This is a genomic window from Kribbella sp. NPDC050281 (assembly GCF_040655855.1).
Classification (GTDB): Bacteria; Actinomycetota; Actinomycetes; order Propionibacteriales; family Kribbellaceae; genus Kribbella.
This window is the reverse complement of sequence record NZ_JBFAKS010000003.1, coordinates 1-226,227: the sequence shown is the minus strand read 5'-3', so window position 1 is coordinate 226,227 and position 226,227 is coordinate 1. Positions and strand designations below refer to the sequence as shown.

The following is a 226,227-nucleotide window of genomic DNA, read 5'->3' as shown; positions in this document are numbered from 1 at the left end:
CGGACACAGCACACCGGACGATGCGATCCGGGAGGAGGGCAGCACAGGCAAGAGCGTGCGGGCCCCCGCCTGATCCGCCGGTGACTGCGAACCGGTCCCACCCGAGTCCGTCGGCCAAGGCGGCCACGTCCTCCACCGCGTCGGCAACCGTCCGCCCCGGCTTGCGCGTCGACCCGCCGTACCCCGGCCGATCGGGAACGACCAGATGTACGCCGCACTCCTCGACAGCCCGTACGACGTCCGGACGCTTCCATCGCGTGCTCGGTGACCCGCCCTGCGACAGCACCGGCACCCCGTCGGTATCGCCGTACACGCTGTACCTGAGTACTCGCCCGCCGACCGTCAGTTCCTTGTCCACGGTGCGGAGAGTAGCCGGTCGGGTGTTGCGCACAGACGTCGACCAGATCGAGTGGGATTCTCGGGATTCGGGATGGAACTGCGATGGTGGAAGACTTCGGCCTACCGTCTCCCGGCTGGGATTGTTCGACGTTGTCAGGAGTGCTTGTGAGTTCCTCGGTTGCCGCGGCCGTCTCGCCGACCCGGCAAGCCCTGCGCCGCGCCCGGACGGACCGGAGCGCGCGGCTCGGTGCGGTGCTGGTCGTGCTGCTGGTGCTGACCGCGGCCGCGGCGCCGCTGCTGGTGAAGCTGTCCGGGCAGGATCCGTACACCTACCACCTCGATCTGCTCGACCCGGCACGAGGCAACGCGCCGAAAGGTGCGCTCGGTGGGGTGAGCAGCGAGCACTGGTTCGGCGTCGAACCACTGACCGGCCGGGACCTGTTCTCGATCGTGGTGCTCGGCCTGCGGACCTCGCTGACGATCGCGATCGTGGTCACCCTCGTCACCTCGGTCGTCGGTACCTTGATCGGCATCAGCGCCGCCTACCTCGGCGGCTGGTACGACGCGGTCGCGTCCCGGGTGTTCGACTTCTTGTTCGGCTTTCCGCAGCTCGTCTTCATGATTGCCCTGGGCATCATCGTGCCCGCGGGCTTCCCGCGCTGGCTGCTGCTGATCCTCGTACTCAGCGTGTTCGGCTGGGCCAGCCTGGCCCGGTTGATCCGCAACCAGGCGAGGTCCCTGGTCGCGCGCGAGTACGTCGAGGCGGCCCGCAGTGTCGGCTCGTCGGGCTGGCACGTGATCACCCGCGAACTCCTGCCGAACCTGCTCGGCCCGGTCCTCGTGATCGCGACCCTGGCCATCCCCGGCTACATCGGGGCCGAGGCGGCGCTGTCGTTCCTGGGCGTCGGCGTACCACCGCCGACACCCAGCCTCGGCCGCTCCATCTCCGACTCGATCGCCTGGGTCTACACCGGCGCGGATCCCTGGTTCCTGTTCTTCCCCGGCGTCACGCTGTTCGTCGCGGTGCTCGGCTTCACGCTGCTCGGCGACGGCGTCCGCGACGCGTTCGACGTCCGCCTGCGGAGGACGAGCTGAGATGCCCGATCTCGTCTGGTTCGTGATCCGCCGCCTGTTCGGGGCCGTGCTGGTGATGCTCGCGCTGAGCCTCGCCGTCTACCTGGTCTTCTACGCGATCCCGGCCGACCCGGCCCACCTCGCTTGTGGCAAGCCGTGTACGCCGGACCGCCTCGAGCAGGCCCGGCACTTCATGCAGCTGGATCAGAGCACCATCCAGCAGTACCTCAGCTTCCTCAAGGGCATCTTCGCCGGCCGCACCTTCGGCGACGGTGCGGCGGCGGTGCACTGCAACGCACCGTGCTTCGGCTACTCGTTCCCGCTGGCCCGCCCGGTGACCACGCTGATCCTCGACCGGCTGCCGATCACGGCGTCGATCGCGATCGGCGCGGCCATCCTCTGGCTGCTGCTCGGGGTGTCGCTCGGCGTGGTCGCCGCGCTCAGGCGGGGACACCTGCTCGACCGGTTGTCCGTCGGGGTCGCGCTGGTCGGAGTGTCGACGCCGTCGTTCCTGCTCGGACTGCTGGCGATCCTCGTGTTCGGGTTCTGGCTGAACATGGTCCCGGTGAACGGCTACGTCCCGTTCACCGAGAGCCCGGTCGACTGGGCCTGGCACCTGGTCACGCCGTGGCTCGTTCTCGCGGTCATCCAGGCAGCGGCGTACATCCGCCTGACCCGCTCGCAGATGATCGAGGAGCTGAACCTCGACTACATCACCACGGCCCGGGCCAAGGGCGCCGGCGAGGCTCGCGTGGTCGTCACCCACGGGCTGCGCGGCGTACTGGTGCCGATCATCACCCTCTTCGGTCTGGACCTCGGTGCTCTGCTCGGTGGCGCGATCCTGACCGAGAAGGTGTTCAGCATGCAGGGACTGGGCGACCTCCTGATCAGCGCGGTCGCTCAGCTGGACGTGGCCGTGGTCGTCGGCGTGACGCTGTTCTCGGCCTTCCTGATCATTCTGGCGAATCTGGTGGTGGACGTAGTGCACGGTGTGCTCGACCCGAGGGTGAGCCATGGCTGAGCCGGTACTGGAAGTGCACGACCTGCACGTCACGTTCACGACCGAGGGTGGTCTCGTCCCGGCCGTCGACGGCATCGACTTCTCGGTCGCGCCCGGCGAAACGCTCGCGATCGTCGGCGAGTCCGGCTCCGGCAAGAGCGTCAGCTCCGCCGCCGTGATGGGTCTGCTGCCGTCGAACGCCGCCTGTACCGGTGAGGTGCTGCTGGACGGCCGCGAGCTGATCGGCCTCCCGAACGACGAGCTCCGCAAGATCCGCGGCAACGACATCGCTCTGGTGTTCCAGGACGCGCTGTCCGCGCTGAACCCGTACTACAGCGTCGGCTGGCAGGTCGCCGAGGCGTACCGGCTGCACCACGACGTGTCGAAGAAGGCGGCCCACCGTCGAGCGGTCGAGATGCTGGACAAGGTCGGCATCCCGGACGCGGCCCGGCGGGCGGACAGTTACCCGCACGAGTTCTCCGGGGGAATGCGGCAGCGGGTCGTGATTGCTATGGCTCTGGTGAACGACCCGAGGGTGCTGATCGCGGACGAGCCGACGACCGCACTCGACGTGACCGTGCAGGCACAGATCATGCGCCTCCTGGACGATGTCCAGGAGGAGTTCGGTACTGCGCTCGTCCTGATCTCGCACGACCTCGGCGTGGTCGCGGAGGTCGCCGACGATGTTCTGGTCATGTACGCCGGTCGCGCGGCCGAGCGGGGCACGGTCCGCGATCTGTTCTACCGGGCGGCGCATCCGTACAGCCTGGGTCTGCTCGGTGCGATGCCGCGGGTCGACGTACCCCCGAAACCGCGGTTGACCACGATCCCCGGCACTCCGCCGTCGCCCGGCTCGATCAAGACCGGGTGCCCGTTCCAGCCGCGGTGCGCGTACACCCACCTGGTCGGCGAACGCTGCATCACCGAGCGCCCCGAGCTCACGCCCCGGCCCGGCGAGGGCGATCACGAGGCCGCCTGCCATCTCGGCCGCCGGCCCGAGGTGATCACATGAGTGACGAGCTGCTCCATCTCAAGAACGTCAAGAAGTACTTCGGTCTGCGCGGCGTGCCGTGGCGAGCGGCCCAGGCGGTCAAGGCCGTCGACGGCGTGAACTTCGTCGTCCGCAAGGGTGAGACGGTCGGCCTGGTCGGCGAGTCCGGCTCCGGCAAGTCCACGCTCGCCCGAGTGGCGACCCGGCTCCTGGACCCGACCCAGGGCAGTGTCGAGATCGGCGGTGCGGACGTCACCAACGTCCGCGGCCGCAGGCTCCGGCCGGTCCGCCGCAAGATCCAGATGGTGTTCCAGGACCCGCAGGCGTCACTCAACCCGCGGCAGTCGGTCGGCACCATTCTGAGTACGCCGTTCCGCGCCCAGGGGATCCGGCCGACCAGAGCCCAGCTCGTCGAGTTGCTGCACCAGGTCGGACTCTCCGAGGAGCACCTCGAGCGCTACCCGCACGAGTTCTCCGGCGGTCAGCGGCAGCGGATCGGGATCGCGCGGGCGCTGTCGGTGAAGCCCGATCTGCTGGTCTGCGACGAGCCGGTGTCCGCCCTCGACGTGTCGGTGCAGGCCCAGGTGCTGAACCTGCTCGCCGACCTTCGCGACGAGCTCGGCCTGTCCTATGTGCTCGTCGCCCACGACCTGGCCGTCGTACGTCAGGTCGCGAGCCGGCTGGCGGTCATGTACCTCGGCACGATCGTCGAGGAGGGTCCGGCCGACCAGGTGTACTCGGCGCCGGCCCATCCCTACACGAAGGCCTTGCTGTCCGCGGTCCCGGTGCCCGAGCCGGGTGTCGAGCGGGACCGGATCGTGCTGACCGGCGACGTCCCGACGCCGATCGATCCGCCGTCCGGCTGCCCGTTCCGGACCCGCTGCTACAAGGTCCAGGACGTGTGCGCGACCGCACGGCCTGTGCTCGAACCCGTCCAGGGGAGCACGGAACACCGGGCCGCCTGCTACTTCCCTGAGCCCCCACCTCCTGAGAGGACACGATGAAACACCTAACCCGAGCGGTCGCGGTAGCGGCCGCGTTGGTGCTGGCGGCGGCCGCCTGCAACGCCAACGACAAGTCCACCCCCAGTGGTGGCAGCACCGCGGCCGCGGAGCAGGGCGGCACCTGGCACGTGCTCACCACGAGCAAGGAGATCAACCTCGACCCGGCCAAGAGCCAGAACCTGGGGATCAGCACGATCCACCTGGTGCTGCGCGGCCTGACGTCGTGGAAGACCGAGGAGGGCAAGGCGGCGCAACTGGTTCCCGACCTGGCCACCGACACCGGCCAGGTCTCCGACGGCGGCAAGACCTGGACCTACAAGCTGAAGCCGGGCCTGAAGTACGCCGACGGGTCGCCGATCGTTGCCGCCGACATCAAGTACGGCATCGAGCGGTCGTTCGCGCCGGAGCTGTCCGGTGGCCTCGGCTACCACAAGTCGCTGCTGGTCGGCGGGGACAAGTACACCGGCCCGTACAAGGGTGGCGACCTGGCCTCGGTCCAGACCCCGGACGACACCACGCTCGTCTTCAAGCTGAACAAGCCGTTCGGCGACTGGCCCTGGATCGTCAGCATGCCGGCGTTCTCGCCGGTGCCGAAGAAGGCCGACACCGACCCGGCGCACTACGGCGAGAAGCCGGTCGCCAGCGGCCCGTACCAGGTGAAGTCGTTGGCCCCGGGCTCGAAGCTCGAGCTGGAGCGCAACCCGGGCTGGGACAAGTCGACCGATCAGGCCCGCACCGGCCTGCCGGACTCCATCGTGTTCGACATGGGCCTGCAGCCCGACGTGGTGAACCAGCGCCTGATCGCCGACGCCGGCGACGACAAGTTCGCGGCCACCACGGGCACCTCGGTTCCGGCCGCGCTGATCCCGACAGTAACCGGCAATCCGGCCGTCAAGGCGCGCGTGGCAACGTCGCCGTCGGGCGCCCTGGAGTACCTCGCGATGAACACCAAGCGCCCCGCGCTCTCGAACCCTGAGGTCCGCAAGGCGATCCAGTTCGCCGTCGACAAGCAGGCCGTCCAGGTCGCCGAGGGCGGTCCGGAGTACGGCGGCGAGCTCGCCACGACTCTGATCACGCCGGGCATCGACGGCTTCAGCAAGTTCGACCTGTTCCCGGCGCCGCCGCAGGGCGACCCGGACAAGGCCAAGCAGATGCTCGCGGCCGCGGGCGTCGGCAACCTCACCCTGACCTTGGTCGCCGACAACACGACCGCGACGGGCCTCCCGGTGGCGCAGGCGATCCAGCAGGGCCTGAAGCGGGCCGGGATCACGGTCAAGATCCTGCCGCTCGACACGGAGCCGCTGACCGACCTGATCACCGGGAACAAGCCGGACTTCGACCTGACCGTGGGCAGCTGGCTGCCGGACTTCCCGAGCGCGCTCGGCAACATCCAGCCGCTGTTCGCGTCGTCGGAGATCGGCAACGGCGGGTACAACATCTCCCGCTACTCCAACCCGGCGGTGGACTCCGCGATCGCGGCGGCGACGGCCGAGTCGGACCTGGGCAAGGCCGCCGGAATGTGGGGTGCGGTGGACAAGCAGATCATGCAGGACTCGCCGGTCGTGCCGCTGATCTACGCGCGCAACGCGTTCCTGCACGGGTCGAAGGTGCAGAACTTCTACCTGTCCGCCTACCCGCCGTACCCGAACCAGCTGATCGTGGGTCTGAGCAAGTAGGGCCTCAGGTCCGTCCTTCGGATTCCTGAGCGTCGAAGAGGGTCGGCTGGGTCTCGGCATCGAGTCCCCAGTCGGCCCTCATCACCGTGTAGCCGGCCTTCTCCGCGGCCGCGCACACCTTGACGTCGTCGTCCACCAGGACGGCGACCGGGCGGTCCTCGGCCAGGCGTTTGAGCCGGCCGAGCTTCATCAGCACCGACGGCCTGCGGTCGGTGTTGCCGCGCATGTAGACCTTGCCGTCGGGGAAGCCGTTGTCCTTGAGCCACTTCAGCGTGTCCCGCCGCAGCCGCTCGGGCCGGCCGGTCAGGTAGACGATCTCGTGGTCGGCGGCCAGCGTCGTGGCGACCGCGAGCCCTTCATCCAGGACAGCGTCCTCCTTCGCATGCGCGAAGAACGAATCCCAGTCCTTCGGCCGCTTCGCCAGGAAGTGGATCCGTTCGCTGGTGTCGGACAGCGTCGCGTCGATGTCGAGTACGGCGTACGGCCGTGGATCGTCAGGCACGTCGTCCAGCTTCCCAGGTACGCCGGTCGACGGCGTACTCGACCTCGCCGAACTCGGTTCCGGGCAAGGGGTCGTCGAAGTGCTCGTGGTAGACGCGGGTGAACCGCAGACCGGACCGGCGCATGACCGCCCGGGACCGGTGGTTGACGGCCATCGTGTCGGCGACGACGCGGTCCATCCCGAGCTCACCGAACGCCTTGTCGATCAGCGCCTTCGTCCCTTCCGTGGCGTACCCGTTGCCCCACGCCGTCCGGGTCAGCCGGTAGCCCACGCCCACCATCTCGGGGTCCTTGGTCGGCTGCATCCCGAACCATCCGACGAACGCACCGTCGACCTTCTGGTACGCCGCGAACGTCCCGAGCTCCTGATGCTCCGCGTAGACGGCCAGGATCGCCGGCAGTACGACGTCCTCGATCTCCTCCCGCGGCGTCACCTGCCCGGTCAGGAACCGCATCACCTCGAGATCGGAGTCCAGCCCGACCAGCAACTCCACGTCATCCGCGGCGAACCGCCGCATCACCAGCCGCTCGGTCTCCAGGAACACAATCACGCCCCGACTCTGCCACCCCGCCTTGAGCACCCGCCAACCACTTTGGCGCCTGATCGACGGCCGAACCGTGCTCAAGGCGGGGATTGGCCGTCCGGAGTGTGGGCGGTGTGGGGGTTGGGGTGTGTTGGGTTGCGTGGTTGTCGGCGGGGCAGGTTAGCGTTCTCACCGCAATGGACGACTCGATCACGTTTCTGCACAGCTCGGACTGGCAGCTGGGGATGATGCGCCGGTTCCTGGGGCCGGACGGTCAAGCCCGGTGGGGGCAGGGCCGGCTGGACGCTGTCGCGCGGATCGGCGAGGTCGCCGCGGCCACAGGAGCGGCGTTCGTGGTCGTCACCGGCGATGTGTTCGAGCACAACCAGGTCGAGCGGCAGACCATCTTGCGTGCTTGTGAAGCTCTCAAGCGGATCCCGGTCCCGGTCGTCCTCCTGCCGGGCAACCACGACGCGCTCGAGCCCGGCTCGCTGTGGACGTCGGCCCAGTGGCAGGCCCACCAGCCCGAGCACGTGACCGTCCTGACCGGCACCGAGCCGTTGGAGATCGTGCCGGGCGTCCAGCTCGTTGGTGCGCCCTGGCGTTCGCGCCGGCCGTTGTCCGATCCGGCGGCCCCCGGGTACGCGGACCTGACCCCGATCGAGCCCGGTACGACGAGGATCCTGCTGGCGCACGGCCAACTGACCAGTCTCTCCGGCGGCATGTCGGACGTACCGACCATTGATCAGGCCGCGCTGGAGGCGGCGGTCGCGGACGGGCGACTGCAGTACGTCGGCCTCGGAGACCGACATTCGACGACCCGCGTGACTGACCGCATCTGGTTCTCCGGGACGCAGGAGGTCACCTCGCCTGAGGAGGACGCCCCGGGCAACGTGCTCAAGGTGACCGTCGCCGGCGGCGAGATCGAGGTCGAGCCGGTGCGCGTGGGCGGCTGGCACATGGTCGACCATCGCGTCGAGCTGTTCGACGAGGAGTCGCTCACGGCCCTCGAGGACTGGTTCGCGGAGCTGCCGGAGAAGGAGCGGACGTACGTCCGGCTCGCCGGCGACGGTTCGCTGACGCTGCCACTGCTCAGTCGGCTGGACGCGATGATCGATGCGCAGGGCGAGGTGTTCGCGAGCGTCGAGCGCTGGGCGAAGTTCTGGACCGTGCGGCCGGCGCCGGACACGGCGGATCTGGACGCGTTGCAGCTGAGCGGTCCGGCGCGGGCCGCGATGGAGGAGTTGCGCCAGGCCCTGGCCGGTGGCGACGAGGGCGCGGGTGCGGCGCTGTCGTTGATGCACAGATTGGCGCGGGACGCGGGATGAGGCTCCTCAGCTTGGCGCTGCGGGACTTCCGTGGCGTCCGGGACCGCATTGTCCGGTTCCCCGCGCTCGGCACCACCGTGGTGGTCGGGGACAACGAGGTCGGCAAGTCCAGTCTGGTCGAGGCGTTCGGGCTGGTCTTCGACCTGCCGGACGACTCCAAGTCGACCCGGATCCGCGACATCCAGCCGGTCGGCCAGGACGTCGGCCCGGAGGTGACGGTCGAGCTGACCCTAGGCAACCGCGAGCTGAGCTACACCAAACGCTGGCTGAAGAACCGCTCGACCGAGCTGACCGTGGTCGAGTCCGACGGCCGCCGCCGGTCGTGGACCGGCCGGGAGGCCCACAACGAGGCCGAGCGGCTCTTCCACCAGCACGTCGACCCGGTGCTGTGGCAGACGCTGATGGTCAGCCAGGGGCAGTCGTTGGTGCTGCCAACGCCGGCCGACGCGGAGCCGTTGATCACCGCGGTGACGGCGGAGTCGGGGACACCGGTTGATGGTGCGTCGATGCCGCTGGTGACCGCGGTCGAGCACGAATACCTCCGCTACTGGACCCGCGGCGGACGGCCGACCGGTGACTTCGCCCGGTCCGAGAAGGCCGTGGCCACGGCCGAGCTGACCGCGGCCCAGGCGCTGAAGGCGATGGAGGAGGTCCAGCAGGACATCCGCCGCGCCGAGCGGCTGACCCTCGATCTCCAGGACGTGACGGGCCGGCTCACCGACCACCTCACCTCGGTCGAGGAACTGCGCGAACGCAAGAAGGCGACCGACGAGATCCTGCTCCGGCGCGACTCGGTCCGCCACCGCGCCGAGACCGCGCGGGCCCGGCTCGAGAACCACACCCGGACCCGAGTCGAACGCGAGCGGCTGCTCGACGAGGCCGAACGGTTCACCAAGAGCGATGCGGAGCTCGCCGAACGTCGTACCGATGCCGAGACAGTCGCGAGGACGGCGGTCGAGAGCGTGCATGCGGTCGAGGCGGCGCTGGCCGAGGTGGTCGAGCTCAAGGACGCCCGGCGTACCGATGTCCAGGAGGCGGAGCGGCAGGTCTCCGAGCTGATGGACCGTGCCGAGCTGGACCGCCTGCTGGGTCAGCAGGCGGAGTTGGTCGACGTCCGCGCCCGCATCGCCGCGGCCGGGACGGTCCTGGACCGGATCAAGGTCGACGACGCGCTCGTCGCCGCGCTGGAATCCGCGCGCGCTGAGGTGGTCGAGGCTCGCGCCGCGCTGGCGGCCGGAGTCCCCGAGGTGTCGGTACGTCGCCTCGGCGCGGAGCCGGTCGAGTTGTCCGGGACCGGGTTGGACGGCGGCGCTCGTGAGGTGCCGTCGGAGCTGGGCTTCGACGAGTCGGCCGAGGTGCTGGTCTCCGGTGAGCTGGTCGTCGGCGTACCGGGGCAGGTCGAGGTGACCGTGCGCGCCGGGGGTGAGGCGGCGACGCTCCGGTCGCGCGTTGACGAGGCCGTCCGGCGGGAGAAGGACCTGCTGAAGAAGGCCGGCGTGAAGGACGTCGCGGCCGCGCGGGAGTTGCTGCGGAAGGCGGACACGGCCACCGCCGAGTTGCATGAAGCCCGCCGGACCGAGCGGTCGCTGACGACCGGTGGTGATCCGGGGGAGCGGATCGCGGTGCTGACCGCGCGGCTCGGCGTCGGTGCGGACGACGACGCGGACGCCGAGGAGAGCGGCGGCAAGCAGGCCGCGGTCGAGGGCGTGCCCGGGCAGATGTCGCTGTTCGAGGAGTTCGCGTCACCCCACGACACGCTCGACTTCGAGGGCTTCGAGGTGCCGGTCAGCGCGCCGGATGATCTGGCCGGTGCACAGCGCGCGCTGGAAGAGGCGCGGGACGCGTTGGCCGAGGTCGAGCGGTTGCTCAGCGATGCGGAGTTCGCGGCGGCACAGGCGCGGAAGGCGGCGGACGAGGACCGGTCGGAGGCGCAGCAGGCTCGGGCTCGGTCGGAGCTAGCGGGGGAGCGGCTTGCGGCCGCAGTCGAGGCGTTGGAGGCCGCCAGGGCTCTTCTCGACGATGACGCTGTTGCTGCGGCTGAGGCCGAGGCGACTGGTGAGGTCGAGGCGGTGCTCGAGGAGCTGACCGCCGTACAGGAGCAGGCGGATGCGGCTGGAGCCGATCAGCTCGCGGGCGAGTTGACGGACGCGTTGGCGGTCGCGGCGCGGATGCAGAGCGAGCGAGACACGTTGCGCGACGCGCTGCGGACGACTGAGGGCCGGCTGGAGCAGTCGGGCCGGGACGGCCTGGCGACCCGGCGGGATCTGGCCGAGCTGGAGCTGGCCGGCGTACGGGCCGAGCACGACAGTCTGCGGCGCCGGGCCGAGGCGGCTCGCCGGGTCTACGAGACGCTGAGCCGTCACCGGGCCGAGGCACAGACGAAGTACTCCGAACCACTGCAGAGCCGGATCGAGTCGCTCGGACGGACTGTCTACGGGCCGTCGTTCCGGGTCTGGCTGGACGACGACCTGGCCGTCGCGGAGCGCGAGCTGGACGGCGCGCGGCTGCCGGTCGAGGCGTTGTCGACAGGCGCGCAGGAGCAGCTGGCGATCATCACCCGGCTCGCGATCAGCCACCTGGTCAGCACCGGCGAGAGCAGCGTCCCCGTCATCTTCGACGACGCCCTCGGCTGGTCCGACAAGGCCCGCCTCCGCGACATGGGCGCCCTCCTCGGCCGCGCCGGCGACCACGGTCAGATCATCATCCTCACCTGCATGCCCGACCGCTACGAATACGTCCCCAAGGCAACCTTCATCAAGCTGGACGCCTGATCCGCTCCGGGGCGCTGTAGACCACACAGCGGTCGCCGCGGGTGAAGCCGGCGAGGGTGATGTTGAAGCGGCGGGCGAGGTCGACGGCGAGACTTGAGGGGGCGCCTACGGCGACGATCATGCCGACGCCTGCTGCCACTGCTTTCTGGATGATTTCGTAGCCGGCGCGGCCGCTGACCACGAGGACGAGGCCCTTGCGGCTGTGGTGGTTGAGGGCGGTCCAGCCGACGACCTTGTCGACGGCGTTATGGCGGCCGACGTCTTCCTTGACCACGATCTTGCGGCCGTCGGTGGTGAACAGGCCGGCCGCATGCAGGCCACCGGTGCGGCTGAACGTCGGTTGGGCTTCCCGGAGAAGGTCAGGCAGGCGTCGTACGACGTCCAGCGGGGCCTCCACGGGGTCGACCGGGTCGTAGTCCCGCTCGGCCAGCTCGTCGAGGCTCTGCTGGCCGCAGACGCCGCAGGCCGCCGAGGTGACGCCGTACCGCTGGGGTGGTTCGCGGTCCGGTGGGCCGTCGAACGTGACCGTGACGGTGTTGAACTGCTGCTCGGGGGTCAGCTTCACATCGGTGCAGTAGGCAACGGTCCGGATCGCGTCCGGGCGGACCGCGAAGCCCTCGCCGAGGCAGAACCCGGCGGCCAGTTCGAAGTCGGAGCCCGGGGTGCGCATCGTCACGACGAGAGGCTCGGGTGGACGGCCGGGCCACTCCAGCCGCAGCTCGAGCGGCTCCTCGGTGGTGACCACGTCCTCACGCCGCGACGTCCGGTCGCCGTCCAGCACCTCGACCTTGAACCTGGTGGTCGGACCTTTGTTCATACCTCCACGGTAGGCCGCTCTCACCACCCGCGCCGTGCGGCCAGCCAATCGAGGAAGGTCCAGGCGTAGTACCGCTGGTGCTCCCGCAGCGCCGGCGTACAGCCGGGCGGTGGTGGCAGGTCGATGTTCTTCATCATGTACGCCGCGACCGCCGCGATGTAGGAGTCGAGATGGTCGCCCGGTACGTCGGCCGTCAGCGGGCTCCGGTGGACGGCGGCGCGGGTGTCGATGCCGTGGTGCTGTGCACCCGGGAGCAGACCGATCCAGTCCATCCAGCGAGGCCCGAGCGCGAGCCAGTTCCAGTCCACGATCCAGCAGACGCCGTCGCCGTCGATCAGCAGGTTGTCCGGTCGCAGATCGCTGTGAGTCGCCGTGTCCCCGGCGAACGCTTCTGGGGCGAGCCGAATCAGGTCGACCAGCTCGGGCAGGATCTTTGGCGCCCAGGGCTGGAGACCGGCCGGCATCGGCAATTCGCCCGCGATGATCCGGTCCGGTGTCTGCAGTGGTGCGCCCTCCTCGAGATCGCTCAGGAAACTCTTCAATCCGTCGAGCGGGCTGGGATCCATCGCGTCCGAGATCGCCTCGCAGGTCGCGGTCACCACGTCGAAGTCCGCCGCGGACCACGGCACGCCAGGCATCCGCGCGTCGACCCACTCCGACACGACGGCGAACCACTTGCTGTCCCCATCGGCGGAGTGCGCGGTGGTGACGATCGCCGGGACCCTGATCGCCGCCGGCAGCTGCGGCACAACCTCGGCCTCGCGCTGGTAGGCACGGTAGGCGTGCATTGTGTCGGCGGATGCCTTGACGAAGACCCGGCGCCCGTCGGCCAGCCGGAGCGGCGCGGCGAAGCCGCCGGTGAAGCCCGAGCTGACGGAGCGCCCCGCCTCGGCGATCTCGCTGCCCAGGGCAACGGTCAGGGCCTCGCGGAGAGAGTCCGGGAGCGTGTTCCAGTCCGGGCGCAGCGAGGTTGCGGTGTAGTCGACGTCGGGTGCTCCGCTCATGCCCCAAGACCATAGAGTGCGCGGCGACCCATCGCCTGTGGTTTAGCGTGCCGCCTGTGAGTGGATCCTTGGCCTTGCATGTGCCAGACCTGGTCGGCATCTTCGTGTTCGGGATCACCGGCGCGCTGGTCGGCGTACGCAAGAAGCTGGACGTGTTCGGCATCCTGGTGCTTGCCATGGTCACCGGGCTGGGCGGTGGCTTCCTCCGGGACGTGCTGATCGGCGACACCCCACCGGCCGCGCTGCAGGACTGGCGCTATCTGGTCGTCCCGGTCTTCGCCGGGCTGATCACGTTCTTCCTGCATCCTGGCATCGGTCGCGTCGAGCGGCTGGTGAACATCTTCGACGCCGCCGGCCTTGCGTTGTTCTGCGTGACCGGTGCGCAGAAGGCGATCGAGCACGGCCTGTCGCCACTGTCGGCCGCGTTGCTCGGCATGATCTCCGGGATCGGCGGCGGCGTGATCCGCGACCTGCTCAGCGGCCGCGTTCCCGTGGTACTGCGGTCGGAGATCTACGCCACCCCGGCGTTCCTCGGCGCCGGCATCGTCGTCGTCGCGGCCGCCTTCGAGTACGACGCGACGTGGGTACCGATCGTCGCCGCGGTGACCTGCTTCGGGATCCGATTGCTCGCCATCCGCCGCGGCTGGAACGCGCCGCTACCCCGCAATCCGTGACGGCGGCGCCCACCCGTTGATGACGGCGAGCAGCTCCACGTACCGGTCCCACTGCGGACCTGCCTCGGTACGCCGAAGCGCGATCAGCCGGTCACGGAACTCCGGATCGTGCCACAGCGGGGCGTCCGTCGCGATCGCCCGGTAGCCCGAGGCCATCCGTCGTACCGCTGCCCGGAAGTCGTCGTCCTGGATGAGCGTGGCAAGCTCCAGCCAAGCCTCGACCTGCCCCACGTCGGCGTCGTCCGGGAGCTCAGGGGTGAGGTTCTGCCGGATCGCGGCGAAGCTCGGGTCATCGCCGAGGACCGAGGTCAGGAAGTCCGCGATCAAGGTCCGGCGTTCCTGCTCGGACTGAGCGGTCAGGTTGTGCATGCGTTCAAGCTCCTCCGGGGTGGAATGGCGCCGAGCGGCGATTGACAGCACGGCATGGCGCACTCGCAGGCTCTGGATCTCGACGGCCACCGCGGCGGCGTGCGCGGCCAGGACCTCACCCAGCGTCCGTTCCCGCTCCAGCACCGCCCGCACTGTCGGCAGATCGATGCCCAATCCCCGCAACGTCCGAATCAACTCCAGCCGCGCCACAGCGTCCGCGTCGTACCGCCGATGCCCGGCAGCGGTCCGATGCGACGCCAGCAGGCCCAACTCGGAGTAGTGGCGCACGGCCTTCACCGACACCCCACCCACCCGGGCCAGCTCACCGATCGAGTACTCCATACCCACACCTTCACACCTCCCGTAACGGGAGGTGCAAGCCCAGGGCACGTCTCTCAATTCCCTGCGTGCTGCGCGGCACTCGGCGGGCACATCGCGGCGTTGGAGGACAAGGCACGGAGAACCCCACTCCGAGCCTCGCCCTCCGCCTTGCGCTGCACTCCGCCGAGCACCTGCTCGCTACTGCAGGGAATCGAGAGGCGTGCCCTAGTTGTGGGCGAAGCGAGTCTTGGGGCGCGCGAAGGTAGTGGCGAGGGCGGCGACCAGGGCGCAGGTGATGCCGATGGAGAAGGGGACCCAGTAGGCGGTGGAGGGGCCCCAAACGTCTACTGCGTGGCCGGAGGCGGCGTTGCCCGGGGCTACCCCCAGGAGTATGCCGGTGACGGTCCAGGTGATCGCCTCGGTGAGGCGCTGGGGCGGGACCCACTCCTCGACGCAAGCGGTGAGGGCGACCATCGTGGGCGCGATGGTGAAGCCGCAGAAGAACAGCACCACACCGACGAGCAGCACGCTGTCGACCCAGGGGAGCGGTGCCAGGCTGACGGCGAGCAGGATCGCGCCGAACAGCAGCCGCCGTTCGACCGGAGCGCGCCAGTGGACCGAGCCGTACCAGAGACCGGCCAGCAGGCTGCCGAACGCCCACACGGCCAGTACGACGCCGGACAGTTCGGCCTGACCCTTCTCGGTGGTGAACGCGATCGTGACCACCTCGACGCCACCGAGAGTCGCGCCCAGCCCGAGACCGATCAGGCTGAGCAGCATCAGCGAGAGCCAGGGGAGTGGCGCCTGCTCTGCACCGTCGGCCTTACCGCGGCCGGGCGGGTCGGAGGCACGCAGCGACGCCAGCCAGATGCCGCCGGCCAGTCCCAGCACTCCGGCCGCGGCCAGAGCGGCGTACGGACTGACTTGGGTGGCGAGCGTGGTGACCAGTACTGGGCCGACGATGAAGACGACCTCGTCGCCGACCGCCTCCAGCGCGAACGCGGTCTGCAGCGCCCGTCCCCGGCCGAGCAGATGGGTCCACCGCGCCCGGACGAACGACCCGACCTGCGGACGGGTGCCACCGGCAACGAACGACAACAGGTAGAGCACCCAGGTAGCCGAGTCGGCACGGACCGCGACCAGCAGAGCCGCCAGACCGATCGTGCACAGCACGGAGCCGACGAGCAGCAGCGTCCGCTGCCCGAACCGGTCGACCAGCCGGCCCTGGATCGGACCGGTCAGCGCACCGGCGATGACCGCGACGCCGGACACCGCTCCGGCCAGGCCGTACGAGCCGCTCTCCTGCGCGATCAGGATGACGATGCCCAGCCCGATCATCGAGATCGGCATACGCCCGAGGATCCCGGCGGTGAAGAACGCACTGGCACCGGGACGGCGCATGAGATGGACATAAGGCTTGAGCATGAGAGACCGGCAACACCCTAGCTGTTGGCGGTCTGAGAAACTCGGAATATGCCGTTGCCCCAGTCGCCTGCTGCTGTTCCGTACGACGCCGTCCTGCTGCTGTCCTTCGGAGGCCCCGAGAAGCCCGAGGACGTGCTGCCGTTCCTGCAGAACGTGACCCGCGGCCGGGGCATCCCGGACGAGCGGCTGAAGGAGGTCGGCGAGCACTACTACGCGTTCGGCGGGAAGAGCCCGATCAACGATCAGAATCGGGCACTGCTCGAGGCGCTGCGGGCGTCGTTCGACGACATCGGCCTGGATCTGCCGATCTACTGGGGCAACCGCAACTGGGCGCCGTACCTGACCGACACGATGCGGCAGATGGCCGCTGACGGGATCCGCCGGGCGGTGGTGATCGTCACGTCCGCCTACCCGTCGTACTCCGGCTGCCGGCAGTACCGCGAGAACCTCGAGGACGCGACCAAGGAGGTCCCGGACGCACCGCGGATCGACAAGCTCCGGCACTACGCGAACCACCCCGGCTTCGTCGGATCGTTCGTCGAGTCGACCGCCGAGGCACTGAACAAGCTCCCCGAGGGCTCCGCGATCGCCTACGTGACCCACTCGATCCCGACGGCGATGAATGCGACCAGCGGACCGGACGGCAACGGGTACGTCGACTGGCACCTGGACGTGGCCGCGGAGATCACTGCCGAGCTCGAGCGCCGCACCGGGCACACCTGGCGGACCGACCTGGTCTACTGCTCGCGCTCCGGGCCGCCGCAGGTGCCGTGGCTCGAGCCGGATGTGAACGACCACCTGGAGGCCCTCGCAGACGAGGGTGTGCCGGGCGTGGCCCTCGTACCGATCGGGTTCGTGAGCGACCACATGGAGGTCATCTACGACCTCGACACCGAGGGCGCCAAGACCGCGGAGAAACTGGGGCTGCCGATGGCCCGGGCCGCGACTCCTGGGACCGACCCGCGGTTCGTCTCGATGCTGCGGGACCTGGTCGTCGAGCGGGCCGCGGCCGAACGCGGCGAGGAGCCGGCCAGACCCTGCGTCGGCAAGCTCGGCCCGGCCTGGGACGACTGCCGTCATGACTGCTGCCCACCCCTGCGCCGACCAACTGCCAAGGAAGCCGTATGACGACCGAGAACCCCCAGGACCTCCTCAAGCTCGCGGTGGAGGTGGCGGAGGAAGCGGCCCGGTTGATCGTCGAACGCCGCCGCGGCACCATCACCGTCGCCGACACCAAGAGCACGGTCACCGATGTCGTCACCGCCGTGGACCGCGAATCCGAGGAACTGATCCGGGCGCGGATTCTGCAGGCCCGGCCGGACGACTCGTTCCTCGGCGAGGAGGGCGACGACGTCGCCGGTTCGAGCGGCGTCCGCTGGGTCGTCGACCCGATCGACGGCACGGTCAACTACCTGTACGACCTCCCGACGTACGCCGTCTCGATCGCGGTCGAGTACGACGGGACGACGGTCGCCGGAGTCGTCGTCGATGCCCCGAAGGGTGAGGTGTTCACCGCCACCAAGGGCGGTGGCGCGTTCGTGGACGGCAAGCCGATCCGGGTCTCGGGCTGTACCGATCTGAGTACCGCTCTGGTTGGGACCGGCTTCGGGTACGACGCCGACCGCCGCCAGGTGCAGGCGGAGGTCGTCCAGCATCTGATCACCAAGGTCCGCGACATCCGCCGGATCGGGGTCGGCGCGCTCGACCTCTGCTATGTCGCCTGCGGCCGGCTCGACGCCGTCTACGAACGCGGACTGAATCCGTGGGACTACGGAGCGGGTGCGCTGATCGCGGCCGAGGCGGGCGGGACGATCGGCGGCCTGTACGGCGCCCCGGTGTCGCCGGAGATGTCGATCGCGGCCAGTCCGGCGCTGTTCGGCCCGTTCCACGACCTGCTGGCCGAAGCGAACCCTCTGCGCGCATAGATGTCAGTTGGTGCGCATAGCTGCGCAGGAGTGCGCACTAACGAGCAATTCGGTGTTCGGTCCTGACATTTGTGGAGACACGCGGGTCAATACATGGACCCCGACGCGCGCGAAGGGCCCTTCATAGGGCACAATCCCGTCCTCGGGAACGGTAGTTGCCGGTCCCGGCCTGACTGTCAAGGGTTTCGGGGGACGAAGATTCAGCGCGGTGCTTCGGCGCGGAATTTCTCGGCCGCTTTACCCGTTCAAGGGCTCAGCAGGCAACACCACGGGTATGAAGAGGGCAGGGAACACCATGGCGACTGATTACGACGCCCCGCGCAAGACGGACGAGGACGCATCCGAAGAGTCGATCGAGGAACTGAAGACTCGCCGTCACGACAAGAACTCCGGCAAGGTCGACGAGGACGAGGCCGAGGCCGCGGAGAGCTTCGAGCTGCCCGGTGCCGACCTGAGCCACGAAGAGCTGGCGGTGCGGGTGCTCCCGCGCCAGGCCGACGAGTTCACCTGTTCGAGCTGCTTCCTGGTTCACCACCGCAGTCAGCTCGCCGACACGAAGAACGGGCAGCTGATCTGCCGAGACTGCGCAGCCTGACACCAGCGCCCTTCTTCTGCTTGACCCACAGCGGGACCGTTCCCAGACCCCTGGGAACGGTCCCGCTGTTGTGTACACACCCCACCCAAGGACGACCACACCCCACCCACCGAGCGGGGCGGACCACACCCACCCACCGAGCGGAGCGAGCCACACCCCACCCACCGAGCGGGGCGGACCACACCCACCCACCGAGCGGAGCGAGGTGTGTTCTTCTGGTGTCTAGTCTTTCTCCAACTGCTTCTCGACGCTCTTGACGAGGCCGCCGGGCGCCTTCGCGTCCTGCTCGTAGCCCGGCGGTGCGTACCCGGTCGACTTCAGCCAGTACGACGCCGCCCGCCGCTCCGCGAACAGCTTCGCGGCCGCCGCCGCGGCCCCACTCGCCACCGCCCAGCTGACGACCTCGGCGTACCCGCCCTGGCCGTCCTTCGGCGGCTTCCCGCCCGAGCCGATCTTCCAGGCCGTGGTCACCGCCTTGTTCACGACCAGGCCCACCACGATGGTGAACGCGGCCTGCACCAGCTTCCAGCCGATCTTCGCTCCGACCACAGCAGCCTCCCTAACGCAAGTCCCCGACACTCAGGATCTTGCCACGCTGTGCCCCGTCAGCGCCGCTGCCAACCGGTCCGGATGCCGCGTGGCGATCACCCAGTACGGCGCCGGGTCGCGCGGATCGGTGATCTCGACCCGGACCGCGCCCCGCACGTAGCTGCGCAGCAGCAGGTAGGCCCGCGGATCGCAGTCACGTCCGAACGCGTGCCGAGCGTCGTCACCGGTGAGCGCCTCGACCTGGCCCAGATCCGCCCGTCCGATCACGGCCCGCCCGGCCTGCAGCCGCTCACCGTCCACCTGGACCCGCGCGGCGCCGTACTGGACGAACCAGAGGACCAGGACGAGCGCGGCGACACCACCGACGAGGGTGCCGGCGAACATCCCGACCGGCACGGTCACGATGGCGAAGAGCGTGACGACCAGGGCGACGGCGATGATCCACCAGGACACCGGCACGCTCAGGCGTTCGCGATAAAGAGGCACACCACCAGCCTGGCATGTGGGCGGTCCAGTGGCGTCGATAGGGTCTGCTCTCGTGACCGAGGTACTGATCCAGCGACTCGACCCTGACCTGCCTGTTCCGTCGTACGCGCATCCGGGGGACGCCGGCGCGGACCTGGTGGCGGCCGGCGACATCACTCTGAAGCCTGGCGAGCGCGGTCTGGTCGGCACCGGCATCGCCATCGCGCTGCAGGACGGGTACGCCGCGTTCGTGCACCCGAGGTCCGGGCTTGCGGCCAAGCACGGCGTTTCGATCGTCAATGCTCCGGGCACTGTGGACGCGGGGTACCGGGGCGAGATCAAGGTGTGCCTGATCAACCTCGACCCGCACGCGGAAGTGACGCTGCGGCGCGGCGACCGGATCGCGCAGTTGGTCATCCAGCAGGTGGAGAAGGCGCGGTTCGTCGAGGTGACGTCGCTGCCGGGTTCCGCCCGCGGTGACGGGGGGTACGGCTCGACCGGCGGTTTCGGTGATGTGACACGCTGAACAGATGCGTCCGTTGAGCTGACGGATGCGCGAAACTACGGCGGCTGTACCAAAGACGAACCAGGGAAGTAGAGAACAGTGATCTTCCGCCGCAAGGCCAAGAACGAAGACCCCGAGACGACCGAGCAGGACGCCGCGCCGGAGGAGCCGGCCGTCGGGCCGTTCGACTCCACCGAGGTCGACCCCGAGGTGCTCGAGGCGGAGGACCGCATCGACCTGGGCGCGCTGGTGGTCACCGGCATGCCCGGGATGGAACTGCGGCTGCAGGTCGAGGAGCAGAGCGGCCAGGTGCAGGCAGTACTGCTGGTGCTGGACGACTCCGCGCTGGAACTGCGCGCGTTCGCGGCACCGAAGACGAGCGGCATCTGGTCCGAGGTACGGCGGGAGATCGCCGCCGAGGCCAGCCGGATGGGCGGTACGGCGACCGAGTCCGAGGGATCGTTCGGCACCGAACTGGTGCTGGTCGTGCCGGTCGAGGACCCGGAAGGCCAGATCTTCAGCCAGACCTCGCGGGTGCTCGGCGTGGACGGCCCGCGCTGGCTGCTGCGGGCTACCGTGCTCGGCCGCGCCGCGGTCGAACCGGACGCCGCGTCGGCGATGGAGGAGGCACTGCGCAACGTCGTCGTGGTCCGCGGGAGCGAGCCGATGGCCGTCCGCGAATCGCTGCCGTTGCGGCTCCCGCCGGGCGCTGAGCCCGCGGACGAGGAACAGGGCTGAACGGACTACACTCGAGTCATGGGTAGCGACAAACCCGAGGGATTGTTTCGGCGTGCCTTCCGGGGGCTGGCCGGTGACCGGGACCAGCAGGACGCCGAGGTTCTCCAGGACTTCGCGCAGGACTGCGGTGCCCGGTCCATCACCGGCTGCCACGACCGCGAACTGGTCACGCTGTACGGCACGCTGCGCACCATCACGTTCAGCCCACGCGGCGGCGTACCGGCACTGGAGGGCGAGTTGTACGACGGCACCGGCACGGTCAAGCTGATCTGGCTCGGCCGGCGCAAGATCGCCGGGATCCACCCCGGCTCGGAACTGATCGCCTCCGGGCGGATCGGGGTCGTGGACGGTGACCGGGTGATGTTCAACCCGCGCTACGAACTCCGTCCGACGGCCGCGCATGGCTGAGCCGCAGTCCGGACAGTCGCGCCGCGACCAGGTCGAGGAGAACCTCGAGGAGAAGCTGGTCGAGATCCTGCGCCCCGAACTCGACGCCGCCGAGCACGAACTCACCGCGGACCAGCAGCCCGCTCCCGAGCCGAGGCAGCCGGCCGAGGAGCCCGCGAAGCCGGCCCAGACAACCGACAAGGACTTCTTCCACGCGCTCGGTGGCTGGGGTGCACTGCTCGACATCGGCCTGCCCTGGATCGCGTTCCTGATCGTCTACGGCGCGACCGACCACAACCTGCGGCTCGCGCTGATCGTCGCGGTCGGCTCGGGTGCGCTGGTCGCCGTACTCCGCCTGATCCGCAGGCAGCCGCTGCGCAACGTCTTCGGCGGCTTCGTCGGCGTCCTGATCTCCGCCTGGGTCGCGAACCGCACCGGCGACGCGAAGGACGTCTACGTCCCCGGCCTGCTCACGAACCTCGGGTACGGCGCTCTGTACCTGATCACCGTGCTGATCCGCTGGCCCCTGTTCGGCGTCCTGTACGGCGTGATCACCCAGACCGGCACCGCGTGGCGCAAGGACCCGGCAATGCTCAAGGGGTTCTCGCGGGCGACGCTGGTGTTCGTCGGCCTGTTCGCGATCCGCCTGATCGTCCAGGTCCCGCTGTACCTGGCCGGCTACCTCAACGCACTCGGCATCGCCAAGGTCGGCCTCGGCCTTCCCTTCTACGCCCTGGCCCTGTGGATGGCGTACGCCGTACTGCGCGGCTCGCTGCCGCCGGACAAGTGGGACGAGGCACGCGACCACGTCACCCACCTGCTCCGGGGCAACAAGAAGTAGAAGGTCTTACTCGCTCTTGCGGTGGTGCGGCGAGAGGATGTCCTCGAGCTGTTCCTCGGTCTCGTCGGCCGCGACGAACAGGAGCTCGTCGTTCAGCTCCAGCGTGCCTTCCGGGTCCGGGCGAAGGACCCGGCCCTCGCGCAGGATCACCACCAGCGCGGTGTCCAGCGGCCAGTCGATGTCGCCGACCCGCTGACCGATCATGGGGGAGTCCTCGGGCAGGGTCAGCTCGACCAGGTTCGCGTCGCCCTGGCGGAAGGTGAACAGCCGGACCAGGTCGCCGACCGAGACCGCCTCCTCGACCAGCGCGGACATGATCCGCGGCGTCGACACCGAGACGTCGACACCCCAGGCCTCGTTGAACATCCACTCGTTCCGTGGATGGTTGACCCGGGCAACGGTCCGGGGAACGCCGAACTCGGTCTTGGCGAGCAGCGAGACGACCAGGTTGACCTTGTCGTCGCCGGTGCTGGCGATCGCCACCTGGCAGCGCTGCAGCGCGGCCTCCTCCAGCGAGGAGAGCTCGCAGGCGTCGGCGAGCAGCCATTCGGCCTGTGGCACCGACTCGGCCTTGATCGCCCGCGGGTCCTTGTCGATCAGCAGCACCTCGTGGCCGTTCTCCAGCAGCTCGGCGGCGATCGAACGACCGACGTTCCCGGCACCGGCGATGGCTACCCGCATCACAGCTCCTCAGGCTTGGTGCCGAGTTGGGACTCGATCGCGGCGACGTCTCGTTCCAGCATCACGACGTGCACCAGGTCACCCTCCTGGATGACCGTGTCGGCCTTGGGCAGCACGCCTTCGCCGAGCCGGGTCAGGAACGCGACCCGGGCTCCGGTGGCCTTCTCGATGTCGAACGCGAGCCGGCCGACCCACTCGGAGTCCACGTGCACCTCGGCCAGCCGGACTGTCCCGGACGGGTCGCGCCACTCCGGCTCTGACCCTTCGGGCAGCAGCCGACGCATCATCTGGTCGACGGTCCAGCGCACGGTACCGACGGTCGGGATGCCGAGCCGCTGGTACACCTCGGCGCGTCCGGGGTCGTAGATCCGGGCGACCACGTTGCTGATGCCGAACGTCTCCCGGGCCACGCGGGCCGCCAGGATGTTCGAGTTGTCGCCGTTCGAGACCGCCGCGAACGCCTCGGCCTCCTCGATCCCGGCCTCGATCAGGATCTCCCGGTCGAAGCCCATCCCGACGATGGTCCGGCCGGTGAAGTTCGGGCTCAGCCGGCGGAAGGCGTCGGCCGACTGGTCGATGATCGCGACCGTGTGGCCCCGCTTCTCCAGGCCTCGCGCGAGCGTCGACCCGACGCGGCCGCAGCCCATGATGACGACGTGCACTCGGTGATCACTCCCTGCCCCGTCTGGGGCCGCTGGGTCGGACTCGGCAGGGATAGACGCTACACCGCACCGGGGCTCCCTCTGACATCACGGACCGCGCTTCCCTCTAACATCACCGGTGTGACCCCCGCTCTCGGCGATATCGGTAAACGGCTGCTGCTCGGACGCAAACTGCGCAGCACCCAGTTGGGCGAGACGCTGCTGCCCAAGCGCATCGCCCTCCCCGTGTTCGCCAGCGACGCGCTGTCGTCGGTCGCCTATGCCCCGGACGAGATCTTCCTGACCCTGTCGATCGCCGGTCTGGCGGCGTACAGCTACTCCTGGAAGATCGGCCTGCTGGTCGCGTTCGTGATGCTCGTCGTGGTCGCGTCCTACCGGCAGAACGTGCACGCCTACCCGTCGGGCGGCGGTGACTACGAGGTCGCGACGGTGAACATCGGGCCGTCGGCCGGACTGACCGTGGCCAGCGCGCTGATGGTCGACTACGTGATGACCGTCGCGGTGTCCATCTCGTCAGGCGTCCAGAACGCGAAGTCCGCGCTACCGTTCCTGGCCGGCCATGAGGTGCCCCTGGCGGTCGGCCTGGTCCTCCTGCTGACCGCGATGAACCTGCGCGGCGTCCGCGAGTCGGGTGCGATCTTCGCGATCCCGACGTACATCTTCATGGTGTCGATCATCGGGATGGCGATCTGGGGCATGCTCCGGCTGACCGCCGGGAACCTGCCGCTGGCCGAGAGCGCGGGGTTCGAGGTCCGGGCCGAGCCGGGGCACGAGGTGTTCACCGGCCTGGCCGCGGTCTTCCTGCTGGCCCGGGCGTTCTCGTCCGGGTGTGCCGCGCTGACCGGTGTCGAGGCGATCAGCAACGGCGTCCCCGCGTTCCGTAAGCCGAAGAGCAAGAACGCCGCCACCACGCTGCTGCTGCTCGGCACGATCGCCGTCACGATGCTGATGAGCATCCTGTTCCTGGCCAACAAGATCAAGCTGAGGTTCGCCGAGGATCCGGCCACCCAGCTGTACCGCAACGGGGAGCCGGTCGGCGACAGCTACACCCAGAAGACCGTGATCGGTCAGATCAGTGACTCGGTCTTCTCGAACTTCACGCCCGGCTTCTACCTCGTGATCGGCGCGACCATGCTGATCCTGGTGCTGGCCGCGAACACCGCGTTCAACGGCTTCCCGGTGCTCGCCTCGATCCTGGCCCGGGACGGCTACCTCCCGCGTCAGCTGCACACCCGCGGCGACCGGCTCGCCTACAGCAACGGCATCATCCTGCTGGCCCTCTGCGCGATCGGGCTGATCATCGCGTTCGACGCCCAGGTCACCAAGCTGATCCAGCTGTACATCGTCGGTGTGTTCGTCAGCTTCACGCTCAGCCAGTTCGGCATGATCCGGCACTGGACCCGGCACCTGAAGACCGAGACCGACCCGGCCAAACGCCGGCAGATGATCCGGTCCCGGGTGATCAACGCGATCGGCCTGAGCCTGACCGGGATCGTGCTGATCATCGTGCTCATCACCAAGTTCACCCACGGTGCCTACATCGCGATCATCGCGATGGTGGTGCTGTTCCTGCTGATGAAGGGCATCCGCCGGCACTACAACCGGGTCAGCGAGCAGATGGCGGTCGAGGGCGACGAGCCGCTGATGCTGCCGTCCCGGGTGCATTCGATCGTGCTGGTGTCGAAGCTGCACAAGCCGACCCTGCGGGCGCTGGCGTTCGCCAAGGCGGCCCGGCCGTACATGCTCGAGGCGGTCACGGTCGACGTCGACCGGGACGAGTCCGAGGCCCTGCAGGCCGAGTGGGACAACCGGGGCATCCCGATTCCGCTGAAGCGCCTCGCCTCGCCGTACCGGGAGATCACCCGGCCGATCCTGCAGTACGTGCGCGACATCCGGCGGCAGTCGCCGCGGGACGTGGTGATGGTCTACATCCCCGAATACGTGGTCGGGCACTGGTGGGAGCACATCCTGCACAACCAGAGCGCACTGCGGCTCAAGGGGCGCCTCTTGTTCACACCTGGTGTGATGGTTACGTCTGTTCCTTACCAGCTGATCTCTTCGCAGGTGGCCGAGGAACGGCAGGATCGGGTGGAACGGGTGGCCGGCCAGGTACGGCGTGGGGCCCGCAAGGCGTCAGGAGATCGGTGACGGACGAGGACATCGTCGGGACGGTAGTCGAGCTGGAAGTAGGACCAGTAGCGCACGGGGGACACTGTGTGGCCCGGCACGAGGGGCAGGTGGTCTTCGTCCGGCACGCGTTGCCGGGTGAGCTGGTGCATGCCCGCATCACCGAGCAGACCGCGAAGTACCTGCGGGCTGACGCCGTGCAGGTACTGACACCGTCACCGCAGCGGATCGAAGCGCCCTGCCCGTACGCCGGACCGGGGCTGTGCGGCGGGTGCGACTTCCAGCACGCCAACATCGTCGAGCAGCGGCGACTGAAGGCCACGGTGGTGTCGGACACGCTCCGGCGGATCGGTGGGATCGAGCGCACGGTGGTGATGGAGTCGCCGGGTGACGACGGCCTCGGCTGGCGCACCCGGATGCGGTACGCCGTCGTCGACGGACGACCAGGCATGTACGCGCACCGCTCGCACGACCTGATCCCGATCGAGCGGTGCCTGATCGCTCACCCGGATACGCCCGACGTACTCGGGCAGCGGTGGCCGGGCGAGTCGTCCGTGCAGGCTGTCGTGTCGTCGGAGGGCAAGACCGCAGTACTGACAGGCGAGGAGCCAGGCGGACGGGTCGTCGAGGTAGTGCGCGACCGGCGGTTCCGGGTGGAGGCAGGTGGGTTCTGGCAGGTGCATCCGGCCGCTCCGGAGACGCTGGTGGACGCCGTACTGAGCGGACTGGAGCCTTCGGCGGGCGAGACCGCGCTGGATCTGTACTCCGGGGTCGGACTGTTCGCGGCGTTCCTGGCCGAGGCGGGGTGCGCCGTACTGGCGATCGAAGGTGACAAGGACGCGGTGCGCAACGCGCGGCGGAACCTGCACGACCTGCCGGGGGTCACGCTGGAGACCGGTGACGTCGACCGCGTGCTGAACGCGGCCGCCGGGCAGGGGCTCGAACACGTGGACCTGGTCGTGCTCGACCCACCACGCACGGGTGCCGGCAAGGACGTCGTACGCCGGATCGCGGCGCTGGCACCGCGACGGGTGGCGTACGTGGCGTGTGACCCGGCGGCGCTGGCGCGGGATCTGAAGACGTTCGGGAAGCTCGGATACGGGATCGCGTCGCTGCGGGCGTTCGACCTGTTCGGCATGACCCACCACATCGAGTGCGTCGCCATCCTCGAGCCTGTGGACAGTGAAGTGGTGGTGTCCGGAGGGCTCGGGTAGCGTTCTGGCCCTGGATTCCAATGCGCTGGAGACCTGATGCCGCTCGTTGACCTGGACGACCCGGAGGAGTTGCGCGCCCGCTGGACCGCACTCGCCGCGGTCGCCCATGCCACCGGGTTCGACCGGCGGTGGTACGCCGACGAGGACGGGTACCACCACCAGGACGAGACCGGGTCGGTGCTGCGGATGGTGCGGCTCGAGGACGGGCGCGCTGTGCTGTTCGGGTTCCAGACCCAGCACAGCCAGACGAGGCGCGCCGACCTGCTGGCGGGGTCGCCGGACTGGATCGGCCAGCCGGAGGTGCGGCGTCGCCAGACCGCCGGCGAGCTCGGGTTCGTGTACGGCGCGTTCAACGGGACGTGGGCGCGAGCGGCGTACCCGGGAGACCCGTGGCAGCCGGCCGAGGACGGGTTCACGCAGATCGGGCAGTGGATCACCTCGGACTCGGACGCCGCCGCGGAGATGATCGAGTGGGTCGCGGAGTGGGCGGACTACCTCGGTGGACTGGACGAGTTGCAGCCGTTCGGGGTGCAACTGATCCAGACCGCCGGCTCGTCCGGGATCTCCTTCGAGGCGCTGCGGGAGTTCTTCGATCACTTCGAGATCGACGCGCGATCGCCGGTCCAGCCGGACCTGCCGTCCGGTGTCGTCGCGGCGGAGGACTTCACCCGGAACTTTGCAGTCGCGGAAAGTTTGGCCGACGACCCTGACACAGCCGAGGTGTCGGTCGTTGAGGATGTTGTGATTGGAGCATCCGACGGGCCACTCCCGGTGGACGAGGAGGACGAGCAGTCCTTCATCGTGCCGCCCGGCATCAGCCCGTTCACCGGCCAGCCGATCGACGAGGCCCCACAGGTCCCGTCGTACGAGCAGCCCGTGTACGACGAGCAGCCTGGGTATGAGGAACCTGCGTACGAGGGGCCTGCGGTGTACCAGCAGGTCGCGTACCGGCCGGAGGCGCCGGCGGAGTACGGGGTCATCAATAAGAAGCAGGGCTGGCTGCGGCGGCGTAAGCACGACAACGCGCCTGAGCCCGAGCCTCCGGCCGGCTTCGACGGCGGTGGTGCGGCAGGTGGGCCGGCTCCTGGGACGTACCTGCCGGACGATGTGTCGGGTGGTGGGCTGCCGGTGTACGGCGGTGGGCTGCCTTCGTCGGAGCCTCCGCGTGTCGGTGGCGGGGTGCACGAGGGGGAGGACTTCTACGCGAGTCTGTTCGCGGACGGCCCCTCTGCTGCGTCGTACCAGCAGGACGCGGCCGAGCAGGACTGGGAGACCGCCGAGCAGGCTGGCTGGAGCGAGCAGGAAGCCACCAGCGAGTACAACCCGTTCGCCGACGAGCCGGCCGCACCCGAGCCTGAACCCGAACGCGAATGGGTGGGCGGGGCCTGGATCAACGGGCTGTGGGTCGAGGATCCCGCCAACTACCAGCCCCAGCAGGTCGCCCCCTCGGATGGCGATGAAGCCCCGACCGCCGAAATAGCCGCCGTCCCCGACGTACCCACGCCAGAGCCTCAAGCAGCCCAGTCGCCTTTCGCCCCGGTCAACCCGGGACCCCAGCAGTCACCATCCGTCGCCGAGGTCGCACGCGACGAGGCTGCCCCCACACGCGACCAGGCCGGCGTTGAGCGGGGCGAGGCTGGCGTCGCGCGGGGCGAGGCCGGCGTCGCGCGAGGCGAGGCTGGCGTTGCGCGGGGCGAGGTGGACTCGTCCGAGGATGGGGACGAGGAGGAGTTGGCGTCGTTCACCGGGCCCTCGCCGTTCGCGCCGGTGGCGGTGGCGGTGGAGGAGCCCGAGGACGATCAGACCGTTGAGGTTCCTGCGGTTTCGGTCGACGAGCTGGACGACCAGACGGCCGAGGACCCGGCCGTGTCCGCGGACCTGCCTGAGGCTCCGGTCGAGGCTAAAGCTCAAGTCGAGCCTCACCCTCAGCCGCAACCGTGGCCGCAGCCTCAGCCGGAGCCCTGGCCGCAACCAGAGCCCCACCCGGCGCCCTGGCCGCAACCGGACCCACAGCCGTCGCCAACACCGGACCCGTTCCCGCGCCCCGAGCCCCACCCGGAGCCCGCGCCGGACCCGCAGCCGCACCCAGAGCCAGATCCGGACCCCCAGCCATGGCCCGACCCCGAGCCAGAACCGCTCACCCCGGAACCGGACCCGACCCCTCAGCCACAACCAGAGCCCGACCCAGATCAAGGGCCCTGGCCGGCCCCAGACCCCGACCCCAACCAGTGGACTCAGCCCCACGCCGAGCCCCATCCCGACCCGAACCACCGGACCCACCCCGGCCCCGCGCCTCAGCACGACCCGAACCACTGGCCGCAGCCCGGCCCCGCGCCTCAGCACGACCCGAACCACTGGCCGCAGCCCGGCCCCGCGCCTCAGCACGACCCGAACCACTGGCCCCGGTCGGAGCCGGCTTCACAGCCGGAGCGCGAGCACGAGCGGTGGGCTCAGCCCGTGTCCGAGGCCGCCCACTACGAGCAGTCCGAGCAGGAGAACGCGCCCTGGCACCACCCCGATCCGGAAGACGAGCGGTGGGGACAGGCTGAACCTGCACAACCGCAGCAGGGTTGGGCCCAGGCCGAGCCGGGGTCGGCTCCGCAAGCGTCGCCGTCACAGGCGTCGGGGTCGGACGTGTGGGACGAGTCCCAGCGCGGTGCCTGGCAGGCGGAGGACGCTGGTGCGTACTCCGTGCCGGTGGCGGATGCGGACGCGCCGACCGGGGAGATCCCGGTGATCGAGGACGACGTCGCCGCGGAGCCCGCGCCGATCGTGAATGCGCACGAGGCGACCGCGGCCTCAGGTCCGATGGACGACGAGGTGCCGACCGGCCCTGTGCCTGTGGTGAACGCCGACGCCAGATCCCAGAACGACGACGTGCCCACCGGGCCTGTCCCGGCGCTGGGAGCGGCTGGCTTCCCGACTACGGACAACGACGACGTGCCAACCGAGTCGGTCGTGCACACGAACGGCTTCCCGACTACGGATAACGACGACGTGCCGACCGGGTCGGTCGTGCAGACGAATGGCTTCCCGGGTGCGGACGACGATGTGCCGACTGGGTCTGTGCCGGTGGTGCAGGCGAATGGCTTCCGGGGTGTCGATGACGATGTGCCGACCGGGTCTGTGCCGGTCGTGCAGGCGAACGGCTTCCCGGGTGCGGACGACGACGTGCCGACTGGGTCGGTGCCGGTGGTGGCGGCCGACGGCTTCTCGGATGACGACACGCCGACGGGTGCCGTGCCGGTGGTGGGTGCGGATGACGATGACATGCCGACGGGCGTCATACCGGTGGTCGGCGCTGACGGCCCGCCGGAGTCGGATGGGGTGCCGAACGGCGTCAGTCCAGATGTAGGTGTCCCGGCGGCTCGGGTCATCGATCGGATGTCGATCCCTGGGCTCGCGCTGGCGGGTTCTGATGGGCCGGGCATCGAGCTCGTGCCGGGGTCGATCGAGGAAGCGCTGCGAGCCGAGGTGGAGCGTCCCCGGCCGCGACCGCAGGAGTCGGTGGCGTTCGAGGCGTTGCATGCGTGGTGCCGCGCGAGGACCGCGATCACCCCATCGGGGTTCACCATCCAGGTCCAGGTGCTGGACCCGGCCGCGCCGTCGTACCGGTTCGACCTGGAGCCTCCGGACGTGGACGACCCGGAGTTCGCCGCGGACAAGCTGAGCGGGCTGCTCGGCGACCTGTGGGTGACCGAGGCGGAGAGCGAGCTCGGCGGTTGGTTGTTCGCCCGGATCGACGCGGCGGGCCGGACCATGCGGGTGGACCGGTGGTACGACCGCGTCCCGGACTGGTGGGACAACCCGGTCGAGCCGCGGCTCGACGTCAACGGTCTGGTCCGGCGGCTGTACGGTCGCGGTCCCCAGTGGCAGCCGTCGTACCTGGAGAGGCTGTACACGAGCGCAAGATAGCGTTGGCGCCATGCTTCTCAGGATCTTCACCGAACCCCAGCAAGGTGCCTCGTACGACGATCTGCTCGCGGTGGCACGCAAGACCGAGGAGAACGGGTTCGACGCGTTCTTCCGGTCCGACCACTATCTGGTGATGGGCGACCACGACGGCCTGCCCGGACCGACCGACGCATGGATCACGCTGGCCGGCCTGGCCCGTGAGACGCGGCGGATCAAGCTCGGCACGCTCGTCAGTTCGGCGACGTACCGCAATCCGGGCGTGCTCGCGATCACAGTCGCGCAGGTGGACCAGATGAGCGGCGGCCGCGCCGAGCTGGGCCTCGGGGCCGGCTGGTACGAGGCGGAGCACAAGGCCTACGGCTTGGACTTCCCGGACACCCCTGGCCGCTTCGACCTTCTGACCGAGCAGCTCGAGCTGATCACCGGCCTGTGGGACACGCCGGTGGGGGAGAAGTACGACTTCGTCGGCAAGCACTACCAGCTGACCGACTCGCCGGCGCTGCCGAAGCCGGTCCAGCAGCCACACCCGCCGGTCATTGTCGGCGGTGCGGGCAAGAAGCGTACGCCGGCCCTCGCGGCGCAGTACGCGAGTGAGTTCAACGCCGGGTTCCGCTCGGTCGAGGAGACCGAGACGCTCTTCAAGCGGGTCCAGGCGGCCTGCGAGGCAGCCGGCCGCGACCCCCAGACGCTCGCCCTCTCGACCGCACACACCGTTGTCGTCGGCAAGGACGACGCGGAGGTCAGGCAGCGCGCCGACGCGATCGGCCGCGACGTCGACGACCTGAGGCAGAACTCGATCGCCGGCACCCCCGCCGAGGTCGTCGATCGCCTCGGCCGGTTCGCCGCGGCCGGATCGCAGCGCCAGTACGTCCAGATCATGGACCTGCAGGACCTGGACCACCTCGACCTCATCGCCGCCGAGGTTCTTCCACAGGTTTCCTGAAGGTTCACGAGGGTGGCTCGATGTCGTGTATCTTGATGTCGAGAGAGTTTGTGGCGCGAGGTTAGGGCAACCTGACCTCGCGGCCGGGCCGGGTGCTCGGCAGGATGGGTTCAGCGAACAGGACCGGATAGAGGAGCAGGCTGATGGCCAGCGTCGACAGCTTCGGTGCCAAGGGTGCACTCGAGGTCAACGGACAGTCGTACGAGATCTTCAGGTTGGCGGGCATCGAGGGCGCGGACACGCTGCCGTACTCGCTCAAGGTGCTGCTGGAGAACCTGCTGCGCACCGAGGACGGCGCGAACATCACCGCCGAGCACATCACGAAGCTCGGCAGCTGGGACCAGAACGCGGCGCCCGACACCGAGATCCAGTTCACCCCGGCCCGGGTGATCATGCAGGACTTCACCGGTGTGCCGTGTGTGGTCGACCTGGCCACCATGCGCGAGGCGGTCGCCGAGCTCGGTGGCGACCCGACCAAGATCAACCCGCTCGCCCCGGCCGAGCTGGTCATCGACCACTCGGTCATCACCGACGTCTTCGGCCGGCCGGACGCGTTCGAGCGCAACGTCGAGTTCGAGTACCAGCGCAACGGTGAGCGCTACCAGTTCCTCCGCTGGGGCCAGACCGCGTTCGACGACTTCAAGGTCGTCCCGCCGGGCACAGGCATCGTGCACCAGGTGAACATCGAGCACCTCGCCCGCACTGTGATGACACGCCGTGACGGCTCTGTTGTGACTGCCTACCCCGACACCTGCGTCGGCACCGACAGCCACACCACGATGGTGAACGGTCTGGGCGTGCTCGGCTGGGGCGTCGGCGGCATCGAGGCCGAGGCGGCCATGCTCGGCCAGCCCGTGTCGATGCTGATCCCGAAGGTCGTCGGCTTCAAGCTGACCGGCGCGGTGCCGGCCGGTGCGACCGCGACCGACGTGGTGCTCACCATCACCCAGCAGCTGCGCAAGCACGGCGTGGTCGGCAAGTTCGTCGAGTTCTACGGCGAGGGTGTCGCGGCCGTTCCGCTGGCGAACCGCGCCACGATCGGCAACATGAGCCCGGAGTTCGGCTCCACCTGCGCGATCTTCCCGATCGACGACGTGACGCTGGACTACCTGCGGCTGACCGGTCGCAGCGACCAGGACGTCGCGCTGGTCGAGGCGTACGCCAAGGAGCAGGGCCTGTGGCACGACCAGTCGGTCGAGCCGCGGTTCTCGGAGTACCTCGAGCTGGACCTGTCGACCGTCGTACCGTCGATCGCCGGGCCGAAGCGGCCGCAGGACCGGGTCGCGCTGAGCGAGGCCAAGGAGGCGTTCCGCGGTGCGCTGACCGACTACGCGACCGAGGAGCTGGACGTCGACCCGTCGGAGACCGGGAGCTTCCCGGCCAGCGACGCGCCGAACGGTCACGGCAACGTGAACGACGAGCCGCACGTGCCGCACGGCGGCCCGGGGCGTCCGTCGAAGAAGACCACGATCAGCATGGACGGCGCGGAGGTCGAGCTCGACCACGGCCATGTCGTGATCGCGAGCATCACCTCCTGCACGAACACGTCGAACCCGTCGGTCATGCTGGCGGCCGCCCTGCTGGCGAAGAACGCGGTCGACAAGGGCCTGGCGTCCAAGCCGTGGGTGAAGACGTCGCTCGCGCCCGGGTCGAAGGTCGTCACCGACTACTACGAGAAGGCCGGCGTCACGCCGTACCTGGAGAAGCTCGGGTTCCACCTCGTCGGCTACGGCTGCACCACCTGCATCGGGAACTCCGGCCCACTGCCCGAGCCTGTCTCGGCCGGCGTGCAGGAGGCCGACCTCGCGGTCGTCTCGGTGCTGTCCGGGAACCGGAACTTCGAGGGCCGGATCAACCCCGACGTCAAGATGAACTACCTGGCGAGCCCGCCGCTGGTGATCGCCTACGCGCTGGCCGGGACGATGGACTTCGACTTCGAGACCGATGCCCTGGGCAAGGACACCGACGGCAACGACGTGTTCCTGAAGGACATCTGGCCGGCCGCGGACGAGGTCGAGCAGGTGATCGCCTCCTCGATCAACAAGGAGATGTTCACCAAGGACTACGCCGACGTGTTCGCCGGTGACGAGCGCTGGCAGTCGCTGCCGACGCCCGAGGGCAAGACCTTCGCCTGGGACGCCGACTCGACGTACGTGCGCAAGCCTCCGTACTTCGACGGGATGGCGAAGGACCCGGAGCCGGTCACCGACATCGCCGGTGCCCGGGTGCTGGCCAAGCTGGGCGACTCGGTCACCACCGACCACATCTCCCCGGCCGGTTCGATCAAGGCCGACAGCCCGGCCGGCACGTATCTGGCCGACCACGGCGTCGCGCGCAAGGACTTCAACTCGTACGGGTCGCGCCGCGGCAACCACGAGGTGATGATCCGCGGCACGTTCGCGAACATCCGGCTGCGCAACCAGATCGCGCCCGGCACCGAGGGCGGCTTCACCCGCGACTTCACCAAGGACGACGCCCCCGTCACCTCGATCTACGACGCGGCGCAGTCGTACGCCGAGGCCGGTACGCCGCTGGTGATCCTGGCCGGCAAGGAGTACGGCTCGGGTTCGTCGCGGGACTGGGCCGCCAAGGGTACGGCGCTGCTCGGCGCGAAGGCCGTGATCACCGAGTCCTTCGAGCGGATCCACCGGTCGAACCTGATCGGCATGGGTGTTCTCCCGCTGCAGTACCCCGAGGGTGAGACCGCCGAGTCGCTCGGCCTGACCGGCGAGGAGACGTTCGACATCACCGGCGTCACCGCGCTGAACGACGGAGAAGTCCCGAGCACCGTGCACGTCAAGGTGACCTCGCCCGACGGCTCTGTGAAGGAGTTCGACGCCGTGGTCCGGATCGACACCCCAGGAGAGGCCGACTACTACCGCAACGGCGGCATCCTGCAGTACGTGCTCCGCTCCCTGATCGCGGGCTGAAAGCAAGCGGGCTGACAGCAACAAAAGTACGGCGTACCCCGGCCCCTCAACCGGAGTACGCCGTACTCGTCTGTGGACTACTTGCAGCCGAGGCCGTCCACGGAGCCGGACTCCGCATCGGGGGTCCTCGTCAGCCCTGCCGGCGCCTGGTCCTTCGCGATGCTGTCGGCGTAGGACCAGAGCACGCGCGGGTAGTCGCCGCCCTTGGCCATCTCCTTCAGGATCGGCCAACTGTGGCTGGTCTTCATCGCGGCGACCGCTTCGGCAACCTTCGCCTTGTCACCGGACTTCTTCGCCGCGGTCCATTGGTTCAGCCACGCGCAGCTGACGGCACCGGTGACGCGGGCTCCGACCTGGTACCGGTCGTTGACGGTCTGCTGGTAGAGCGGCGCCTTGTCGAACCCGTCCGGCAGTGGCAGGCCCTCGAGCATGCCGTCGACGGCCTTCTTGTTGTCGGCCGGCTTGACCGCTGACGCGGGCAGGGCGTCGAGCCACTCGTCGACGCCGACCGACTTCAGCTTCCCGATCAGCTCGCGGTACGCCGCCTCCGAGCCGAGGTCGGCGCGGATCTCGAGGAAGTTCGTGCCCTTCGGCTCCAGGATCGTGGTGAAGTCCGTGGAGTCGTAGTACCGGTAGATCGTCCCGTCCTGGCCGAGGAGCTCGATCGGCTGGTGGGTGTTGCCGTGGGCCCGGTCGTCGGAGTACGTCGTGTACTGGTTCGCCGGCCGCCAGAACACATCGAGGCGCTGGTTGCCGTGGGCAAATGTCATCTCACCGAGGTCGGCGGTGAACTCGTCGACCCGGCTGACCTTCCACCCGGGCGCGTCGACGAGCAGCCGCTGGTTCGCTTCCGCGACAGCGCGGACCTGAGCGGCGTACGCCGACGTCGGTGCGACGGGGTTGCCGCGCGGGAAAAACACACCGGTGAGCGCGACGACGATCGCCGCCGCGGCCGCGACCAGGATGATGGTCCGGCGCCGGCGGTTCGGTCTGAGCTCGGGGGTCGGTGCGGTGGTGGTCACGATCTCCTCCAACAGGTCGGATGCGGCGGCATCGGCCGGCAGTCGCCGGACCGAGTCGTCGCCGAACGGGTTGGCCCGCGCGAGCAGCCGGTCGAGCTCGTGGTCGTTCATTGCTCCTCCTGAACCGCTGGCGCGTGCTGGTCATCCCGTACGTGTCCGGCACCGGTGAAAGCGTCTCCGACGACCCGGCGCAATCTCGCCCGGGCCCGGTGCAACCTGGTCCGGACGGTGCGGGCCGGGACACCGAGCACGACCGCGGCCTCACGCGGGTCGAGGCCGTCCCAGCCGGTGAGCATGAGCAGTTCCCGATCGCTCTCGCTCAACTGGGCGAGTGCCTCCCGGATCGCAACCGTCGAGTCGGCCAGGCTGGTCTGGTCCGGCGCGGCCTCGGCCAGTTGCAAGCGCAGCCGCTCGGCCAGCCGGTCCCGCCGGATCTCGCCGCGCCGGTGGTTGGCGAGGACGCGGCGGGCCACGCCGTACAGGTACAGCCGTGCGGTGCCGTCGACCGGTACCTCGTCGAACCGCCGCCAGGCCACGAGCATGGTGTCCGCGACGATGTCGGCGGCGTCGTCGGGCGACGCCACGCGTCGCAGCGCATAGCCGAGCAGTTGCCGGTAGTTGTCCTCGAAGAGCTCGCGGAAGCGGAGTTCACGATCCGAAACGGCGCGAAGTGCCACCGGTCGGGGTCGGGGTGGACTCGGCGTACTCGTCATATCGGATCCATGTCCGGGACCGCGGGGGTCGTTACAGGTCGGCGTCGAGAATTTGTCGGCGGGTGCGGCTTTACTGACCGTATGGCTGCTGAGGGTCGTGACCATCCCCGCGAGGTCGTGCTGCGCGCGTGTGCCGAGCACGGGCAGGACACGGTGATCGACTGGTGCATCGCCTTCCTCACCGGGGAGATCTCGGGCGAGGACGCGTACGGCGCCGACCTGCCGAAGCTGGCCGCGATCACGGGCAGCGCCAACCCGGGTGGCTGGTCGGCGCCGGTCGACCCGGTGAACTACTACTGGATCCGGGTCTGGGCGGCCCGGGTCTTCCTCTACGTCTGGCGCGACGATGTCGTCGACGCACTCCTGGTCGCCGTGAAAGACCCGGCCTGGCGCGTTCGTGAGCACGTCGCCCGCATCACCGCAAAGCACGAGCTGGGCCAACTGGCGGACGCGCTCGTCCCGGATCTGTCGCACGAGCTTCCCCGGGTCCGCGCCGCGGCCGCCCGGGCGATCGGGGCCGCCGGCGAGGCCGAGCACGCGGAGTCGCTGCAGGAGTTGACGGACGATCCGGACCCGTCCGTGCGAGCGGCCGCCGAGGCAGCGCTGGCCCGGATGGAGAAGCGACTGGATCGCAGCTTCGACTGACAGTCCACCCAGGTGTCACCTGGATGTCAGGTCCTCGCTGCCCTCGGCGGGAACGGTCGGCGCATGGAGACCTCCCGTAGATCCGTCCTGAAAGCCGGTCTGGCTTCCACTGCGGCTGTGGCCGGCCTGACCTCGACCCTGACCACCCCGACGACTGCTGCCGCGACCCCGGTCCGGCAGGACCCGTTCACCCTCGGCGTCGCCAGCGGCGACCCGTGGCCGGACGGGTTCGTGCTCTGGACCCGGCTCGCCGTGGATCCGGTGGCCGACGACGGCCTCGGCGGCATGCCGAGCCGCGCGTACGCCGTCCAGTGGCAGGTCGCCACCGACGAGCGATTCCACCACGTGGTGCGCTCCGGCGTCGCCGTCGCCCGCCCCGAGCACGCGCACTCCGTCCACGTGACCGTCCAGGGCCTGCATCCGGGCCACGAGTACTACTACCGCTTCCGCGCCGAAGGCCACGTGTCTCGTATCGGCCGGACCCTGACAGCGCCCGCCCGCGGTACGACGCCGCGCGAGCTGGCGATGTCGTTCGTCTCCTGCTCCCAGTTCGAGCACGGCTGGTTCACGGCGTACCGGCGGCTGGCGCAGGACCGCCCCGACCTCGTCCTACATCTGGGCGACTACCAGTACGAGTACACCAAGAACACGTACGTCGCTCCCGGTGGGAACGTCCGCGACCACGACGGGCCGGAGACCACCGACCTGGCGTCGTACCGGCAGCGGCATGCGCAGTACAAGAGTGATGAGGACCTGCAGGCGGCGCACGCGGTCGCGCCGTGGCTCGTCGTGTGGGACGACCACGAGCTCGACAACAACTGGGCCGACGAGACCCCGGAGAAGCCGGAGGACGGTTTCCTCGCCCGCCGCGCCGCGGCCTTCCAGGCGTACTACGAGAACATGCCGCTGCGCGCGTCGTCGAAGCCGCGCGGGATCGACATGCAGCTGTACCGGCGGGTGAAGTGGGGCGAGCTGGCGACGTTCCACATGCTCGACACCCGGCAGTACCGCGACGACCAGGGGTGCGACGACGGGTACAAGGACTGCCCGGCCGCGGTCGACCCGAAGCGATCCATCACCGGTGCGCGGCAGGAGAAGTGGCTGATCGACGGGTTCCGCCGCTCGGAGGCCCGATGGGACATCCTCGGCCAGCAGGTCTTCTTCGCCCAGCGCGACAACAACGAGGGACCGCTGAAGCTCACCTCGATGGACGCCTGGGACGGGTACGTCGCCTCACGCGCCAGGATCACCAAGGGCTGGGTCGACGCGCGGGTCCGGAACGCCGTCGTACTGACCGGTGATGTGCACGCGCACTGGGCGTCGGACCTGAAGCCGGACTACGACGACCCGACGTCGGCCACGGTCGGGTCGGAGCTGATCTGCTCGTCGATCACGACCGGCGGCGACGGCGCCGACTCCGGCACCACCGCGCACCCGTGGCTGAAGTGGAACCCACACCTGAAGTTCCAGAACAACCTCCGCGGTTACGTGAACACCACGATCACCCGCGACTCCCTGGTCGCCGACTTCCGTACCGTCCCGTCGGTCCGAACCAAGGACGCCGAGGTCTTCACCCGAGCCCAATTCACCATCGAGGACCGCCACCCCGGCCTCAACCTGACCGCCGACAACCCACCAGCCGCCGCCCGCACCCTGGCCGCATCCACCGCGAACGACACAGTCGCCTGGGAAACCGCCCGGCCTTAACCGGCCAGGGCGGCCCGTAGTTTGCCGGCGTACTCCGCGGCTTCGGATTCGTCGGCGTACTTGGTGCGGGGCCAGAAGAAGCCCCGTAGTCCGTCCCCCTTCGTCCGTGGCACGACGTGCACATGGAGATGGGGGACGGACTGCGAGACCACGTTGTTGACCGCGACGAACGACCCCTGCGCATCGAACGCCGTACGCACCGCGGAAGCCACCGACCGGGCCGCGCCGAACAGCGGCACCAGGAGCTCGTCGGTCATCTCGACCATGGTGAGTACGTGCTCACGCGGCACGATCAGCGTGTGGCCCTTGAAGACCGGCCGGATGTCCAGGAAGCCGACGACCTCGGGGGTCTCCAGCACGATCTGGGCCGGCGTCGTACCGGCGATGATCGAGCAGAACAGACAGTCCGCCATCAGCCGAGCTTCTCGTCCACGAAACACCACCGCCAGTTCTCACCCGGTTCGAAGCTGCGCATCACCGGGTGCTTGGTCTCCTCATAGTGCTTGCTGGCGTGCTTCATGACCGACGAGTCACAGCAGCCGACATGGCCACAACCCAAGCACAGCCGCAGATGCACCCACGTACTGCCCTCGGCCAGGCACTCCTCACACCCGTCCGGCGTGTTCGGCGGTAGCACCAGCGGAGCCTGCTCGAGGTGCTTGCAGGCGCCGCCTGGCGGCATCTTGATCCGCAGGTCCTCGGACTGCCCGCCAACGTCGTCGTCCTCGTCGCGATCGAGGACGGACTCCTCGATGTCGAGTGCGATCTGCGCCCGCTGCAGCACCTCGTCGGCGACCAGCCCCGCGTCCCGGACCTTCAGGATGTGCTCCCGCTCGGCCCCCAGCATCGCGATCCGCAACCGGCGGTACGCCTCACTGGGAGTCTCGTACTCGGTCTCCGGCCGGCCGAGCCGCTCCCACGCGGCCTGTGCCCGTGCCTCGCCCCGCTGACGCAGAATGTCGAGCACTTCCGGCGGGTCATCCGGCCCGGCGATCTCATCCAGCTTCTCGATCGCGGCACGATGCGCTCCCTGCAGTACGGCGGCCTCCTGCAAGGCATCCTCCGCCGGGTCCGGTCCGGGCAACCGCACCCGCCGTACCACCCAGGGCAGCGTCGATCCCTGCACGAGCAGAGTGCCCGCGGTCACGGCCAGAGCGATGAACACCAGGACTTCGCGGTCCGGCGTGTTCTCCGGCAGCGTGAACACCGCGGCCAGCGTCACCACACCGCGCATGCCCGCCCACGAGACGACGATCAGCGCCTGCCAGGACACCGGTCCGGGCCGGGAGGGACCGAGGACCCGCCGGGACAGCAGAGTGGTCGGGATGATCCACATCGGCCGGAGCAGTACGACGGCGAGGTACACGGCGATCGTCGTCGCCGCGATCAACCAGCCCGGCAGCGGGCTCTCGGACAGATCGTCCAGAATCCACCGGGTCTGCAGGCCGATCAGCAGGAAGACCGTGTTCTCCAGCAGGAACTGGAACGTCCGCCAGTTGGTGCGCTCCGACATCCGCGACTTGGCCGACTGGATGATCGGCGCCTTGTGGCCGAGCAGCAGCCCGGTGACGACCACGGCCAGTACGCCCGACGCGTGCACGTAGTGGTTCTCGGCCGCGATGTAGGCGATGAACGGCGCGGTCAGGCTGAGGGTGGTGTCGAGCACCGGGTCGGTGAAGCGGCGACGGACCTTGGCCAGCACGAAGGCGACGAGCAGGCCGATCGCGACACCGCCACCGGCCGCGCGGAGGAAGTCGAGGCTGACGTCCAGGACGGTCGGTGCGACCACCGCCGCCGCGATAGCCGTCCGGAGACAGACCAGCGCGGTCGCGTCGTTCAGCAGGCTCTCGCCCTCGAGGATCGTGACCACCCGGCGGGGGAGACCCACCCGTTTCGCGATCGCGGTCGCGGCGACGGCGTCCGGCGGCGCCACGACCGCACCGATCGCGAAGGCGGCCCAGAACGGCAGTGGCTCCTGACCCTGGGACTCCGCGACCACGCCGAGCAGCCAGTACGCGACCAGGCCGACGCCGAGGGCGGTGAACACGACCAGCGCGACCGACAGGAGTCCGATAGAGCGCCGATGCTGGGCGAAGTCGACCAGGCTGGTCTTGATCGCCGCGGAGTACAGCAGCGGCGGAAGGAAGCCGACCAGGACGACTTCGGGCTCGAGTTCGACCCGGGGGACGAACGGGAGGTACGACGCGGCGATCCCGATGACCACCAGCAGCAGGGGAGCCGAGATCCCGAGCCGCCGGGCCAGGGCGGCCCCGGCCGCGACCACGGCGACGAGGGCCACGACCTCGATCGCGATATGCACGCGCACAGTGTGGCAGTGCGGAACCGGTTCGGCCCCCTCGGTTCGCCCTCAGCGGAGCCGGGACCTGGTCAGTGGGGCCGCCGATGACGCTGAGCGTTCACCGCACCACGCGGTAGCGCAGGTGGGTGACCTCCTGCGCGCGGTCGACCTCGTCGCGCGAGGTCAGCTGCCGCATCAGTTCCAGCTCGACGTGATCCGGCGGCAGGTTGTCGAACAGGCGGCGCCCCTGACCGAGCAGGACCGGTACGACGTGCATCTCGAGCTCGTCGACCTCACCGGCCTGGAGCAAAGCCTGCGTCGCGCCGGCCCCGTGCACCATCACGTCTCCGTCGCCGGCGGCCTCGCGTGCCTGCGCGGCGCACTCGCGTGCGTCTGTGACGAAGTGAACGGTGCCCGGCGGCGGTCCGTCCGGCACGTTGTGCGTCAGGATGAACATCGGAACGCCGTTGTGGTGGTCACCCTGCCAGTGACCGGCGTGTTCATAGGTACGGCGTCCCGCGATCAGCGCCCGGGTGGCCATCGACTCCTCGACCACCTGGCCACTCACTCCCGGGTCGTTGCGCCGGTCGAGCCAGTTGAACAGCCGGAACCCGCCGACCCCCATCGGATCGTCCATGCTGTCCTGGGGACCGGTCACGTACCCGTCCAGCGACATGGTCATGTACACCCGGATCGTTGCCATCGGGCTACCGCACCTTGTCCAGGTAGGTCTTGTAAACGGTCAGGAACGGCTCCTCGGTCACGACCGCCCCGACCAGCCAGTCGCAGGTCTCCCGCGCCGTCTTGATCACGTCGGCCGGGTAGCCGTACTTCACCTGGTGCTCGGCGAACTCGTCCTCGTCGTCGACCAGGACCGTCGTTCCGTCCCGCCGCCGGATCACGTCGAGATCGAGGTCGATCATCGTGAACACGTCCTCGCTGAACTCCACCGGCGTGGTGATGTCGCAGTAGATCTCGGTCCAGCGGGGCTCGTCGTTGAAGGCCGCGGTGAACCACTTGTCCCGCGGGAACAACTGCACCACCGCCTGCGACTGGACGATCTCCGGCTCGTCGCCGCGCTGCGCCACCGAGTTCGGCGGCGCCCCGAGCCACACGCCGTACTCGTCCTCGCCCAGGGAGCGCATCCACTGGTGCCAGTGCAGCTTCTCGTCGTACTTGCGATAGACCACCCGGACGTTCCGCATGCGCTCAACCTATCGGCGCAGGGTTGCACCCCTGTCCAGATCGCCGGCCCCAGATCTGCAGCTTCGTGCAACTTTGCTCTGAGGTGTGGACCAGACACGCTTGGTGTTCGAGCATGGTCCGGTCGGCTCTTAGGAGACCGGCGCCGTTGATCGGCCCTTGCCGGCTCAGGGGGGCTCCTAGCCGGTGGGGGCCGGTTGGTGTGCTCAAGCGGTCGGATTGAGCGCGCGGATCTGCTCCAGGTACGGCAGGTACGCCGTGGTGAAGGGTTCTGTGGTGAGGATGTGGGCGGCCAGCCAGTCGCAGGTGGCTTGCGCAGTGGCGACGACCTGCGGCGGGTAGTTGTACTTGACCTGGTGCTGGCGGAACTCGTCCTCGTCCATCACGTGCACCGTGCCGTCGCGCATCAGCCGGATGTCGAGGTCGAGGTCGACGGTGGTGACGGTGTCGACGCCGAACTCGGCCGGCATGGTCACGTCGCAGTAGATCCGGGTCTGGTGCGGGTCGTCGTTGAACAGGGCGCTCCACCATTGGCCGTGCGGGAACAGCCGGACCCGGTGGTGATCGATGGAGACCCAGGTGCCGTCCGCGCGGCGGCCACGCTGGCCCGGCACCGAGCCGACCCAGAGGCCGTGGTCGTCCTCACCCAGCCGAACCGCTTCCACCAGGCGATGCGGCTGTCCGTCGTACTTGCGGAACAGCGTCGTGACCATCTCCATGCGATGACTGTAAGTGAAGACCGAACCATCCAGCCGCAGCCGGCGTCTTGGAGTGTGAGATTGACCCGGTGCCCGCTATCGGGTTCGGATTCCGGGCAGTGGATGCATAGACTCAAGCATTCGAGGATGACGCGGGAGGAGCTCGATGCGCGTGCTGGAGACGGTCGGAGGGCCGGCGGACCTCAAGAAGCTGACCGCGCAGGAGCTTACCGATCTGGCGACGGAGATCCGGGACGTCCTGGTCGAGACGGTGTCCCGGACCGGCGGTCACCTCGGTCCGAACCTGGGCATGGTGGAGATCACCCTGGCGATGCACCGGGTGTTCGACTCGCCCCACGACCGGCTCGTCTTCGACGTCGGTCACCAGGCCTACGTGCACAAGCTGGTCACCGGCCGGGCGCCGAAGTTCGACACGCTGCGTCAGCAGGGCGGCCTGTCCGGCTACCCGAGCCAGGCCGAGTCCGATCACGACATCATCGAGAACAGCCACGCCTCGACCGCCCTGTCGTACGCCGACGGCCTGGCCAAGGCCTACCGGCTGCGTAAGGAAGACCGGCACGTCGTCGCGCTGATCGGTGACGGCGGCCTGACCGGTGGCATGGCCTGGGAGGCGCTGAACAACATCGCCGCCGCCAAGGACCTCAAGCTGATCATCATCGTCAACGACAACGGCCGTTCCTACAGCGATACCGTCGGCGGCCTGTCCACTCACCTGACCAGCCTGCGCACCAACCCGCGGTACGAGAAGGTCCTCGACCTGATCAAGAAGAACCTGGCCCGGACGCCGTACGTCGGCCCGCCGATGTACGAGGTACTGCACGGCGTGAAGAAGGGCCTGAAGGACATGCTCGCCCCGCAGGGCATGTTCGAGGACCTCGGCCTCAAGTACGTCGGTCCCGTCGCCGGTCACGATCGCGAGGCGATGGAGGACGCGCTCCGCAGCGCCAAGGCGTTCGGCGGTCCGGTGATCGTGCACGCGGTGACCCAGAAGGGATTCGGGTACGCCGCTGCCGAGCAGGACGAGGAGGACAACTTCCACCAGATCCGTCCGCTCAACAAGCCCCGCGGCTGGACGGACGTGTTCGCCGACGAGATGATCCGGATCGGTCACCGCCGCCAGGACGTGGTTGCGATCACCGCGGCGATGCTGCACCCGACCGGCCTGGCCGCGTTCGCGACGGAGTTCCCGGACCGGATCTTCGACGTCGGCATCGCCGAGCAGCACGCCGTGACCAGTGCCGCCGGTCTCGCGCTGGGCGGCCTGCACCCGGTCGTCGCGCTGTACTCGACGTTCCTGAACCGGGCCTTCGACCAGGTCCTGATGGATGTCGCGCTGCACAACCTCGGCGTCACCTTCGTGCTGGATCGCGCCGGTGTCACCGGTGACGACGGCCCGAGCCACAACGGCATGTGGGACATGTCGATCCTGCAGGTCGTTCCCGGCCTGCGTCTCGCCGCGCCCCGCGACGGCAAGCGGCTCGAGGAACTGCTGAACGAGGCGGTCGAGGTGTCCGACGCGCCGACCGTACTGCGCTTCGCCAAGGGCGAGGTGCTCCCGGACATCGACACGATCGACCGGATCGGCGGCCTGGACGTGCTGAAGCGGTCCGGCACCGACGTCCTGCTGGTCGGGATCGGCGCGATGGCGGCGACCGCGATGGACGTCGCCGGCCGCCTGGAGGCGCAGGGATTCGGCGTCACGGTGGTGGACCCGCGCTGGGTCAAACCGGTCGACCCGCAGCTGATCGAGCTGGCCGGGGCGGTCAATCTCGTGGTGACGATCGAGGACAACGGCCGGGCCGGTGGCTGCGGATCGATGATCGCGCAGGCGCTCCGCGACGCTGCGGTGAAGACGCCGGTCCGCGACTTCGGCATCCCGCAGAAGTTCCTCGACCACGCCAAGCGTCCCGCGGTCCTGCAGGAGATCGGACTGACCGGGCAGGACCTGGCCCGGGACATCACCGAGCTGATCGCGAAGCACCACGGTGACGCGATGAGCGAACCGGACCGGGCGAGCGGTCGCCCGGGTAGTGCCTGAGCCGGATCATGCCCGGATGATGGCCGAGCCGGACAGTGCCTGACACAGGGCGGCACACCGCACAACCGCGGAGCCGTCACGCAGCCGCTCGGCGGCGTACCCGTGTCTGGCCGCTGCTGCTCTCCCTGATCCTCGTCCTGGTGGCTGTCGCCGGTGGCCTCGCCCTGCACTGGTCCACCGGGCAGGCCGACGGCAGCGACCAGGCTGCGCCGAGGACACCGGACATCGACCTGGCCGCTCGTGCTGCCGCCGTCGACCAGGTCCTGAAGAAGCGGGCGCAGGCCGTCCTGCAGTCCGACCAGAAGGCGTTCCTCGCCGACGTCGACCCCGGCAACAAGGGCCTCGTCGCGCGTCAGACCACGCTGTACACCAACCTGCGCCAGTTCGGCTTCGCCCGGCTCGCCTACCAGCAGCTGTCGCAGCAGTACGACGACGCCATCACCCGGAAGTACGGCCCGTCGACGTACCTGGTCGCGATCGCGATGACGTACCAGATCCGCGGCATCGACACCGTGCCCGTCCGGGCGATGCTCGGCTACACGTTCACCGAGACGCAGACCGGCCGCTGGCTGCTGGTCTCGGACACCGACCTGGACAAGCGGCTGCCCCGCGGTTCCCACCAGGAGGCATGGGACACCGGCGAGGTGCTGGTCAAGCGCGCGCCGCGCGTGCTCGTGGTGGTGGAGAAGGGTCAGGACCAGCTCGCGACGCGGCTGACCGGCATGGCGAGCAGTGCGGTGAAGGCGGTGACCAAGAGCTGGCCCGGCGGCTGGAACGGCTCCGGTGTGGTGATCGCGCTCGACGACAGGATCGTCCGCGGTGCCGACTACACCGTGCCGAAGAACGCCGAGGACGCGATCGCCATGGCCACCTGGGTCTACCGGACGCTGCCCGGTGAGGCTACCGGCGAGGGCCAGCGGGCCGACTCGTACGTCGTCGTGAACCCGCACAACCGGGCCAAGGTCGACGCCCGCATCCTCGCGCACGAGTTCACCCACGTCGCCACCGCGCCGTACGGCGCCTATGCGCCGCGGTGGATGGTCGAGGGCGCGGCGACGTACGTCGAGTATCTGCCGATGGACGGCGCGGAGGACCTGGCGCTGGGCAAGTTCCGGCAGGACGTACGGACGAGGTACCTGGCGAAGGCGAAGAGCCTGCCCGCTGATGCGGTCTTCTTCCAGCAGGCCGGCAGTTCGTACCCGCTGGCCTGGTTGGCGGTCGACTATCTGTTCACCCGGTTCGGTGGCACCGAGGTCGGAACGCTCTACCAAGAGTTGGCCGCCCTCGGTTCGAGCCAGGCCGAGCGCGACCGCATCATGCTCGAACACGTCGGCATGACCGAGGCCGGTCTCTTCCAAGCTCTGAAGGCCGCTGCTGCCGCCTAGACACCGACGTCGGCGTGTCGGTGGTGGAATCCGGGGAAGCGAGTAGGGTAGCCGGGCTGGACTGACGGGTACTCGGAGGAATGACCCGAAGTGAGTGCGAACATCCCTAGCGCCGAACCGCCCGGCGCTCAGGTTCCGCCGCCAGGCCCCCGCCGCTGGGTGGGGCTGCTGGTTGCGGTCGCGCTGGTCTCGGGCGGCGTGGCCTACACCGTTCATGACCGAAACCAGGACGCCCGGGCCCGAGTGGTCGCGACGCAGCCCGGCCCGAACCAGGGCACCAAGCCACCGTCGAAGACCGCGGCGGCGACCGCCGCCCGCCGGGTCGCGGTCGACACGATCCTGCTCCGCCGGGCCCAGGCCGTGCAGACCGTGAACGAGGCGCTCTTCCTGCAGGACCTCGATCCCACCAACACGAAGCTCCGCGCGGCGCAGAAGGTGCTGTTCGCGAACCTGGTCGAGATCGGGTTCGAAGAACTCGGGTACAGCCAGGCCGAGGAACGCTTCGACCAGTCCGCGGTCCGTGCGCACGGCGGGACGACGTACCTGGTCCGGGTCCTGATGCGTTACCAGATCCCGAACGTCGACATCACACCGGTGACGACCGAGCTCGGCTACACCTTCGTCGCCCGGGGCGGGCACTGGGTACTGACCGACGACGACGATCTGGACAAGGACCTCGGCCCGGGCGCGCACAAGGAGGCGTGGGACCTCGGCCGGATCGAGGTACTGCGGTCGCCGCGGGTCCTGGTCGTGGTCGAGAAGGGCGACGCCCGGCGCGGGCACTCGATCGCCGCCGAGGCGAGTGAGGCGATCGGCGAGGTGACGTCGTACTGGCCGCGAGCCTGGCGCGGGTCGGTGTTCGTCGTCGCACTCGACGAGACCGACGTACGGGACGCGCGCTTCGCCGACGAGGACATCGAGTCGGCCGCGAGCGCGGGGACGACGTTCTCGTCGCTGCCCGGTCAGGACACCGCCGACGGTACGGTCGCCGGCTCCTACATCGTGATCAATCCGAACGAACGCGACCGGGTCGACGAGATCCTGCTGTCGCACGAGATCACCCACGTGGCCACGGCCGACCTGGGCGGGTACGAGCCGTTGTGGCTGGCCGAAGGCGCGGCGGAGTACGTGTCGTGGCGGGGGATCGAGGCGATCAGTGGACCGGGCGAAGTCGGCAAGTGGGAGCAGGAGGTGATCGACGACGCGATGCCTGCGCTGACCGCGCTGCCGAGCGACGCCGGCTTCTACCAGAACTCGGCCGACGTGTACGGCGTCAGTTGGCTCGCGGTGCGCTTCCTGGTCCAGCGGATCGGGCTCGCCAAGGTCGAGGAACTGTACGAGGACATGGCCAAGCACGGCACCGACCAGGAGTCCCGGGACCGGATCCTGCTCAGTCGCAGCGGCCTCACCGAAGCCACCCTGTGGGTGGCACTCCAAGACTACGAGCCGCCACGCTGAGTGGCGGTTTGACCTCGCGGTGTCAGACAGGCACGCTCGGAGGGTTCCGTCCACTTCGAGGAGGCGAGCAGAGTGAGTCTGTTGCGGAAGAAGACGATCGAGCAATCGATAGCGGACACCGACGAGCCGGAGTACCAGCTCAAGAAACGCCTGACCGCCATCGATCTGACCGTCTTCGGAATCGGCGTCATCATCGGTGCCGGTATCTTCACGCTGACCGGCCGGGCGGCCAAGCTGTACGCCGGGCCGAGCATCGCGCTCTCGTTCGTCCTCGCCGCGATCTGCTGCGCGCTCGCCGCGTTGTGCTACGCCGAGTTCTCGTCGACCGTGCCGGTGTCGGGATCGGCGTACACGTTCTCGTACTTCTCCCTGGGCGAGATCTTCGCCTGGATCATCGGCTGGGACCTGCTGCTCGAACTGATGCTCGGGGCAAGCGTCGTGGCGCAGGGCTGGTCGACGTACGCCGCGCTGTTCCTGGATCAGATCGGGTTGGGCTGGCCCGACTCGATCGGGCCCGACAGCAATGTGAACGTGCTGGCGATGTTGCTGGTGCTGGTCCTGGCGACGCTGGCGACGATCGGTATCAAGGAGTCGCTGCGGGTCAACCTGGTGCTGGTGGCCATCAAGTTGTTCGTGGTGCTGTTCGTGATCATCGCCGGCCTCTTCTACATCAAGGGCTCGAACCTGTCGCCGTTCATCCCGCCGAGCGTTCCGGCCGAGGGTGGTGGCGTCGAGCTCACCACGCCGCTGTTCCAGGCCATCTTCGGGTTCACACCGTCGACGTTCGGCGTGATGGGTCTGGTCTCGGGTGCGTCGCTGGTGTTCTTCGCGTTCATCGGGTTCGACGTGGTCGCGACCACCGCCGAGGAGGCGCGGAATCCGCAGCGCGACCTGCCCCGCGGCATCATCGGCTCGCTGGCGATCTGCACCGTGCTCTACGTTCTCGTCTGCATCGTGATCACCGGCATGGTCAACTACACCGACATCAGCGGTGAGGCAGCGCTGGCCGAAGCGTTCCGTTCGGTCGGGCGCAGTGGCTTCGCGACCCTCATCTCCGCCGGTGCGGTGGCCGGTCTGACCACCGTCGTCCTGACGTTGATGATCGGCGCCGCCCGCGTGGTGTTCGCGATGAGCCGTGACCACCTGATGCCGCGCCAGCTCGGCAAGACGCACCCCAAGTGGGGTACGCCGTACCGCCTGACGATCGCGATCGGCATCATCGTCGCGATCGTGGCCGGCCTGACCCCGATCGGGAAGCTGGAGGAGATGGTGAACATCGGCACCCTGGCCGCGTTCACCCTGGTGTCGATCGCCGTACCGCTGCTGCGCAGGAGCCGGCCGGACATCCAGCGCTCCTTCCGGGTGCCGGGCAGCCCGGTGATCCCGATCCTGGCCGCGCTGATCTGCCTCTACCTGATGCTGAACCTGTCGATCGAGACCTGGCTGCGGTTCGCGATCTGGATGGTGCTCGGCTTCGTCGTCTACTTCCTCTACGGCTACCGCCGGAGCCGGGTCGGCATCGAGGAGCGGACCGGCGTGGTCACCAAAGCCTGAGCAGTAGGGCTACCTGCTCTGATGGTCGGCGGGCGGTAGGATCAGCCGACCATCAGAGGGGACCCGGCATGAAACACCCGAGACGCCTGCTCGCAGGCGTTGCCGTGCTGGCGCTCGCGGCGAGCGCGAGTGTGGTGGTGGTCAGGCTCGAGCACGGTGGGTCGACGCCGGGTAGCAGCGCGGCGGCGGCCGAGGGGACGCCGGCGGGCGATCTCACCGACGCCCAGAAGGCGGTGCGCAAGCATGAGGTCGACGCGGTCCTCGCGCGGCGCTCCGCGGCGGTTCTGAAGGGTGACGTCAAGGGCTTCCTCGCGGCGGTCGATCCGAAGCAGCCGCAACTGGTGGCGCGGCAGCGGACCCTGTTCACGAACCTGCGCCAGTTCGCGTTCACCAGCCTGACCTACTTCGTCGGCGACGAACGGCTGGCTCCCGCGCAGGTCGCGCGGTACGGACCGACGACGTTCTCGGCCCGGGTGATGATGCGGTACCAGCTGACGGGGCTGGACGCGAAGCCGGTGCAGACCGACGTCGGGTACACGTTCGTCAGGCGCGGTCCTGCGTGGGTCCTGGTCGCGGACACAGCGATCGACGAGACCCTCAGCCCCGACGGTCATCGCCAGCCCTGGGACTTCGGCCCGGTGGTCGTGGTTCGCCGCGGCAAGGTCGTCGTCGTGGTCGATCGCAGCGAAAAGGCGCTGGGCGACAAGATCGCGAAGGCGTCCCAAGGAGCCGTCGACGGCGTCCGCCGGCACTGGCCGCGTCCGTGGAACGGCGCCGTCATGGTGGTCGCGATGTCCGAGCCGCAGGTGCTCTCGATCCTGTGGACCTACGGCTCCGGCAGCGGCTGGACCGTGGCCGCCAAGGCGGTCAGCCTGTACGACGGTGATCCGTTCACGCAGCGCCAGACCGCGCCGGTGAGCAGCCGGATCGTGGTCAACCCGGCTGTCCGTCAGCAGTTGGACCGGGACCTGCTCGTGCACGAGATGACGCACGTCGCGACGCTGCGCCTCGGTGCTCGTGCACCACTCTGGCTGGTCGAAGGTATCGCGGAGTACGTCCGCACCGCCTCGATCGAGGACGACCCGAAGTGGACGGTCGACCCCTACCGTAAATCGGTCCGCACGAAGTACCTCTCGTCGATGAAGGTCCTCCCCGGCCAACCCGAGTTCAACGCCAACGGCGACCGTGCCTACGGCCAGAGCTGGTGGATCACGTCGTACCTGGAAGACGAACTGGGCAAGACGAAAGTCGCGGCCCTGTACGCCGATCTGGCCCAGCACAACACCACCCAAGCAGCCTTCGCCACCATCCTGAAGAAGCACACCGGCAAGACCGCACCCCAGTTGGTCGCCGCCGCAAAGAAGTTCAAAGGCTGATTTCTCCGGCTGGTGGGGTTCTTGCCGAAGGCCCGTCGGGGGAGTGGTGCATTTCGACAGGATGTGTCGACGCGATCCGGCTGGTCTCAGGCGCGAATGCCTCAGTGGACCTGCTCCCTGCACCGACACCTCCTGTCGAGCTGCCCACCGATCCAGAATCGACGCCGACGACACCGTACGGCGAACAGGTCAGGTCAGGCTGGCGACGCCCTTGGGGAGGAAGCGAGTGCTGTTGACCTTCTCGGAGATGCCTGATCGGTCCAGGTACGGCGTGATGCCGCCGAGGTGGAACGGCCAGCCGGCGCCGAGCAGCAGGCACAGGTCGATGTCCTGCGCCTCCGCGACCACGCCCTCGTCCAGCATGATGCGGATTTCTTCGGCGAGGGCGGTCAGGACCCGGGTGCGGAGTTCGTCCGGGGTCGACGGGGTGGAGCCGACCGTCACCAGCGCCTCGACCTCCGGGTCGACGACCGGCTTGCCCTCCGGCCACAGGTAGAACGAGGTCTTGCCGGCGGCAACCACCTTGGCCAGGTTCTCCGACACCGCGAACCGCTCCGGGTACGCCCGGTTCATCGTCTCCGCCACGTGCAACGCGACCGGCAGACCGACGAGCTGCAGCAGCACGAACGGCGGCATCGGCAGCCCCAGCGCCGACAACGCCTTGTCCGCGTCCGGAATCGGCGTCCCTTCGTCGACCGCCGCGCTGACCTCACCCAGGAAGCGCGTCAGCAGCCGGTTCACCACGAACGCAGGCGCGTCCTTCACCAGCACGCACGACTTCTTCAGCGTCTTGCCCACCGCGAAGGCCGTCGCCAGCGACGCGTCGTCGGTCCGGTCGGCCCGGATGATCTCGAGCAGCGGCAGTACGGCGACCGGGTTGAAGAAGTGGAAGCCGACCACCCGCTCCGGGTGCTCCAGGTCCGCGGCCATCTCGGTCACCGAGAGGGAGGAGGTGTTCGTGGCCAGGATCGCGTCCGGACGGATGATCTTCTCCAGGTCGGCGAAGACCGTCTTCTTCAGCTGCAGTTCCTCGAACACGGCCTCGATCACGAAGTCGGCATCCGCGAAGACAGCCCGATCCACCGACCCGGTGACGAGGGCCTTCAACTGGTTCGCCTTGTCCGGCCGGATCCGGCCCTTGCCGAGCAGCTTGTCGATCTCACCGTGCACGTACCCGACCCCGCGGTCCACCCGCTCCTGGTCCAGGTCCGTGAGGACGACGGGCACCTCGAGGCGACGGACGAACAGCAGGGCCAGCTGGCCGGCCATCAGACCGGCGCCGACGACGCCGACCTTCGTGACGGGACGGGCGAGCGACTTGTCCGGCGCTCCGGCCGGGCGCTTGGCCCGCTTGTTCACCAGGTCGAAGGCGTACAGGCCGCTGCGCAGCTCCTCGCTCATGATCAGGTCGGCGAGCGCCTCGTCCTCGGCCGCGAAACCACGGTCCCGGTTGTTGTCCTTGGCCGCCGCGATCAGCTCGAGCGCCCGGTACGGCGCCGGCGCCGCACCACTCACCTTCAGATCGGCAAACCCCTTGCCCCGGGCAACGGCTGCATCCCAGGCCTCGCCGCGGTCAACCGACGGCCGGTCGAGGGTGATCGCACCGGTGAGCACCTTGCTGGCCCAGATCAGCGACTGCTCGAGGAAGTCGGCCGAGTCCAGCAGTACGTCGCCGATGCCGAACGTCACCGCCTCCGGCCCGCTCAGCATCTTGTTCTGGTTCAGGGCGTTCTCGACGACGACCTTCACCGCCTTGTCTGCACCGATCAGGTTCGGCAGCAAGAAGTTGCCACCCCAGCCCGGGATCAGGCCGAGGAACACCTCGGGCGTCGCGAGCACGCCGGCCGCGGCCGAGACGGTGCGGTAGGTGGCGTGCAGCGCGACCTCGAGACCGCCACCCAGCGACACGCCGTTCACGAACGCGAACGACGGCTTGCCGCCGTCGACCAGCTTGCGCATCACGCCGTGACCGATCCGGCCGAGGTTCAGCGCCTGCTCGCGATCGGTCAGCTTCGGTACGCCGGTCAGGTCGGCACCGGCGGCCAGGATGAACGGCTTGCCGGTGACACCGATCGCGGCGATGTCGTCGCGCGCGAGCGCCGCGTCCAGCGCGGTGTTGAGCGACGCCAGACCCTTCGGGCCGAACGTGTTCGGCTTGGTGTGATCGTGCCCGTTGTCCAGCGTGATGAGCGCCATGACACCGGCTTTGCCCGGCAGCACGACGTCCCGCGAGTGCGCGAGCGTGACGACCTCGTCCGTCGACAGAGCAGAGGCCGAGTCGATCAGTTCCTGCAAGCTCATGCCGAGGCACCTTCCCAGTTCGGGTTCTCCCAGATGACCGTTCCACCCATGCCCAGGCCGACGCACATCGTGGTCAGGCCGTAGCGGACCTCAGGGCGCTGCTCGAACTGCGTGGCCAGCTGGTTCATCAGCCGGACGCCGGACGATGCCAGCGGGTGGCCGTAGGCGATCGCGCCGCCGTACGGGTTGACCCGCGGGTCGTCGTCGGCAATGCCGTAGTGCTCCAGGAACGCGATCACCTGAACGGCGAACGCCTCGTTCACCTCGAACGCCTGGATGTCGTCGATGGTCAGCCCGGCGAGCTTCAGCGCTTTCTCGGTGGCGGGGATCGGACCGACGCCCATCACCTCGGGCTCGACGCCGGCGAAGCCGTAGGACACCAGCTTCATCTTCGGGGTGAGGCCGAGCTCGGCCGCGGCCTCGGCGGAGGTCAGCACGCAGGCGGTCGCGCCGTCGTTGATACCGGCCGAGTTGCCCGCGGTGACCCGGCCGTGTGGGCGGAACGGCGTCTTCAGCGTGGCCAGGTCCTCGACCGTGGTGCCCGGCCGCATCGGCTCGTCGGTGGCCGCGTAGCCCCAGCCCTGCTCGGCCGACCGGGTCGCGATCGGGACGAGGTCCGGCTGGATCAGGTCGTTGGCGTACGCCTTGGCCGCCTTCTCCTGAGATGCGGCGGCGAACGCGTCGGCGCGCTCCTTGGTGATACCGGGGAAGCGGTCGTGCAGATTCTCCGCGGTGGAACCCATCACGAGGGCGGAGGTGTCGACCAGCTTCTCGGCGATGATGCGGGGGTTCGGGTCGACGCCCTCGCCCATCGGGTGGCGGCCCATGTGCTCGACCCCGCCGGCGACGACCACGTCGTACGCGCCGAAGGCGATGCCCGAGGCGGTCGTGGTGACAGCGGTCATCGCGCCCGCGCACATCCGGTCGATGGCGTAGCCGGGAGTGGTGTTCGGCAGGCCGGCCAGCAGGGCCGCGGTCCGGCCGATGGTCAGGCCCTGGTCGCCGATCTGGGTGGTGGCCGCGATCGCGACCTCGTCCACCCGCTCCGGCGGAAGCTCCGGGTTGCGCCGCAGCAGCTCCCGGATGCACTTGATCACCAGATCGTCGGCGCGGGTTTCGGCGTACTGGCCCTTGGCCTTGCCGAACGGGGTGCGAACGCCGTCGACGAACACGACATCGCGGATCTCACGGGGCACGAGGGCCCTCCTCTGGGGGTCGGGAAAGCTACCTCGATGCTACCCGTCGGTAACAGAACTCCCCAAGCAGCCACGCCTGTGCGGCTGCTCACAGCGCACACCCGGTTGCTCACGCAGACCACAACCCGTGGCGAACCGGCGCGATTCGGCGCATGCTGGTGGCAAGGTCCGTGTGTCTGGAGCCGTTCATGAACAATGCTGATCTCTCCGTGCCGGTGCTGAGCCGGGGCAAACACCGCAACCCGCGCAAGGGTGCCTGCTTCATGGAGTTCGCCTCCTATCTGGCAGGCGAGCCATGGTCGGACCATCCGGCCTGTACGCATCCGCTGCTGGCGGGCGTGGCGCGCGACGTCAACGACTGCACGACGGACGCCGGCCGCACCCGGCTGGCGCCACTGATCCCATCGGTGATCGGGTTGACTCCCGACGATCCACACGTCGTCGCGCGGGTGACCGCCCGCTGTATCCAGCACGCGCTGCCGGTGGTGTCGCAGGAGCGGCAGTACATCCTCGCAGTGGCTCTGCTGGTGGGGGAGAAGCAACTCGCCGCGCTGGACGGGCGTCCACTCGACGACCTCGAGCCCGACTCGCAGGCGGTCCTGGAGGCGGTCCCGGCCGCGACCAAGTGGGCGCGGTCCTTCACCGCAAGGGCCCATCGGGGTACGCCGGACTTCGCCAAGCGGACCGCGCCACGCGCCGTGTCCTGCGCGGTGGAAGGCATCTCGCAGGCCTGTGTGCCGGACCCGGACGACCGGCTGTACAACCTGCTCACGGCGGCCATCACCGAGTGCAAACTCTGGATGCCCGCGCCAACTCCTGCCCCGCAGCCCATCCGGACCGAGTCCGTGGAAGTTCGCTAGCCGAGCAGTATTCTTCACCGTGTGACGTCCGGCAATCGACGCCGCCGAGCCGGCCTCGCGGCGTACAGTCGCGTCCCGGCCCCGTCCTCCCAACCTCGAAAGGTTCTGCATGAGCCTGTACGACATCCCGCTGACCACCCTCGCCGGCGCTCCGACCTCGCTCGGTGACTACAAAGGCAAGACCGTCCTGGTCGTGAACGTCGCGTCGAAGTGTGGCCTGACCCCGCAGTACGAGGGCCTGGAGAACCTGCAGAAGCAGTACGGCGCCCGCGGCTTCACCGTGCTCGGCGCCCCGTGCAACCAGTTCGGCGGCCAGGAGCCGGGTACGGCGGACGAGATCTCCGCCTTCTGCTCGACCACGTACGGCGTCACGTTCCCGATGCTGGACAAGCTCGAGGTGAACGGCGAGGGCCGGCACCCGCTGTACGCCGAGCTGACCCTGACGCCGGACGCCGACGGCGAGGCCGGTGACATCCAGTGGAACTTCGAGAAGTTCCTGATCACCCCGGAGGGCACGGTCGCCGCCCGCTTCCGGCCCCGCACCGAGCCGGAGTCCGCCGAGGTCGTCGCCGCGATCGAATCCCACCTCCCGGCCTGAGGCATCCCGCGCCGACCGCTCGGAGCAAGCGGGGCTCCGCCACCCGCACCCCTCGCATCGCTCGGCGGCTGTGGTCAGCCAGGCGCGCTCGCCCTCGCCGGGTCTGTCCGGCCTAGCCGGGCCCGCTCGCCGGTCTGTCCGGTCTGCTTCTCCATCGCCCGCCGCGCCCCGCGCGGCGGGCGATTTTCTGTGCCCGCAACCCATTGCAACAACTCTTTCGAAAGAGTACTTTCGATGGATGCCGAACCCGCATCGTCGCCTCAGCGACCCTCGCGAGCTCAACGCCCTGGCCCACCCGGTGCGGATGGGGATCGTCGAACTGCTGTCGATCAGCGGACCACTGACCGCCACCGAGCTGGCCGATCGGCTCGACGAGACGCCGGCCAACTGCTCGTGGCACCTGCGCAAGCTGGCGCAGCACGGGTTCGTGGAGGAGGCCGAAGGTGGGAAGGGTCGGCAGCGGCCATGGCAGGTGCCGGGGCTCGGTTTTAGCTGGGACGAGGAGCACGCCTCGGGGTCGATCGACGAACGTCGGGCTGCGCAGGCGCTGTCCGAGGTGATGATGGGCCGGGCGATGGACCGGCTGCGGGAGGCACAGCAGCGCGCGCCGGAGGAGTCCGAGGAATGGCGCGCGGCGCACAGCAGCGCCGAGATGATCGCGTGGCTGACCGCGGACGAGCTCAAGGAGATGAACGTCGCGATCAATGCCGTCCTCGATCGCTATGTGGAGCGGCTGACCGAGCCGAAGGAGCGACCGCCCGGCGCGCGTCTGTGCGAGTTCGTCGCGTGGGGCGTTCCGACGTACTTCCCGGGGGTCGAGCCGGCATGAGGAAACTGTTCGCGCAGCCTGGGTTCCCTCGCCTCTTCGGTGGGCTGAGTACGTCGATGCTCGGCGACTCGGTGATGCTGCTGGTGCTGAGCATGTGGGTGAAGACCCTCACCGACTCGAACGCGATGGCCGGTCTGACCTTCTTCTTCATGGTGCTGCCGGCGCTCGGCGCCCCGCTCCTCGGTGTCTGGGTGGACCGGCTTCCCCGCAAGGCGATCCTTGTCTGGGGCAACTTCGCGAGCGCGGCCGCGGTCCTCCCGCTCGTGCTCGTGCGGGACGCGAACGACGTCTGGCTGATCTGGGTCGTCGCCTTCCTGTACGGCGTCTCGTTCGTCGTACTGCCCGCGGCACTCAACGGCCTGCTCAAGGACCTGCTGCCCGATGAGCTCCTGGTCGACGCGAACTCGAGCCTGGCCACGATCAAGGAGGGCTACCGGCTGTTCGGTCCACTCGTCGGGGCCGCGATCTTCGCGACCACGGGCGGCTGGCTGGTCGCGGTCGTCGACGCCGGCACGTTCGTCATCGCCGGACTGTTGATCGCAACGATCCCGATCACCGAGGCGCCCGCGCCGGCGAAGCACACCTTCCGCGACGACGTCCTCGAGGGTGTCCGGTTCCTGGTCAACGACCGCGTACTCCGCCACGTCCTGCTGGGGCTCGCGATCTCGATCCTGGTCATCGGCTTCTTCGAGTCGTCGATCTACGCGCTGCTGGACGCCTTCGGCAAGCCGCCCACCTTCTCCGGCGTCTTCGTGACCTGCCAAGGCGTCGGTGCGGTCTTGGGCGGCCTCACCGCGAGCCGCGCCGTCCGTCGTCTCGGTGAGATCGCCACCTTCGCACTCGGCCTGACCGCTCTGGCCGCCGCCACCATCGTCTGCGCGGCCGCGCCGAGCATCGTCCTGGTCCTGGTCGGCGCGGGCATCTGCGGTGTCGGGCTCCCGTGGACGTTCGTCGCCTTCACGACGCTGATGCAACGGCGTTCGCCGGGCCATCTGATCGGCCGGGTGTCGACTGCGGTCGAGGTGCTCGTGTCCACGCCGCAGGCGATCTCGCTGGCCGTCGGCAGCCTGCTGGTGAGCCTGCTCAGCTACCGGCAGATCTTCGCGATCATCGCGACGGTGATCCTGCTCGGCGCACTGCAGATCGTCCTCACGCTGCGCCGCGAGATCCGGGCGGACCTGACGACCAGCGACCGCCGCCCGGTGGATCCGGTCGCTGCCCCGGAGGCGGTTCCCACCTCCGGAGCCGACCTGCTCTGACCGGTCACTTGGACGCGGCGAACGCTTCCTCATACTCCTTGCGGACGATCCTGCGCGGCGACGACCGGGTCGCCTCGCCCGGCCACCAGTTCATCACCGATGTCCGGATCGGCGGGCAACAGCGGCAGATGATCTTCTACCACGGCTATCCGTGGTACGACGCCGATGGCAACCATCTTCCGTCCGTGGAGACCCGCAAGCTGATGATGGACGAACTGCACTGGGATTCGGAGGGATGGCCATGGGTGAACGACGGCACGCCGAGCGACTGACCTCAGATCGAACGCTGTCGCCGTACACAGGGTGGACCCGGGAGCACTGGGAGCAGACGGCTGACTGGACCTTGCTCGCCTTGCGGGATTTCGCGAGTCCGCGCCATGCGAATGTCGATCCTCCCGGTCCGGCGTCCAGGTCCGGGTCGGCGAGCGACGGTCTGGAAGGGTTCGCCCGGTCCTTTCTGACCGCAGGCTTCCGGCTCGCCGGATCGGACGACGATCCGCACGATCACGCCGGCTGGTACGCCGAGGGCCTCGCCGCCGGCGCGGACCCGACCTCACCGGAGGCCTGGCCGCGACTGACGGAGTTCGGTCAGCCGCGGGTCGAGGCAGCCGCGATGGCCATCGCCCTGCACGAATCCCGTGCACAGGTCTGGGACAAGCTGGACGACCGGACGCGTGCGCAGGTCGTCGAATGGCTGGCGCCCGCCAACGAGGTCACGTACTCGGCGAGCAACTGGCTGTGGTTCCAGAACGTCACCCTCGCCTTCCTGCGCTCGGTGGGCGGACCGTGCGACGAGTCGGTGATCCAGAAGAACATCGCGACGCTGGACACGTTCTACCAAGGCGACGGCTGGTACACCGACGGGATCCGCGAGGGCGGGACCACCCACTACGACTGGTACAACGGCTGGGTCATGCACCTGTTCTCGCTCTGGTACTGCCGCATGTCGGGCGAGGCCGGAGAGCTGCTCGACGGTTATCGCGAGCGGCTGCGTGAGTACCTCGGCACCGTCCAGCATCTCGTCGGAGCCGATGGTGCGCCGCTCCACCAAGGCCGTTCGCTCGTGTACCGGTTCGCGACCGCGTCGCCGTACTGGGCCGGCGCGATCTTCGACGCGAGTCCGTTGCCTCCCGGAGCGACCCGGCGTCTGACCAGTGGCATCCTCAGTTGGTTCGCCGACGCCGGTGCCTGGGACGACCGTGGTCTGCTCGGCCTCGGTTGGCGTACGGCGTTCCCGCGGATGCGGCAGTCGTACTCGGGTCCGGGATCGCCGTACTGGGCGAGTCTGGGCTTCGCCGGACTCGTGCTGCCGGCGGGTCATCCGGTGTGGACCGCCCGCGAGGAGCCGCTGCAGCTCGAGCAGTCCGATGTCTCGGTCGTGGCTCGGCCGCCGGGCTGGCTCATCTCGGGTACGACGGCCGACGGCATCGTCCGCGTCGTCAACCACGGCACCGACCACGCCGGGACCGAACTGGCTGCGGAGGATCCGCTCTACTGCCGCCACGCCTACTCGACGATCACCGGGCCTGATCTGATCGACGCGGACGAGGTCCCGGACAACCAGGTGGCGGTGCGAAGGTCCGACGGGCGGTGGTCGCAGCGGCGCCCGATCACCCTCCTGAGCCTCGGCTCGCGGACGGCGGTCAGCCGGTTCCCCGTGCAGTTCGGGGCGGAGGAACCGGAGGCGGCAGGCCTTTCAGTTGTCACCGCGTCCGTCCTCCGTGGTCCATTCGAGGTCCGCATCGCCCGCGTGGACGGCGAGTACGACGGTGAACCGTTGACCCTGACGATCTCCGGCTACGCACTGACGGGGTCCGGGCGCGTGTCGGCCGTCGTACCGCTGATCGGCGAGTGGCACGAGGGCAGCACGACCCGGGAGGGCGTGAACGCCTTCGGCGAAGTGTCGGTCACTCCGTGGGTCGAGACCGGCCTCGAACCCGGACGCGTGTACGCCGCTGTAGTGCTGCTCAGCGGTCAGGATTGCACGACCGACGGGATCACTGCGGAGGTCGACGGCGCCACGGTTGTCGTCACCTGGCCGGACCAGCAACAGGATGTGGTCGCGCTGAAGTAGAGGCCAGGACTTGGCCGGTACTGCTCTTACGGTGGTGGTAACCGAACCGTGAAGGAGCAGCGAACATGACGACTGTGAACCCGATTCCCGAGGGCTACCACTCGGTGACGCCGTGGATCATCGGGCACGACACCGCCGGGCTGATGGACTTCCTCGCGGCCGCGTTCGATGCGGTGGACCTCGGTGGCCGGGTCGTCGACGAGCACGGGCACATCGGCCACGCCGAGATGCGGATCGGCGACTCGGTGGTGATGATGTTCGACAAGCCGGACTGGCCGCCGACGCCTGCCTTCCTTCGGCTCTACGTCCGGGACGTGGAGACCGCGCTGAAGCAGGCGGTGGCGGCCGGCGGCACCGTCGTGACCGAGCCGACGCATCTGTTCTGGGGCGACATCGTTGCGCGGGTGCACGACCCGTTCGGCAACCTCTACTGGCTGCAGACCCGGATCGAGGAGATCGACGAGGCCGAGATGGGCCGCCGGTTCGGCGACGAGAAGTTCACCAAGGCGCTGGAGTACGTGCAGAGCTCGCTGTTCCGCCCGGCCGGCTGATCAGTCGAGCTGTTCCTTCGGAGCCTCGGACTCCATCGCGTCGGTCAGCACGCCGGCGGTGAGGCCGATCTGCCACTCGCGGGCGTTGTGCTCGCGCAGGAAGGTCGTCACCACCTCGAGGCTGAGCTCGGGTGGTGGCGACCAGGCCAGCCGGCGGATGGTGTCGGGGGAGAGCAGGTTCTCGGTCGGAAGCCGGTGCGCCTCGGCGATCTCGGCGACCGAGGAGCGGGCGGCCGACAGACGGGCGGCGGCATCCGGGTCCCGATCGGCCCAGGCGCGGGCCGGCGGCGGGCCGTCGTACCGCGGGCCCTGCTTCGGTAGCTCGGACTCGGGGAGGCGGCGCGCGTGGTCGATCGCCTCCCACCAGGTCCGCATGTGCCGGTGCGCGCCGCGGCCCTTGAATGCGGTCAGACGCTGGAGCGTGTCCCGGTCGGCCGGCATCGCCGACGCCGCCTCGACGATTGCGGCGTCCGGCAGGATCCGGCCGGGGGAGATGTCCGCGGACTCGGCGATCTGGTCCCGCGCCTCCCACAACGCCCGTACGACGGCCAGACTGCGGCGATTGCGGACGCGGTGCATCCCCGACGTCCGGCGCCACGGATCCGGCTTCGGCTCACGCGGCGGCGCGGACAGGATCGAGGCGAACTCCTGCTCGGCCCACTCCCACTTGCCCTCGCGGCGCAGTTCGGCCTCGATCGCGTCGCGCAACTCGATCAGCATCTCGACGTCGAGAGCGGCGTACACGAGCCACGGCGCCGGGAGCGGGCGGGTCGACCAGTCGGCGGCGGAGTGCTCCTTGCGCATCCGGTAGCCGAGGACCTCGCTCACCAGCGAGGCCAGGCCGACCTTCGGGTACCCGAGCAGGCGGCCGGCCAGCTCGGTGTCGAACACCTTCCGCGGCACCATCCCGACCTCGGCCAGGCAGGCCAGATCCTGGTTCGCGGCGTGGATGATCCACTCGGTGTCCACGATCGCGTCGCCGAGTGCGGACAGGTCGCCGAACGGGATCGGGTCGACCAGCGCGGAGCCGGCGCCCTCGCGGCGCAGTTGCACCAGGTAGGCCCGATGGGAGTAGCGGTAGCCGGAGGCGCGCTCGGCGTCGACGGCGACCGGGCCGGTGCCGGATTGGAAGGCCTCGACCACGTCGGTCAGCGCTGGGTCGGTGTCGACGACCTCGGAGAGCCCGTCACGGAGTTCTAGCAGGGGCAGGTTCGCTGTCGGGTCGTCCGGGACGGGCGGCTGCTGGGTTTCTGCCGGGCTCATCGGCCCCGCTGTCCGCGCCGGGTCGGCATCGCCACGACCCCCGGCGGAACCGGCGGCAGTCCGGCCGCCGTGCAGAGAACTTCGCCCCACGCCTCCGCGTGCCGGGTCACATCCACCAGACCACCAGGCCCCGGCACGGGGCTCCAGGACGCACGGATCTCGATCTCCGCCGTCGCGTCGTCGTCGGCCATGCCGCCGAAGCTTTCCGATACCACCCTGGTCACGGTACCGCTCGGCGCCTGGAAGTCCGCGCCCCGGTCCGCCAGCGCCTCCATCAGCCAGGTCCAGCCCACGCCGCCGAGCAGCGCGTCGGTCACCATCTCCGGTTCGACGGCGGCGCGCACGTACGCGACACAGCGGAAGGTCGACTGCCAGGCGTCGTTCCCGTCCGGGTCGTAAAGGATGACCAGGCGGCCGGTGGCGACATCGTCGCCGTCGACCGTCACGTCGGCGCTGACCGCGGCCGCGTGCGGAGCGATCCGCTGCGGCGCGGGCATCTCCTCGACGAAGACCTCGGGCCGGAACCGGGCACCGCGTAACTGCGTCACGGCCTCGGCGAACTCCGCGGGTGGCGCGTCGACCTGCTTGCGGGCACCCATGCTTGGCAGCCTACGACTGATTACTCACCGACGCCTGTGTCGACGCGCCGGTAACCGCGTGCGACGGCCGCTCACCGGCGAAATTCCGCGCGTGGGATTATCGCTGTGTGCCTCTGCCACAGTCCCGCGCGCTCGACCGTTCCGCCTTTCTGCTCGCCGCTCGAGGTGAGCCGGGCCCACACACGCCGGTGTGGTTCATGCGGCAGGCCGGGCGGGCGTTGCCTGAGTACCACGCGGCCCGCGTGGGGACCACGATGCTCGAAGCCTGCATGCGTCCCGACCTCGTTGTCGAGATAACGCTGCAGCCGGTACGCCGTTACGGCGTCGACGCGGCGGTCTTCTACTCCGACATCGTGCTGCCGCTGAAGTCGGTGGGCTTCGACATCGAGATCAAGCCGGGGGTCGGCCCGGTGGTCGCGGCCCCGATCCGCGACGTGGCCGGCCTGGACGCCGTCCGCCCGGTCACTCCCGCGGATGTGCCGTACACCACGGACGCTGTGCAGCAGCTGGTCTCGGAGCTGGGCGGTACGCCGCTGATCGGCTTCGCCGGGGCCCCGTTCACGGTGGCGTCGTACCTGGTCGAAGGCGGGCCGAGCAGGGACTTCGCCAAGACCAAGGCGCTGATGTACAGCGACCCGGGCCTCTGGCACGCGCTCGCCGACCGGCTGGCCGACGTCGCGATCGCCTACCTGGCAGTGCAGGTCGAGGCGGGCGCGTCCGCGATCCAGCTGTTCGATTCGTGGGCGGGCGGGTTGTCGCCGCGCGACTACGAGCGGTTCGTGCTGCCACACTCCGCGAAGGTGTTCGAGGCCCTCGCCTCGTACGGCGTACCCCGGGTGCACTTCGGCGTGAACACGGGCGAACTGCTCGGGCTGATGAGCAACGCCGGGGCTGACGTCGTCGGTGTCGACTGGCGGGTGCCGCTGGATGAAGCGGTACGCCGGATCACCGCGGCCGGAGCCGGTCCGAAGCCGGTGCAGGGCAACCTGGATCCGGCCCTGCTGTTCGCTCCCTGGGAGGCGGTTGAGCCGGAGATCGACCGGATCCTCGCCGAGGGGAAGGCCGCACCCGGCCACATCTTCAATCTCGGCCACGGGGTCCCTCCGAATGCCGACCCCGAGGTGCTGCACCGGATCGCTCAGTACGTCCAGGCGAAGTCGGCCCGTGTACCTGCCTGACCACGACGTGACGCTCGAGTCGCTGACCGCCGAGCACGCCGACGCCGTCCTTGTCTTCGAGCGGGAGAACCGGGAGTACTTCGCCGCCTGGATCGAGGATCGCGGTGACGACTACTTCACGTCGTTCGCGGATCGCCATCAGGCGCTCCTGGCCGAGCAGAAGGCGGGGACGTGCCGGTTCCACGTCTTGGTCGATGCCGCCGGCGCGGTGGTCGGACGGGTGAACCTCATGGATCTCGAGAACGGCTCGGCCGAGCTCGGCTACCGGATCGCGGAGAAAGCCACGGGCCGGGGGCTCGCATCGGCGGCGGTCCGTGCGGTCGCGAGGCTCGCCGCGTCGGAGTACGGGCTGACGATGCTGCGAGCGGGGACGTCGGACCGGAATGTGGCGTCGCAGGCGGTGTTGACGCGAGCCGGGTTCCGCCGCGTGGCCGACCCGGCGGCTCGTCTTGGGTTCGAGTTGAAGCTGGAGGACCTGTGAGCCGGGTCGTTGTCGTTGGTGGCGGGATCAGTGGACTGGCGGCGGCGTACGCGCTGGCGACTGGGCCGAATCCGCCGCGGATCACGGTGCTGGAGGGGTCGCCGCGGCTCGGCGGCAAGCTCGCGGGTGACGTGCTCGAGGGTGTGCCGGTCGACCTCGGGGCCGAGTCGGTGCTGGCCCGGCGGCCGGAGGCGGTCGACCTGATCAAGGCGGTCGGCCTCGGTGGCGACCTGGTGCATCCGGCGACGACGTCGGCCGGACTGTGGATCGGCGACCGGATCCGGGCTATCCCGCCGACCGTGATGGGTGTCCCGATGGACCCTGCCGCGACAGCCGACGTACTCGGGTCCGAGGGAGCCGAAGCGGTGGCACACGAGGCCGAGCTGCCTGCTCCGGCGCTGACGGAGGACGTCGCTATCGGGCGGTTCGTCGCCTCGCGGATGGGTCCGGCGGTGACGGACAAGCTGATCGACCCGCTGCTCGGCGGGGTGTACGCCGGCCGGGCAGAGGAGATCTCGCTGGCGGCGGCGGTGCCGGAGCTGTACGCCAAGCTGCGGACGGCGCCGAGCCTGCTCGCGGCGACGGCGGAGATGCGGGAAGCCGGGCAGCGTCGGGCCGGCGCGCCGGTGTTCGCCGGCGTTGTCGGCGGGATCAACCGGCTGGTCAGCGCGCTGAAGCAGGACCTGACCGCACGTGGTGTCGACATCCGGCGCAAGCTTGCGGTGCGACGGATCACGCGGACCACCAACGGCTATGCGCTGGAGGCCGGGCCGGTGCCGGCGCCGACTCTGTTGGAGGCCGACGCGGTGATCGTCGCCGTACCGGCCACACCGGCGGCGCGGATGCTGGCTGAGTTGGTGCCGGCGGCGTCGGCCGAGCTGGCGACGATCGAGTACGCGAGCATGGCGATCGTGACCCTCGCGGTCCGCAAGCAGGACTGGCCCGAGGCGGCCACCGGGTCCGGGTTCCTGGTGCCGTCGGTGGAGGGGCGGACGATCAAGGCGTCGACATACTCGCACGCGAAGTGGGAGTGGTCGGGTGCGGCTGGTGGAGAGCTCGCCGTACTGCGGTGCTCGGTCGGGCGGCTGGGGGAGGAGCACGTCCTGCAGCGGTCCGACGAGGAGCTGGTGGCGCTGGCCACTGCCGATCTGGGGCGTGCTGTCGGGCTCCAGGCACCTGTGGTGGGGTCGCTGGTGACGCGGTGGGGCGGCGGGCTTCCGCAGTACGCCGTGGGGCATCTGGACCGCGTTGACCGCGTGGAGGAGGCCGTTGCCGGGGAGCCTGGTCTGGCTGTGTGCGGAGCGGCGTACCGAGGTGTAGGGATCGCCGCATGTGTGGCATCGGGTGGGCAGGCAGCCACCCGGGTGCAGGCTCATTTAGCCACATTGGAGACAATGGCTCCGTGACAGAGAAGCCGAAGGCGCGTGAGCTGAACAATGTGATCCGCTACACCCTGTGGTCGGTCTTCAAGGTGGAGACCCCGCTGGGCGACGCGGACCGGGACGAGCTGACCGCCGAGCTGTCCGAGCTGGTCGCCAAGCTGGCCACGGACGACGTGGTGATCCGCGGGATCTACGACGTCGAGGGCTTCCGGGCCGACGCCGACTTCATGGTCTGGTGGCACGCGCCGACGTCGGACGCGCTGCAGAAGGCGTACCACGCGCTGCGCCGGTCCCGCCTCGGGCGGCACCTGGCACCGGTCTGGTCGCAGTTCGCGCTGCACCGGCCGGCCGAGTTCAACAAGAGCCACATCCCGGCGTTCCTGGCCGACGAGGAGGCGCGGGCGTACATCTGCGTCTACCCGTTCGTGCGGTCGTACGAGTGGTACCTGCTGCCGGACGAGGAGCGGCGGTTCATGCTCGCCGAGCACGGCAAGATGGCGCGGACCTACCCCGACGTCCGGGCGAACACGGTCGCGTCGTTCGCGCTCGGCGACTACGAGTGGATCCTGGCCTTCGAGGCCGACGAACTGCACCGGATGGTCGACCTGATGCGCGACCTGCGCGCGTCCACCGCCCGGCGGCACGTGCGCGAGGAAGTGCCCTTCTACACGGGCAAGCGGACCGAGCTCGGCGAGCTGGTCGCCAACCTGGCCTGACGCCCGTGGCTGGGCACCGTAAGGCCTTCCCGGTGCTGTACGTGAGCGACGTACGCCGGTCCGTCGGTTTCTACGCGCTGCTCGGGTACGAACCGACGTACCAGTTCCCGCTCGAGGGCGACCCGCACTACGTCGGCCTCGAGCGCGGCGACTCATCCCTGGGCATCGCCGACGCCAACTGGCCCGAGGCCCAACTCGGCATCACCGTCGGCACCGCGCCCCGCTTCGAGCTCTTCGTGTACGTCGACAACGTCGAGGCCACAGTCGAGCTCTTCCGCGAGGCCGGCCACCCCATCCTGCAGGAACCCGCCACCATGCCCTGGGGCGAACGCCAGGCCTACACCGCCGACCCCGAAGGCAACCCGATAGCCCTCGCCACCCCGATCTGAGTCCGGGGTGGCAGCCTGCCGATCAGGCGGGTTCGAGGTTCAGGCTGATGCTGTTGATGCAGTAGCGGAGGTCGGTGGGGGTGTCGTAGCCCTCGCCCTCGAAGACGTGGCCGAGGTGGGAGCCGCAGTTGGCGCAGCGGACCTCGACGCGCTTCATGCCGAGGTCGGTGTCCTCGATGTACTCGACCCGGTCTTCGGCCAGCGGGGCGAAGAAGGACGGCCAGCCACAGTGCGAGTCGAACTTGGTCTCGCTGCGGAACAGCTCCGCGTCGCAGGCGCGGCACTTGTAGACGCCGACCGTCTTGGTGTCGGTGTACTCACCGACGAAGGGGCGTTCGGTACCGGCCTTGCGCAGCACCTGGAACTCGGCGGGGGACAGCTGCGCCTTCCACTCCGCGTCGGACTTGTTCACGGCGTACTGCTTGGTGTCGTCTGTCACGACTCCATTGTGGCCGCCCGGGCAAGCAAAACCCCGCCCGGGCGGCCACCGTAAGACTCCCGCAATCAGTGCACCCAGGACGGTAGCGGGATCACCTGCACGACCTGTGGGTCGTGGTCGCTGATCTGGTCCGGGAACTCGGCGTTCATGTGCACCACGTCGTACGTCGAGGCGGGCTGCAGGTTCCGGGAGATCAGGATCTGGTCCAGGATCTGGCTGTTGCCCTCGAACACGTAGCTGTAGCGCTCCTTCACCGGCAGTGTCCGCGGCATGTCGATCAGCGACGTCTTGCCGGATCCGACCAGGATGTCGGCCGTCTCCGACCAGTCGAAGTCGTTCAGGTCACCGAGGACGATGACGTTGGCGCCCTTGTCCTTGGCCAGGATCTGGTCGACGAAGCCGCGCACCGACTGCGCCTGCTGGTGCCGCTTCGGCGCGGTCACCTGGACCGGCGGCTGGGTCCGGCCCCAGAGCGGGTCGTCGCCGCCCTTGGAGCTGAAGTGGTTGACCACCACGAACAGGCTCTGGCCGTGCCAGGTGAACTCGCCCGCCAGCGGGACCCGGGTGGCCTCCCACGCCGGGTTGGCCGGGTCGACCCGGCCGGGAGAGTAGCTCAGGTGCGGCTTGCCGAACCGGTCCGTGACAATCGTCGTGGCGGCGGTCGAGGTGCCACCGGGACGGTCGACGAACTTCACCGGCTTGTCGGTGCGGTACATGAACGCGACCCGGATGTTGCCGCCCGGCTCGCCGCCCTCCTTGTTGTTCACCGGGTCGATCTGGCTGTAGGCGTACTTCGGTCCGCCCGCCTTCTGGATCGCGGCGACGAGCATGTCGAGGGTCTTGTTCGCGGCAGTGTCACCGGAGTTTGTGGCGCCGTCGTTGTCCTGCACTTCCTCCAGGCCGAGGATGTCCGGAGCCCCGAGGTTCTTCACCACCGCCTGGGCCAGTCCGTCGAACTTGGCGTCGCCGTCGGACGGGTCGAGGTTCTCCACGTTGAACGTCGCCACCGAGACCTGCAGCGGCGAGGAGGCCTTGGTCGTCTCACGCTTCACGCCACCGTCGATCACGGTCGGCGTCTGCGTCGGGAGGAACTTGAAGTTGCCGAAGGAGTAGTCGAGAACGCCCGCCACGACTCCAGCCAGCTTGTCGCCGGTCTTCGCGTCCGGGATCGGCGTCAGCACGTCGTCGAGCAGGACCCGCTCGGGGTTGCTGTCGGTCTTCTGCAGCAGGATGCCGCCGCGCACGGTCCGGACCGAGGATCCGGCCGGTACGACGGACAGCTCGCGGAACGAACTGGTGGGACCGGTGACCTCAGGCTGGTTGATGCCGAGCCACATGCCCTCCAGCGACTCCCAGAAGTCGAGGCCGTCGCTCGCCGGGTCGAACGCCGTACTGGTCGTCTCGACGTCGCCGTTGGAGTCGTCGTCGATCACGGTCGACGGCGGGACCCGGCCGCCGTTGCCGACGATCGTCGGGGCCGGTACGGGCGCGGTGCCGGTGAGGGTGATCGTCGGGTTGGTGATCTCCGTGGTGGTCAGGTTGTCGGTGCCGCCGGAGCCGCCGGGGCGGAACTCGGCGACGGTGCCCTGGACGGTCAGTGCGTCACCGACGGCCACGGTCGGCGCGGAACTGGTGAAGACGAAGACACCTTCGCTGGTGGCCGGGTCGTTGTCGGGCTGCGGGTCCTGGAACCAGAAGCCGTTGGTGCTCTTCGCGGTGACCACACCGGTGACGTTCTTGACCGGCTTGCCGTTCAGCGGCGACAGGTGCGCGGCGCCCTGGATGTCGTGGATCTTCGCATCCACCGGGTCCGGATCCGGCGGCGTCGAGGTCAGCGTCTTCGGGGACGGGTTGACCGCCGCGAACTCGGCCGCGTTGTCGTCCGCGTCCTGGGTGGGGACCTTCCGGGTGGCCGAGGTCGTGTTCGACAGGCCCGGCGCCGGAGCGGTCTCGGAGTCGCTCGCCGTCAAACCGTAGCCGACGAAGTCCTTGACCTCGGGAGCGTTGTGACAGGCCGTCGTCCCGCAGGACAGCGCCGTCTGAGTGGTGACGAGGGCAACCTTTCCGGCCGTCGCGGACATCAGGATGCTGCCGGTGGCGTCCGGTGCGGGCATCGGCTGACCGTTTCCGGCGCCGGCCCCTTCCTGGACCAGGTAGGCGGCGCCCGGGGCGATGCTGCCGGTGAGGCTGGTGACCTGCCAGGAGCTTCCGGCCGCGGAGGCGTACTGGACCGACCAGCCGCTCACGTCGACCGGCGCCGTGCCGTTGTTGGTCAACTCGATGAAGTCGTTCGTGTAGGGCGCGCCGGTGTTGCCGCCGCCGCCGTACACCTCGGTGATGACCACATCGGTCGACGCGGCGTCCGCCGGCGCGGCGGCGAGTGCCACTGCCAGGCCGGAGACGATGAGACTGGACGTGACCACGAGGGCGCCCACGCGGCGCCGTGATCGGTTCGGGGCAGACATGAGCCGGATTCTCACACCCGGACCAGTCGCCGCCAAGGTCCAACACGTGAACACCAGGTGCGGCCCCTGAAGGCAGGGGTGATCATTCGCCGGACAGCGCCAGCAGCTGGTGAACCTCGACCGGTTCGGCCTTTCCTTTGAGGTCGACCAGGCCCAGGGACTGGGTCACCGCATCCGGCAGCAGGGCCTTCGTCGCGGGCCCGATGGCGACCCCGCCGCCCGGTGCCTTGCCCTCGATCCGGGAGGCGACGTTCACGGTGTCGCCGATGACCGTGTGGGTCCGGCCGCCCTCGGTGCCGAGCAGGCTGACCGAGGCGATCCCGCTGTTGATCCCGACCCGGAACCGCGGCCAGTTCGGGTGCGCCGCCTGCACAGCGGCCGCGGCCTCCTGCAGCGCCAACCCGGCCGCGGCCGCCCGGGCCGCGTGGTCGGGCTGGTTGCCGCGCTTGTTGAAGGTCACCATCAGCGCGTCGCCGATGATCCGGTCGACGTCGCCGCCATGACGCCGTACGACGGGAGGCACGACGACCTGGAAGTAGGTGTTCAGCATCGTGGTGACCTCGGCCGGATCATGGTTCTCGGAGAAGGTGGTGAACCCCTGCAGATCCGCGAACAGCACGCTCAACTCGCGCCGGCCCGAGACGGTGTCGTCGAGATACAGATCGGCGAACCGTTCCTCGTACCACTGGATCCGGACGCCGACGACCACCAGCACGAAGGCGGTCAGCATCAGCACGTGCCACTCCCACCACGACAGCGCCCAGTTCGTCGCGAACACCATCGCGATCATCGCCTCGGCGAGCAGGATGAACGCGGCGATCATCGACAGCAGCATCAACGACGGCTTCCGCCACCACAGGTGCAGGTAGCGGGCGGCCGCGACGGCGTACAACAACACCGTCGGTACGGCGAGCGCGGTGAGGATGCCATCGGCAACCTCTGGTACGGCGGTGTCGTGCAACGGCGGCAGGCGCAGGATCGACGCCACCGCCCACAGAGCCATCAGGGTCAGCAGTGCCGCGCGCCCAACCCGCCCCCACCGGACCGCGGCCGCCACCCGCCCGCCCGACATGTTCAGGCTCGACAGAACCGCGAAGATCGACGCGACCGCGACCCCGATGGGCGTCGCCAGCGTGAAGCCCGCGTTCGGTGTGTCCAGCAGGACCTTCGGCGTCGCCAATGCATGCAACCCGAGGAACCCGGCCGCCGACAAGAACGCCAATGACACCAGCAGAACCCGCGGATCACCTCGCCGCAGCGCCGCCGCACCCGTGATGTACGCCAGTACGGCGCTCAGTCCCGCGGTGAGCAACACCAGCCAGAAATGTGCTGGGTGGTGCTCCCAATGCACATCCAACCGCGGGCTCTGGACCAGGAGGAACAACCCGGCCAGCGGCACCAGCAGCACCAGCGTGGTCAGGACAACCATCGCCGGGGTGTAGACGAACCGCCGTTCAGGCATCCTCGGACACCCTGAGATGCGTGTGGACCTGCGAGACGACTACGGACCCTTCACCGACCGCCGACGCCACCCGCTTCACCGAACCACTGCGTACGTCGCCGATCGCGAACACCCCGGGCATCGTCGTCTCGTACGGCTGGGGCGGCCGGTCCTCGGCCCAGCCCGGATCCGCCGCGGCGTCCGACCCGGTCAGCACGAAGCCCCGCTCGTCCCGACCGACCTCGTCCGGCAGCCACTGCGTGCCGGGTACGGCGCCGATCATCACGAACAGTCCGTCGACGTCGAGCCGCTCCTCGCCGCCCGACGTACGGTCCCGCAACGTCACCCACTGCAGCCGCCCGTCGCCACCACCGCCGACGACCTCGCTCCAGGACCGCACGACCACGTTGGGCGCGGCATCGATCGCGTCGATCAAGTACTTCGACATGCTCGCAACGAGATCTTTACCCCGGATCACCAAGGTGACCAGCTTGCAGTAGCGGGCCAGATGCAGCACCGCCTGCCCGGCCGAGTTGCCGCCACCGACCACGCACGCGTCGCGATCCGTCAGACCATGGGCCTCCGACACACTGGCGCCGTAGTACACGCCCCTCCCCATCAGCTCCTCGAGCGCCGATACGTCGAGTCGCCGGTACGCCACCCCGGTCGCCAGGATGACCGCCCGGGCCGTCACCTGGCCGACGTCACCGATCTCCGCGACGAAATGACCGTCCCGTCGCTCGAGCCGTTCGATCGACCGCATCAGCACGAAGTGCGCGCCGAACACCCACGCCTGCTGATAGCCGCGCTGGGCCAGCTCGGAGCCGCGGATCCCGCGCGAGAAACCCAGGTAGTTGCGGATCAGCGAGCTCGTCCCCGCCTGCCCGCCGATCGCCTCCCGCTCCACGACCAACGTGCGCAGCCCCTCGGACGACGCATACACGGCTGCCGCCAATCCACCCGGACCGGCCCCGATCACCAGAAGGTCGAACGAGTCCTCGCCGTCGTCCAGCGTCGTCGAAACGCCCCACGCCTCGGCGATCTCGACGTCGGTCGGATCACGCAGCACCGTGCCGCCCACCGCCGGCATCCACACCAGCACGCTGTCCCCGGGATCCGGCTCACCGATCCACTCCAGTACGGCGTTCGCCGGCACCGAACCGCTGAGCCGGAACGCGCTCGGGATCCCGTTGCGCGCCAGCAGACTGCGCACCGCCTGACCCCGGACCGAGTGGTCGGACGCGATCACGACCACCTCGCGGAGGTTCGCGACCTCGTAACGCGACCACTCCTGGACGAACTCCGCGACCGTCCGATGGAACAGCTCGTCCTGCGCGATCCACGGCTTCAGCACGTAGTAGTTGATGTCGCCGACAGACATCGCGGACAGGATCGCCGCCGCCGTACTGCGGGTCGCCCAAGCGCCCCACTCGATCAGCAGGGCACGGCGTGCATCCGGATGCAGAGTTCTCGACGCGGCCAGGATCTCGGCGCGCTCGTCGTCCGGCAGAGCGTTGTCGACCATCACGACGGCGACCCGGTGCTGCAGGTCATGTGCGAGCTGTAGGCAGCTCAGCGCAGCGGCCGTGGTCAGCTCGCCGCGGACTCTGTAGTCGACGCCGAACCCTCGCTCCAGCTCGGTTTCACACCGTTCCAGACGCTCCGGGTCAGCGTCGACGACCAGCAGTAGTGGCCTGGCTTCACGCAGCTTGGCCTCACGCCGTCCGAATTGTCCCCCGGGCTCCCCACCCATGATTGTGACGGTAGGTGGGTCGCCCCCGCAGGGCAATGGACAAAGCGTTTGTTCACCGGTCCTGTCCGCCCCAGTGGGACAGGACCGGTGAAGTCAGTACACACTGCCGTGCCTCCGGCACGGCGGGTCATGGGGCTTTGGCTCCCGGCCTTCCCTCGTCACTCCGGTCGCTTCGCTCTCTCCGCTCCTCAGTCCAGGCCGGGAGGCCCCATGACCGGCGGTCAGTTGACGCTGACCGCGGACCAGGTCGCCGCGACCGCCGCCCGCTCGGGGCTGCTCGCGCCGTACAGGTCGGTGGCCGCGTTCAGCGTGGCCGTCCGGGCCTGGGCGTACGTCGTACCGGTGGTCATGTACGTCGTCAGCGCGCGGTACCAGATCTTCTCGAGCTTCTGGTGGCCGATGCCGGCCAGCGTCGAGCCGTTGCAGGTCGGCGAGTTGTGCGGCAGGCCGCCGATCGTCTTCGCGCCGCTGCCCTCGGCCAGCAGGTAGGCGAAGTGGTTCGCGATGCCGGAGGAGTAGTGCACGTCGAGGTTGCCGACGCCGGAGGAGTAGCAGTCGGGGGAGTTGCCGTCCTTGCTCGGCTTGTCCATGAACCGCAGCGCCGGCCGGTCCTTCATGATCTCCTCGCCGATGTAGTAGTCACCCGGGTCGGAGGCCTTGTTCGAGTAGAACTCGACCATGGTGCCGAAGATGTCGCTGGTCGCCTCGTTCAGGCCGCCGGACTCACCGGAGTAGGTCAGGTTCGCGGTGGCCGAGGTGACGCCGTGGGACATCTCGTGGCCGGCAACGTCGATCGACACCAGCGGGCCGGCGGTCACACCGTCGCCGTCGCCGTACGTCATCTGCTTGCCGTCCCAGAAGGCGTTCACGTAGTTGCTGCCGTAGTGCACCCGGCTCGGGACGCCCTTGCCGTCGTTGAAGATGCCGTTCCGGCTGTGCACGTTCTTGTAGTAGTCGAACGTGGTCGCGGCGCCGTAATGCGCGTCGACGGCGGCGGTGGCGCGGTTCGCGTTCGTGCCGGTGCCCCAGTGGTTGTCGGCGTCGGTGAACCGGGTCGGGGTCGGGCAGCCCAGGCCGAGCAGCTGGCACAGGATCGAGTCGGTCTTGTTGTTCGCGTCGGCAGTGAAGCCGTTGCCGCGGACCGGGTCGGTCAGCGTGAAGCCGCCGGTGGCCGCGGTCGTGTCCAGTGGCACGGTGCCGGAGTACAGGCTCTGGCCGTCGCCGGTCGCGGTCTCGATGTGCTGTTCGCTGACCAGCTTCGCGCCGGTGAGTGCGTCCACGGTGGTGGTGATGTGGCTCGGCGTACCGTCCGGCTGGGTCCCGACAGTGGTGACCAAGTAAGCCAGCCGCGGCGCGCCCTTGCGGGCCTCGATCACCAGTGCGGGCTTGCCCTCGGCCTTCTGACCGCGGGCGAGGGCCTTCGAGGTGGCGGTGGCGAGGCTGAGCTTCGGGGTGCGGCCGACGTTCGCGCTGCGGGTCAGGCTCAGGCTGGCGCCCTTCCAGCTGCCGTCCTTGGCCTGGTGCACGACGACGTCGCCGCCGAGGACCTTGAGCCCGCCGATGGTCCGGTCCATCCGGACGTGGCTGGACCCGTCCGGGTCGACGAGGACAGTGCGGACGACGAACGCGTCCGAACCGGTGGCTCGCAGTACGGCGAGGTTGTCGCCGATGGCGGCCTTGGCCCGGGCGACGGCGGCGGCCGGGGTGGGGACTGGGTCTGCCGTCGGCGCACCGGTGGCAGTGGTGGCGCTGGTCAGACCGAGGGCGGTAGTGGTCGCAACTGCGGTGGCAGCGGCGAACAGGGCGGATCTGTTCATCCTCGCGCTCCTTCATCAGCGTCCCGGGGGCCTCACGCCCCGGGACGAGGTGCTGGAACGTTACCGCCCGGTCACCTGGCGTGGCCAGAGGTGGAGAAAAGTTGCCTTTCCGCCGTTCTGCCGCCGGTTTGGTCGGTTCCGGGCGATACCGTCACGCCATGGCGAAGACCACAGCGGTGATGCTCCCCGTGGGGGACCGGGAAGTCCGCGTCTCCAGCCCGGAGCGGGTCGTCTACGAGGCGACCGAGTGGGCCCCGGAGGTCACCAAGCTCCAGGTCTGTGAGTACTTCGCCGGCGTCGGGCCTGCGTTCATGCACGCGTCCGGCGACCGTCCGGTCGCGCTGGAGCGCTGGCCCGGCGGCTGGCGCGAGGGGATGACGCTGTCCGTGGACGCGACCGGCCGGCAGACCGGCGACGGCTTCTACTCCAAGCGCCTGCCGAAGGGCGCCCCGGACTGGCTCGAGACCTGCAGGGTGCTGACGCCGAACGACCGCCCGATCGACGAGCTGTGCCTGACCGAGATCGGGGCCGCGATCTGGGCGGCCCAGATGGGCACCCTGACCTTCCACCCGTGGGCGGTGCGCAAGGGCGATCTCGACCATCCGGACGAGCTGCGGATCGACCTCGACCCGCAGCCGGGGGCGACCTTCGCCGACGCCCGGCGGGTAGCCGGCGTCGCCCGTGAGTTGCTCGAGGAGCTGGGTCTTCGCGGGTATCCGAAGTCCAGCGGCAACCGGGGGATCCACATCTACGTGCGGATCCGGCCGCAGTGGTCGTTCGACGAGGTCCGGCACGCGGCGATCGGCCTCGGGCGAGAGCTGGAGCGTCGCGACGACGGTGTGACCACCGCCTGGTGGAAGGAGGAGCGCGGCGACGCGGCGGTCTTCCTCGACTTCAACCAGAACCTGCGCGACCGCACGGTCGCCGGTGCGTGGTCGCTCCGGCCGCGGCCTGGTGCGCCGGTCAGTACGCCGATGACGTGGGAGCGGCTGGCCGAGGTCGACGATCCGCGGGCGTTCAACCTGCACACCGTCCCGGAGTACCTCACTGATGGTGACCCGTGGGCGGACATGGACGACACGGCGTACTCGCTCGACCCGCTGCTGCGGCTGTGGGACGAACTGCCGGGCGGGGAGCTGAACTTCCCGCCGGACTACCCGAAGATGCCGGGGGAGCCGCCGCGTGTGCAGCCGAGCAAGAAGGTGGCCGACCACTGGGACGACGAAGGCAACCGGATCGCGCCCCAGAGCTGACGTGCTCAGCTCCTGAGCCTCCGGCGCGGCCTGCTGCCGAGCCGGCGGCCGTTGCCGCGGATCCGGTCACGGCTGGCCTTGAGGACCTTCCGGGGGCTCTCGTCGTTCGCCATGGCGATCAGCATGACGAGCTGATCGATGGTGACGTCGAGCGCACTCGGCGCCAGGCTCAGCGACGTGCGAGCCGCCACACCCGGCCCTGGGTTCTCGGTTGGCCCTCGCTGGCGGGTTGTTTCACGGCTGGCGGGATACAAGCCGCCGGCAGGTAGCTAACCCGCTAGCGAGCGGATCTAGTACAGCGTCAGCAAGCAGAACCGGTGGCGTCAGATGGTGCGGAGGGCTCCGCCGTCGATGGGGATGATGGCGCCGGTGATGTAGGAGGCGGCGGGGGAGAGGATGAAGGCGGCGGCCCGGCCGAACTCGTCGGGGTCGCCGTAACGGCGCAGCGGGATGGTCTTCTCGGAGGCGCGGCGGGCGGCCTCGGGGTCGCCGCCCTTGGCGTCGAGTTCCTTCAGCCGGTCGGTGGCGATCCGGCCCGGCATCAGGCCGTTGACGCGGATCCCGTTCGGGCCGAGCTCGTCGGCAAGCGTCTTGGCGACCATCGCCAGCCCCGGCCGCAGCCCGTTGGAGATCGCCAGCCCGGTGATCGGTGACTTCACCGACGACGACAGTACGAACGCGATCGACGTACCCTCGGATCCCGCTCGGGCGACCGATCGCGCGATCCGCAGTCCACCCAGGAAGACGCTGTCGAACGCGGCCCGCCAGTCCTCTTCGTCGGTGTCGAGAGCCGTCCCCGGCCGCGGGCCACCGACGCTGACCAGGGCCCCGTGCAACGCGCCCCACTTGGCGATCGCCGTCGCGGCCAGCCGCTCGGCACTCTCCGGGTCGGCGTTGTCGACCGGGATGCCGACCACGTTCGCCCCGAGCTCGGCCGCGGCCCGCGCGATCGACTCCTCGTTGCGGCTGGAGATCACCAGCCGGGCACCTTCACCCGCGAGGGCTTTGGCGGTGGCGAAGCCGAGTCCGGCGCTGGCTCCGGTGACGATGTACGTGCGGTCGCGAAGTCCGAGGTCCACGACCACCATCCTGCCTCACCGCAACCCATCGCGCACCTTCACGGTTCGTGGCCGATGGCAAGAACCAGCAGAGTCCTAGTACGCCGACCTGCGCAGCGGCGACTCCGCGGTGTTCAGGTGCCAGGCGGTGTTGACCAGACCGAGATGCGAGAACGCCTGCGGGAAGTTTCCGAGCATCCGCCCGGCGACCGGGTCGTACTCCTCCGCCAGCAGTCCCACATCGTTGCGCAGAGCAACAAGCTTCTCGTACAGCGCCCTCGCCTCGCCGACCCGCCCGATCATCGCCAGCGAGTCGGCCAGCCAGAACGAGCAGATCAGGAACGCACCCTCGTCACCGTCCAACCCGTCGTCGGTGTGCTCGGTGAGATACCGGCGGACGAACCCGTCCGGCGCCAGCTCCCGGCGCACGGTCTCGACCGTGCCCACCACCCGCGGATCCTCCGGCGGCAGGAACCCGACCTGCGGGATCAGCAGCACGGCGGCGTCCAGCGCCTTGCTGCCGTACGCCTGGGTGAAGGTGTTGCGGCCGGAGTCGTACGCCTTCTCGCACACCTCCCGGTGGATCTCGTCCGCGGTCGCCCGCCACTGCTTGGCCGGCCCGCCCATCCCGTACCGCTCGACCGCCCGCGCCGCGCGGTCGAACGCGACCCACGCCATCACCTTGGAGTAGGTGAAGTGCTGCCGGCCGCCCCGGACCTCCCAGATCCCTTCGTCCGGCTGGGTCCAGACCTCGCTCAGGTGGCGCATCAGCCCGCGCTGCATCGACCAGGCGTCGTCGCTCGGCCCGATCTGCGACTCCCGGGCCAGTGCGAGTACGTCCATCACCTCGCCGAACACGTCGATCTGCAGTTGTTCGGCGGCCGCGTTCCCGATCCGCACCGGCGCCGAGGACGCGAACCCGGGCAGCCACTCCGCCTCGAACTCCCGCAACCGCCGTTCACCGGTCACGCCGTACATGATCTGGAGGTCCGCGGGTGAGCCGGCGATGGCGCGAAGCAGCCAGTCCCGCCACGCGTGCGCCTCCTCGGTGTATCCGGTCCGCAGCATCGCCGACAGCGTCATCGTCGCGTCCCGCAACCAGCAGAACCGGTAGTCCCAGTTGCGTGACCCGCCGAGTGCCTCGGGGAGCGAGGTCGTCGGCGCCGCAACGATGCCGCCGGACGGCGCATAGGTCAGCGCCTTCAGCGTGAGCAGCGACCGGGTGACCTCCTCGCTGGTCCCGTTGGTGTCGGTGCTGCGCCCGATCCACTCGGTCCAGAACGACTCCGTCGGCTCCAGCGCATCCAGTGCATCGATCGGATCCGGTACGGCGTCATGCGACGGATGCCACGTGAGCACGAACCAGGCCTGGTCGCCGGCCGACACCTCGAAGTCGGCGTACGTCGCGAAGTCGCGGCCGTACTGGTGAACGTCGGACCGCAGCGACACCGCGTCCGGGCCGGCGATCGCCACGACCTGACCGTCGATGCTCCGCACCCAGGGGATCACGTGCCCGTAGTCGAAGCGCAGACGCACCTCGGACCGCATCGCGACCCGTCCGCTGATGCCTTGCACGATCCGTACGACGTCCGGCGCGGCGTCCCGCGGCGGCATGAAGTCGATCACCCGGACCGAACCGCTGCTGGTGGACCACTCGGTCTCCAGCACGAGCGTGTCGCCGCGGTAGTGGCGGCTGCTGGTCGCGTCGGCGTCCTGCGGGGAGAGCCGCCAGTGACCGTTGTCGTCGGTACCTACCAGGGCGGCGAAGCAGGCCGGGGAGTCGAACCGCGGAACGCACAGCCAGTCGATCGAGCCCTCCCGGGACACCAGCGCGGCGGTCTGGAGGTCTCCGATCAGTGCGTAGTCCTCAATCCGGCGCTCCGGCGCGAGCTTCTTCGGGTTTGTCTTCTTCTGCTGTGACTGGTGCCGGCCCGTCGTCGCTGGAGGAGGTGTCACCGCGTGTGTCCTGTCGGGAGAAGTAGACCAGTCCGCCGAGCGCGAGCAGGGCGAAGAAGAACCACTGCAGCGCGTAGAAGAAGTGTGGTCCGTCGTCGATCTCCGGACCGGGGAACGCGCCGAAGTCCGGGTCGTTGGCCGGATCCTGCTTGTCCACGGTGAGGTAGCCGTCGTACAGGTTGAGGCCGAGGACCTTGGCGAAGTCCAGTCCGTTGATCAGCCGCGCCGTACCGTCGTCCGGCGTGCCGCCGTTGGTGCTGCCGCCGCGCTCGCTGCGGCGCAGGCGGCCGGTGATGCTGACCTCGCCGGTGGGTACGGCGGGGATGTGGCCGGGCGCGAGTTCGGCGCCCTGACGGGCAAGGAAGCCCCGGTCGACCAGCACTGCCTTGCCGTTCGAGAGGACCAGCGGGGTGACGATCTCGAAGCCTGGACGGTCGTCCACATTGCGGTACCGCATCACGATCTGCTTCGAGGCGTCGTACCGGCCGGTGACGACCGCCGTACGCCAGGCGTGCTGGTCGCCGACCAGGCCCTGCGCGCCGACGATCTGGTCGATCGGCGCCGGCGGAGCGGCCAGATTGGCCCGCGTCACGTCATTGCGGGCCTTCCGGTCGTCCAGGCGATGCAACTGCCAGCGACCGAGCTCGACGCACACGCCGGCGAGCACCAGGACCGCCAGCGCAGCGGCGATCCAGCGGACATTCATGAGACGACCCACGTCTCGAACTTAAGCCATCACCTGAAACGGTCTGTCCCCGGCACGTAGGCTGGGGGGATGACGGCAACGGAGGAAGTGATGCAGCTGGGTCTGGCGGACCGGTTCGGCCGCGTCGCCACCGACCTGCGCGTCTCACTCACGGACCGCTGCAACCTGCGCTGCACCTACTGCATGCCCGAGGAAGGCCTGGAGTGGCTGCCCAAGCCGGAGCTGCTGACCGACGACGAGGTCGTACGGCTGGTGTCGGTGGCCGTGACACGCCTTGGTGTGCAGGAGATTCGCTTCACCGGAGGCGAGCCACTGCTGCGGCGAGGCCTGGTCGGCATTATCGCCCGTACGACGGAGCTGACGCCGCGACCAGAGGTCTCGCTGACCACCAACGGGATCGGCCTTGCCCGGCAAGCTCAGGCACTCAAGGACGCCGGCCTGGATCGGGTGAATGTGAGCCTCGACACGATCGAGTCGGACACCTTCGTACAGCTGGCCCGGCGGGACCGGCTCAAGGACGTACTGGCCGGACTCGATGCGGCGCAGGCGGCCGGCCTGACGCCGGTCAAGGTCAACGCCGTACTCATGCGCGGCGTGAACGACCGGCAGGCGCCGCAGTTGCTGGAGTACTGCCTCGAGCGTGGCTACGAACTGCGGTTCATCGAGCAGATGCCGCTCGACGCCCAGCACGGCTGGACTCGCGCCAGCATGGTCACAGCGGACGAGATTCTCGAGCAGTTGTCGGACCGGTTCGACCTGGAGCCGACCGACGCGGCGTCGCGGGGGAGTGCTCCGGCGGAATCGTTTACGGTTCGGGGCGGACCACAGACGGTCGGGATCATTGCCTCGGTCACCAGGCCGTTCTGCGGAGACTGCGACCGCGTCCGGCTGACGGCTGATGGTCAGGTCCGCGACTGCCTGTTCGCTCGCACCGAGTCGGACCTGCGGTCGGCCTTGCGCGGCGGTGCCGACGACGAGGAGCTGGCGGACCGCTGGCGGCGCGCGATGCGGAACAAACTCCCCGGCCACGGCATCAACGACCCGAGCTTCCTACAGCCCACCCGCCCGATGTCGGCGATCGGCGGCTGACCGTCATACCGGCCCAATCCGGAAATGCAGTTTTTCGGTGCGGGCTTAACACTTAGGAGAAAGGCTCGACCTCCCGCAGGAATGACCTGCGGGCCAGGAAGTCCGACAGGCTCTCCTTGTGTTCGTCGCACGCGAGCCAGGTCTTGCGCCGGTCCGGGGTGTGGATCTTCGGGTTGTTCCACCGCAGCGCCCACGTGGCCGGCTGCCCACATCCCTTGGCGGAGCAGACGGACGGGAGTGCTTCTTCGGTCATCGTCAGAGCCATTCCGGTGGTCGCAGGCAATTGTTCCTGACCACTCAATAATCAAAGTGTGGGCACAATGAAGCGACGTCGGACAGCCACGGGGGGAGCCGTCCGACGCCGCATCAAGTCCCTGAATTCCACTCATGAACTTCAGAGCACGCGGGAGATTCTGACACGGATCCTGTCCGAGTTTCCAGTCCCGGCACAGATCACTTTTCGGTGTCGATCGGCCGGTCCGTATCCGGGTCCGGATCCGGCTGCGTGACGACGCCGGGATGCGGGCCGATCGCAGGCCGCTCGGGGGCGATGAAGGGCGCGGCACCGGACACCGTGGAGGAGCGCTGCGTGTTCGCCAGCACCACCGCGATGTAGGGCAGGAACACCGCCGCCACGATGAACATCCAGCGCCACGGCGACGGGGTGAGCACGGCGAGCACGAAGCAGACGATGCGGATCGACATCATCCAGGCGTACCGAGCGATCCGGCTGTCCAGATCCTCGGACCGGCCCGGCTGTGCATTCGTCACCGAGATGACGGTTTCGCCGGTCCGTTCATGACGTCTCGACATCTATCCTCCTCACCAACACCAACGGTACGCCGCGCCGGCCGCCCGGGCGCAGGCAGGATGGAAGGAACGTTCGATGACCGATCGCACCTACCGCGTGACCGAGATCGTGGGCACGTCCAAAGAGGGCCTGAACCAGGCCATCACCAACGCCGTCAGCCGGGCCGGGGAGACCTTGCGGCACCTGGACTGGTTCGAGGTGACCGAGATCCGCGGCCACATCATCGACAACGAGATCGACCACTACCAGGTCGGCCTCAAGGTCGGCTTCCGCCTCGAAGACTCCTGATTCGCAGTACGGCGGCAGCCCGGTGAGTACCCGCCGTCCGAATGGGCGGACGGCGGGCGATAGCGTTCGTGCGACTGGTGACGAGTGAGGAGGGCTTGTGAGCAGGTCTGTGTTGGTGACCGGTGGCAGCCGGGGGATCGGGCTGGCGATCGCTACCGCGTTCCGGGAGGCCGGCGACCAGGTCGCCGTCACGTACAACACCAGCCCACCACCGGAGGGCTTCCTCGGGGTCAAGTGCGACATCACCGACCAGGAGCAGGTGGATGCGGCATTCGACGCGATCCAGGAGGCCCACGGTCCGGTCGAGGTGCTGGTGGCCAACGCCGGCGTCACGCGCGACACGCTGCTGCTGCGGATGTCCGACGACGACTGGGACACCGTCATCCAGACCAACCTCACCGGCGCGTTCCGGGTCGCCCGCCGGGCGGCCAAGGGCATGCTGCGGCTGCGCAAGGGCCGGATCGTGTTCATCTCCTCGGTCGTCGGCATGCTCGGCTCGCCCGGCCAGGTGAACTACGCCGCCAGCAAGTCGGGCCTGATCGGCATGTCCCGCTCGATCGCCCGCGAACTCGGCAGCCGCGGCATCACCGCGAACGTGGTCGCCCCCGGCTTCGTCGAGACTGACATGACCGCGGTCCTGCCGGAGGAGACGCAGAAGCAGTACCTGAGCCAGATCCCGCTCGGCCGCTTCGGCCTGACCGAGGAGATCGCGAACGCGGTCCGCTGGCTCGCCTCGCCCGAGGCCGGCTACATCACCGGTGCGGTGATCCCGGTCGACGGCGGCATCGGCATGGGCAACTAACGTTCATTTTCGAGAAAGGGCATGCCGGTGGGCATCCTCGACGGCAAACGCATCCTGGTCGCGGGCGTCACGCTCGACTCCTCGATCGGTTTCGCGACCGCCAAGGTGGCGCAGGAGCAGGGCGCCACCGTGCTGATCTCCAACTTCGGCCGGGCGCTCAGCATCACCAGGCGCATCGCGAAACGCCTGCCGCAGGAGCCGCCGGTCCTCGAGCTGGACGTGACCAACGCCGAGCATCTGGCCGCACTGCCGGACGCCGTACGCGAGCACGTCGACGGTCTTGACGGTGTGGTCCACTCGATCGCGTACGGCAACCCGGAGACCATCCTCGGCGGGAAGTTCCTGGACGGTCCGTGGGATGACGTGTCCCAGGCGCTGCACGTCTCGGCGTACTCGCTGAAGGCGCTCGCGGTGACCTGTGCGCCGCTGATGAGCCGTGGCGGCAGCGTGGTCGGGATGACCTTCGACGCGACCGTCGCCTGGCCCGGGTACGACTGGATGGGAGTCGCCAAGGCGGCCCTCGAGTCCACGAGCCGGTACCTTGCCCGCGACCTCGGCGCCCAGGGCATCCGCTGCAACCTGGTCTCGGCCGGTCCGTTGAAGACGCTGGCCGCGAAGGCGATCCCGGGCTTCGAGAAGTTCGAGGGGCCGTGGCTGGACCGTGCGCCGCTGGGTTGGGACCCGACCGACCTCGAGCCGACCGGCCGGACCATCGTCGCCCTGCTGAGTGACTTCTTCCCCTCGACCACCGGCGAGATCATCCACGTCGACGGCGGTTACCACGCGATGGGAGCCTAGGGTCGGTGGCCACCTCTCTGGTTGAGCTCCGGGTCCTCGACGGCGCCAACCTCTACTTCAGTCGTGCCGCCATCAAGCTGACGCTTGACGTGTCCGCACTCGTCGACGCCCCGGCCCCGGCCGCGAAGGCGTACGGGCAGGCCATCGGTCTGGGGACCACCCGGCCCGGGCGGATCGGCTCCGGGTTCCGGCAGCGGTTCGCGATCCGCGTCGCGGGTCACGTCGTACGACGGATCGCGCGGGAGGCCGGGATCGGCCGGATCGGCGTCCGGGTCCGCGCGGAGTCCGACGTACGCCGGCTTGTGGTGGCGTACCCGTGGGCGCACGAGGAGCGGGCGCGGGCGCTCGGTGCCGCGATCGCCGAGGTGCTGGACGCGTTCGGCGCCGAGGATCTGACCGAGCTGATCGCGACGGTCGGCGACCGGGTCCGCAACGAGCCGCCCGGCAACCCGCCGCCGACGATCCGGCCCAAGGTGCCGGTGGTCGCGGTGACCGGGACGAACGGGAAGACCACGACCTCGCGGATGATCGCGCACATCGGCCGCGCGGCCGGTCTGCACGTCGGTTGGTCCAGCACCGATGGCGTCTACTTCGACGGCAAGCTGGTCAAGTACGGCGACTTCTCCGGGCCGAGCGGGGCCGGTCAGGTGCTGTCCCAGCCCGGCATCCAGCTCGCGGTCACCGAGACGGCCCGTGGCGGCATCCTGCGCCGCGGGGTCGGCGTGGCCTCGAACGACGTCTCGGTCGTCACCAATGTGACCGCGGACCACCTCGGCCTGGGCGGGATCGACACGGTCGACCAGTTGGCCGAGGTGAAAGCGGTCATCACCCAGATCACCAAGCCCCGTGGCTGGTGCGTGGTGAACGGCGACGACCCGCGAACCTTCGCGATGCGGCTCGGCTCGCCGGCCAAGTGCTGGGTGTTCTCCCGCGACCCCGACTCGCCGTCGATCCGGACCGTGCTCGACGAGGGCGGGCGGGCGACGACCATCCTGGACGGGTTCATCACCGTGCTCGATCAGGCGGCCGATCCGGAGCCGCTGCTGAAGGTCGTCGACGTACCGATGACGCTGTCGGGCCTGTCGCACTACAACGTCGAGAACGCGCTGGCAGCGGCCTCCGCGGCGTTCGGCCTCGGGCTGCCGCGGGCGGCCGTGATCGAAGGGCTGAGCACGTTCGCGCCGAACGAGAACAACCCCGGCCGGATGAACATGTACTCGCTGCACGACTTCACCGTCGTGATCGACCTCGCCCACAACGAGGCCGGCCTCGAGGCGCTGCTCGAGATCATGAACGGCGTCCGGCGGCCGGGCGGACGGTTGCTGCTGGCGCTCGGTTCGCCGGGGGACCGGGCCGACGACATGGTCGCCGCGCTCGGCGCCATCGGGGCTCGGGCGGCCGACCGGGTGATGATCGGGCACAAGAGCGACTACCTGCGCGGCCGGCCGCCGTCCGACCTGGAGGCGGTGTTCCGCGAGGGCGCCGCGTCGGTCGGCGTGGACGACGTACCGGCGTACCCGACCGAGCTGGAGGCGGCGCAGGCGCTGGTCGCGGAGGCGGAGGCCGGCGATGTGGTCGCGGTGATGTCTCTGCAGGATCGGGCGAGTCTTGACGCCTGGTTGCGGTCCGAGGGGGCTACCGTCGACACACCGGAGACCTTGAGAGCCAAGGTCGAGAGAGCCCAGCGCTAGCCCCTCCGCCGCGGTTGGGGCGGGAACGGGGTGTCATGCGCTACCTGTGGTCGATCCCGGCCGCCGTGGCCGCCTGGTTCGTGGCCGGCTTCTCCGCGACGTACCTGAAGGGTCTGCCGGAGGGTACGACGATGTTCGTGCCGCTGCGGGTGGATCTGCTGGTGCTGGGTGGGTTCGCCGGTGGCGTGCTGGCCGGGTTGCTGGTCACGCGGGTGCGCATCACCGTGCCGCTGGTCGTGGCTGTCGGCGCCGGCCTGTGGTGGCTGACGGGCAACGACTGGTCGGATCGGTCGCAGCTGACCACGTTGCTGGTGGCAAGCGCTGTCGGTGGTTTGTTCGGTGCCCTGGGCGCCAGAAGCTCGGTGGTCGCCGCCTTCGCTCTCGCCCTGCCGATCGCGTGGTACGCCTTGCGGCCGGCGAACCAGTTGGACGAGTGGCGGTGGCTCTGGCAGCTGAACGGCCTGCTTGTGGCGGCCGGCCTGGCTCTCGTTCTGTACGTCGCCTGCTGGCGGCGCGGCTGGCGATCCGCGTACTTCTGGGTGCCGCTGGCGGGCTTCTACCTGGCCTCCTTCGGCATCGTGAACGCGATCCGGGTCGTCGATCGGGCGCCGGCCGCACAGTCCGCTAATGACACCGCCGACGCGGCCACCGACGCGTTCTTCCAGTCCTTCGAACCGCTCCTGCACGAGTACGGCGTCTGGCTGGTGCTCGCCGTACTGCTGGCGATCCCGATGGTGGTCCTCAAGCTCCGCGCCTTGCCGCCGCCTCCGCCACCACCGGACCCGTACGCCAACAAGTCCAACGACGCCGTCCTGTCCGACGACCTCGACTGGATCGACCGAGACGAACCCCGCCGCCGCCTCCTCGCCCGCCGCCAAGAACCAGCCTCCTGAACCGCGGCACCTGGGGAGGAACCGGTGGTGGCTCCTCCCCAGACTGTCGGTCAGCGTTTGATCGCGTGGCCGTTCGCGTCGAGGGGCTGGACGGAGGTGACCGTCAGGTCGCGTCGTGGGATCACGATCGCGAAGAACCGCAGCGTGTCAGTGGCCGGGGTCGCGACGGCGTTGGTGGTGTAGTTCTTGCCGCCGGCGGTGATGCGGACCTTGCGGGCGCCGATCGGGGCCGAGCCCATCACCAGGGTGGCGTCGATCTTCGTGCTGCCTTTCTCCTTGCCGTGCCCCTGCACCACCCAGTGCGTGCCGTTGAGCGGCGGGTTGAAGCAGACGAGCGGCCGGCCGAAGCTGACCGCGGGCCCCTCGTCGGTGACCAGGCAGCCTTCGCGGGAGTAGACCAGGACCGCCCAGGACTCGGTCGGGATGGTGCCCTTGGCGACGTAGTACGCGTGCGGCCGGTAGGCGTTCGCGTCCGGCATCTTGGTGAACCGCTCCGCCGACCACGGTGGCGGCAGGATCTTGCTGTGATCACCGGCCGCGGATGTCGGCGTGGTGATCGGCGTGGTCTTCGTGCTCGGTAGTTGCGGCGTGCTCGGCTGGACCGAGGCCGACGACGGAGTCCCGAATCCGGCCACGGCAGGTTCGGACGGCCGCATCGAGTCGAGCAGGGGGCCGGTGGCCAGGGCAGCGGCGGTCACGCCGGCCACAGTCAGGACGGCGGCCGTGCCGCGACGGCGACGCTGCCGGCGCTTGATCCGCAGCCGGATCGGAGCCGCGGGGTCCGACGGCTCGGGGCGGTCGTCGGTCAGTACGGCGAGCTTCGTGGTCAGGTCGTCGGTCATGCGATCCCCCTCCCGGCCAGGTCGGCCAGTTCATCAGTTGTGCCGAAATTAATGTCGGTGCGGAGCGCGTCGAGTCCGCGGCGGGTGTGCTGCTTGACTGCCCCGACCGAGCAACCGAGGAGCTCGGCGACGGACCGCTCGGACAGGTCCTCGGCGTACCGCAGGTAGACGGCGGCGCGTTGCCGCGGACTCAGCCGGGCCATCGCTTGGCGGAGGGCGAGCCGCTCGTCCACCTGGGCCGTGCCCGCGCCCACCGCGGTGTCAGGCGGCGTCTCGGTCGGGCGCTCGCCGATCCAGCGGCGGCGCCGGCCGGACAAGAACGTGGTCGTGACGACCTTCCGCAGGTACGCCTCGGGGTTTCCCCCGCTCACCTTGCGCCAGTGGAACCACAGCTTCGTAAAGGCCTCCTGGGCGAGATCCTCGGCTTTCTGGTGGTCCAGGGTCAGCGCGTACGCCAGCCGCGCAGTGGTCGACCACCGCGCCCGTACGAACGCGTCGAAGTCGTCATCGGTCGGATCAGCTCTCATCGGCATCCTCTCCTCACCCCCTCTGAACGCCGTCGCCAGCGTTGCAGGGTGACAGGTCAGGAAAGGAGTTTCTGGGCGAGCCAGGTGCCCGGCTGGAAGCCGGGTGGGAGGGCGAAGACGGCCGAGCCGATGGTGGTGGTCCACTCGTTGAGGGCGTCGGCCGCGTCCAGGCGGGCGAGGAGTGGGAGGAACTGGGCGGCGATGTCGGCCTGGTGGCTGAGGAAGATCAGGCCGGATTCGCGGGCCGGGCCGGTGTCCTGGACGTAGTTGAGGCCCTTGCGGAAGATCCGGCGGCCGTCGTTCTCGGACTGGTGGGAGAGGCGGGCGTGCGCGTTCTTGGCGATCACCAGGCGGCCGCCGGGGTCCCGGGCTTCGAGATCGAGTTCGTCGTGCTCGGCCGTGCCGGTCAGCGGTGCACCAGTGGAGAGCTTGCGGCCGACGGCGCGTTCTTGCTCCGAGCGGGTCAGTTCGTCCCACGTGTCGAGGTTCATCCGGATCCGGCGTACGACGAGCGTCGTACCGCCGCGGAACCAGTCGGGACCGTCGGACGACCACACGGTGGTGTCGAACTCCGGCGTACCGACGGCCGGATTGCCGGTGCCGTCGACCTGACCGAAGAGGTTGCGGCCGGTGACGGGTCGGCCGTCGGAGCCGGTGCCGTTCCAGAACCCGGTCTGCCGCCAGGCGGGGGTGGCGAACGGCGTCGCGTCCGCGACCAGGCGTCGTACGGCGTGTACGACGCTGACGGGATCGTCGGCGCCCACCATGATCAGCAGATCGCCGTCCGACCACGCGGGGTCGAGCCGGTCGTGCTTCATCGCCGGCAGATCGTCCAGCCCGGGCGGCTTCTCACCGGTCAGCTCGAACACCCGCGGCCCGAATCCAACCGTCGTCGTCAGCGCGACATTGCCGATCGCCAACTCCGGCGCGGTGTCACCAGGTGCCGCGCGCCCGTTGGCCAAGGCAACAATGTCACCGGTCCACAACCGCATCAACCGCCCGAGCGCCGCCTTGTCCACGCCCGGCCTCAGGGTGAACGCCACCAGCTCCCCATGCCGAGGCGAGCCGGCCACAATCCCCGGCTGATGCACCCCATACGGATCTATCCGTCGGCCAGCGGCCTCAGCCACCTCGTCCTTGCCCAAGGCAACCACGCCACCAACCACAGCTGCCCCCGCAACTGCGGCACCGGCAAAGCCGAACAGCCGCCGCCTGGACGGCCCTTGCGCGGGTGGGACGGGAGATGTCGGCGAGGCCGGTGTGGGAGAGGGCGACGCCGGGTCGGTGGGTGGGAGTGGGGTGGTCATTTGGTGGGCGGGGTTTCGGTGGGGTGGTAGTGATCTTCTTCCTCGGTGAAGGACTTGACCGGGACGGTGAGGTCGTGGCTGGTGTGGTCGGAGAACGTGAGGGTGAGGGGGAGCTCGTCGCCGGGCTCGAGGGGCTGCTTGAGGCCCATCAGCATGATGTGGTCGCCGCCGGGGGAGAGGTGGGTGTGCGAGGCGGCCGGCACGGTGATGCCGCCGGGCTTCTCCTGCATGACCATCGTGCCGTCCTTCGCCGCCATCTCATGCAGCTGAACCACGCCGGCCACCGGGGAAGTTGCCGAGGTCAACTTGATATCGGTGGTGCCCGGGTTCGTCAGCGACATGAAAGCGGCCGTCATCGTGGTGTCCTTGGCGCCGGTGGTGGCGCGCACCCAGGCGTCCTCGACCAGCACACTCGGCGTACTCACCGCCGCCTCCTGGGTCGCAGTGGACGTGCCGCACGACGACATCAGTACTGGGAGGGCGACAGCCATAGTGGCTGCCAGCAACTTCATCTTCACGGACGGCCAACGACCGCCACCGTCAGTGAGTTCCGAGTACGGCGCGCCAGAACGGTGGGCCTCACTCCGGCGCGGCCTCGGCTTCCTCGTCAGGCTGGACGAAGTCGGGGTCACCGCCTTCGTCGCCCGACCGCGCACCCGCCTGTGCCAGGTGCGAGACGGACTCGAGCTCAGCCAGCACGGTCTGATGCTGGTCGACACACAGGACGACGAGATCGCCGGGGTTGGATCGGCTCAGCGCGTGCCGGATCGCGGCCAACTCGTCCAGCACGATGTCGATCTGCCGGCAGCGCGCTCCGTTCTCCATCGCACGCCGTACGCCTGCCTCGACCAGCGCGGCGGTCTCACCGCGCTTGCGGCCACGCAGCCGGGCGTCCTCGCGGACGATCACCACGTCGAAGTGTTGCGCCGCGACCTCACCGAGCTCGCGGATGTCGTCGTCGCGGCGGTCGCCCGCGGTCGCGACCACACCGATCCGCGACGGCCGGCCGAGCTCGGACGACGCGCTCAGGCTCTCGCCGAGACGGTCGACGAAGTCGCCGAGCATCCGCATCGCCGGCGCGTTGTGGCAGTAGTCGACGATCACCGTGCGCCCGTCGACGTCGATCTCGTTCAGCCGTCCGGGGGACAGGTAGTACGACGTGTTGAACGTCCGCAGGCCCTGCCGGATGTCGTGCAGTGGCGCCCCGGCGGCGAACCCGGCGGCCGCCGCGGCCATCGCGTTCTGCACGTTCATCATCGCCCGCCCGCCGAACGTTGCCGGGAGCAAGTGTGTCCAGGCCAGCTGCATCGACCGCCGGCCGTGCTTGACCACGATCATGTCGCCCAGGTCGGACCGCTCAAGCACGACCGCCCGGCCACCCCGACGGCAATGCCCCTCGATGTAGTCGCGCACCTCGCTGCCCGGCTCGGCCATGCTGAACCACACCACCTGCCCGGAACACTTCCGCCGCATCTTGCGCACCAGTGGGTCGTCGGCGTTCAGTACGGCGTACCCGGTCCGCGGCACGGCCTCGACCAGAACCGCCTTCACGTCCGCGAGCTGCTCGAGCGTGTCGACACCGCGCATCCCAAGGTGGTCAGGCTGGATGTTCAGCACGACGGCGACGTCGTTGCGTTCGTACCCGAGCCCCTCGCGCAGGATCCCGCCGCGCGCCACCTCGAACACGGCGAAGTCGACCCGTGGGTTCTGCAGCACCATCCGGGCGGACTTCGGCCCGGACGCGTCGGAACGGATCACCAGCCGCTCGTCGATCACGATGCCGTCGGTCGAGGTCATCCCGACCTTGCGGCCCATTCCCTTGAAGACGTGGCTGATCATCCGCGCCGTGGTGGTCTTGCCGTTCGTCCCGGTCACCGCGACGATCGGGATCCGGCTGGTCGCGCCCGGCGGGAACAGCATGTCGACGACAGGCTTGGCGATGTACTGCGGTTCGCCGATCGTCGGGTTGGTGTGCATCCGGAACCCGGGCGCCGCGTTCACCTCGCAGATCGCGCCGCCGGTCTCGCGCACCGGCTGGGTGATGTCGGGGCAGATGAAGTCGATACCGGCGATGTCGAGCCCGATCATCCGGGCCGCCTCCTCGGCGATCTCGACGTTCTCCGGGTGCGCCTCGAAGGTCCGGTCGATCGAGATCCCGCCGGTGGACATGTTGCCGGTCAGCGTGAGCTTCACCATCTCGTCTTCCGGCGGTACGTCGTCCAGCTCGAAGCCTTGGCTGCGGACGAGCTCACGCGCCGCCGCGTTCACGGTGATCCGGGTCAGGATCTTCTCGTGCCCGACCCCGCGGCGCGGATCGGCGTTCGTGATGTCGACCAGTTCGGCGACCGTGTGGATGCCGTCGCCGACCACGTGCGCGGGCACGCGTTCGGCAATCGCCTCCATCCGGCCGTTGATGATCAGGCAGCGGTAGTCCTTGCCGGTGACGAAGTTCTCCACGATCACCCAGCCGCGGCGGGACTGTTCGGCCGCGATCGGGAACGCCTCCCGCAGTTCGTCGGCGTCCTGCAGGTTCAGGCAGACGCCGCGGCCGTGGTTGCCGTCCAGCGGCTTGCAGACGACCGGGTACCCGATCTTGTGTGCGACCGTGACCGCCTCGTCGACCGTGCGTACCGACTCCGACCGCGGCACCGGCAGGCCGGCCGAGGCGAGCAATCGAGTGGTCAGGTCCTTGTCGCTGGCGATGTCGACTGCGATGGACCCGGTCTCCGAGGTCATCGTCGCCCGGATCCGCTTGGCGTGCACTCCTTGGCCGAGCTGGACCAGGCTGGCCTTGTTCAGCCGGATCCACGGGATGTCGCGGGACACGGCCTCGTCCACGATCGCCTGCGTCGACGGGCCGAACGCGGTCCGCTCGGCCTGCTTGATGAACTTCTCCAGCTCGGTGGTGAAGTCGAAGTCCGGAGCCGGCTGCACCAGGTTGTTCACGAACCGCACGGCGAGTTCACCGGCGGCCAGTCCGACCGCCTCGTCGGCGTACGCGTAGGTGATGTTGTAGCGGCCCGGCATCCCCTTGACCTGCCGGGTCTTGCCACGCCGCATGTCGTGGCCGGCCTCCTGCTGGAGTTGCAGCGACACGTGCTCGGCGATGTGGCCGAGCCAGGTGCCCTCGTGCAGCCGCTCGATGAAACCGCCCCTGCGGCCGCGCGAGCAGTGGTGCTGGTCGAGCCGGGGCAGGTACTCCAGCAGCTTCTCGGTGAAGCCGGGGATGGTGTTCGACGGGAAGTTCTCCAGCGATCCGAGGTCCACGACCAGGTGGATGGCCGGGTCGTAGCTCCACACGTTCGGCCCGCGGTAGACGCGGGTCTCGATGATCTTCAGGTCCGGGCTGGGCGCCCCGTGCGTTGCGGCAGTGTCAGTCATACGGTCCTACTCTGATGGCGGCGTGCGGTCGGAGGGGTCGTCGAGCTGGGCGCCGGCCGTGAACGGCTCGGTCGCCTCCGGTCTGGACTCCCCGGCCGCCGATGATCTGCCGGCCGCCCGTTCAGCCTGTGCCGTACGACGTCCCGCTCGCCGCTTGCGATCCGCGTAGTACTTGGGTGACACCCCTTCGGCTGCGATCTCCCTCGCCAGCTTCTGCAGGTCCGCCTCGGCGGCCTCGAGCTCGGCGATCTCCTCGGCCGGCGGCTGCGGGCCGTACGACAGCAGCACCCGAGCCTCCAGGTCGAACGTCGCGGTCGCCGGGAGCACATGCAGTACGACGCCCGACGCGAGGATGGGCTCGGATCGCTTGGCGTAGTGGGCGTTGGACGCGATCCGGCTGCCGTCGAAGATCGTCACCGCGCCACGGCCGACGACCTCCAGGTGAGTGCCGCGGACAACAGCGGCCGTGTCCTCGTCGACTCCGATGCCGAGCAGGCCGGGGGACTGGGCGACCAGCGACAGCAGCCGCCCATACCGGTTCCGCTGGGCGAAGTGCTGGTCGACGATCGCACCCTGGACCAGGCCGAGGCCGCCGGACAGCTGGCTCATCCGCTGCCGTGGGGTGGCGCCCGAGCGGCCGAACGCGATCATGTGCTCGGCCAGGATGCTCGCGCCGGCCGACGTACCGCCGACGGTTGCGCCGCGGGCGTGGGCGGCGGTGACCGCGCGGCCGAACGCCGTACCGGTGACGACACCGGCCAGCTTGAGCTGGTTGCCACCGGTCATGAAGATGCCGGTCGCGTCGTCCAGCGGCTCGAGGAACGCCGGATCGTCCGCGTCCTCGCGGTTCTCCGGGCGGACTCCGACGACGCTCGCGGCGCCGAGGGCGGCGAACAGGGCGTGGTACACGTCGACGACGTCAGGCCCGAGCGCGGACGCGGTCGGCACGACCACGATCCGGGCCTTGGATCCACCGGCCGACTCGACGAACTCCTGCAGGACCGTGCGTTTCTTCAGCTTGTCCTCGGCGCCACCAATGGCGAACAGGGCTCCCGGCCCACCCGGCAGATCAGACATAGCCGAAGGATAGGTGCTCACCCCGTCCGGAAGCGCAATCCGGGCAGCGACGTCGACCGGGGACCAGGGCCGACGAGCTCGACGAGCCGGAGCCAGATGTACTACAAGCGCTGCCGCTGACGAGCGGGAGTCGTCATGTCCAACGCATTCCGGAAGGCCGGATGGACGACGAAGGAGGTGGTGCGAGCGAGTTTCGACGGTCGATCGAGATAGTCCGGGTCGTCGTGGCTGAAGACCGGCTGACCACCGGTCCCGACGCATCCGACGAAGCCGATGTCGAACAGGAGCCCGATGATGTCCTTGTACTTGTCGGTCCAGACGCAGGGCTCGGGATTCCAGATCTCAGCGGTCAGCCGGCAGAGCCAGCTGGTCCCTACGAATGCGTGGTCCGCGGCCAGCGTCGCGATCTCGTCCAAGGCCGCGGACATTTGAGCTCGGGACAACTTGTACGGCCTTCCTTCGAAAGTGGAAAGCACCTCATCGATTCCTGGATAGGTGGGTTTCCATTCATCGCGCAGCGCGAGTCTTCGGTCGTGTGAGTACGGGGATTCGGCTGCTCTGATCCGCTCCCAGGTGATTCTGGGGTTGTCGACGGTCCCCTCGAGACATTCATTGAGATAGGCAATGGCGTCTCGAGGTCTCATCAGCGTGCGGCGGAGGATGAAAGTCAGTGGGTCGCCGCGCGCCCTGTTCGTCGCCGGCAGCAGGTGACGAACCGTTGTGAACTCCAGGTCGCGAGGGGCTGCGGCCGCCCGGACGCGTTCGTCCAGCATGGCCTCGAGATCGGCCGTCGACCACCGCAGGCGCATCGACAAGGCGCGGAACTTCTCCTCCTGTCCGCCGGTCCGCCGACCGAAGTCGAGGGCCTCGAAGATGTTCGTCCGGAGTGCGACGAGGACCTTCAGGTTCTGCACGCGCTGCAGGTCGGAAACCGCTCGGAAGAGACAACGGATGAGAGCGTTGACGACCGAGTCGTCGGCCCAGTCCTGGTCCAGATCGTCAATGAGGATGAAGGTGAAGTTCTGGCGGGACTCGAGGATGTCCTCGTCGAGTACCTTGATCATCTGGTTGAGTCGTGGCAGTTGAGTCGCGTTGACGATTCTCTGGTAGCGGTTGACGATCTCGATCTTGCTCGCCTGGGTGGCGGTGATCGCGCCGCCTGCCGAGGCCTTCACGAGTTTGGCGTCGAACGAGCCGGCACCGTTGATCTGGGACTCGAAGCGATCGGCGATCTGCCGGACGCGTTCATCTGCTTCGCACCAGAATTTGCCCTGGAAGTCCTCGAGATACCTCAGAGCTTCCGTCTGGCTTTTGTCGCGCTTGAGCCTGTCGGCCAGTAGGGCAAGGAAGTTTTGCTTGCCGGCCGATGAGTCGACCTGGTAGCGGTGCTTGATGATCTCGACCAGCAGAACGTGTTTCCAGAGTGCAACGAAGAACGGGTCCAGGTGTACTTCGTGCTCGCTCAGCCACCGGACCGACTGGAGATCGGCGACATAGGTCAGGGACAGGTCTTCCGGGCTGATGCGGATGACGTGGTCCGGGTATTCGCACTCCAATCGCCGAAGGAGCGCCGACTTGCCACTACCCGTTCGTCCGATGATGAAGCACCGATGATCGTCCCTGGACGAGACGGCCTTGTATTGGTTGGTTTCGTCGAAGGCTTCCTCGAGAAGCGGGTCGGCCTCCGCCTGCTGTCCGCCGAGAGAGAATCCTGAGCTGAGACGCGGAGCGTGCCTACTGCGTGTCATTTTTCCCCCACCGTCTGATACACGCCAGTGGCTGAATGTTAAGCACAGACAGTTACCGGGGGAAGGGGGCAGCGTGTAACGTTCCCGCTACCTATCGTTCGCAATTAATAGACGCGTCGGTCTCCATTCGGCCGATTGTGGATGGCCCGTGTCAGATCGGTGCGCGATACACCGTCGTACTGCGGCGGACGTGCATGCCGAGGTGTTCGTACATGGCGAGGGCGCCGGTTCCGGAGTGGGTCCACAGGATGCAGCTGTCGCGCCCGAGCCGGGCGAACTCGGCGCAGGTCTGGTCGAGCATCGCGCGGGCGATGCCCTTGTTCCGCTGGTCGGCCCGGACCGCGAGCTGCTCGACGTACCCCTCGCCGCTGTCCGGGAGGTCGAGCGCGAGCACCGCGCCGACCAGCTCGTCCCCGGCGTACGCCAGTGTCGACACCTCGGGCAGGAAGCTGGGCCGCTCGACGGTCAGCTGCCGCCACTCCTCGAAGGACTTCCGGCGTGGTTGGAAGGCGGAAAACGCGTCCTGGACCAGCTCATGCACCTCGTGCGCCCGCGCCGGCTCGTAGCTGTCCAGCCTGATCCCGGCCGACAGCCCCGGAGCGGCGGGTACGTCGATCGACCGTACGAGCAGCCAGTTCGTGGCGAGCACCTCGTATCCGCGGGACCGGAGCAGGTCGGTGCCGGCCTTGTCCGCGTCGTCCACGGTCTGGGCGACCCAGTCGCTCCCGGCCGCACGGGACCGCGCCTCGATCCAGTCGAGCAGCATCGTCCCGATCCCGCGTCCGCGGTACGACGGGTGGACGGCGACCTGGGCGCGTTTGCCCAGGTGGAGCCAGGCCCAGCCGGCCAGATCGCCGTTCTCCGCGTGCACGACGAGGGTGTCGCGCTCAGGATTCAGCCCGGGGCGGCGAAGGTCCGCCGCGACCTGGTCCGGAATCGCCTCGACCTGACCGCGCCAGTCCTGCTCGCTGGCAGCGATCACCTGGTACATGGCGCCCGCGTCATCGGGTGTCGCGGGCCGGATGGAAAGCTCCATGTCGCGATCTTCCCGCACCCGCGTGTCTGCGGGAATTCTCCCGGCCGGATGGTGCAATCAGGCCGGGTTGTCCGCGTCCGCGGCTTCCACTTCCTCGCGACTGATGCCCAGCAGGTACAGGATCGTGTCCAGGTACGGCACGCTCAGGTGCGTGTCGGCGGCCGCGCGGACAACCGGCTTGGCGTTGAATGCGACACCGAGCCCGGCCGCGGCGAGCATGTCGAGGTCGTTGGCGCCGTCACCGATCGCGACCGTCTGGGACAGCGGCGTACCGGACTGTGCGGCGAACCGCCGCAGCGCGGTCGCCTTGCCGGCCCGGTCGACGATCTCGCCGATCAGCCGGCCGGTGAGCTTGCCGTCGACGATCTCCAGCTCGTTCGCCTGCGCGTAGTCGATGCCGAGCTCCGCGACCAGCTTGCCGGTGATCTGGCTGAACCCGCCGCTGACGATCGCGAACTTGTACCCCAGCCGCTTGAGCGTCCGCACCAGCGTCCGCGCGCCGGGCGCCAGCTGGATCGCGTCGTACACCTCGTCGAGCGCGGACGCGGGCAGGCCCTCCAGCTTGGAGACCCGATGCCGCAGTGACTCGGCGAAGTCGAGCTCGCCGCGCATCGCCTGCTCCGTGACGGCCGCGACCTCCTCCAGCCGGCCGGCGTGCCCGGCGAGCATCTCGATGACCTCGCCCTGGATCAGCGTCGAGTCGACGTCCATCACGATCAGCCGCTTGGCCCGGCGGTACAGGCCGCCGTCCTGCACCGCGACGTCGAGACCCTGGCGGACACCCTCCAGCGCGAGCACGGTACGCAGCGTGTCCGAGTCGGCACCGGAGACGGCGATCTCCATCGCGGTCACCGGGTACCGCGCCATCCGGCTGATCCGGTCGATGTTCGCGCCGGTGTCGGCGATTCGGCCGGCGATCGCGGCCAGCCCGGCCGCGGACAGCGGATGCCCGATCACGGTCACCTGGCTGCGGCCCTTGCGCCGCGGCTCGTTGTCGCCGACACCCTTCTTGACCGAGATGTCGACGTCGAGGACGTCGGCCAGCGCCTTCAGTTCCTCTTTCAGGTTCTTGTGGTCACGCGGTGCCGACAGCAGTACGCCGAGGACCAGCCGGCCCCGGAGCACGACCTGTTCGGCGTCGATCACCTCGAGGCCGCGGGTCGCGATCGTCGAGAGCACGGCGGACGTCAGCCCGGGCCGGTCGGTGCCGGTCAGAGTGACCAGCACGGTCGGTCGATCGGGTGAATGCTTCTCGAGCTCAGCCTCTTCTGTCATCGCAGCACCGACGCTACCCAAATCACCTGTCGGTCTGCTGTCCGGTCCATATCTCAGGCGTGAACAGGCGGCGCGCAGGCCGCGACCAACGCGCGCCGGGCCGCGGCGGCGAGGTCGAGCAGCGCCCGGCGGCGAGCGTCCGCCTCGGCGCCGGTGACCGCCGCGCCGTCGTCCTCGAGCGCGGCGTCCGCGATGGCCAGGCACCGCCGGGCGGTCGCGGCCGCCTTCACCGCGCGAGGTTGGTAGCCCGGGGCAAGGTCGTCGTTCCGGCCGCTGCCGATCTTGCGGATGTCGATCAGCGCGTCCGCGACCTCGGGCTTCCAGCGCGCGACGTCGAGTGCGGCCAGTGAATCCGCAGCCTCGATCAGCGCGAGCCGCAGACCACGGTCCGCCTCGCCGATGTCGGCCGGCAGCGGACTTGTCGCGGGCATCACACTCCACTGCACCGCCGGACCGACGTACGCCGGAACCAGTCCGATCTCAGCGCCGGACAGTACGACGGCCTCACCCGTCTCCAAGGCGGCCTCGTTGAACGGCGGCGGGCCGGCGAGTCCGATCGGGTCACCCGGCACCGGCAGTGCCAGGTGGGCCTGGGTCGCGCCGGCGGCACGCAAGAGGTTCAGTGCGACCGGGAGAGTGGCCGGGTCCGGATGTCCGGCCAAGCCCGCGACGTGGTGCCCGACGTCGTCGCCGAGGATCTTCTGTGCGGCGGTGTCGGGGTCGCAGGCACCGGTCAGCATCGCGTTCGTCCAGACGGTGAACCGGACCGAGGCGGAGGTGGTCAGCACGCCCGACAGTGTCCCACCATTACAACAGCCGGACGACTCCGGCCAGGCAGGTCCAGGGTGGGTGCCGGGCACGCGGAGCCACCCCGTAGGTTTTGGGGCATGACTGCAGTGGTGGAGCTGGCCGGGGTGTCGATCGTCCGCGGTGACGCGCTTCTGCTCGACGGGATCGACTGGACCGTCGACGAGGCCGATCGGTGGGTGGTGATCGGACCGAACGGTGCCGGCAAGACGACCCTGCTGCAGATCCTCGCCGCCCAGATCCACCCGACCGCAGGTGTCGCCGGACTGCTCGGTGAGGTGCTTGGTGCGGTCGACGTCTTCGAACTGCGACCGCGGATCGGACTCACCAGCGCAGCATTGGCCGACCGCCTCCCCAGGGGTGAGCGGGTCGCGGATGTCGTCGTCTCCGCGTCGTACGCCGTACTTGGTCGTTGGCGTGAGGAGTACGACGAGCTGGATCACCAGCGGGCCAAGGAGTTGCTGGCCGAGCTCGGCATCGCGCACCTGAGCGAGCGCACGTTCGGCACGCTGTCGGAGGGGGAGCGGAAGCGGGTGCAGATCGCCCGTGCCCTGATGACCGATCCCGAGCTGATGCTGATGGACGAGCCGGCTGCTGGTCTCGACCTGACCGGTCGTGAGCAGCTGGTGCGCTCACTCAGCTCGATCGCGACCGCAGTCGGTGCCCCGGCGATGGTCCTCGTCACCCACCACGTCGAGGAGATCCCGCCCGGCTTCACCCACGCGCTGCTGCTCAAGCAGGGCCGGATCGTCTCGGCCGGCCCGATCGCCGAGGCCCTCACCGCCCAGACCTTGAGCGACACCTTCGACCTCGCCCTCTCCCTGAACCACGAAGACGGCAGATACACCGCCCGCGCACTCTGACCCCAACCCGACCCAACCCCAACCACCCCACCCCGCCACCCCCACCCGGCCGCGCTGCCGCCCCGCCCAACCACCCCGCCACCCCCGCCCGGCCGCGCTGCCGCCCCGCCCACCCACCCGCCCCGTCTGGTGGGTGGGCCAGGGAGATGGTGGGTCGGCCAGCCGCGTGCGCTGGGCCAACCCACCAGCTCCTGGGTCAGCCCATCAGACAGTGGGGGATCCTGTGACCGGGCAGGCACGTCCAAGAGCCTGTGTGGGGACCGGAACGTGGATAGGCTTGGCAGATGATGGATTGGCTGCGGGACAACGTGTGGGCGGCTTGGCTGACGATCGCCGCCGTCCTCGGTCTGGCCGAGCTTGCTTCGCTCGACTTCACCCTGCTCATGCTGGCTGCCGGTGCGCTCACGGCCGCCGGGGTGGCGGCCTTCCTCCCAGGACTGCTCTGGCTGCAGATCGTCGTCGGACTCATCACTGCCGGCGCGATGCTCGCCGCGATCCGTCCGCTGCTCGTCCGCAAGATGCACCACGGTGGCGAGCTCAAGACCGGATCGGCCCACGTCATCGGCCGGATGGGGACCGTGGTCAAGGAGATCCATCCCGACGGTGGCGGCTCGATCCGGCTGAACGGTGAGCTCTGGACGGCCCGCCCGTACGACGAGGTGTCGACGATCGAGCCGGGTCAGCGGGTCGAGGTGATGGCGATCGACGGTGCAACGGCCGTCGTCTACCCGGTCGGCGACCCGCTGCACCACGAGCTGAACACGCCGGACTCGACGCCGAACCCCGATCCGGCCGACCCGCCCCAGAACTGACACACAACCGACGCGGTGGGCCGGTTGAGTCGGCCCCTACGCGCAGTACTGTCGGAATCGAGGGACGGCAGCGATCCCCGAGGGATCTGGCCTCCGACTCGCCGGGAACCGGAACGCCGGGTGGCCCGTCGATAGGAAAGACTGTCCGTCCTGAGGGTTCTGTCGAGTGGAGGGTCTAGTGACCGCGTTCCTCATAGTGCTTGCGGCTGTCGCCTTGCTGGTGATCGTCACATTGGTCAAGTCCGTCCGGGTGGTGCAGCAGCAGACCGTCGGGATCGTCGAGCGGTTCGGCAAGTTCAAGACCGGTCTGCAGCCGGGCCTGAACCTGTTGACGCCGTTCGTCGACAAGGTTCGCTACACCATCGACATGCGCGAACAAGTGGTCGCGTTCCCGCCCCAGGGGGTCATCACCGAGGACAACCTGATGGTGTCGATCGACTCCGTCATCTACTTCCAGGTGAACGACCCGGTCCGGGCGACGTACGAGATCTCGAACTACATCCAGGCCATCGAGCAGCTGACCATGACGACGCTGCGAAACATCATCGGTGGCATGGACCTGGAGCAGACGCTGACCAGCCGTGAGGAGATCAACGAGAAGCTCCGCTACGTGCTGGACGAGGCGACCGGCAAGTGGGGCATCCGGGTCAACCGGGTCGAGCTGCGCTCGATCGACCCGCCGCCGTCGATCCAGGACTCGATGGAGAAGCAGATGCGCGCCGACCGCGACAAGCGGGCCGCGATCCTGACCGCCGAAGGTATGCGGCAGTCGGCCGTTCTGTCGGCCGAAGGCCAGAAGCAGTCCGCGATCCTCACCGCCCAGGGTGACCGGGAGTCCCGGATCCTGCGTGCGCAGGCCGAGCGGGAGGCCCGGATCCTGAAGGCACAGGGTGAGGCGCAGGCCATCACCACGGTGTTCAACGCGATCCACGCCGGTAAGCCGGACCAGGGTCTGCTCGCGTACCAGTACCTGCAGATGTTGCCGTCGATCGCCCAGGGCGACGCGAACAAGCTGTGGATCGTGCCGAGCGAGATCGGCGACGCGCTCAAGGGTCTCGGCAGTGCGGTCGGCCAGGTGGCCGGCATCACTCAGAAGGCCGAGGGCTCCTGGCAGGCGCCGGAGCTCGAGAACGGCCACGCACCCGAGCTCGCGGGCGTCTCCGCGGACGTCCCGGACGCCGCGGTGGTCGAGGCCGACAACGCCGTTGCGGAGGCGATCGCGGCCGCGCAGAAGGCCGCTGTCAGCACCCGCAGTCAGCAGACCCCGCCGACGGTGCCGCCGGTGTCGCCGAACTCCGAGCCCTCGGCTCCGCCGGCTGCCGAGCCGCCGCAGGATCGCTGAGCAGCAACCGTCGACAGGGCCTTCCCGGTACGTCCGGGGAGGCCCTGTCCTCACGTCGGCGCTGGAGCGATCGAAGCCTGACTGCTCAACGGACGGACCGATGAGCACGACCGCCGATCACGTGCGTAAAGTCTGGCAGCGATGACATGGTTCGAGGCGCTGTTCGTCTTGGTGGCGGGGATGGGCGCGGGCACGATCAACGCTGTGGTGGGGTCGGGCACGCTGCTGACGTTTCCCGCCCTGCTGGCCGTGGGAATCCCGCCGGTGCTGGCGAACGTCAGCAACACCGTCGGTCTTTCTCCCGGTACGGCGGCCGGTGCGATCGGCTACCGGCGTGAACTGGAAGGCCAGCGCGGCCGGATGATCCGGCTGATCCCGGCCTCGCTGCTCGGCGGCGTCGTCGGGGCAGTGCTGCTACTCACCCTGCCCGACTCCGCGTTCCATGCCGTCGTACCGGTGCTGATCCTGCTCGGTTGTCTGCTGGTCGCCTTCCAGCCCTGGTTGTCGAAGTGGATCAGCGTGCCGTCGCACGCCCATCGCGGTGCCTGGTGGGTGATCCCCGCGGTCTTTGCCACCGGCATCTACGGCGGGTACTTCGGTGCCGCGCAAGGCGTGCTCCTGATGGCGATCCTCGGCCTCGGCCTGGACTCGAACCTGCAGCGGATGAACGGCCTCAAGAACGTCCTCGCCACCGTCGTCAACACGGTCGCCGCGGTTCTGTTCATCATCGTCGCCGACGTCGACTGGCTGGCCGCCGGTCTGATCGCGGTCGGCTCGACGATCGGCGGCTTCCTCGGCGCCCGCTACGGCCGCAAGCTCCCCCCGATCGCGCTACGCGTGCTGATCGTCTGCATCGGCATCCTCGCCATCATCACAATGGTCTTCTGACCCGCCACCCCTGTCTGGTGGGCTCACCCACCAGGCAGTGGGTTGGCCAGGCGCGTGCGGTGTGCGAACCCACGGGCCGGTGGGTCAGCCCATGAGATGGGGTGCGCTGGCTGGTGGGTTAGCCCATCGGATGGTGGGTTGGCCGGGCGCGTGCGGTGCGCGAACCCACGGGCCGGTGGGTCGGCCCATGAGATGGGGTCGGTGCAGGGGCAGTGCGGGGTACTGATGCGCTGGCTGGTGGGTTAGCCCATCGGATGGTGGGTTGGCCAGGCGCGTGCGGTGCGCGAACCCACGGGCCGGTGGGTGAGCCCATGAGATGGGGTCGGTGCAGGGGAAGTACGGGGTAGTGATGCGCTGGCTAGTGGGTTAGCCCATCGGATGGTGGGTGGGCCAGGCGTGTGCGGTGTGCGAACCCACGGGCCGGTGGGTCAGCCCATGAGATGGGGTCGGTGCAGGGGAAGTACGGGGTACTGATGCGCTGTCTGGTGGGCTCACCCACCAGGCAGTGGGTTGGCCAGGCGCGTGCAGTCTGCGAACCCACGGGCCGGTGGGTCCCCATGAGATGGGGTCGGTGCAGGGGAAGTACGGGGTACTGATGCCCTGGCTGGTGGGTTAGCCCATCGGATGGTGGGTTGGCCAGGCGCGTGCGGTGTGCGAACCCACAGGCCGGTGGGTCAGCCCACCAGACGGGGATCAGGGTGGGGCGGGGGAGCTAGGGGTAGGGCGGGGGAGCTAGGGGTGGGTGGGGGATTGGAGGCCTTGGAGGAGGAGGTCCAGGCCGTAGTCGAACTGGTCGTCGCCGCCCGTGGTCCGGGCCAGCTCCGGCGCCAGCTCGACGACCGTCGGGAAGTCCTGCGCCGACAGTGACTCCATCGTCGTCCGCAGCCGCCGCCACGCCTCCGGATCACGGCGCTCGGCGGCCATCTGGATCTCCCACGACGTTGCCCCGAGCACATAGGTGAACAGGGTGGTGTGCGTCCGCGCGGCCGTCTCCGGATCGAACCCGGCGGCACGCAGTACTCCGAGCAGACCCTCGGCCACCCGGGCCGTCTCGTGCCCGGCCAACGGCCGGCTCGCGAGTAGTTGCGCCAGGCAAGGATGCTGGAGCATCAGCAGCCGCAGTCCCCGGCACACCGCCCGGACCTGATCCGGCCACGACACGTCCCGCGGTACGGCGGGCAGCAGGCCCATCAGGTGGTCGCGGACAGCGTCGTACAGGTCGTCCTTGTTCCGGAAGTAGGTGTAGAGCGCCATCGGGCCGACCCCGAGCTCGGCGGCCACGCCGCGCAGGCTGAACGCGTCGGTGCCCTTGGACTCCATCAGCTCGAGTGCGGTCCGGACGATCAGCTCGGAGCTGAGGGTGTTGCGCGGTGTCCGGCCCATCTCGATCCCTCCTTGGAAGCAGTTAACGTACAGTGTATAGTACAGCGTATCGAACGGACGACGGAAGGCAGGGAGAACGTGCGAGCGGTACAGATCGCCGAGTTCGGCGGACCTGAGGTGCTGAGGGTCAGCGACGTCGCGGAGCCGGTGGCCGGCGACGGGCAGCTCCTGATCACGGTGGACCGTGCGGGGATCAACTACGCGGACACGCATCAGGTCGAGAACAGCTACCTGTCCAAGGCGCAGCTGCCGCTGACCCCCGGTGGTGAGGTGGTCGGACACACGCCCGACGGTCGCCGGGTGGTCGCGCTGGTCGGCTCCGGCGGATACGCCGAGAAGGCGGTCGCCCAGGCCGCGGTGGCGTTCGACGCACCCGAAGGCGTCAGTGACGGAGCGGCGCTCGCACTCGTGGTCCAGGGGACCACAGCCTGGCATCTGCTGAAGACCATGACCCACCTGGCGCCCGGCGAGTCCGTGCTGGTGCACGCCGGGGCCGGCGGTGTCGGCTCGCTGGCCGTGCAGCTCGCGAAGCTGTGGGGCGCCGGCCGCGTGATCGCGACCGCGTCCTCGGAGGAGAAGCGCAACCAGACTCTTGAGCTCGGTGCGGACGTCGCCATCGACGGTACGCCGGAAGGCCTGAAGGACCGGATCATCGAGGCGAACGGCGGCAAGCCGGTCGACATCGTGCTGGAGATGGTCGGCGGACCGACTTTCGACGAGTCGTTCGCGGCGCTGGCGCCGTTCGGCCGGCTGGTGACGTTCGGTGCCGCGTCCCGGCAGGCCGCCGCGGCGATCGACCCGGGCCGGCTGATGAAGGGCTCGAAGACCATCGCCGGTTTCTGGCTGGTCGACTGCCTGCGTGATCCCGCCGCTGTCGGCGGTCCATTGGCCGAGCTGTTCGACCTGACCGCCAGCGGCAAGCTCACCTCGATCATCGGCGGCGACTACGCGTTGTCCGACGTCGCAACCGCCCATGAAGACATGCGAGCCCGCCGGACCGTCGGCAAGCTCGTGCTCGACCCCACTCGCTGAACGAACCAGGAGAACGACAGATATGACCATCGCAGTCGAGAAGGTTCTGTACACCGCGCGCGCGACCGCCCAGGGCGGCCGCGACGGCAAGGTGGCCACCAACGACGGCAAGCTCGACGTCGTCGTCGCTCCGCCCGTCGAGATGGGTGGCAATGGCAACGGAACCAACCCGGAGCAGCTGTTCGCGGCCGGCTACGCGGCCTGCTTCCACAGCGCGCTGAAGCTGGTCGCGCGCAAGGCTCGCCAAGACGCCGACGGCTCGACCGTGACCGCGGCGGTCGGCATCGGCCCGATCAACGGCGGCGCCGGCTACGGACTGGAGGTGGAGCTCGAGGTGAGTCTGCCCGGCGTCGACCGTGCCGCCGCCGAGGAGCTGGTCGCCAAGGCGCACGAGGTGTGCCCGTACTCCAACGCCACCCGCGGCAACATCAAGGTCGACCTCAAGGTCGACTGACCCACACCCCCACAACCCCGAGCACTTTGTGCACCCACCAACCAAATCTGAACCGTGCCCAAAGTCGGCCTGAGACGTGAGGGTGGGACGGGGTGGGGGCGTCAGAGGCGGGCGAGGGCTTCCTTCAGGAGGCCCTCGGTCGCCGAGACCGGCGCCGCCGCGATCGTGAGTGCCTCCATGATCGCGACGTACTCGTCGACCTCTTCGAGCTTGTCCAGGTAGAGCGCGCTGGCCGCGTGCTCGATGTAGACGATGTCCGGCAGGTCCCCGTCGGGGAACCGCAGCAGGCTGAACGCGCCGCCGGTGCCGGGATAGCCGACGCTGCTGAACGGCATGATCTGCAAGGTGATGTTGGGCTGCTGCGCCCACATGATCAGATGCTCGATCTGGGCCCGCAGGATCGCCTCGCCGCCGACCGGCCGGTGCAGCACCGACTCGTCGATGACCACCCACAGCCGGGCCGGATTCAGCCGGGTCAGGATCTGCTGCCGGGTCACGCGCAGCGAGACCCGCTGCTCGACCTCCTCGCCGGGCAGGAACGACTTGCCCAGCTGGACGACGGCCCGGGCGTACTCCTCGGTCTGCAGCAACCCTGGGACGAACATCACCTCGTAGGTCCGGATCAGCGTCGCCGCGACCTCGAGCCCGACGTAGTTGTTGAACCAGCTCGGCATCACGTCGCCGTACCGGGACCACCAGCCGGGGTTGTTCGCGGCCCGGGCCAGCTCCATCAGCCGGTTGCGTTCCTCCTCGTCGTCCATCCCGTAGAGCCCGAGCAGGTCGTTGACGTCGCGCTCCTTGAACCCGACGCGCCCGAGTTCCATCCGGCTGACCTTGGACTCCGAGGCACGGATCTGCCAGCCCGCATCGGCGCGACTGATCCCGGCCGACTCCCGCATCCGCCGCAGTTGTCCGCCCAGCATGATCCGGAGGGCGGTCGGACCGCCCTCGCCACCAGCCACTGTCACTGACTCACCCAAGCCCTCGCTCCGGGGTTGCGAGGGGAACCCGGCACCCGTCCACTCACCCATTTCAGCCCGCGATGCTACCGCCTGTCCACGGTAACGGGCCGACTGGCACCCCGAAGGGTGTTTTGGCGCATCTGCCGTAGCAGATAACGGGCATCCCGGTCCAGCCCCTGGATAGTTCCTGACGCGACAGCGAACTGGAACTCGAGCCCGAGGAACATCAGGCCGGGTTCACCGGTCGCGACGCCGCGCTCGTGCCGCACCCTGCCGTTGTCGAAGACCGGCAGGTCGAGGAAGCCATGGTCCGGACCCGACCCGGTGCACCACACCACGGTCCCGATATCGGACAGTACGTCGCCCTCGGCGGTCACCGGCTGCCCGTCGCGCACGCTCTCGATCCGGCTCGTCGCGACCACTCCGGCCGCGTCGAGATCCGCGAGCTTGTTGCGGACCAGCATGACCCCGTGGCCTTCCTGCTCGGCCAGCGCCTTGCGGCCCATCGGCGTACGACGGGTGAGGACGTGCCGGAACACGAACATCACGATCGGCAGGATCATCCGGCCGCGCCCCGAGTCGATGTCGACCGGGACCTGCCCCGGATGCCGCCCGGCGAGCAGCGTGCGGTGGGTCTTGGCGGCCTCCAACGCGATGTCGGTGCCGGAGTTCGCGGCGCCGACCACCAGGACGGTGCCGTCGGCAAGCTGTTCCGCGTTGCGGTACTCGAGCGAGTGCAGCTGCCGGATCGCCGGGTCGAGTTCACTCGCGAACGACGGCCGCTGCGGCACCGTGTGCGATCCGCCGGCCACGATCACCCGGTCGGCCAGGTACTCACCCTCGTCGGTCTCCACCCGGAAGCCCTCGGCGTCGCGCGACACCCGCGTCACTCGTACGCCGGTCCGGACGGGCAGCTCGAAGTGGGCGGCGTACCGCTCCAGGTAGTCGCCCATCTCGTCCCGCGTCGGGCAGTCGTTCACCGGGATCGGCAGACCCGGCAGACTCGCGTACCGCGGCGGACTGAACAGCCGCAGCGAGTCGTACCGTCGCCGCCAGGAGTCACCGATCCGCGGATGCCCTTCGAGGATCACGAAGTCCTCACCAAGCCGCCGCAGGTGGTAGCCCATCACCAGACCGGCTTGTCCGCCGCCGATCACCACAGTCCCGAACCTGTTCATCCCAGCCCCCTTGTGCCGTTCGTTCGGCTCAACGTAGGACTGCGGACCGTGCCGCCACATCGACCGACCACGCCAAGCACGGCGCGGCGGACTGGTCATTTCTACCCAATCAGACCAGGCCCTTCTCATAGGCGTACGCCGTGGCCGCGGCCCGGCTGGAGACGCCGAGCTTGCCGAAGATGTTGCTCACGTGCCGGGCGACGGTCCGCTCGCTGAGGAACAGCTGCTCACCCACCGCCCGGTTGGTGATGCCCGTGGCCAGCAGGCGCAGTACCTCCAGCTCCCGTGGGCTCAACCCGCCGGTCTGATCGGTGTGCTCGAGCGCCGCCAGGTCAGCCAGCGCCCCGAGCTGCTCGAACGCTGCCCGGGCGCTGTCGAGCTCCATCTGCTCCGCATCACCATCGCCGAGCGCTCCACACGCCCGCCCTACCAGCACCCGGGTCCGCGCCGCCTCGTACGGCATCTCCAGCTCCTGCCACAACATCCATGCCCGCCGCAACAACGGCATCGCCCCTCGCGCGTCCTCACCCGCAACCCGCACCGCCCCTTCGCAGTACGCCGCCAATGCCTGCAGGTACGGCGAGTCGGCGCGGGAGAACTCGTTCAGCTCGGCAGCGGCCTTCCGCGCCGCCTCGAGATCACCACAGTCGACGGCCAGGTCGACCCTCGCCGCGAGGAGCGCCGGACGGGTCGGAGCCAGCGGGTCCTCAGCCAGTGCTCGTTCGAGTCCGGCGATCGCCGACGCGTGGTTTCCCTGCGCGGCCCGCAGCCTGGCCAGACCTGGCTGTACCTCTGCACCCTCGCTGCCGGCTCGCTGATACGCCTGCTCGGCCTCCGCATACCTTCCGCGCTGGCGTTCGAGCTCGGCCAGCTGGTACCACGCAGAGCCGACCGCGCCGGGGGCCAGCCGACGGCAAGCATCCTCTGCGGCGCCCGCCGCCTCGGACCAGGCCCCGCGCAGTTGCAGGATCTGCGCCCGGTGCACCAGACACACCCCGCGGTACGGCACCAGGCCGGACTGCTGGTCGCACCAACCGGTGAGCGCGTGTGTCCACTCCTGCGCCCGGCGTACGTCGTACAGCCGCATGCACAGGTCGATCACGGCGCAGTAGGCGATCCCGGCGACCTCAGGGCCGACCTGGCCGGCGGTGACGTGCACCATCGCCTCGTCCAGTGCCGTGAGGGCCTCGATCCGCCGACCGAGCATCTCCAGACATCGGCCGCGGCCGAGCGATGCCAACGCGATCGCGGACGGTTCGCTCGCGAGCTCGCGAGCCTGTTCGAACCGGGGGAGTGCCGTGACGGGGTCGCCGGTCATCATCCGCGCGGCCGCGTCCGCCTGCAGGAAGAGCCCGGTCAGCTCGATGTTCTCGGCCGGAATCATCCGCTCGACCCGGGCACGCCAACCGGCCGCGCGGGCGAACTCGCCCCGGTTCTGCAGGTGGAAGCCGAGCCAGAACGCGCTGCGGACCGCCGGGTCGACGTCACCGCGGGCGAGATGCTCGTCGAACGCGCGCTCACGATAGGTGGCGACCTCGTCGTCGTGGCCGAGGACGAAGGCGGCGACGCCCAGCCGGTCGAGGTCGGCCGGTGGGAGCGGGCTGCGCTGGTCGGCGGCGGTCAACTCGGCGTACTCGCCCGGCCAGTCGTACTGTTCCATCGCACCCCCAACCGCCCCGGGTCGGTACAGCTAGCTCTGTGCCAGCGCCAACACTGTTGCTGCCGGCAACTTGGCCAGGTCGGCTCCGTCCAGCAGGATCTTGGACCCGCGGACCCCGCTGCCGATCACGACCAGCCCGGCCCGGGTGACCTCTTCGTCGACCAGCACCGGCCACTCGGCCGGCAGTCCGATCGGGGTGATCCCGCCGTACTCCATGCCGGTCGCGCTGACCGCGTCGTCCTGGGCGGCGAAGGAGATCTTCCGTACGCCGAGATGCTTGCGGATCACGCCGTTCACATCGGCTCGATCGGTGGCCAGCACCATCACCGCGGCGTACGTCGACTCCCCGGCGCGCTTGCCGTGCACGATCACGCAGTTCGCCGACGCGTCCATCGGTACGTCGTACTCCGCGCAGAAGGCGGCAGTGTCGGCCAGGCCCGGGTCGATCGGGGCAGCGTAGGCAGCGACGTCGCCGAGCGCGTCGCGCACCGGCGCCGCCAGGAGTTCGGGCACCTCCGCGGCCGGTCGCCACTCGACCTTGCCCAGTACTGGTGCGGTCACTGCGTTGCCTCCTCGCCAGGCCGGCGGACCAGATCGGCGTACTCGGTGTGCTGCTCGAGGTAGTCCTTGTAGAACGGACAGGCCGGCTTGACCCGCATGCCGAGGGCGCGGGCGTCGTCGAGGGACTTCGACGCGATCCGGCCGGCCACGCCGCGGCCGCGGAACTCGGGCAGCGTCTCGGCGTGCAGGAAGCTGATCACGCCCGGGTGCAGCTTGTAGTCGACGAATGCCATCAGTTTGCCGTCGGTGTCGAGTGCCTCGTACCGGCTGCGCTCTTTGGCGTCGACGACGCTGATCTCGTTCTCCATGTCCGCCACTGTAACCAGCGCACTCGGCGGGGGTGCCGCGTGACCGTGGGTTTGGACTTCGTGACTCCTGGGGTACGGGCTCGGGAGATGTGTCCGGCCGGACACACCGTGACACCACGGGCTCGGGAGGAGCAGGGATGAGCAGCGAGCACGCACTGGAAGAAGGCAGAGCGATACCCAGTCTCGTGCCGGCCCGGATGGACCGGCTGCCGTGGACGAGGTTCCACTGGATGATCGTCGTCGGACTCGGTGTCTCGTGGATCCTGGACGGCCTCGAGATCCAGTTGGTCTCGCTGGTCGGGAACGTGCTGAAGGAGCCGGAGACGCTCCACCTGACCACGTCCGAGGTCGGCCTGATGGCCTCGATCTATCTGGCCGGTGAGGTGGTCGGGGCGCTCGTCTTCGGCCGGCTCACCGACAAGTGGGGCCGGCGCAGCCTGTTCATCATCACGCTGATGGTCTACCTGGTCGCCTCCGGTCTGGCCGGCCTGTCCTGGGACATCTACTCGCTGCTGTTCTTCCGGTTCATCGCCGGTATGGGCATCGGCGGTGAGTACGCCGCGATCAACTCCGCGATCGACGAGCTGATCCCGTCGAAGTTCCGCGGGCGCGTCGACATCGGCATCAACGGCACCTACTGGGCCGGCGCGCTGATCGGATCCGCGGTCGGTCTGGTGTTCCTGAACGAGGACATCATCCCGATCGAGTGGGGCTGGCGGCTGTGCTTCCTGATCGGTCCGGTGATGGGTCTGATGATCATCTACCTGCGCCGGCACATCCCGGAGAGCCCACGGTGGCTGATGACGCACGGCCGGGTCGAGGAGGCCGAGCGGACCGTCGACGAGATCGAGGACACGGTCCGGCGGCAGGGCGGCGAGCTGCGCGAGGTGTCCGACGACGAGGCGATCAACGTGATCGACTACCCGCCGGTGACGTACCGCGAGATCGCCCGCGTGATGCTGCGCGACTACCGCAGCCGATCCTTCCTCGGCTTCTCGATGATGGTCACCCAGGCGTTCCTCTACAACGCGATCTTCTTCACCTACGCGCTGGTGCTGAAGGCGTACTTCGGCCTGAACGACTCCAGCATCGCGCTCTACTTCTTCCCGTTCGCGATCGGCAACCTGGCCGGTCCGCTGCTGCTCGGCCACTTCTTCGACACCATCGGCCGGCGCAAGATGATCCTCGGCACGTACTCCGTGTCGGCCGTGGTGCTGTTCATCACCGCGCTGCTGTTCAACGCCGGCGCGCTGAGTGCGGTCACGCTGACCCTGCTGTGGTGCGTGGTGTTCTTCTTCGCCTCGGCCGGCGCGTCGTCGGCGTACCTGACGGTGAGTGAGATCTTCCCGATCGAGCTGCGCGGTCAGGCGATCTCGTTCTTCTTCGCGATCTCGCAGCTGACCGGTGGTGTGATCGCGCCGTTCCTGTTCGCCTCGCTGATCGGTGAGGGCGACAACCCGGCGCGCGGTCCGCTGACCGTCGGGTACATCGTCGGCGCGGCCGTGATGCTGATCGGTGGTCTGATCGCGTGGTTCTTCGGGGTCGACGCGGAAGGCAAGTCGTTGGAGAACATCGCGAAGCCGCTGTCGGCCCGCGAGGGTGGCGCGGGGACCCGGTTCCAGGGCCCGCGGCCACGGCTGCCCAGCACCGACGCCCAGGGCCGCCGGATCACTCCGGTCAAACCCGAGGCCGAGCAGGGCAGACCGTCCGACGAAACCTAAGATCACTCCGTGGGCTCACTCCTGGTTGCTGGTACTACGTCCGATGCTGGCAAGACGACCGTGGTGACCGGGTTGTGCCGTTGGCTGGCGCGGCAGGGTGTCCGGGTGGCGCCGTACAAGGCACAGAACATGTCGAACAACTCGATGGTCTGCGCGGACGGCACCGAGATCGGGCGGGCCCAGTGGATCCAGGCCGTCGCGGCCGGCGCGGAGCCTGAGGCGGCGATGAACCCGGTGCTGCTCAAGCCGGGCAGTGACCAGCGCAGTCACGTCGTACTGATGGGGCAGCCGTGGGGCGAGTTGTCGTCCCGCGGCTTCCTCACCGAGCGGGCCGAGCTGGCCAAGGCCGCGTTCGCGGCGTACGACGATCTGTCCTCGCGGTACGACGTGGTGATCAGTGAGGGCGCAGGCAGTCCGACGGAGATCAATCTGCGCCGGTCGGACTACGTGAACATGGGGCTGGCGCAGCACAGCAAGGCTCCCGTGGTTGTTGTCGGCGACATCGATCGCGGGGGAGTGTTCGCCTCGATGTTCGGCACGGTGGCGCTGCTGGACGCGGCCGACCAGGCGCTGGTCAGCGGATTCCTGGTGAACAAGTTCCGCGGCGACGCGACGTTGCTCCAGCCGGGCATCGACATGCTCACGTCCGTGACCGGCCGCCCGACGTACGGCGTCCTGCCGTGGCTGCCCGAACTGTGGCTGGACTCCGAGGACGCGCTGGACATCCCGGTACGTCGTACCTCCTCGGCCGATCTGCTCACGGTGGCGGTGATCCGGTTCCCGCGGATCAGCAACTTCACCGACCTCGACGCGTTGGCGGTCGAGCCGACGAACAGCGTGTTCTTCACCACCAGCCCGGCCGAGGTACGGGATGCGGACCTCGTCGTGTTGCCGGGGTCCCGGGCAACGGTGTCGGACCTGGCCTGGCTGCGGTCGCTCGGTCTCGCCGATGCGGTCAGCGCACGCGTTGCGGCCGGACGGCCTGTGCTCGGGATCTGTGGCGGCTACCAGGCGTTGGGCGGCGAGATCACCGATCCGCACGGCGTCGAGGGTGGCGGCGTGCACGCCGGCCTGGGCTTGTTGCCGGTAGCAACGGAGTTCTCGCGGGCGAAGGTGCTGGCTCGCCCGGCACCGACGGCGTACGAGATCCATCATGGCGTGGTGACCGTGACGGGCGAGGCGTCATCGTTCCCGGGTGGCTGCCGGGTGGGGAACACCTGGGGGACGATCTGGCACGGGCTGCTCGACGACGACGCCGCCCGGCACACGTTCCTGACCGAGGTGGCTCGGCTGACCGGCAAGCCGGCACCGGACGGCACGGTCTCGTTCGCCGGTCTCCGTGAGGCGCGGCTCGATCGGCTCGCGGACGCCATCGACGAGTACGTCGACACCGACGCCCTGCTGAGGCTCATCGCTGACGGTCCCGGCTCGGTGCCGTTCATTCCACCGGGCGCGCCGGAAACTGTCTGACGCCTGCACTAGCGTCCCGTCGATGAAGGCCGAACTGCAGAAGTACCTCCAAGGCACCCGTGCGGTGATGCTGGCTAAGCTCGACGGCCTGAGTGACTACGATCGCCGCCGCCCGCTGGTCCCATCCGGGACGAACTTGCTCGGACTGGTCAAGCACCTGATCGGGATCGAGTACGTCTACCTCGGCACGAGCGTCGGGCGACCACCGGTGAAGCCGCTGCCGTGGGAGGAGGACGGCACTGTCTGGGACGGTGGCGACATGTGGGCGCTGCCATCCGAGAGCACGGAGTACCTCACCGGTCTCTACCACGACGCGTGCACCCACAGCGACCAGTCCATCGACGAGCTCGATCTGGACACACCGGCCGAGGTCCCGCACTGGCCCGAGGGCGGTCGCAGTACGACGTTCGGCGCGTTGCTGATCCGGGTCGTCGACGAGACGGCTCACCACGCCGGTCATGCGGACATCGTGCGTGAACTGATCGATGGCCAGGGCGGGTCCGACGCGGACCACATGGACGAGGCCGGCTGGTCGGAGTACTACGCGAAGATCCAGCGAGCGGCGGAGGCCTTCCTGACAGACTGACCGGGTGGATGAGTTCGAACGCCTGCGCGGACGGATGTTCGGGATCGCCTACCGGATGACGGGTACGGCGACCGATGCCGAGGAGATCCTGCAGGACGCCTGGCTGCGCTGGCGGGCCACCGATCAGGATTCCGTGCGCGACCCGGACACCTACCTCGCGCGGGTGGTCACCAACCTGTCGATCAAGCAGCTGACCTCCGCGCGAGCACGCCGGGAGACGTACGTGGGGGAGTGGCTGCCGGAGCCGGTGCTGAGTGGGCGGGCGGAGTTCGACGAGCTCGGCCCGCTGGACGTCGTGGCCGAGCGGGAGTCGGTGTCGTTCGCGCTGCTGCTGGTGCTCGAGCGGCTGACGCCGGCGGAGCGGGCGGCGTATGTCCTGAAGGAGGCGTTCGGTTACAGCCATCGCGAGGTGGCCGAGCTGATCGGCACCACCGAGGTCAACGCCCGGCAGCTCGCGTCCCGCGCGGCGAAGCGGATCGCCGCCGAGCCACGGCGGGACCAGCCTGTCGACCGGGCCGGCTGGCGCGAGCTGGTGGAGCGGTTCCTTGCCGCGGCCCGGCTGGGTGAGATCGAGGAACTGGAGAAGCTGCTCGCCGGCGACGTCGTGTCGCGGGCGGATGGCGGCGGCAAGGTGATCGCGGCCCGGAACGCGCTTGTCGGCAAGGAGCGGGTCGCGCGCTACCTGGTCGGTGTGATCGAGCGCTTCGGCGGCGGCATCGAGGCGGGCTTCGCCGAGGCGAACGGCCGTCCCGCACTGGTTGCCTTGGGCCCCAACGGCGTGCACGCGGTGTGCTTCATCGAGTTCGGTGCCGAGGGCATCACCGACCTGCGCCTGGTGATGAACCCGGACAAACTCACCTTCGCGGCCCGCCAGTTGTCACGAATCGACGGCCTACCGGATCTGAGCTGGTGACAGAAAGGACACCAGATGAGTTCCATCTTGGTCACTGGCGGCACCGGGACACTCGGCCGGCCCACGGTCGGGCGGCTTCGTGCGGCCGGACACCAGGTCCGGATTTTCAGCCGGAAGCCCGGGCCTGATCGCTTCGTCGGAGACCTGACGACCTGCGCAGGTCTCGCTGCCGCGGTTCAGGGCATCGACGTGATCGTGAGCCTGGCCACCAGCCTCGGCCGCCGGGACGAGCGGCAGGCACGCAACCTGCTTGATGCCGCCCGAGCCGCCGGTACGGCGCACGTCGTACAGATGTCGATCGTCGCCGTCGACCGGATCCCGATGCCGTACTACCGGACCAAGCTCGCCGTCGAGCGGCTCGTCGAGGAGTCCGGCGTACCGTTCACGATCTTGCGGGCGACCCAGTTCCACGACCTGATCGACCAGATCTTCCGTGCGCAGCGGTTCCTCCCCGTGCTGTTCGCACCCGCTGTCACCCTCCAGCCGATCGCCGTCGAGGACGTTGCCGGTCGGCTGGTCGAGCTGGTCGCGGCAGCACCCGCCAACGGGCGCGTCGCCGACATCGGCGGTCCTGAACGCCGCCGGGTCCCCGACCTGGCCCGGCTGTGGAAGCGAGCCAGGAGTTCTCACCGGCCGACCGTTCCACTGCGGATCCCGGGAAAGATCTTTCGCGCCTACGCCACCGCGGGGCCGCTGGTCGACGGGACGCCGTACGGTCGGGTCACGTTCGCGGAGTACCTCGCATGAGGGGCTATGTGCGGTCGGTGCTGGTGGTGTTCGGCGCGTACCAACTCGTCCTCGGTCTGTGGTTGCTGTTCTTCCCGTTCTCGTTCTACGACGACGTGCCGACGGTGGACTGGACGCCGCCGTACAGCGAGCACCTGTTCCGCGACTTCGGCGGCGCGACGCTCGGTCTGGCGGTGATCTTCATCGCGGCCGCGGTGCGCTTCGACCGCGTGCTCAGCGTGGTCGCGCTGGTGGCGTATCTCGTCGGCGCGGTGCCACACCTGGTCTTCCACCTCGGTCACCTCGAGGGCGAGTCGCCAGGGTGGTCGATCGCGCTCGGCGTGGTGCTGGCCCTGAGCGTGCTGGTCCCGGCCGCGGCGCTGGCGATGGTTCGCAAAGTGACTTGACGACTGTGACAGTAGAACTGTCACAATAGCGCTCATGGGTCCACTGCAGGGCGTCAAGGTGGTCGAGCTGGCCGGGATCGGACCGGCGCCGTTCGCGTGCATGATGCTGGCCGAGCTGGGCGCCGATGTCCTCCGCATCGACCGGCCTGGCGGTGGACTGGCGTTCGGCCCGCCGGAGTACGAGCTGGTGAACCGCGGTCGCCGCAGCGTGGCCCTGGACCTGAAGAACCCGACCGCGATCGACGTCGTACGACGCTTGGCCGCGCAGGCCGACGTACTGGTCGAGGGCTTCCGGCCGGGCGTCGCCGAGCGCCTCGGCGTCGGTCCGGAGGACTGCCACGCGATCAATCCCAGGCTGGTCTACGGGCGGATGACCGGCTGGGGCCAGGACGGTCCGCTCGCGCAGACCGCCGGGCACGACATCGACTACCTCGCGGTGTCGGGCGCCCTGCATCTGATCGGTCGGGCGGGTGGACCGCCGCAGGTGCCGGCCAACCTGCTCGGTGACTTCGCCGGCGGCTCGCTCTACCTGGTGGTCGGCGTACTCGCCGCGTTGCACGAAGCTCAGCGCACCGGCCGGGGCCAGGTGGTCGACGCTGCGATCGTCGACGGCTCCGCGCATCTGACCACGATGCTGCTCGGTGCGCTGGCCGCCGGGAACTGGCGGCAGGACCGCGGGACGAACCTGCTCGACACCGGCGCCCCGTTCTACGACGTGTACGAGACGGCGGACGGCAAGCACGTCGCCGTCGGCGCGATCGAGCCGCAGTTCTACGACGAACTGATCGCGACGCTCGGGATCAGCGCTCCTGATCGCAACGACCCGGCCAACTGGCCTGAGCTGCGCAAGGTGCTGACCGAGACCTTCCTGCAACGCACCCAGGACGAGTGGACGGAGGTCTTCGACGGCACCGACGCCTGCGTGGCGCCGGTGTTGCCACTCGCCGCCGACCACCCGCATCTTGTTGCCCGAGGCACCTTCATGGACCACGACGGAATCCGCCAGGCCGCCCCGGCACCACGCTTCTCCGGTACGCCGACCAGCCTCGGCCGACCGCCCGCGCGGCCCGGACAGCACACCCGCGACGCACTCGCCGAGTGGGGCATCACCGACATCGACGAGCTGCTGGAGACCGGCGCCGCCGTTCAGGACTGAGAGGAACCGCCCGATGGAACGTCAGCTCTTCGACGCCGATCATGATGCCTTCCGGGAGACCGTGCGAGCGTTCTGCGACAAGGAGATCGTGCCGCAGCACGACGGCTGGGAGGAGGCCGGCATCGTCCCGCGCGAGCTGTGGACCGCGGCCGGCCAGGCGGGCCTGCTCGGCTTCATGATGCCGGAGGAGTACGGCGGTGGAGGTGTGCGCGACTACCGGTTCAACACCGTGCTGATCGAGGAACTGACCCGGGCTCGTGCGAGTGGCGTCGGCTTCACCATTCACACCGACATCAATTCGGCGTACCTGCTGGACTATGCCACCGAGGAGCAGAAGGCGCGGTGGCTGCCGAAGTTCTGTTCCGGCGAGACGATCACCGCGATCGCGATGACCGAGCCGGGCGCCGGCAGCGACCTGCAGGGTATTCAGACCACGGCGCGCCGCGACGGCGATCACTACGTGCTGAACGGCCAGAAGACGTTCATCTCGAACGGCATCCTCGCCGACCTCGTCATCGTGGTGGCCAAGACCGACCCGGCAGCAGGGGCGCAGGGTGTCTCGCTGCTGGTGGTCGAGCGCGGCATGCCCGGGTTCGAGCGCGGCCGCAATCTGGACAAGATCGGGCTGAAGGCGCAGGACACCGCGGAGCTGTTCTTCGACCAGGTCCGGGTCCCGGCGGAGAACCTGCTCGGCGAGGAGGGCAAGGGCTTCGTCTACCTGATGGAGAAGCTGCCGCAGGAACGGCTGACCATCGCGGTCGTAGCGGCGGCCGCCTGCGAGAATCTGCTCGACGACACGCTGCGCTACGTGAAGGAGCGCACGGCGTTCGGCCGGCCGATCGGCTCGTTCCAGAACAGCCGCTTCGTGCTCGCCGAGATCGCCACGGAGACGCAGATCGCCCGTGTGTTCGTGGATCGCTGCGTCCAGGAGCTGAACGCCGGCACGCTGACCGTGGCCGAGGCCGCGATGGCCAAGTGGTGGACCACCGAGCTGCAGAAGAAGGTCGTCGACCGCTGTCTGCAACTGCACGGCGGCTACGGCTTCATGACCGAGTACCCGATCGCCAAGGCCTACCTGGACACGCGGATCCAGACGATCTACGGCGGCACCACCGAGATCATGAAGGAGATCGTGGGCCGCAGCCTCGGCGTGTAGCGCGGGGTCTACGGCTCGGGCTGCTCCAGCTCGAATCGCTGGGACAGCTCGTAGCGCAACCTGCTCCGGTAGATCGCCAGCCTCAGGTCGATGACTCTGGCTGTGCCTGCCGTGTGCGGCCGCTGGGCATGGAGGTCGTCGACCACCGTCAGCGCGGCCGCCAGGTCCTCATGTTGCCAGACATCCAAAGGTTCGGAACGCGCGAGGCGATCGAGATAGTCGGCCCCGTGATCTGCATTGGCCACCGGTCCTCCCAGGCAGGGTAGAGGGCCGGGGTCTCGGGCCGCTTGTGACGAATCTCGTCTTCAGACTACGCCTGAGGCTATGGATTGGGCAGCCTGAGGTATGTCAGGCCGCGGAGATCCACATAGACATCGGACGGGGTGGTCACGACGCGCAGTAGCACGCCGTCGCAGCCGGTACAGCGAGCGACCAGGCCGGGCGCGTTCACATAGACATGCGACTCCGCGAACACGCCGGTCTGTCCGCACCCGTTGCACTGGGTGATCGCGGCGGTCACATCCATCGCGAAAACTTCGCTCAGCGCTCCGGCGGCGGCATTGCCGTCCAAATAACTGGCATCTGTGGTCATCGCGGGCCTCCAGTCGGTCCGAAACGCTCGGTTCTGACGCGGGCCGGGTCGTGACCGGCGGCGACCAGCAGGTCCGCCGCCGCCTCCACGAACGGCGTCGGCCCACACACGTACGTCGTCGGCCCGTCCGCCGGCGTGAACGCGAGTTGCTCGATCAGGTCGGCGTCGATACGCCCCACTCGCGGTTCTCCGGCCGGCGCCTCCCGCGTGTAGACGAGTCGTACGTCGACGTCGTCCGACGCGGCCAATTCCTTCAGGTCGTCAACGTAGATCACCGAAGCCGGCCGTCGTACCGAGTAGAGCAGGCGCACCGGCGTCGTACTGTCCGCGGCCGCGTGGGCACGCAGCATCGCGCGTAGCGGCACGATCCCCGATCCGCCGCCGATGAGCTGGACCGGCCCTTCCTGCTCCGGCTTCCAGACGAACCACCCGCCGACCGGACCGCGGAGCTCCAGCGGATCGCCCACCTTCAGCACGTCGACCAGGTACGGCGAGACTTCGCCCTCGGGCACCTGCTCAACGGTGAGCTCGATCGTGTCACCGGTCCACGCCGAGGCGACCGAGTACGACCGGGAGGCGCGATACCCGTCGGGCGCGGTCAGCCGGACGTCCAAGTGCTGTCCGGCGAGGTGCCCCGGCCAGTCCGGTACGTCGAGCACGAGTGTGCGGGCGGTAGCCGTCTCCCGCCGTATGTCGGTGACGGTGGCGACCTGCCAGGTCAGTCGCCTGCGTAGCGCTGTTCTTTCCATGGGTCTCCGTACTCGTGGTAACCGGCGGTCTCCCAGAAGCCGAGGTCCTGGGTGTCGGACAGCACCAGGCCGCGGACCCACTTCGCGCTCTTCCAGAAGTACAGGTGCGGCACCAGCAGACGGGCCGGGCCGCCGTGCTCGGGGTGGATCGGCTCGCCGTCGTACTCGTAGGCGATCCAGGCCTGACCGTCGAGCAGGTCGTCCATCGGCACGTTGGTCGTGTACCCGCCGTAGCTGTGCACGAGTGCGTAGTCGGCGCTGGTCTCCACATCCGCGAGCAGTGTGTCGAGCGAGACGCCCTTCCAGCTCGTCTCCAGCTTCGACCACCGGGTGACGCAGTGGATGTCCTTGGTGATCTCGTCGGCCGGCAGTGCCAGCAACCCGGCCCAGTCCCACTTGGTCGCCTCACCCGTCTCAGTGGTGACGGTGAACTCCCAGTGCTCCGTGCGGATCTGCGGGGTCGGGCCGGCGGACAACACCGGGAAGTCCCGCGTCAGGTACTGCCCGGGCGGAAGCTCCGATCCACTCCGGCGGCCCGTGAATCCCGGCGACACAATCCCCATCGCGACCTCCCCTGGTTCTCTGAAGGCAGTCAACCACGCTGCGGCCTAGACTGTCAGGCAAGGTGCTGCCCCGGACCCCGGCAGCTTTGCGCGGGCTGAGTGGGATGGAGCATCGATGAGCGAATGGATCGGTCTGCGCTCTGTTGTCGCCGACAAGGCGGCTACACCGAAACGAGCGAAAGAGCCAGAGCCGGAACGGGTCCCGGAGTCGGAGCCGAGCGTGTCGCCGACGGACGGCGAGCCGAACGACGAGTAAGGCCGCTAGGGTGAAGGATCCGTCCGGCGGCGGCATGAGTCTGGATGGAGCGGGTGGAACAGAACCGCGGTGCCAGAGTGTGGGGGGCGATCGACGCTGCCGCCAGAATCGACGGCGCATCGCCTTCCTTGCGCTATGCCGCGCTGGCCTGCGTCGAGGCCTTGTCGGCCCTGGGCGCCGGGCTGTCCATGTCGCCCGATGCCGGACCGTACGAACCTCTCCTGGCCACCATGCCCGACGTCGGTGAGTTGGAGGAGTTGCAGTTCACCCTCGGCCAAGGCCCCAGTGCTGACGCGATCGCGAGCGGCGCGCCGGTACTGGCGGCTGATCTGTCCGGGTTCGATGCGGTCAATCGGTGGCCGGCTTTCGCTCCGGCCGCGGCCCGGCACGGCGTGCGTGCCATCTTCGCGTTCCCGATCGGTGCGGGCGCGGCCAGGATCGGCGCCCTGAGTGTCTACCGGCGGCAGCCCGGACCCCTCGGCGGCGATGAGATTCTGGACGCCTTGGTGTACGCCGACGCGGTTTTCGTCCTTGCGCTCGACGGTCGCCATGGACTGAGCGCAGACTTGGATCAGGTGATCGATGCGGCGTTCACCGCGCGCCGTGCGGAGGTGCATCAGGCTGCCGGATTCGTGGCCGCCCAGCAGCGCATCAGCGTCACCGATGCGCTGGCTCTTCTGCGTGCCCACGCGTTCAGCAGCGGCAGGCCGTTGCACCTGGTCGCCACCGACGTCATGGCCCGCCGCCTGTACCTGAACGGCGACCAGCACGGCGTCTCCGCCGACGGGAGCGGCGATCCGCCGGACACGGACCCGGACCCGCCGGGCGCCCGCAATCCGGACAAGCAGGAATCGGAGCAAGCTGAGAATGAAGAGGAGGATGAGAGATGAGCGTGTCTGACCGCAGGGCGAGAGAAGTGTTCATCGAGCTGGCCGACACCCTCGTCGACGATTTCGACATCATCGACTTCCTGGATCGGCTCGCCACAAGGTGCAGCGAGCTGCTGGGGGTGTCTGCGTGCGGCATTCTGCTCGTCGACCACCACGGCGCACTGAACCTGGTCGCGGCCTCCACCGAGCAGGCGCGGTTGGTAGAGCTGACCCAGTTGCAGAACTCCGAGGGACCGTGCTTGGAGGCGTTCACCACGGGGCGACCCGTGCAGTGCGGCGACATGCGCGAGGTTGCTGACAGATGGCCGCGTTTCAGCGCTGCCGCTCTGGCTAACGGCTACCTGGCTGTGCACGCGTTGCCCATGCGGCTGCGCGGTACCGTCCTCGGAGCGGTCAACCTGTTCAGCGCTACCGCCGGACCGCTCGACGACGACACGGTGGCGCTGGGGCAGGCAATGGCCGATGCCGCCAGCATCGGCATCATCCACCAGCGCGCGCTGGCCCGCCAGGAGATCGTCACCGAGCAACTCCAGTCGGCGCTCAACAGCCGCATTCTGATCGAGCAGGCCAAGGGGTTCCTCACCCACAGCCTTTCGGTCGGCGTCGACGAGGCGTTCGCCATCATGCGGACCTATGCGCGGGCCCACAATCGCCGCCTCACCGACGTCGCCAACGATGTCGTCGAGGGCCGTCTGAACATGGTCGTGCCGGCGCAGGAAGCACCGCCGGCCTAGGACGGCCACCGCACCGGCCGGTGAGACGAGCTCCGCCGGCCGTCAGCGGCGCTTGCTCTGGGTCCGGCGGATCGTGTCGCGCTGGGTCTCGCCGACGGCTCGCTCGTACGCCAGCACCAGGCCCTGGATGGTCACCGGCTTGAACCGCTCGACCAGCTGCTGGATGTGCTCCGGCGGGCCGCCAGAATCCCGGTAGTGCGGCCACACCTTGGTCCGGAACACCTCGGTGAGCTCCTCCGCGATCGCGCGGCCGTGCTCGGTGAAGATCCGGCCGGCGGCGAGTACGGCGTCGACCGGCAGGTCCAGATCGAGGAGCTCGACGCCGAGACTGAGGTGCGCGGTGGCGACCTGGAACACGTCCTCGTCCGGCGTCGGCTCGACCACGCCGAGCGCGACCAGCATCTCGATGTCGTCGTCGGTGAGCTCCCGACCGGTACGTCGTACCAACGCGGTGCGGTCCAGGGTCTCCGGGAGGTCGCGCATCCACGGGGTCAGAAGGGTCCGGTGCAGGGCGATGTCCTGCGGTGTTGCGTTGGGCGGGATGCGATCCAGGTAGCCCTCGATCGCGGACAGGGTGAAGCCGTGGGCCTGCAGCTCGCGGACCAGATCGAGCCTGGCGATGTGTTCCGGGCCGTAGTAGCCGACCCGGCCGCGCCGGATGGGGGGCGGGATCAGGCCGCGGCCGGCGTAGAAGCGGAGCGTCCGCACCGTCATCCCGACCCGGGTTGAGAGTTCGTCCACCGTCAGTGTCGCCTCGTCCACGGTTCCCCCCGCGCTGGTTTCCGGCATGGCGGAGATCATAACGAGGCCCCCTTGACCATCGTGACACCAGAACTGTCACAATCGAGGGGAGTCTTCGACCGACGGGATCATGATGACCAGTGAAGCCTTCCTGTACGACGCGATCCGCACCCCACGCGGCAAGGGCAAACCGACGGGAGCCCTGTACGAGGTCAAGCCGATCCAGCTGATCACCGGCCTCCTGCACGAACTGCGGAACCGGCACCCCGAGCTGGACCCGGCCACGATCGACGACGTCGTACTGGGTGTCGTCACGCCGATCGGCGACCAGGGCATGGACATCGCCCGGACAGCGGTGCTGGCGGCGGGCTACCCGGAGACGACCGGTGGCGTGCAGCTCAACCGGTTCTGCGCGTCCGGCCTCGAGGCGGTCAACCAGGCAGCGCAGCGGGTCCGGTCCGGGTGGGAGGACTTCATTCTCGCCGGCGGCGTCGAGTCGATGTCCCGGGTGCCGATGGCGTCCGACGGCGGCGCGTGGGCGATGGACCCGGAGACGGCCCTGGCGACGAACTTCATCCCGCAGGGCATCAGCGCGGACCTGATCGCGACTCTCGACGGCTTGTCCCGCACCGACGTCGACGCGTACGCCGCCGAGTCACACGCCCGGGCGGCCAAGGCCTGGGCGAACGGCTACTTCGGCCGTTCGGTCATCCCGGTGCAGGACCGCAACGGGCTGCAGATCCTGGACCACGATCAACTCGTCAGGCCCGGTACGACGGTCGAGACGCTGGCCGGACTGCCTGTGTCCTTCGCGGCGATCGGGGAGCACGGCGGCTTCGACGCGGTCGCGCTGGAGAAGTACGTGACCGTCGAGCGGATCAACCACGTGCACCACGCCGGCAACTCGTCCGGCATCGTCGACGGCGCCGCCCTGGTTGCTGTTGGCAACGAGAAGGTCGGCGAGGCGCTCGGGCAGGCACCTCGCGGCCGGGTCGTCGCCACCGGCGTCAGTGGCGCCGACCCGACCATCATGCTGACCGGACCGGCACCGGCCGCGCGCAAGGCGCTGGCCAAGGCCGGCCTGGAGGTGAGCGACATCGACCTGTTCGAGATGAACGAGGCGTTCGCCGCCGCGGTCATGCATTTCATGAAGGATCTCGGCGTACCGCACGAGAAGGTGAACGTGAACGGCGGTGCGATCGCACTCGGTCACCCGCTCGGTGCCACCGGCGCCATGCTGATCGGAACCCTGCTGGACGAACTGGAGCGGCGCGAGCTCCGGTACGGACTGGCCACCCTGTGCGTCGGCGGCGGGATGGGCGTCGCGACGATCATCGAGAGGCTTGCGGCATGATCTCCTGGCAGAACGTCGACGGTGTCGTCACCCTGACGATGGACGACCCGGACGCGTCGGCGAACACCATGAACGAGGCGTACCTGACCGCGATGGGGGACACCATCTCCCGACTCCAGTCGGAGTCAGGCCTCAGAGGTGTCGTGATCACCAGCGCCAAATCCACCTTCTTCGCCGGCGGCAACCTGCAGATGTTGTCGCAGATCCAGCCCAGCGATGCGGCCGAGGTCTTCGACACCGTGGAAGAGGTGAAGCGGCAACTCCGTGCACTGGAGACACTGGGTGTCCCGGTCGTTGCCGCGATCAACGGCTCCGCGCTCGGTGGCGGTCTCGAGATCGCGCTCGCCTGTCACCACCGGATCGTTGCGGACGACAAGCGGATCGAGATCGGCGTCCCCGAGGTGACGCTCGGTCTACTGCCTGGCGGTGGCGGTGTGACCCGGACCGTCCGGATGATCGGCCTGCAGGACGCACTGATGAAAGTCCTGTTGCAGGGGCAACGGATGAAGCCCGCCCATGCCAAGTCGGTCGGCATCGTGGACGAGGTCGTCCCCGCCGCGGAGCTGCTCGACGCCGCCTACCGGTGGATCGACGGGTACGACGGCGACGCCAAGCAGCCGTGGGATCGTGACGGCTACAAGATCCCCGGCGGTACGCCGTCGTCCCCGAAGCTGGCCGCGTTCCTGCCGGCCTTCCCGGCGAACCTGCGCAAGCAACTGAAGGGCGCGCCCTATCCGGCGCCGCGGGCGATCATGAGCGCGGCCGTCGAGGGCAGCCAGGTCGACTTCGCCACCGCTTCGCGGATCGAGTCGCGGTACTTCGTGTCGCTGGCGACCGGGCAGATCGCGAAGAACATGATCCAGGCGTTCTTCTTCGACCTGCAGGCGATCAACGCCGGCGCCTCGCGGCCGGACGGCGTACCGAAGTCCTCCGCGCGCAAGGTCGGCGTGCTCGGCGCGGGCATGATGGGCGCCGGGATCGCGTACGTGTGCGCGAAGGCCGGCATCGAGGTCGTGCTCAAGGACGTGTCGCTGGAGGCGGCCGGCAAGGGCAAGGCGTACTCCGAGAAACTGCTGGCCAAGCAGGTGCAGAAGGGACGGATGACGGCGGGGGAGGTGGAGGAGTTCCTCAGCCGGATCACCCCGACCGCGGACCCGAACGACCTGGCCGGCTGCGATCTGGTGATCGAGGCGGTGTTCGAGAGCGAGGAGCTCAAGCAGAAGGTGTTCGCCGAGGTCGCCGGCGTGGTCGAGCCGGACGCGCTGCTCTGCTCGAACACCTCGACGCTGCCGATCACCTCACTGGCCGACGGCATCGACCGGCCGGACGACTTCCTCGGCATGCACTTCTTCTCGCCCGTCGACCGGATGCCACTGGTCGAGTTGATCGTCGGCCAGAAGACCTCCGACCGCTCGATCGCCAAGGCGTACGACGTGGTCCGGCAGATCAAGAAGACGCCGATCGTGGTCAACGACAGCCGGGGCTTCTTCACCTCGCGCGTGTTCGGCACGCTGGTGATGGAGGGCGCGGCGATGGTCGCAGAGGGCATCGACCCGGTGACGATCGAGCGGGCCGCGACCCAGATGGGCTTCCCGGCGCCGCCGCTGGCGATGCTGGACGAGGTCACGCTGACGTTGCCGCAAAAGATCCGGGACGCGGCCAGGGCGGCCGGCGACAGCGCCGGCGCGTTCGACGAGCATCCGGGGATGGCGGTCGCGGACCGGCTCGTGAACGAGTTCGACCGGCGCGGGAAGGCTGCGGGTGCCGGCTTCTACGACTACCCGGCGGATGGTCCCAAGACCCTGTGGCCCGGGCTGTGGGAGCACTTCCCGCAACGGAACGACGTACCGCTGATCGATCTGCAGGAGCGGATGACGTTCGCGATGGCGCTGGAGACGGTCAAGTGCCTGGACGAAGGGGTACTACGCTCCGTTGCCGACGCCAACATCGGATCGATCTTCGGCATCGGTTTTCCACCGCTGTACGGCGGCGCGCTGCAGTACATCAACGGCTACGGGCTGCCCGCGTTCGTCGAGCGTGCGCAGGCGTTGGCGTCGTCGTACGGCAACCGGTTCGAACCGCCGGAACTCCTGATGCGTAAGGCTTCGGCGGGGGACACGTTCCGCTGATCACGGTCTGATACCACCCCAGCAACAGTCCACAGATTCGAACAAAGAAGAGCGCGCCCGGTCTTGCGCCGGGCGCGCTTTTGAGCGATGGTGCTACACACTTCTCCAACGATTCACCTGGGAGCGTCGGAGCGGAATCCACCAGCGTGATGGGTACCGTGCCGGAAAGACCTGTGTCGAAGGCTGTTGGAATGTTGGATCTAGTTGTAACGTGTGCGAAATCGGAGATGCTTAACGCTGTTAAGTAACTCGGAACCGCCGGCGTCGTACCCCCTGCGGCGCTGTTCCTCGGGAAGGTGGAATTCATGCCTGCTCATGTTCCGAACGCCGGTCTGACCCGGCGGGATCTGCTCAAGCGGACCGGCGGCCTGGCCGCGCTCGCCGCGTTCACCGCGGCCTGCGGCGGTAATACCGGCCGGCCCTCGAGCGGGGGCGACGGCGGCGGTGGCGCCAAGGCGACCTTGTCGCAGTGGTACCACCAGTACGGCGAGACCGGCACCCAGCAAGCCGCGACGAAGTACGCCAAGGCCTACACCGACGCGAACGTCACGGTCGCGTGGACCCCCGGTGACTACGGCGCCAAGCTGTCGTCCGGCCTGCTGTCGAGCAAGGGCCCGGACGTCTTCGAGAGTCAACTCAACATCGGCATGGTGAAGAGCAACCAGGTGGTCGCGCTGGACGACATCATGGCCGACGTCAAGGACGACTTCCAGCCGGGCGACCTGGCCACCAACACCGTCGACGGCAAGATCTACGGGATCCGGATGATCGTCGACCCGCAGGTGATCTACTACCGCAAGTCCCTGCTGGACAAGGCCGGGATCAAGCCGCCGGAGACGATCGACGACCTGATCGCCGCGGCCAAGGAACTCACCACGGACAAGGTGAAGGGCATCTTCGTCGGCAACGACGGCGGCCTCGCACTCGGCGGACCGGCGGTGTGGTCGTCCGGAGGCAGCTACCTGACCGACGACAACAAGCCGGGCTTCACCGGCGACCGTCAGGCGCAGGCGTTCGGCAAGCTTCACGAGCTGTACGCGAGCAAGAGCGTGCTCCTGGGCTCGCCGACCGACTGGACCGACCCGGGTGCGATCAACCAGGGTCTGGCGGCGATGCAGTGGATCGGCATGTGGGCCGTGCCGGGCATGCAGAAGGCGCTCGGCGACGACCTCGGCGTGTTCGCGTTCCCCGCGCTGGACGCACAGGGCAAGCCGGCTGTGTACTCCGGCGGCTGGACGCAGTTCGTCTCGTCCAAGAGCGCGAACGTCGACGCGGCGAAGAAGTTCGTGAAGTGGCTGTGGATCGACAAGGAAGACTTCCAGGAGGACTGGTCGCTGAACTACGGCTTCCACATCCCGCCGCGCAAGAGCCTTGCGGCCAAGGCGGCGAAGCTGCAGAGCGGCGTGGCGGCCGAGACGGTCAAGCTCACTGCTGACTACGGCCACACCGACAACCCGGCCTGGACTCCCAAGATGGGTACGGCGTTCGGCGACATGCTCACCAACGTGATCAAGAAGGGAGCCGACCCCGCCGCCGAGATCGCCAAGGCCGAGAAGACCGTCAACGACGAGTTGTCCCGGTTGTTCGGGTGAGCCGCAGCGCACCGGCAGACACCAAGCCGGTCGCGTCCTCCGCCACCACTGGTGAGCGGCGGGGGACGCGACGCCGGCGGGGGATCGCCGGCACCACGATGTCGTTCTGGCTGTTCGTCGGACCGTTCGTCGTCGGGCTGCTGATCTTCTCCTACCTGCCGATCATCTGGAGCCTGGTCCTCAGCTTCTTCGAGGCCTACAACACGGTCACGCCGTCGAAGTTCGTCGGGTTGCAGAACTACGTCGACATGCTCACCGACCACAACTTCCTGTCCAGCCTGGGCACGTTCACGATCTTCGCGGTGTTCATCGTGCCGCTGACGTTCGTGCTGTCGCTGGCGCTGGCGTTGCTGGTCAACCAGGTCAAGATCGCGCGGGCGTTCTTCCGGTCCGTGTTCTTCCTGCCGACCGCATGCTCATACGTCGTCGCGTCGCTGATCTGGCGGCTGTCGATCTTCAACGGTGTCCGGTTCGGCCTGGCCAACACGGTGCTCGGCTGGTTCGGCGTCGACGGGATCGCCTGGCTGTCGACGGTCGATCCGCCGTGGTACTGGATCCCGATCGTCAGCGTCCGGCTGTGGCTGCAACTCGGGTTCTACATGATCCTGTTCATCGCGGGCCTGCAGCGGATCTCGCCGACGCTCTACGAGGCGGCGTACGTCGACGGTGCCAAACCCGGCTGGCAGGTGTTCCGCTACATCACGCTGCCGCAGTTGCGCGCCACGTCGGTCGCCGTACTGATCCTGAACCTGATCGCGGCGTACCAGGCGTTCGACGAGTTCTACAACCTGATCGGCAACGTGAACTACGCGCGGCCGCCACTGGTCTACCTGTACGGCATCTCGCTCGGGTCGATCCAGGACCTCGGGCACGGCTCCGCGGGAGCGCTCATCCTGGCCGTGATCATCATGATCGTGACGTTGCTGCAGGGCCGGATCTTCGGCTTCGGAAAGGCGGGTGACTGATGTCGGCCACCGAACGTACGACGGGAACCCCACAGCCGATCGGCTTCAGCCGCAGCCCGCTCGGCGTGGTCGGCATGGTGGGACGCTGGATCGCGCTGTTCGTCGCGGTGGTGCTGTTCCTGCTGCCGTTCTACCTGATCCTGCGCAACGCCCTGTCCACCGAGGCGGACATCACCGCGCCGGACTGGACGCTGTTCCCGAAGGATCTGCAGTGGAGCAACATCAGCGAACTGTTCAACGACACCCAGGTGCCGATGGCGCGGGCGATGTACAACTCCGCGGTGGTCGGCGTCCTCGGCACCGCCGGACAGTTGCTGCTGGCATCGATGGCGGGGTACGGCCTGGCCCGGATCCCGTACCGGCACGCGGACAAGATCTTCTACGCGATCGTGGCCACACTGATGATCCCGGCCGCGGTCACCTTCATCCCGAGCTTCATCGTGGTGTCGTCGCTCGGCTGGGTCAGCTCGCTGCGCGGCCTGATCATCCCGACGCTGTTCAGTGGGTTCGCGGCGTTCCTGTTCCGGCAGTACTTCCTGGGGTTCCCCAAGGAGCTGGAGGAGGCGGCCCGGGTGGACGGGGCCGGGTACTTCGGTGTCTTCTGGCGCATCGTGGTCCCGAACTCGCTGCCGTTCTTCGCCGCGCTGGCCGCGATCACGTTCATCGCCAACTGGAACTCGTTCCTCTGGCCGCTGGTGATCGGCCAGGACTCGTCGTCGTGGACCGTCCAGGTCGCGATGTCGACGTTCGTGACCGCGCAAACCATCAACATCCACGAGCTGTTCATGGCTGTGGCGGTCTCGATCCTGCCGCTGGTCCTGATCTTCGCCTTCCTCCAGCGCTACCTGATCCAAGGAGTGACCCAATCCGGCATCAAGGATTAAGGACTACAACTTCTTGAACCGTGAAGAAGTTGGCAATGCCCCGGCGGGGAGTCCACCAGGCTCCCCGCCGGTTCGTGGTCCGGGTCAGGGCTGCTGGGGCCGGCGGGACCAGAAGAGCGCGTGGCCGCCGGATCCTTCGGGATGAACGCCTGGTGTTCGATGGTCAGGCCGGCTTGGGTGATCCAGGAGCGGTTGGTGTCTGCGTCGGCGTGGCTCCACCACATGGCGGCTCCGCCGTCGAGCCAGTCCTCGTCGACGCCGGTCCACGCGGACTGACCGGTGGTGCACAGGAACCATCCGCCCGGGCGGAGCCAAGTCGCGATGTTGTGGAGCAGTCGTTGCTGCTCGTCCTGGGGCATGTGGATCAGGGCGTACAGAGACACGACGGCGTCGAACGATCCGGCCGGGAAGTCCAGCGATGTGGCGTCGGCGTTGATGAACTCACCGCCCGGCACGAGTTCACGAGCGCGACGGATCTGCACCTCGCTGATGTCGACCCCGGTGACGTGATGTCCCGCGGCCACGAGTTCACGCGCGACCGGCACCCCGCTCCCGCAGCCAACGTCGAGCACTCGACTGCCACCCTCGAGCCGCGCGATCAGCTCGTCGATCCAGCTCCGGTACTTCGAGTCGGCGCCGGTCGCCTCGTCGTACCGCAGCGACAGTACGTCGTACCCACGGCGAACTATCCGCTTCGGATCATCGTCCGTCATGGTCCTCGACGCTAACGGCGCCGATCGGCACCAGCAACGGGTTTACGCGGCGCTTCGCTTGACGGTCGCGAGCCAGGCCGGAGCGCCGTTCTCGTCGTGGAACACCGTCCTGACCCGCTCTGGCACGATGGACGCGATGGCCCAACCGAAGCCCGGGCCGAACGCCATCCGCAGATCCTCCTGACTCACGGGATGCGGCCCGACGTCGGGCCCTTCGTCGCCGAAGCACAGCACATACAACGTCCCGCCGTATTCCGTGGCTGTCGCGAGGCTGGCGGCGTACTCCTGCCGTTCCTCGGTGTTGAACGTGTGGAACAGCCCGGAGTCCAGCACCGTCTCGAAGCGCCGCCCCAACCGCTCGAGGTGCAACGCGTCAGCCATCGCGAACTGGGCCGGGATCCCACGCTCAGCAGCCTTGTCGCGCGCCATCGTCAACCCGGTCTCAGCGACATCGACGCCCAGCACCGGCAACCCCAGCGAGGCGATCACCAGCGTGTTCTCGCCACTCCCGCACCCCGCGTCAAGCACCGTGCCGGCAAACCCGCCTGCCGCTGCGACCCGCTCAACAGCCGGCTGTGGGCCGCCGAAATCCCAAGGAGCCGGACCATCCCAGTACGACGCATCCCACGGCCGGCCGGACATCCGCTCATGACTGGTCGGCGTCCTACCGCCGTACGGATCGTCAGCCTCCGACACCGGACTCTCCTTCCCGTCGCGACCGCCCGTTCATCGTGGCACGCGGGTGCCCACACCATCAGGCCTGGCGTCCGGTCCGCGAACCGGAGTTCGATGAGCATCGAACTTGTTCTAGGGTAGTTCTATGGCTATCGAACATCGGCGAGGTGTCACGGTGCTCGCACTGGTCGCCGCCTTCATGGTTTTCGTCGACGGCACGATCGTGCACCTGACCCTCGCGCAACTCGCCGAGCACCTGCACGCCTCGCGGCCGGAGCTGGAGTGGGCTGTGAACGCGTACACGCTGTCGTTCGCGGCGGTGATGCTCGGCGCTGGTGCGATCACGGACACGCTCGGCGCCAAGCGGGCGTTCGTTGCCGGGCTACTGATCTTCACCGCGTCCTCCGCGGTGTGCGCGGTCTCGACGTCGATGCTGATGCTCAACCTCGCCCGGCTGATCCAGGGTGCCGGCTCCGCGTTGCTCCTGCCGAGCGCGCTGGTACTCGCCACCGCGACCGCGCGGGACGAGCAGATGCGGCACCGTCTCGTTGGCTGGTGGGCCGCTGCGGGAGGCGTTGGCATGGCTGCCGGACCGCTGCTGGGCGGCGCGCTGGTCGCCGTCGCCGACTGGCGCGCTGTGTTCGCGGTGAACGTCGTCATCGGCATCCCGGCCGCGATCTGGGCTCTGCGCTTCATGCCTAGCGTCGCGAGTGCCGGTCGGCGCCTGGACCTGGCAGGCATGGGTACGGCGACCGTCCTGATCGGCGGACTGGTCTTCGCCCTCATCGAGGCGCCCGCCCAGGGTTGGCTGAGCCCTCCTGTCGTGACCGCAGCCGCCCTGACCTTGGCCGGGCTGGTTGGCTTCGTCTGGGTCGAGCGCTCCACGCGTACGCCGCTGCTGCCGCGGGGCGTCTACTCCGATCGCGGTTTCGTGGTCATCGCCGTACAGGGCGCATTGTTCAACTTCGCGTTCTACGGATTGCTGTTCGCCATGAGCCTGATGCTGCAGCAAGGCCGCGGACTCGGCCCACTGGTCAGCGGACTGCTGTTCCTGCCACTCACCGGCCTGATCTCGATCGGCAGCATCAGCGCAGCCCCACTCGCCAAACGCCTCGGCCGCCGGGGCGTACTCGCCCTAGGTCAGGCAGTCCTCGCCGTCACCCTCGCCGCCGTCGCCTGGACCAGTACGTCGAATGCATTGTGGCCGCTGGCACTCGCGCTGGTTCCTGCCGGGTTCAGTTCGGGCCTGCTAGTACCCACCATGACCTCACAGTCGCTGGCCGCCGTCGTACCAGCTGCCCACGGCGCAGCCTCCGCCGCTTTCAACACGTCCCGCCAACTAGGCGCCGCGATCGGCATAGCCACCTTCGGCCCCCTCCTAGGCACCACGACCAATCTCAACACCGGCTTCATAACCTGCGTCACCGTAGCCGCCGCGGCCACGACCCTGACCCTGCTCCTGACCGCCTTCACCGCACTCGGCCACCGAACCCGACAGCAGGACCCCAACCCCCAGACCCCCCTCTGCCACCTCGACCCCACCGCGTCCTAACCCCCACCGAGCAGTACGCCGGTGGGGAGTCGCCTTGGGGAGGCGACTCCCTGGTGGGGTGTGGTGGGTTACTCGGCGATCTTGTAGGTGGGGGTGATGATGGCTCGGGCCAGGGTGTGGAAGGCGAGGTTGAAGCCGACCACGGCGGGGGAGGCGTCGCTGTCTACGTCGAGGGCTTCTACGTCCATCGCGTGAACGACGAAGTAGTAGCGGTGGACCTGGTCACCGGGGGGCGGGGCTGCGCCGCCGAAGGACTTGGTGCCGAAGTCGCTGCGGACGTGGAAGGCGCCGTTGTCGAGGCGTTCGGGGGTGCCGGCGCCGGTGGGGAGCTCGGTCACGGTCGCGGGCAGGTTGACCAGGACCCAGTGCCAGAAGCCGGACACGACCGGCGCGTCCGGGTCGTAGCAGGTGACGACGAAACCCTTGGTCTCCGCCGGGAACCCGGACCAGCTCAGCTGCGGCGACTTGTTGCCACCGGCGAACGCGTGGTCTTCGGCCAGCTGTTCGTTGTCGGCGACGTCGGTGCTGGTGACGGTGAAGGTACCGGCCTGCGGGAGCAGTTCGTACGGGTCCGGGGCAACGGGACGATCGAGCGACATCTGTGATCCTCCGGGATCTCGCAAGGTGTGGTGATTCCGACATTACTGTCCACATCACGCTGGTCCGGACCGGGGCATAGGTCGGGGGATGCGAAGATCGGACTCGACCCGCCCAACCGGGCGGGAGGGGCGTGGTGGACTGGAGGAGCGCGGTGGAGGAGTACCTGGGTCGGATCGGGCCGGCGGATGGTGCGGCGATGCGGGCTGCCGCGGAGCGTCAGTCGCAGCTGACGAAGCCGGCCGGCTCGCTCGGAGTGCTGGAGGAGCTGTCTGTCCGCGTCGCCGGGATGACCGGTAGCTGCCCGCCCGAGGTGCCCGCGCCGGCCGTGGTGACGGTGTTCGCCGCGGATCACGGCGTACACGCACAGGGGGTGTCGCCCTGGCCGCAGGAGGTGACCGCCGCGATGCTGGCGAACTTCGCCGCCGGCGGCGCCGCGGTGAACGCCTTCGCGGCCAACAACCGGGTCGATGTCCGGGTCGTCGACGTCGGCGTTGCGACCCCGGTGGACCAGCTGGACATCATCCACGCCAAGGTGCGGCCGGGGACGCGTGATCTGTCCGCCGAGGCAGCCCTCACCGAGGACGAGGTGCGCGCCGCGATCGCCGTCGGCTTCGACCTGGCGGATCGGCTCATCCAGGATGGCTACCGGTGCCTGCTCACCGGCGACATGGGCATCGCCAACACGACCGCGAGTGCCGCCCTGATCGCGACCTTCACCGGCTCGACCGCGGACGTGGTGACCGGCCGGGGCACCGGCATCGACGACGCCACGCTGGCCCACAAGACCGCGATCGTCCAGGCCGCCCTCGCGATGCACGACGTACCGGCGACCGAGCCGCTCAGAGCGCTCCAGGCGTACGGCGGTCTGGAGCACGCAGCGCTGGCCGGATATCTCCTCGGCGCAGCGGCCAACAAGGTGCCGGTCATCCTCGACGGCGTGATCGCGGGTGCCGCGGCGCTCGTCGCCCAGGCGCTCCACCCGGCAGTGATCGACTACTGCGTCGCCGGGCACCGCTCGGCGGAGCCGGGGCACGCGGTCGCGTTGAAGACGCTCGGTCTCCAGCCGCTGGTCGACCTGGATCTCAGGCTCGGTGAGGGTACCGGCGCGGTGCTCGCGTACCCGATCCTGACCTGCGCGGTCCGGGCGCTCGCCGAGATGGCGACCTTCGAGTCCGCGGGGATCAGCTCGTGACCGATCAGTACCTGTCCGGCCTCGTGCTGGCGGGACGACGCGTGGTCGTCGTCGGTGGCGGAGGTGTCGCGCAGCGGCGGCTCCCGCGCCTGCTCGAGTCCGGCGCCCGGATCGACCTGATCTCGCCGTCGATCACCCCCACCATCGAGGGACTGCTCTCCAACCCGTCCCTGTCCTGGACCGAACGCGGCTATCAGTACGGCGACCTGGACGGATCCTGGTACGTCGTCGTGGCCACCGACGACACCGCGGTCAACGACCAGGTGTCGGAGGAGGCCGAGGAACGCCGGATCTTCTGCGTACGGTCCGACGACCGATCCCGGGCAACCGCGTGGACGCCGGCATCGGGCCAGCACGACAACGTGACCATCGGCGTACTCGGCGGCGGCGATCACCGCCGTTCGGCCGCGGTCCGCGACGCCATCCTGGAAGGTCTTCGGACAGGGGAGCTGGGTGCACGCGAGACCGGCAAGCGCCCTGGCGTGTACCTGGTCGGCGGGGGACCGGGCGACCCGGACCTGATCACGGTGCGCGGACGGCGGTTGCTGGCCGAGGCGGACGTGGTCGTCGCGGACCGGCTCGCACCGCAGCAGCTGCTGGACGAGTTGCCTCCGGATGTCGAGCTGTTCGACGCGGCCAAGCTCCCGCGCGGCCGGGCGGCCCAGCAGGAGGAGATCAACCGGATCCTGGTCGACCGCGGTCAGCAGGGAAAGGTCGTCGTACGGCTGAAGGGCGGCGACCCGTACGTCTTCGGCCGCGGCTTCGAGGAAGCGCTGGCCTGTGCCGAGGCCGGCGTCCCGTGGACGGTCGTGCCGGGGATCACCAGCTCGATCTCGGTGCCGGCCGTGTCCGGCATACCGGTGACGCATCGCGGGGTCACCCACGAATTCACAGTTGTGTCAGGCCACATCCCGCCGTCGCACCCGGACTCACTGATCAACTGGGACGCGCTGGCGCAGCTGTCCGGCACGCTCGTGCTGCTGATGGCGGTCGAGAACCTGCCCGCGATCACAGAGCGTCTGATCGCCGCCGGCCGCACCGCTGACACCCCGGCCGCGGCCATTGCCGATGGCACCCTTCCGGGTCAGCGGATGGTGACGTCCGACCTGGCCGGAATCGCCGCAACGATGGCCGAAGCCGGTGTCGGCGCCCCCGCGATCGTTGTCATCGGCAACGTCGTCGACATCGCTGCGCAGGCACGCGGCGGCGGCACCTGGTCGCCTGGGACCACATGAGCCCACAGGTCCCGCTGGACGATCCGGCTGACCCGCGGCTGGCGGACTACGTCAGGCTGCGGGAGGTGACGTTGCGCCGCCTGTTGGAGGAGGAGCACGGGCTGTTCATCGCCGAGGGCGACAAGGTGATCCGCCGGGCCGCGGACGCCGGGTACGAGCCGCGGTCGTTCCTGCTCGCGCCGCGCTGGCTGGACTCGCTGGCCGACGTCCTCGCACAGTGGCCTGACGTGCCGGTGTACGTCGTCTCGGAAGAGCTGGCCGAGCAGGTCACCGGGTTCCACGTTCACCGCGGCGCACTCGCGTCGTACCGTCGCCGGCCGCGGGTGCCACTCCAACAGCTGCTCAACCAGGACATCAGAAGGATCGCGATCTTCGACGACATCGTGGATCACACGAACGTCGGTGCGGGCTTCCGTGCGGCCGCCGCGATGGGCGTCGAGCTTGTGCTGGTGACCCCGACCTGTGCCGACCCGCTGTACCGCCGGTCGATCAAGGTGTCGATGGGAACCGTCTTCCAGGTGCCGTGGACCCGGCTGGAGTCCTGGCCCGGCGACCTCACCCAACTGCAGGAGCGCGGCTTCGTCGCAGCCGCGTTCGCACTGACCGACGACTCGATCACGCTGGACGACCTGGTCGCCCGGAACGACGAACGGCTCGCGCTGATCTTCGGCACCGAAGGACACGGCCTCAAGCCGCACGTGCTCGAAAAGGCAGATCTGGCGGTACGCATCCCGATGGCAGGCGGCGTCGACTCGCTGAACGTGGCAAGCTCAGCAGCGGTCGCCTTCTATGCCACGCGACCCATGTCTTAGGGGGAGCCATGCGTACGACGGAACGCCTGGTGCTGCGTCCGTTCCGCGAAGAGGATCTGGAGCCGTGGGCCGCGCTCAACGTGGACCCGGAGGTGCTGACCTATCTCGGCGGGCCGCTGAGCCGGGACGAGTGTGACCAGATCGCCTCCGCGGTCAACGAGCGGTACGCCTCCGACGGGTACGGGTTCCTCGCGGTCGAACGACGTTCCGACGGCGCGTTCCTCGGGGCCTGCGGTCTCACCCGGGAGCAGTGGTATCCGGACGATCTGGAGATCGGCTGGCGACTGGCCCGGGAGTACTGGGGTCACGGCTACGCGACCGAGGCCGCGGCCTCCTGGCTTGAGCACGGTTTCACGGCGCTGGAGCTACCCAGGATTATTGCCGTGACCGATTCGCCGAACCTCCGTAGCATCGCCGTCATGCGCCGGCTCGGCATGACCTTCGACCACGAGGTGGAGCTCGAGGAGGACGGCGTACCGTTTCGTGCCACTGTCTACACGATGACCGCGGAGGCTTGGCAGGCATGCCGAAAGTAGTACTCATCACGGGGATGCAGGCTGCGGGGAAGTCCACCATCGCGCCGCTGCTCGCCGCGCGGCTCGGGCCGCCGGCGGCGACGCTCGACGGAGACGTCTTCTACAAGGCGGTCGTCGCGGGCGCCGAGGTGATGACGCCGGAGCCGTCGGCCGAGGCGGTCCGCCAACTGGAGTTGCGGTACGACGCCTCGGCACTCGTGGCGCAGCACTACGCCGACGCCGGGTTCGACTTCGTCTGCAGCGACATCGTCATCGGGGAGCACGTCGAGAGGTGGTTCGCCGGGTTGCGCGGCGTGGAGACGTACCTGGTCGTGCTCTATCCATCGATGGAGTCGATCGTCGAACGGGAGATCGCGCGAGGAGGCAACAACTCCTACCGCGACTGGCAGGAACCTGGCGGCACGCTCGAGGACGCGGTCCGGGCTTTGCAGAAGGATCTGGACGCGATGCCGCGCCGGGGTCTGTGGCTCGACACCAGTGACCAGACCCCGGAGCAGTCGGTCGACGCGATCCTTGCGGATCTCCCGAAGGCCCGCTGGTAGACCTCAGGTGGCCTGGGATTCCTGGTGGTGCTCATCGTGCTCGATCATCGGGGAGACCGGCCAGTCCGACGGGTAGTCCGGCGCGAGCTCCTCGGCCTCGCCGAACAGGCGCTTGCGGTACTTGCGGGACAGCCGGTCGCCGAAGACGGTGCCCTGGGTGTGGTCGGTCTCGTGCTGCAGGCAGCGCGCCAGCAGGCCGTCGCCCTCGAAGCTGACTGGCTCGCCGTGCTGGTCGACGCCGGTGACGCGGGCGAAGTCCGGGCGGGCGCACTTGGTGAAGGCACCCGGCAGCGACAGGCAGCCCTCCTCACCCTCGTCCAGGCTGCGGTCCTTGCCCTCGGGGACCTCGACCACCGGGTTGCAGACGACGCCTTGGACGTGGTTGCCGTCCTTGTCCGGGCAGTCGAACACGAACAGCTGCAGATCCACGCCGACCTGATTCGCGGCCAGGCCGACGCCGTCGGCCGCGCGCATCGTCGCGACCATGTCGGCGACGAGCGTCTGCAGGTCGTCACCGAAGTCGGTCACGGGCTGGTTGACCCGGTGCATGACGTCCTCGCCCCACCGGGTGATGGGTCGCACCGAACCGTTCGCAGGCAACGTAGACATGCGGGAAATCCTAGCTGCCTGCTCCGGCCCAGGTGGCCGAGGATGCGACCACCTGCGCCGGCAGGGACTACTTCGCGTTCAGCTCGTCCCGCCAGGCGACCCACTCGCGCAGCAGACCCAGGTCGTAGTCCGGGCCGGAGGTCGAGACGGTGAACAGGCGAGTGCCGACGTCCAGCAGGGACTTGCCGATCTGCTCGGGCGACTTGTCGCCGACAGCGGCCGAGCGCTCGATCTCGCCCGGGTCGCGGCCGATCGTCTTGCAGTGCTCGTCCAGTACGGCGTGCTTGTGCGCGAGCGTCTCGGCGTCACCGAAGCCGTGCCAGATGTTGGCGTGCTTCGCGACCAGCTTCAGCGTCTTCTTCTCGCCGCCACCGCCGATCAGCACCGGGATGTCGCGGGTCGGCTTCGGGTTCAGCTTGGACCATCGCTGCTCGATCCGCGGCAGCGCCTCGCCGAGCGCGTCGAGCCGGCCGCCCGCGGTACCGAACTCGTAGCCGTACTCGTCGTAGTCCTTCTCGAACCAGCCCGAGCCGATGCCGAAGATGAGCCGGCCGTCGCTGATGTGGTCGACCGTGCGGGCCATGTCGGCGAGCAGGTCGGGGTTGCGGTAGGAGTTGCAGGTGACCAGGGCGCCGAACTCGATCCGCTCGGTCGCCTCGGCCCAGGCGGCCAGCATGGTCCAGCACTCGAAGTGCAGACCCTCCGGCTCACCCGACAGCGGGTAGAAGTGGTCCCAGTTGAACGCCACGTCGACGCCGATCTCCTCCGCCGCCGCGACAGTCCGCCGGATGTCGGCGTACTGCGCGTGCTGGGGCTGGACCTGGACGCCGATCCGTACCGGGAAGGCGGCGTACGGACGGTCGATGGACTCGGAATCTGTCATGGTGGAGATCTTATCCGCGTTGCGGAGGGGCCTCCGGATCGGGCCGGGGAATGGACCACGAAGGGGGTACGGCGGCATGCCGGAAGACGACGGGGTGGACGAGTTCGCGCGCCTGTTCACGCGGTTCCTGGAGCGGATGCAGCACAGCGGCCCGGTCGGCCGGGAGAGCCTGCGGGACCGGTTACGCGCCCATCTGGGCATCGATCCCGAGCAGGTGCCGGTGGTCACGGCGAGCTTCGCGCCGTACGACCTGCCGAACGTGCAGCGCGCGGTCGAGGCATGGTTCGACGAGTTCGAGGTGCTCGGGCTGGCCGGGTCGAACCGTGGGCACCACACCCTCGGTGAGTTGCTCGAGCTGGCCGAGTACGACCGGTTCGGGATCGGCGCGGTCGACTACCAGCGGCTGCAGATCGACGTCGACGAGGAGATGGACTGCGTCGCATTCGGCTTCTACCTCGGCGTCGAGGGCCCCGATCGGTACGTCGCTCTGTTGCGCGCGGCGAACCCGCAGTACGGGCGGATGTCGGTCGACCTGGAGGTGCTCTCGGTCGAGAAGGAGGCCGGCGATCGCTTCCTCGGGGCGCTGCCCGACCTGATCCGCGAGCACAACGTGTTCCGCGGCAAGGTGATCTCGTTCGAAGGACACGACTTCGGGCACGGGGTCGGTCCGTTCCGGCTGCATCCACGGCCGGGAGTCGCTCGTACGGACGTCGTCCTGCCGGACGGTGTGCTGGAGCGGGTCGAGCGTGAGGTGATCGGGATCGCGGAGCATCGGGAGACGCTCCTGACGGCCGGTCAGCACCTGCGTCGTGGGGTGTTGCTCTACGGGCCGCCCGGGACGGGGAAGACGCACACCGTGCGTTACCTGCTCTCGCGGTTGCCCGAGTTCACCGTCGTACTGCTGGCGGGGACCAGCATCAGGTACATCTCGGAAGCGTGTGCCCTGGCACGGCTGCTGCAGCCGGCGCTTGTCGTTCTCGAGGACTGCGACCTGGTGGCTGAGGCCCGCGACTATACGAAGGGGATGGAGAATCCGCTGTTGTTCCAGGTCCTCAACGAGATGGACGGGCTGGCCGAGGACGCCGACGTCGCCTTCCTGCTGACCACGAACCGCGCCGATCTGCTCGAGCCGGCGCTGATGCAGCGCCCTGGTCGCGTCGATCTGGCCGTCGAGGTGCCGCTGCCCGACGCCGACGGACGGACCCGGCTACTAAGCCTGTACGGCCCGAACCTGCAACCCAGCGGGGACGTCGTCGACGAGGTGGTCAGCCGGACCGAGGGCACCACGGCTTCCTTCATGAAGGAACTCGTCCGTCGTACAGTCCTGCTGGCTGCCGAGTCCGGCGCAGCTCCTGACTCGAGCCACCTGAGGGCCGCTGTCGACGAGCTCCTGTCGTCTCGTGACGCGCTCACCCGCCGACTCCTCGGAGCCACCAACGGCGACGTACCGGACTATTCACCCGGCGAGCCGGCCCGCCCCGGCCTGTACCCAGGCTGATCACTTGAAGGCTGATCACTCGAAGTACGTCGCCAGGCATCCGAGCATGTGTGCCACACCGGTCCGGACCTCGTTCTCGTGTTCGGGCGCCAGCCCGGTGCTCCGGTAGTCCAGCCGCGTCCGTCCCTCACCGGCCTCCGTCAGCTCGACGGTGACCTCCTCGGGATCGTCGACGTACAGGACGACCTGCCGCGGCAGGTCCACCGAGCCGAAGCGGATGGTGAACGGCACCTCACTCGAGCCGTCGGCGCTGACGAAGACAGCCGAGATCAGCCCGCCGGGCCGGGCGTCGATGGTCACCCGGTCGGCCGGGGTGGTGAAGCCGTCCGCCACGAACCACGCGGCGAACGGCTCGGGTTCGGTGAAGGCCCGGGCCACCTCGGTGGGCGGTGCGTCGACAGTCTGGGTGAGCGTGAACATGAGCGGACCTCCTGGCTGGATCGACCTGACACCAGCACTGTGCCCGAGCAGTCTTACGGTTTCCTTCCGGTCGGTATCCGGTCCGCGTACGCCGCCGCCCAGTCACCGAGTGCGCGGATCGGAACCAGGAGGTCCTCACCGGGCTTGGTGAGCGAGTACTCGACCCGCGGCGGCGCCTCGGCGTACCGATGGCGCTGGACGAGGCCGTTGTGTTCCAGGCGGCGCAGCGTCTCGGTCAGGACCTTCTGGCTGATGCCGCCGATCTGCTGCCGGAGCTCGCCGGGACGGGCGGGACCGTGGGACAGCGCGTAGAGGACGACCATCGGCCAGCGTCCGCTGAGCAGCTCGGCGGCGACGCGTGCCTGGCAGTCGGCGAAGAACGTCACGGCCCCATTCTGCCTTGCTCGTTGCGCACCGGAAGGTGTGCAACGAAACGTCTACCGTCGGCCGCATGCGAATTGGAACACTGGGCAACGGGTTGATGGCCGAGGCGCTGGCCGGGCGGTGGGCTCGAGAACACGAGGTGATGATCGGTGGCCGCGACCCCGGCCGCGCGGGCGAGCTGGCGAGGCGTATCGGCGGCCAAGCCGGAACTTTGCAGGAGGCAACGACCTTCGGGGACGTCCTGTTGCTGGCACTGCCCGCGGAGGTTGCCGTGGACGCGGTCGGCGAGCTGGACGTCCCACCGGGCCGGATCCTGATCGACTGCACCAACGCGATCGACCAGCAGAACTTCACACTCGCCGAGTCAGCCACGGCCGAGCGCCTCGCTCGAGCTGTCCCACACGCCCACGTCGTCAAGGCCTTCAACCTGGCCGCAGACTCCGTCTGGCGTCACCCACCCGAGGACCTGGCCGTGCCCCTGTGTGGCGACGACCCAACCGCGCTGGCGCAGGTCGGCCGACTGGTCCGAGCACTCGGTTGCGAGCCCGTGCAAGCAGGCGGACTCGCCCGTGCGAAGTTGCTGGAGGCAACTGCCGCCTTGGCCATCGGCATCTGGGTCACCGGCGGCGACGTACGAGCGATGTTCCCACCGCTGGAAGCCGCCTTCGGGTCAGTTCACCCGGGGTGATTCGCGAAGAGCTGGTTGAGTTCGGCCTGGGGGATCTGGTCGGCGGCGAAGGTGATGGTGCCTTGCGTGGCGAGCTCTTGGGCGCTGCGGCGGATGAAACCGAGGGCAGCGCGGGCGATGCTGCCGCCGAGGCTGATCCGGGTGACGCCGGCGTCCTGCAGATCGCCGACGGTCAGGGTCGACGTCCCCAGACCGATCACGACGTTGACCGGACCGTCGATCTCGCGCACCAAGGTGCGGATCGGGTCGAGGTCGTTCACGCCCGGCACGTACAGGCAGTCGGCGCCGGCTGCCCGGAAGCGGTTGGCACGGTCGATCGAGTCGCTCAACGAGGTCGGCGTACGCAGCATCTGCCCGTCGGTGCGCGCCGTGAGCACGAAGTCCGGGCCGGCCGCCTCGCGGGCCGCGACGATCCGCTCCACCGCCAGCTCGACGTCGTACAGCTCGCGTCCGTCGAAGTCCTCGATGTTCCCGCCGGCCAGCCCGATCTGGCGGGCCAGCGTGATCGTCTCCGCGACCTTGGCCGGCTCAGCGCCGTACCCGTCCTCGAGATCCCCGTTCACCGGTACCGCGCTCGCCGCGGTGATCTCCCGCATCCGCTCGAACATGGCGTCCCGCGACACGGCCGGCGCGCCGTCGGGCAGCGTGTGATCGCCCTTCGCCATCGAGAACGCGATCCCGGCACTCGTTGTCGCGATCGCCGGAAACCCGGCCTCGGTCAGCAGCACCGCACTCCCGGCATCCCAGGCGTTCGGCATCACGAAGCGGCCGGCATGCAGCTCGCGGAACGTCGTCATGACCCCGGAAGCTCCTGCGCGGCGGCCTCGTCGACCAGCCACAGCGTGCGGTCCAGGCCTTTCGGCTGCGCCGCGGGTACGTCGCCGCCGCTCAACGCCTGACCAACCGCGTGAGCCTTGTCGTCGCCCGACACCACGAACCACACCTCGTGGGCCCGGTCGAGCGCCGGGAGCGTCAGCGAGACGCGGGTCGGCGGCGGCTTGGGCGAGTCGTGGACGGCAACGGCCGCGACGTCGGAGACCTTCAGCTGGGCGAACCCGGGGAAGAGCGACGCCACGTGTCCATCGGGTCCGACGCCGAGCATCAGTACGTCGAACGTCGGTACGCCGTCCTGATCGCCGGAACCCATCGCGGCCTTCAGCTCGGCGGCGTAGGCAGCTGCCGCGGCCTCCGCGCCCTGGCCGGCATCGGCCGGCATGGGGTGGATCCGGGCCGGATCCACGTCCACGCGGGAGAGCAGCGCCTCGCGGTTCTGCGTCTCGTTGCGCTCCGGGTCGCCGTCCGGCAGGAACCGCTCGTCGCCCCACCAGAACTCGACCCGCCGCCAGTCGATCGCATGCCGGGCGGGAGACTCGGCCACCGCGCGGTACACGACCGCTGCGACCCGGCCGCCGGTCAACACGACCTGGGCGACCCGGCCACTGCTCTGGACATCGACGAGACGGGTGATGAACCGCGCCGCGACGGCATGTGCCAGCCCCTCGGCGTCACGGTTCACCAGGACGGACGGAGCGCTCATGAGCGCCCCGCCACCCTCTTGCCCGTGCCCTTCTTCGCAGCAGTCTTCCTGGCCGGCGACTTCTTCACGGCAGCCGTCTTCTTGGCCGCTGTCTTCTTGGCAACGGCCTTCTTGGCAGCGCCGGCAGCGGCCGACGTACCGGCAGACTTCTTCGCTGTCGCCTTCCTCGCAAAGGACTTCTTCGCCGCCGTCTCCTGTACCGGGGTACTCGCCACCGTCGCCTTCTTCGCAGCGGCAGACGCTCGCTCCGCCGCCGTCTTCCGCTGAACGGCGCCGACCTTCTTGACGTCCTCCGGCATCGACTCCCGCTCGACCAGGCACCCGAGCGTCTGCGCGTACACATCGTCCGGGTCGAGCCGCCGCAGTTCCTCACTCAGCAGCTCGGAGGTCGTACGGCGCTTCAACGCGACCGGCCGGTCCGGCTGGCCGGGGATGCTGAACGTCGCCACCGCGCCATCCGGCCGGGTCAGTGCGATCGGTCCGGCCGGCGTGAACATGCGCACCGCGGTCACACCTGGTCCGCGCGAGTTCTTCTGCTCGACCGGAACGCCGAGCCGGCTCTGCAGCCACGCGGCCATCAGATCTGCACTCGGATTGCCCTTGGCGGACACGACCTCGGCCGCGCTCACCTTGGTCGGGTACTGATCCAGCGCGGCCGCCATCAGCGCACGCCACGGCGTCAGCCGCGACCACGCGAAGTCGGTGTCGCCCGGCTCGTAGCCCTCGGCCCGCGCCGAGAAGTCGACCGACGCCCGCCGGGTCGCGGCCGCATCGGTGACGCGGCGACGGCCCAGCTTGCCCAGCGGGTCGTCGGCGGGGACCTTCGGCCCGCCGCCCGGCCACCAGACGATGACAGGGGAGTCGGGCAGCAGCAGCGGGGTGACCACGGACTCGGGCACCTTGGCCAGCTCACCGTGCAGCCGAAGCAGCACCGCCTCGCCGGGAATGCCTTCACCCACCCGCACTTCGGCATCGAGCCCGGGGGCACCCCGGCCGGGCCGCAGGATCGCGACCAGGACGCGGGACGGGTGCTCGCGACCGGCCTCGTTCGCGGCCTTCATCGCGTCGTGGTGGGACGCCTCGTCGACGACCACCACGATGGTGCCGACCATGCCCATGGCCGGCGAGCCCGCGTTCCGGCGTGCCTTGAGCAGTGCCGACGCGATCTCGCTCGACGTCGTACCGGTGAGGTCGATGATCATGGCCGCCTCCAGGCGCGTCCGTCGCGGGCGAGCATCTCGTGCGCGGAGGCCGGGCCCCAGTCGCCGGACGCGTACTGCTCCGGCTTGCCGTGCTCGGCCCAGTACCCGATCACCGGGTCGAGGATCTTCCAGCCCAGCTCGACCTCGGTGTGCTGCGGGAACAGCGGCGGGTCGCCGAGCAGTACGTCGAGGATGAGCCGCTCGTAGGCCTCGGGCGAGGACTCCGTGAACGAACCGCCGTACTGGAAGTCCATGTTCACGTCGCGGATCTCCATCATCGTGCCGGGCACCTTGGCGCCGAAGCGCATCGTGATGCCCTCGTCCGGCTGGATCCGCAGGACCAGTGCGTTCTGGCCCAGCTCCTCGGTCTCGGTCTTGGTGAACGGCAGGTGCGGAGCGCGCTTGAACATCACCGCGACCTCGGTCACCCGGCGGCCGAGCCGCTTGCCGGTGCGCAGGTAGAACGGGACGCCGGCCCAGCGGCGGGTGTCGACGTCGACCCGGAGCGCCGCGAAGGTCTCCGTCGCCGACGACGCCGGGATGCCGTCCTCCTGCAGGTAGCCCTTCACCTTGGTGCCGCCGGCCCAGCCGGCCGCGTACTGACCGCGGGCGGTGTGCAGGTCGAGGCGCTCGGGCAGCTTCACCGCGGCGAGCACCTTCTTCTTCTCCTGCCGCAGCGACCACGCGTCGAAGCTCACCGGCTCCTCCATCGCGACCAGCGCGAGCAGTTGGAGCAGGTGGTTCTGGATCACGTCGCGGGCCGCACCGATGCCGTCGTAGTACCCGGCCCGGCCGCCGATGCCGATGTCCTCGGCCATGGTGATCTGGACGTGGTCGACGTAGTGGCTGTTCCAGACCGGCTCGAACATGGAGTTGGCGAACCGCAGCGCCAGCATGTTCTGGACGGTCTCCTTGCCCAGGTAGTGGTCGATCCGGAAGACCGCCTCGGGCGGGAACACCGACTCGACCACCTGGTTCAGCTCACGGGCGCTCTTCAGGTCGTGGCCGAACGGCTTCTCGATCACCACCCGCCGCCACGAGCCCGGCGTCTCCCTGGTCAGCCCGTGCTCGGACAGTTGCTGCACGACCTGCGGGAACAGGCCGGGCGGGATGGACAGGTAGAACGCGTGGTTGCCGCCGGTGCCGCGGTTCACGTCCAGTTCGTCCACGGTCTCCCGCAGCCGCTCGAACGCCGCGTCGTCGGTCAGGTCACCCGGCACGAACCGGAACCCCTCGGCCAGCTGCTGCCAGACCTCCTCGCGGAACGGGGTCCGGGCGTGCTCCTTGACCGAGTCGTGCACGATCTGCGCGAAATCCTGGTTGGTGTAGTCGCGACGGGCGAACCCGACCAGGGCGAAACCGGGTGGCAGCAGCCCCCGGTTCGCCAGGTCGTAGACCGCCGGCATCAGCTTCTTGCGGGCCAGGTCACCGGTGACGCCGAAGATCACCAGGCTGCACGGCCCGGCGATCCTGGGGAGCCGCCGATCCTGCGGATCCCGCAGCGGGTTCACCGGACCGGACGACTCTTCGTCGAGCTGAGCGGTCATCAGCCGCTTCCCTCCGAGTTGTGGTTTCAGGGCTAGTTTCCGAAGAGGGCACGGAGCTGGTGTACGCCGCTCGCCGGGTCGGTCAGGTGGAGCCGCAGGACCGGACGGCCGCGCTCGGCGAGCACGTTCGCGTCACCGGCCGCCTGGGCCGAGATCAGCGTGCCGAAGGTGAACGGCCGGTCGGGGATCTCCACGTCGGTCGGATGCGCACCGGTGATCTGCAGGAACACGCCCTCCGGGTGGCCGCCCTTGTGGTACTGGCCGGTGGAGTGCAGGAACCGCGGACCCCAGCCGAAGGTCACCGGACGGCCCGTGCGGGTCGCCAGCGCCGGGCGCACAGAGGCCAGATCGGCGTCGCGCTCGGAGTCGAGGTAGGCCATGACGGCCAGGTACCCCTTCGCGTCGAGCTTGCCCAGCAGCGCGTCGACCGCACCCTGCAGCGTGTCCACGCCGTCCAGCAGCCCCTCGGAACCACGGACCTCGACGGAGCCTTCGGTGAAGGCCGCCGCCTCCGGCTCGGGCTGTGCGTCGAGCAGGCCGCGGGCCGCCTTCTTCGCGCTCTCCACGTCCGGCTGGTCGAACGGGTTGATCCCGAGCAGGTAGCCGGCCACGGCCGTGGCCACCTCCCAGAGCAGGAACTGACCGCCGAGCGAGCCCGAGGTCAGCGCCGTCGGCACACCACTCGCGGCCTTCTCGGCCAGCAGTGCGTTGGTGAGGTCGGCCGCCTCGGTCCGCAGTTCAGGAGCGCCGACCTCGACCGCGACCGGCAGTACGCCGGTGCCGTTCTTGCCGGTGCTCTCGGCGATCAACTGCTCCGCCCAGTCCGGGAAGCCGACGATGTCCGAGCCCTCGGCCGTAATGATCGCCTTGTCCCGCCCCGCGCTGGCGGCGAGTACGGCGCCCAGCCACAGCGCCGGGTTGTCGGTCGAGTCGGCCTGCAGCTCCGGAGCGGCCTCGGCCGCCTGGTCCAGCAACTCGGCGATATCCGCGCCGGCCAGACCGGACGGAACCAGCCCGAAGGCAGTCAGCGCGCTGTAGCGACCGCCGATGTTCGGGTCGGCGAGGAATGTCTTGCGGTAGCCCTCGTCGGCCGACAGCTTCTCGAACGGCGAACCCGGGTCGGTCACCACGACGACCCGGGACGCGGCGTCGATGCCCGCGTCGGTGAACGCCTTGACGAACGTCCGCCGGTGGCTGTCGGTCTCGACTGTGCCACCGGACTTGCTCGACACGACGATGACCGTCTTCGACAGGTCGCCGCCCAGCGCCCGCGCGACCACGCTCGGATCGGTCGAGTCCAGTACGACGAGCTCCACGCCGGCGGTCCGGGTGATCACCTCGGGGGCCAGCGACGAACCGCCCATGCCGGACAGCACGACCCGGTCCAGACCCTCGGACCGGAAGTCCGCCTGCAGGGCCTCGATCTCGGCCAGCAGCGGCCGGGAGGTCTCGTGCAGGTCGACCCAGCCGAGCCGGATCGAGGCCTCGTGCTCGGCCTCCGGCCCCCAGATCGTCGCGTCCTTCGCCGCGATCCGGGATGCGATCTTCTCCGACACCAGCCGGTCGACGACCTCGGCCCAGTCGCCGTTCTGCGTGCTCACCTTCGGTGCGGTCACTTGGCAGCACCCTTCAGGGCCGCGGTGACGGTGTCCTGCAGGTCCGACCAGGACGCGTCGAACTTGGCCACGCCCTCGTCCTCGAGCACCTGCACGACCTCGTCGTACGAGATGCCCAGCCGCTCCAGGTCCGCGATCACCTTGCGGTCGGCGTCGTACTCGCCGCGGACCGTGTCACCGGCGAACTCGCTGTGCTCCTCGACCGCCTTGATGGTTGCCTCGGGCATGGTGTTGACGACGCCGCTGGTGACCAGGTTGTCGACGTACAGGGTGGGGGAGTACGACGGGTCCTTGGTGCCGGTCGACGCCCACAGCGGGCGCTGCGGCTTGGCGCCGGCGGTCTCGATCTCGCGCCAGCGGTCGGTGTCGAAGATCTCCTCGTACGCCTCGAACGCGAGCCGGGCGTTGGCGATCGCGGCCTTGCCCTTCAGCGCCTTGGCCTGGTCGGTGCCGATCGCGTCCAGCCGCTTGTCCACCTCGGTGTCCACCCGGCTGACGAAGAACGACGCGACGCTGGCCAGCTTGGTCACGTCGTGACCGTTCTCGATCGCCTGCTCCAGGCCGGACAGGAACGCGTCCGCGACCGCCTTGTAGCGGTCCAGCGAGAAGATCAGCGTCACGTTCACGCTGATCCCGGCGGCCAGCGTCGCGGTGATCGCGGGCAGGCCCTCCTTGGTGGCCGGGATCTTCACGAACACGTTCTCCCGGCCGACGGCCTCCCACAGCTCCTTGGCCTGCCGGTTCGTCTTCTCGGTGTCGCGGGCCAGGCTCGGCTCCACCTCGATCGAAACCCGGCCGTCCTGGCCGTCGGTGTCGTCGTACACGGGCTTGAACAGGTCGGCGGCGTCCCGGACGTCGTCGGTGGTGATGACCCGGATCGCCTCGTCGGTGGAGACGCCCTCGGCGGCCAGCCGGGAGATCTTCTCGGCGTACGCGTCGGCGTCGGAGATCGCCTTGGCGAAGATGGTCGGGTTCGTCGTCACGCCGACCACGTGCTTGTCCTGGATCAGGCCGGCCAGGCTTCCGTTGGTCAGCCGCTCCCGGGAGAGGTCGTCGAGCCAGATGGACACACCCGCGTCGGCGAGTGCTTTCAAGCGATCGTTCATGTCCGGAGCCTTCCGAATGTTCTGTTGTGTGAGTGTCAGTTGGCGTCGGCGGGTCCGACCGGGCCGGCCGACGCTCGCTTGGGCGGCACACCCGGGCCGCTGATCTGCGCGGCCGCGGCGATGCTGTCCTTGGCAGCCTGGACGACGGCGCCGGCGGTGATGCCGAACTCGTCGTACAGGGTCTGGTAGGCGGCCGAGGCGCCGTAGTGCTCGAGGCTGACGCTGCGGCCGGCGTCGCCGACGATGTCGTGCCAGCTCTGCGCGATGCCCGCCTCGACCGAGACCCGGGCGCGGACGCCGGCCGGGATGACGGACTCGCGGTACGCGTCGTCCTGCTCGTCGAACCACTCGCGGGAGACCATCGAGACGACTCGGGCCTTGACGCCCTCGCCGGCCAGCGTTTCGCGGGCCTCGACGGCCAGCTGCAGCTCAGAGCCCGTGGCGATCAGTACGACGTCCGGCGTCCCGTCGGTGTCGAGCAGCGTGTAGCCGCCCTTCTTGACGTTCTCAGTGGTGGCGTAGCCGTCGGTGCCGCGCGGGAACGTCGGCACGTTCTGCCGGGTCAGCGCCAGGCCGGCCGGGCGGTCGGTGTGCTCCAGGATCGCGGCCCACGCGGCGGCGGTCTCGTTCGCGTCGCCCGGGCGTACGACGTCCAGGCCGGGGATCGCCCGCAGCGCCGACAGGTGCTCGACCGGCTGGTGGGTCGGGCCGTCCTCGCCGAGGCCGATGGAGTCGTGCGTCCACACGTAGGTGACCGGCAGCTTCATCAGTGCGGCCAGCCGGACCGCGGGGCGCATGTAGTCGCTGAAGACGAGGAACGTGCCGCCGTACGGGCGGGTCAGGCCGTGCAGGGTGATGCCGTTCAGCACTGAGCCCATGGCGTGCTCGCGGATGCCGAAGTGCAGGACGCGGCCGTACTCGTCGCCCTGGAACTCCTTGGTGGAGTACTCCGGCGGGATGAAGGACGGCTGGCCCTTCGGGGTGGTGTTGTTCGAGCCGGCCAGGTCGGCCGAACCGCCCCAGAGCTCGGGCAGCTCTGGCGACAGCTTCGTCAGCACCTCACCGGACGCGGCGCGGGTGGCGACGCCCTTGGCGTCGGCCTCCCAGCTCGGCAGCGCGTCCTTCCAGCCGGACGGCAGCTCGCGCTTCGACAGCCGGTCGAGCAGCGCGGCACGCTCCGGGTTAGCCGACCGCCAGGCGTCGTACCTGACGTCCCAGTCGTCCTGGAGGGCCTTGCCGCGCTCGAGCGCCTGGCGGGTGTGCGCGATCACGTCGTCGGCGACCTGGAAGCTCTGCTCCGGGTCCCAGCCCAGCACCTTCTTGGTCGCGGCGACCTCGTCGGCGCCGAGGGCGGAGCCGTGGATCTTGCCGGTGTTCTGCTTGTTCGGGGCCGGCCAGCCGATGATCGTGTGCAGCCGGATGAAGCTCGGCTTGTCGGTGACCGCCTCGGCCGCCTGGATGGCGTCGTACAGGGCCTGGACGCTCTCCTCGTAGCCCGTGCCGCCGTTCGTCCAGTCGACGTCCTGGGTGTGCCAGCCGTACGCCGCGTAGCGCGCCGCCACGTCCTCGGAGAACGCGATGTCGGTGTCGTCCTCGATCGAGATCTTGTTGGCGTCGTAGATCACCGTCAGGTTCCCGAGCTTCTGGTGCCCGGCCAGCGAGGACGCCTCACCCGAGACGCCTTCCTCCAGGTCGCCGTCCGACGCGATCACGTAGATGTGGTGGTCGAACAGACCCTCGCCCTTCGGGGCGTCCGGGTCGAGCAGGCCGCGCTCGCGGCGGGCCGCCATCGCCATCCCGACCGCGTTGCCGACGCCCTGGCCGAGCGGGCCGGTGGTCGTCTCGACACCCTTGGTGTGCGCGTACTCCGGGTGGCCCGGGGTCCTGCTGCCCCAGGTCCGCAGCGCCTTCAGATCGTCCAGTTCGAGGCCGAAGCCGGCCAGGTAGAGCTGGATGTACAGGGTGAGGCTGGAGTGGCCGGCCGACAGCACGAACCGGTCCCGGCCGGCCCAGTGCGCGTCCGCCGGGTTGTGCCGCATCACCTTCTGGAACAGCAGGTACGCCGCCGGCGCCAGGCTCATCGCCGTACCGGGATGGCCGTTGCCGACCTTCTCCACCGCGTCCATCGCGAGCACCCGCACGGTGTCGACCGCGCGCTGGTCGAGGTCGGTCCATTCAAGCTTCGGGCTGGTCTTCTCCGTCACGCCGGCGGCGCTCCTCTCGATGGCTGCGTCAGGTCTTCCGGTCAGCGTCGAAGGGGATCGCGACCGGCCCCACCGGCCGGTTCGATCGCGCCCCCGCGCGTCACCGTGAGCGAGCCTACTCGCCCTGACCTTTCCTGCCTTCCACTGATCCGCAACCTGGTTCGTGGCGCCATTGTTCCCGGGGCGTTCCGGACGTCCGCGACATCACACCCGGACCCATTTCACGCCATCGGAATCACATCCGGATGAACACCGCCCCACACTTGTTCGTCGGACTCACCCGGGGGGTGAACGAACCCTCCTACGGGGCGTCGTAGACTGTCGAACCGTCAGCGCCGGGGCTCCGGCGTCAACCCACTCAGTTCGAGGTGTTCGTGACGGCCGTCGACCCGCGTCCAGCCGCGACGACGTCGTACCCGACGCCGCAGCCGGACGGTACTGCTGTTCTCAGTCCGTCGGTGCGCGACGTGGTGAAGGCGTACGTCGGTCTGACCAAGCCACGCATCATCGAGCTGCTGCTCATCACCACCGTGCCGGTGATGTTCCTGGCCGCCGGGGGAGTGCCCGGCCTCCAGGTCGTCGCCGCCACCCTGGTCGGCGGCATCCTGGCGGCCGGCAGCGCGAACACGATCAACTGTGTGCTCGACCGCGACATCGACGAGCAGATGCGCCGGACCCGCCGCCGCCCGCTGCCCCGGCACGCGGTCAGCCCGCGGTCGGCGACGATCTTCGGCATCGTGCTCGGCATCCTGGCCACCCTCGAGCTCGGCCTGCTGGTCAACTGGCTGTCGTCGGGGCTGGCCCTGGCCGCGAACGCGTTCTACGTCTTCGGCTACACGATGGTGCTGAAGCGCCGGACCGTGCAGAACATCGTCTGGGGCGGGATCGCGGGTTGCTTCCCGACGCTGATCGGCTGGACCGCGGTCACCAACGAGCTGGCCTGGACCCCGGTCGTGCTGTTCGGAGTGGTGTTCTTCTGGACGCCGCCGCACACCTGGTCGCTGGCGATGCGCTACCGCGAGGACTACGCGTCGGTCGACGTACCGATGCTGCCCGTCGTCGCGACTCCGGTCGCCACGGCCCGGCAGATCATGGCGTACTCCGTGGTCATGGTGATCACTTCGATCGCGCTGTGGCCGGTCGCGGGCACCGGTTTCGTCTACCCGCTGGCCGCGATCGTGCTCGGAATCCTGTTCCTCCGCGAGGCTCGCGCATTGTTGCTCCGGGCCCATACCGGCGCCGACGGAGCCGCGCTGCGGCCGATGCGGCTCTTCCACTTCTCGAACATCTACCTGGCCCTGCTGTTCATTGCCGCGGCCATCGATCCGCTCCTGCACTGAGCGTTGCCCTGTGGGCGCGGGGAGTTCTGCCGGTTGACCTAATCGTGATCTGATGTTGCGATGTGGGGGTCTGCGGAGGGGGAATCCGCACCTGGGGAGGCGCAGATGCAGGGGGTTTCGCAGTGGGGGTACGAACACGCATTGCCGCAGTGGCGGCACTCGCCTTGGCCGGTTCCGTCCTGGTGGCAGGACAAGCCGACGCAGGCGGGCATTCCAGCAGTCTGAAGCCGGTGGCAACGGGTCTCGACGGCCCGCGCGGCGTCTCGACGTTCGGCAAGAACGTCATCTACAGCGTCACCGACGGATCGGTGTACGCAACCAACGGTAAGAAGACCTGGAAGCTCGGCCAGGTCCCGGGTGGGTTCCCGCCCGCGATCGACACGAGCGTCCGGGGTACGACGTACGCACTGACCGGAGCCGGTGGGGAACCGGGGCAGCCGCTCCCGCCGGGTGCCGCGACGCTGTACAAGCTGCGGCCGGGCAAGTCGCCGCTGAAGGTCGCTGACATCGCCAAGTACCAGGCGAAGGATCCGGACCCGTACAACCTGGCCGACCCGCCGACGGAGACGAACCCGTTCGGTGTCGCCGCGCTGAAGGACGGCACGGTTCTGGTCGCCGATGCCGCGGGCAATGACCTGCTCAGGGTCTGGCCGAACGGCAAGATCAAGACGGTGGCGCGGTTGAAGCCACGCGTCGTGAAGACGCCGGCCGGCCTGGGACCGGACGCGCCGCCCGCCGGGACTCTGGTCCCCGCCGAAGCCGTCGCCACCTCGGTGACGGTCGGTTCGGACGGTTACTGGTACGTCGGTGAGCTCCGCGGCTTCCCTGCCACTCCCGGGACGTCGGAGATCTGGCGGATCAAGCCGGGCTCGGTCAACGCGGTGTGCAACCCGGCCAAGCCGTACAAGGGCAAGTGCCAGCGGTACGCCGACGGCTACACGTCGATCGTCGACCTGGCCGGCGGCCCACGCGGCACGCTCGCGGTGGTCCAGTTGGCCGATGTCAGCTGGCTGAAGTGGGAGATGGGTGGCTCGCCGATCGGTTCGCTTTACCTGCAGTACCCGGGCAAGCACCACAAGGCCGGGTACAAGAAGGAACTCGTTCGCGATCAGCTGACCCTGCCAGGAGGCACAGCCTTCAGCAGGTGGGGTGACCTGTACGTCTCGTCACCGGTCTTCGGTCCTGGTGCGGTCTACAAGGTCCGTCACTGACAGTCGGTCGTGGTTCTCCTTCCGGTGGGACCGCCTAGGTCCCACCGGAAGGTGCCTGAACCTCGAATTCCCGGGCCGCCGCCCGCAGGCGGTCGAGGACGACATTCACGGCGGGGTGTCGCTCTCCGCCGTGGCGCGTGATGGCAAAGATGTGACGGCTGATCGGCCGCGCGAGCGGTCTCAGGACCACCTCCGGCGGAATGTTCCGGGCGCCCAGCAAGGGCAGTAGCGTGACACCAGCTCCGGCAGCGATCAGTGCCAGGACCGCTGCGTATTCTCCGGTCTGCGCGACGAGCTGAGGCACGAAACCCGATGCTCCGCAGGCCCGTTGCAGCATCTGGTGACACGAGGTGTCGGAGGGTACAGACAGCCAGGCGTGGTCACTGAGAGCGGCAAGATCGACGGGCTCTCCGCCGAGGGCCACCGGGTCGGCCTCGGGCAGCGCGACGACCACCGGATCGGTCAACAGCTCATGGCGCTCGCACGTCGGCGGGACCGTGAACGGCAACAGGTCATAAGAGTGCGCCACCGCGATCTCGACCTCGCCGCGGGAGAGAGCGGGCAGGCTCTCCTCCGGTTCCATGCCCACCAGCCGTAGCTTCAGCCGGCCGCCTTCCGCGTCGAGCGTGCGCCAAGCCGATGCGACGAAGGTTGCCGCGGCCGAGGCAAAAGCGCCGATCCGCACCGTTCCCGCGACCTCGGAGCGAAGAGCCAGCAGGTCCGACTCTGCTGCCGCCAGCTGGTCGAGCAGTACGTCGGTGTGCGCGACGAGCACCCGGCCTGCCTCGGTGAGCGTCAAACGGCGTCCCTGTCGCTGCAACAGACGAACGCCGGCTTCGCGCTCCAGTGTCGCGAGCTGTTGGGAAACCGCCGGGCCCGTCAGATGGAGCGCCTCGGCCGCGGCGCTGACGGTCCCGTACCCGGCCAGAGCGTGCAGCAGCCGGAGTCGCCGAAGGTCCAACACAATAGCTCAGCTTATAGATCCTCGAAGGATTCGTAAATGGACGTTTGCGATCCAGCTCGGCAGACTGTTCTCTGCCGAGCCTGAGCCGCCCGGCATCCGTCAGCGAGTGGGAGGCAGACCTGATGTCGAGCGAACAACGTCCGGCCACCGTGGTCGACCAGGTGATGGATCGATTCGTGGTGGACTTCGTCGCCCTCGACCCGATCGCGGCGACCGGAGCCGGCATCACCGGGCACGAGACCGGACTTCCGGATCTGTCGCCCGACGGCAGGGCCGAGGTCTCGGCGCTGCGATCGCGGACGTTGACCGCGTTGGCGGCCGCCGTACCGGTCGACTCGGTCGATCGGGTCACGGTCGCGGCCGCGCGCGAGCACCTCGAGGTGGCGGGGCTGCTCCGGGAGGCCGGCGCCGAGGAGTCGCGTCTGAACAACATCGACAGCCCGGTGCAGACCGTCCGGGAGGTCTTCGATCTGATGGCGACCTCGACCGTCGACGACTGGGCGACGGTGGCGACTCGGCTCAGGCAGGTCCCGGGTGCGATCGAGGGCTACATCGCCTCGCTGAGGTTCGCGGCCGCCCGCGGTGACGTCTCGCCGCGGCGCCAGGTGCTGGCGGCGATCGATCAGAGCCGGGCCAACATCGGATCGGGCGGTTTCTTCGCCACCTTTGCGAAGGATGCGGCGCCGGCGGACGGAGACCTGCCCCGGTCGGTCCGTGCGGAGCTGGACAGCGCCGCACGGCAGGCAGCGGACGCCTACGACACGCTGGTGAGTTTCCTGACCGGGGAACTGTTGGCCCAGGCACCCACCGCGGACCCGGTCGGGCCTGACCGCTATGCGCTGTTCGCACGGGCCTACCTGGGGACTCCCGTCGACCTCGAGGATGCCTATGCCTGGGGCCTTGGCGAGCTGAGCCGCATCAACGAGCAGCTGAGGCAGACAGCTCAGCAGATCGGGTCCGGCCTGTCGATCGCCGAGGCGATGGACCACCTGACCCATGATCCCGCCCGCAGGCTGACCGGAACCGATGCGCTGCGCGCTTGGATGCAGGACAAGGCTGACGGCGCCATCGCAGCCCTCGCCGGCACCCACTTCGACATCCCCGAACCCATCCGCACGATCGAGTGCCGGATCGCGCCGACCGGCGGCGGCACCATCTACTACACCAGCCCGAGTGACGACTTCACCCGGCCGGGGCGGATGTGGTGGCCGGTTCCCCCAGGAGTCGAGGAGTTCTCGACCTGGAAGGAGGTGAGCACGGTCTACCACGAGGGCGTGCCGGGCCATCATCTGCAGATCGGCCAGACTGTCTTCCGGCGCGATTCGCTGAACCGCTGGCGCCGGTTGCTGGCGTGGGTGGACGGCCACGGGGAGGGATGGGCCTTGTACGCCGAGCAGCTCATGGCCGAGCTCGGATTCCTGGAGGACCCCGGCGATCTAGTCGGCATGCTCAGCAGCCAGTCGTTCCGGGCCGTCCGCGTGGTCATCGACATCGGCATGCATTGCGGGTTCGAAGCCCCGCCCGAGGTCGGTGGTGGACAGTGGACGTACGAGAAGGCTCTGCACCTGCTGGAGGTGCATTCGTCGAAAGCGGAGAGCCGTCGACGCTACGAGATCGACCGCTATCTGGGCATCCCCGGTCAGGCCGCGTCGTACAAGCTCGGTGAGCGTGCCTGGCTGCTGCTGCGCGACGAGGTGCGTGCCAGGGAAGGAAGCGGGTTCGAGCTCAAGTCCTTCCACCGCCGCGCGCTCGATCTCGGGAGCGTCGGTCTCGATGTGCTGAGGTCCGCTGTACTCGGTGAGTTCGAAGGGGGTTCACGGTGAAGGCGGCAGTCATCGGTGCGAGCGGCTACATCGGTACGGCGGTCGCCGAGCGCTTGACGGGTGCCGGCTACGAGGTCGTCGCGGTGTCTCGGCGCGAGACCGTCGCGGACTACCCGACCGTGCCGGGCGACCTCACCCGCCCGGAGACGTTGCGCTCGGCGCTCGCCGCCGTCCGACCGGACGTCGTCGTACACGCCGGCAATCCCAGCGGCGACCTCGACGTCGACCTGGCGTCCGCTGCCGCGCTCGTCGATCACGGTGTTCCGCTCATCTACATCAGCGGCATCTGGTGGTTGGGTGCAGTGGGCGAGACGCCGTTCACCGAGGATCCACCGCGCGGCGACACGCCGCGTGCACAGATCGAACGGGCCGTCCTCGCCGCGGCCGGCCGGGTCCGGACCGTCGTGATCCGGCCCGGGGTCGTGTACGGACGTGGCGGTGGCATTCCCGCTGAGATGGTCGGGTGGGCACGCAAGTACGGCGTCGGCCGCTACGTGGGCGACCCCGGCACTCGCTGGCCGACGGTGCAGGTCGACGATCTCGCCGACCTGGTTCTGCTGGCGATCGAACGAGCCCGATCAGGTGCTGTCCTGCACGGGGTGAGCGATGAGGCCGTCGAGGTCAGCGCGATCGCGGCCGCCGCGGACCTGGCGGCAGGCGGGACCGGGCGAGCCGAAGCCTGGCCGGTCGCGTCCGCGGCCGAGGAGCTGGGTGAGCAGTACGCCCGCTGGCTGGCGCTGGACCAAGCGATCAGCAGCACGCGGACTCGGGCCGAGCTCGGCTGGCGACCGAGCCGCCCGGCGATCGTCGACCTCACCAGCGGGTCATACGTTCGGCGATGAGCGCAGGTCCTACGTCGCGGGCGTGCCGCGTTCGCCGTAGACCGCGGTGACGAGTGCGATCAGCAGGCCGGCGAAGAACATGTGCACCAGGACCAGGCCCCACGGAAGGCCGGTGAAGTACTGCGTGAAGCCGACGGCGCCCTGCAGGAGTTCCATCGCGAGCAGCCAGGCGGCCAGCTTCCGCAAGGTCCGTGACGTCGCGGTCACCCGGGTCGCGATCACCAGCGCGATCGAGATCCCGAGCAGTCCGAACACGACATCCGCGTGGAGCTGACTGATCAGCTCCTCGTTGAACCCGTTCCGCCCGGTGTCCGGGTCGCCCGAGTGCGGGCCGGCGCCGGTCACCAGGGTGCCGAGAGCAACGGTCAGCCAAACCGCCACCACACAGGCGGTCGCGAGCGCCCGGACCACCGGGGGAGTGTGGGGGTAGGGGCTGGTCCGGGACCGCCGCACCATCGACACCGTCAGAGTGATGATCACCGGCGAGACCAGGAAGTGCGCCGAGACGATCCAAGGATTCAGTCCGGTCAGCACGCTGATGCCGCCGATCACGGCCTGCAGCGGTACGCCGAGCGCGGCCGCGGTCGCGAGCCGGCGCAGGTCCCGGCGGATCGGGCGGTACCGCATCACCACGAGCCAGGTGCAGATCGCGATGACCGCGACCACGAAGCCGAGCATCCGGTTGCCGAACTCGATCGCGCCGTGGAGGCCGAGCGCGGCGTGCGGCACGTAGGACTCGTCGGTGCACTGCGGCCAGGTCGGGCAGCCGAGGCCGGAGCCGGTCAGCCGGACCAGTCCGCCGGTCACCACGATGCCGATGTTCGCCACCACCGACGCCCAGCCCCAGCGCCGGACGACATCCAGGCTCGGCTCGGGTACCAGCCGCCAGAAGGCGTTGACTGGTTCGGTCTTTTGCGGCGGGGTCTCCGTGCTCATCACCGGCACACTCTAGAGAAAGGTCTGCTCAGTCCCAGCGGAAGGTCCTGGACACCAGGTATCCGAGCACCCCGGCCCATAGCGCGAGGGACAGTGCGGCGGCCCACGGGATCACACCCTCGATGGTCGAGTTCGCCAGCCCGTTGGCCAGCGCGGCGCTCGGCAGCAGCCGGACGACACCCTGCATGCCGGCCGGGTACTCGTCGACCGGTGTCATCACCGCACCGCCGACCAGCAACAGCAGATAGAGCAGGTTGGCCGCGGCCAGGGTGGCCTCGGCCCGGAGTACGCCGGCCATCAGGAGTCCGAGTGACGCGAAGGCCGCCGTACCGCACAGGACCATGAGGATCACCCCGAACACGGCGTCGAAACCGCCGGCCGGGTCCCACCCGAGGGCGAAGCCGGTCCCGATCAGGACGGCGAGCTGGATCACCTGCACGACCAGGACGGCGCCGATCTTCCCGGCCAGCAGTCCGGTCCGGGACAAGGGAGAGGCGCCGAGCCGCTTGATCACGCCGTACCGACGCTCGAAGCCGGTCGCGATCGCGAGCGACGTGAAGGACGAGGACAGGACGGCGAGCGCGAGCACCCGCGGTACGGCGTCGTCGATCGCCCGCCCGTCGCCGAGCGGCAAACGGTCGCCGAGTCCGGTGCCACCCAGAAGCAACAGGATCCCGAGTGGGATGACGAGCGCGAGCAGCAACTGCTCGCCGTTGCGGATCAGGAGCCGGAACTCCATCCGTGAGTGCGCAAGCACCTTCCGCGGCCACGGCGCACTTCCCGGCCGGGGCGCATAGGTGCTCATGAGTGCTCCCGCTTGGGTGGTGCCGTCAACGCGAGGTAGACGTCCTCCAAGGACTTCGCACCGTGCTCGGTCAGCGCGTCCGGAGTGCCGGAGGCGATCACCTTCCCTGCGGACACCACGTGGACCAGGTCCGACAACTGCTCGGCCTCGTCCATCGCATGCGTGGTGAGGACGACGGTCACGCCGTCGTCGCGCAGGTCGCGGATCAGCTGCCAGATCTCCCGCCGGCCGTGCGGGTCGAGCCCGGTCGTCGGCTCGTCCAGGAACGCGACCTCCGGCCGCCCGACGATCGCCAGCGCGAACGACAGCCGCTGCTTCTGCCCGCCGGACAGCCGCCGGTACGGCGTCCGGCCGCAGCTACCCAGGTCGAGGCGCTCGACCAGGGCCGGGATCTCCAGCGGGTGCGAATGCAGGGTGGCGACGTACTTCAGCATCTCGACGGCGCGGACGCCGGACCAGGCGCCGCCCTCCTGCAGCATCACGCCGATCCGCGGCATCAATTCGTCGTGGTCCGCGATCGGGTCCAGTCCGAGCACCCGGACCCGCCCGGACTCGGGCCGCCGGAACCCCTCACAGCTCTCCACGGTGGTGGTCTTGCCGGCGCCGTTGGGGCCGAGCACGGACGCCACCGTGCCGACGGTTACGGTGAGACTGAGACCGTCGACCGCGGTCTTCTCGCCGTACCGCACGACGAGGTTGTCGATCTCTACCGCGACTGGCACGGATGAAGTCTAGGACCGGGCTGCCCGGCCTCCGGCCCGGGTCGGGAGCGGAGCCGAGCAGCGTGACGCTGGTCACGATCGGCTCCCGTGCCCCGCGTACGCGCGGGAGGCGGTTAGGGGAGCCTTATTTGAAGGCCCCCGGGAATTACGCGACACTGATGTTGTGAAAACTCCTGCGACTACCGGAACCGCGCCCACCGGCGCGATTGCGGCGCGGGACGAGTCCACCCGGGACCGGGTCGCCCGCTCGATCCTGACCAACGGTCCGTCCAGCGCCGCGGTGCTCGCCGAGCGCCTGGAGCTGACGCCGGCGGCGGTTCGCCGGCATCTCGACCACCTGCTCGAGGACGGCCTGGTCGAGTCCCGCGAGGAGCGCGTCTACGGCCCGCGTGGCCGCGGCCGCCCCGCGAAGGTCTTCGTGCTGACCGACACCGGCCGGCACGCGTTCCACCAGGCGTACGACGACCTGGCGGCCACCGCGCTGAAGTTCATCGCCGAGGCCGGCGGTGACGAGGCGGTCGCGGAGTTCGCCCGCGGCCGGGTCGCCGAGGTGGAGCAGCGGTACCGGGAGCTGATCGACGCTGCTCCCGAGAGCGACAAGGCGGAGGCACTCGCGCAGGCCCTGACCACGGACGGGTACGCCGCGTCCACGGCAAAGGCCGCGCACGGCGAGCAGCTCTGCCAGCACCATTGCCCGGTCGCGCACGTGGCCGAGCAGTTCCCCCAGTTGTGCGAGGCCGAGACCGAGGTGTTCTCCCGGTTGCTCGGCCGGCACGTCCAGAGACTGGCCACCATCGCCCACGGCGACGGTGTCTGCACCACACATATTCCCGGACACGTCCCGGCCCCCCAGGCCGTGCCCGGTCCTGCCCCTGTATCCGACGGCGAATCTGCGAGGACTGCACGATGACGCAAACCGCTCACCCCGAACTGGAAGGCCTCGGCAACTACCAGTACGGCTGGGCCGACTCCGACGCCGCCGGCGCGGTCGCACAGCGCGGCCTGTCGGCCGACGTGGTGCGGGGCATCTCCACCCTCAAGAACGAGCCGGAGTGGATGCTCGACCTGCGCCTGAAGGGCCTGAAGCTCTTCGACCGCAAGCCGATGCCGTCGTGGGGCGCCGACCTGTCCGGGATCGACTTCGACAACATCAAGTACTTCGTCCGGTCGACCGAGAAGCAGGCGTCCAGCTGGGAAGAGCTGCCCGAGGACATCAAGAACACCTACGACAAGCTCGGCATCCCGGAGGCGGAGAAGCAGCGCCTGGTCGCCGGCGTCGCGGCGCAGTACGAGTCCGAGGTCGTCTACCACCAGATCCGCGAGGACCTGGAGGCCCAGGGCGTCATCTTCCTGGACACCGACACCGGCCTGCGCGAGCACCCGGAGATCTTCCAGGAGTACTTCGGCTCGGTCATCCCGGTCGGCGACAACAAGTTCGCCTCGCTGAACACGGCGGTCTGGTCCGGCGGCTCGTTCATCTACGTGCCCAAGGGCGTCAAGGTGGACATCCCGCTGCAGGCCTACTTCCGGATCAACACCGAGAACATGGGCCAGTTCGAGCGGACCCTGATCATCGTCGACGAGGACGCCTACGTGCACTACGTCGAGGGCTGTACGGCGCCGATCTACAAGTCGGACTCGCTGCACTCCGCGGTGGTCGAGATCATCGTGAAGAAGGGCGCCCGCTGCCGCTACACGACGATCCAGAACTGGTCGAACAACGTCTACAACCTGGTCACCAAGCGCGCCACCTGCGAAGAGGGCGCCACGATGGAGTGGATCGACGGCAACATCGGCTCCAAGGTGACGATGAAGTACCCGGCCGTCTACCTGATGGGCGAGCACGCCAAGGGCGAGACCCTGTCGGTCGCGTTCGCGGGCGAGGGCCAGCACCAGGACGCCGGGTCGAAGATGGTGCACAACGCGCCGTACACCTCCAGCTCGATCGTGTCGAAGTCGGTGGCCCGCGGTGGCGGCCGGACGTCGTACCGGGGGCTGGTCGAGGTGGCGCCGGGGTCGCACCACAGCAAGTCAACGGTGCGCTGTGACGCGCTGCTGGTCGACACCATCAGCCGTTCGGACACCTACCCGTACGTCGACGTCCGCGAGGACGACGTGGCGATGGGACACGAGGCGACCGTGTCCAAGGTCAGCGACGACCAGCTGTTCTACCTGATGAGCCGGGGCATGGCCGAGGACGAGGCGATGGCGATGATCGTCCGCGGCTTCATCGAGCCGATCGCCCGCGAGCTCCCGATGGAGTACGCGCTGGAACTGAACCGCCTGATCGAGCTGCAGATGGAAGGGGCCGTCGGCTGATGTCCGCCGCTGAAACCCTGGTCGCCACTGGCAACCGGGCGCACTCCCACGGGCCGGGTTCCCCGGTCCCGCTCCAGGCTCGGAGCGAGCGGCCGACGTCGTACGACGTCGCCGATTTCCCGGTGCCGAACGGGCGCGAGGAGGAGTGGCGCTTCACCCCGGTCAAGGCGCTCAAGGCGCTGTTCGCCGACGAGGCCGGCACCGAGACCCCCAAGGTCGACGCGTCCGGTCCCGACGGTGTGGCGTTCGAGACCGTCGCCGCGGACTCGCTGAAGGTCGGTACGCCGCAGGACCGCTCCGCCGCCATCGCCTGGAACCAGGCGGGCGAGGCGCTGGCGGTGCGGATCCCGGTCGAGGCCGAGCTGACCGAGGCGGTGCACGTGAACGTCGCGAGCCTCGGTGCCCGCGGGTTCAGCCACCTGATCGTGGACGCCGGCCGGCACAGCCGCGCGATCGTGATCATCGACCACACCGGCGCGGGTGAGCTCGGCAGCAACGTCGAGATCGTCGTCGGCGACGGCGCCGAGCTGCGCGTGGTCAGCATCCAGCAGGGCGACCACGAGTCGATCCACCTCGGCCAGCACGACGCGCTGATCGGGCGGGACGCGAAGCTCCACCACGTCGTCGTCACCCTCGGCGGCAAGGTCGTCCGGATCGCCACGAACGTCCGGTACGCCGGCCCTGGCGGCGACGCCGAGCTCCTCGGTGTGTACTTCGCCGAGTCGGGCCAGCACCACGAGAACCGGCTGTTCGTCGACCACGAGGCCACCAACTGCAAGAGCAACGTGCTCTACAAGGGCGCGCTGGCCGGTGACAAGGCCCGCTCGGTGTGGATCGGCGACGTGCTGATCCGGGCCGCGGCCGAGGGCACCGACACCTTCGAGCTGAACCGCAACCTGGTCCTGACCGACGGCGCCCGCGCCGACTCGGTCCCGAACCTGGAGATCGAGACCGGTGAGATCGAGGGCGCCGGGCACGCGTCCGCGACCGGCCGGTTCGACGACGAGCAGCTGTTCTACCTGCAGGCCCGCGGCATCCCCGAGGACGAGGCCCGGCGGCTGGTGGTGTCCGGCTTCTTCAACGACATCATCGCCAAGATCGGCGTTCCCGAGGTCACCGAGCACCTGCACGACGTGATCGAGCAGAAGCTGGCGCGGGCCGCGGAGTTGAGCGCATCTGCCAAGGCGGTCGTCGGGCAGTGAGCGACAGCTTCGAGCGCGCCTGCGCTGCCGCCGACGTACCGGATGAGGGAGTCATCCCGGTCGAGGTCGGCGGCGTGGAGGTCGCGGTCGTGAAGAGCGAGGGGCAGTACTTCGCGGTGCGGGACGAGTGCTCGCACGCGCAGATCCAGCTGTCCGAGGGTGACGTCGGCGAGTGCGAGATCGAGTGCTGGCTGCACGGATCCCGCTTCGACCTGCGCACCGGCGAGCCGACCAGCCTGCCCGCGTACGACCCGGTTCCGATCTACCCGGTCCGGCTGGACGGCGACGACCTGCTCGTCGACGTCAAGAACCCCCTGAATCAGGCATCCCTGTAAAGCGACGGAGATAGAAGATCCTCATGGCGACACTCGAGATCCGCGACCTGCACGTGTCGGTCGACACCGAGAGCGGCCCGAAGCAGATCCTGCGCGGCGTCGACCTGACCATCGCCGGCGGTCAGACGCACGCGATCATGGGCCCGAACGGTTCCGGCAAGTCGACGCTGGCGTACTCGATCGCCGGCCACCCGAAGTACAAGATCACCAGCGGCACGGTCACGCTCGACGGCGAGGACGTGCTGGCCATGGCCGTCGACGAGCGGGCCCGGGCAGGCCTGTTCCTGGCGATGCAGTACCCGGTCGAGGTGCCCGGGGTGTCGGTGGCGAACTTCCTGCGGACGGCGAAGACCGCGATCGACGGCGAGGCACCGAAGCTGCGGACCTGGGTCAAGGACGTCAACAAGGCGCTCGGTGATCTCGAGATGGACCCGGACTTCGGCACCCGTAACGTGAACGAGGGCTTCTCCGGTGGTGAGAAGAAGCGGCACGAGATCGTCCAGCTGGAGCTGCTGAACCCGAAGATCGCGATCCTCGACGAGACCGACTCCGGCCTCGACATCGACGCGCTGAAGGTCGTCTCCACCGGCGTCAACCGGTTCGCGGAGCAGGGCGACAAGGGCATCCTGCTGATCACCCACTACACCCGGATCCTGCGCTACATCACGCCGGACTTCGTGCACGTGTTCGTCGACGGCCGGGTGGCCGAGGAGGGTGGCCCGGAGCTGGCCGAAGAGCTCGAGGCCAACGGCTACGAGCGGTTCCTGAAGGCAGGCGCGAAGTGACTGACGCCCGGACCACATTCAGCAGTCCGCTGGACCTGCAATCGGTCCGGGCGGACTTCCCGATCCTGTCGCGCGAGCTCGCCGGCGGGTTGCCGCTGGTCTACCTGGACTCGGCGAACTCCTCGCAGAAGCCCCGCCAGGTGGTGCAGGCGATGGAGGACCACTACCTGAAGCACAACGCGAACGTCGCCCGCGCCATGCACCAGCTCGGTGCCGAGGCGACGGCGGCGTACGAAGGTGCCCGGGACAAGGTCGCGGACTTCATCGGGGCGCCCGACCGCAACGAGATCGTGTTCACCAAGAACATCTCCGAGGCGCTGAACCTGGTGGCGCACACGGCCGGCGGCTCGCTGAAGCCGGGTGACGAGGTGGTCATCTCCGAGATGGAGCACCACTCGAACATCGTGCCGTGGCAGATGGTCTGTGAGCGGACCGGGGCGACGCTGAAGTGGTTCGGAGTGACCGACGACGGCCGGCTGGACCTGAGCAACGCCGACGAGCTGATCAACGAGCGCACCAAGATCGTCTCGCTCACCTGGGTGTCGAACGCACTCGGCACCATCAACCCGATCAAGGAGCTCGCCGCCAAGGCGCACGCGGTCGGCGCTCTGATGGTGGTGGACGCCGCGCAGGCGGTGCCCCAGCTGCCGGTGAACGTTGCGGAGCTCGGTGCCGACCTGGTCGGCTTCACCGGGCACAAGGTGGTCGGGCCGACCGGGATCGGTGTGCTCTGGGGCCGGTACGACCTGCTCGCGTCGCTGCCGCCGTTCCTTGGTGGCGGTGAGATGATCGAGGTCGTGCGGATGACGGGTTCGACGTACGCCCCGCCGCCGGCCCGGTTCGAGGCCGGTACGCCGCCGATCGCACAGGCCGTCGGGCTCGGTGCGGCCGTCGACTACCTGTCCGGGATCGGGATGGACAAGATCGCGGCGCACGAGCACGCGATCGTGGAGTACGCGCTCGAAGGGCTGAAGACGGTGCCGGGGCTGACGATCCTCGGTCCGACCGAGGCCAAGGACCACGGTGGCGCGATCAGTTTCGAGCTGGACGGCGTGCACCCGCACGACGTGGCGACCGTGCTGGACACCCGCGGGATCGCGGTACGGGCCGGGCACCACTGTGCGCGGCCGGTGCACGAGCGGTTCGGCGTACAGTCCTCGACGCGGGCGTCGTTCTACCTGTACACGACGCCGGAGGAGATCGAGGCGCTGGTCGACGGCCTCGGGTTCGTCCGTTCTTTCTTCAAGGTGGCCTGACGTCTCATGCAGCTTGACTCGCTGTACCAGGAGATCATCCTGGATCACTATCGCAGCCCGCACCACGCGGGGCTGGCGGATCCGTACGACGTGGAAGTGCACCACGTGAACCCGTCCTGCGGGGACGAGGTGACGCTGCGCGTGGAGCTGAACGGCGACACCGTCACCGGCGTCACGCACGAGAGCGTCGGCTGCTCGATCAGTCAGGCCGCGACCTCGGTGATGTCCGATCTGGTGATCGGCAAGCCGGTCGCCGAGGGCATGGCGACGTACGAGAAGTTCCTCGAGCTGATGCAGGGCCGGGGGAATGTCGAGCCGGACGAAGAGGTTCTGGAGGACGGCGTCGCGTTCGCGGGCGTCGCGCAGTTCCCGGCCCGGGTGAAGTGTGCGCTGCTGGGCTGGTCGGCCTGGCGGGACGCGACCGCCCGGGCGCTGGCGCAGAACGAGTCCCAGGACGCCGCACAGCAAGAAGGAGTGAGCAATGCCTGACCAGACCGACGAGAAGATCGAGCTGCCCGAGGTCGACCTGCAGGCGGCGGCGCAGGCGTCCCAGGCATCACAGCCCGGCACCAGCCCGGCCGCGGTCGAGGACGTGACCGAGGCGCTCAAGGATGTCGTCGACCCCGAGCTCGGCATCAACGTGGTCGACCTGGGCCTGATCTACGGGATCACCGTGGACGACACCAGTACGGCGATCATCGACATGACGCTGACGTCGGCGGCCTGCCCGCTGACCGACGTGATCGAGGACCAGACCCGGATGGCGCTGGACGGCCTGGTCAACGACTTCCGGATCAACTGGGTCTGGATGCCGCCGTGGGGCCCGGAGAAGATCACCGACGACGGCCGCGACCAGCTGCGGGCGCTCGGCTTCAACGTGTGACCCGAACGGTGTCGGTGGCACCGGAGCGGCTGGACAGGTGGCTGGCCGGCTTCGGTGACCGCCACGGCGCAGTGACGTACGACGTGACGCCGACGAGCGTCACTGCCTCCGCGTCGGACGGCTCCGTCGCCGTCGTCGAGGTGCCGTTCGCACCACTGGAGGAGTTGTCGAAAGACGGGCTCCTTGCTCATGTGCTGCGCGAGTGGCGGCTGGGCGTGCTGCTTGTCCGGCGCGGTGGCTACGGCGCCGGAGTGTTTGCCGGGGGCAAGCTTGTCGACTCCAAGGTCGGATCACGCCACGTGCAGGGGACGACCAAAGCGGGCGGCTGGTCGCAGCAGCGGTACGCGCGGCGGCGGGACAACCAGGCGCGGGAGGCGTTCGCCGCCGCGACCGAGGTTGCGGTGCGGATCCTCGGGTCAGCCCGGCTGGAAGCGCTCGTGTGCGGGGGAGACCGCCGGGCGATCGACACGGTGCTGGAGGATCCGCGACTGAAGGACCTGGCCGGACTCGTGCGGCCGCCGTTCCTCGGCGTACCCGATCCGAAACAGAGGGTCCTCGAGCAGGCCGGCGCCGACGCCCGGGCGATCCGGATCGAGCTGACCGACCCTCCGGACGATTCGCGCTGAGGCGTGAACGTCCTTCCACCTGGGCATACTGAGGTCCTCGCGGCCATTGCACAGGGAAGGACAGCGGTTGAACTCGGAACTGCAGTTCTGGCGTGCCATGGCCGGTTATGCGCTTGCGCGGGCCCGCTCCCAGCGTGCCCGCGGAGGCCGGACCCAGTTCGGCGCGTCCTCGCTCGAATGGGCGATCATCTCGGCCATCCTGGTCGCCGCCGCGCTGGCGGTCGGTCTGATCGTCCGCCGCGTCGTCGACAAACGCTCCGGCGCCGACTGACCCCTCCCATCTGACCCCCTCCCATCTGACCCTCTCCCCAGCTGGCTGGCTGACCATCCAGGTTGTGGGTTGGCCACCGGCGTGCGGGTGGCAAACCCACACTTTCGCTGGTCAGCCAGCCAGATGGGGAGGGGTGGGGCAGGCTGGGGCTGGGGTCAGAGTGGGTTGGCCGACCAGGTGTCGCAGGCGTTCATGTCGCCGGAGTCCATCCCCGCCTTGAACCACCGCATCCGCTGCTCGGCGGTGCCGTGGCTGAAGCTCTCCGGATTCACCTGACCCTGGGTCTTCTGCTGGATCCGGTCGTCACCGACGGCGGCTGCCGCGTCCAGGCCGCGGGCGATGTCGTCCTCGGTCAGGCCGCTGATGAACGTGTCGCCGTCCTTGTCGGGCACGGTCGTCGCGTGGTTGGTCCAGATCCCGGCCAGGCAGTCGGCCTGCAGCTCGGACCGGACCGAGTCCGACGTCGGGCCGTTGCGGGACTTGATCCGGCCGAGGATGCCGTACAGGTTCTGGATGTGGTGGCCGTACTCGTGGGCCACGACGTACGCCTCGGCGAAGTTGCCGCCCTTCGCGCCCAGTTCGGACTGGAGCGTCTGGAAGAACCCGAGGTCCAGGTAGACCCGCTTGTCCGGCGGGCAGTAGAACGGCCCGACCGCGCTGGTGGCCGGTCCGCAGCCGGTGTTGACCGAGCCGTCGAAGACCCGCATCGGCGCCCGGGTGTACTTCTTGCCCCGGCGCGGCAGTTCCGCGGCCCAGAAGCCCTCGATCGAGTTCTGGTAGAACACGAACCGGCAGTCGGGGTTGTCCTGCAGGTCGGTGCCCTTCTTGCACGAGTCCAGATTGCCGGCCGCCGTGTTGCGGACACTCGGCTCCTGGCTGCCGCCGTCGCCGCCGGGCAGACCGCCGTTCAGCAGCAGGATGACGACCAGCAGGATGATGCCGCCGATGCCACCGCCCACCGGGATCATCCCGCCGGGCAGCCCGCCGCCGCCTCCGCCGCTCCCACGAGTGTCCTCGACCCCACTGGTGTCGAGATCCGCGTCCGGGTTGAATTTCACAGCACTTAGACTAGTGCTTCGAGGCGGGATGCCCCTCGGCGCTTGCGGCGCGCAGGCACGCACCTCGCGGCACTTGAGGACCGTCCACGATGCTCCGCATCGAGGACGCCCCTCAAGCACCGCGATGCACGCACCTGAACACCGCAATCGCTCGAGGTTCATCCCACCTCGAAGCACGACCCGACAGCGGGGGATTCTGGTGTGTCGTGACGCTGCGCCGCCGACCCGCTACCGCCCGCCCCCTGCCTTGACTCCCGACCCTGAGGACGCCTGCCACCGCGATGATCACTGTCTCCAACCTCGAGGTCCGCGTCGGTGCCAGGCAGTTGCTCGCGCCCGCCTCGTTCCGGGTCGGGCCCGGCGACAAGGTGGGTCTGGTCGGGCGCAACGGCGCCGGCAAGACCACGCTGACGAAGATCCTGGCCGGTGAGGGTCTGCCGGCCAGCGGCTCGGTGTCCACCTCCGGTGAGATCGGCTACCTCCCGCAGGACCCGCGGACCGGGGATCTGGAGATCCTGGCCCGGGACCGGATCCTGTCCGCCCGCGGCCTGGACGACGTCGTACGCCGGTTGCGCAGCGCGGAGAAGTCGATGGCCAGCGCCGACGAGAAGACCCGCGCGAAGGGGATGCGGCGCTACGAGCGGGCCGAGGCCGACCTGCACGCGGCCGGCGGGTACGCCGCCGAGTCGGAGGCGGCCCGGATCGCGGCGAACCTCGGGCTGCCGGATCGGGTGCTGGGGCAACCCCTGGGCACACTGTCAGGCGGTCAGCGCCGACGGGTGGAGCTGGCCCGGATCCTGTTCGCCCAGGCGGAGACGCTGCTGCTGGACGAGCCGACCAACCACCTCGACGCCGACTCGATCGTCTGGCTGCGCGACTTCCTCAAGTCCTACCCCGGCGGCGTGATCATGATCAGCCACGACGTGAACCTGCTCGAGGAGACCGTCACCCGGGTGTTCCACCTGGACGCGAACCGGGCCGAGATCGACGTCTACAACGTCGGCTGGAAGGCGTACCTGACGCAACGCGAGGCCGACGAGCGGCGGCGCAAGCGCGAGCGGGCGAACGCGGAGAAGAAGGCGACCCAGCTGGTCGACCAGGCGAACAAGATGCGCGCCAAGGCGACCAAGGCGACAGCGGCCCAGCAGATGCTGCGGCGGGCCGAGCAGTTGATGTCCTCGCTCGAGGACGAGCGCAAGACCGACCGCGTGGCCAAGATCGCCTTCCCGACGCCGGCGCCGTGCGGCAAGACGCCGTTGATGGCGCGCGAACTGTCAAAGTCGTACGGCTCACTGGAGATCTTCACCGACGTCGACCTCGCGATCGACCGAGGCTCGCGGGTCGTGGTACTGGGGCTGAACGGTGCCGGCAAGACGACGCTGCTGCGGGTGCTGTCCGGGCTGGAGAAGTCCGACACCGGCGAGGTGATCGACGGGCACGGGCTCAAGCTCGGGTACTACGCGCAGGAGCACGAGACGCTCGACGTGAACCGGACGGTGCTGGAGAACATGAAGTCCGCGGCCCCGGACCTGAACGAGACACAGGCGCGCAGCGTGCTCGGCTCGTTCCTGTTCACCGGCGACGACGCGGACAAGCCGGCCCGGGTGCTGTCCGGTGGCGAGAAGACCCGACTCGCCCTGGCGACACTGGTGGTCTCGGCCGCGAACGTGCTGCTGCTCGACGAGCCGACCAACAACCTGGACCCCGCCTCGCGCGCCGAGGTGCTGAACGCGATCCGGTCGTACGCCGGTGCGATCGTGCTGGTCACCCACGACGAGGGCGCGGTCGAGGCCCTCGAACCAGAGCGCGTCCTCCTGCTCCCGGACGGCGTGGAAGACCTGTGGACCAACGACTACGCCGACCTGGTGTCGCTCGCCTAAGTTAATCGCGAGTAATGTTCCTCGCATGAAGGAACTGCGCTTGACCGTGGAAGGCCCGGTCGCACGGGTGGTGCTGGACCGGCCCGAGGTGCGTAACGCCCAGACCCCGGCGATGTGGCGGGCGCTGGCCGACTTCGGTACGTCGCTGCCGGCCGATGTTCGCGTGGTCGTGGTGTCGGGGGAGGGACCGTCGTTCTCGGCGGGACTCGACCGGCGGCTGATGATGGGTGAGGCTGTCGACGGCCAGGAGGCGTTGCTCACGCTCGGGGCGAAGCCCACCGCCGAGGTGCACGAGCTGATCGCCGGTTTCCAGGCGGGATTCTCCTGGTTGCGGCGGCCCGAGATCATCAGCATCGCCGCGGTGCAGGGTCACGCCATCGGCGCCGGCTTCCAACTGGCACTGGCCTGCGACCTCCGTGTCGTCACCCCGGACGTCCGCTTCAGCATGCGCGAGACCGCGCTCGGCCTGGTGCCGGACCTCGGCGGCACCCAACCGCTCGTCCAGCTCGTCGGGTACTCACGGGCGCTGGAGCTCTGCGCGACCACCCGCTGGGTGGAGGCAGACGAGGCGAAGGAGCTCGGTCTGGCGAACATCGTCGTACCGCCGGAGGAGCTCGCCGGGACGGTCGAGGATCTGACCGAGGCGCTACTGTCGCCGCTCCCAGGAGCGATCCGCGAGACCAAGGCGTTGCTCCTCGGTGCCGCGGACCGTTCCTACCAGGATCAGCTGAAGGCCGAGCGGGAGGCCCAGGAGCGCCGGCTGAAGGAGCTCCTGGCAACCCTCGCCTAGTGCCAGTTGCTGATCTGTACGTCGCGGGGAGCGGGGTCGCCCGTACCGGTCTCGACGTACTTCTTCAGGCTCAGCAGGTACGAGCCCCACTTGGTGCTGCAGTGGTACATGAACTCGACCGGCTCCTTCCAGCCCTCGTGCTTGAACAGGACGATCGTGTAGTCGTCGGCCGTGCTGAGGTCGAAGCGGACCTCGGTGCCGATCCACTCCTCGGGACCGTGCACGACCTCCCAGCGGATGAGCTCGCCGGGCTTGGTCTCCAGCACCTTCATGCCGAACGAGCCGCCGGCGACGGGGAAGTGGAAGTCGATCACGCCGCCGACCGAGTCGTCGCCTTGCGTGTCGTCGGTCCACCAGCCTGCGAGGCCGGGGATCGTGGTGAGGGCCTTGGAGACGTCCTCGGGGGACGCCGTGATTCCGACGCGGTGCAAGATGTCGACCATGGGAGTGCCTCTCGTTCAGGTGTCTGTGCTGCGTTGAATGGTTTCGGCGATCCGCTTGATGCGCTGGAGCCGGCGGTCCCAGGCGTCACTGACCGAGGTCAGTTGCGCGATCGCACGGGAAAGCTGTGATTCGTCCACGGTGTAACGCCGTTCGCGCCCCGACGGCTTGGCGTGCACCAGGCCGACCCGCTCGAGGACGGCGAGATGTTTGGCGACGGCCTGCCGGGTGACCGGCAGTTGATCGCTCAGGCCGGTCGCGGTCCCGCCGCCGTTCGCGAGCAACAGGTCGAGCATCCGTCGCCGGGTCGGATCGCCGACCGCCGACCAGAGCCCGTCGTCGATCACGGCGCGGACACCAGCCGGTCGACGTACGGGACGAGGCGGGGGAGGAAGTAGTTCCAGCCGTTGATGTGATCGCGGTACTGCGCGTCGGAGGCCTCGTCGAACCCGGTCTCGGCGAAGCGGAGCACCGTGCCCGTGCCCGCGGCGACGAGGTCGAACGTCACCAGCAGTGAGTTGGCCTCGGTGGCTGTCTCGCCGTCGGGATAGTCCCACCGGAAGGCGAACCGTCGCGGCGGATCGGCCTCGACGACCGTGAGCGAAACGACCTTCCCGTCCGGCTTCTCGCCGAAGGACACGGTCCCGGTGGCACCGGCGACCGGCTCGAGGTCCGCGTCGTCCGGCCACCACTCGCGCAGGTGCTCCGGCGAGCTGATCACCTCGTAGACCACCTCGGGCGCCGCCTCCACCCTGATCTCCCGCTCGATGGTCCGGTCCGCCATCTCACCCACCGTCCTTTCGCAACCTTTGGTTGCCTATGACTGTAGAGCACTCTCGCCGCATCCGCAACCATTGGTTGCATGACGGTGAGTGGGAACATTGTGATGACCTGAACTGTTGTGAAGCTTCACGACACAGGAGCGGGGAGGAACCGCATGTCCTCAGGGATGGCACGCGCGGGCATGGGCGCCTACGGCTGGCGGCGTCAGGATTCGTCCGTGGCCGGGCAGAAGCTCGCCAAGGGCACGCTGCGCCGGATCGCGCGGTTCGCGAAGCCGTACCGCTGGTACATCTCGGTGTTCCTGGTGCTCGTCATCCTGTCGGCGTTCATGGTCATCGCCTCGCCGCTGCTGTTCAAGAAGATCGTCGACGACGGCATCACCAAGGGGAACGCCGGACTCGTCACCGCGCTCGCGCTGGTGGTGGCACTGCTCGCGGTGGTCGAGGCCGCGCTCGGGCTGATGCAGCGCTGGTTCTCGGCGCGGATCGGCGAAGGGCTGATCTTCGACCTGCGGACCAAGGTCTTCGGGCATGTGCAGCGGATGCCGGTCGCGTTCTTCACCCGGACGCAGACCGGTGCCTTGGTGTCGCGGCTCAACAACGACGTGATCGGCGCGCAGCAGGCGTTCACCTCGACGCTGTCCGGCGTGGTGTCGAACATCATCAGCCTGATCCTCGTGGTCGGCGCGATGCTCGTGCTGAGCTGGCAGTTGACGGTGGTGGCGATCCTGCTACTGCCGGTCTTCCTGATCCCGGCGCGGATCCTGGGTCGCCGGCTGGCCACCTTGACGCGCGAGCAGATGAACCTCAACGCCGAGATGTCGACGGCGATGACCGAGCGGTTCAGCGTCGGGGGAGCGCTGCTGGTCACGCTGTTCGGTACGCCCTCGATCGAGAACCGGGACTTCGGTGAGCGGGCCGGACGGGTCCGCGACCTGGGCATCCGGATCGCGATGCTCGGCCGGGTGTTCTTCACCGCACTCACCCTGGTCGCCGCGCTGGCGACCGCGTTGGTGTACGGCGTCGGCGGCAACCTGGCCGTCCGCGAGGCGCTGACCGTCGGGACCCTGCTGGCACTGGTCGCCTTGCTCGGCCGGCTGTACGGCCCGCTGACCGCACTATCGAACGTGCGGGTCGACGTGATGACCGCGCTGGTGTCGTTCGAGCGCGTCTTCGAAGTGCTCGACCTCGAGCCGATGATCAAGGACGCCCCGGACGCCCAGGAACTGCGCAGTGAGCGGGCCGGGGTCGAGTTCGACCACGTGGCGTTCGCCTACCCGACGGCTGAGCAGGTCTCCCTCGCGAGCCTGGAGTCCGTCGCTGTGCTCGACAAGCGGGTGTCTTCGCAGGTGCTCGAGGATGTGAACTTCGTGGTCCAGCCCGGTCAGATGGTTGCGCTGGTCGGCCCGTCCGGCGCCGGCAAGACCACGATCACCAACCTGGTGGCCCGCCTGTACGACGTGACCGGTGGAGCCGTGCGGGTCGGCGGGCAGGACGTACGCGAGGTGACGCTGCAGTCGCTGCACGACACGATCGGGTACGTCACGCAGGACGCGCACATGTTCCACGACACGATCCGGGCGAACCTCGCCTACGCGAAGCCGGACGCCACCGACGACGAGATGATCGAGGCACTGAAGGCCGCGCAGGTGTGGGAGTTGGTGTCGTCCCTGCCCGACGGGCTCGAGACCGTGGTGGGGGACCGTGGTCACCGGCTGTCCGGCGGCGAACGGCAGCGCCTGGCCATCGCGCGTTTGTTGCTGAAGGCACCGCAGATCGTCGTACTGGACGAAGCGACGGCGCACCTGGATTCCGAGTCCGAGGTCGCCGTACAGCGGGCACTCGACACCGCCCTGGAAGGGCGTACGTCGCTGGTGATCGCGCACCGGTTGTCGACGGTGCGGAACGCCGACCTGATCCTGGTCGTTGACCGCGGCAACATTGTCGAGCGCGGTACGCACGAGCAGTTGCTCGCCCAGGGCGGGGAGTACGCAGACCTGTATCACACGCAGTTCGCCGAGACCGGAACCGCCGCCGGCGTCTGAGCGAGCTACCTTGGTTCTGAGGGGTAGTGGGGGGAGCAGACGATGATCAAACTGGCCTTGGCCCTCGCCGCGGGCTACGCCGGCTTCAAGCTCGCGTACAACTCCGAAGACGGCCGCCACTACGGCGAAACCGGCGACCGAACGATCCGCACCACGGTGTCGCTGCTGATGGCCGCCCTCGCGGTCGGCGTCACCTACGCAGTCATGCTCCGGTTCTGACCCGCTACGAGGCGGAGGCCTTCTGTGGGTCGTGCTCCAGTAGGTGGAGGACCGGTACGCCGAGGTGGCGGCGGGCTGAGGTGGTCCAGTCCAGGTGGAAGAACTCGGCCACCACGTGCGGCCGGGTCAGGATGATGACCTCCTGGCCCTGCACGTGCTCCACCGTGGCGATCAGTGCGTCGATCGGGCGGTCGTGCGAGATGCCGCCCTCCGCGTGGTGCCCGAGGTCTCGCAGCCGCTGGACGCTGCGTCCGCTGCACCCCTTCGCCTCGGTGTCGATCGCCTTCTGCGCCTCGACGAGATCCTGGCGCTGAGTGGCCAGCCCTGGACCGTACAGATCCGCGGTGCCCAGCGCGCTGATCGAGGCCTCCACACCGGCCTCGGCGTTGTGACACGGCACGAGCACGTGGTACGTGACGGACTCGGGCATGTCCTGGTGCAGTTCAACGACGCGTTTCGCGTCCGGCGCCGACAGTTCCTGTTCGACGAGCAGTACGACGTCGTACATCGCAACCTCCGGTTCCTACCAGTCGGTATGCCTCCATAGTGCCCCCAAGGTGGCCCGATGTATTCGCTCCTGGCCTAGGCACCTGCTCAAATGATCAACTGGATCGTTCCAGCCGCCGCCGCCCGTAGGTGCGGAGCGCCCGTAGCAGGTCGACCTGCCGGAACGCGGGCCAGTACAGGTCGCAGAACTCGACCTCCGAGCGCGTCGCCTGCCACAGCAGGAAGTCCGACATCCGGAGCTCCCCACTCGTCCGGATCACCAGGTCGGGATCCGGCAGTTCAGGCAGATAGAGGTGTCGGCCGATCACGTCCTCGCTCAGCTCGTCGGCCACATCCTCCAGCGAACGCCCGGCGACCGCAGCCTCGTCCAGCACAGCCCGTACGGCGTCCACCACCTCGAGCCGGCCCGAGTACCCGATGGCGAGCGTCAGGTCACCCGCATCCGTCCGGTCACGTGTCGCCTCGACGGCCTCCTTCAGCGCACGAGCAGTTGTGTCAGGCAACAAATCCAGCTGGCCCGCGACGTGGAGCCGCCACCGGTGGTCACGCCGTACATGCTCGGCCAGGACGGTCTCGGTCAGCTGCATGAGGTAGTCGACTTCGGCCGAATCGCGGCGCCGGATGTTGTCCGCCGACGCCACCCACGCGGTCACGCAGTGGACGCCCGCCTCGGAACACCAACGCAGGAACAGCTCCAGATGCTCCGCGCCGAACCGATGGCCGACCCGCACGTCGTCGTACCCGGCTCGTCGTGCCCAGCGGCGGTTGCCGTCCATCGCGATCGCGATGTGGCGTGGCATCGGCAGTCCGGCCAGTTGGCGTCGCAGGATCCTGGCGTAGACGTCGTACAGGACCTTCATCAGCGTTGGGCGCTCGACAGTACGTCGGCCAGGTCGAACTTGACCGGCTCCTCGAGTTGTTCGTAGGTGCAGGACTCGGGGGTGCGGTCGGGGCGCCAGCGGACGAACTGTGCGGTATGGCGGAAGCGGATGCCCTCCATGTGGTCGTAGCGAACCTCGACCACGAGCTCCGGCCGCAACGGCACGAACGACAGATCCTTGCCCGCCTGCCACCGGCTGCCCTCCGCGTTGCGCGGCGTACGGACGCCTTCCTCCTGCTTCGCCCACGCCCACGGGTGATCGTCGAACGTGGTGACGAGCGGCTGCATCTCCTGGAAGAGCTCCTTGCGCCGCTCGAGCGGGAACGCACCGATCACACCGACACTCGCCAGCGTGCCGTCGTCGCTGTAGAGCCCGAGCAGCAGCGATCCGATCCGGTCCGGGCCGCTCTTGTGCACGCGGTAGCCGGCGACCACGCAGTCCGCGGTGCGCTCCGGCTTCACCTTGAACATCACCCGCTTGTCCGGCTGGTAGGTGACGTCCAACGGCTTCGCGATCAGCCCGTCCAGGCCGGCACCCTCGAACTGCTCGAACCATTCCGCGGCCGTGTCGCGGTTGGTCGTCGCCGGCGTGACGTGGATCGGCGCCTTCACACCGGCCAGCGCATCGATCAGCGCGGTACGCCGTTCCGCGAACGGACGCTCCATGTAGTCGTCGTCACCGAGCGCCAGGAGGTCGAACGCGACGAACCGGGCCGGCGTCTTCTCCGACAGCATGTTCACCCGGCTGGCGGCGGGGTGGATGCGCTGCTGCAGCACCTCGAAGTCCAGTCGGTCGCCGGACGCGCCGATCACGATGATCTCGCCGTCGATCGCGCACCGCTCCGGCAGGTTCGCCTTCACCGCCTCGACCAGCTCGGGGAAGTAGCGCGTCATCGGCTTCTCGTTCCGGCTGCCGATCTCCACCTCGTCCCCGTCCCGGAAGATGATCGAGCGGAACCCGTCCCACTTGGGCTCGTAGCTCATCTCCCCGCGCGGGATCTCCTTGACGGGCTTGGCGAGCATCGGCTTGACCGGTGGCACCACAGGCAGTCGCATCCCGTCATTCTCACCCACGGCCAACTCGTGGGCGATCGGGCGCGTCGAACCAGTGAGGATGAAATGACCAACTCGGGAGGTTGATCATGAAGATCAAGGGTCTGTCCAAGGCCGGCGGGATGGCGGCCGCGCTCGCGGTTGCTGCCCCGCTCGTGCTCGGCGGTTCGGCGGCTCCGGCCGTTGCGGCCGGTGCTCAGACGGCCGCCTCGTGCGGTACGTCGGTCGCTCGGCTGGATGCGGTCACCTACGCGGATCGATTGGTTCGCGCCTGGGGTCGCGGTGACACGAGAATGACAGCTTGTTACGGCACGACTGAAGTCACGCGTGCTCTGTTCGCGCAGGCGTCGCCCGGCGGGATCCACTGGCGCCGGGTTTCCGCGGAAGGCGCGGCCGGGACGATCTATGTGACGTACCACGACGACGCCCGCGGCGGGAATCTCACCCTCGGGGTGGCGAACGCCGCGCCTGAGCTGCGGGGGCCGGGCGGCTGGCACGCTGCCAGAGTCGTGAGCCTCGCCAACGAACCGCGTGCGTGGAACGCGGTGCAGTGGTCCGACAACCTGGTCCGCGCCTGGGGCCGTGGCGACACGAAGTGGATGTCGTACTACGCGACGCCCGCGGTGACGAAGGCGTTGACACAGATCTCCGCATCCGGCGGACCGTCCTGGCGCCGGATCGCGACTGAAGGCGCGGCAGGTACGACGTACCTGACGTACCGGAACGACGCCAACGGTCACCAGCTGGTCGTCGGGATCTCGAACATCGGGCTCTCGCAGGGTGACGCGCACGTCGCCTACCGGATTCAGTACCGCTGACCTGGTCCCCGGCCGCCCCCGGGAGGCGGTGGACAGTGAACCGGACCGGACCGGACAATGCAGGGATGACATCGGTTCCGGCGGAGGGGACGCGTCCGTCGGACGCCGAGCGGGATCGTGCCCTGGCCATCCTGCGCGAGGGCGCCGGGACCGGGCGGCTGTCACACGACACCTTCGTCCGCCGGATGAACTTCGTCCTGCGCGCCCAGAGCCGCGGCGAACTGGCCGACGCCATCCGCGACCTGCCTCGCGAGGAGCCCCGCGTCACCCGCCGGCTCCGGGACTTCCGTACCCGACTTCCCCGGCTGGAAGTCATCCGCAGCCCCAGCCCGACCCGGCCACCAGAGCGGGTTGAGGGCGGGACCTCTGGGCAGCCGAGCGGTGTCGTCGGTGTCTGGTTCGGGTTCCTCGAGCGGCTCGGGTCCCTTCCCCGGGTGGGAGTCGTGCAGAAGACGCCCACTCTGCCGCCGCCCGGGCTCGCGTTGCCGGCGCCAGGATCGCCGACGGTCCGGATCGGACGCGGGCCCGGCGCGTCGCTGCGGTTGGCCGACCTGTCCGTGTCCCGGTGCCACGCGGAGCTCCGGTACGTGAAAGACGGATGGATGCTGCGTGACCTCGGCTCGATGAACGGGACCCAGGTCAACGGCCTCCGGCTCACCACTGCGGTCCGGGTCCGGCCGGGCGACCAGGTCCGATTCGGCGGGGTGGCGTACGTACTCACCTGGACCGATCAGCCCGAATAGTTGCATCCGGTACCTGGGTACGGGATTACCGTCGATCTCATGACCGATCACCTCGCCTGGGCTCCGGCCGCCTGCACCCTGCCGACCGCGGAGCAACCACTCCGGGTCGCGGAGTTCGACCAGCTCTTCGCCGACCACCTCCGCAGTGCCCACCGCGTCGACCCCCAGACGCTCGACTTGACGCTCGCGGCCGAAGCGCGCGACACCACCGCAGCCCTGACCGCCCGCGAGTCCGAGTGCTGCTCCTTCTTCACCTTCACCCTCACCGATACAACCGACGGCCGATTCCACCTGCACATCGGCGTACCGCCCACCCAGACCGCGGTCCTGGACGCCCTGGCCGATCGCCTGTGACCGTGGTGCGGTCTGCGGGGCTCTTCGTGTTGGCCGCGCTGGCCGAGATCGGGGGTGCCTGGCTGGTCTGGCAGGGATGGCGTGAGCATCGTGGCCTGTGGTGGATCGCGGGTGGCGTGATCGCGCTCGGCGCCTACGGGTTCGTCGCGACGTTCCAGCCGGATCCGAACTTCGGCCGCATCCTCGCGGCGTACGGCGGTGTGTTCGTGGCCGGCTCGCTCGCGTGGGGAATGGTGGTCGACGGCTTCCGCCCGGACCGCTGGGACCTCCTCGGTGCCGCGATCTGTCTCGTCGGCGTCGTCGTGATCATGTACGCACCGCGCAACTCCTGATCGTCAGCGATCGGCGATGATGCGGCCGCCGTCGAGGAACGGGTCGAACGCTCCGTGCGCCGTCGTACCGTCCTTGGCCGGGATGACCTCCTTGGAGTACTGCGCGATGTACACGCGCCGGTTCCGGTCGGTCAGGTTCGCCCCGCTGCGGTGGATGACGACGCTGGAGAACACCACGATCGAGCCCGCCTTCGCGGTCATCGGGATGCCGGGATCGGAGCCGAAGTAGCAGACCATGTCGTTGAGTTCCGGGTCCTGGATGTGCTTGATGTACGACTTGATACCGGACCGCGAGTATGGCAGCAGGTAGACCGAGCCGTTCTCCTCGGTGACGTCGTCGAGGGCGATCCAGCAGGTGAGGTAGGGGTCGTGGTCCTCGTGCACGTAGCCGGAGTCCTGGTGCCAGGCGAACGCCGTGTTCGGGTCGCCGGCCTTGATCACGTACTGCTCCCAGAACAGGAAGGCGTCGTCGCCCAGCGTCGCCCGGCAGATCTCGGCCATCGTGTCGCTGAACAGGAACTGCCGCAGCTCGGGCCGGTCCTGGTAGATCATGCTGCTGAAGTACCGCTTGCCCCGGTGGTTGATGCCAAGCGAGTCGGTGCCGGCTTCGTCCATGGCGGCGTCGAGCTTGTCGATCGAGTACTGCGCTCCGCCGCGCAGCAGCTCGAGTTGCTCGTCGGTGAGCACGCTGTCCAGCACGAAGTAGCCCTCGTCGCGGAACTGTGCCAGGTGCTGGGGCGTGATCAGGTCGGTCGAGGTCGTCATGCGGTCCTCCGGTCGGTCGGCTCGTTCCTGCCCTCCAAACGCTAGGGCGGCGGGGACCGGCAAAGAATGTCTCCGCGCGACCTTGGCATGAACATTTTGGCGTACCGTGGCCGGCATGGCGGAGCGGACGGTCGTCGCGATCTCCGACGGGCCGGTGACCAGGCTCGGTCAGATCGTGCTCGCGGGTGAACTGGTCGACGACGAGCCGATCATGCCGTCGACGCTGCGGGTGATGGACGCCTACGTGCTGTCGGTGCTGATCGGGGGCGAGGGCAACTATCGCGACGCGGACGGCCGGGACGAGCGGATCACGCCGGGCGCGCACACGATCGTGCCGCCCGGGTTCCCGCACACCTACGGCACCGATGCGGGGGAGCGGTGGACGGAGTTGTTCGTCGTGTTCACCGGACCGCTGTTCGACTCGCTGGCCCATCTGGCCGGCCCCGGACCGCGGTACCCGGTGCCGCCGCCGTCGATCGAGGCGCTGCGCACCGTACTGCGCTCGCCGCCGCGGACGCGCCGGGTCGCGGAGCATCAGTTGCTGGCGCTGGCCGACTGGCTGATCGACACCGACGACACCGCGGACAGTCCCGACGTGAGCATGGAGATCGTGGACGCGATGGGCCGGCTGGCCGACGACCTCACCGCGAGCACGGACCTGGCGACCGTTGCCGCTGAGTCGGGGCTGAGCTACGACACGTTCCGGCGCCGGTTCGCGGAACAGGTCGGTCAGACGCCGGCGGCGTACCGGAGTGTGCGTCGGCTCCAGGCCGCGGCCACGCTGCTGCGGTTGACCGATCTGACCCACCGGGAGATCGCGCGGACCCTTGGTTTCGCGGACGAGTTCCACCTGTCGCGCCGGTTCCGGGCCCACTTCGGTGTGTCGCCGCGCGAATACCGACAGTCCTGAGATCCGCCTTGACACCTCGCCCGGAGTGAGATGGGGTGGCCTGAAACCGGTTTCAGACCAAACGCCGTGGAGGACTGATGAGCACCGGAACCACCGCCCGCGAGAACTGGGAGCAACGCATCGCGAGTCGTTCCGACGAGCGCGAGGCCGTCCCCGTGCCGGAGCTGCCACCGCCCGCCGGCCTGACCGTGGTCGAGGGCCTCGGACACGTGACGCTGCGCTGGGAGCCGGTGGACGGCGCGATCGGCTACCTCGTGCACCGTGCGCCGGCCGGTTCGCCGCACGCGGACCTGGCGCCCGTCGACCACCTCGGCGGTGACGTCCTGTCGGTCCCGGAGACGTGGTACGTCGACACCACCGGCGAGCCCGGCACCACCTATGACTACGCCGTCGCCTCGGTGCCGACCGTGACCGAGCACGGCGAGGTGGGCGAGCCGGTCACCGCCACCGCCAAACCCGCGGACGGCAGCGTCCCCGTGGTCGACCTGACCGTCGCCACGGCAGCGGACGGTACGCCGCTCGCGAAGCCCTGGCAGCCGATGATCGGCAGCGAGCGGCTGAGCCAACTGCTGTGCACCGACACCTCCGGCGGCCAGGTGATCGGGATCGAACTGGAAGCCGCGCTGCGTCGGGTCCACAACGAGATCGGCGTCTCGACCGTGCGGGCGCACGCGATCCTGCACGACGACCTCGGCGTCTACCGGGAGGTCGACGGCGAACCGGCGTACGACTTCAGCCGGATCGACGAGGTGTACGACAAGCTGCTCGCGATCGGCCTGCGCCCGTGCGTCGAGCTCGGCTTCATGCCGTGCGATCTGGCCTCCGACCCGGACCGCACGGTCTTCGAGTACGGCGGCATCATCTCGCCGCCGAAGGACTGGGACCGCTGGGCGGACCTGATCGGCTCGCTGGTGCGGCACCTGATCGACCGGTACGGCGCGGACGAAGTACTGCACTGGGACTTCGAGGTGTGGAACGAGGCCAACCTCGAGGTCTTCTGGTCCAGCTCCCGCGACGAGTGGATGCGTCTGTACGACGTGACGGCCGCCGCGGTGAAGGCGGTCGACCCGCGGCTCGCGGTGGGCGGACCGTCCTCGGCGGCCGCCGGCTGGGTGGACGAACTGCTGGAGCACACCAGCCGGTCCGGAGCGCCGGTCGACTTCGTCAGCACTCACACCTACGGCAACTCGCCGCTCGACCTGCGGCCGACGCTGGCCCGGTACGGCAGTACGGCGCGGATCCTGTGGACCGAATGGGGCGTCACCCCGACGCACTTCAACCCTGTCAACGACAGCGTCTCCTCGGCGACGTTCCTGCTGCACGGGATGCGTTCGGCGTCGGGCCGGCTGGACGCGCTGTCCTACTGGGTGGCGAGCGACCACTTCGAAGAGCTCGGGCGGCCGCCGCGGCTGCTGCACGGCGGCTTCGGGCTCATCACCGTCGGCGGGATCGCCAAGGCGCGCTACCACGCGCTGCATCTGCTTTCCCGGCTCGGTGACACCGAGCTGCCGGTGGCGGCGTCAGGCGACGGTGCCGACGGACTGGTGCAGGCCTGGGCCTCACGCCACGACGACGGCAGCCTGAGCATCCTGGTGTGGAACCACACGCTGGACCAGGGCAAGGCCGGTGGCGATTCGGCCCTCCGCCGTACCGTCCGGCTGCACGTCCAGGACGGCGGTAAGGCGCGAGTCACCCGGCTGGACGCGGACCACGGCGACATCGCGACCCTTGCCGACCGGATCGGCGTACAGGACTGGCCGACGGACGAGCAGTGGGACGAACTGCGTCGAGCCGACCAGCTGGTTCCCGAGCCCGTCGAACTCACCGCCGGAGTCCTCGAGCTCGACCTGCCACAGCCGTCGGCAGTCCTGATCCAGGTCACTGTCTGATCCCGTTCCCGGGCGCGTGGTTCAGGCGATGTCTCGCGCGCCCGGGCGGGGGATGGCGGCCAGTAGCTTGCGGGTGTAAGGGTCCTTGGCCTCTCCGATGACATCGAGGGTCGGGCCACGCTCCACCATCACGCCCTGGTTCAGCACCATCACATCGTCGGCGAGCAGCCGGGCGCTGAGCAGGTCGTGGGTGATGTAGAGCATGGCGATGCCGCGGTCGCGAACCAGCTTGTCGAGCAGCGCGATGATCTCGGCGCGGATGGACACGTCGAGCATCGAGATCGGCTCGTCGGCGACGACCACCTCGGGCTCGGGTGCCAGGGCCCGCGCGATGACCACACGCTGACGCTGTCCGCCGGACAGCTGGTGCGGCAGCTTGTCGAGGTACTGCTCCGCCGGGCTCAACCCGACCGTCTCCAGCAGCTCGGCCGCCCGTGCGCGGGCCTGGGCGCCGGTCAGACCGAGGTGGTTGCGCAGCGGCCGGCTGAGGGCATACGCCACGGTCCGGGTCGGGTTGAGCGCGGAGAAGGGGTCCTGGAAGACCAGCTGGACGTGCCGCCGGTACTTCCGCAGCGCACCCCGTCCCAGGTGGTCGACCGGCTCGTCCTTGAACCGGATCGATCCGGCGGTCGGGCGCTCCACGCCGGTGAGGATGCGGGCGATCGTCGTCTTGCCCGAACCGCTCTGACCGACCAGCGCGGTGACCCGGCCCGGTCGCAGCGCGAACGACACGTTGTCGACGGCCTGGGTGACGGTCGTGTTCAGCCCGCGCCTGCTCTTGTAGACCTTGCTGAGGCCGTCCACGACGAGCACCGGCTCCGCGTCGATCCGCTCCGACAAGCCGGCGGCGAACACCTGATCTCGGCGGCGCAGCTCCGCTGCCTTTTCCAGTACGACGCGGGCGTCGCCGGACTGCTCGACGAGCAGGCACCGCACCTGGCCGAGACTCGCGGGCAGCAGCTCGGGGTGCACGGTCCGGCAGGCGTCCACCGCCACCGGGCAGCGCGGCTGGAACAAGCAGCCGGCGTGCGACTGCGACAGGTCCGGCGGCCGGCCCGGGATGAACTCGACCTCGACGACCTGGTCCCGCGGGTCGGCGTACGAACCCAGCAGGCCGGCACTGTACGGGTGCAGGTGGCGCGTCACCATCTCCGCGGCCGGCTGGTCCTCGACGATCTCCCCGGCGTACATCACCATCACCCGGTCGGCCAGCTCCATGACCGTGCCGAGGTCGTGGCTGATGAACAGTACGGCGAAGCCGAGCCGTGCCTGCAGCTCGCGGAGCCGGTCGAGGATGTCGCGCTGCACCACGACATCCAGCCCGGTGGTCGGCTCGTCGAGCAGCACGAACCGCGGCTCGAGAGCCAGCGCCAGCGCGAGCGCGACCCGCTGCTTCATGCCGCCGGACAGCTCGTGCGGGAACCGGCTCAGCACCGAGTGGTCCAGCGACACCATCTCGAGCAGCTCGGTGGCGCGGGCGTCGACGTCCAGGTCGTTGCCCAGGGCATCAGAGTGCGCCTCGAACGTGTCGGCGAACTGGCGCCGCACGGTGATCACCGGGTTGAGCGAGTTCATGCTCGACTGGAAGACCGTGGACAGGTCGACCCAGCGCAGCGACCGCAGTTCGTCCTCGGGCGTCGTGGTCACGTCCCGCCCGTCGAACCTGATCGTCCCACCGGTGATCGCGGCCGGCCGGTCGAGCAGCCGCAGTACGGCGTTGCCGAGCGTCGACTTGCCGCAGCCGGACTCGCCGAGCAGACCGACGAACTCGCCGTCGTGGACCTCGAAACTGACCCGGTCCACCGCCCGGACGGCGGCGGAGTCGCGCGGGCTGTACGTGACGCTCAGGTCGCTGACCTCGAGCAGAGCCATGTCAGTCCTCCCTCAGGTGCGGGTTGCTCAGCGCGTCGATGCCGAAGTTCATCAGCGTGAACGACGTGATCAGCAGGGCCAGTACGAGTCCGGGCGCCACCAGCCAGGCCCACTGGCCGGTGGTCAACGCGCCACCGAGGCTGGCCTGGTTGAGCATGGTGCCCCAACTGACGGTCTGCGGATCGCCGAGCCCGAGGAACGCCAGACCGGCCTCCGCGCCGATCGCGCCGAGCGCGGCGCCCATGAAGCCGACCACGATCAGCGAGATCATGTTCGGCACGATCTCGAACGCGATGATCCGGGCCGTGCTGTCGCCGGCGAACTTCGCCGCGGTGATGTAGTCCCTGGTCCGCAATGTGATGATCTGGGCGCGTTTGATCCGGGCGCCGTACGCCCAGCCGGTCACAGTGATGACGATGATGATCAGCCCGAGACCCTTCACCGGGGCGTAGCCGGCCAGCACGATCATCAGCGGCAGCACCGGTACCACCAGGCCGAGGTTGATGAAGAACGAGAGCACCTCGTCCACCACACCTCGCAGGTATCCGGCGGTGAGACCCACAGCCATCGCGATGAGCGTGCTCAGCACACCGGCCACCAGCCCGACGATGAGCGACGTGCGAGCGCCGTACACGAGTTGGGAGAACACGTCCTCACCACGTGCCGTGGTGCCCAGCCAGTGCGCGGCGGTCGGCCCCTCGGACGCGCCGAACTCGTCGAGCCGCGGGCCGTACGGCGCGATCACCGGAGCGAGTACGGCGATCACGACGAACGCCGCCAGCATGAGCATGCCCACCCGGCACTTCCCGTTGCGCCACAGGATCACGAACCACCCAGGCAGTCGGCTGGACGCGTCGGCCTCCAGCGCGGTGACCCGCAAGGCCTCTGTGTCGATGGTTTCCTGAGTGGTCGTCATACCGCCTCCGCTCGTCTCACTCGCGGATCGAGGAATCCGTACGTCACGTCGGCCAGGAAGTTCGCGGTCAGTACGCCGATCGTGGTGAACAGGAACAGCGCCTGCATCAGCGGATAGTCCTTGTTCGACACCGCCTCCAGCAGCAGCCGGCCGAGCCCGGGGTAGTTGAAGATCGTCTCGACCAGCACAGTTCCGCCGAGCAGGCTGCCGAGTGCGATCGCGAACCCGGTGACGTTCGGCAGGATCGCGATCCGGGCGCCGTACGTCAACGCGATCCTCCGCCGCGGCAGTCCCTTCGCACGGGCCAGCCGCGCGTAGTCCTCGCCGAGGGTCTGGACCATGTTGTTGCGCATCCCGATGATCCAGCCGATCGGTCCGGTGATCAGCAGCGCCACAGCCGGCAGCACGCTGTGCTGGAACGCGTCGGAGACGAACAGCCAGGTCCAGCTCGGACTGCTGCCGCCGCCGTACCCGCCGCCGTCGGGGAACCAGTTCAGCGTGATGGCGAACACGAAGATCAGCAGCAGCGCGAGCCAGAAGAACGGCAGCGTGCCGACGAACGTCGACCCGAGCGTGATGACCGAGTCGACCCGCGAGTTCCGCCGGTACGCCGCCCAGGCGCCGAGCAACGTGCCGATCGCGAACGACAGCAACTGCGTGACACCGACCAGGATCAGCGTCCACGGCAGTGCACTGCTGATCATGGCCGTGACCGTGTACGGGAAGTACGAGTACGACACCCCGAAATGCCCGGTGCCGATGGCGCCCAGATAGTCCCAGTACTGCGACAGCAGGTTGCCGTCGGGAGTCCCGAGCAGTTTGCGGATGGCCTCGAGTTGGGCAGGGTTGACCGCCGTGGTCTCACCCTGCAGGCGGTTCAGCAACGCCTGGGCCGGATCCCCCGGCTGGAGCCGGGGGATCAGGAAGTTCAGCGTCACCGCCGCCCACAGGGTGGCCAGGAAGAACCCGGCCCGCCGGACGAAGTACAGCATCGGCGGTCAGCTCCCGGACGACGGGACAAGGTGGGTCAGCACGACCAGGCCGTTGCCGCCGTCGGCGTACGGGTCCTGCTCGTTCGGCCAGCCCTCAGCCTTCTTGGTGTCGTACTGGAACCACTTGGCGCCGTACCAGATCGGGATCATCGGGACCTGGTTCATCATGATGTCGACCAGTCCGGCGACGGCCTGCTTCTGGGTGCCCTCGTCCGGCGAGGTCTCCAGCTGGCCGAGCAGCTCGTCGGTCTTCGGGTCCTGCCAGCGGATCTCGTTGCTGTCGGCCTTCTTGCCGATCGGCGCGGTGCGGGCACTGTTCAGCGGGTCGCTGAAGTTGGCGTACATGTTGCAGCCGCCGCCGTGGACGCCGAACATCATGTCGTAGTTGCCGGTGGCCCGTTCCTGGTCGTGTGCCTCCGGCGTCGGGGTGTCCTTGGTGACGTTGAAGCCGAGCGCGGTGAGGTTCTTGATCAGGATGTCAGCGGCCGCGACCCAGTCGACGTACGAGCCGGGCACCTTGAAGCTGAACGAGATCGGCTTGCCGTCCTTGCCGAGCCGGTGGCCCTTGGAGTCCTTGGCGTAGCCGGCGTCGGTGAGCGCCTTGTCGGCGGCCGCCGGGTCGTACTTGATCCGGCCGTCGTCGGCCAGACCCTGCGGCAGCCAGTCCTTCTGGCCCGGTACGACGAGGCCGCTCTGGCTGGCCTGGGTGACGTAGCCGAGCTGGGCCCGGTCGATGACCTGCTGGTGGTTGAACGCCGTGGTCAGCGCCTTGCGGAACGCCACATCGTTGAACGGCGTCTCGGTCAGGTTCATGTACACGCTGATCACGCCGCCCGGCGCGTACCAGTAGTGGTGGTTCTTCGGGTCGCGGTCGACGTAGGCCTTCTTGATGTCCTGGACGAACATCGCGTTGGTGTCGTACTCGCCCCGGCTGAGCTTGAGCTGCTCGACCTGGCCACCGGCGTCGGCCTTGTTGAACCGCAGTTCCTTGACCTTGATCTTGTCGGCCTGCCAGTAGTCGGGGTTCCGCTCGACGACGAGCTGGCGTGGGTTGAACGACTTCACCTTCATCGGCCCGGTGCCGACCGGGGCGGTCGCGTTCGTGAACGTCGTCGGGTCCGCGACCTTCGACCACACGTGCTCCGGCACGATCCGTACGTCACTCACCAGGGTGAATACGGAGGCGGCCGGCTTCTTGAACGACATCGTCACCTTGGTGCCGTCGGCCTTCACCGTCGACAGGTAGGTCCACACGCCCCTGAGGTCCAGGGCGGGGTACTTCTTGATCATGTTGAAGGTGAAGGCGACGTCGGCCGCGGAGAACGGCTTGCCGTCGTTCCACTTGACGCCGTCGCGAACCGTGTAGACGAGCGTCTGCGGGTCGGTCCACTGGAACGATGTGGCCAGCCAGGGGAGTGCCTTGCAGCTGTAGCCCTCGACGTACATCAGCGGCTCGTAGATGTAGTCCGCCGCGCTGAGCTTGGTGGTTTCGAGATACGGGTTGTAGTTGGGCTTCGGTGCGGCGCCGCCGCCGAAGTCGCCGTAGTTGAGGAAGTCGACCATCCCGTCGCCGGAACTGGCCGTTGTCTGGCCTTCGGTACCGGTACAGCCGGCGAGTAGCAGGCTGACGCTTGCCACTGCGGCGATGAGGGTCTTCAGCCGTACTCGTCTCGTCATCGGGAGTCCTCCTCAGGGTGTGTCCGGCCAGGGCCGGACGTTGGCGGTTTCCCCCCTCGATCCCCGTACCTCGATCCCCTCAGCTCGGCAGGATCAGGGCACACCCCCGCAGCCGCACGAGCTGCGCAGCACCAGCTCGGTCGGTAGCACGATGTCGCCGGCCGGCTGGTCGAGCGGGTCGGCCAGCAGCCGGGCCGTGGTCGCGGCCAATTCGCGGATCGGCTGCCGGATCGTCGTCAGCGCCGGCCGCACCAGGGCGGCCATCGGCATGTCGTCGAAGCCGGTGATCGCGACGTCCTGCGGCACCCGCAGCCCTCGGCCGAGCGCGCTCAGCAGGAGACCGAGCGCTGTTTCGTCGTTCGCGCAGACCACCGCATCGGGCCGGTCGTCGCGATCGAGCAACTGCTCCGCGGCGATCGCGCCGTCGGACTGTTGCAGTCCGACCCGGATCGGCTCGGCCGGCGGTTTGCGGCGGGCCGTCTTGTGCGCGGCGAGGAAGGCCTGCCAGCGGGCTGTCACGTCAGGGGAGCCGTCCGGCGTGCCGACGAAGGCCAGCCGGCGATAGCCGTGGTCGACCAGCAGGTGCCGCGTGAGGTCCTTCACTGTGTCATTGGCGGCGCTGACCGAAGCCTGCGCCGGACCGGCTTCGCTGGCCATCACCACGACACGGATCTGCGCGGCCACCTTGGCGATCGTGTCGATCGACACCGTCCCGCCGTGGATGGCCATGCCGTCCACCCGGTCGGCCAGGTCGAGCACGGTGGCGTCGGTGTCGGCGCGCGAATGCGACGCCAGCACCAGCACGCTGTCGCCCGTCTCCAGCGCCTCAGCCTCGAAGCCTTGGATCAGCTCGGAGAAGTACGGCCCGGACAGGCCCGGAAACACCAACCCCAAGGCGCCGTGCCGGCGCTCGGCCAGCGCACGCCCGAAGTGGCTAGGTTTGTACCCGTGCTCCTCGATCACCCGCAGGACCCGGTCACGGACCTCGGGGGAGACCGGGGTCGTGCCCCTGGAGACGCGCGACACGGTCGCGGGGGAGACGCCCGCGATCTCGGCGACCCGGCGGAGCGTGACACGGCTGTTGCCCATCGGCTGAACTCCCGTTACGGTTGAAACCGGTTTCATGAGACCGGTTTCACGACCATAACCACGACCGCGCCTCCAGGCAACAGGTCGGCGCGGCGTCCCGGAACGATCGAGACCCGGCGAGGACGTGACTGTGACGACATCTGCCCGATCCCTATCGATACCGCCCCGATCGATACGGCTGGAACGGCGCCGCATCCTGGTGGACGGCGTACCGCGGATCCTGATGGCCGGCGAGGTGCACTACTTCCGGCTGCACCGCGAAGACTGGGCCGACCGGCTCGACAAACTCGCCGCCGCGGGCTGCGACGCGGTGGCCAGCTACATGCCGTGGATCGTGCATGAGACCGCGTCCGGCGAGGTCGATCTGACCGGCGCCACCAGTGAGTACCGCGACCTGATCGGGTTCCTCGACCTGGCCGCCGAGCGTGACCTGCTGGTGATCGCCCGGCCGGGCCCGTTCGTGATGGCCGAGTTGAAGAACGAAGGCGTGCCGTTCCGGATCTACCGCGACCACCCGGACGCCGTACCGCTGGGATGGGACGGCAAGCCGGCCAGTACGGCGACCTTGGACTACCTCGAGCCCGGGTACCTCGCCGAGGCCGAGCGGTGGTACGCCGCGATCATGCCGGTGCTCGCGGAACGCCTTGTCAGCAAGGGCGGACCGGTCGCCGCGGTCCAGTTGGACAACGAGGTCGGCATGCTCTCGTGGGTCACGAACACTCCGGAGCTGACTGACCGTACGCTGGCCGACCTTGCCATCTGGGCCGAGCAGACCTGGGGCCGCGAGGGCAGCATCGACCGGTACGGCGTCGACCCCGGTGACAGCGAGCGGTGGGCGGAGTGGTGGCGCGCCGGTGGCACCGGCGGTGGCACGGAGAGCCAGCAGCTCGCGGTGCACCATGACCTCGGTGCGCATCACCGCGACCGCTATGCGCGGTACCTGCTGCGGCTGCGCGACGTCGCCCTGCAGCACGGCGTCGACGGCGTACCGTTCATGGTCAATCTCCACGGCACGTACGCCGGACGCGGCCGGCACTTCCCGATCGGCATCAGCCAGCTCTCGAAGGCGTATGCCGGAGTGCCGCAGACGACCTCTGGCTCCGATCACTACATGGGCGAACTGACTGTTGAGAAGGTCCCGGACCTGTATGTCATGAACGCCTTCATGGCCGCGGTCCACGACGCCGACCAGCCGATCACGTCGCTCGAATTCGAGGCGGGGACGGGCGACTACGGTGAGGACCTGAGCTCGCTGACCAGCCCGGAGACCGCTGAGCTGAAGACGCGGCTGTGCGTTGCCCAGGGCAACCGGTTGATCAACTACTACCTCTTCGCCGGCGGGCACAACCCACCGCTGGACGAACCGGTTGGCGACGGCAACGACCGGATCGCGTTCACCGGCGAGCGGCACGGCTTCGCGGCGCCGGTCGACCCGGAGGGCCGGCTGAGCCAGACCTACGCGGGTACGGCGAGCGCGGTGCGGGCCGTCCGTGGTGCCGAGCACCTGCTGGCCGACATGGACGAGGAGTACGACGACGTCGTCCTCGGCTATGTGCCGGACCACTACCTGACCGAGTACCACCACCCGGACTCCGCCGTACGCCGTGACCAGGTCGGCGAGCTGGAGCGATACCGAGGGATGGGGCCGCGCGACATCCTCGCCCGCGCCCTGCTGCTCGGCGGCTACTCCTTCGGCGCGGTCGACCTGTCCGGTACGCCGACCTCGGCCGGCGCGGATCTGGATCCGGCCGGGCCGGTGGTCGCGCTGGCGACTCCGCCGGTCCTGAGTCGCACGATCCAGGAGCGTCTGGCCGCATACGTCCGGGCCGGCGGCAGGCTGCTGCTGCACGGCCGGATCCCGATTACCGACAACGACGGTACGCCGTGCACGGTGCTCGCCGACGAGCTCGGTGTGAAGGTCGACAGCACCGTCCAGGGCACCCCGCACTTCTTCCCGTCGGTGCGTGCGACCGCGTGGGCCGGCGACCAGCCAGAGGTCCGGGTCGGGATGATGGAGCACCTGGTTGCGCCGGACGCCGAGCCACTGGCCGTTGATGTCGCGACCGGTGCGCCGGTCGCGGTGGCGCTCGCCGGTCGACGGGTCGTGGTGATGGCCTGCGACTATCCGTCCCACCTGGACTTCTGGCGGCTGGTGTGGGAGCGGATCGGCGTCCGCCGCCGGATCATTGCTGAGGGCAACACCCCTGGTCTGGTGACGACGAGCACGGCTGATGCCACCGGTCAGCGGCTGGTGCATCTGATCAACGTCGCGCCGGTGTCTCAGACGTTCACGCTGACCGTGGACGACGTACCCCTCGAGCTCCAGCTCGGTGCTCGCGAAGGGCTGATCCTGCCGGTCGGCGTACGGCTCGACGACGCGGTACTGCGCTGGTCCACCGCCGAACTGGACGGGCCCGGCGACGGGTCGACCTTGGTGCTGCGGCGTCCGGCCGGCCCGGGCCGCGCGCTGATCGAGACCACTCGGAGTGTCTCTGTCGACGGCGATGCCGCCCTGAGCCGGACCGCGGAGGGCTGGCTCATCACCTGGCCCGCCGGCCCGGCCGGCGATCGCCTGACAGTGCGCCTCTCCTAGGAAAGGAACCCGCCACGATGACTTTGTCCATCGGCGTACTCGGACTCGGAAGTGTCTTCTCCGGCCCGTACGCCGCCTTGATCACCAAGCTCGAGCAGGAAGGACGCGTTCGGCTGACCGCGGGCTACGACCCCGATCCGGACAAGCGGTCCGTGGCCGCGGACCGGTTCGGGATCAACACGTCGGCCGGCCGGCCCGAGGACCTGATCGGCCGCGACGACCTCGACATCGTGCTGGTCCTCACCAGCATGAATCAGCACGGATCACTGGCGCGCGCGGCCCTCGGGGCCGGCAAGCACGTACTCGTCGAGAAGCCGATGTCCACGTCCCTCAACGATGCGCAGGTCCTGCTCGAGGCCGCCGCCGTCGCACCGGGACAGCTGGTGTGTGCTCCGCACATCGTGCTGTCGCCGACGTACCGGGAGATGCATCGGCGGGTCCGCGACGGCGAGATCGGCGACCTCCACCTGGCCCGGGCCCGGTACGGCTGGTCCGGCCCGTGGTGGGGCCGGTGGTTCTACGAGGCCGGCGGCGGTGCGCTGTTCGACCTCGGCGTGTACAACCTGACCAGTCTGTGCGGGTTCTTCGGCCCGGTCCGGCGAGTCACTGCCATGGTCGGCACCGCCATACCGAAGCGCGAGATCAACGGCGAGCTCGTGACGGTCCGCGCCGACGACAACGCGCAGATCACGCTCGACTTCGGCAACGCCCGCTTCGCCACGATCACGACCGGGTTCACCATGCAGCAGTACCGGTCGCCGGCGATCGAGCTGTACGGCGCCACCGGCGTACTGCAGATGCTCGGCGATGACTGGGCCCCGAACGGGTTCGAGCAGTGGTCGAACGACCGTGGATCCTGGGAGGTGTTCGGCGAACGCGATCCGAACTGGCCCTGGACCGACGGCCTGCGGCATCTCGTCGAGAGCGTCGAGAACAGTACGCCGACCGTCACCCGGCCCGAGCACGCCTTCCACGCACTCGAGGTGATGCTCGCCGCCAAGCGCTCCGCCGAGGAGGGCCGGGTGATCGACGTGACGAGCCCCTTCCCGGACCTCGACTACGACATCCCCACCCACCCCGCCGGCGACGCCCATGCCAACCACGACCCCCGCACCAGCTGAGGCGCTGCCCCCGCGCGCCTCAGCCGGTGCTCAGGGGATCAGCACGACCTTGCCGGTCGTCGACCGGGACTCGAGAGCGCGGTGTGCCGCGGCGGCCTCGGACAGTAAGAACGTCGTCGTGAGCGCTTTCCAGCGCCCGGAGAAGGTCTCCTCCAACGCCGCCTTCTCGAGCTCCCGGAGCCGGGGTGTCAGCTTCGGCCCGATGGCCCAGGTCGCGGTCAGCCCGCGACTCATCAGATCCTCGGTGGTGAGCCGGACCGGCCCGCCTCCGGACCACCCGAACATCAGCACCCGCCCGCCGACCCCGAGCAACCCGAACGCCCGCTGACCGCTCTCACCGCCGACCCCGTCGAGCAGCGCCGTCACGGCTCGGTCGCCGAGATCCGCCTGGAGAGCACTCACCCAGTCCGGATCGCGGTAGTCGACCGCGTAGTGCGCCCCGAGATCCCGGACCAGCCGCACCTTGGCCGGCCCACCCGCCAGACCGATCACAGTCGCCCCCACGTTGCGGGCCGCCTGGACCAGGTAGCTCCCAATCCCACCGGCGGCCGCGGTAATCAGTACGACGTCGTCCGCGGTCAACTGCGCCTGTGCGAGGATCCCGGCCGTCGTTCGCCCGGTCCCGATCGCGGCGACGGCCTGTACGCCGTCCACGTGGTCGGGGAGCTCGTACAGCGACTCCACCTTGGCGACCGCGAGTTCGGCGTACCCGCCGGGGACCATGCCGAGGTGCACCACGACCCGCTTACCGATCCACCCGGCGTCGACCTCGGACCCGACCGCCTCGACCCGGCCGGCGACCTCACGGCCGGGGGTCGTTGGTAGCTCGGGCACCGGGATCGGGCCACCGCCGGCCGCGCCGGAGCGGAGCATCGTATCGACCAGGTGGACACCGGCGGCCTCCACCCGGATCAGGACCGTCCCGGGGCCCGGAACCGGGTCCGGTGCCTCCTCGTAGCGCAGGTTCTCCGGCGGACCGAACTCGTGCAGCGTAATCGTCTTCACAACTACCAGAACCTAGAACCTCAATGGGTGTTGAGGTCAACCGGTCCCACTTTCTTACGTTGTGTATTAAAGTGCGCGGTAAGGGAGGGCGTCACGTGGCGAAGATTCTGAAGGGCGCGACCGCGCAGGAGACGCACAGCGCGATCCTGGACCTGATCCGCTCCAGTGGCACTGTCACCCGCGTCGACCTGGCCGAACGATCCGGCCTGACCGGTGCGTCGATCTCCCGCGTGGTCAAGCAGTTGCTCGCCGACGGCCTGATCATCGAGACCGGCCTGGGCGACCCGACCGGCGGCAAACGCGCCACCCTGCTGCAGTTCAACCCTCGCGCCCGGCACGCCGTGGGCATCTCGATCGACACGCCCAGTACGACGTACGTCATCACCGACATGAGTGGGCGGGTGATCGAGCAGGTGTCGTCGCGGGGCATCGGCCGCGACGCGCCCGCGACCGCGGTCAAGCGGATCACGGCCGAGCTCGAGGACCTGATCGTCAAGGCGGACGTCGAGCCGTCCTCGCTGATCGGCGTCGGGGTCGCGCTGGCCGGCCGGCAGGGCGGGGGAGGGCTGCGGCTGCTGCGCACCGACCCGGAGAAGTACGCCTGGGAGCCGTTCGCCGTTCGCGACACGTTGATGGAGACGATCGACCACCCGATCGTGGTGGAGAACGACTCGACCTGCGCCGCCATCGGCGAGTTCTGGGCCGGCCGCATCCCGTCGGCGAACGACTTCGCCACCGTCTACATGGCGGCAGGGTTCGGCCTCGGCCTGGTCACCAACGGCGACGTGTACCGCGGCTCCTCGTCGAACGTCGGCGAGATCGGCCACATGGTCCTCGACGTGAACGGACCGGAGTGCTGGTGCGGCGGCATCGGTTGCCTGGAGAGTCTCGCCGCGCCGGCCGCGGTGGTGAAGCGTGCCGAGCAGGACGCGTCGCTGGTGACCGCGCTAGGACTCCGCGGCCGCCGGACGTCGATCCGCGCGGACTTCGCCAAGATCGCGCGGCTCGCCGCCGCCGGCGATCCGCGCTGCACCGAGCTGATCGAGGAGTCGGCGACGTACCTGGCCAAGGCGCTGCTGTCGATCACGAATCTGCTCGACCTCGACCAGATCATCCTCGCGGGCCCGGGCTTCAGCGAGGCGGGTGACATCTACGTCCGGGTCACGACGACGGAGATCAACCGCCTGTCGTTCGTCCGCGCGATGCACCCGACCCGCGTCGAGCAGTCCAAACTAGGCCCGAGCGCCGCCGCCCTCGGCGCAGCGTCACTCGTCCTCCACAGCCAACTCACCCCGCACCAGAAGTCCGGCCGCTGACGGGTTGTTTCATCGCTGCCGGACTGTTGCCGGTCAGCGAGCAAACAACCCGCCAGTCGGCTAGCTGGTGAGGAAGTCCTGCAGCCAGCGGCCGCTCTTCTTCACGGTCCGCTGCTGGGTCGCGTAGTCGACGTACACGATCCCGAAGCGGCGGCTGAAGCCCCAGGCCCACTCGAAGTTGTCCATCAGCGACCAGGCGAAGTACGCCTTGAGCGGGAAGCCCTCCGAGACCAGGTCCCGGCAGACCGCGATGTGCTGCTCCAGGTACTGCTGCCGCTCGTCGTCCTCGACGGTCCCGTCCGCGGTCATCTCGTCGAGGTACGCCGCTCCGTTCTCGGTCACGTACAGCGGGAGCTCAGGCGCGAGCTTGTTGATCGTGACCAGGATGTCGCGCAGCCCGGTCGCCTGGATCGGCCAACCCATCTGCGTGCGCGGCAGACCGGTGTCGACGGCAACGACGTTCTCGCTGCCCGGCTGCGTGCTCGGCTGACCGGGGAAGGAGATCGGGCCCTCGGGCGCGGCCACCGTGGTCGGGCAGTAGTAGTTCACGCCGATGAAGTCCAGCGGCGCACCGATCAGCGGCAGGTCGGCTTCCTGCTCCGCGAACCAGTCGGTCAGTCCGGTGTCCTCGAGTACGTCGGCCGGGTACTTCGCGGCCAGCAACGGATCCAGGAACATCCGGTTCCGCAGTCCGTCGATCCGGCGCGCCGCGTCCAGGTCCGCGGCCGAGTCCGAGGCCGCGTGGATCGGCGCCGGGTTGAGCGCGATGCCGTACGTGCCCTCGTCCGATCGGATCGCGTCGAGCGCCAGCCCGTGCCCGAGCAGCAGGTGATGCACCGCCTTGAGTGCGTCAGTGCCCTCGGTCCGGCCCGGCGCGTGCTCGCCGTTCCCGTAGCCGAGGAACGCCGAGCACCATGGCTCGTTCAGCGTCATCCAGTGCTTGATCACGTCCGACAGCCCGGCGTGCGTGATCGCCGCGTAGTCGCGGAAGCGCTCGGCCGTGTCCCGCACGAGCCAGCCGCCGGCGTCCTCGAGCGGCTGCGGCAGGTCCCAGTGATACAGCGTCGCGTACGGCGTGACGCCGTTCTCCAGGCATGCCTCGGCCAGTCGGCGGTAGAACGCCAAGCCGCCGGGATTGGTGACGCCGGAGCCGGCCGGGATGATCCGCGACCAGGCGATCGAGAACCGGTACGCCGTCAGGCCGAGGCCGGCGAGCAGCCGGATGTCCTCGGCGAACAGGCGGTAGTGGTCGTCGGCGACGTCGCCGGTCGTGCCGTCGGCGATGCGGCCAGGGGTGTGCGCGAAGGTGTCCCAGATGCTCGGGCCGCGTCCGTCCGTGGCGACCGCGCCTTCGACCTGGTACGACGCTGTCGCCGTGCCCCAGGCGAAGCCGGGTGGGAAGCCAGTGGTCACGTTGTCTCCTTTGGGCCTTCGAGCCAGTACTGCGGGTTGGGCAGCAGGGTACCTAACCGGTTAAGTAGCTCATCGGGCAGGTCGGTTTCGAGCGCGGCGACCAGCGCGTCGACCCGGGCCGGCTTGGTGATGCCGACCACGGTCCCGGAGATGTCCGGGCTGTCCACCGAGTGCCGCAGTGCCGCGGTGGCGAGGTCGGTGCCGTACTCCCGGCACGCCTTGTCCATCGCCGCGACAGCGTCGAGTACGGCGGCCGGCGCATCGCGGTAGCCGTACTTCGTGGCGCCGTCGGGGTTGGCGAGGATGCCGCCGCCGTAGACGGCCGCGTTGACGACCGCGATGCCCTCGCCGAGGGCCCGCCGGAACAGGTCACCGGCCGAGTGGTCGACCAGGCTCCAGCGGTTGTGCACGAGCAGCACCTCGAATCCGCCGAGGTCGAGGTAGCGCCCGAGTTCGGCCGTGTTGCCGCCGGCCAGCCCGACGTGCCCGATCTCGCCGTCCGCCTGGAGCTGCATCAGCGTGTCGACGGCGTCACGCATCGAGTCGAAGTCGTGGAACTCCGGGTCGTGCAGGTGGACCAGCGGCAGGTCGTCGAGCCCGAGCCGCTCCTTGCTCTCGGCGACACTCGCCCGGACCCGCGCACCGGAGTAGTCCCTGCCCCGGGCATCGACCTTGGTCGCGACCAGGAACCCTTCGGGCAGGCCGCCGTACTCCTTGATGGCCTGACCGATCCGCAGTTCGCTCTCGCCGTCGCTGTACCCGTTCGAGGTGTCGATCCAGGTGAGCGGGCCGTCGAAGACGCGGAGTACGAGGTCGACGGCCTCCTGCCGGGTCACGTCGTACCCGAACACCTCGGGCATGCCTCCGAGCCCACTGCCGCCGGCACAGACGGCGGAGACGGTCAGGCCGGTGGATCCGAGCGGCCGCAGCCAGTTGTCCTTCATACCTCGGAGCCTACGGCGAACGCGAACCCGTCGCGATCGACGTAGACCTCGGTTCCGTCGGGGGCGGTGTCCGCGGGAAGGTCCGGCGGGTTGCCGGCGAGCTCGGCGTACGCGAACCCGGCCACGTCGAGCTGCGGCGCCCGCGAAGTCTTCTCGACCTCGTAGGTGAAGACCTCGATGACCGTGTCGCCGCCCTTCAGGTAGCCGATGCGGAAGCCGCGCTGGTCGTGCGGCTGCTCGATCGTGCCGATGAACGAGAAGCCGTAGTTGTCGCGGTAGAACTCGCTGGTCTTGTCCCGGTCGTCGATCGTGACCGCGACGTGGTCGAACCGCGGCCGCCGCGGTACGCCGAGCGCCCGCTCCCGCGCCACGCCGTCGGCGTCGAGTACGGCGGCGTACTGCAGGTCGCCCTGGATCATCTCCAGCAGCGTGCCGTCGGGGTCGTAGAAGAAGCAGATCCGGACCTTGCCCTCGGCATCGAGCGGGTCGAGCTTGAACTCGACCCCGGCCGCCTTGAGTACGCCGGCCCGCTCGTCCAGCCGGTCGACCTTGAAGCCGATGTGCCGGAAGCCCTTCTGCAGATCGTCCGGCGACCACGTGGTCTGATCCCGGCCGTTGCCCACGGCCCGCAGTTCGATCGTCGCGGTGACCGCGTCCAGGACGGCGCGCTCCGCGGTCGGCTCGCCCACCACCGGCAGCTCCAGGAACTTCGTGTAGTACTCGACCGAGCGCTGGACGTCCGTGCAGTTGACCACGAGGTTCTTGATCGGCATAAGGCCTCTTTCTGTGTGCTAGTTCTTGACGGCGCCGAGCATCATCCCGGCGACGAACTGCCGCTGCATCCGGACGTACACGACGATGACCGGTACGACGGACAGGGTGAGGCCGGCGGTCAGGGCCGGCCAGTTGGTGGAGTACTGGCCCATCAGGGTGAACAGCACCGGCTGCAGGGGGAGCGAGTCGGTGTTGCGCAGCACCGTGTTGGCGATCAGGAACTCGTTCCAGGTGGACAGGAACTGGAAGATCACCACGGTCGCGATGCCGGGCCGGGTGAGCGGCAGGATGACGCGGCGGAAGATGGTGAACTCGCTGCCGCCGTCCACCCGGGCAGCCTCGATCAGTTCGTCCGGCAAGGTCTGGAAGAACGCCCGCATCAGGAACATCGCGAACGGCGCCGAGCCGGAGATGTAGAGCACCAGCAACCCGACCTGGCTGTCCAGCAGACCGAGCGACTTGAGCTCGAGGTAGAGCGGGATGATCAGCGCCGTCGACGGCATCATCAGCGTGGTCAGCAGCAGCACGAACAGCGTGTTGCGGAACGGGAAATCGAGCTTGGCGAACGCATAGCCGCTGAGCGTCGCGAAGACGAGGACGCCGATCACGGTGACCGACGTGATCCAGACGCTGTTCCAGAAATGCAGCGGGAACTCGATCGAGGTCCACGCCTCTTTGTACGCCGAACCCGTGAACGACCGCGGGATGATCGGCCCGTTGAAGATCGTGTTCGGCTCCCGCAGTGAGGTGAGCAGCATCCACACGAACGGGAACGCCATCAGCGCACAGAACGGCAGTAGCACGAAGCTGGCGAACGACTTGCCGACCCACGGCCTGCGCGCGTTCGAGGCGCTCATCGGTCTGCCCTCCGCGTCAGCCAGAGCTGGGCGATGACGGCCAGCGTGCAGAGCACCATCGTCACGACGCTGAACGCACTCGCGTAGCCGAGCTGCGGGATCGAGCCCGAGGTGGACCCGAAGGCGAGCGAGTACAGATAGGTGCCGAGCACCTCACTGGCGTGGTTGGGCCCACCGCCGGTCATCACGAAGATCACGTCGAACGCCTTGAAGCCGTTCAGCAGGCCGAGGCTGACGATCAGGCCGGTGACGACCCGCAGACTCGGGACGGTGATGTGGCGGAACTGCTGGACGGTGTTGGCTCCGTCCATGGCCGCCGCTTCGTAGAGGTTCGGGTCGATGCTCTGCAGGCCGGCGTAGTAGATCAGCATGTTGAAGCCGATGCCGCCCCAGACCGTCACCACGATGATCGCCGGGAGCACGGTCTTCTGATCGGCCAGCCAGGCATGCTGCAGGCTGTCCAGACCGATGGCCCCGAGGATCCGGTTGAGCGTGCCGATGTTCGGGTCGTAGATCAGCCGCCACAACACCGCCGACACCACGAACGAGACGATGCCGGGGATGAACAGGATCGTCCGGACCAGCACACCGACCTTCGACCAGACCGCGTTGACCAGCACGGCCGTGACGAGGCCGATGAAGGTCAGCAGCACCGTGGTGACGCCGGTCAGCACCAGCGTGATGATCATCGCCCGGCGCGCGACCGGGTCCGACAGCATCCGGCTGTAGTTGTCGAAGTTCACGAATCGCGGCGTACCGAAGCCTCCCCAGGAGGTGAGGCTCAGGTACGCCGTGTACAGGATCGGCCAGAGCACGAAGCCGAGGAACAGCACGAAGGTCGGCCCGATGAAGACGTACCCCGCGAGCCGCTGCGACTTGCGGAGCGGAGAACCGAACTTGTGCGTGGTGACCGTCGCGGTCCGGCTCGCCTTGTAGGTTGCCGTCGCCATCCGATCAGCCGCCCTTGGCGTTCAGCACGGCCTGCTGCATCTCCTTCGCGACCGCTGCCGGATCGCCGGAGCCGTCGAAGATCTTCGCGAGTGGATCGCCGGCCGCGACCGAACCGGGGCCGAACGGGATGTGCGGGCAGCCGTCGCCGTCGAGCAGCCACGACGTCATCTGCTTCATGATCGGCAGCTCGATCCGGGTCGCCGCGCTCTTCGTGGCCGGCATCGAGTTGGACTCGTTCATGGTGGGGGAGTACTCGTCCGCGGAGTACAGGAACTTGAGGAACTCCAGCGCGGCGTCCTTGTTCTTGCTGGTCTCCGAGACCGCCCAGCCGGCGCCGGCCTGGTTCGCGGTCCAGTGCCGCTTGCCGGCCGCGATCGCCGGGGTCTTCATCACCTTGTACTTCTTCACGAAGGCCGGGGGCGCGTCGGTGGTCAGGCCCTGTGGCGTCCACGAGCCATTGAACAGCATCGCGGACTTCTCGGTGTAGAAGATCACCGGCGCCTGCTCGCCGCTGGTACCGGTGGTGCCGGGCTGGAAGACGCCGCCCTTGACGATCTTCTTCTGCAGTTCGATCGCCTGCACGACCTTCGGGTCCTCGTACGTCGCCCCGTCCTTCAACTGGTCGAGCTTGAGGTAGAAGGTCGGGTCGTCGGCGACCTGGGTGATGAGCGGCAGGAAGAAGTCCAGCGAACTCGTCGTCGGGTTGCAGCTGAGCGCGACCGGGAACTTGCCGATGGCCTTGATCTTGGCCGCCGCGGCGATCAGGTCGTCCCAGGTCTCGATCTCGTCCTCGCCGACCCCGGCCTGCTTGAGCAGGTCCGGGTTGTAGAAGATCCCGAACGTCTGCGCCATCCAGCCGACCGCGTACTGCTTGCCGTCCAGGGTGTACTCCTGGTTGGCCGAGTCGAAGAAGTCCTTGAGGAAGTCGTCGCCGAGATCCTTCTTCAGGTCGGCGGAGATTCCGCCGGTGCCATAGGTGAGTGCGCGCGTGTGCGGCGCGAAGATCTCTGGGACGTCGCCGCCGGCCACTGCCGCCTGAAGGGCGGGCAGGTACTGGTCCGGGGTGCCGAAGACCCGGTTCTCGATCTTGATGTTGCTGTGTGCCGCTTCGAACTTCTCGATCAGCTTGGGGAACTGCTTCTCCTGTTCGCCGTACCAGGACCACATCCGGACGACGGCCTTCCCGCCGCTGGTCGTCCCGCCGCTGCTGTCACTGCCACCACAGGCCGCGAGCGCCGACCCGAGTCCGAGCGCGCCCACCGCTCCCTTGAGTACTGTCCGCCGCCGTACGTGCCGTTCGCCCATTGCCGACTCCTAGTCGCTCACCTCACGAACCCCACATCAACTTCCTAACTGAAAGTAAGAAAGCGGTCAAGGTCGCGGCCGGGTTTCCGGACCTTTCCATCCGCAGAAGAACGGATCGTCATCCGCAGAGCGGATAGCCCTAAGGTTGAGACATGGTGATCCGGCTGAGTGAGCGGTGGCCGGAGGTCAGTTCCGATCGGCTGCTGTCCGAGTGTGTGCCGCCACCGCGCTTCGCCGAGGTCCGCTTCGCGACGTACCGGCCGGATCCGGACGAGCCCTCGCAAGCCGACGCGTTGAGTGTGCTCAGCGAGCGCGCGGTGCAGTTGGCCCAGCCACGGCAAGCGCCGAGTTTCTGGTCGCGCTTCCGCGGACGTGGCGCCACCCCCGCGGGCAAGCCGGGCATCTACCTGGACGGCGGCTTCGGTGTCGGCAAGACGCACCTGCTCGCGTCGCTGTGGCACGAGGCTGCCGGGCCGAAGATGTACTGCACGTTCGTCGAGCTCACCAACCTGGTCGGCGCTCTCGGTCTCCGCGCCGCCGTCGAGGCCTTGTCGTCGTACCGGCTGATCTGTATCGACGAGTTCGAGCTGGACGACCCGGGCGACACCATGCTGATCTCGCGGCTCCTCGGTCAGTTGGTGGCGGCGGGAGTCGAGCTGGCCGCGACCTCGAACACGTTGCCGGACAAGCTGGGGGAGGGCCGGTTCCAGGCGATCGACTTCCTCCGCGAGATCCAGGCCCTGGCGGCCCACTTCGACGTACGGCGGATCGACGGGCCGGACTACCGTCATCGCGGGCTGCCGGTCGCGCCGGAACCTCGGCCGGACGAGCAGGTCGAGAAGATCGCGGCCGAGCGACCGGGGGCGTCGTGCGATCACTTCGTCGACCTGCACCGCCACCTGGCCGAGCTGCACCCGAGCAAGTACGGCGCTCTGCTCGACGGCGTGGAGGCCGTCGCGATCACCGACATCCGGCCACTGACCGACGAAAACGTCGCGCTGCGGCTCGTTGTTCTGGCCGACCGCATGTACGACCGGGACCTGCCGCTGCTGGCCGGCGGCGTACCGCTCGACCAACTGTTCTCCGCCGAGATGCTCAAGGGCGGCTACCGGAAGAAGTACCTGCGCGCTCTGTCGCGATTGATCGCACTGTCCCGGGCATGACTCTTTGAGTGCATATGCGGTGGCGTCGTACCAAAAGGCGCTGAAGTTGGGGGTGGATGAGGCAGGATGGGCGAATGGCGAAGGAGAAGAAGAGCCAGAATGCTGAGAAGGCGGAAGCTGGGGGGCTGGCCGCGCACCTGCGAGTGCCGTCGGGTCCGGTCGACCTGACGAAGTACGACACGCGCGCGACGACCGGGTTCGACGGGTCCAAGGAGGACGGCAAGCTCGCGCTGGAGGGTCTCGGCGCCGAGGTGTCGGACTGGCAGGAGAAGTTGTTCGCCGAGGGGCGCACGGGCGGCCAGCGCAGCATCCTGTTGGTGCTGCAAGGGATGGACACGTCCGGCAAGGGCGGCGTGATCCGGCACGGCGCGGGTCTGATGGATCCGCAGGGCCTGAAGATCACCTCGTTCAAGGCACCGACGCCTGCCGAGAAGCGGCGCGGCTTCCTGTGGCGGATCAAGCAGGCGCTGCCGGACCCCGGCCTGATCGGCATCTTCGACCGGTCGCACTACGAGGACGTGCTGATCGCCAGGGTTCGCAACCTGGTCACCCCGACTGTGTGGAACCGCCGCTACGAGCAGATCAACGACTTCGAGGCCGAGCTGGACGCGAACGGCGTGACGCTGCTGAAGTGCTATCTGCACATCTCCGAGGAGGAGCAGAAGGAGCGGCTGCAGGCCCGGCTGGACGACCCGACGAAGCACTGGAAGTACAACACCGGCGACGTCGACGAGCGCAAGCTCTGGCCGGACTACATGGAGGCCTATCACGCGGCACTGGAGCGCTGTAACAGCGCCGAGGCGCCGTGGTACGTGATCCCCAGCGACCGCAAGTGGTACCGCAACTGGGCCGTCACGACGATCCTGCTGGAGACGCTGAAGGCGCTCGACCCGCAGTGGCCTGAGGCCGACTACGACGTGGCGGCCGAGAAGAAGCGCCTGGCCGCCACCTGACCGGCCTCAGCCGCGGGCCTCAGCTGTCGGGGTCGATGTCGTGCTTGCGGAGCAGGTCGCGTAGCCGCGTGACCTGCTCGTGCAGGCGTTCGTTCTCGTCGAGCACGGCGTTCAGCTCGTGGACCAGGTGGTGCCGCCGGCCGTAGGTGGTCCAGGTCGACGGGTCCTCGGTGAGCATGTCGGTGACCACGGCCTCGGTCCGCTGCCGGCGGTCGATCCACTGCTCGATCCGCGCGCGGAGGTCGTCGAGCTTGCCGCCGAGCCTCGTCAGGACCTGGGCGGCGACGCCTTCGCCATCGTGGAGCAGGGCGAGCAGCAGGTGCTCCGGCCCGAGTTGCTCGGCTCTCAGCCGGCGCGACTCCTTGTACGCCTGCTCGAGCGCGTGCTTGGCCCGCGGTGTGAACGGGATGTGTCCGCCCGGGGCCTTGTGCTCGCCGCGCCCGATGATCTCCAGCACCAGATCGCGCACCGCCGGGGCCGCGATCCCCTTGTCGGACAGGACTTTCGCCACCCCGCCCTGACCCTCCTCGATCAGTCCGAGGAGGAGGTGCTCCGTCCCGATGAAGGTGTGGTCGAGGCTCCGCGCCTCCTCCTGCGCCACCACGACGGCACGCCGAGCCTCGGCGTTGAATTGCTCGAACATGTGTTCTCCCATCCATTGCCACTCGGTGTGCAGTGCTGCGACCTCGTCCTCCAGCAGCAGATCGAGCCGGAGGTGCTCGTGCAGTTCGGCGGCAGTCATCCCGAGGTGCTCCAGCCGGTCCTGGATGAAGCCGGCGACCTCGTGCCGGTTGGTCTCGTCGGCCACGATCCGGTCCAGTAGGTTGTCCAATTCGTCCACCGGCTCGAGCCGCAGGTCGGCCTGGTTGAGCGTGACGAATTGCAACACCACCGCGACCGTGACCGTCCGGTTCGCCCCGCTGAACGCTCGGGACCGGATCAGCCCGGACAGGAGGACACCGGCCGCCTCGGCCAGTCCGCTGGTACGGCGTACGTCGGACAGTGCGCGTTCGACCGCGTCCAGGTCGGTCCGTCGTACGGCGTCCTCGGAGCTGCACCGGAGCACCCGGGCCGCCACCGCCAGGACGTCGTACACGCCGAGGTAGCGCATCAGTCGTCTCCGCGGAGGCGGCGCAGCGACTGCTCGTGCCGAGTGAGGTTCTCCTCCAGCAACTGGCTGAACCGGCTGTCCTCGCGCCGCTGGTCGACCAGCGCGGCGATCGCTTCGCGGGCGACGTCCGACACCGACCGTCCCTCAACCGACGCCACCGTCTGCAGCCGCTCCGCCAACTCCGGATCCAGCCGCAACAGGATGTTCTTCGTCGCATCCTTCGTCATGGCTATCAAGATATCACGATATCTCCGCCGTCCAAGATCTCGTGAAAGGATCAGGGCATGTTCAGGGCGCCCCAGATCACGTTCTACTCCGAGCAACTCCCGGTGCTGCGCGACTTCTACCTCGGCCTCGGCTTCGCGCAACGGTTCCAGCACCCGCCCGAGGGCGATCCGATCCACGTCGAACTGGTCCTCGAGGGCTTCAACCTCGGGATCGCCGATGTCGCCTCCGCGCGCAAGGACCACGGCCTCTCACCGGATCTCACCGGCCGGGCCGCCGAGCTCGTGCTCTGGTGCGAGGACACCGACGGCGAGTTCGCCCGCCTGACCGCGGCCGGCTGTGCGTCACTGTCCGCGCCACACGACTGGCTCAGCAGCCTGCGGATCGCGTGGATCGCGGATCCCGACGGAAATCCGATTCAACTGGTGCAGAGCCGGTAACCGCCGAGCATGACTCGGCGAATGGTCGCCAACTCATGACGAAGGAGACGCCGCACGCCGACGTCTCCTTCATCGATTCACTGCGCTTCGGCTGAGATCCGTAGCGCTGCGGTTGATCAGGCGGTGCGGACGAGCTCCGGGCGGCTGATCACTGTCGGGCGCGCGACCGGGGCCAGGGTCAGCAGGTCGAGGCCTGCCACGCCGTAGCGCAGCAGCACGAGCCGGGCGACCTCAGCGCTCACACCCAGCGGCCGTGACACCGCGACGGCACCGGCCCGGCGAGCGGTCGACTCGGCTTGGTCCGGCAGGACGCCAGGCGCGAGGAACAGCGAACCGACGGCCACGTGACGGCGGCCCTCGAGCCGCCACTGCAGCACGGCCTCAGCCGGCGACGGCGAGGCGGCAGCGGTGAAGGCCGCGGTGACCGGCAGCTTGTGCCGCTGACCCCACAACCTCGCCAGCCGCGTCACGCTCGCGTTCGCCTGCGAGTCGCTCGACCCCGCGCACGCCAGCACGAGCGCGTCCAGCTCCCGCACCCGGCCGTCCTTGAGCTCGGCGCGCATCCGGCGATCCAGTACGTCGAGCAGCGACTCGTCGTACCCGAGCACGTCGGAAGCGATGATCCGTAGGTCGGGGAACCGGCTGCGTGCCTCGTCGACGACGGCCGGGACGTCCACCCGGGCGTGGTATGCCGACGACAGCAGCAGCGGCAGGACGACGACCTCCTCCACGCCCTCGGCGGCGAGCTTGCCGATGACCTGGTACGGCGTGGGCGGGCAGTGGTCGAGGAAGGAGGCTTCGATCCGCAGGTCGTCGCGCAGGTCACGCAGGCACTTCACGAGGCCGTGGACGGTGGCGGCCGAACGCGGATCGCGGCTGCCGTGGGCGAGGATCACGAGCGCTGGAGCAGTCACAGCAGTTCCCCTTCTTCGTCGTCGATCATGCCGGCCGCGAGCGTCCACCCGTCGTGGGCGTCGATCAGCAGGAACGATCCGGTGATGGCGTTGCTGGAGTACGGATCGGCGGCCAGCGGTGCGGCTGCCTTGAGCTGCACCTTGCCGATGTCGTTGAGGCCCAGCTCGGTGGCATCGATGACGCCGAGCGAGTCGAGGTCCAGCGCCCCGTTGATCTTGGTGACGATCGCCTGGGCGGTCGTCGTGGTGTGCTTGATCAGCACCCGGGCGCCCACCGTCAGTGGGCGGTCGGACAGCCAGCACACCGTCGCGGCGACCTCCCGGCGGGTGCCGGGGGAGGCTTCGGCAGCCACGATGACCGAGCCGCGGGCGACGTCGATGTTGTCGGCCAGCCGGACGGTCACGGCCTCACCGGCAACCGCGGACGGCCTCTCGACGACCGCGGTGCTGGTGGCGGTCACCACGGGCCGGTCGATGCCGGCGATCGACGTACGGCGACCGGCGGGCAGCACGATCACCGGGTCGCCGACCGCAACGGTGCCGGAGGCAACGGTGCCCGTGTAGCCGCGGTAGTCGCGGTATTCGTCGTCGGTCTGCGGCCGGATTACGTACTGGACCGGGAAGCGCAGCGGCTGGTCGGAGGAGTCGATCCGGCCATCGGCGTTCTCCAGGTACTCCAGCAGCGTCGGGCCGTCGTACCAGCTGGTCTCGGTCGAGTGGTCGACCACGTTGTCCCCGACCAGCGCGGACACCGGGATGGCCTGGACGTCGGCGATCCCGAGCTGGTCGGCGAGCTGCGCGACGTCCTTCGCGATCCCGGTGAACACGGCCTCGTCGTACCCGACCAGGTCGATCTTGTTCACCGCGAGTACGACGTGCGGCACCCGGAGCAGTCCGGCGACCGCCAGGTGCCGGCGGGTCTGCTCGAGTACGCCGTGCCGCGCGTCGACCAGGATGATCACCACATCCGCAGTGGACGCGCCGGTCACGGTGTTGCGGGTGTACTGCACGTGGCCCGGGCAGTCGGCCAGGATGAACTTGCGCTTCTCGGTCGCGAAGTACCGGTAGGCGACATCGATGGTGATGCCCTGCTCGCGTTCGGCCCGCAGGCCGTCGGTGAGCAGTGCGAAGTCGAAGTCACCGCCGCGGGCCGCGGAGACGGACTCGACGTGAGCGATCTGGTCGGCCAGGATCGCCTTGCAGTCGTGCAGCAGGCGGCCGACCAGCGTGGACTTGCCGTCGTCGACCGAGCCGGCGGTGGCCAGGCGGAGGAGCGTGGTCATCAGAAGTACCCCTCTCGCTTGCGGTCTTCCATCGCGGCTTCGCTGACGCGGTCGTCGGCGCGGGTCGCGCCGCGCTCGGTCAGCTCGCTGGCCGCGACCTCGACGACGACCTCGGCCGCGGACGTCGCCGTACTGGCGACTGCGCCGGTGCAGGACATGTCACCGACGGTTCGGTAGCGGACGACCCGGCGTTCGACCGTCTCGTCCTCGCGCGGCTGCGAGTAGGGGCCGACGGCAAGCAACATGCCGTCGCGCTCGAACACGTCCCGCTGGTGCGCGTAGTAGATGTCCGGCAGCGGGATCTGCTCGCGCTCGATGTAGTTCCAGACGTCCAGCTCGGTCCAGTTGGACAGCGGGAATACCCGGACGTGCTCACCCGGGCGGTGTTTGCCGTTGTAGAGCGACCACAGCTCGGGCCGCTGGTTGCGCGGGTCCCACTGGCCGAACTCGTCGCGCAGGCTGAAGATCCGTTCCTTCGCCCGGGCCCGCTCCTCGTCTCGCCGGCCGCCGCCGAACACGGCGTCGAACCGGTGTCCGTTGATTGCGTCCAGCAACGGAATCGTCTGCAGCGGGTTCCGGGTCCCGTCCGAGCGTTCCCGCAGCCGGCCGTCGGCGATGTAGCCCTCGACGCTGGCCACCTCGAGCCGCAGCCCGAGCGACTCGACCGTGGCGTCGCGGAACGCGAGCACCTCGGGGAAGTTGTGCCCGGTGTCGACGTGCAGCAGCGCGAACGGGACACCGGCCGGCGCGAACGCCTTCCGGGCCAGGTGCAGCATCACGATCGAGTCCTTGCCACCGGAGAACAGGATCACCGGCCGCTCGAACTCCGCCGCCACCTCACGGAACACGTGAATGGACTCGCTCTCCAGAGCATCCAGCTCGGTGACTGTCTGAGTGGCGCTCATGGTGGTCAGGATGGCCTCCGGGGCGTCAATGATGGCGGTCATGTGTGGAGCCCGCATTCGATCTTTCCCTGGCCGGCCCAGCGGCCGCTGCGAGGATCCTCGCCCGGTGCGACGCGCTGGGTGCACGGTTCGCAGCCGATCGACGGGTAGCCGTCGTACTGCAGGAGGTTGACCAGTACGCCGTTGTCGCTGATGTAGCTGTCCAGATCCTCCTGCGTCCACGGGGCGATCGGGTTGAGCTTCACCATGTCGCGCTTCTCGTCGTACTCGACGATCTGGGTGTTGGCCCGCGTCGGCGCCTCTTCCCGCCGTACGCCGGTCACCCAGGCCTTGTAGCCGGACAGGTACCGGTTCAGCGGCTCGACCTTGCGGAGCGCGCAGCACTGGTCGGGATTGCGGTCGTGCAGCTTCTCGCCGTACTCCGCGTCCTGCTCCGCGACGGTCTGCTTCGGGAGCGCGTTGATCAGGTTGATCGGCAGCGTCGCCGCGACCGCGTCCCGGGTCCCGATCGTCTCGGCGAAGTGGTAGCCGGTGTCGAGGAACAGTACGTCGACACCGGGAGCCGCCTCGGCCGCCAGGTGGGGGAGTGCACCGTCGGCCATGGAGGCGGTCACCACCAGCTCGTCGCCGAAGGTCTCCCGCGCCCACGCCAGCACCTCGAGCGCCGTGGCGTCGCCCAGTCGTTCGTTCGCCTCCTCGGCGAGCGTCTTCAGATCTGTACTCATTCCACCGCCACCCGCAGTCCGATCATCTTCAGCTGGAACACCCGTGCACACGGCCGGCACTCCCAGGTGCCGTGTCCGTCCTCCGCCGGCCGGAGGTCCTCGTCCCCGCAGTACGGGCAGTACAGCGGCGCTGCACGCTCACTCATCGACGTCCTCGCTTCGCTCCGGGCGCCGATGAGGCACAAGTCACACTGCGCTTGATGGTGAACTCACTTCGTTCGTTCACTGGAGTGCCTCCTCGTCCGCTCGGGTGGCCCACTGGGCGAAGCGCTCGCCTTCGTTGCGCTCCTTCAGGTAGTTCTGCGTGATCCGCTCGACGTAGTCGGCCAGATCCGCCGAGGTGACCTTGTGGCCGCGCAGCTTCCGGCCGAAGCCGGCGTCCAGGCCGAGGCCGCCGCCCAGGTGGACCTGGTAGCCCGGGACCTGGTTGCCCTCGGCATCGCGGACCAACTGACCCTTCAGGCCGATGTCGGCGACCTGGATCCGCGCGCAGGAGTTCGGGCAGCCGTTGACGTTCACGGTGATCGGTACGTCGAGCTCCGGGATCCGCTCCTCCAGCTCGTCGATCAGCTGGGCGGCCCGCGCCTTGGTCTCGACAATCGCCAGCTTGCAGAACTCGATGCCGGTGCAGGCCATCGTGTTCCGCCGCCAGGCCGAGGGGTTGGCCTGGAAGCCGAGCGCGTCCAGCGCGGCGACCAGCGAGTCGACCTGCGACTCCTCGACGTCGAGTACGAGCAGCTTCTGCTGGGCGGTGGTACGGATCCGGTTCGACCCGTGCGCCGCGACCACGTCGGCCACCTTGCCGAGCGACGTACCGGAGACCCTGCCGACCACCGGTGCGACACCGACGAAGTACTTGCCGTCGTTCTGCTTGTGAACGCCGACGTGGTCACCCTGGACGGCGGGGATCTCAGGCGCGGGCCCGTCGATCAGCTTGCGCTTGAGGTACTTCTCCTCCAGCACCTCGCGGAACTTCTCCACACCCCAGTCGGCGACCAGGAACTTCAGCCGGGCCCGGTTGCGCAGCCGCCGGTAGCCGTAGTCGCGGAAGATGCTGGTGACACCCCACCAGGCCTCGGCGACCTCGTCGCGCGGGATCCAGGCGCCGAGCCGCTGCGCGAGCATCGGGTTCGTCGACAGTCCACCGCCGACCCACAGGTCGAAGCCCGGCCCGTGTTCGGGGTGAACCACCCCGACGAACGCGATGTCGTTGACCTCAGGTACGACATCGTGCGACGGGTGACCGGTCAGTGCGGTCTTGAACTTGCGCGGCAGGTTGGAGAACTCCGAGGAGCCGATGTACTTGTCGACGATCTCGTCGATGGCCGGCGTCGGGTCGATGATCTCGTCGGCCGCGATCCCGGCGACCGGGCTCGCGATGACGACGCGCGGTACGTCGCCGCAGGCCTCGGTGGTGTACAGGCCGACCGACTCCAGCTTCTGCCAGATCGCCGGCACGTCCTCGATCCGGATCCAGTGAAGTTGGATGTTCTGCCGGTCGGTGATGTCGGCGGAGTCGCGCGCGTAGTCGGTCGAGACCTCCGCGATCGCCTTGAGCTGCTCGGTGCTGAGCTGGCCGCCCTCGACCCGGACCCGCATCATGAAGTATCGGTCGTCCAGTTCCTCGGGCTCCAGCGTCGCGGTCTTGCCGCCGTCGATCCCGGGCTTGCGCTGGGTGTAAAGCCCCCACCAGCGGAACCGTCCGCGCAGGTCGGCCGGGTCGATCGAGTCGAAGCCGGTGTGCGCGTAGATGTTCTCGATCCGGGCCCGGACGTTGAGCCCGTCGTCGTTCTTCTTGTTCTCCTCGTTCTTGTTCAGCGGCTCGCGGTAGCCGAGGGCCCACTGTCCTTCGCCCTTGCCCTTGCGCGGGCGGGCCGGTTTGCGGGGAGCTGAGGTGACGCCAGTCATCGGGAACGTGTCCTAGTCCTCGTGACAGGTGCGTCCGCAGGCGGCGAGATCGAAGCGTCGTCGGTTCGATGCGTTCCGCGCGGTGCGCACCCAGCGGTGATCGGGGGTGATCAGGGGCCGTCATCGGGCCCGGCGGGGTCGCTGTCAGAACATCGAAGGACAACAGATGGCGCTGCGCATCCGCCCGAGGTCGACATGAATGCGACCTACGAGGTGGGTGGACTGGGCAGCGAGCATGTCCACAAGAGTCAGCTCCAGCGGCTGACAAATCAACCCACAATCCCACATCCTGAGCGTCGGTCTCACGATACGGCTATGTCTATCAGTCTGATGGAGATTGTTTCGGGCTCTGGATTCGTTCCACAAGAACTCTTGCACAAGAATTCTTGTGGAAGCTATCGTGCTGCCCATGACACCCGCCAACCGACGGTCGGTGACGCCGTCCGTACTCGCCGCGATCCACCATCCGCTCCGCCGCCGGATGCTCGACATCATCTATGTCGACGGCCCCGCGACCGCCTCCCGGCTGGCCGAGGCCACCGGTGAACTGGTCGGCAACATCAGCCATCACCTCAAGGTTCTGAGCGCGGCCGGGGTGATCGTCGAGGCCCCCGAGCTGGCCAAGAACCGGCGGGAACGGTGGTGGAGGCTCGGCGACACGTCGTCGTACTCCTGGTCCATCGCGGATGCCCAGGGCGACCCGGCCGGCGAGTTGGTCGCAGCCACGGCCGAGGACCAGAACCTGGCTCATCACGTCGGCAAGGTGCGGCAGTGGTTCGACATCAGATACCAGTTCGACGAGTCCTGGGTGCGGGCGGCGTACGCGACCGAGAGATGGCTCACATTGACGCCCGAGCGGCTGGACGAGCTCAGTGAGCGGATCGAGGTTCTCGTCCGCGAGTACTACGACGAACCGTCCGAGGGGGAGGACGCCCACCGGGTCTTCTTCTTCGCGCACGCGGTGCCGGCCCGGCCATGAGCGAGCTTCCGCCCACCGCTCCCGCCGTCGTGTTCCCGCCGCTACGCCGGGACACCCGCGTGCACGCCTGGATCTTCGCAGCCGCCGTCTCGAAGGTCGGCGACATGGCCTGGTACGTCGGTCTGGCCTGGAGTGCCGCGCAGATCACGACGCCGGCCGGCGCCGGACTCGTGATGGGTATCGGCGCGCTGCCGCAGGCGCTCGTGCTGCTGTTCGGCGGGGCGCTCGCCGACCGTATCGACGGACGCCGCGTGATGGTCCTGGCGAATCTGGGCCGGATCGTCGTCCTGACCGTAGGCGCCCTGGTCGCTTCGATGTGGGGGTTGTCCCTGGAATTGCTGCTCGCGATCGCGGTGGCGTTCGGCGTGGTCGACGCGATCTACACGCCGGCCGCCGGGACGTTGCCGCGCCGGATGGTGCAGCCGGACGACCAGGTGAAGCTGATGGCCGGCAACCAGCTGGCGGTCCGCCTCGCCATCTTCGTCGGGGCACCACTCGGTGGCGTGCTGGTCGCGCACGGCGGCCTGGTCACAGTGATGCTCGTCGACGCGGTGTCGTTCGCGGTGATCGCGGCTGTCCTGGCGTTCCTGGTGAAGCCGCGGCTGCCACAACCCGCGTCCACCGGTAGGTCGATCCGCGCGGACCTGAAGGAGGGCTTCTCCTACCTCGGTCGCGACGCCAAGGCGCGGACGCTGGTGATCGCGTTCTCCGGGCTGAACCTCTGCGTGGGTCCGGTGCTCGCGGTCGGTCTGGTGCAGCGGACGCATCTGGACGGGTGGGGACCGGCCGCGCTCGGCTGGTTCGAGGCCGTTTCGGGGATCTCGGCCGCGGCCGGTGCGATCGTCGCGATGCGCTGGAAGCCGGCGAACCTCGCCCGCAGCGGGCTGATCGCGCTGATCTTCCAGGCGGCCGGCTGCGTGATGATCGGTGTGATGCCGCGGGCCGGCATCGTCCTGGCCATGGTGATGATCGGCAGCACGGCCGGGATCGCGTCCGCCCAGTTGTCGGCCGTGTTCCAGTTGTCGGTCGACGCGTCGTACCTGGGCCGGAGCTTCAGCATCGTGCATCTGTCCGACCAAGGCCTGATGCCGGTCGCGATGGTCGCCTTCGGTGCGTTCATCACGCTGGCGGGGATCTCGGTGGCGTGTGTGGTGATCGGTTCGGCCTTCGCTGCGCTGATGGTCTGGGCGGTCGTTCGGGTCGGACGCTGAGCTCTGTACTCCGGCGGGGGACTGCGCTACCTTCCGACAAAATCAACAGGAAACTTTCCTATTGGTCGGGTCGACGTTGCTGGTCGGGTGGGAGGAGTCGCTCGTGAGGTCGTTGCGCCGGGTGGGGTCGATCGTCGTGGCTGCGGGATTGGCGGCGGGATCGGTGGTGGGGCCGGTGAGTACGGTGTCCGCTGCTGCGTCCGGCGGCGTGGTGCGGGTGAGTCAGCTCGGGTACGGCGCCTTGGACGGCAAGGCGGCGTACGTGATGACGCGGGACGCGGCGGCCGGGAAGAACTTCCAGGTGGTCGACAGGCACGGGCACCGGGTGCTGACCGGGCGCGTCGGCGGTGACGCGGGGGAGTGGAATGCGACGTATCAGCACGTGTACCAGTTGGACCTGTCCGCGCTGAAGGTGCCGGGGACATATCGGGTCGAGGTGCCCGGGATCGCGTCGTCGGCGGCGTTCGAGATCCGGGCGAACAGCGACCGGATGCTGACCGGGGCCAAGGACAAGGCGGTCACCTTCTTCACCGAGCAGCGTGACGGCGCGAACGTCGTACCGGGTTCGCTCGGGCGGCAGCCGGCGCACCTGAACGACCGGGCCGCGCAGGTCTACGAATGGCCGGTGTTCGTCGATCCCGACACCGATCAGACCGTCGGTGAACTGCAGCGGATCGGTGGGCCGGTCGACGTCGAGGGCGGTTGGTACGACGCCGGCGACTACCTGAAGTTCACGCACATCGCGGCGTACTCGGAGTCGTTGCTGTGGGCATCGGCCCGGGACGCGCGGACGCCGGACGAGCAGGTGCTGGCCGAGGCGCGGCACGGTCTGGACTGGCTGGACAAGATGTGGGACGAGCGGACGAAGACGCTCTACATCCAGGTCGGAATCGGCACCGGCAACGTCGAGGAGACCTTCATCGGCGACCACGACATCTGGCGGCTGCCGGAGGTCGACGATCACCTGACCGATCCGTCTGAGCGGTTCCTGCGCAACCGGCCGGTGTTCCGGGCCGCGGCGCCCGGGCAGCCGATCAGTCCGAACCTTGCGGGCCGCACTGCTGCCGCGTTCGCTCTTGCTGCACAGGTCGAGGCACGGACGAATCCGGCCAAGGCTCGTCGTCATCTCGAGACTGCGGCGCAGATCTTTGCTCAGGCTCAGACCGAGAACGTCGGGCAGCTGGTCACGTCGCTGCCGTTCGCGTTCTACCCCGAGTCGGCGTGGCGGGACGACCTCGAGTTGGGTGCCACCGAGCTGGCGCTTGCCGCGCAGCGCCTCCGCGATCCACGAGGACACGCGTGGTTGAAGCAGGCCGGCTACTGGGCTGCGCAGTACATCGAGCACGAGGCCGGCGGCGACACGCTCAACCTGTACGACGTGAGCGCGCTGGCGCATGCGGATCTGATCCGGGCCAACCGATCGGATCGTGCGCTGGTGAAGAAGCTGGCTGGTGATCTGCGTGCGCAGCTGGAGATCGGGGCGGAGCGGGCGTCCGCGGATCCGTTCCGCGCTGGGGCGCAGTACGACAACTTCGACGCCGTACCGCATGCCTTCGGGCTGGCGGCTACCGCGCATCTGTATCGGCATGTGACGGGAGATCGGCGGTACGACGACTTCGGTACGCAGCAGCTCGACTGGAACTTCGGCGCCAACGCGTGGGGTGTGTCGTTCATGGTCGGCGTGGGGGAGAACGCCGAGCGGTGCCCGCACCACCAGATCGCGAACATTCTCGGGCGCGAGCTCACGGGTGCGGTCGTGAATGGGCCGAACTCGGAGGAACTGTTCGAGGAAGGTCTGGGTGATCACCTGGACGGCATGAACCCGTGCCCGGCCGACGGTGTCGACCAGTACGCCCAGTTCACTGGCCACGGTTCCCGGTACGTCGATGACGTCCGCTCCTGGCAAGCCTCCGAACCAGCCGACGACTTCGCAGCCATCGCCGTCTACGCGCTGACCACGTAGTCCCCTCCCCGCACCGGCGACGCGCGCGCACCTCTCCCCGCGCGCTCGCCGGTGCACCCAGCCGCCCCGTCTACAGGTAGAGGTTGTAGCTGATCACGGCGGGGATCCGGACGTTCAGACGCCCGGCGGTTTTCGTCAGGACCGTTTCGTCGGCCCAGAGGCGGCCGGTCCTGGGGTCGAAGATCAGGACGTGCCGGTTCGGCAGGCCGCCGTAGCTGCTGTCGACCGCGAACGCCCGGCCCTTGCGGCCGCTCCGGTCGGTCATTGCGCCCAGCGATACCGCGTTGCTGTGATCGGCGAGGATCTTGAGCACCGCGGCGCGTACCGCTGGGGCCGGCGTCGCCTCGCGATACAGGTCCGTGACTGCCCCGGCCAGCTGGCCGGGGCCGTTGGCGTCGATGTCGTGGCCGATCTTCAGCACCGCCAAGAGCCGTGCAGGGTCGCTCGGCAGCGGATAGCGGTACATCGGCTGGTATCTCCCCGGTGGCCACGACTGGTCACCTTTCACCCTGCCGGGCTTACCGACCGAGTCCTTGTGAGACGCCGGATCCGGGGAGTACGGCTGCCCGGTCCTGACCACCAGGCGCCCGGACAGATCGCTGTTCCAGGTCAGGCTCACGTCCTCCGGAATGATCGCCGAGGTGACCCGCTCCTTACTGTCGACGGCCGTCGACAGGTTCCACGCCTGCATCCGCACCGTGTGCGACCCGGCGTCGCCCGGCAGCGTTTTGTCGGCGGCCGCCGTCGCCGCGAGCGCCAGCAGCGCCGCCTTGCCTGGCCGGCCCTGCGCGAGCTCGGCATCCAGCAACGGCGGAGTCGCCGCCATCGCGACCCCACCCGACCCGAACGGGTCGACGACCACCACCCCAGCGCCCGCGACCGCCACAGCCCCGGCCGCGCCGACCAGCACCGCGCGCCGCCGTACCTTTCCACGACGGGCAGGTACGTAGGCCGCCGGTACGCCGTTGACCGGAGCAACGTGCTCCTCCGCCGCCAGCCGGGTCGCGATCCGTTGCAGTCCAGCCAGTTCGCGATCTGTCAGCGGGCCATCGGGGATCCCGGACGCCGGGTCGACGCGCTTCAGGGTGTCGAGGTCGTTGGTGTTCATGAACGTTCTCCCTGCGTCTTGGACTCAGCTGTTCGCACGACCGTGGAACCAGCCGACCGTCCCTGGGTGCTCCGAGCCGGGTCGTCGTACTGCGCCTGCGCCGTCTTCAACCGGGCTCTCGCGCGGTGCAGCCGAACTGCCGCGGCCGCCCTCGAGCAACCAAGTGCCGTCGCGAGATCGGCGCCACGCAGTTCCTCCCAGCCCGCCAGCATCAGCACCTCTTGGTCGGCCGCACTCAGTGTCCGCAGAGCAGTCAGAGTCCCAGCCAGTTGGTCGGACCATTCGAGCCGCTCTTCCGCGGCCGGTCCGGCCCTGGTCACGAGGTCGTTGCCGGCGCGTTGATATGCGGCAGTCGACCGCTGCCGGCTGCGCCGTCGATCGGCCAGCACGTTCGCCGCGACCCGGTACAGCCACGGCAACGCTCTGTCCCGCGGCACATCCGTCCGCCGCCTCAACGCCGTCAGGAACACGTCCGCGGTCACATCGGGCGCCTCGTCGGCATCCCCGATCCGGCGTACGACGTACCGCAGAATCGCGCGATAGTGCTCCGTATACAGCTGCTCAAGATCGGCCCCGGCGGGCTCGGTCATCGGTTCCACACCCGTCTATTGCCGATCACAACAAACGATTACAGCCGATCAAAGGAGCGTTCAGCGGGGATGTTCGGCGCGCCAGTTCTTGATCATCTGGTCCATGTCGGCGTGGATGAAGGCGAAGAAGTCGGCGGCTTCGGACAGGCGGCGGCCGACCGGGTTGGCGGGGCCGAACAGCTCCGCGCCGGACCGGCTGCTGGACTCCCATTCGCTCAGCGCGAGATTGCGCCGTTCGAGGATGGCGGCGAAGACGTCGTCGCGGATCCGGTAGTGGTCCTTGCGTGAGCCGGGTTGCCGCTCGCGGGTGATGAAGGAGACCTGGATCAGCTGCCGGACCGCGCCGGACACCGCGGGCTGGCTGATCTTGAGCGATTCGGCCAGCTCGGCGGCCGTCATCGTCCCGGTCGGGCTGACCAGCATCCGTCCCATCACCCGGGCCGACATGGTCGGGACGCCACTGTTCGCGAGGATGCCGGCGAAGCGCTCGACGAACTGGCTGACCTCTTCGGGAGTGGGTTCGGGCGCCATGATTGAAGACTACAGTAATTTGATCTATCGCAACTATCACAAATATCTGATAATTTACTGGGCATGACCACCTCCTCCGTTGCCGAAGGGCCGACGCTCACCGGCGCCCGCCGCTTCGGAGTCCTCTTCGCACTCTGCCTGGCCGTGCTCGTGCTCGGCCTGGACACGACGGTGCTGAACGTCGCGCTGCCGACCCTGGCCGCCGACCTCGACGCGTCGACCAGTCAGCTGCAGTGGATGGCGAACAGCTACAACCTGGTTCTCGCCGCGCTGCTGTTGCCGGCCGGTCTGCTCGGCGACCGCTTCGGGCGTCGCAAGATCATCGCGATCGCGCTGACACTGTTCGGCGCGGCGTCGCTCGTTTGTGCGCTGTCCGACTCGGCCGGCCAGCTGATCGGCGCCAGAGCCTTCCTTGGCGTCGGCGCCGCGATGATCGTGCCAGTCGCGCTGTCCCTGATCACCGTGCTGTTCCCCACCGAGGTCGAGCGCAAGAAGGCGATCGGCTTCTTCGTCGTGGCGAACAGCATCGGCATGCCGCTCGGCCCGATCGTCGGCGGCCTGCTGCTGGACCACGCCGGCTGGCAGTGGATCTTCTACCTGAACGTACCGATCGCGCTGATCGCCGCGATCGCTGTCAGCCTGCTGGTCCCGGAGACCCGCAGCTCGCGCCGTCCGGCGATCGACTGGCTCGGCATCCTGCTCTCCAGCGCCGGCCTGGCCTCGCTCGTGTACGGCGTGACCAAGGCGGGGGAGACCTCATGGACCGACGGGACCACGGTGCTCTTCCTGGCCCTGGCCGTCGTACTCCTTGCCGTCTTCCTGCTCTGGCAGCGGCGGAACTCCGACCCGCTGATCGAGCTGCGGCTGTTCGGCGAGAAGGTGTTCACCGGTGGGGCGGTGCTGCTCACCGTCTCGGTCTTCGCGATCTTCGGGTTGCTTTTCACGATGCCGCAGTACTTCCAGGGCATCAACGGGTCCGACGCGCTGCACACCGGTCTCAAGCTGCTGCCGTTCATCGGCGGAATGACGGTCGGGGCGAAGCTGGCCGAGCCGGTTGAGGCGAAGGCCGGCACCCGGCTGGTGGTGATGGCCGGGTTCCTGGTGATGGCCGCCGGGTTCCTGCTCGGAGCCTTCACCGATCTCGGTACCGGCTACGGCTACACCGCGATCTGGTTCGTGGTGGTGGGGTTCGGCCTCGGCTGCTCGATGCCGCAGGCAATGAACGCGGCGCTGGGTGTGCTCGACCCGGAGCGGGCCGGCACCGGGTCCGCTCTACTGCAGGCGTTCCGGCAGGTTGGCGGCACCGTCGGCGTCGCCGTCCTCGGCACGGTGCTGAACTCCGTCTACCGGCACAACGTGGACACGAGCGGCCTGCCGGCACAGGCGGCTGACGCGGTCGAGAAGGGGCTGGGCGGCGGGCTCGCGGTCGCGACCAAGGTCGGGTCGGCGGACCTGCTCGGCGACGTACGCGACGCGTTCATGACCAGCCTCAACACGACCATGTGGGTCTCGGCCGGCATCGCGGTCGCAGGCGCCGTACTGGCCGCCGTACTGATGCCGAAGCAGGCCACCAAGGCCTCGCAGGAGGCGCTGATGGGCATCAAGCAGGACGCCTGACAGAGCAGCGCGGCGCCTGCTCCCGAGGGGAGAGCAGGCGCCGCGCGATGAGGTCAGTTGAGGTCGAGGCCCGGGTACAGCGGGTGCTTGTCGAGCATCTCGGCCGAGGCGGCCTTGACCTTGTCGGCGACGCCGTCGGCCAGCACGTACTTCGCCTTGGACGGTGCACCGGCGGCCGTCGTCGTCGGCGTCGTCGAGGACAGTACGTCGACCATCAGCTCGGCGACCCGGTCGAACTCGTCGGCCCCGAAGCCGCGCGTGGTCAGTGCCGGCGTACCGATCCGGACGCCCGAGGTGTACCAGGCGCCGTTCGGGTCGCGCGGTACGGCGTTCCGGTTGGTCACGATGCCCGCGTCGAGCAGCGCCGACTCGGCCTGCCGCCCGGTGATCCCGTACGACGAGACGTCGAGCAGAGCCAGGTGGTTCTCGGTGCCGTCGGTGACGAGCTTGACGCCACGCTTCATCAGGCCCTCCGCGAGCACGACCGCGTTGTCTGCGACGGCCTGCGCGTACTCCTGGAACGACGGCTGCCGGGCCTCGGCCAGCGCGACCGCCTTCGCCGCCATCGTCTGGCCGAGCGGGCCACCCAGAACCATCGGGCAGCCGCGGTCGACGGCGTCGGCGTACTCCGGCTGGCACAGCACCATGCCGCCGCGCGGGCCGCGCAGCGACTTGTGCGTGGTCGTGGTGGTGACGTGCGCATGCGGGATCGGGTCGAAGTCGTCGGTGAAGACCTTGCCCGCGACCAGGCCGGCGAAGTGCGCCATGTCGACCATCAGCGTCGCGCCGACCTCGTCGGCGATCTCGCGCATCGTCGCGAAGTTCACCTTCCGCGGGTACGCCGAGTAGCCGGCGATCAGGATCAGCGGCTTGAACTCCCGCGCCTTGCGGGCGACCTCGTCGTAGTCGAGCAGCCCGGTCTCCGGATCGGTGCCGTAGGAGCTCTGGTGGAACATCTTGCCGGAGATGTTCGGCCGGAAGCCGTGGGTCAGGTGGCCGCCGGCGTCCAGCGACATACCGAGCATCTTCTGGTCACCGAACGCCCGGCGGAGCTTGGACCAGTCCTCCTCGGACAGGTCGTTGACGTGCTTCGCGCCCGCCTCGGCCAGCGCCGGGGACTCGATCCGCTGGGCCAGGATCGCCCAGAAGGCGACCAGGTTCGCGTCGATGCCGGAGTGCGGCTGGACGTAGGCATGCGGCGCGTTGAACAGCGCCGTGGCGTGGTCGGCCGCGGCCTGCTCGACGGTGTCGATGTTCTGGCAGCCCGCGTAGAAACGGTGCCCGATGGTGCCCTCGGCGTACTTGTCCGAGAGCCAGTTGCCCATCGTCAGCAAGGTGGCGGGGGAGGCGTAGTTCTCGCTCGCGATCAGCTTCAGCGAGGAACGCTGGTCGGCCAGTTCGGCCTTGATCGCGCCGGCGACGGTGGGTTCCACCGCGGCGATCACCTGGAGCGCGTTGTTGTACGCGGCCGACGCGGCGGCGGCGTCGAAGGGTTGAGTCATCGTTGTCTCTCCTGCGGTTGCAGTGGGTCGTAGGCACCCAGGCGCACGGTGCCGACAGTCTTCGCTCCCCGGTGGTTCTCCACCTCAGCGCGCCAGTCGCGACGCGGCCACCCTATCGTGCGGACGCGGCTCGGAGTCAGAGGCTGCGGTCGGTGATCAGGCCGAACGGCGTGGTCCGCGGGAGGGTGCCGAAGACGCCGCCCCAGTCGTTCGCCAGCCGGGACGCGACGAAGGCGTCCGCGACCGCGGGAGTCGAGTGCCGGACGAGCAGGGACGCCTGCAGGCAGAGCGCCATCCGCGCCGCCAACCGGCGGGCGCCCGCCTCCGCGCCCTCGACGTCAGCAAGCGCTTGCAGTACGTCGTTCACCGCCGTGTCCAGGCGCTCGTCCGCACCCCGCGCCGCCCCGACCTCCAGCAGCCAAGCCTCGAGCGACTCGGGCCTTCTGAGGGCTCGCAGTACGTCGAGTGCGTTCACGTTCCCCGACCCTTCCCAGATCGAGTTCAGCGGGGACTCCCGGAACAACAGCGGCATCCCGGATTCCTCGACGAACCCGTTCCCGCCGAGACACTCCAGGGCTTCGGCGGCCATGAACGGCGTCCGCTTACTCACCCAGAACTTCGCCAGCGGCAGCCCGATCCGCCGGAACGCGGCCTCCTGCTCGTTGCCGTCGGTCGACGCATCGACCGCCGCCGCAAGCCGCATCGCGAGCGCTGTCGCAGCCTCACTCTCGAGCGCCAGGTCGGCCAGCACGTTCTGCATCGCGGGCTTGTCGGCGAGCAGATCACCGAATGCCGACCGGTGGCGGGTGTGCCAGAGCGCCTCCACCAACGCGCGCCGTTGGAGAGCGGCCGAACCGAGGACGCAGTCCAGCCGGGTCGCGGCCACCATCTCGATGATCGTGCGGACCCCGGCGCCCTCGTCGCCGAGGCGGTAGCCGACCGTGCCGTGGAACTCGACCTCGCTGGACGCGTTCGACCGGTTCCCGAGCTTGTCCTTCAGCCGCTGCAGGGCAAACGCGTTCCGGTTGCCGTCGGCAAGCACGCGCGGGACGACGAAGCAGCTCAGTCCGTCCGGCGCCTGCGCCAGGACCAGGAAGACGTCGACCTGCGGTGCCGAGCAGAACCACTTGTGTCCGTTCAGCTGGTATTCACCGTCGTCACCGGCCGGCGTCGCGGTGGTCAGGTTCGCCCGGACGTCCGAGCCGCCCTGCTTCTCGGTCATCCCCATCCCGGCGAGTACGCCGCTCTTGGTGGCCGCAGGCAACCGGCGTACGTCGTACTGGCGCGAAGCCAGCTGTGGGACCCACTCCTTGGCGAGCCGTTCGTCCGCCCTCAGGGCGGGGACGGCGGCGTACGTCATCGAGATCGGGCAGCCGTGGCCGGGCTCGACCTGGGACCAGACGTAGAAGCCGGCCGCGCGGGTCAGATGTGGGGAGGGCTCGTCGCTCGTCCACGGCGCGGCCTGCAGCCCGAAGCCGACGGCGCGCTCCATCAGCCAGTGCCAGGACGGGTGGAACTCGACCTCGTCGATCCGGTTCCCGTACCGGTCGTGTGTGCGCAGGACCGGTGGGTTCTGGTTCGCGGGGAGTGCCTGAGCGAGGGCCTCTTCGGAGCCCGCGAGCTCGCCGATCCGGGTCAGCCCGGGATCGTCCGCGAGGTCGGCGTACGGACGCAGAGCGTCACCGAGGGCCGTGTCCCGGGTGAAGAAGTTCACCCCCTGGAGTGGGGGAGCCTGATTCGTTACCGCGAATGGGTCCGCCATGTCAGTACGGTAAGCGGTATGGCACGTTCAGGGGCAAGACCCGCGGGTGGGAGCTCCCTCTCATTGGCATGGGTCCGCAAAATCCCCGCGACGACCTGGAAGCTGCTCACCCAGACCATCGGTGTCTGTCTGCGCTACCGGGTCACCGGTCTCGCGGCCGAGGGGGCGTTCTTCGCGATCCTCTCGCTGCCGCCGCTGATCTTCGGGCTGGCCGGAAGTCTCGGTTACATCGCCGGCAAGTACTTCGAGGTCGAGACGATCGACGACATCAAGGCGCAGATCGTCGAACTGGCTGCCCGGGCGCTGACCGCGGACTCGGTCCAGGGCGTGATCGTGCCGACCCTGGACCAGGTCCTGAACGGCGGCCGGCCGGACGTCATCTCGATCGGTTTCGTGCTCGCGCTGTGGTCCGGCAGTCGCGCGCTGAACGTGTTCGTCGACACCATCACGATCATGTACGGGATGGGCGGCAAGCGCGGCATCGTCCGGACCCGGGCGCTGTCGTTCTCGCTGTACTGCGCCGCCCTCGTGATCGGCGTGATCGTCCTCCCGCTGGTGCTGGCCGGACCGGACGCCGTACAGGCCCTGCTGCCGCACCGCCTCGACTTCCTGAACCAGCTGTACTGGCCCGTCGTCACGATCCTGTCCGCGGGCTTCTTGAACACCCTGTACCACTTGTCGGTGCCGGTGCGGACGCCTTGGGTCTCCGATCTGCCCGGGTCGTTCCTGGCGCTCTCGATCTGGATCCTGGGCAGCTTCGTCCTGCGCTGGATCCTGCAGAGCACGGTCGGCGGTACGTCGATCTACGGTCCGCTGGCGGCGCCGATCGCCGTACTGATGTGGCTTTACATGACCGCCATCGCGGTGCTGATCGGCGCGGCGCTGAACGCGGTCGTCGACCGGCTCTGGCCGCACAAGGTCCGGGTGACGGAGACGGTGAAGGAGACCCCGGACGAGGTCGAGCCGGTGATGAAGGCGGAGTCGGAGCCGCATCACGACAACCCGCTGACCCCGGTCGAGCAGGAGCGGCCGGAGATCGAGGTCGCGCGGAAGGTCGAGAGCCTCGGCGTACCGGCGGCGGACCAGCCGCCCAAGGCCCCGTCGTCGGAGCGGCCGCCTACGGACCGGCCACCTACGGAGAGGCCGCGGACGGACCGGCCGCCGAAGGCTCCGGCGGCCGAGCCGGGACCGAAGACCGAGGTCGCCGAGCCGGCTCCCGGGCCGGCGCCGCAGCGCAAGCCCGAGGCGGCCTCCGGGCCGGCGCCCCAGCGCAAGCCCGAGCCGGTCGGAAAACCCGGTGCGCAAACGGACACCGACGACCTACGCTGACGCCACCAGCCGGTCCTGGACCAGGACCGCAGGACTTGGAAGGGAGGCCCCCGCCATGAGCTTGGATCAGGCCCACCGGGCCGATGTCTCCCACCCCGTCCGTCCGCTGAGCTGACCTCGCGGCCGGACCCTCCGAAAGGTTCGCCGATGTCAGCCACACTCCAGGCCCTGGGACTCGACAGCTCCACGGCCGACTACCTGAGCTCTGTCCCGGCCGAGCTCGTGCCGGGACGCGTCGCCCGGGTCGACAAGGGCCTGGCGACGGTACTCACCGAGGACGGCCCGGTCCGCGCGACGTGGTCCAGTGCGCTCCTCGCCGATGTGGCCAGTGACCCCCAGGCCGGCCCATGTACGGGGGATTGGGCCGTACTGCGGTACTGGCCGGACGACCGGATCACGGTCGAGTCCCTGGCTCCACGGCGTACGGCGATCGTGCGCGCGGAGGTCGGTGGTTCGTCCAGAGGCCAGGTGCTCGCGGCCAACGTCGACGTGATCGCGATCGTCGTCGGCCTGGTGCCGGAGCCGAACATCGTCCGGATCGAGCGCTTCCTCGCGCTGGCGTGGGAGAGCGGTGCGCGGCCGGTCGTCGTACTGACGAAGTCGGACCTTGTCGGCGATGCCGACGCCCTCGCTGAGGATGTGGCGCGCGCTGCGCCGGGTGCCGACGTACTGGTGTGTAGTGCGACGACTGGTCAGGGCCTGGAGTCGGTGCAGGCGCTGCTGGATGGTGACGCGACTGTGGCGCTGCTCGGGTCGAGTGGTGCGGGGAAGTCGTCGCTGGTGAACGCGCTGGCCGGTGTGGAGCTGCTGGACGTGCAGGACATCCGGGAGGACGGGAAGGGGCGGCACACGTCGGTCCGACGCGAGCTGATCGTGCTGCCGAATGGCGGCGTGGCGATCGACACGCCTGGGCTGCGGGGGATCGGTCTGCAGGAGTCCGGTGAGGGGCTGGCTGCGGCGTTCCCGGACATCACGGCGCTGGCCGAGCAGTGCAAGTTCAAGGACTGCGCCCATGCCACTGAGCCCGGGTGCGCTGTGCGGGCTGCGCTGGAGGACGGCACGCTGCCGATCCGCCGCTTCGAGAGCTGGACCAAACTGCAGCGCGAGGCCGCGTTCATGGCCCGCCGCAACAACCTCCGCCTCCGCGCCGAAGCCAAGAAACAATGGGCCCGCCAGTCCAAGGCTCACCGCCGCGACGTGAACCCACGCCAATAGGCTGCGTGCTCCCGGTGAAAGGATCGGGAGCATGGATCGTGCTGTGTTGGTGACAGGGGCCTCGCGGGGGATCGGGGCGGCGACGGCGCAGGCGTTTGCGGCCGCGGGCGACCGGGTGGCGGTGCACTACGGTGCCTCGGCCGACGCTGCCGAGGCCGTTGTGAAGTCGCTGCCTGGATCAGGGCATGTGCTCGCGCATGCGGATCTGGCCGATCCGGCCGCGATCCAGACGATGGTCGACGACGCCGCGGCCGCTCTGGGCGGGATCGACGTACTCGTGAACAACGCCGGCGTCTACCACCCGCACCGCATCCGCGAGACGACGTACGCGGAATGGCAGCAGGCCTGGGCGGACACCCTCGCGGTGAATCTCGTCGGCCCGTCGAACGTCACATGGTGCGCGGTCCGGCACATGGGCCGCGGCGGCCGGATCGTCAACGTGTCGTCGCGCGGTGCGTTCCGCGGCGAGCCCAACCAGCCCGCGTACGGCGCGTCGAAGGCGGGCATCGTGTCGTTCACCCAGTCGCTGGCCCGCGCACTCGGCCCGGAAGGCATCGCCGTGACCGCGATCGCGCCCGGCTGGACGACCACCGACATGGCCGCCGTACAGCTGACCGGCGAAGGCTACGACCGCCGCCGCATGGAGAGCCCGCTCGAACGCGTCGCCGACCCGTCGGAAGTCGCGGCGGCGATCCTCTACCTGGCGTCGCCGGAGGCTGAGTTCGCCACCGGCACGGTCCTGGACTTCAACGGTGGTTCCCAGCTCCGGATGTAATTCGCTCGGCCGGCTCACGCTTTCGGGCTAGGGTCCTGTCCGTGCATCGCATCATCACCCCGCCGACCGCCGCTTAGGCGGACGGTCACTCGGTTAGCGCCCAGGTTCTGACCTGGGCTTCTTCGGGCTGTTCGCAGACGACCCACCTGTCCCGCGAACATCCCGGAGTACTTCGATGCTGCACCGACCCACGAAGACGCGCGCCCTCGCCTACGTAGCCCTGGCCGGCCTCGCCTGGGGCACAGGCGGACCCACCGGCGCCCTGCTGTTCCGATCGAGCGGCCTGACCTCGACCGCCATCTCCTTCTGGCGCCTGGCCACCGGCGCAGCCTGGCTCTTCCTGGCCAACTTCCTCTTCACCAGGACCCCGATCCGCGCCACGTTCATGGCCGCGCCATGGCGATACATCCTCACCGGCCTAGGTCTGACCGCCTGCCAACTCGGCTACTTCGCCGCCATACCTCGAGTGGGCGTAGCAGTTGCCACCGTCATCTCCCTAGGCGCAGGCCCTCTCTTCATAGCCCTGGCAACCCGAGAACGCATCACGCCGGCACTCCTGCTGGCAGTCCTAGGCCTGACCCTCCTGGTAACAGCCCCCGGTACCGCCATCACCACATCCCTCCCCGGCATCCTGCTGTCCCTCCTCTCAGCAGCCGGCTACGCCACCACCACCCTCCTCAACCGCAACCAGCCAGCCCCCACCACCACAGCACTCCTAGGCTTCACCACTGCAGCCCTGGCACTCCTACCCCTAGCCCTACTCGAAGGCCTGACCCCACACGCGGCAAGCTGGCCGACCCTCGCCTACTTCGGCCTGATCCCCACCGCCCTCGCCTACACCCTCTTCTACTCGAGCCTCCGCACCCTGACCCCCTCAACAGCAGCCGTCCTAGCCCTCCTGGAACCCCTAACAGCCACAGCCCTAGCCGTCCTCCTCTTCCACGAACACCTCACCCCCCTGACCCTCACAGGAGCCGCCACCCTCCTAACAGCAGTAGCCCTAAAAGCCCGACGCCCATAACCCACCTGCGCTTGCGACTGGGTGTGGGCCACCCGAGACGTGGAGCCGGGACGGTCCGCGCATGTGCTGCACCAGGTCCCACACCCAGCAAGCAACCCCACCCCCAGCCCGCAACCACCAAGCGGCGGCCAACCCTCGCCCGGAACCGTTCGAGCGGCGAGCAACCCCCGCCGGAACCCTCAATCGGCGCGCAACCACCGCCGGAACCATCCACGCGGCGAGCAACCCCAGCAAGCCGAGCGAAGCGAAGGCGCAAAGGGGGTGCGGGTGGCGGAGCCCCCGCTCGCGGCGAGCGAAGCGCTGCCGCACAAACGACGAAGGCGACCCGGTCCGCGCCTTCCGCGGACACACGTCGCCTATCGCCTTCGTGGACGATACTGGGATCGAACCAGTGACCTCTTCCGTGTCAGGGAAGCGCGCTACCGCTGCGCCAATCGTCCAAATACAACAACAACTCT

Annotated in this window: 219 protein-coding genes, 1 tRNA gene and 1 riboswitch (1 of these 221 only partly in view); of the genes, 114 read left to right on the top strand and 106 right to left on the bottom strand. The window is 68.9% G+C overall.

What is annotated here, in order from left to right; all coding sequences use genetic code 11:
* On the bottom strand, window positions 1-358 hold the 5' portion of the coding sequence (locus tag AB0I34_RS05335; RefSeq protein WP_360439752.1) for an alpha/beta hydrolase. The gene continues 500 nt to the left of window position 1, outside the view; the window shows 358 of its 858 coding nt (coding positions 1-358); it begins with the start codon at window positions 356-358; its stop codon lies beyond the left edge, outside the window.
* A gap of 146 nt (window positions 359-504) precedes the next feature.
* On the opposite strand from AB0I34_RS05335, the gene AB0I34_RS05330 reads away from it, so the two are divergent.
* From AB0I34_RS05330 to AB0I34_RS05310, 5 genes are read left to right on the top strand one after another with little or no spacing between them, the layout of a single operon-like run.
* Window positions 505-1,434 carry an ABC transporter permease gene (locus AB0I34_RS05330; protein ID WP_360439749.1) on the top strand — a complete coding sequence of 310 codons (930 nt, stop codon included), beginning with the start codon at window positions 505-507 and terminating at the stop codon, window positions 1,432-1,434.
* A gap of 1 nt (window position 1,435) precedes the next feature.
* The gene (locus tag AB0I34_RS05325) at window positions 1,436-2,434 is read left to right on the top strand and encodes an ABC transporter permease (RefSeq protein ID WP_360439747.1); all 999 of its coding nucleotides are present in this window, start codon (window positions 1,436-1,438) and stop codon (window positions 2,432-2,434) included.
* Entirely contained in the window at window positions 2,427-3,425 is a 999-nt protein-coding gene (locus AB0I34_RS05320; RefSeq protein WP_360439744.1) for an ABC transporter ATP-binding protein, read from the top strand. The genes AB0I34_RS05325 and AB0I34_RS05320 overlap by 8 nt, the downstream gene beginning before the upstream one ends.
* Entirely contained in the window at window positions 3,422-4,408 is a 987-nt protein-coding gene (locus AB0I34_RS05315) for an ABC transporter ATP-binding protein (protein WP_360439741.1), read from the top strand. Before AB0I34_RS05320 ends, AB0I34_RS05315 begins: the two co-directional genes overlap by 4 nt.
* Entirely contained in the window at window positions 4,405-6,084 is a 1,680-nt protein-coding gene (locus AB0I34_RS05310; RefSeq protein ID WP_360439738.1) for an ABC transporter substrate-binding protein, read from the top strand. The genes AB0I34_RS05315 and AB0I34_RS05310 overlap by 4 nt, the downstream gene beginning before the upstream one ends.
* A gap of 4 nt (window positions 6,085-6,088) precedes the next feature.
* On the opposite strand, the gene AB0I34_RS05305 is transcribed toward AB0I34_RS05310, so the two are convergent.
* Together AB0I34_RS05305 and AB0I34_RS05300 are read right to left on the bottom strand one after the other, a co-directional pair.
* Complete coding sequence (locus AB0I34_RS05305; protein ID WP_360439735.1) at window positions 6,089-6,586, bottom strand: HAD family acid phosphatase; 498 nt, start codon at window positions 6,584-6,586, stop codon at window positions 6,089-6,091.
* A complete protein-coding gene (locus AB0I34_RS05300) occupies window positions 6,579-7,136 on the bottom strand; it encodes a GNAT family N-acetyltransferase (RefSeq protein WP_360439732.1) in 558 nt (185 codons plus the stop codon). The genes AB0I34_RS05305 and AB0I34_RS05300 overlap by 8 nt, the downstream gene beginning before the upstream one ends.
* 170 nt (window positions 7,137-7,306) lie before the next feature.
* On the opposite strand from AB0I34_RS05300, the gene AB0I34_RS05295 reads away from it, so the two are divergent.
* Together AB0I34_RS05295 and AB0I34_RS05290 are read left to right on the top strand one after the other, a co-directional pair.
* Window positions 7,307-8,437 (top strand): metallophosphoesterase, encoded by a 1,131-nt coding sequence (locus AB0I34_RS05295; protein ID WP_360439729.1) that lies wholly within the window; start codon window positions 7,307-7,309, stop codon window positions 8,435-8,437.
* On the top strand, window positions 8,434-11,208 hold the full coding sequence (locus AB0I34_RS05290; protein ID WP_360439726.1) for an AAA family ATPase: 2,775 nt from the start codon (window positions 8,434-8,436) through the stop codon (window positions 11,206-11,208). Before AB0I34_RS05295 ends, AB0I34_RS05290 begins: the two co-directional genes overlap by 4 nt.
* Here the strand turns inward: AB0I34_RS05290 and fdhD are convergent.
* Both fdhD and AB0I34_RS05280 read right to left on the bottom strand, forming a co-directional pair.
* A complete protein-coding gene (gene fdhD, locus AB0I34_RS05285) occupies window positions 11,192-12,025 on the bottom strand; it encodes a formate dehydrogenase accessory sulfurtransferase FdhD (protein ID WP_360439724.1) in 834 nt (277 codons plus the stop codon). The genes AB0I34_RS05290 and fdhD overlap by 17 nt on opposite strands.
* A 20-nt stretch (window positions 12,026-12,045) precedes the next feature.
* Complete coding sequence (locus tag AB0I34_RS05280; protein WP_360439721.1) at window positions 12,046-13,029, bottom strand: phosphotransferase; 984 nt, start codon at window positions 13,027-13,029, stop codon at window positions 12,046-12,048.
* 56 nt (window positions 13,030-13,085) lie between these two features.
* Between AB0I34_RS05280 and AB0I34_RS05275 the strand changes: the two genes are divergently transcribed.
* Window positions 13,086-13,703 (top strand): trimeric intracellular cation channel family protein, encoded by a 618-nt coding sequence (locus AB0I34_RS05275; protein ID WP_360439718.1) that lies wholly within the window; start codon window positions 13,086-13,088, stop codon window positions 13,701-13,703.
* Here the strand turns inward: AB0I34_RS05275 and AB0I34_RS05270 are convergent.
* Window positions 13,686-14,414 (bottom strand): MerR family transcriptional regulator, encoded by a 729-nt coding sequence (locus AB0I34_RS05270; protein ID WP_360439715.1) that lies wholly within the window; start codon window positions 14,412-14,414, stop codon window positions 13,686-13,688. The two genes, AB0I34_RS05275 and AB0I34_RS05270, sit on opposite strands and share 18 nt — an antisense overlap.
* A gap of 204 nt (window positions 14,415-14,618) precedes the next feature.
* Window positions 14,619-15,818 (bottom strand): MFS transporter, encoded by a 1,200-nt coding sequence (locus AB0I34_RS05265; RefSeq protein WP_360439712.1) that lies wholly within the window; start codon window positions 15,816-15,818, stop codon window positions 14,619-14,621.
* A 48-nt stretch (window positions 15,819-15,866) separates the two neighbouring features.
* On the opposite strand from AB0I34_RS05265, the gene AB0I34_RS05260 reads away from it, so the two are divergent.
* The 3 genes from AB0I34_RS05260 to AB0I34_RS05250 all read left to right on the top strand — a co-directional run bounded on the left by AB0I34_RS05260 (window position 15,867) and on the right by AB0I34_RS05250 (window position 18,338).
* Window positions 15,867-16,946 carry a ferrochelatase gene (locus AB0I34_RS05260; protein WP_360439709.1) on the top strand — a complete coding sequence of 360 codons (1,080 nt, stop codon included), beginning with the start codon at window positions 15,867-15,869 and terminating at the stop codon, window positions 16,944-16,946.
* Window positions 16,943-17,743 (top strand): inositol monophosphatase family protein, encoded by an 801-nt coding sequence (locus AB0I34_RS05255; RefSeq protein WP_360439706.1) that lies wholly within the window; start codon window positions 16,943-16,945, stop codon window positions 17,741-17,743. Before AB0I34_RS05260 ends, AB0I34_RS05255 begins: the two co-directional genes overlap by 4 nt.
* Window positions 17,744-18,038: 295 nt before the next feature.
* Window positions 18,039-18,338: a DUF4193 domain-containing protein gene (locus AB0I34_RS05250; protein ID WP_131352267.1), complete on the top strand. Its 300-nt coding sequence runs from the start codon at window positions 18,039-18,041 to the stop codon at window positions 18,336-18,338.
* Window positions 18,339-18,560: 222 nt separating this feature from the next.
* Here AB0I34_RS05250 and AB0I34_RS05245 read toward each other — a convergent pair whose 3' ends face one another.
* Window positions 18,561-18,887 (bottom strand): DUF4235 domain-containing protein, encoded by a 327-nt coding sequence (locus AB0I34_RS05245; protein ID WP_360439703.1) that lies wholly within the window; start codon window positions 18,885-18,887, stop codon window positions 18,561-18,563.
* A gap of 30 nt (window positions 18,888-18,917) precedes the next feature.
* A complete protein-coding gene (locus AB0I34_RS05240) occupies window positions 18,918-19,373 on the bottom strand; it encodes a DUF3093 domain-containing protein (protein WP_360439700.1) in 456 nt (151 codons plus the stop codon).
* 52 nt (window positions 19,374-19,425) lie between these two features.
* On the opposite strand from AB0I34_RS05240, the gene dut reads away from it, so the two are divergent.
* From dut to AB0I34_RS05220, 4 genes are all read left to right on the top strand, one after another.
* Window positions 19,426-19,878, top strand: a complete 453-nt coding sequence (dut, locus tag AB0I34_RS05235; RefSeq protein WP_131352273.1) for a dUTP diphosphatase — start codon at window positions 19,426-19,428, stop codon at window positions 19,876-19,878.
* A 78-nt stretch (window positions 19,879-19,956) separates the two neighbouring features.
* Entirely contained in the window at window positions 19,957-20,595 is a 639-nt protein-coding gene (locus tag AB0I34_RS05230; protein ID WP_360439697.1) for a DUF3710 domain-containing protein, read from the top strand.
* A gap of 18 nt (window positions 20,596-20,613) precedes the next feature.
* Window positions 20,614-21,003 (top strand): OB-fold nucleic acid binding domain-containing protein, encoded by a 390-nt coding sequence (locus tag AB0I34_RS05225; protein WP_360439694.1) that lies wholly within the window; start codon window positions 20,614-20,616, stop codon window positions 21,001-21,003.
* The gene (locus tag AB0I34_RS05220; protein ID WP_360439691.1) at window positions 20,996-21,823 is read left to right on the top strand and encodes a DUF3159 domain-containing protein; all 828 of its coding nucleotides are present in this window, start codon (window positions 20,996-20,998) and stop codon (window positions 21,821-21,823) included. Before AB0I34_RS05225 ends, AB0I34_RS05220 begins: the two co-directional genes overlap by 8 nt.
* A gap of 6 nt (window positions 21,824-21,829) precedes the next feature.
* Here the strand turns inward: AB0I34_RS05220 and AB0I34_RS05215 are convergent, their stop codons facing one another.
* Together AB0I34_RS05215 and AB0I34_RS05210 are read right to left on the bottom strand one after the other, a co-directional pair.
* Window positions 21,830-22,504, bottom strand: a complete 675-nt coding sequence (locus tag AB0I34_RS05215; RefSeq protein WP_131352281.1) for a TrkA family potassium uptake protein — start codon at window positions 22,502-22,504, stop codon at window positions 21,830-21,832.
* Window positions 22,504-23,166 carry a TrkA family potassium uptake protein gene (locus tag AB0I34_RS05210; RefSeq protein WP_360439688.1) on the bottom strand — a complete coding sequence of 221 codons (663 nt, stop codon included), beginning with the start codon at window positions 23,164-23,166 and terminating at the stop codon, window positions 22,504-22,506. The genes AB0I34_RS05215 and AB0I34_RS05210 overlap by 1 nt, the downstream gene beginning before the upstream one ends.
* 120 nt (window positions 23,167-23,286) lie before the next feature.
* Between AB0I34_RS05210 and AB0I34_RS05205 the strand changes: the two genes are divergently transcribed.
* The 5 genes from AB0I34_RS05205 (at window position 23,287) to acnA (ending at window position 34,295) form a co-directional block, all read left to right on the top strand.
* On the top strand, window positions 23,287-25,314 hold the full coding sequence (locus AB0I34_RS05205; RefSeq protein ID WP_360439685.1) for an APC family permease: 2,028 nt from the start codon (window positions 23,287-23,289) through the stop codon (window positions 25,312-25,314).
* Window positions 25,311-26,507 (top strand): class I SAM-dependent RNA methyltransferase, encoded by a 1,197-nt coding sequence (locus tag AB0I34_RS05200; protein WP_360439682.1) that lies wholly within the window; start codon window positions 25,311-25,313, stop codon window positions 26,505-26,507. The genes AB0I34_RS05205 and AB0I34_RS05200 overlap by 4 nt, the downstream gene beginning before the upstream one ends.
* A 36-nt stretch (window positions 26,508-26,543) precedes the next feature.
* Window positions 26,544-30,422: a hypothetical protein gene (locus AB0I34_RS05195; protein ID WP_360439680.1), complete on the top strand. Its 3,879-nt coding sequence runs from the start codon at window positions 26,544-26,546 to the stop codon at window positions 30,420-30,422.
* Between the two features lie 10 nt (window positions 30,423-30,432).
* The gene (locus AB0I34_RS05190) at window positions 30,433-31,365 is read left to right on the top strand and encodes an LLM class F420-dependent oxidoreductase (RefSeq protein ID WP_360439678.1); all 933 of its coding nucleotides are present in this window, start codon (window positions 30,433-30,435) and stop codon (window positions 31,363-31,365) included.
* 143 nt (window positions 31,366-31,508) lie between these two features.
* Window positions 31,509-34,295 (top strand): aconitate hydratase AcnA, encoded by a 2,787-nt coding sequence (acnA, locus tag AB0I34_RS05185; protein WP_360439675.1) that lies wholly within the window; start codon window positions 31,509-31,511, stop codon window positions 34,293-34,295.
* A 77-nt stretch (window positions 34,296-34,372) separates the two neighbouring features.
* Here the strand turns inward: acnA and AB0I34_RS05180 are convergent, their stop codons facing one another.
* The gene (locus tag AB0I34_RS05180; protein WP_360439672.1) at window positions 34,373-35,428 is read right to left on the bottom strand and encodes a hypothetical protein; all 1,056 of its coding nucleotides are present in this window, start codon (window positions 35,426-35,428) and stop codon (window positions 34,373-34,375) included.
* Window positions 35,425-36,030: an RNA polymerase sigma factor gene (locus tag AB0I34_RS05175; protein ID WP_360439669.1), complete on the bottom strand. Its 606-nt coding sequence runs from the start codon at window positions 36,028-36,030 to the stop codon at window positions 35,425-35,427. The genes AB0I34_RS05180 and AB0I34_RS05175 overlap by 4 nt, the downstream gene beginning before the upstream one ends.
* An 81-nt stretch (window positions 36,031-36,111) precedes the next feature.
* Between AB0I34_RS05175 and AB0I34_RS05170 the strand changes: the two genes are divergently transcribed.
* Window positions 36,112-36,675: a HEAT repeat domain-containing protein gene (locus AB0I34_RS05170; protein ID WP_360439666.1), complete on the top strand. Its 564-nt coding sequence runs from the start codon at window positions 36,112-36,114 to the stop codon at window positions 36,673-36,675.
* 63 nt (window positions 36,676-36,738) lie between these two features.
* On the top strand, window positions 36,739-38,382 hold the full coding sequence (locus AB0I34_RS05165) for an alkaline phosphatase D family protein (RefSeq protein ID WP_360439664.1): 1,644 nt from the start codon (window positions 36,739-36,741) through the stop codon (window positions 38,380-38,382).
* Here the strand turns inward: AB0I34_RS05165 and AB0I34_RS05160 are convergent.
* The 5 genes from AB0I34_RS05160 to AB0I34_RS05140 all read right to left on the bottom strand — a co-directional run bounded on the left by AB0I34_RS05160 (window position 38,379) and on the right by AB0I34_RS05140 (window position 42,603).
* A complete protein-coding gene (locus AB0I34_RS05160; protein WP_360439661.1) occupies window positions 38,379-38,795 on the bottom strand; it encodes an HIT family protein in 417 nt (138 codons plus the stop codon). The genes AB0I34_RS05165 and AB0I34_RS05160 overlap by 4 nt on opposite strands.
* Entirely contained in the window at window positions 38,795-40,702 is a 1,908-nt protein-coding gene (locus AB0I34_RS05155) for a Na+/H+ antiporter (protein ID WP_360439658.1), read from the bottom strand. Before AB0I34_RS05155 ends, AB0I34_RS05160 begins: the two co-directional genes overlap by 1 nt.
* Window positions 40,703-40,799: 97 nt before the next feature.
* Window positions 40,800-41,384 carry a dihydrofolate reductase family protein gene (locus AB0I34_RS05150; protein ID WP_360439655.1) on the bottom strand — a complete coding sequence of 195 codons (585 nt, stop codon included), beginning with the start codon at window positions 41,382-41,384 and terminating at the stop codon, window positions 40,800-40,802.
* Between the two features lie 4 nt (window positions 41,385-41,388).
* Window positions 41,389-41,886, bottom strand: a complete 498-nt coding sequence (locus AB0I34_RS05145) for a DUF402 domain-containing protein (protein ID WP_360439652.1) — start codon at window positions 41,884-41,886, stop codon at window positions 41,389-41,391.
* Window positions 41,887-42,090: 204 nt separating this feature from the next.
* A complete protein-coding gene (locus AB0I34_RS05140; RefSeq protein ID WP_360439649.1) occupies window positions 42,091-42,603 on the bottom strand; it encodes a DUF402 domain-containing protein in 513 nt (170 codons plus the stop codon).
* A 145-nt stretch (window positions 42,604-42,748) separates the two neighbouring features.
* On the opposite strand from AB0I34_RS05140, the gene dxs reads away from it, so the two are divergent.
* The 5 genes from dxs (at window position 42,749) to AB0I34_RS05115 (ending at window position 50,414) form a co-directional block, all read left to right on the top strand.
* Complete coding sequence (dxs, locus tag AB0I34_RS05135) at window positions 42,749-44,641, top strand: 1-deoxy-D-xylulose-5-phosphate synthase (protein WP_360439646.1); 1,893 nt, start codon at window positions 42,749-42,751, stop codon at window positions 44,639-44,641.
* A gap of 140 nt (window positions 44,642-44,781) precedes the next feature.
* Window positions 44,782-46,026 (top strand): hypothetical protein, encoded by a 1,245-nt coding sequence (locus AB0I34_RS05130; RefSeq protein WP_360439643.1) that lies wholly within the window; start codon window positions 44,782-44,784, stop codon window positions 46,024-46,026.
* Between the two features lie 90 nt (window positions 46,027-46,116).
* On the top strand, window positions 46,117-47,484 hold the full coding sequence (locus AB0I34_RS05125) for a hypothetical protein (RefSeq protein WP_360439641.1): 1,368 nt from the start codon (window positions 46,117-46,119) through the stop codon (window positions 47,482-47,484).
* Between the two features lie 72 nt (window positions 47,485-47,556).
* Entirely contained in the window at window positions 47,557-49,038 is a 1,482-nt protein-coding gene (locus AB0I34_RS05120) for an amino acid permease (RefSeq protein ID WP_360439639.1), read from the top strand.
* Between the two features lie 68 nt (window positions 49,039-49,106).
* Window positions 49,107-50,414 carry a basic secretory protein-like protein gene (locus tag AB0I34_RS05115; protein ID WP_360439636.1) on the top strand — a complete coding sequence of 436 codons (1,308 nt, stop codon included), beginning with the start codon at window positions 49,107-49,109 and terminating at the stop codon, window positions 50,412-50,414.
* Between the two features lie 189 nt (window positions 50,415-50,603).
* Here AB0I34_RS05115 and AB0I34_RS05110 read toward each other — a convergent pair whose 3' ends face one another.
* Together AB0I34_RS05110 and AB0I34_RS05105 are read right to left on the bottom strand one after the other, a co-directional pair.
* On the bottom strand, window positions 50,604-52,715 hold the full coding sequence (locus tag AB0I34_RS05110; RefSeq protein ID WP_360439633.1) for a 3-hydroxyacyl-CoA dehydrogenase NAD-binding domain-containing protein: 2,112 nt from the start codon (window positions 52,713-52,715) through the stop codon (window positions 50,604-50,606).
* Window positions 52,712-53,911 (bottom strand): acetyl-CoA C-acyltransferase, encoded by a 1,200-nt coding sequence (locus tag AB0I34_RS05105; protein ID WP_360439631.1) that lies wholly within the window; start codon window positions 53,909-53,911, stop codon window positions 52,712-52,714. The genes AB0I34_RS05110 and AB0I34_RS05105 overlap by 4 nt, the downstream gene beginning before the upstream one ends.
* A 188-nt stretch (window positions 53,912-54,099) precedes the next feature.
* Between AB0I34_RS05105 and AB0I34_RS05100 the strand changes: the two genes are divergently transcribed.
* The 7 genes from AB0I34_RS05100 to AB0I34_RS05070 all read left to right on the top strand — a co-directional run bounded on the left by AB0I34_RS05100 (window position 54,100) and on the right by AB0I34_RS05070 (window position 60,082).
* A complete protein-coding gene (locus AB0I34_RS05100; RefSeq protein WP_360439628.1) occupies window positions 54,100-54,771 on the top strand; it encodes a hypothetical protein in 672 nt (223 codons plus the stop codon).
* Window positions 54,772-54,880: 109 nt separating this feature from the next.
* Window positions 54,881-55,369, top strand: a complete 489-nt coding sequence (locus tag AB0I34_RS05095; RefSeq protein ID WP_360439625.1) for a glutathione peroxidase — start codon at window positions 54,881-54,883, stop codon at window positions 55,367-55,369.
* A gap of 238 nt (window positions 55,370-55,607) precedes the next feature.
* Window positions 55,608-56,198 (top strand): helix-turn-helix domain-containing protein, encoded by a 591-nt coding sequence (locus AB0I34_RS05090; protein ID WP_360439622.1) that lies wholly within the window; start codon window positions 55,608-55,610, stop codon window positions 56,196-56,198.
* On the top strand, window positions 56,195-57,457 hold the full coding sequence (locus tag AB0I34_RS05085; protein WP_360439619.1) for an MFS transporter: 1,263 nt from the start codon (window positions 56,195-56,197) through the stop codon (window positions 57,455-57,457). The genes AB0I34_RS05090 and AB0I34_RS05085 overlap by 4 nt, the downstream gene beginning before the upstream one ends.
* 38 nt (window positions 57,458-57,495) lie before the next feature.
* Complete coding sequence (locus AB0I34_RS05080) at window positions 57,496-57,729, top strand: hypothetical protein (RefSeq protein ID WP_360439616.1); 234 nt, start codon at window positions 57,496-57,498, stop codon at window positions 57,727-57,729.
* Entirely contained in the window at window positions 57,699-59,531 is a 1,833-nt protein-coding gene (locus tag AB0I34_RS05075) for a DUF2264 domain-containing protein (protein WP_360439613.1), read from the top strand. The genes AB0I34_RS05080 and AB0I34_RS05075 overlap by 31 nt, the downstream gene beginning before the upstream one ends.
* Window positions 59,532-59,596: 65 nt before the next feature.
* The gene (locus AB0I34_RS05070) at window positions 59,597-60,082 is read left to right on the top strand and encodes a VOC family protein (RefSeq protein WP_360439610.1); all 486 of its coding nucleotides are present in this window, start codon (window positions 59,597-59,599) and stop codon (window positions 60,080-60,082) included.
* On the opposite strand, the gene AB0I34_RS05065 is transcribed toward AB0I34_RS05070, so the two are convergent.
* Together AB0I34_RS05065 and AB0I34_RS05060 are read right to left on the bottom strand one after the other, a co-directional pair.
* Window positions 60,083-61,345 (bottom strand): ribonuclease D, encoded by a 1,263-nt coding sequence (locus AB0I34_RS05065; protein ID WP_360439607.1) that lies wholly within the window; start codon window positions 61,343-61,345, stop codon window positions 60,083-60,085.
* Entirely contained in the window at window positions 61,342-61,944 is a 603-nt protein-coding gene (locus tag AB0I34_RS05060) for a DUF3000 domain-containing protein (protein ID WP_360439604.1), read from the bottom strand. The genes AB0I34_RS05065 and AB0I34_RS05060 overlap by 4 nt, the downstream gene beginning before the upstream one ends.
* 107 nt (window positions 61,945-62,051) lie before the next feature.
* Here AB0I34_RS05060 and hemE point away from each other — a divergent pair, with 107 nt between their 5' ends.
* Genes hemE through AB0I34_RS05035 form a run of 5 tightly spaced genes read left to right on the top strand, consistent with a single transcriptional unit; the run spans window position 62,052 to window position 66,090 of the window.
* A complete protein-coding gene (gene hemE / locus AB0I34_RS05055) occupies window positions 62,052-63,122 on the top strand; it encodes a uroporphyrinogen decarboxylase (RefSeq protein WP_360439601.1) in 1,071 nt (356 codons plus the stop codon).
* A complete protein-coding gene (locus AB0I34_RS05050; RefSeq protein ID WP_360439598.1) occupies window positions 63,109-63,603 on the top strand; it encodes a GNAT family N-acetyltransferase in 495 nt (164 codons plus the stop codon). Before hemE ends, AB0I34_RS05050 begins: the two co-directional genes overlap by 14 nt.
* Window positions 63,600-65,009 carry a protoporphyrinogen oxidase gene (gene hemG, locus AB0I34_RS05045; RefSeq protein WP_360439595.1) on the top strand — a complete coding sequence of 470 codons (1,410 nt, stop codon included), beginning with the start codon at window positions 63,600-63,602 and terminating at the stop codon, window positions 65,007-65,009. The genes AB0I34_RS05050 and hemG overlap by 4 nt, the downstream gene beginning before the upstream one ends.
* Window positions 65,006-65,701: a hydrogen peroxide-dependent heme synthase gene (gene hemQ / locus AB0I34_RS05040; RefSeq protein WP_360439592.1), complete on the top strand. Its 696-nt coding sequence runs from the start codon at window positions 65,006-65,008 to the stop codon at window positions 65,699-65,701. Before hemG ends, hemQ begins: the two co-directional genes overlap by 4 nt.
* 5 nt (window positions 65,702-65,706) lie before the next feature.
* Window positions 65,707-66,090, top strand: coding sequence for a VOC family protein (locus AB0I34_RS05035; protein WP_360439589.1), 384 nt, complete (start codon window positions 65,707-65,709; stop codon window positions 66,088-66,090).
* 22 nt (window positions 66,091-66,112) lie between these two features.
* On the opposite strand, the gene msrB is transcribed toward AB0I34_RS05035, so the two are convergent.
* From msrB to AB0I34_RS05010, 5 genes are all read right to left on the bottom strand, one after another.
* Complete coding sequence (gene msrB / locus AB0I34_RS05030) at window positions 66,113-66,529, bottom strand: peptide-methionine (R)-S-oxide reductase MsrB (RefSeq protein WP_360439586.1); 417 nt, start codon at window positions 66,527-66,529, stop codon at window positions 66,113-66,115.
* A gap of 65 nt (window positions 66,530-66,594) precedes the next feature.
* Window positions 66,595-68,994 (bottom strand): lamin tail domain-containing protein, encoded by a 2,400-nt coding sequence (locus tag AB0I34_RS05025; RefSeq protein ID WP_360439583.1) that lies wholly within the window; start codon window positions 68,992-68,994, stop codon window positions 66,595-66,597.
* Window positions 68,995-69,076: 82 nt separating this feature from the next.
* A complete protein-coding gene (locus AB0I34_RS05020; RefSeq protein ID WP_360439580.1) occupies window positions 69,077-70,456 on the bottom strand; it encodes an adenylate/guanylate cyclase domain-containing protein in 1,380 nt (459 codons plus the stop codon).
* Entirely contained in the window at window positions 70,449-72,188 is a 1,740-nt protein-coding gene (locus AB0I34_RS05015; protein WP_360439577.1) for an FAD-dependent oxidoreductase, read from the bottom strand. The genes AB0I34_RS05020 and AB0I34_RS05015 overlap by 8 nt, the downstream gene beginning before the upstream one ends.
* Before the next feature lie 221 nt (window positions 72,189-72,409).
* Window positions 72,410-74,005 (bottom strand): M4 family metallopeptidase, encoded by a 1,596-nt coding sequence (locus AB0I34_RS05010; RefSeq protein WP_360439574.1) that lies wholly within the window; start codon window positions 74,003-74,005, stop codon window positions 72,410-72,412.
* A 158-nt stretch (window positions 74,006-74,163) separates the two neighbouring features.
* Here AB0I34_RS05010 and AB0I34_RS05005 point away from each other — a divergent pair, with 158 nt between their 5' ends.
* Window positions 74,164-75,258, top strand: coding sequence for a DNA primase small subunit domain-containing protein (locus AB0I34_RS05005; RefSeq protein WP_360439571.1), 1,095 nt, complete (start codon window positions 74,164-74,166; stop codon window positions 75,256-75,258).
* Between the two features lie 5 nt (window positions 75,259-75,263).
* On the opposite strand, the gene AB0I34_RS05000 is transcribed toward AB0I34_RS05005, so the two are convergent.
* The 4 genes from AB0I34_RS05000 to AB0I34_RS04985 all read right to left on the bottom strand — a co-directional run bounded on the left by AB0I34_RS05000 (window position 75,264) and on the right by AB0I34_RS04985 (window position 78,990).
* The gene (locus AB0I34_RS05000; protein ID WP_360439568.1) at window positions 75,264-75,449 is read right to left on the bottom strand and encodes a hypothetical protein; all 186 of its coding nucleotides are present in this window, start codon (window positions 75,447-75,449) and stop codon (window positions 75,264-75,266) included.
* Between the two features lie 132 nt (window positions 75,450-75,581).
* Window positions 75,582-76,346: an SDR family oxidoreductase gene (locus tag AB0I34_RS04995; RefSeq protein WP_360439565.1), complete on the bottom strand. Its 765-nt coding sequence runs from the start codon at window positions 76,344-76,346 to the stop codon at window positions 75,582-75,584.
* A gap of 66 nt (window positions 76,347-76,412) precedes the next feature.
* Window positions 76,413-78,272, bottom strand: a complete 1,860-nt coding sequence (locus AB0I34_RS04990) for a glycoside hydrolase family 15 protein (protein WP_360439562.1) — start codon at window positions 78,270-78,272, stop codon at window positions 76,413-76,415.
* Window positions 78,184-78,990 (bottom strand): SURF1 family protein, encoded by an 807-nt coding sequence (locus AB0I34_RS04985; RefSeq protein ID WP_360439559.1) that lies wholly within the window; start codon window positions 78,988-78,990, stop codon window positions 78,184-78,186. Before AB0I34_RS04985 ends, AB0I34_RS04990 begins: the two co-directional genes overlap by 89 nt.
* A 57-nt stretch (window positions 78,991-79,047) precedes the next feature.
* Between AB0I34_RS04985 and moaA the strand changes: the two genes are divergently transcribed.
* Window positions 79,048-80,067 carry a GTP 3',8-cyclase MoaA gene (moaA, locus tag AB0I34_RS04980; RefSeq protein ID WP_360439556.1) on the top strand — a complete coding sequence of 340 codons (1,020 nt, stop codon included), beginning with the start codon at window positions 79,048-79,050 and terminating at the stop codon, window positions 80,065-80,067.
* 52 nt (window positions 80,068-80,119) lie between these two features.
* Here the strand turns inward: moaA and AB0I34_RS04975 are convergent, their stop codons facing one another.
* Together AB0I34_RS04975 and AB0I34_RS04970 are read right to left on the bottom strand one after the other, a co-directional pair.
* Entirely contained in the window at window positions 80,120-80,320 is a 201-nt protein-coding gene (locus AB0I34_RS04975; protein WP_360439553.1) for a hypothetical protein, read from the bottom strand.
* A gap of 200 nt (window positions 80,321-80,520) precedes the next feature.
* On the bottom strand, window positions 80,521-80,880 hold the full coding sequence (locus AB0I34_RS04970; protein WP_360439550.1) for a DUF3099 domain-containing protein: 360 nt from the start codon (window positions 80,878-80,880) through the stop codon (window positions 80,521-80,523).
* A 73-nt stretch (window positions 80,881-80,953) separates the two neighbouring features.
* On the opposite strand from AB0I34_RS04970, the gene AB0I34_RS04965 reads away from it, so the two are divergent.
* From AB0I34_RS04965 to AB0I34_RS04945, 5 genes are all read left to right on the top strand, one after another.
* Window positions 80,954-81,166 (top strand): dodecin, encoded by a 213-nt coding sequence (locus AB0I34_RS04965; RefSeq protein WP_131352382.1) that lies wholly within the window; start codon window positions 80,954-80,956, stop codon window positions 81,164-81,166.
* Between the two features lie 97 nt (window positions 81,167-81,263).
* Complete coding sequence (gene fabG, locus AB0I34_RS04960; protein WP_360439545.1) at window positions 81,264-81,968, top strand: 3-oxoacyl-[acyl-carrier-protein] reductase; 705 nt, start codon at window positions 81,264-81,266, stop codon at window positions 81,966-81,968.
* Window positions 81,969-81,989: 21 nt separating this feature from the next.
* On the top strand, window positions 81,990-82,766 hold the full coding sequence (fabI, locus tag AB0I34_RS04955; protein ID WP_360439542.1) for an enoyl-ACP reductase FabI: 777 nt from the start codon (window positions 81,990-81,992) through the stop codon (window positions 82,764-82,766).
* 5 nt (window positions 82,767-82,771) lie between these two features.
* Window positions 82,772-84,457 (top strand): Mur ligase family protein, encoded by a 1,686-nt coding sequence (locus tag AB0I34_RS04950; protein ID WP_360439539.1) that lies wholly within the window; start codon window positions 82,772-82,774, stop codon window positions 84,455-84,457.
* A gap of 35 nt (window positions 84,458-84,492) precedes the next feature.
* The gene (locus AB0I34_RS04945; protein ID WP_360439536.1) at window positions 84,493-85,350 is read left to right on the top strand and encodes a hypothetical protein; all 858 of its coding nucleotides are present in this window, start codon (window positions 84,493-84,495) and stop codon (window positions 85,348-85,350) included.
* A 50-nt stretch (window positions 85,351-85,400) separates the two neighbouring features.
* On the opposite strand, the gene AB0I34_RS04940 is transcribed toward AB0I34_RS04945, so the two are convergent.
* The 10 genes from AB0I34_RS04940 to AB0I34_RS04895 all read right to left on the bottom strand — a co-directional run bounded on the left by AB0I34_RS04940 (window position 85,401) and on the right by AB0I34_RS04895 (window position 97,331).
* Window positions 85,401-86,192: a hypothetical protein gene (locus AB0I34_RS04940; protein WP_360439533.1), complete on the bottom strand. Its 792-nt coding sequence runs from the start codon at window positions 86,190-86,192 to the stop codon at window positions 85,401-85,403.
* Window positions 86,189-86,719, bottom strand: coding sequence for a SigE family RNA polymerase sigma factor (locus AB0I34_RS04935; RefSeq protein ID WP_360439530.1), 531 nt, complete (start codon window positions 86,717-86,719; stop codon window positions 86,189-86,191). Before AB0I34_RS04935 ends, AB0I34_RS04940 begins: the two co-directional genes overlap by 4 nt.
* Before the next feature lie 56 nt (window positions 86,720-86,775).
* Entirely contained in the window at window positions 86,776-87,924 is a 1,149-nt protein-coding gene (locus tag AB0I34_RS04930; RefSeq protein ID WP_360440085.1) for a Dyp-type peroxidase, read from the bottom strand.
* 98 nt (window positions 87,925-88,022) lie between these two features.
* A complete protein-coding gene (locus tag AB0I34_RS04925; RefSeq protein ID WP_360439527.1) occupies window positions 88,023-88,517 on the bottom strand; it encodes a copper chaperone PCu(A)C in 495 nt (164 codons plus the stop codon).
* An 88-nt stretch (window positions 88,518-88,605) separates the two neighbouring features.
* Window positions 88,606-91,407 (bottom strand): cyanophycin synthetase, encoded by a 2,802-nt coding sequence (gene cphA / locus AB0I34_RS04920; protein ID WP_360439524.1) that lies wholly within the window; start codon window positions 91,405-91,407, stop codon window positions 88,606-88,608.
* Window positions 91,408-91,413: 6 nt separating this feature from the next.
* Window positions 91,414-92,484 (bottom strand): cyanophycinase, encoded by a 1,071-nt coding sequence (locus AB0I34_RS04915; RefSeq protein WP_360439521.1) that lies wholly within the window; start codon window positions 92,482-92,484, stop codon window positions 91,414-91,416.
* Between the two features lie 101 nt (window positions 92,485-92,585).
* Entirely contained in the window at window positions 92,586-94,232 is a 1,647-nt protein-coding gene (locus AB0I34_RS04910; RefSeq protein WP_360439518.1) for a hypothetical protein, read from the bottom strand.
* Between the two features lie 151 nt (window positions 94,233-94,383).
* Window positions 94,384-95,268, bottom strand: a complete 885-nt coding sequence (locus tag AB0I34_RS04905; RefSeq protein WP_360439515.1) for a GNAT family N-acetyltransferase — start codon at window positions 95,266-95,268, stop codon at window positions 94,384-94,386.
* 57 nt (window positions 95,269-95,325) lie between these two features.
* Window positions 95,326-96,543, bottom strand: coding sequence for a phosphoserine phosphatase SerB (serB, locus tag AB0I34_RS04900; protein WP_360439512.1), 1,218 nt, complete (start codon window positions 96,541-96,543; stop codon window positions 95,326-95,328).
* 53 nt (window positions 96,544-96,596) lie between these two features.
* On the bottom strand, window positions 96,597-97,331 hold the full coding sequence (locus AB0I34_RS04895) for a hypothetical protein (protein ID WP_360439509.1): 735 nt from the start codon (window positions 97,329-97,331) through the stop codon (window positions 96,597-96,599).
* A gap of 99 nt (window positions 97,332-97,430) precedes the next feature.
* Here AB0I34_RS04895 and AB0I34_RS04890 point away from each other — a divergent pair, with 99 nt between their 5' ends.
* From AB0I34_RS04890 to AB0I34_RS04875, 4 genes are all read left to right on the top strand, one after another.
* On the top strand, window positions 97,431-98,213 hold the full coding sequence (locus AB0I34_RS04890; RefSeq protein ID WP_360439506.1) for an ABC transporter ATP-binding protein: 783 nt from the start codon (window positions 97,431-97,433) through the stop codon (window positions 98,211-98,213).
* A 284-nt stretch (window positions 98,214-98,497) separates the two neighbouring features.
* Window positions 98,498-99,025: an NfeD family protein gene (locus tag AB0I34_RS04885; RefSeq protein WP_360439503.1), complete on the top strand. Its 528-nt coding sequence runs from the start codon at window positions 98,498-98,500 to the stop codon at window positions 99,023-99,025.
* A 178-nt stretch (window positions 99,026-99,203) separates the two neighbouring features.
* On the top strand, window positions 99,204-100,367 hold the full coding sequence (locus AB0I34_RS04880; protein ID WP_360439500.1) for an SPFH domain-containing protein: 1,164 nt from the start codon (window positions 99,204-99,206) through the stop codon (window positions 100,365-100,367).
* Between the two features lie 141 nt (window positions 100,368-100,508).
* Complete coding sequence (locus AB0I34_RS04875) at window positions 100,509-101,255, top strand: sulfite exporter TauE/SafE family protein (RefSeq protein ID WP_360439497.1); 747 nt, start codon at window positions 100,509-100,511, stop codon at window positions 101,253-101,255.
* 732 nt (window positions 101,256-101,987) lie between these two features.
* On the opposite strand, the gene AB0I34_RS04870 is transcribed toward AB0I34_RS04875, so the two are convergent.
* On the bottom strand, window positions 101,988-102,638 hold the full coding sequence (locus AB0I34_RS04870) for a TetR/AcrR family transcriptional regulator (protein WP_360439494.1): 651 nt from the start codon (window positions 102,636-102,638) through the stop codon (window positions 101,988-101,990).
* Between the two features lie 78 nt (window positions 102,639-102,716).
* Here AB0I34_RS04870 and AB0I34_RS04865 point away from each other — a divergent pair, with 78 nt between their 5' ends.
* Both AB0I34_RS04865 and AB0I34_RS04860 read left to right on the top strand, forming a co-directional pair.
* Window positions 102,717-103,670, top strand: coding sequence for a zinc-binding dehydrogenase (locus AB0I34_RS04865; protein ID WP_360439491.1), 954 nt, complete (start codon window positions 102,717-102,719; stop codon window positions 103,668-103,670).
* Between the two features lie 22 nt (window positions 103,671-103,692).
* Complete coding sequence (locus AB0I34_RS04860) at window positions 103,693-104,124, top strand: organic hydroperoxide resistance protein (RefSeq protein ID WP_360439488.1); 432 nt, start codon at window positions 103,693-103,695, stop codon at window positions 104,122-104,124.
* A 101-nt stretch (window positions 104,125-104,225) separates the two neighbouring features.
* On the opposite strand, the gene AB0I34_RS04855 is transcribed toward AB0I34_RS04860, so the two are convergent.
* The 5 genes from AB0I34_RS04855 to AB0I34_RS04835 form a co-directional block, all read right to left on the bottom strand.
* On the bottom strand, window positions 104,226-105,047 hold the full coding sequence (locus tag AB0I34_RS04855) for a helix-turn-helix transcriptional regulator (protein ID WP_360440082.1): 822 nt from the start codon (window positions 105,045-105,047) through the stop codon (window positions 104,226-104,228).
* 122 nt (window positions 105,048-105,169) lie between these two features.
* Window positions 105,170-106,264: an NAD(P)/FAD-dependent oxidoreductase gene (locus AB0I34_RS04850; RefSeq protein ID WP_360439485.1), complete on the bottom strand. Its 1,095-nt coding sequence runs from the start codon at window positions 106,262-106,264 to the stop codon at window positions 105,170-105,172.
* A gap of 109 nt (window positions 106,265-106,373) precedes the next feature.
* Window positions 106,374-107,924: a LuxR C-terminal-related transcriptional regulator gene (locus tag AB0I34_RS04845; RefSeq protein WP_360439482.1), complete on the bottom strand. Its 1,551-nt coding sequence runs from the start codon at window positions 107,922-107,924 to the stop codon at window positions 106,374-106,376.
* 30 nt (window positions 107,925-107,954) lie between these two features.
* Window positions 107,955-108,485: a YbaK/EbsC family protein gene (locus AB0I34_RS04840; RefSeq protein WP_360439479.1), complete on the bottom strand. Its 531-nt coding sequence runs from the start codon at window positions 108,483-108,485 to the stop codon at window positions 107,955-107,957.
* Window positions 108,482-108,793: a GNAT family N-acetyltransferase gene (locus AB0I34_RS04835; protein ID WP_360439476.1), complete on the bottom strand. Its 312-nt coding sequence runs from the start codon at window positions 108,791-108,793 to the stop codon at window positions 108,482-108,484. Before AB0I34_RS04835 ends, AB0I34_RS04840 begins: the two co-directional genes overlap by 4 nt.
* A 137-nt stretch (window positions 108,794-108,930) precedes the next feature.
* On the opposite strand from AB0I34_RS04835, the gene AB0I34_RS04830 reads away from it, so the two are divergent.
* The 8 genes from AB0I34_RS04830 to AB0I34_RS04795 are packed head-to-tail and all read left to right on the top strand — an operon-like array spanning window position 108,931 to window position 116,928.
* The gene (locus AB0I34_RS04830; RefSeq protein ID WP_360439473.1) at window positions 108,931-110,514 is read left to right on the top strand and encodes an MFS transporter; all 1,584 of its coding nucleotides are present in this window, start codon (window positions 108,931-108,933) and stop codon (window positions 110,512-110,514) included.
* A gap of 9 nt (window positions 110,515-110,523) precedes the next feature.
* Window positions 110,524-111,984 (top strand): cobyric acid synthase, encoded by a 1,461-nt coding sequence (locus AB0I34_RS04825; RefSeq protein ID WP_360439470.1) that lies wholly within the window; start codon window positions 110,524-110,526, stop codon window positions 111,982-111,984.
* 22 nt (window positions 111,985-112,006) lie between these two features.
* A complete protein-coding gene (locus AB0I34_RS04820) occupies window positions 112,007-112,570 on the top strand; it encodes a DinB family protein (RefSeq protein ID WP_360439467.1) in 564 nt (187 codons plus the stop codon).
* A gap of 4 nt (window positions 112,571-112,574) precedes the next feature.
* Window positions 112,575-113,483 (top strand): RNA polymerase sigma factor SigJ, encoded by a 909-nt coding sequence (gene sigJ, locus AB0I34_RS04815; RefSeq protein WP_360439464.1) that lies wholly within the window; start codon window positions 112,575-112,577, stop codon window positions 113,481-113,483.
* Window positions 113,484-113,498: 15 nt separating this feature from the next.
* The gene (locus tag AB0I34_RS04810; RefSeq protein ID WP_360439461.1) at window positions 113,499-114,230 is read left to right on the top strand and encodes an NAD(P)H-binding protein; all 732 of its coding nucleotides are present in this window, start codon (window positions 113,499-113,501) and stop codon (window positions 114,228-114,230) included.
* Window positions 114,227-114,616, top strand: a complete 390-nt coding sequence (locus AB0I34_RS04805; RefSeq protein WP_360439459.1) for a hypothetical protein — start codon at window positions 114,227-114,229, stop codon at window positions 114,614-114,616. Before AB0I34_RS04810 ends, AB0I34_RS04805 begins: the two co-directional genes overlap by 4 nt.
* 34 nt (window positions 114,617-114,650) lie before the next feature.
* A complete protein-coding gene (locus AB0I34_RS04800) occupies window positions 114,651-115,772 on the top strand; it encodes a CaiB/BaiF CoA-transferase family protein (RefSeq protein WP_360439456.1) in 1,122 nt (373 codons plus the stop codon).
* A 13-nt stretch (window positions 115,773-115,785) separates the two neighbouring features.
* Window positions 115,786-116,928 (top strand): acyl-CoA dehydrogenase family protein, encoded by a 1,143-nt coding sequence (locus tag AB0I34_RS04795; protein WP_360439453.1) that lies wholly within the window; start codon window positions 115,786-115,788, stop codon window positions 116,926-116,928.
* An 8-nt stretch (window positions 116,929-116,936) separates the two neighbouring features.
* On the opposite strand, the gene AB0I34_RS04790 is transcribed toward AB0I34_RS04795, so the two are convergent.
* From AB0I34_RS04790 to AB0I34_RS04775, 4 genes are all read right to left on the bottom strand, one after another.
* On the bottom strand, window positions 116,937-117,173 hold the full coding sequence (locus tag AB0I34_RS04790) for a hypothetical protein (RefSeq protein WP_360439450.1): 237 nt from the start codon (window positions 117,171-117,173) through the stop codon (window positions 116,937-116,939).
* A 77-nt stretch (window positions 117,174-117,250) separates the two neighbouring features.
* Window positions 117,251-117,520 (bottom strand): DUF6510 family protein, encoded by a 270-nt coding sequence (locus tag AB0I34_RS04785; RefSeq protein WP_360439447.1) that lies wholly within the window; start codon window positions 117,518-117,520, stop codon window positions 117,251-117,253.
* Window positions 117,517-118,269 carry a ferredoxin reductase gene (locus tag AB0I34_RS04780; protein WP_360439444.1) on the bottom strand — a complete coding sequence of 251 codons (753 nt, stop codon included), beginning with the start codon at window positions 118,267-118,269 and terminating at the stop codon, window positions 117,517-117,519. Before AB0I34_RS04780 ends, AB0I34_RS04785 begins: the two co-directional genes overlap by 4 nt.
* Window positions 118,239-118,832, bottom strand: a complete 594-nt coding sequence (locus AB0I34_RS04775; protein WP_360439441.1) for a sulfite oxidase-like oxidoreductase — start codon at window positions 118,830-118,832, stop codon at window positions 118,239-118,241. The genes AB0I34_RS04780 and AB0I34_RS04775 overlap by 31 nt, the downstream gene beginning before the upstream one ends.
* Window positions 118,833-118,947: 115 nt before the next feature.
* Between AB0I34_RS04775 and AB0I34_RS04770 the strand changes: the two genes are divergently transcribed.
* The 3 genes from AB0I34_RS04770 to AB0I34_RS04760 are packed head-to-tail and all read left to right on the top strand — an operon-like array spanning window position 118,948 to window position 120,712.
* Entirely contained in the window at window positions 118,948-119,088 is a 141-nt protein-coding gene (locus AB0I34_RS04770; RefSeq protein WP_360439438.1) for a hypothetical protein, read from the top strand.
* 44 nt (window positions 119,089-119,132) lie between these two features.
* The gene (locus AB0I34_RS04765; protein ID WP_360439435.1) at window positions 119,133-119,978 is read left to right on the top strand and encodes a GAF and ANTAR domain-containing protein; all 846 of its coding nucleotides are present in this window, start codon (window positions 119,133-119,135) and stop codon (window positions 119,976-119,978) included.
* Between the two features lie 26 nt (window positions 119,979-120,004).
* Window positions 120,005-120,712, top strand: coding sequence for a GAF and ANTAR domain-containing protein (locus tag AB0I34_RS04760; RefSeq protein WP_360439432.1), 708 nt, complete (start codon window positions 120,005-120,007; stop codon window positions 120,710-120,712).
* A 42-nt stretch (window positions 120,713-120,754) separates the two neighbouring features.
* On the opposite strand, the gene AB0I34_RS04755 is transcribed toward AB0I34_RS04760, so the two are convergent.
* Window positions 120,755-121,501, bottom strand: coding sequence for a MerR family transcriptional regulator (locus tag AB0I34_RS04755; RefSeq protein ID WP_360439429.1), 747 nt, complete (start codon window positions 121,499-121,501; stop codon window positions 120,755-120,757).
* Window positions 121,502-121,586: 85 nt separating this feature from the next.
* On the opposite strand from AB0I34_RS04755, the gene AB0I34_RS04750 reads away from it, so the two are divergent.
* From AB0I34_RS04750 to AB0I34_RS04730, 5 genes are all read left to right on the top strand, one after another.
* Entirely contained in the window at window positions 121,587-122,807 is a 1,221-nt protein-coding gene (locus tag AB0I34_RS04750) for an acetyl-CoA C-acetyltransferase (protein WP_360439426.1), read from the top strand.
* Complete coding sequence (locus AB0I34_RS04745) at window positions 122,804-124,936, top strand: 3-hydroxyacyl-CoA dehydrogenase NAD-binding domain-containing protein (protein WP_360439424.1); 2,133 nt, start codon at window positions 122,804-122,806, stop codon at window positions 124,934-124,936. Before AB0I34_RS04750 ends, AB0I34_RS04745 begins: the two co-directional genes overlap by 4 nt.
* Window positions 124,937-125,241: 305 nt before the next feature.
* A complete protein-coding gene (locus AB0I34_RS04740) occupies window positions 125,242-126,528 on the top strand; it encodes a sugar ABC transporter substrate-binding protein (RefSeq protein ID WP_360439421.1) in 1,287 nt (428 codons plus the stop codon).
* Window positions 126,525-127,493 carry a sugar ABC transporter permease gene (locus tag AB0I34_RS04735; RefSeq protein WP_360439418.1) on the top strand — a complete coding sequence of 323 codons (969 nt, stop codon included), beginning with the start codon at window positions 126,525-126,527 and terminating at the stop codon, window positions 127,491-127,493. Before AB0I34_RS04740 ends, AB0I34_RS04735 begins: the two co-directional genes overlap by 4 nt.
* The gene (locus tag AB0I34_RS04730) at window positions 127,493-128,377 is read left to right on the top strand and encodes a carbohydrate ABC transporter permease (protein ID WP_360439415.1); all 885 of its coding nucleotides are present in this window, start codon (window positions 127,493-127,495) and stop codon (window positions 128,375-128,377) included. Before AB0I34_RS04735 ends, AB0I34_RS04730 begins: the two co-directional genes overlap by 1 nt.
* Here the strand turns inward: AB0I34_RS04730 and AB0I34_RS04725 are convergent.
* Both AB0I34_RS04725 and AB0I34_RS04720 read right to left on the bottom strand, forming a co-directional pair.
* Window positions 128,374-129,090, bottom strand: a complete 717-nt coding sequence (locus AB0I34_RS04725; RefSeq protein WP_360439412.1) for a class I SAM-dependent methyltransferase — start codon at window positions 129,088-129,090, stop codon at window positions 128,374-128,376. The genes AB0I34_RS04730 and AB0I34_RS04725 overlap by 4 nt on opposite strands.
* Before the next feature lie 42 nt (window positions 129,091-129,132).
* Window positions 129,133-129,786, bottom strand: coding sequence for a class I SAM-dependent methyltransferase (locus AB0I34_RS04720; RefSeq protein ID WP_360439409.1), 654 nt, complete (start codon window positions 129,784-129,786; stop codon window positions 129,133-129,135).
* A 124-nt stretch (window positions 129,787-129,910) separates the two neighbouring features.
* On the opposite strand from AB0I34_RS04720, the gene AB0I34_RS04715 reads away from it, so the two are divergent.
* Window positions 129,911-131,317, top strand: coding sequence for an MFS transporter (locus AB0I34_RS04715; RefSeq protein WP_360439406.1), 1,407 nt, complete (start codon window positions 129,911-129,913; stop codon window positions 131,315-131,317).
* Between the two features lie 68 nt (window positions 131,318-131,385).
* On the opposite strand, the gene AB0I34_RS04710 is transcribed toward AB0I34_RS04715, so the two are convergent.
* Window positions 131,386-131,916, bottom strand: coding sequence for a YbhB/YbcL family Raf kinase inhibitor-like protein (locus AB0I34_RS04710; protein WP_360439403.1), 531 nt, complete (start codon window positions 131,914-131,916; stop codon window positions 131,386-131,388).
* A gap of 152 nt (window positions 131,917-132,068) precedes the next feature.
* Between AB0I34_RS04710 and cobT the strand changes: the two genes are divergently transcribed.
* The 5 genes from cobT to AB0I34_RS04685 are packed head-to-tail and all read left to right on the top strand — an operon-like array spanning window position 132,069 to window position 136,234.
* Entirely contained in the window at window positions 132,069-133,109 is a 1,041-nt protein-coding gene (gene cobT, locus AB0I34_RS04705; RefSeq protein WP_360439400.1) for a nicotinate-nucleotide--dimethylbenzimidazole phosphoribosyltransferase, read from the top strand.
* Window positions 133,106-134,344 (top strand): uroporphyrinogen-III C-methyltransferase, encoded by a 1,239-nt coding sequence (gene cobA / locus AB0I34_RS04700; protein WP_360439397.1) that lies wholly within the window; start codon window positions 133,106-133,108, stop codon window positions 134,342-134,344. Before cobT ends, cobA begins: the two co-directional genes overlap by 4 nt.
* Window positions 134,341-135,156 carry an RNA methyltransferase gene (locus tag AB0I34_RS04695; protein ID WP_360439394.1) on the top strand — a complete coding sequence of 272 codons (816 nt, stop codon included), beginning with the start codon at window positions 134,341-134,343 and terminating at the stop codon, window positions 135,154-135,156. The genes cobA and AB0I34_RS04695 overlap by 4 nt, the downstream gene beginning before the upstream one ends.
* Before the next feature lie 8 nt (window positions 135,157-135,164).
* The gene (locus AB0I34_RS04690; protein ID WP_360439391.1) at window positions 135,165-135,692 is read left to right on the top strand and encodes a GNAT family N-acetyltransferase; all 528 of its coding nucleotides are present in this window, start codon (window positions 135,165-135,167) and stop codon (window positions 135,690-135,692) included.
* A complete protein-coding gene (locus AB0I34_RS04685) occupies window positions 135,680-136,234 on the top strand; it encodes an AAA family ATPase (RefSeq protein ID WP_360439388.1) in 555 nt (184 codons plus the stop codon). The genes AB0I34_RS04690 and AB0I34_RS04685 overlap by 13 nt, the downstream gene beginning before the upstream one ends.
* Before the next feature lie 3 nt (window positions 136,235-136,237).
* Here the strand turns inward: AB0I34_RS04685 and def are convergent, their stop codons facing one another.
* Both def and AB0I34_RS04675 read right to left on the bottom strand, forming a co-directional pair.
* On the bottom strand, window positions 136,238-136,843 hold the full coding sequence (gene def, locus AB0I34_RS04680) for a peptide deformylase (RefSeq protein WP_360439385.1): 606 nt from the start codon (window positions 136,841-136,843) through the stop codon (window positions 136,238-136,240).
* Between the two features lie 67 nt (window positions 136,844-136,910).
* Window positions 136,911-137,726 (bottom strand): LLM class F420-dependent oxidoreductase, encoded by an 816-nt coding sequence (locus AB0I34_RS04675; protein ID WP_360439382.1) that lies wholly within the window; start codon window positions 137,724-137,726, stop codon window positions 136,911-136,913.
* Between the two features lie 76 nt (window positions 137,727-137,802).
* Here AB0I34_RS04675 and AB0I34_RS04670 point away from each other — a divergent pair, with 76 nt between their 5' ends.
* Complete coding sequence (locus AB0I34_RS04670; RefSeq protein WP_360439379.1) at window positions 137,803-139,224, top strand: ATP-binding protein; 1,422 nt, start codon at window positions 137,803-137,805, stop codon at window positions 139,222-139,224.
* 15 nt (window positions 139,225-139,239) lie between these two features.
* On the opposite strand, the gene AB0I34_RS04665 is transcribed toward AB0I34_RS04670, so the two are convergent.
* Window positions 139,240-139,644 (bottom strand): SRPBCC domain-containing protein, encoded by a 405-nt coding sequence (locus tag AB0I34_RS04665; protein WP_360439376.1) that lies wholly within the window; start codon window positions 139,642-139,644, stop codon window positions 139,240-139,242.
* A 53-nt stretch (window positions 139,645-139,697) separates the two neighbouring features.
* Entirely contained in the window at window positions 139,698-140,030 is a 333-nt protein-coding gene (locus AB0I34_RS04660; RefSeq protein WP_360439373.1) for a helix-turn-helix domain-containing protein, read from the bottom strand.
* A gap of 65 nt (window positions 140,031-140,095) precedes the next feature.
* Between AB0I34_RS04660 and AB0I34_RS04655 the strand changes: the two genes are divergently transcribed.
* Entirely contained in the window at window positions 140,096-140,716 is a 621-nt protein-coding gene (locus AB0I34_RS04655; protein ID WP_360439370.1) for an NAD(P)-binding domain-containing protein, read from the top strand.
* On the opposite strand, the gene AB0I34_RS04650 is transcribed toward AB0I34_RS04655, so the two are convergent.
* The 7 genes from AB0I34_RS04650 to tkt are packed head-to-tail and all read right to left on the bottom strand — an operon-like array spanning window position 140,704 to window position 149,928.
* Window positions 140,704-141,513 carry an isocitrate lyase/phosphoenolpyruvate mutase family protein gene (locus AB0I34_RS04650; RefSeq protein WP_360439367.1) on the bottom strand — a complete coding sequence of 270 codons (810 nt, stop codon included), beginning with the start codon at window positions 141,511-141,513 and terminating at the stop codon, window positions 140,704-140,706. The two genes, AB0I34_RS04655 and AB0I34_RS04650, sit on opposite strands and share 13 nt — an antisense overlap.
* Complete coding sequence (gene pgl / locus AB0I34_RS04645) at window positions 141,510-142,253, bottom strand: 6-phosphogluconolactonase (RefSeq protein WP_360439364.1); 744 nt, start codon at window positions 142,251-142,253, stop codon at window positions 141,510-141,512. Before pgl ends, AB0I34_RS04650 begins: the two co-directional genes overlap by 4 nt.
* Window positions 142,250-143,455, bottom strand: a complete 1,206-nt coding sequence (locus tag AB0I34_RS04640; protein ID WP_360439361.1) for a glucose-6-phosphate dehydrogenase assembly protein OpcA — start codon at window positions 143,453-143,455, stop codon at window positions 142,250-142,252. Before AB0I34_RS04640 ends, pgl begins: the two co-directional genes overlap by 4 nt.
* Window positions 143,452-145,002: a glucose-6-phosphate dehydrogenase gene (gene zwf, locus AB0I34_RS04635; protein WP_360439358.1), complete on the bottom strand. Its 1,551-nt coding sequence runs from the start codon at window positions 145,000-145,002 to the stop codon at window positions 143,452-143,454. The genes AB0I34_RS04640 and zwf overlap by 4 nt, the downstream gene beginning before the upstream one ends.
* 32 nt (window positions 145,003-145,034) lie before the next feature.
* The gene (locus AB0I34_RS04630) at window positions 145,035-146,618 is read right to left on the bottom strand and encodes a glucose-6-phosphate isomerase (protein ID WP_360439355.1); all 1,584 of its coding nucleotides are present in this window, start codon (window positions 146,616-146,618) and stop codon (window positions 145,035-145,037) included.
* Window positions 146,615-147,724 (bottom strand): transaldolase, encoded by a 1,110-nt coding sequence (tal, locus tag AB0I34_RS04625; RefSeq protein ID WP_360439352.1) that lies wholly within the window; start codon window positions 147,722-147,724, stop codon window positions 146,615-146,617. The genes AB0I34_RS04630 and tal overlap by 4 nt, the downstream gene beginning before the upstream one ends.
* Before the next feature lie 35 nt (window positions 147,725-147,759).
* Entirely contained in the window at window positions 147,760-149,928 is a 2,169-nt protein-coding gene (tkt, locus tag AB0I34_RS04620) for a transketolase (protein WP_360439349.1), read from the bottom strand.
* Window positions 149,929-150,302: 374 nt separating this feature from the next.
* On the opposite strand from tkt, the gene AB0I34_RS04615 reads away from it, so the two are divergent.
* Together AB0I34_RS04615 and AB0I34_RS04610 are read left to right on the top strand one after the other, a co-directional pair.
* Entirely contained in the window at window positions 150,303-151,268 is a 966-nt protein-coding gene (locus AB0I34_RS04615; RefSeq protein WP_360439346.1) for a heme o synthase, read from the top strand.
* 230 nt (window positions 151,269-151,498) lie between these two features.
* Window positions 151,499-152,479 (top strand): ScyD/ScyE family protein, encoded by a 981-nt coding sequence (locus tag AB0I34_RS04610; protein WP_360439343.1) that lies wholly within the window; start codon window positions 151,499-151,501, stop codon window positions 152,477-152,479.
* 34 nt (window positions 152,480-152,513) lie between these two features.
* Here AB0I34_RS04610 and AB0I34_RS04605 read toward each other — a convergent pair whose 3' ends face one another.
* Window positions 152,514-153,440 (bottom strand): LysR family transcriptional regulator, encoded by a 927-nt coding sequence (locus tag AB0I34_RS04605; RefSeq protein WP_360439339.1) that lies wholly within the window; start codon window positions 153,438-153,440, stop codon window positions 152,514-152,516.
* 125 nt (window positions 153,441-153,565) lie between these two features.
* On the opposite strand from AB0I34_RS04605, the gene AB0I34_RS04600 reads away from it, so the two are divergent.
* Together AB0I34_RS04600 and AB0I34_RS04595 are read left to right on the top strand one after the other, a co-directional pair.
* Window positions 153,566-155,266, top strand: coding sequence for a DUF885 domain-containing protein (locus AB0I34_RS04600; protein ID WP_360439336.1), 1,701 nt, complete (start codon window positions 153,566-153,568; stop codon window positions 155,264-155,266).
* On the top strand, window positions 155,263-156,108 hold the full coding sequence (locus AB0I34_RS04595) for an NAD-dependent epimerase/dehydratase family protein (RefSeq protein ID WP_360439333.1): 846 nt from the start codon (window positions 155,263-155,265) through the stop codon (window positions 156,106-156,108). The genes AB0I34_RS04600 and AB0I34_RS04595 overlap by 4 nt, the downstream gene beginning before the upstream one ends.
* Before the next feature lie 9 nt (window positions 156,109-156,117).
* Here AB0I34_RS04595 and AB0I34_RS04590 read toward each other — a convergent pair whose 3' ends face one another.
* From AB0I34_RS04590 to AB0I34_RS04580, 3 genes are read right to left on the bottom strand one after another with little or no spacing between them, the layout of a single operon-like run.
* On the bottom strand, window positions 156,118-157,044 hold the full coding sequence (locus AB0I34_RS04590; RefSeq protein WP_360439330.1) for a COX15/CtaA family protein: 927 nt from the start codon (window positions 157,042-157,044) through the stop codon (window positions 156,118-156,120).
* Between the two features lie 28 nt (window positions 157,045-157,072).
* Complete coding sequence (locus tag AB0I34_RS04585; protein ID WP_360439327.1) at window positions 157,073-157,849, bottom strand: ABC transporter permease; 777 nt, start codon at window positions 157,847-157,849, stop codon at window positions 157,073-157,075.
* Window positions 157,846-158,571, bottom strand: coding sequence for an ABC transporter ATP-binding protein (locus AB0I34_RS04580; protein ID WP_360439324.1), 726 nt, complete (start codon window positions 158,569-158,571; stop codon window positions 157,846-157,848). The genes AB0I34_RS04585 and AB0I34_RS04580 overlap by 4 nt, the downstream gene beginning before the upstream one ends.
* Before the next feature lie 163 nt (window positions 158,572-158,734).
* Here AB0I34_RS04580 and AB0I34_RS04575 point away from each other — a divergent pair, with 163 nt between their 5' ends.
* The 10 genes from AB0I34_RS04575 to AB0I34_RS04530 all read left to right on the top strand — a co-directional run bounded on the left by AB0I34_RS04575 (window position 158,735) and on the right by AB0I34_RS04530 (window position 166,248).
* On the top strand, window positions 158,735-159,481 hold the full coding sequence (locus AB0I34_RS04575) for a metalloregulator ArsR/SmtB family transcription factor (RefSeq protein WP_360439321.1): 747 nt from the start codon (window positions 158,735-158,737) through the stop codon (window positions 159,479-159,481).
* Window positions 159,478-160,890, top strand: coding sequence for a Fe-S cluster assembly protein SufB (sufB, locus tag AB0I34_RS04570; protein WP_360439318.1), 1,413 nt, complete (start codon window positions 159,478-159,480; stop codon window positions 160,888-160,890). The genes AB0I34_RS04575 and sufB overlap by 4 nt, the downstream gene beginning before the upstream one ends.
* The gene (sufD, locus tag AB0I34_RS04565; protein ID WP_360439315.1) at window positions 160,890-162,092 is read left to right on the top strand and encodes a Fe-S cluster assembly protein SufD; all 1,203 of its coding nucleotides are present in this window, start codon (window positions 160,890-160,892) and stop codon (window positions 162,090-162,092) included. The genes sufB and sufD overlap by 1 nt, the downstream gene beginning before the upstream one ends.
* Entirely contained in the window at window positions 162,089-162,427 is a 339-nt protein-coding gene (locus tag AB0I34_RS04560; RefSeq protein WP_360439312.1) for a non-heme iron oxygenase ferredoxin subunit, read from the top strand. Before sufD ends, AB0I34_RS04560 begins: the two co-directional genes overlap by 4 nt.
* 23 nt (window positions 162,428-162,450) lie before the next feature.
* Window positions 162,451-163,212, top strand: a complete 762-nt coding sequence (sufC, locus tag AB0I34_RS04555; protein WP_360439309.1) for a Fe-S cluster assembly ATPase SufC — start codon at window positions 162,451-162,453, stop codon at window positions 163,210-163,212.
* Window positions 163,209-164,468, top strand: a complete 1,260-nt coding sequence (locus AB0I34_RS04550; RefSeq protein WP_360439306.1) for a cysteine desulfurase — start codon at window positions 163,209-163,211, stop codon at window positions 164,466-164,468. Before sufC ends, AB0I34_RS04550 begins: the two co-directional genes overlap by 4 nt.
* Before the next feature lie 6 nt (window positions 164,469-164,474).
* Window positions 164,475-164,957: a Fe-S cluster assembly sulfur transfer protein SufU gene (gene sufU, locus AB0I34_RS04545; protein WP_360439303.1), complete on the top strand. Its 483-nt coding sequence runs from the start codon at window positions 164,475-164,477 to the stop codon at window positions 164,955-164,957.
* Window positions 164,950-165,351 (top strand): metal-sulfur cluster assembly factor, encoded by a 402-nt coding sequence (locus AB0I34_RS04540; RefSeq protein ID WP_360439300.1) that lies wholly within the window; start codon window positions 164,950-164,952, stop codon window positions 165,349-165,351. Before sufU ends, AB0I34_RS04540 begins: the two co-directional genes overlap by 8 nt.
* Window positions 165,348-165,977 carry an acVLRF1 family peptidyl-tRNA hydrolase gene (locus tag AB0I34_RS04535; protein ID WP_360439297.1) on the top strand — a complete coding sequence of 210 codons (630 nt, stop codon included), beginning with the start codon at window positions 165,348-165,350 and terminating at the stop codon, window positions 165,975-165,977. Before AB0I34_RS04540 ends, AB0I34_RS04535 begins: the two co-directional genes overlap by 4 nt.
* 67 nt (window positions 165,978-166,044) lie before the next feature.
* Complete coding sequence (locus AB0I34_RS04530) at window positions 166,045-166,248, top strand: hypothetical protein (RefSeq protein WP_360439294.1); 204 nt, start codon at window positions 166,045-166,047, stop codon at window positions 166,246-166,248.
* Window positions 166,249-166,403: 155 nt separating this feature from the next.
* Here the strand turns inward: AB0I34_RS04530 and AB0I34_RS04525 are convergent, their stop codons facing one another.
* Window positions 166,404-167,306, bottom strand: a complete 903-nt coding sequence (locus AB0I34_RS04525; RefSeq protein ID WP_360439291.1) for a neutral zinc metallopeptidase — start codon at window positions 167,304-167,306, stop codon at window positions 166,404-166,406.
* 281 nt (window positions 167,307-167,587) lie between these two features.
* Here AB0I34_RS04525 and abc-f point away from each other — a divergent pair, with 281 nt between their 5' ends.
* Together abc-f and AB0I34_RS04515 are read left to right on the top strand one after the other, a co-directional pair.
* Entirely contained in the window at window positions 167,588-169,186 is a 1,599-nt protein-coding gene (abc-f, locus tag AB0I34_RS04520; RefSeq protein WP_360439288.1) for a ribosomal protection-like ABC-F family protein, read from the top strand.
* Window positions 169,187-169,211: 25 nt separating this feature from the next.
* Entirely contained in the window at window positions 169,212-169,976 is a 765-nt protein-coding gene (locus AB0I34_RS04515; protein WP_360439285.1) for an enoyl-CoA hydratase/isomerase family protein, read from the top strand.
* Here the strand turns inward: AB0I34_RS04515 and AB0I34_RS04510 are convergent.
* Genes AB0I34_RS04510 through AB0I34_RS04500 form a run of 3 tightly spaced genes read right to left on the bottom strand, consistent with a single transcriptional unit; the run spans window position 169,973 to window position 171,201 of the window.
* On the bottom strand, window positions 169,973-170,419 hold the full coding sequence (locus AB0I34_RS04510) for an SRPBCC domain-containing protein (protein WP_360439283.1): 447 nt from the start codon (window positions 170,417-170,419) through the stop codon (window positions 169,973-169,975). The genes AB0I34_RS04515 and AB0I34_RS04510 overlap by 4 nt on opposite strands.
* Before the next feature lie 15 nt (window positions 170,420-170,434).
* Window positions 170,435-170,764 (bottom strand): metalloregulator ArsR/SmtB family transcription factor, encoded by a 330-nt coding sequence (locus AB0I34_RS04505; RefSeq protein WP_360439280.1) that lies wholly within the window; start codon window positions 170,762-170,764, stop codon window positions 170,435-170,437.
* Window positions 170,761-171,201, bottom strand: coding sequence for an SRPBCC domain-containing protein (locus AB0I34_RS04500; protein WP_360439277.1), 441 nt, complete (start codon window positions 171,199-171,201; stop codon window positions 170,761-170,763). Before AB0I34_RS04500 ends, AB0I34_RS04505 begins: the two co-directional genes overlap by 4 nt.
* 153 nt (window positions 171,202-171,354) lie before the next feature.
* Between AB0I34_RS04500 and AB0I34_RS04495 the strand changes: the two genes are divergently transcribed.
* Together AB0I34_RS04495 and AB0I34_RS04490 are read left to right on the top strand one after the other, a co-directional pair.
* Window positions 171,355-173,244, top strand: a complete 1,890-nt coding sequence (locus AB0I34_RS04495; protein WP_360439274.1) for an ABC transporter ATP-binding protein — start codon at window positions 171,355-171,357, stop codon at window positions 173,242-173,244.
* 42 nt (window positions 173,245-173,286) lie between these two features.
* Window positions 173,287-173,463, top strand: a complete 177-nt coding sequence (locus AB0I34_RS04490) for a hypothetical protein (RefSeq protein ID WP_360439271.1) — start codon at window positions 173,287-173,289, stop codon at window positions 173,461-173,463.
* Window positions 173,464-173,467: 4 nt separating this feature from the next.
* Here the strand turns inward: AB0I34_RS04490 and AB0I34_RS04485 are convergent, their stop codons facing one another.
* From AB0I34_RS04485 to AB0I34_RS04475, 3 genes are all read right to left on the bottom strand, one after another.
* Window positions 173,468-173,971 carry a hypothetical protein gene (locus AB0I34_RS04485; RefSeq protein ID WP_360439269.1) on the bottom strand — a complete coding sequence of 168 codons (504 nt, stop codon included), beginning with the start codon at window positions 173,969-173,971 and terminating at the stop codon, window positions 173,468-173,470.
* Window positions 173,972-174,065: 94 nt separating this feature from the next.
* The gene (gene uppS, locus AB0I34_RS04480) at window positions 174,066-174,830 is read right to left on the bottom strand and encodes a polyprenyl diphosphate synthase (protein ID WP_360439267.1); all 765 of its coding nucleotides are present in this window, start codon (window positions 174,828-174,830) and stop codon (window positions 174,066-174,068) included.
* A complete protein-coding gene (locus AB0I34_RS04475; RefSeq protein WP_360439264.1) occupies window positions 174,830-175,906 on the bottom strand; it encodes an ATP-dependent DNA ligase in 1,077 nt (358 codons plus the stop codon). Before AB0I34_RS04475 ends, uppS begins: the two co-directional genes overlap by 1 nt.
* Window positions 175,907-175,992: 86 nt before the next feature.
* Between AB0I34_RS04475 and AB0I34_RS04470 the strand changes: the two genes are divergently transcribed.
* From AB0I34_RS04470 to AB0I34_RS04455, 4 genes are all read left to right on the top strand, one after another.
* Window positions 175,993-176,721, top strand: a complete 729-nt coding sequence (locus AB0I34_RS04470) for a hypothetical protein (protein ID WP_360439261.1) — start codon at window positions 175,993-175,995, stop codon at window positions 176,719-176,721.
* Between the two features lie 65 nt (window positions 176,722-176,786).
* Window positions 176,787-177,464, top strand: a complete 678-nt coding sequence (locus tag AB0I34_RS04465; protein ID WP_360439258.1) for a DUF1707 and FHA domain-containing protein — start codon at window positions 176,787-176,789, stop codon at window positions 177,462-177,464.
* Window positions 177,465-177,503: 39 nt separating this feature from the next.
* Window positions 177,504-177,818: a hypothetical protein gene (locus tag AB0I34_RS04460; protein WP_360439255.1), complete on the top strand. Its 315-nt coding sequence runs from the start codon at window positions 177,504-177,506 to the stop codon at window positions 177,816-177,818.
* Window positions 177,815-178,150 carry a YnfA family protein gene (locus AB0I34_RS04455; protein WP_360439252.1) on the top strand — a complete coding sequence of 112 codons (336 nt, stop codon included), beginning with the start codon at window positions 177,815-177,817 and terminating at the stop codon, window positions 178,148-178,150. The genes AB0I34_RS04460 and AB0I34_RS04455 overlap by 4 nt, the downstream gene beginning before the upstream one ends.
* 3 nt (window positions 178,151-178,153) lie before the next feature.
* Here AB0I34_RS04455 and AB0I34_RS04450 read toward each other — a convergent pair whose 3' ends face one another.
* Window positions 178,154-178,915: a phytanoyl-CoA dioxygenase family protein gene (locus tag AB0I34_RS04450; protein WP_360439249.1), complete on the bottom strand. Its 762-nt coding sequence runs from the start codon at window positions 178,913-178,915 to the stop codon at window positions 178,154-178,156.
* A 115-nt stretch (window positions 178,916-179,030) separates the two neighbouring features.
* On the opposite strand from AB0I34_RS04450, the gene AB0I34_RS04445 reads away from it, so the two are divergent.
* Complete coding sequence (locus AB0I34_RS04445) at window positions 179,031-179,825, top strand: AraC family transcriptional regulator (RefSeq protein ID WP_360439246.1); 795 nt, start codon at window positions 179,031-179,033, stop codon at window positions 179,823-179,825.
* 77 nt (window positions 179,826-179,902) lie between these two features.
* Window positions 179,903-181,714 (top strand): xylan 1,4-beta-xylosidase, encoded by a 1,812-nt coding sequence (locus tag AB0I34_RS04440; protein WP_360439243.1) that lies wholly within the window; start codon window positions 179,903-179,905, stop codon window positions 181,712-181,714.
* Window positions 181,715-181,735: 21 nt separating this feature from the next.
* On the opposite strand, the gene AB0I34_RS04435 is transcribed toward AB0I34_RS04440, so the two are convergent.
* The 5 genes from AB0I34_RS04435 to AB0I34_RS04415 all read right to left on the bottom strand — a co-directional run bounded on the left by AB0I34_RS04435 (window position 181,736) and on the right by AB0I34_RS04415 (window position 188,260).
* Window positions 181,736-183,586 (bottom strand): ABC transporter ATP-binding protein, encoded by a 1,851-nt coding sequence (locus AB0I34_RS04435; RefSeq protein WP_360439240.1) that lies wholly within the window; start codon window positions 183,584-183,586, stop codon window positions 181,736-181,738.
* A 1-nt stretch (window position 183,587) separates the two neighbouring features.
* Entirely contained in the window at window positions 183,588-184,502 is a 915-nt protein-coding gene (locus AB0I34_RS04430) for an ABC transporter permease (protein ID WP_360439237.1), read from the bottom strand.
* A complete protein-coding gene (locus AB0I34_RS04425) occupies window positions 184,499-185,494 on the bottom strand; it encodes an ABC transporter permease (protein ID WP_360439234.1) in 996 nt (331 codons plus the stop codon). Before AB0I34_RS04425 ends, AB0I34_RS04430 begins: the two co-directional genes overlap by 4 nt.
* Window positions 185,495-185,500: 6 nt before the next feature.
* On the bottom strand, window positions 185,501-187,171 hold the full coding sequence (locus AB0I34_RS04420; protein ID WP_360439231.1) for an ABC transporter substrate-binding protein: 1,671 nt from the start codon (window positions 187,169-187,171) through the stop codon (window positions 185,501-185,503).
* Window positions 187,172-187,264: 93 nt separating this feature from the next.
* Entirely contained in the window at window positions 187,265-188,260 is a 996-nt protein-coding gene (locus AB0I34_RS04415) for a LacI family DNA-binding transcriptional regulator (RefSeq protein ID WP_360439228.1), read from the bottom strand.
* 130 nt (window positions 188,261-188,390) lie between these two features.
* On the opposite strand from AB0I34_RS04415, the gene AB0I34_RS04410 reads away from it, so the two are divergent.
* Window positions 188,391-190,853, top strand: a complete 2,463-nt coding sequence (locus AB0I34_RS04410; protein ID WP_360439225.1) for an alpha-amylase family protein — start codon at window positions 188,391-188,393, stop codon at window positions 190,851-190,853.
* Window positions 190,854-190,870: 17 nt separating this feature from the next.
* The gene (locus AB0I34_RS04405) at window positions 190,871-191,974 is read left to right on the top strand and encodes a Gfo/Idh/MocA family oxidoreductase (protein ID WP_360439222.1); all 1,104 of its coding nucleotides are present in this window, start codon (window positions 190,871-190,873) and stop codon (window positions 191,972-191,974) included.
* Between the two features lie 30 nt (window positions 191,975-192,004).
* Here the strand turns inward: AB0I34_RS04405 and AB0I34_RS04400 are convergent, their stop codons facing one another.
* Window positions 192,005-192,979: a zinc-binding dehydrogenase gene (locus tag AB0I34_RS04400; RefSeq protein WP_360439219.1), complete on the bottom strand. Its 975-nt coding sequence runs from the start codon at window positions 192,977-192,979 to the stop codon at window positions 192,005-192,007.
* Window positions 192,980-193,074: 95 nt separating this feature from the next.
* Here AB0I34_RS04400 and AB0I34_RS04395 point away from each other — a divergent pair, with 95 nt between their 5' ends.
* A complete protein-coding gene (locus AB0I34_RS04395) occupies window positions 193,075-194,295 on the top strand; it encodes an ROK family transcriptional regulator (protein ID WP_360439216.1) in 1,221 nt (406 codons plus the stop codon).
* Between the two features lie 60 nt (window positions 194,296-194,355).
* Here the strand turns inward: AB0I34_RS04395 and AB0I34_RS04390 are convergent, their stop codons facing one another.
* The 6 genes from AB0I34_RS04390 to AB0I34_RS04365 are packed head-to-tail and all read right to left on the bottom strand — an operon-like array spanning window position 194,356 to window position 200,539.
* Window positions 194,356-195,708 (bottom strand): GH1 family beta-glucosidase, encoded by a 1,353-nt coding sequence (locus tag AB0I34_RS04390; protein ID WP_360439213.1) that lies wholly within the window; start codon window positions 195,706-195,708, stop codon window positions 194,356-194,358.
* Window positions 195,705-196,652, bottom strand: a complete 948-nt coding sequence (locus AB0I34_RS04385; RefSeq protein ID WP_360439210.1) for an aldo/keto reductase — start codon at window positions 196,650-196,652, stop codon at window positions 195,705-195,707. The genes AB0I34_RS04390 and AB0I34_RS04385 overlap by 4 nt, the downstream gene beginning before the upstream one ends.
* Window positions 196,649-197,425 (bottom strand): VOC family protein, encoded by a 777-nt coding sequence (locus AB0I34_RS04380; protein ID WP_360439207.1) that lies wholly within the window; start codon window positions 197,423-197,425, stop codon window positions 196,649-196,651. The genes AB0I34_RS04385 and AB0I34_RS04380 overlap by 4 nt, the downstream gene beginning before the upstream one ends.
* 18 nt (window positions 197,426-197,443) lie before the next feature.
* The gene (locus tag AB0I34_RS04375) at window positions 197,444-198,283 is read right to left on the bottom strand and encodes a carbohydrate ABC transporter permease (protein WP_360439204.1); all 840 of its coding nucleotides are present in this window, start codon (window positions 198,281-198,283) and stop codon (window positions 197,444-197,446) included.
* Window positions 198,280-199,233, bottom strand: a complete 954-nt coding sequence (locus tag AB0I34_RS04370) for a sugar ABC transporter permease (RefSeq protein WP_360439201.1) — start codon at window positions 199,231-199,233, stop codon at window positions 198,280-198,282. Before AB0I34_RS04370 ends, AB0I34_RS04375 begins: the two co-directional genes overlap by 4 nt.
* 4 nt (window positions 199,234-199,237) lie before the next feature.
* Window positions 199,238-200,539 (bottom strand): extracellular solute-binding protein, encoded by a 1,302-nt coding sequence (locus AB0I34_RS04365; RefSeq protein WP_360439198.1) that lies wholly within the window; start codon window positions 200,537-200,539, stop codon window positions 199,238-199,240.
* Between the two features lie 152 nt (window positions 200,540-200,691).
* Between AB0I34_RS04365 and zapE the strand changes: the two genes are divergently transcribed.
* Window positions 200,692-201,702 carry a cell division protein ZapE gene (gene zapE, locus AB0I34_RS04360; protein WP_360439195.1) on the top strand — a complete coding sequence of 337 codons (1,011 nt, stop codon included), beginning with the start codon at window positions 200,692-200,694 and terminating at the stop codon, window positions 201,700-201,702.
* Between the two features lie 74 nt (window positions 201,703-201,776).
* Window positions 201,777-202,655 carry a polyphosphate kinase 2 family protein gene (locus AB0I34_RS04355; RefSeq protein WP_360439192.1) on the top strand — a complete coding sequence of 293 codons (879 nt, stop codon included), beginning with the start codon at window positions 201,777-201,779 and terminating at the stop codon, window positions 202,653-202,655.
* A gap of 19 nt (window positions 202,656-202,674) precedes the next feature.
* Here AB0I34_RS04355 and AB0I34_RS04350 read toward each other — a convergent pair whose 3' ends face one another.
* Both AB0I34_RS04350 and AB0I34_RS04345 read right to left on the bottom strand, forming a co-directional pair.
* Window positions 202,675-203,766 (bottom strand): Clp protease N-terminal domain-containing protein, encoded by a 1,092-nt coding sequence (locus AB0I34_RS04350; protein WP_360439189.1) that lies wholly within the window; start codon window positions 203,764-203,766, stop codon window positions 202,675-202,677.
* Window positions 203,766-203,993 carry a ribbon-helix-helix protein, CopG family gene (locus tag AB0I34_RS04345; protein ID WP_360439186.1) on the bottom strand — a complete coding sequence of 76 codons (228 nt, stop codon included), beginning with the start codon at window positions 203,991-203,993 and terminating at the stop codon, window positions 203,766-203,768. The genes AB0I34_RS04350 and AB0I34_RS04345 overlap by 1 nt, the downstream gene beginning before the upstream one ends.
* Before the next feature lie 57 nt (window positions 203,994-204,050).
* Between AB0I34_RS04345 and AB0I34_RS04340 the strand changes: the two genes are divergently transcribed.
* Complete coding sequence (locus AB0I34_RS04340) at window positions 204,051-204,431, top strand: VOC family protein (protein WP_360439183.1); 381 nt, start codon at window positions 204,051-204,053, stop codon at window positions 204,429-204,431.
* A gap of 116 nt (window positions 204,432-204,547) precedes the next feature.
* Here AB0I34_RS04340 and AB0I34_RS04335 read toward each other — a convergent pair whose 3' ends face one another.
* From AB0I34_RS04335 to AB0I34_RS04310, 6 genes are all read right to left on the bottom strand, one after another.
* Window positions 204,548-205,345, bottom strand: coding sequence for a sirohydrochlorin chelatase (locus AB0I34_RS04335; RefSeq protein ID WP_360439180.1), 798 nt, complete (start codon window positions 205,343-205,345; stop codon window positions 204,548-204,550).
* Window positions 205,342-206,628 carry a GTP-binding protein gene (locus AB0I34_RS04330; RefSeq protein ID WP_360439177.1) on the bottom strand — a complete coding sequence of 429 codons (1,287 nt, stop codon included), beginning with the start codon at window positions 206,626-206,628 and terminating at the stop codon, window positions 205,342-205,344. The genes AB0I34_RS04335 and AB0I34_RS04330 overlap by 4 nt, the downstream gene beginning before the upstream one ends.
* Complete coding sequence (gene cysD, locus AB0I34_RS04325; RefSeq protein WP_360440079.1) at window positions 206,628-207,533, bottom strand: sulfate adenylyltransferase subunit CysD; 906 nt, start codon at window positions 207,531-207,533, stop codon at window positions 206,628-206,630. The genes AB0I34_RS04330 and cysD overlap by 1 nt, the downstream gene beginning before the upstream one ends.
* 38 nt (window positions 207,534-207,571) lie before the next feature.
* Window positions 207,572-208,258: a phosphoadenylyl-sulfate reductase gene (locus AB0I34_RS04320; protein WP_360439174.1), complete on the bottom strand. Its 687-nt coding sequence runs from the start codon at window positions 208,256-208,258 to the stop codon at window positions 207,572-207,574.
* The gene (locus AB0I34_RS04315) at window positions 208,255-208,404 is read right to left on the bottom strand and encodes a hypothetical protein (protein WP_360439171.1); all 150 of its coding nucleotides are present in this window, start codon (window positions 208,402-208,404) and stop codon (window positions 208,255-208,257) included. Before AB0I34_RS04315 ends, AB0I34_RS04320 begins: the two co-directional genes overlap by 4 nt.
* 76 nt (window positions 208,405-208,480) lie before the next feature.
* Entirely contained in the window at window positions 208,481-210,166 is a 1,686-nt protein-coding gene (locus AB0I34_RS04310) for a nitrite/sulfite reductase (protein WP_360439169.1), read from the bottom strand.
* A gap of 409 nt (window positions 210,167-210,575) precedes the next feature.
* Here AB0I34_RS04310 and AB0I34_RS04305 point away from each other — a divergent pair, with 409 nt between their 5' ends.
* The 3 genes from AB0I34_RS04305 (at window position 210,576) to AB0I34_RS04295 (ending at window position 214,319) form a co-directional block, all read left to right on the top strand.
* A complete protein-coding gene (locus AB0I34_RS04305; protein WP_360439166.1) occupies window positions 210,576-211,145 on the top strand; it encodes a helix-turn-helix domain-containing protein in 570 nt (189 codons plus the stop codon).
* Window positions 211,142-212,356: an MFS transporter gene (locus AB0I34_RS04300; RefSeq protein ID WP_360439163.1), complete on the top strand. Its 1,215-nt coding sequence runs from the start codon at window positions 211,142-211,144 to the stop codon at window positions 212,354-212,356. The genes AB0I34_RS04305 and AB0I34_RS04300 overlap by 4 nt, the downstream gene beginning before the upstream one ends.
* Window positions 212,357-212,459: 103 nt before the next feature.
* Complete coding sequence (locus AB0I34_RS04295) at window positions 212,460-214,319, top strand: glycoside hydrolase family 9 protein (protein WP_360439160.1); 1,860 nt, start codon at window positions 212,460-212,462, stop codon at window positions 214,317-214,319.
* A gap of 70 nt (window positions 214,320-214,389) precedes the next feature.
* On the opposite strand, the gene AB0I34_RS04290 is transcribed toward AB0I34_RS04295, so the two are convergent.
* The 3 genes from AB0I34_RS04290 to AB0I34_RS04280 are packed head-to-tail and all read right to left on the bottom strand — an operon-like array spanning window position 214,390 to window position 216,548.
* On the bottom strand, window positions 214,390-215,427 hold the full coding sequence (locus tag AB0I34_RS04290; protein ID WP_360439157.1) for a CU044_5270 family protein: 1,038 nt from the start codon (window positions 215,425-215,427) through the stop codon (window positions 214,390-214,392).
* Window positions 215,424-216,017 carry a sigma-70 family RNA polymerase sigma factor gene (locus tag AB0I34_RS04285; RefSeq protein ID WP_360439154.1) on the bottom strand — a complete coding sequence of 198 codons (594 nt, stop codon included), beginning with the start codon at window positions 216,015-216,017 and terminating at the stop codon, window positions 215,424-215,426. Before AB0I34_RS04285 ends, AB0I34_RS04290 begins: the two co-directional genes overlap by 4 nt.
* A gap of 60 nt (window positions 216,018-216,077) precedes the next feature.
* Complete coding sequence (locus AB0I34_RS04280; protein WP_360439151.1) at window positions 216,078-216,548, bottom strand: MarR family transcriptional regulator; 471 nt, start codon at window positions 216,546-216,548, stop codon at window positions 216,078-216,080.
* A 63-nt stretch (window positions 216,549-216,611) separates the two neighbouring features.
* Here AB0I34_RS04280 and AB0I34_RS04275 point away from each other — a divergent pair, with 63 nt between their 5' ends.
* Window positions 216,612-218,165: an MFS transporter gene (locus AB0I34_RS04275; RefSeq protein WP_360439148.1), complete on the top strand. Its 1,554-nt coding sequence runs from the start codon at window positions 216,612-216,614 to the stop codon at window positions 218,163-218,165.
* 53 nt (window positions 218,166-218,218) lie between these two features.
* On the opposite strand, the gene AB0I34_RS04270 is transcribed toward AB0I34_RS04275, so the two are convergent.
* Window positions 218,219-219,667, bottom strand: coding sequence for a glycine hydroxymethyltransferase (locus tag AB0I34_RS04270; RefSeq protein WP_360439145.1), 1,449 nt, complete (start codon window positions 219,665-219,667; stop codon window positions 218,219-218,221).
* A gap of 28 nt (window positions 219,668-219,695) precedes the next feature.
* Window positions 219,696-219,777: riboswitch (ZMP/ZTP riboswitch) on the bottom strand.
* A 26-nt stretch (window positions 219,778-219,803) separates the two neighbouring features.
* A complete protein-coding gene (locus AB0I34_RS04265) occupies window positions 219,804-221,429 on the bottom strand; it encodes an acyl-CoA dehydrogenase family protein (protein ID WP_360439142.1) in 1,626 nt (541 codons plus the stop codon).
* A 63-nt stretch (window positions 221,430-221,492) separates the two neighbouring features.
* Between AB0I34_RS04265 and AB0I34_RS04260 the strand changes: the two genes are divergently transcribed.
* From AB0I34_RS04260 to AB0I34_RS04245, 4 genes are all read left to right on the top strand, one after another.
* A complete protein-coding gene (locus tag AB0I34_RS04260) occupies window positions 221,493-222,758 on the top strand; it encodes a YhjD/YihY/BrkB family envelope integrity protein (protein ID WP_360439139.1) in 1,266 nt (421 codons plus the stop codon).
* Between the two features lie 147 nt (window positions 222,759-222,905).
* Complete coding sequence (gene rsgA / locus AB0I34_RS04255; protein WP_360439136.1) at window positions 222,906-223,973, top strand: ribosome small subunit-dependent GTPase A; 1,068 nt, start codon at window positions 222,906-222,908, stop codon at window positions 223,971-223,973.
* Between the two features lie 31 nt (window positions 223,974-224,004).
* On the top strand, window positions 224,005-224,748 hold the full coding sequence (locus tag AB0I34_RS04250) for an SDR family oxidoreductase (protein ID WP_360439133.1): 744 nt from the start codon (window positions 224,005-224,007) through the stop codon (window positions 224,746-224,748).
* Window positions 224,749-224,923: 175 nt separating this feature from the next.
* A complete protein-coding gene (locus AB0I34_RS04245; protein WP_360439130.1) occupies window positions 224,924-225,769 on the top strand; it encodes a DMT family transporter in 846 nt (281 codons plus the stop codon).
* A 368-nt stretch (window positions 225,770-226,137) separates the two neighbouring features.
* Here the strand turns inward: AB0I34_RS04245 and AB0I34_RS04240 are convergent.
* Window positions 226,138-226,209 (bottom strand) — tRNA-Val (locus tag AB0I34_RS04240).
* Between the last annotated feature and the right edge of the window lie 18 nt (window positions 226,210-226,227).

Coding starts and splice junctions, on each gene's coding strand:
- AB0I34_RS05015 (WP_360439577.1), bottom strand. CDS start 72,188: ATGGGTGGGGAGCCCGGGGGACAATTCGGACGGCGTGAGGCCAAGCTG.
- AB0I34_RS05310 (WP_360439738.1), top strand. CDS start 4,405: ATGAAACACCTAACCCGAGCGGTCGCGGTAGCGGCCGCGTTGGTGCTG.
- AB0I34_RS04710 (WP_360439403.1), bottom strand. CDS start 131,916: ATGTCGCTCGATCGTCCCGTTGCCCCGGACCCGTACGAACTGCTCCCG.
- AB0I34_RS04965 (WP_131352382.1), top strand. CDS start 80,954: ATGACCGATCGCACCTACCGCGTGACCGAGATCGTGGGCACGTCCAAA.
- sufC (WP_360439309.1), top strand. CDS start 162,451: ATGGCGACACTCGAGATCCGCGACCTGCACGTGTCGGTCGACACCGAG.
- AB0I34_RS05065 (WP_360439607.1), bottom strand. CDS start 61,345: ATGAGCCCGGCAGAAACCCAGCAGCCGCCCGTCCCGGACGACCCGACA.
- AB0I34_RS05255 (WP_360439706.1), top strand. CDS start 16,943: ATGACGACCGAGAACCCCCAGGACCTCCTCAAGCTCGCGGTGGAGGTG.
- AB0I34_RS04875 (WP_360439497.1), top strand. CDS start 100,509: ATGACATGGTTCGAGGCGCTGTTCGTCTTGGTGGCGGGGATGGGCGCG.
- AB0I34_RS05170 (WP_360439666.1), top strand. CDS start 36,112: ATGGCTGCTGAGGGTCGTGACCATCCCCGCGAGGTCGTGCTGCGCGCG.
- AB0I34_RS04490 (WP_360439271.1), top strand. CDS start 173,287: ATGATCAAACTGGCCTTGGCCCTCGCCGCGGGCTACGCCGGCTTCAAG.
- AB0I34_RS04245 (WP_360439130.1), top strand. CDS start 224,924: ATGCTGCACCGACCCACGAAGACGCGCGCCCTCGCCTACGTAGCCCTG.
- AB0I34_RS04365 (WP_360439198.1), bottom strand. CDS start 200,539: ATGGGCGAACGGCACGTACGGCGGCGGACAGTACTCAAGGGAGCGGTG.
- AB0I34_RS05095 (WP_360439625.1), top strand. CDS start 54,881: ATGAGCCTGTACGACATCCCGCTGACCACCCTCGCCGGCGCTCCGACC.
- zwf (WP_360439358.1), bottom strand. CDS start 145,002: ATGACCGCTCAGCTCGACGAAGAGTCGTCCGGTCCGGTGAACCCGCTG.
- AB0I34_RS04860 (WP_360439488.1), top strand. CDS start 103,693: ATGACCATCGCAGTCGAGAAGGTTCTGTACACCGCGCGCGCGACCGCC.
- AB0I34_RS05190 (WP_360439678.1), top strand. CDS start 30,433: ATGCTTCTCAGGATCTTCACCGAACCCCAGCAAGGTGCCTCGTACGAC.
- AB0I34_RS05265 (WP_360439712.1), bottom strand. CDS start 15,818: ATGCTCAAGCCTTATGTCCATCTCATGCGCCGTCCCGGTGCCAGTGCG.
- AB0I34_RS04820 (WP_360439467.1), top strand. CDS start 112,007: ATGAAGGCCGAACTGCAGAAGTACCTCCAAGGCACCCGTGCGGTGATG.
- AB0I34_RS04755 (WP_360439429.1), bottom strand. CDS start 121,501: ATGCCGGAAACCAGCGCGGGGGGAACCGTGGACGAGGCGACACTGACG.
- AB0I34_RS04935 (WP_360439530.1), bottom strand. CDS start 86,719: ATGAGAGCTGATCCGACCGATGACGACTTCGACGCGTTCGTACGGGCG.
- AB0I34_RS05100 (WP_360439628.1), top strand. CDS start 54,100: ATGAACAATGCTGATCTCTCCGTGCCGGTGCTGAGCCGGGGCAAACAC.
- AB0I34_RS05220 (WP_360439691.1), top strand. CDS start 20,996: ATGGCTGAGCCGCAGTCCGGACAGTCGCGCCGCGACCAGGTCGAGGAG.
- AB0I34_RS05180 (WP_360439672.1), bottom strand. CDS start 35,428: ATGAACGACCACGAGCTCGACCGGCTGCTCGCGCGGGCCAACCCGTTC.
- AB0I34_RS04665 (WP_360439376.1), bottom strand. CDS start 139,644: ATGTTCACGCTCACCCAGACTGTCGACGCACCGCCCACCGAGGTGGCC.
- AB0I34_RS04285 (WP_360439154.1), bottom strand. CDS start 216,017: ATGACCGAGCCCGCCGGGGCCGATCTTGAGCAGCTGTATACGGAGCAC.
- AB0I34_RS04750 (WP_360439426.1), top strand. CDS start 121,587: ATGACCAGTGAAGCCTTCCTGTACGACGCGATCCGCACCCCACGCGGC.
- AB0I34_RS04835 (WP_360439476.1), bottom strand. CDS start 108,793: ATGGAGAACGAGATCAGCGTCGTCGACGCCAAAGAGCGCAGCCGGTAC.
- AB0I34_RS04330 (WP_360439177.1), bottom strand. CDS start 206,628: ATGACCACGCTCCTCCGCCTGGCCACCGCCGGCTCGGTCGACGACGGC.
- dxs (WP_360439646.1), top strand. CDS start 42,749: ATGCGCGTGCTGGAGACGGTCGGAGGGCCGGCGGACCTCAAGAAGCTG.
- AB0I34_RS04540 (WP_360439300.1), top strand. CDS start 164,950: ATGCCTGACCAGACCGACGAGAAGATCGAGCTGCCCGAGGTCGACCTG.
- AB0I34_RS05150 (WP_360439655.1), bottom strand. CDS start 41,384: ATGGCAACGATCCGGGTGTACATGACCATGTCGCTGGACGGGTACGTG.
- AB0I34_RS04905 (WP_360439515.1), bottom strand. CDS start 95,268: ATGGAGCTTTCCATCCGGCCCGCGACACCCGATGACGCGGGCGCCATG.
- cysD (WP_360440079.1), bottom strand. CDS start 207,533: ATGAGCGCCACTCAGACAGTCACCGAGCTGGATGCTCTGGAGAGCGAG.
- serB (WP_360439512.1), bottom strand. CDS start 96,543: ATGACAGAAGAGGCTGAGCTCGAGAAGCATTCACCCGATCGACCGACC.
- AB0I34_RS05075 (WP_360439613.1), top strand. CDS start 57,699: ATGGGTGAACGACGGCACGCCGAGCGACTGACCTCAGATCGAACGCTG.
- AB0I34_RS05260 (WP_360439709.1), top strand. CDS start 15,867: ATGCCGTTGCCCCAGTCGCCTGCTGCTGTTCCGTACGACGCCGTCCTG.
- AB0I34_RS04375 (WP_360439204.1), bottom strand. CDS start 198,283: ATGAGCGCCTCGAACGCGCGCAGGCCGTGGGTCGGCAAGTCGTTCGCC.
- AB0I34_RS05110 (WP_360439633.1), bottom strand. CDS start 52,715: ATGAGCTTGCAGGAACTGATCGACTCGGCCTCTGCTCTGTCGACGGAC.
- AB0I34_RS04870 (WP_360439494.1), bottom strand. CDS start 102,638: ATGGGCCGGACACCGCGCAACACCCTCAGCTCCGAGCTGATCGTCCGG.
- AB0I34_RS04695 (WP_360439394.1), top strand. CDS start 134,341: ATGAGCCCACAGGTCCCGCTGGACGATCCGGCTGACCCGCGGCTGGCG.
- AB0I34_RS04805 (WP_360439459.1), top strand. CDS start 114,227: ATGAGGGGCTATGTGCGGTCGGTGCTGGTGGTGTTCGGCGCGTACCAA.
- AB0I34_RS04470 (WP_360439261.1), top strand. CDS start 175,993: ATGAAGATCAAGGGTCTGTCCAAGGCCGGCGGGATGGCGGCCGCGCTC.
- AB0I34_RS04345 (WP_360439186.1), bottom strand. CDS start 203,993: ATGACGAAGGATGCGACGAAGAACATCCTGTTGCGGCTGGATCCGGAG.
- AB0I34_RS05140 (WP_360439649.1), bottom strand. CDS start 42,603: ATGGAGATGGTCACGACGCTGTTCCGCAAGTACGACGGACAGCCGCAT.
- AB0I34_RS04405 (WP_360439222.1), top strand. CDS start 190,871: ATGACTTTGTCCATCGGCGTACTCGGACTCGGAAGTGTCTTCTCCGGC.
- AB0I34_RS04975 (WP_360439553.1), bottom strand. CDS start 80,320: ATGACCGAAGAAGCACTCCCGTCCGTCTGCTCCGCCAAGGGATGTGGG.
- AB0I34_RS04510 (WP_360439283.1), bottom strand. CDS start 170,419: ATGGTCGACATCTTGCACCGCGTCGGAATCACGGCGTCCCCCGAGGAC.
- AB0I34_RS04250 (WP_360439133.1), top strand. CDS start 224,005: ATGGATCGTGCTGTGTTGGTGACAGGGGCCTCGCGGGGGATCGGGGCG.
- AB0I34_RS04320 (WP_360439174.1), bottom strand. CDS start 208,258: ATGAGTACAGATCTGAAGACGCTCGCCGAGGAGGCGAACGAACGACTG.
- AB0I34_RS04640 (WP_360439361.1), bottom strand. CDS start 143,455: ATGATCATCGACCTCACCGGTACGACGTCGAGCGAGATCGCGTCGGCA.
- AB0I34_RS04850 (WP_360439485.1), bottom strand. CDS start 106,264: ATGAACAGGTTCGGGACTGTGGTGATCGGCGGCGGACAAGCCGGTCTG.
- AB0I34_RS05085 (WP_360439619.1), top strand. CDS start 56,195: ATGAGGAAACTGTTCGCGCAGCCTGGGTTCCCTCGCCTCTTCGGTGGG.
- AB0I34_RS05315 (WP_360439741.1), top strand. CDS start 3,422: ATGAGTGACGAGCTGCTCCATCTCAAGAACGTCAAGAAGTACTTCGGT.
- AB0I34_RS04740 (WP_360439421.1), top strand. CDS start 125,242: ATGCCTGCTCATGTTCCGAACGCCGGTCTGACCCGGCGGGATCTGCTC.
- AB0I34_RS04315 (WP_360439171.1), bottom strand. CDS start 208,404: ATGAGTGAGCGTGCAGCGCCGCTGTACTGCCCGTACTGCGGGGACGAG.
- AB0I34_RS04800 (WP_360439456.1), top strand. CDS start 114,651: ATGGGTCCACTGCAGGGCGTCAAGGTGGTCGAGCTGGCCGGGATCGGA.
- sufD (WP_360439315.1), top strand. CDS start 160,890: ATGTCCGCCGCTGAAACCCTGGTCGCCACTGGCAACCGGGCGCACTCC.
- acnA (WP_360439675.1), top strand. CDS start 31,509: ATGGCCAGCGTCGACAGCTTCGGTGCCAAGGGTGCACTCGAGGTCAAC.
- AB0I34_RS05290 (WP_360439726.1), top strand. CDS start 8,434: ATGAGGCTCCTCAGCTTGGCGCTGCGGGACTTCCGTGGCGTCCGGGAC.
- AB0I34_RS04515 (WP_360439285.1), top strand. CDS start 169,212: ATGAAGGAACTGCGCTTGACCGTGGAAGGCCCGGTCGCACGGGTGGTG.
- AB0I34_RS04940 (WP_360439533.1), bottom strand. CDS start 86,192: ATGACCGACGACCTGACCACGAAGCTCGCCGTACTGACCGACGACCGC.
- AB0I34_RS04445 (WP_360439246.1), top strand. CDS start 179,031: ATGGCGGAGCGGACGGTCGTCGCGATCTCCGACGGGCCGGTGACCAGG.
- AB0I34_RS04290 (WP_360439157.1), bottom strand. CDS start 215,427: ATGAACACCAACGACCTCGACACCCTGAAGCGCGTCGACCCGGCGTCC.
- AB0I34_RS04970 (WP_360439550.1), bottom strand. CDS start 80,880: ATGTCGAGACGTCATGAACGGACCGGCGAAACCGTCATCTCGGTGACG.
- AB0I34_RS04830 (WP_360439473.1), top strand. CDS start 108,931: ATGAGCAGCGAGCACGCACTGGAAGAAGGCAGAGCGATACCCAGTCTC.
- AB0I34_RS04745 (WP_360439424.1), top strand. CDS start 122,804: ATGATCTCCTGGCAGAACGTCGACGGTGTCGTCACCCTGACGATGGAC.
- AB0I34_RS04305 (WP_360439166.1), top strand. CDS start 210,576: ATGACACCCGCCAACCGACGGTCGGTGACGCCGTCCGTACTCGCCGCG.
- AB0I34_RS04670 (WP_360439379.1), top strand. CDS start 137,803: ATGCCGGAAGACGACGGGGTGGACGAGTTCGCGCGCCTGTTCACGCGG.
- AB0I34_RS04845 (WP_360439482.1), bottom strand. CDS start 107,924: ATGGAACAGTACGACTGGCCGGGCGAGTACGCCGAGTTGACCGCCGCC.
- AB0I34_RS04425 (WP_360439234.1), bottom strand. CDS start 185,494: ATGCTGTACTTCGTCCGGCGGGCCGGGTTCTTCCTGGCCACCCTGTGG.
- sufB (WP_360439318.1), top strand. CDS start 159,478: ATGACGCAAACCGCTCACCCCGAACTGGAAGGCCTCGGCAACTACCAG.
- AB0I34_RS05020 (WP_360439580.1), bottom strand. CDS start 70,456: ATGCCTGAACGGCGGTTCGTCTACACCCCGGCGATGGTTGTCCTGACC.
- AB0I34_RS04780 (WP_360439444.1), bottom strand. CDS start 118,269: ATGGAAAGAACAGCGCTACGCAGGCGACTGACCTGGCAGGTCGCCACC.
- AB0I34_RS04685 (WP_360439388.1), top strand. CDS start 135,680: ATGCCGAAAGTAGTACTCATCACGGGGATGCAGGCTGCGGGGAAGTCC.
- AB0I34_RS05070 (WP_360439610.1), top strand. CDS start 59,597: ATGACGACTGTGAACCCGATTCCCGAGGGCTACCACTCGGTGACGCCG.
- AB0I34_RS04915 (WP_360439521.1), bottom strand. CDS start 92,484: ATGTCTGATCTGCCGGGTGGGCCGGGAGCCCTGTTCGCCATTGGTGGC.
- AB0I34_RS05250 (WP_131352267.1), top strand. CDS start 18,039: ATGGCGACTGATTACGACGCCCCGCGCAAGACGGACGAGGACGCATCC.
- cphA (WP_360439524.1), bottom strand. CDS start 91,407: ATGACTGACACTGCCGCAACGCACGGGGCGCCCAGCCCGGACCTGAAG.
- abc-f (WP_360439288.1), top strand. CDS start 167,588: ATGATCACTGTCTCCAACCTCGAGGTCCGCGTCGGTGCCAGGCAGTTG.
- AB0I34_RS04270 (WP_360439145.1), bottom strand. CDS start 219,667: ATGACTCAACCCTTCGACGCCGCCGCCGCGTCGGCCGCGTACAACAAC.
- AB0I34_RS04435 (WP_360439240.1), bottom strand. CDS start 183,586: ATGGCTCTGCTCGAGGTCAGCGACCTGAGCGTCACGTACAGCCCGCGC.
- AB0I34_RS04885 (WP_360439503.1), top strand. CDS start 98,498: ATGATGGATTGGCTGCGGGACAACGTGTGGGCGGCTTGGCTGACGATC.
- AB0I34_RS05060 (WP_360439604.1), bottom strand. CDS start 61,944: ATGGGTGCCCGCAAGCAGGTCGACGCGCCACCCGCGGAGTTCGCCGAG.
- AB0I34_RS04450 (WP_360439249.1), bottom strand. CDS start 178,915: ATGACGACCTCGACCGACCTGATCACGCCCCAGCACCTGGCACAGTTC.
- AB0I34_RS04715 (WP_360439406.1), top strand. CDS start 129,911: ATGGCTATCGAACATCGGCGAGGTGTCACGGTGCTCGCACTGGTCGCC.
- AB0I34_RS04890 (WP_360439506.1), top strand. CDS start 97,431: ATGACTGCAGTGGTGGAGCTGGCCGGGGTGTCGATCGTCCGCGGTGAC.
- AB0I34_RS04475 (WP_360439264.1), bottom strand. CDS start 175,906: ATGCGACTGCCTGTGGTGCCACCGGTCAAGCCGATGCTCGCCAAGCCC.
- AB0I34_RS04465 (WP_360439258.1), top strand. CDS start 176,787: ATGACATCGGTTCCGGCGGAGGGGACGCGTCCGTCGGACGCCGAGCGG.
- AB0I34_RS04655 (WP_360439370.1), top strand. CDS start 140,096: ATGCGAATTGGAACACTGGGCAACGGGTTGATGGCCGAGGCGCTGGCC.
- rsgA (WP_360439136.1), top strand. CDS start 222,906: ATGTCAGCCACACTCCAGGCCCTGGGACTCGACAGCTCCACGGCCGAC.
- AB0I34_RS04495 (WP_360439274.1), top strand. CDS start 171,355: ATGTCCTCAGGGATGGCACGCGCGGGCATGGGCGCCTACGGCTGGCGG.
- AB0I34_RS05325 (WP_360439747.1), top strand. CDS start 1,436: ATGCCCGATCTCGTCTGGTTCGTGATCCGCCGCCTGTTCGGGGCCGTG.
- AB0I34_RS04675 (WP_360439382.1), bottom strand. CDS start 137,726: ATGACAGATTCCGAGTCCATCGACCGTCCGTACGCCGCCTTCCCGGTA.
- AB0I34_RS04855 (WP_360440082.1), bottom strand. CDS start 105,047: ATGCTGGGCGGACAACTGCGGCGGATGCGGGAGTCGGCCGGGATCAGT.
- AB0I34_RS04415 (WP_360439228.1), bottom strand. CDS start 188,260: ATGGGCAACAGCCGTGTCACGCTCCGCCGGGTCGCCGAGATCGCGGGC.
- AB0I34_RS04420 (WP_360439231.1), bottom strand. CDS start 187,171: ATGACGAGACGAGTACGGCTGAAGACCCTCATCGCCGCAGTGGCAAGC.
- AB0I34_RS05145 (WP_360439652.1), bottom strand. CDS start 41,886: ATGCGGAACGTCCGGGTGGTCTATCGCAAGTACGACGAGAAGCTGCAC.
- AB0I34_RS04650 (WP_360439367.1), bottom strand. CDS start 141,513: ATGACGACGTTCCGCGAGCTGCATGCCGGCCGCTTCGTGATGCCGAAC.
- AB0I34_RS05215 (WP_131352281.1), bottom strand. CDS start 22,504: ATGCGGGTAGCCATCGCCGGTGCCGGGAACGTCGGTCGTTCGATCGCC.
- AB0I34_RS04690 (WP_360439391.1), top strand. CDS start 135,165: ATGCGTACGACGGAACGCCTGGTGCTGCGTCCGTTCCGCGAAGAGGAT.
- AB0I34_RS04460 (WP_360439255.1), top strand. CDS start 177,504: ATGACCGATCACCTCGCCTGGGCTCCGGCCGCCTGCACCCTGCCGACC.
- AB0I34_RS05280 (WP_360439721.1), bottom strand. CDS start 13,029: ATGAGCGGAGCACCCGACGTCGACTACACCGCAACCTCGCTGCGCCCG.
- zapE (WP_360439195.1), top strand. CDS start 200,692: ATGGTGATCCGGCTGAGTGAGCGGTGGCCGGAGGTCAGTTCCGATCGG.
- pgl (WP_360439364.1), bottom strand. CDS start 142,253: ATGAGCGCTCCGTCCGTCCTGGTGAACCGTGACGCCGAGGGGCTGGCA.
- AB0I34_RS04355 (WP_360439192.1), top strand. CDS start 201,777: ATGGCGAAGGAGAAGAAGAGCCAGAATGCTGAGAAGGCGGAAGCTGGG.
- sufU (WP_360439303.1), top strand. CDS start 164,475: ATGCAGCTTGACTCGCTGTACCAGGAGATCATCCTGGATCACTATCGC.
- AB0I34_RS04280 (WP_360439151.1), bottom strand. CDS start 216,548: ATGGCGCCCGAACCCACTCCCGAAGAGGTCAGCCAGTTCGTCGAGCGC.
- AB0I34_RS04795 (WP_360439453.1), top strand. CDS start 115,786: ATGGAACGTCAGCTCTTCGACGCCGATCATGATGCCTTCCGGGAGACC.
- AB0I34_RS04485 (WP_360439269.1), bottom strand. CDS start 173,971: ATGTACGACGTCGTACTGCTCGTCGAACAGGAACTGTCGGCGCCGGAC.
- AB0I34_RS05010 (WP_360439574.1), bottom strand. CDS start 74,005: ATGAACAGATCCGCCCTGTTCGCCGCTGCCACCGCAGTTGCGACCACT.
- AB0I34_RS04925 (WP_360439527.1), bottom strand. CDS start 88,517: ATGGCTGTCGCCCTCCCAGTACTGATGTCGTCGTGCGGCACGTCCACT.
- AB0I34_RS04910 (WP_360439518.1), bottom strand. CDS start 94,232: ATGACACGCAGTAGGCACGCTCCGCGTCTCAGCTCAGGATTCTCTCTC.
- AB0I34_RS05225 (WP_360439694.1), top strand. CDS start 20,614: ATGGGTAGCGACAAACCCGAGGGATTGTTTCGGCGTGCCTTCCGGGGG.
- AB0I34_RS04770 (WP_360439438.1), top strand. CDS start 118,948: ATGAGCGAATGGATCGGTCTGCGCTCTGTTGTCGCCGACAAGGCGGCT.
- AB0I34_RS04775 (WP_360439441.1), bottom strand. CDS start 118,832: ATGGGGATTGTGTCGCCGGGATTCACGGGCCGCCGGAGTGGATCGGAG.
- def (WP_360439385.1), bottom strand. CDS start 136,843: ATGTCTACGTTGCCTGCGAACGGTTCGGTGCGACCCATCACCCGGTGG.
- AB0I34_RS05090 (WP_360439622.1), top strand. CDS start 55,608: ATGCCGAACCCGCATCGTCGCCTCAGCGACCCTCGCGAGCTCAACGCC.
- AB0I34_RS05115 (WP_360439636.1), top strand. CDS start 49,107: ATGAAACACCCGAGACGCCTGCTCGCAGGCGTTGCCGTGCTGGCGCTC.
- AB0I34_RS04945 (WP_360439536.1), top strand. CDS start 84,493: ATGCGCTACCTGTGGTCGATCCCGGCCGCCGTGGCCGCCTGGTTCGTG.
- fabI (WP_360439542.1), top strand. CDS start 81,990: ATGCCGGTGGGCATCCTCGACGGCAAACGCATCCTGGTCGCGGGCGTC.
- AB0I34_RS04810 (WP_360439461.1), top strand. CDS start 113,499: ATGAGTTCCATCTTGGTCACTGGCGGCACCGGGACACTCGGCCGGCCC.
- AB0I34_RS05160 (WP_360439661.1), bottom strand. CDS start 38,795: ATGGCGGACTGTCTGTTCTGCTCGATCATCGCCGGTACGACGCCGGCC.
- AB0I34_RS04590 (WP_360439330.1), bottom strand. CDS start 157,044: ATGAGCACGGAGACCCCGCCGCAAAAGACCGAACCAGTCAACGCCTTC.
- AB0I34_RS04730 (WP_360439415.1), top strand. CDS start 127,493: ATGTCGGCCACCGAACGTACGACGGGAACCCCACAGCCGATCGGCTTC.
- AB0I34_RS04585 (WP_360439327.1), bottom strand. CDS start 157,849: ATGAGCACCTATGCGCCCCGGCCGGGAAGTGCGCCGTGGCCGCGGAAG.
- fdhD (WP_360439724.1), bottom strand. CDS start 12,025: ATGAACAAAGGTCCGACCACCAGGTTCAAGGTCGAGGTGCTGGACGGC.
- tal (WP_360439352.1), bottom strand. CDS start 147,724: ATGAACGATCGCTTGAAAGCACTCGCCGACGCGGGTGTGTCCATCTGG.
- AB0I34_RS04440 (WP_360439243.1), top strand. CDS start 179,903: ATGAGCACCGGAACCACCGCCCGCGAGAACTGGGAGCAACGCATCGCG.
- AB0I34_RS04385 (WP_360439210.1), bottom strand. CDS start 196,652: ATGAAGGACAACTGGCTGCGGCCGCTCGGATCCACCGGCCTGACCGTC.
- AB0I34_RS04350 (WP_360439189.1), bottom strand. CDS start 203,766: ATGCGCTACCTCGGCGTGTACGACGTCCTGGCGGTGGCGGCCCGGGTG.
- AB0I34_RS05195 (WP_360439680.1), top strand. CDS start 26,544: ATGCCGCTCGTTGACCTGGACGACCCGGAGGAGTTGCGCGCCCGCTGG.
- AB0I34_RS04430 (WP_360439237.1), bottom strand. CDS start 184,502: ATGACGACCACTCAGGAAACCATCGACACAGAGGCCTTGCGGGTCACC.
- AB0I34_RS05005 (WP_360439571.1), top strand. CDS start 74,164: ATGGCGAAGACCACAGCGGTGATGCTCCCCGTGGGGGACCGGGAAGTC.
- AB0I34_RS04380 (WP_360439207.1), bottom strand. CDS start 197,425: ATGCCGATCAAGAACCTCGTGGTCAACTGCACGGACGTCCAGCGCTCG.
- AB0I34_RS04370 (WP_360439201.1), bottom strand. CDS start 199,233: ATGGCGACGGCAACCTACAAGGCGAGCCGGACCGCGACGGTCACCACG.
- AB0I34_RS04765 (WP_360439435.1), top strand. CDS start 119,133: ATGGAGCGGGTGGAACAGAACCGCGGTGCCAGAGTGTGGGGGGCGATC.
- AB0I34_RS04500 (WP_360439277.1), bottom strand. CDS start 171,201: ATGGCGGACCGGACCATCGAGCGGGAGATCAGGGTGGAGGCGGCGCCC.
- AB0I34_RS04310 (WP_360439169.1), bottom strand. CDS start 210,166: ATGACTGGCGTCACCTCAGCTCCCCGCAAACCGGCCCGCCCGCGCAAG.
- AB0I34_RS05165 (WP_360439664.1), top strand. CDS start 36,739: ATGGAGACCTCCCGTAGATCCGTCCTGAAAGCCGGTCTGGCTTCCACT.
- AB0I34_RS04340 (WP_360439183.1), top strand. CDS start 204,051: ATGTTCAGGGCGCCCCAGATCACGTTCTACTCCGAGCAACTCCCGGTG.
- AB0I34_RS04785 (WP_360439447.1), bottom strand. CDS start 117,520: ATGACCACAGATGCCAGTTATTTGGACGGCAATGCCGCCGCCGGAGCG.
- AB0I34_RS05270 (WP_360439715.1), bottom strand. CDS start 14,414: ATGGAGTACTCGATCGGTGAGCTGGCCCGGGTGGGTGGGGTGTCGGTG.
- moaA (WP_360439556.1), top strand. CDS start 79,048: ATGACGGCAACGGAGGAAGTGATGCAGCTGGGTCTGGCGGACCGGTTC.
- AB0I34_RS04725 (WP_360439412.1), bottom strand. CDS start 129,090: ATGACGGACGATGATCCGAAGCGGATAGTTCGCCGTGGGTACGACGTA.
- AB0I34_RS04300 (WP_360439163.1), top strand. CDS start 211,142: ATGAGCGAGCTTCCGCCCACCGCTCCCGCCGTCGTGTTCCCGCCGCTA.
- AB0I34_RS04265 (WP_360439142.1), bottom strand. CDS start 221,429: ATGGCGGACCCATTCGCGGTAACGAATCAGGCTCCCCCACTCCAGGGG.
- AB0I34_RS05295 (WP_360439729.1), top strand. CDS start 7,307: ATGGACGACTCGATCACGTTTCTGCACAGCTCGGACTGGCAGCTGGGG.
- AB0I34_RS05025 (WP_360439583.1), bottom strand. CDS start 68,994: ATGTCTGCCCCGAACCGATCACGGCGCCGCGTGGGCGCCCTCGTGGTC.
- AB0I34_RS05175 (WP_360439669.1), bottom strand. CDS start 36,030: ATGACGAGTACGCCGAGTCCACCCCGACCCCGACCGGTGGCACTTCGC.
- AB0I34_RS04995 (WP_360439565.1), bottom strand. CDS start 76,346: ATGGTGGTCGTGGACCTCGGACTTCGCGACCGCACGTACATCGTCACC.
- AB0I34_RS05320 (WP_360439744.1), top strand. CDS start 2,427: ATGGCTGAGCCGGTACTGGAAGTGCACGACCTGCACGTCACGTTCACG.
- uppS (WP_360439267.1), bottom strand. CDS start 174,830: ATGAAGGTCCTGTACGACGTCTACGCCAGGATCCTGCGACGCCAACTG.
- AB0I34_RS04600 (WP_360439336.1), top strand. CDS start 153,566: ATGTCGAGCGAACAACGTCCGGCCACCGTGGTCGACCAGGTGATGGAT.
- AB0I34_RS04275 (WP_360439148.1), top strand. CDS start 216,612: ATGACCACCTCCTCCGTTGCCGAAGGGCCGACGCTCACCGGCGCCCGC.